Origin of the sequence: Corynebacterium suedekumii, assembly GCF_030252185.1 — a bacterium.
Classification (GTDB): Bacteria; Actinomycetota; Actinomycetes; order Mycobacteriales; family Mycobacteriaceae; genus Corynebacterium; species Corynebacterium suedekumii.
The window spans coordinates 57,672-284,062 of record NZ_CP126970.1 but is presented as its reverse complement, the minus strand read 5'-3'; the positions used below and the strand labels follow the sequence as shown (position 1 = coordinate 284,062).

Genomic DNA, 226,391 nt, shown 5'->3' with positions numbered 1-226,391 from the left:
ACCGTCCTGCCGTTCGGCCTCTCCGGCTACATCTCCGGCTCCATGCTCGGCCTGGGTCGTGCGCTCGGTGAGACCATGGCGCTGTACATGGTCGTCTCCCCGTCCTCGGCGTTCCGTTTCTCCCTGTTCGACGGTGGCACCACCTTCGCGACCGCGATCGCGAACGCCGCCCCCGAGTTCAATGACGATATCCGCGCTGGTGCGTACATCGCCGCAGGTCTGGTGCTCTTCCTCCTGACCTTCGTGGTGAACTCCATCGCCCGGGCGATCGTCAACAAGAAGTAGGCGAAGGAAAACACCATGACCAACAACGTCACCACCGTGAACGCCGGTTCCCGCAAGCTGGGCACCTCGCCGACCTTCTCCGACATCTCGCAGGGACGCAAGACCACCAACACCGTCGCCACCGTCCTGGTGTACCTCACCATGGCCATCGCGATGATCCCGCTGATCTGGGTCCTGTGGGAGGTCATCTCCCGCGGCCTCGCCCCGGTGCTCACCGCCGAATGGTGGACCAGCTCCCAGCGCGGCGTCCTCTACCACCAGCCCGGCGGCGGCGCCCTGCACGCGATCCAGGGCACGATCATCCAGACCCTCATCACCTCGGCGCTGTCCATCCCGATCGGCGTCTTCACCGCGATCTACCTCGTCGAGTACTCCAACGGCAACCGCCTCGGCCGCATCACCACCTTCATGGTGGACATCCTCACCGGCGTGCCCTCCATCGTCGCCGCACTGTTCGTCTTCACCACCTGGATCACCCTGTTCGGCTTCCAGCGTTCCGGCATGGCCGTCTCGCTGTCGCTGGTCATCCTCATGGTCCCGGTGATCATCCGTAACACCGAGGAAATGCTGCGCGTCGTCCCGATGGACCTGCGCGAGGCCTCCTACGCACTGGGTGTGCCGAAGTGGAAGACCATCGCCAAGATCGTCCTGCCCACCGCCCTGTCCGGCATCGTCACCGGCATCATGCTGGCCATCGCCCGCGTCATGGGCGAGTCCGCCCCGGTCCTCATCCTCGTGGGCTCCACCCAGGCCATCAACAACGACCCGTTCAACGGCCCGATGTCCTCGCTGCCGCTGATGATGCTCGACATGTACAAGGCGGGCACCTCCCCGGCCGTGCTGGACAAGCTGTGGGGCGCCGCCCTCACCCTCGTCCTCATCATCGCGCTGCTCAACATCGGCGCCCGAATCATCTCCGCGAAGTTCTCGGTCAAGCAGTAGCTTCCCGGCTTCACCTCACCTGAAGAAACCAGCCCACCAGTTCCCAGGAGTTACTGATGTCCAAGCTCGAACTCAACGACGTCAACATCTACTACGGCGACTTCCACGCCGTGCAGAACGTCAACCTGCAGGTCCCGGCCCAGGCCGTCACCGCCTTCATCGGCCCGTCCGGCTGCGGCAAGTCCACCGTCCTCCGTACCCTCAACCGCATGCACGAGGTCATCCCCGGCGCCTACGTCAAGGGCCAGGTCCTTCTCGACGGCGAGGACATCTACGGCTCCAAGGTTGACCCGGTCGCCGTCCGCAACACCATCGGCATGGTCTTCCAGAAGGCCAACCCGTTCCCGACCATGTCTATCGAGGACAACGTCGTCGCCGGCCTCAAGCTCTCCGGCGAGAAGAACAAGAAGAAGCTCAAGGAGGTCGCCGAGCGCTCCCTGCGCGGCGCGAACCTGTGGGAGGAGGTCAAGGACCGCCTGGACAAGCCCGGCGGCGGTCTCTCAGGTGGCCAGCAGCAGCGACTCTGCATCGCCCGCGCCATCGCCGTCGAGCCCGAGGTGCTGCTCATGGACGAGCCCTGCTCCGCCCTCGACCCGATCTCGACCCTGGCCGTGGAGGACCTCATCCACGAGCTCAAGGAAGACTTCACCATCGTCATCGTGACCCACAACATGCAGCAGGCAGCCCGCGTGTCCGACAAGACCGCCTTCTACTCCCTCGAGGCCACCGGCAAGCCGGGCCGCCTCGTCGAGTTCGGTGACACGAAGAAGATCTTCGAGAACCCGGACCAGAAGGAGACCGAGGACTACATCGCCGGCCGCTTCGGATAATCCCCGCTGTACCTGACAAGGCCCGCCACGCGTCATGCGTGGCGGGCCTCGTCGTCCGTTGTGGGGCAGTGGCACTGGCGTCTGACACCGGCGGGCTATTCGGGCGGTTTCGGGGCGCGGTGTCAGACGTGGGAGCTGGTGCCGCCGATGTGGCAGGCGACTGGTTACCGGCGGTGCTGGGAGAACAGCCGCTCGAGTTCCTCGAACCGCTGGGTCATGTCAGCCTCGGCGCGGTCGCGCTCCTGCTTCTCCACGTACTGGGCCGGGTTGAGGCCGGAGGAGAGGTAGACGATGCGGGCGGCGACGTTGACGCAGTGGTCGGCGTAGCGCTCGTAGTAGCGGGCGAGCAGGGCGACGTCGACGGCTTCGCGGGTGGAGTGTTCCCACTCGCGTTGGGTGAGCAGGGTGAGCATGTACTCGTTGAGGTCGTCGACGGCGTCGTCGTCCTCGCCGAGAACGAGGGCGACGTCGGCGTTGGGGTCGACGAGGATGTCGCGGGTCTTCTCCGCCATCTCGCCGACCAGGCGGGCCATCTCCTGGAAATATCCCTTCATCGGTTCGGGCACGGCGCTTTCGGGGTGACGGCGGCGGGCGGCCTTGGCGATGTGCATGGCCAGGGCGGCCATGCGGTCGAAGTCCTCGACGATGTAGATGGAGGAGACGACCTGGCGCAGGTCGCGGGCGACCGGGCCTTCGAGGGCCAGGAGGGCGACGGCGCGTTCCTCGCAGCGGACCCGGACCTCCTCGAGTTCGTCGGCGGTGGACAGTGCCTGTTCCGCCGGTTCGAGGGAGGAGCTGAGCAGTGCCTCGGAGGCGTTGGCCATGATCGACTGCACCGAATCGCACATGACGATGAGGTCATGGGCGAAACTCTCAAGATGTTCCCGATAGGCTGCTCGCATGCGGTCCATCATATGACTTGGTGGACCGGAACGCTGGGCAACCGGTGGCAACGCCACATCCGGTGGTCGGGGCCCAGCCCCATTCGGGCCTGAGTGGGCCCGGATAGGTCAGCCGCCGGAGTTCATGGCGTCGGCGCCGGCGGCGGCGACCATGTCATCTTCGGGGTCGTCGAGCCAGCCGTCGGGCAGGGCGACCTTGGCGGAGGAGCCCTGTCGGCCGCGGGCACCGTCGGCGTCGTCGGCCATGGCGTCGGAGTCGGCCCAGGGGGCGAGTTTCTCGCGCAGGTCGGCCAGGGAGGTGATGCGGGCGAGGTCGGCGCGCAGCTGGCCGCCGACGGGGTAGCCGCGGAGGTACCAGCCCATGTGCTTGCGCAGGTCGCGGCAGGCGTGTTCTTCGCCGTCGTGGGCGGCGAGGAGTTCGGCGTGGCGGATGATGATGCGGGTGACCTCACCGAGGGTGGGGGCGGGCGGGAGTTCCTCGCCGCGCAGGCCGGCGGAGAGTTCGGCGAACAGCCAGGGGCGGCCCAGGCAGCCCCGGCCGACGACGACGCCGTCGCAGCCGGTTTCGGCCATCATCCGACGGGCGTCGTCGGCGGCGAAGATGTCGCCGTTGCCCAGGACGGGGATGCCGGAGCCGTCGAGGTGTTCGACCAGGCGGGCGATCTCGGACCAGTCGGCCTCGCCGGAGTAGCGCTGGGCGGCGGTGCGGGCGTGGAGGGCCACGGCGGCGGCGCCTTCCTCGACGGCGATGCGGCCGGCGTCGAGATGCGTGTGGTGCTCGTCGTCGATGCCGACGCGGAACTTGACGGTCACGGGAATGTCGGTGCCTTCGGTGGCGCGGACGGCGGCGGCGACGATGTTGGCGAACAGTCGGCGCTTGTAGGGGATGGCGGAGCCGCCGCCGCGGCGGGTGACCTTGGGGACGGGGCAGCCGAAGTTCATGTCGATGTGGTCGGCCATGTTCTCGTCGACGATCATCTTCGCCGCCTTGTAGGTGTACTCCGGGTCAGTGGTGTACAGCTGCATGCTGCGCGGGTTCTCGTCCGGGGCGAACGTGGTCATGTGGAGTGTCTTCTCGTTGCGTTCCACAAGGGCGCGGGCGGTGATCATCTCGCAGACGTAGAGTCCGGAGACGGTGCCGGTGCGTTCGATCTCCTGCTCGCGGCAGAGGGTGCGGAAGGCGACGTTGGTCACCCCGGCCATGGGGGCGAGCACGACGGGGGAGTTGAGCGTCAGGTTGCCGATGGAGACAGTCACGTCGTCCATTGTCCCCCCTGGGGGTGGCGGGGCCCAAAAATCCGGCGGGTGATGTGGGCCGAATCGTACGATTTCACATAACTGCGAGCATGACGGCGGCCAGTCGCCACATCCGCTAATGTGGTGAGCGTAACTAAATGGTGTCGGTTCAGCGTGTCTCACAGCTCCCTGCTGGTGGCGCTGTCCCGCCGGGCCGGCATCGTCAGTGCGAACAGCTGCAGAATACCTGCATACATCCCAGATTGTCAGGGCCCCGGAAGGCCCGCGTTACAGGAGGAACTTCATGTCCGATCGGATCGCCAACGCCCATCTTCGCGGCAAGGTCATGAGCGCCGATGAGGCTGCTCAGTTCATCGACAACGGTGACGTTGTGGGTATGTCCGGCTTCACCGGCGCCGCCTACCCGAAGGCCATCCCGACCGCGATCGCGAATCGCGCGAAGGAGGCGCAGGCCAAGGGTGACACCTACAAGGTGGACGTCCTCACCGGTGCGTCGACCGCCCCGGACTGTGACGGTGTCATGGCTGAGGCCGGTGCCATCAACTACCGCATGCCGTACCAGTCGGATCCGATCATGCGTAACTCCATCAACGCCGGCGAGATGAAGTACCAGGACATCCACCTGTCCCACTCCGGCCAGCAGGTTGAGCACGGCTTCTTCGGCAAGAACATCGACGTCGCGGTCGTCGAGGTCACCCGCATCACCGAGGAGGGTCACCTCATCCCGTCCTCCGGCGTGGGCAACAACGTCGATTACCTGGACAACGCACGCAAGATCATCATCGAGGTCAACGACTGGCAGTCCCTCGACCTCGAGGGAATGGCGGACATCTACCGCATCCAGCACCTGCCCAACCGCACCCCGATCCCGATCAGCAACACCGGTGACCGCATCGGCAACACTTACATCGACATCGACCTGGACAAGGTCGTCGCCGTCGTCGAGACCGACGCCCCGGACCGCAACGCCCCGTTCAAGCCGATCGATGACGTGTCCAAGAAGATCGCCGGTTACTTCCTTGACTTCCTCGAGGGCGAGGTCCAGGCCGGCCGTCTGGCGTACGACAACTACATCATGCAGTCCGGTGTGGGCAACGTCCCGAACGCCGTGATGGCGGGCCTGTTGGACTCCAAGTTCGAGAAGATCGAGGCCTACACCGAGGTCATCCAGGACGGCATGGTCGATCTCATCGACGCCGGCAAGATGACCGTCGCGTCCGCGACCTCCTTCTCCCTGTCCCCGGAGTACGCGGAGAAGATGAACGCGGAGGCCAAGCGCTACCGCGAGCACATCATCACCCGTCCGCTGCAGGTGTCCAACCACCCGGAGGTCATCCGTCGCGTGGGCCTGATCTCCTCGAACGGCATGATCGAGGCCGACATCTACGGCAACATCAACTCCACCCACGTGGCCGGCTCCCGCATCATGAACGGCATCGGCGGCTCGGGCGACTTCACCCGTAACGCCCGCATCTCCACGTTCATCTCCCCGTCGGACGCCAAGAGCGGCGACATCTCCGCGGTCGTCCCGTTCGCCTCCCACATCGACCACACCGAGCATGACGCCATGGTCGTCATCACCGAGTACGGTGTCGCCGACCTGCGTGGCCTGGCTCCGCGTGACCGCGTGGCCAAGATGATCGCCGTCGCGCACCCGGACTACCGTCCGCTGCTCGAGGAGTACGTCGAGCGCGCCAACGCCGGTAAGTTCCACCAGACTCCGCACGATCTGGCCACCGCGTTCGCGTTCCACCAGCGGTTCCTGGAGACCGGCTCGATGAAGAAGTAGCTCTTCGCTTATCGACGCATCGCCCCTCCCGCACCTCCGCGTGCAGGCGGGGCGTCTTGCGTGCCCCGGTTTCCGTTCGGTCGCGGGCGGGCACTACTATCTGACGCACGGGCCTCTAGCTCAGTTGGTAGAGCTACGGACTTTTAATCCGCAGGTCGTGGGTTCGAGTCCCACGGGGCCCACACATACCCCCGATCTTCATGGTGAAGAACGGGGGTGTTTTCTTGGTTCTGTTCTTCAGGCTCGCCGACACCCTCTGACCTGCGTCAGGGGCGACAAGAATCGGGTGCTGCCGGCGCTGCGTAGCCCGCCCTACAATCGCGGCATGCAGACACTCGGATTCATCGGAAGTGGAAACATGGGCTCGGCGATCGCGCGCCTCGCAGTTGGAGCGGGCATGGAGGTCATTGTGTCCAACTCCCGGGGGCCGGAATCGCTCGCGGATCTGGTGGCCGAACTCGGTCCCAGTGCCTCTGCCGGGACGGCGGAGGAGGCGATCCGAGACTCGGATGCCGTCGTGTTGTCCGTCCCGCTCCTTGCGGTGCGGGACATCCCGGTTGATCAGTTGGGGGAGAAGTTGATCCTCGACACCAGCAACTATTACCCGTACCGGGACGGTCGTGTCCCCGTGCTCGACGACAACTCGCTGACCACCGGCGAACTGGTGCGCAACTGGCTCGGTGGTGCCCGGGTGGTCAAGGCGTTCAGCAACATTCTCGCGCACCACATCCCGCAGCTCGCCCGGCCGGCTGGTGCGCCGGACCGCACGGCACTGCCCGTCGCGTCCGACGATCCCGCGGCCCGTCGGGAAGCGGCGGCGATCCTCGACCGGCTCGGCTTCGATGTCGTCGACGCAGGCGACCTTGCGGAGGCGTGGCGGTTTGAGCCGGAATCCGCTGGTTACACGCGGATCTACCTGGCGGATGAAAAGACCCCGGATGAGCAGCTGATGAGCTCCACCGCCGGCCCGACCTCCGTGGATCAGGTGAAGGCCCGGTTGGACTCCGCTGTCCGTGTGGAGACGTCGGAGCGAAAGTTCTGAGCGGAAAGGGACAGCGACGCGGCCCTGGGGCCTCCCACCGGTGGGAGGCCCCAGGGCCGCAGCTGTGCGGTGGTTACAACGCGCCGAAGATCTTGCCGATGGTACCCAGGATCGTCTCCACGATGGAGACGCTGAAGTCCAGGGCGTCCTGATCGAAATAGCCCGGGAAGGGGGCGGGTCCGGTGTCCATGGTTTCTCCTTATTCTGTCGCGGGGGCGGTCATGGTGATGATGGCCCCGGGGTCCTGATAGTCGGTCCAGGCGGTCAACGGGGCGACGCGCTCGCACTGGAGGACGCAGTTCTCGTCGACCTTGTTGGGGCGGCCGTCGCGACGGACGTCATTGGCGTTGTACACGGTGGGCACGCCCACGACCCGGTCTCCGGCCTGCAGGGAGGTCGGCAGGGTGAGGGGGAGCCTGATGTGGAGCCTGCCGTCGTCGGTGGCCCGGTAGGTCAGCCAGGTGTAGGTGCCTTTCGGGGTTCCGGAGTCTGCCTCGTGGAGGCGGACGCGCACGGTGTAGTACTGGCCGGGGGTGTAGCCGGATGCTTCGGCCACGAGCAGACCACGTGGCTGTTTCCGGCCGTCCAGGGGGCCGGGTCCGCTGGTGTCCATGAGGGTGACCTCGTGGTCGCCGTCGGCGGCGTCGGTGAAGCTGACGGAGTCGAAGGTTCCTTCCGCCCGGGCCGGGTTGACGGGGGACTCGATCACGGCGGTCGGATCCCACCAGGGGGAGGTGGAGGAGGTGCCGTTGTCGGCGGCTGCGGCCTGCGGTGAGCAGATGCCCGCGGCCACGACGACGGCCGCCAGCCCGGTGAGCAGCCGGGTCCGCTTCATCAGATCACCCCCGTGGCGAAGCCCAGCATCGTCTTGATTGCCTCGACCAGTGACGGGCCCACCTCATCGAACCAGTGGAGTCCGGGCATCGGGTCGTCGTAGGGGTCCTGGGGCAGGTCTGCGTGCGGGTTGGTGTCGGCGCCCATACTTACGCGAGCTTTCCGACGAGGCCGAGGATCGACTCGACGAGGCCCGTGGTGGAGCCGAGCCATCCGCCGACGGTCGTGGCGTCAACCTCGTCGAAGAAGGACTCGGAGGAGCGTTCGGAGTCGGAGGAACCGGTGGGGTCGACGGCGGAGCTCTCGTCAGAGGTCTCGGTGGTCGTGGTCGTCTCCGCGGTGGTGGCGGGTGCTGCTGCTGCGGCGCCCGCGGACGCGGTGACGGTCGCGGTGGCGAGCAGGCCGGCGGCAATGAGCTGACGGATCTTCATGGTGGTTCCTTTCGGGACGGGGACTCTGGGAACGGATTCTCGGCACGAATAAGTTGAAGCTAAGAGAATCCGAAGAAAAGGCTAAATCTATCCCTCCGTGCCCTCAATGGCTGAACGAAAATCAGATTCAGTAAGGGGGTGCCTGTTGTTTCATGTACCGAATGACCTGCGGCGGAGCACTGTTCGACGGTCGACGAAAGTACTGCTTCCCGTGGCTCCGGTGGCCGAGCCGCCGCCTGTGAAAACGCTGACCGGGGTGTCCGGCGGGGATACCTCAGACATCGCCGAGGGGAGCCGTGAGCGGTCCCCAGCGCTGAGCGGCTGTCCCGGTGGCTGGGTGGCGGGGGTCACGATAATTGACCAGTCGATCAGGGCCGCGCTGTTCGTTGTCCGTCCGGGGGTGGCCTCAGGGCCCCGGGGGACTACCCTCGGCGGCATGATCTTCCTCTATGACCGGGACTGCGGCTTCTGCCAGCGCAGCGCGGAGGCCCTGGTCCGTCTCGCGCCGGGCGTTGATGTGCGACCGGCCGGCCTGCGTCACCATGCGATCTTCCGGGCCGGCGGGGAGGACCATCTCGGGCACCGGGCGATCGGCCGGGCCCTGGCCACTGCCGGCAGGAACCTCCCGGTGCGTCTGCTCGGCCGGATCTTCGGGACACCGGTCCTCGATCCCGTCTTCAGTACGGCGTACCGACTCATCGCCGGGCAGCGACACCGGCTCTCCCGTCTCGTCGGTGAACCGGCCTGCAGGGTGCCCGGGCAGTGACATACTGACGTCCGTGAGCGAACAGATTACTGAGCACGAGAGCGTGCGGGTCCGGGGATCAGTTCCGGACGTTCCGCAGGAGACATGGTGGCACCGCATCTGGACGCCGTTCTGGATGATTCCGGCTGTGAGCGTGGTTGCGGCGCTCATCGCGGGTGTGGTCATCCCGACCCTGGAGGCGGACTCCGGTGAGGATCCGCTGCGTTTCGCCTTCGAGGGTGGCCCGGACGCCGCGCGTGAGGTGCTCGGGGTGATTGCGTCGGCGACGATCTCGGTGACGGGCCTGGTGTTCTCCAACACGCTGGTGGTCCTCCAGCTGGTCAACAGCTCGTTCAGCCCCCGCATGCTCGACGGGTTCCTCCGCAGCCGGATTGTCCAGGGAACGTTGGCCATCTTCCTGGCCACCTTCGTGTTCTCCCTCACGGTCACCCGTTACGTGTGGAATGACCGGGGCCAGGATGACGGCTTCGTGCCGCGGGTGTCCGTCACACTGGCCTTCGCGATGGTGCTGGGATGTCTGGGCTTCTTCCTCGCCTTCATCCGGCACATCATGTCCTCGATGAAGGTCGCGAACGCCGTCTCGGCGATCGGTGAGGAGACGTTGGCCCTGGCGAAGAGGATCTACTCCCCGTACTCCGGGGAACGGCAGACCCCGGGGCCGACGTGGTCCCCGGATCCCGGGGACGATCGTGTGGTTCAACTATCAGCGGGTGCTGGACTGGGCGGCGAACAATGAGGCCGTGGTGACCATTGACCGTTCGGTGGGGGAGTATGTCGTCGCCGGGCAGGACATCCTCCGGGTGTGGTGGGACGGTGAGCTCAGTGAGGAGGACCGCTCGCTGCTTATCGACGCCGTGGGGGTCCGGATGGAGCGCACCATGACGCAGGACGTGGGTTTCGGCCTGCGTCAGCTCGTCGACATCGCCGACCGTGCCCTGTCCCCGGGCACCAACGATCCGACCACCGCCGTCCAGGCGGTGCATGAACTCCACCGCGTCCTGCGGTACCTGGTCACCTGTAGCGACCCGAGCCCGTACATCGCCGACGATGACGCGACGGTCGACCGGGAGAGCTCGGTGCGGGTGGTCCACCGTCCGCAGGAGATCGCCACCCTGGTGGAGGAATCGATCGCGGAGGTCCATCACTATTCCGGCGGCTCGGCGCAGGTCCCGGAGGCGCTCCGGGCGATGGTGGACGATCTGCTGGTGGCGGGCGTCGAGAAGTACCGCCCCACCCTGGAGCGGTGCCGGGAGCTGGTGGCGGTGGAGCCGGAACCCGTCGGTTAGGGGAGGTCAGGACTTCACCATCTTCTGGATGGCCTTCATGGCCTCCGCGATCTTCTCGTCCGCGGCGTCCCCGCCCTCGGTGGCCGCGCCGGTGACGCAGTGGGAGATGTGGTCCTGCAGGAGTGCGAGGGCGACGTTCTCCAGGGCGGAGGTGACCGCGGAGACCTGGGTGAGGATGTCGATGCAGTACTGGTCCTCGTCGATCATCCGGTGGATGCCGCGGGTCTGCCCCTCGATGCGCTTGAGTCGGGCGAGATACTTCGCCTTGTTCTCGTTGTAGCCGTGGACGTCAGGCTCGTGGCAGGAGCAGGTGGAATGGTCGGCGGGGGAGTTCGTGGTCATGTGCTCACGGCCTTTCTGGTTCAACGCGTCTGTTCAGAATAGCGCCGGATGCAGCAGTTTTGTTCCCGCCCCCGCGTCAAGTATTGTTCAAGGGCAGTCATCAGTGGCCCGGAGTTCTCCGGATCATCGGCTGGCCCCCATCGTCTAGTGGCCTAGGACACCGCCCTTTCACGGCGGCGACACGGGTTCGAATCCCGTTGGGGGTACGAGGTTGACTCCTCAAGGTAAGGCCCTGTGGCGCAGTTGGTTAGCGCGCCGCCCTGTCACGGCGGAGGTCGCGGGTTCAAGTCCCGTCAGGGTCGCTCACATGAAGGCGTCGGTCCGGAATCTTTCCGGGTCGGCGCCTTTGTCGTCGCCGGCCCTCCGGGAGCGTGGGAGGGGCGCAAACAAGGGCGTGAAAACTCGCCGAAAATGGCGGTTGACCTCCCGATTTGTGGCATTAAAGAGCGTCTGTGTAGAGTGATATCTCGTGCAACGGGGCAGCCCACAGGGAAGCCCGGAAGCGCGAGAGAAATGAATAAGGCCCTGTGGCGCAGTTGGTTAGCGCGCCGCCCTGTCACGGCGGAGGTCGCGGGTTCAAGTCCCGTCAGGGTCGCAGAGATTGTCCGTCTGCGACAGTTTCCGGCCAGATAGCTCAGTCGGTAGAGCGTCCGCCTGAAAAGTGGAAGGTCGCCAGTTCGATCCTGGCTCTGGCCACACTCTCAATCCCCTGTCCGAGGTTCTCGGGCAGGGGATTTTGTGCATTCCGGGGTGGGGCTGAATATAGATCCTGCGCCGTCCCCGGTAATGCGGGCATACTTGTCGTCCAGAAGCCGACACACCTGAGGAGACACATGTCCGAGAGCAACCACACCATCAAGCACAACGAGGCGAAGCAGCGCTACGAAATCTCCGTCGACGGCCGGGAGGCGGGTTACTGCTCGTACGTCCCGCGTCCGGGCGGGGTCCTCGACTTCAACCACACCGTGGTGGATCAGGCCTTCCGCGGGCAGGGACTGTCCTCACCGTTGATCAGGGCGGCGCTTGACGACGCCCGCGCCAACGGCAGCAAGGTGATCCCCTCCTGCTCTGCGGTGCAGCACTTCATCGGCAAGAACGAGGAGTACGCCGACCTGGTCGCCTGACCCCGGATACGACGAAAGCTCCCCCGGTGGGGAGCTTTCGTGATTTTTCAGAGGAAGTAGTCCGGGTCGACGAGCTTGATCTTCTCGTCCTTGCCGCGGGGCCGGTTCTTCGCGGGGATGCCGGTGGCGATGTGGTCGGCCGGCACGTCCTTGGTCACCACCGCGTTCGCGCCGACAGCGGAGCCCGCGCCGATGGTGATGGGGCCCAGCACCTTGGCGCCGGCGCCGATGGTGACGTTGTCCTCGATGGTGGGGTGGCGCTTGGTCTGGGTGAGCACCTGACCGCCGAGGGTGACCCCGTGGTAGAGCATGACGCCGTCACCGATCTCGGCGGTCTCGCCGATGACGATGCCCATTCCGTGGTCGATGAAGAAGCGGCGGCCGATCGTCGCCCCCGGGTGGATCTCGATACCGGTGAAGAAGCGGTTGAGCTGCGCCAGGATGCGGGCCGGACCACGCAGCCCGCGGCCCCACAGCCAGTGGGAGACCCGGTGGGCCCAGATCGCGTGGAGCCCGGAGTAGACGAGGGCGTTCTCGAGGTCACCGCGGGCGGCGGGGTCGTGCTCGCGGGCGTTGCGCAGGTCTTCCCGGATTCTCTTCACGAGGCTGTACATGGCACCCGAGTGTAACAGCGGGGTCCCCGCCCACCGCGGTGCGCGGGGATTTACATGCGCGACGCCCGCCCCACCGTGAGGATGTGGCCTCGGTGGTGGAGCGGGCGTCGATAAGCAGGGGATTAGTCGCGGATGTCCTCGTAGAGGATGGTGGACACGTAACGCTCACCGAAGTCCGGGATGACCACGACGATGGTCTTGCCGTTGTTCTCCGGGCGGGCGGCCAGCTCGAGAGCGGCCTTGACGTTGGCGCCGGCGGAGATGCCGCCGAGGATGCCGTCCTTGACGGCGAGCTCGCGGGAGGTGGCCACGGCGTCCTCGTTGGAGACGGTGAGCACGTCATCGAGAACCTTGCGGTCGAGGACCTCCGGGATGAAGTTGGCGCCCAGGCCCTGGATCTTGTGCGGGCCGGCCTTGCCGGTGGTCAGCAGCGGGGAGGCCTCCGGCTCGACGGCGACGATCTGCACGTCGTCCTTGCGCTCCTTGAGCACCTGGCCCACACCGGAGATGGTGCCGCCGGTACCGACGCCGGCGACGAAGATGTCGATGGTGCCGTCGGTGTCGCGCCAGATCTCCTCCGCGGTGGTATCGCGGTGGATGCGCAGGTTGGCCTGGTTCGCGAACTGGCGGGCCAGGATGGCGTTCTCGCGCTCACCCACGATCTCGTTGGCCTTGTCCACCGCACCCTGCATGCCCGCGGCACCCGGGGTGAGGATGATCTCCGCACCGTAGGCGCGCAGCAGCACGCGACGCTCGGTGGACATGGTCTCCGGCATGGTGAGGACGACGTTGTAACCGCGGGCCGCGCCGACCAGCGCGAGGGCGATGCCGGTGTTACCGGAGGTGGCCTCGACGATGGTGCCGCCCGGCTTGAGGGAACCGTCGGCCTCGGCGGCGTCGACGATGGCCTTACCGATGCGGTCCTTGACGGAGTTCGCCGGGTTGGCGGACTCGACCTTGGCCAGGACGGTGGCGCCCAGGCCCTCGGTGATGCCGTTGAGGCGGACCAGGGGGGTGTTGCCGATGGTTTCCAGGATGTTGTTGTAGATGCCCATGACGGGACTCCTCACGTGTGATGGTTCGTTGCTTCCGTCCACCCTACACCACAGAACTAGACAGCACAGTCCATAGTGGATAGACCGGGTGGTGTGGACGGCTCGGGGCGGGGTGGGGGCGGTTACCCCTGGCTCCTGTACCCCGCCGGAACATCGGGTGGGGCCGGTTCCGGCGGGTTAGATTTCTGTCTACCCCCGGTGGCGCGTTATAATGCCCAATTGGATAAACAAGTGACCTCGTCAATGTGTACCTCGGGTACACCTGGACGGGTGTCCCCGCAGGAGGGTGACCACGATCATGGAATCTCAACGCATCAAGGATGATGACGAGGCTGTCCGCACCGCGCTGACGTCCCTGAAGACGGCGACGGGTATCCCGGTGACGATGTACGCCACGCTGTTGCCGGACAACCGACTGCAGATCACCCAGTGGGTCGGCCTGCGTACCCCCGCCCTGCAGAACCTCATCATCGAGGCCGGATCCGGCGTCGGCGGCCGCGTGGTGAGCACCCGCCGCCCCGTCGGTGTCTCCGACTACACCCGCGCGAGCACCATCTCCCACGAGAATGACCGCGCCATCCAGGACGAGGGGCTGCACTCCCTCGTGGCGGTGCCCGTGATCGTCAACCGGGAGATCCGCGGCGTCCTCTACGTCGGCGTCCACTCCCCGGTCCGCCTCGGCGACAAGGTCATCGAGGAGGTCACCATGACCGCACGGACCCTCGAGCAGGACCTCGCCGTCAACTCCGCTCTGCGACGCGCCGAGGGAGGCAAGGTCGGCGGCTCCAAGACCGGCCGCGTGATGAACGGCGCCGAATGGGAGCAGGTCCGCTCCACCCACTCCAAGCTGCGCATGCTGGCCAACCGGGTGGACGACGACAGCGTGCGTCGCGAGCTGGAGCAGCTGTGCGACCAGATGGTCAGCCCCGTCCGCGTCAAGCAGTCCACCAAGCTCTCCGCCCGCGAACTCGACGTGCTGTCCTGCGTCGCCCTCGGCCACACCAACGTCGAGGCTGCCGAGGAGATGGGCATCGGCGCGGAGACCGTGAAGTCCTACCTGCGCTCCGTCATGCGCAAACTCGGCGCCCACACCCGCTACGAGGCGGTCAACGCCGCCCGCCGCATCGGCGCCCTTCCCTGAGTCACCGCCCGGGAAAGGGGACTCCGCTACGCTCGGATGGCGTGAAGGATCGATTCGTAGTCTCCGGAGGAGCCCGCCTGCAGGGCGCCGTCAAAGTCAGCGGCGCAAAGAACAGCGTCCTCAAACTGATGGCCGCCGCCCTGCTCGCCGAAGGCACCACGACGCTGACCAACTGCCCCGAAATTCTCGACGTCCCACTCATGCGTGACGTCCTCGAAGGCCTCGGCTGCGAGGTGGAGATCAACGGCGAGACCGTCCGCATCACCACCCCCGCCGAACTCAAGCCCGACGCTGACTTCGAGGCCGTCCGGCAGTTCCGCGCCTCCGTCTGCGTCCTCGGACCTCTGACCTCCCGCTGCGGCCGGGCCGTCGTGGCACTACCGGGCGGTGACGCCATCGGGTCCCGTCCCCTCGACATGCACCAGTCCGGCCTGGAGAAGCTCGGCGCCACCACCCGCATCTCCCACGGTGCCGTCGTCGCCGAGGCCGACGGCCTCCGCGGTGCCCGGATCTCCCTCGACTTCCCCTCCGTCGGCGCCACGGAGAACATCCTCACGGCCGCGGTCCTCGCCGAGGGGCGGACCGTCCTCGACAACGCCGCCCGCGAACCCGAGATCATCGACCTCTGCGAGATGCTCAACTCCATGGGCGCGCGAGTCGACGGCGCCGGCACCTCCACCATCACCATCGACGGCGTGGACAAGCTCCACCCGACCGAGCACCGCGTCGTCGGGGACCGCATCGTCGCCGGCACCTGGGCCTACGCCGCCGCCATGACCCGCGGCGACGTCACCGTCGGCGGCATCGCCCCACGCCACCTCCACCTGGCACTGGAGAAGCTCAAGGTTGCCGGGGCCGACGTGGAGACCTTCGAGAACGGATTCCGCGTCCGCATGGCCCAGCGCCCCCTTGCGGTGGACTACCAGACCCTGCCCTTCCCCGGGTTCCCCACCGACCTGCAGCCCATGGCCATCGGCATCGCCGCCGTGGCCGAGGGCATGAGCGTGATCACCGAGAACGTCTTCGAGTCCCGCTTCCGCTTCGTCGACGAGATGCTCCGCCTCGGGGCGAACGCCTCGGTCGACGGGCACCACGTGGTCCTCCACGGCATCGAGCAGCTCTCCTCCACCGAGGTGTGGAGCTCCGACATCCGCGCCGGTGCAGGTCTCGTCCTCGCCGCCCTGGTCGCCGACGGTGACACCACCATCCACGATGTGCACCACATCGACCGCGGCTACCCGCACTTCGTCGAGCACCTGCAGCAGCTGGGCGCCACGATCACGCGTGTTTCTTAGCGGGTTGAAGGGGCGGGTTTTACGGCCTCTGACCTGGGGAGTTGTGTCGGTGTGGCGGGGTGTGTAACTTTATGTGAGTCAGCGCGACCGACAGCGCCCCGCAGAGATGCGAGCAGGCGAGAGGAAAACAGGCCCTGACGAAAAGTATCCCGCCAACGGATTGACCACAAACGCGTGGTTGGTGTCGTGGTGTGGTGATGTTGTGTGAGAACTCAATAGTGTGCCAATGTACTTTTGTTTTTTGATGATGATTGTGCTGGTCAACCCCCTGTAGCCGGTCTGATACTGGTTGTGGGTGGTGCGTGCCGGGTGGTACCTGATGTTCACTTGGAATGGGTGCCACTGTAAACAACGCGCCACACTGTGTGTGGTGAACTGTTTCGGGTGCGGATGCAGCATTGGTCTCATCTGTTTTTTGTCACCTGGTGTCTGCTAATCCCCGTCGGGACAGGCACCGGTGGCCGGATCACCAGCTGATCCGCTCATACTGCTGTTTGTGGTGTGGGTGGTGTGGTGGTTCGTGATTTTTCGGACAATTGATGAATCATTTTTGAATCGTCGGTTGTTTGTTTTTGGTTGGGTTTGGGCTTTTCACAGCCTTTTTCTTCTATCAGAAGTTTTTTGTGGAGAGTTTGATCCTGGCTCAGGACGAACGCTGGCGGCGTGCTTAACACATGCAAGTCGAACGGAAAGGCCTTCAGCTTGCTGGGGGTACTCGAGTGGCGAACGGGTGAGTAACACGTGGGTGATCTGCCCTGCACTTCGGGATAAGCCTGGGAAACTGGGTCTAATACCGGATAGGACCCTCCTTTAGTGTGGGGGGTGGAAAGTTTTTTCGGTGCAGGATGAGCCCGCGGCCTATCAGCTTGTTGGTGGGGTAATGGCCTACCAAGGCGTCGACGGGTAGCCGGCCTGAGAGGGTGGACGGCCACATTGGGACTGAGATACGGCCCAGACTCCTACGGGAGGCAGCAGTGGGGAATATTGCACAATGGGCGCAAGCCTGATGCAGCGACGCCGCGTGGGGGATGACGGCCTTCGGGTTGTAAACCTCTTTCGACAGGGACGAAGCTTTTTGTGACGGTACCTGTATAAGAAGCACCGGCTAACTACGTGCCAGCAGCCGCGGTAATACGTAGGGTGCGAGCGTTGTCCGGAATTACTGGGCGTAAAGAGCTCGTAGGTGGTTTGTCGCGTCGTCTGTGAAATTCCGGGGCTTAACTCCGGGCGTGCAGGCGATACGGGCAATACTTGAGTGCTGTAGGGGAGACTGGAATTCCTGGTGTAGCGGTGAAATGCGCAGATATCAGGAGGAACACCAATGGCGAAGGCAGGTCTCTGGGCAGTAACTGACGCTGAGGAGCGAAAGCATGGGTAGCGAACAGGATTAGATACCCTGGTAGTCCATGCCGTAAACGGTGGGCGCTAGGTGTAGGGGTCTTCCACGACTTCTGTGCCGTAGCTAACGCATTAAGCGCCCCGCCTGGGGAGTACGGCCGCAAGGCTAAAACTCAAAGGAATTGACGGGGGCCCGCACAAGCGGCGGAGCATGTGGATTAATTCGATGCAACGCGAAGAACCTTACCTGGGCTTGACATACACCGGACCGGGCCAGAGATGGTCTTTCCCTTGTGGCTGGTGTACAGGTGGTGCATGGTTGTCGTCAGCTCGTGTCGTGAGATGTTGGGTTAAGTCCCGCAACGAGCGCAACCCTTGTCTTATGTTGCCAGCACGTGATGGTGGGGACTCATGAGAGACTGCCGGGGTCAACTCGGAGGAAGGTGGGGATGACGTCAAATCATCATGCCCCTTATGTCCAGGGCTTCACACATGCTACAATGGTCGGTACAACGCGTCGCGACATCGTAAGGTGGAGCTAATCGCTGAAAGCCGGCCTCAGTTCGGATTGGGGTCTGCAACTCGACCCCATGAAGTCGGAGTCGCTAGTAATCGCAGATCAGCAACGCTGCGGTGAATACGTTCCCGGGCCTTGTACACACCGCCCGTCACGTCATGAAAGTTGGTAACACCCGAAGCCAGTGGCCCAACACTTTTGTGGGGGAGCTGTCGAAGGTGGGATCGGCGATTGGGACGAAGTCGTAACAAGGTAGCCGTACCGGAAGGTGCGGCTGGATCACCTCCTTTCTAAGGAGCATTAACAAAGTCCCGTACCGCAGTAGCGGTGTCCGGGCATTTCGCTGGTTGGTGGTCACGCGTGTTGACCCGCCGGCATCAATGAATCGGGTGGACGCGTACCGTGTGGGTGACCATATAAGCGCATGATCGGTTATCAGGAAACATCATCGTGCCCGTTGTGGTGGGTGGGGTGCGTTGGCATGCTTTTGGGTGTCTGGGGCAACATTGTTCCCGGTGATCATCCCTGAACCAGGTCACACGCGGTTGTGTGTGGTGTGGGTGGGGTGGTGTGTTGTGTGAGAACTGTATAGTGGACGCGAGCATCTTTATTTTTTGTTTTGTGAGTAAGTCATGTTCACCAGTCGCATCGTCGGGTTCCCTTTTTGTGGGGTCTGGTGGTGTGGTTGTTGTGTGTTTGTGTAAGGGCACATGGTGGATGCCTTGGCATACTGAGCCGATGAAGGACGTGAGAGACTGCGTTATGCCTCGGGGAGCTGTCAACTGAGCGTTGATCCGAGGATGTCCGAATGGGGAAACCCGGCCATCGTTATGGGTGGTCACCTTTCAGTGAATTCATAGCTGTTGTGGGGGTTGACGCGGGGAAGTGAAACATCTCAGTACCCGTAGGAGAAGAAAATAACAATGATTCCGCTAGTAGTGGCGAGCGAACGTGGATGAGGCTAAACCGTGTGTGTGTGATACCTGACAGGGGTTGCGCATGCGGTGTTGTGGGATGCAACGGCCTGGGTCTGTCAGCCTGGGGCGACCAGTTGAGTGTTTAGCGGAAGTGGTCTGGGATGGCCTGCCGGAGTAGGTGAGAGTCCTGTACGTGTAGGGCGCTTGCTGGTTGTTGTTGTTTTTCCCGAGTAGCAGCGGGCTCGTGAAATCTGCTGTGAATCTGCCGGGACCACCCGGTAAGCCTAAATACTCAGTGTGACCGATAGCGGATAGTACCGTGAGGGAATGGTGAAAAGTACCCCGGGAGGGGAGTGAAATAGTACCTGAAACCATGTGCTTACAATCCGTCAGAGCACCTCTTGTGTGTGATGGCGTGCCTTTTGAAGAATGAGCCTGCGAGTCAGCGGCATGTCGCGAGGTTAACCCGTGTGGGGTAGTCGTAGCGAAAGCGAATCCTAACGAGGGTGTTGTTAGTGGCATGTCCTGGACCCGAAGCGGAGTGATCTACCCATGGCCAGTGTGAAGCAGAGGTAAGACTCTGTGGAGGCGCGAACCCACTTAGGTTGAAAACTGAGGGGATGAGTTGTGGGTAGGGGTGAAAGGCCAATCAAACTCCGTGATAGCTGGTTCTCCCCGAAATGCATTTAGGTGCAGCGTTGTGTGGTGCTTGCCGGAGGTAGAGCTACTGGTTGGTTGAGCGGGACTACAATCTTAGCAATGTCAGCCAAACTCCGAATGCCGGTTTAAGTTAGCGCAGCAGTGAGACTGTGGGGGATAAGCTTCATAGTCGAGAGGGAAACAGCCCAGATCGCCGGCTAAGGCCCCTAAGCGTGTACTAAGTGGAAAAGGATGTGGGATCGCGAAGACAGCCAGGAGGTTGGCTTAGAAGCAGCCATCCTTGAAAGAGTGCGTAATAGCTCACTGGTCGAGTGGTTCTGCGCCGACAATGTAGTGGGGCTCAAGTACACCGCCGAAGCCGCGGCAACAATCCCGTTTGCGGGATGTTGGGTAGGGGAGCGTCGTGCACTGCTGTGAAGCCGTACCGTGAGGGGCGGTGGAGTGTGTGCGAGTGAGAATGCAGGCATGAGTAACGAATAGACAAGTGAGAATCTTGTCCGCCGGATGACTAAGGGTTCCTGGGTCAAGTTCGTCTTCCCAGGGTGAGTCGGGACCTAAGGCGAGGCCGACAGGCGTAGTCGATGGACAACGGGTTGATATTCCCGTACCCGTGTATGTGCGCCCATGTGTGAATCAGTGATACTAACCACCCACAATCACGATCACGGGAAGCTTTGCTTGTCGTGTTGTGTGCGTGCGTGGGGCCTGAACTGGTAGTAGCCAAGTGATGGGGTGACGCAGTGGGGTAGCCGAGCCATTTATTGGATTGTGGTGTAAGCGTGTAGCACGAGGGGAGAGGTAAATCCGCCCCTTGGATGTGTGAGACGTGATGCGTAGCCCTTTGGGGTGATGTCGGTGATCCCGTGCTGTCGAGAAAAGCCTCTAGCGATGTACATATATGGCCCGTACCCTAAACCGACACAGGTAGTCAGGTAGAGAATACTAAGGCGTTCGGGTGAACTGTGGTTAAGGAACTCGGCAAAATGCCCCCGTAACTTCGGGAGAAGGGGGGCCACTGTCGGTGACCCATCTTGCATGGTGAGCTGGTGGTGGTCGCAGAGAATAGAGGGAAGCGACTGTTTATTAAAAACACAGGTCCGTGCGAAGACGCTTAAGTCGATGTATACGGACTGACGCCTGCCCGGTGCTGGAAGGTTAAGAGGACCTGTTAGATCACTTCGGTGGTCGAAGCGGAGAATTTAAGCCCCAGTAAACGGCGGTGGTAACTATAACCATCCTAAGGTAGCGAAATTCCTTGTCGGGTAAGTTCCGACCTGCACGAATGGCGTAACGACTTCCCTGCTGTCTCAACCACAGGCCCGGTGAAATTGCAGTACGAGTAAAGATGCTCGTTACGCGCGGCAGGACGAAAAGACCCCGGGACCTTCACTATAGCTTGGTATTGGTGTTCGGTTCGGTTTGTGTAGGATAGGTGGGAGACTGTGATCACATGACGCTAGTTGTGTGGGAGTCGTTGTTGAAATACCACTCTGATCGGATTGGATACCTTAACCTTGGCCCATGATCTGGGTCGGGGACAGTGCCTGGTGGGTAGTTTAACTGGGGCGGTTGCCTCCTAAAGAGTAACGGAGGCGCCCAAAGGTTCCCTCAGCCTGGTTGGCAATCAGGTGGTGAGTGTAAGTGCACAAGGGAGCTTGACTGTGAGAGTGACAGCTCGAGCAGGGACGAAAGTCGGGACTAGTGATCCGGCACCTACTTGTGGAAGTGGTGTCGCTCAACGGATAAAAGGTACCCCGGGGATAACAGGCTGATCTTCCCCAAGAGTCCATATCGACGGGATGGTTTGGCACCTCGATGTCGGCTCGTCGCATCCTGGGGCTGGAGTAGGTCCCAAGGGTTGGGCTGTTCGCCCATTAAAGCGGCACGCGAGCTGGGTTTAGAACGTCGTGAGACAGTTCGGTCTCTATCCGCCGCGCGCGTAGAAACTTGTGGAAGGCTGTCCCTAGTACGAGAGGACCGGGACGGACGTACCTCTAGTGTGCCAGTTGTTCCGCCAGGGGCAGGGCTGGTTGGCTACGTACGGAAGGGATAACCGCTGAAAGCATCTAAGCGGGAAGCCTGTTTCGAGATGAGGTTTCTTTTGAGGTTCCCTGGAGATGACGGGGTTGATAGGCCGGATCTGGACGCACAGTAATGTGTGGAGGTGACCGGTACTAATTTACCGACGTAACACACACACTCTGTTGGGTTGGTGATGTGTTGCTTGCGTTTGTAACAAAACAAATTATTTGATCGCACCAGTGATGGTGTGGTTCGCGTCCACTATGCAGTGTCTGACACGACACACGCACCGGAACGGTACTGTTCCCGCATGTGTGTCGGTGGTTGATAGCGGCAGGGAAACGCCCGGTCCCTTTCCGAACCCGGAAGCTAAGCCTGTTCGCGCTGATGGTACTGCACCTGGGAGGGTGTGGGAGAGTAAGTTACCGCCGACCAAAAACTTAAGAATATAGAGAGAAGAGAGGTTCACTCCGTGATGGAGTGAACCTCTCTTTTCGCGATTCAGCGGCTAGTGGCAGACCGCGCCTTCGGCGGCGGAGTGCACGAGCTTTGCGTACTTCCCCAGGACACCGTGCAGGCGGGGATTGTCGGGGACCTGCCAGTCGGCCCGCCGGCGAATCATGTCGTCGTCCGGAATGTCGACGTCGATGGTGCGGGCTGCGATGTCGACCCGGATCGGGTCACCGTCCCGGACGAAGGCGATGGGTCCGCCGTCGACGGCCTCGGGGGCGACATGGCCGATGCACAGGCCCGTGGAGCCGCCGGAGAAGCGGCCGTCGGTGATGAGGAGGACATCCCTGCCGATTCCGGCGCCCTTGATCGCGCCGGTGATGGCGAGCATCTCCCGCATGCCCGGTCCGCCCTTGGGGCCTTCGTAGCGGATGATCACCACATCGCCCTTCTTCAGCTCACCGTTGAGGACCGCGTCCATGGCGGGCTTCTCCTGGTCGTAGACGCGGGCGGTGCCCTCGAAGGTCTCGGCGTCGAAGCCGGCGGTCTTGACCACGGCGCCGTCCGGGGCGAGGGATCCGTGGAGGATGCTCAGTCCACCGGTGGTGTGGATCGGGTTGTCCAGGGCCCGGAGGATGGTGCCGTCGGGGTCCGGTGGGTTGATGTCGGCGAGGTTCTCGGCGACGGTGCGGCCGGTGACGGTGAGGCAGTCACCGTTGATGAGATCGGCGTCGTAAAGCGCCCGCATGACGACGGGGATGCCCCCGACCTTGAACACGTCGTTCATGACGTAGCGGCCGAAGGGTTTGAGGTTGCCCAGGTGGGGGACGCGGTCGGAGACGGCGTTGAAGTCGGCGAGGGTGAGCTCGACGTCGGCTTCCCGGGCGATGGCGAGCAGGTGGAGGACGGCGTTGGTGGATCCGCCCAGGGCCATGACCACGGCGACGGCGTTGAGCAGGGATTCACGGGTGATGATGTCGCGGGCGGTGATGCCCTGCTGCAGGAGTCCGACGACCGCCTCGCCGGAGTGGCGGGCGTATTCGGTGCGGCTGCGGTGGATGGCCGGGGGAGCGGCGGAGCCGGGCAGGGACATACCCATGGCCTCAGCGGCGGACGCCATGGTGTTGGCGGTGTACATGCCGCCGCAGGCGCCCTCGCCGGGGCAGACGGCACGTTCGATGGCGTCGACGTCGGCCTCGCTCATGGTGCCGGCGCGGCAGGCGCCGACGGCCTCGAAGGCGTCGATGAGGGTGACCTCGCGTTCACTGCCGTCGGACATGGTGGCGGTGCCGGGCATGGTGGAGCCGTTGTAGAGGAAGACGCTGGACAGGTCGAGGCGGGCGGCGGCCATGAGCATGCCGGGGATGGATTTGTCGCAACCGGCGAGGAGGACGGAGCCGTCGAGACGTTCCGCGCTCATGACGGTCTCCACGGAATCGGTGATGACCTCGCGGGAGACCAGGGAGTAGTGCATGCCCTCGTGTCCCATGGAGATGCCGTCGGAGACGGAGATGGTGCCGAACTCCAGGGGGTAGCCGCCGGCGGCGTGGACGCCGTTCTTCGCGTGATCCGCCAGGGACCGCAGGGTGAGGTTGCACGGGGTGATCTCGTTCCATGAGGAGGCGACGCCGATCTGGGGTTTGGCCCAGTCCTCGTCACCCATGCCCACGGCGCGGAGCATGCCGCGGGCGGCGGTGCGTTCCAGGCCGTCGGTGACGTCCCGGGAACGGGGTTTGATGTCGGGGCGGTCGGTGCTGTCTGTGATGGGGGTCATCGGGGACATGGCCCAAGTCTAGGGAGATGCTGGGAATCCGGCCGACGGTTCGGACGTGGCGGTCAGGCCAGGTAGCGTGCCAGGTGGACCCTGTGCGCCACCTGCAGTTCACGGCAGGTGAATGTGGGGGAATCCCCCGATGTGCCCGGAGTGCCGGGCCGGTACCGTGGAAGTCTCATTCCATCCTGTCCAGTCATCCCTGTCCCTAGACCGTGTGAAGAAGGAAGTAACCCCGACCATGTCAGAGCGTGACCACACCCCCACGAACCTGCCCGAGGACCCGGCGACCCCGGCGACTCAGGACACGGCCGACACCACGGGCACGGCAGCCGTCCCGGAGACCACGGCCGGTGCCACCGCCGCCGGTGACACGGTCGAGGGCCCCCGCCACGCGGCACAGCCGGCGGACACGGATGCCGTGGACTCCGTCACGGGTAAGCACCGGGCGGCGGGCCCTGCGGGGGCCGCTGCCCGCGCGGTGGGCCTGTTCAAGCAGTACGGCGAGGGGGAGACCGCAGTGACCGCGCTGGATCACGTCGACGTGGAGTTCGCGCGGAACCAGTTCACCGCCATCATGGGCCCGTCGGGTTCGGGTAAGTCGACGCTCATGCACTGCATGGCCGGCCTGGATTCGGCCACCTCCGGTTCCGCGTACATCGGTGACACCGACCTGTCGGGCCTGCGGGACAAGGAGATGACGGCACTGCGGCGTGACCGGCTGGGCTTCATCTTCCAGTCCTTCAACCTCGTCCCCACGCTCACCGCAGCGGAGAACATCACCCTGCCGTCCGACATCGCCGGTGCGAAGGTGGACCAGGAGTGGTTCGAGGAGATCACCTCCCGGCTGGGGCTGACCAACCGTCTCACCCACCGTCCGGCGGAGCTGTCGGGTGGTCAGCAGCAGCGTGTCGCGTGTGCGCGTGCGCTGGTGTCGCGTCCGGAGATCATCTTCGGTGATGAGCCGACGGGCAACCTCGACTCGAACTCCTCCCGGGAGGTGCTGGACATCCTCCGCACGGCGGTGGACCAGGATGACCAGACGGTGGTGATCGTCACCCACGACGCGAAGGCCGCCTCCTATGCGGACCGGGTCGTGTTCCTGGCGGACGGTCGGCTGATCAACGAGATCCTCGACCCGACCATCGACGAAATTCTGGCCACCATGGCCGGCATCGAGAGCTAGGCGCCCGATGGCAACCGGAAACACCATGAGCAGGGTCAGCCTGCGCAACATCGCCGCCCATAAGCTCCGTCTGGCGCTCACGGTCCTCGCCGTGGTGCTGGGTACGGCGTTCATCTCGGGCGCGTTCATGTTCACCAACTCGTTGGACGCGACGTTCAAGTCGGCGGTCAACAACGCCTACGAGGGGGTCGACGCGGTCGTCTCGCCCGCCGAGGACGCCCCGGGCATCACCCCGCAGACCCGTGAGCAAATCGCGGCGGATGAGCGGGTGGGCAACGTCAACCTCACCGCATCGACGACCGTCGTGCTGGCCACCTCGGACGAGGAGCCGATCCAGACCGGCGGTGGCACGTCCTCGATGGGCATCTGGTACGACCCCGAGGACCGGGTCGGTCAGCCCACGGAGCTGGTCGAAGGGCAGGCCCCGGTCGGGGACAGTGAGATCGTGGTCAATCAGGCCGGTGCCGAGAAGTTCGGTATCTCGGTGGGTGATGAGCTTCTCGTCGTCGACCCGCAGGCCCGTCACACCATGACGGTGACCGGCTTCTACGACAACGAGCTCGACCAGGGGCAGTCCGTCATGGCCGCGATGGAGGAGCAGGCCTACCAGGACCGGTACGCCACCGGGGATCTGGCGGGCCAGCTCACCGTCTCCGCCGCCGACGGCACCGCGGACACGGAACTGGTCGACCATCTCAGCCAGTCCGTCGAGGGCGTCGAGGTGGAGACCGGTGAGGCCCTGGCCGAGGAGGTGACCCGGCTGATGTCGCAGGCGTTGAGCTTCGTCAACTACTTCCTCGTCGCCTTCGGCCTGGTCGCCCTGCTGGTGGGCACGTTCCTCATCGCCAACACCTTCTCCATGATCGTCGCGCAGCGCACCAAGGAGTTCGCGCTGCTGCGTGCCCTGGGTGCCTCGCGTCAGCAGATCACCCGCTCCGTGGTGTTCGAGGCGTTCCTCGTCGGTCTCGTCGGCTCCGCCCTCGGCGTCCTCGCCGGCATGGGCCTGGTGGCGGGCATCAAGGCGTTCATGGCCAGCCAGGGTCTGGCGTTGCCGGACGCGGGTCTCGGCTTGTCGACGACCGCGGTGCTCGTCCCCATCGTCCTCGGCACCGTGGTGACGGTGGTCTCCGCATGGATGCCGGCCCGCCGGGCCGGGGCGATCCGTCCGGTGGAGGCGATGCGGTCGACCGAGGCCTCCAGCGAACAGTCGCTGGTGGGCCGCACCATCGTCGGCGCGGTCCTCATGGCGGTCGGCATCGTCGCGGCCGTCGCGGGCGTGCTGCTCACCGACTCGTCCACCTCCACCCGTGCCGTCCTCGTGGGCATCGGCGCGTTCGGTGTCATCGTCGGTTTCTTCTTCGCCGGCCCGGCCCTATCGCTGCCGATCGTGCCCACGCTCGGCCGGATCATCGGACTGCCCTTCGGGGCGGTGGGCAGGCTCGCGTCGACCAACTCCCGGCGCAACCCGCGCCGCACCTCCGCCACCGCCTTCGCCCTGACCCTCGGCATCGCCCTGGTCACCGCGATCGGCATGCTCGGTGACACGATGAAGGCCTCCATCTCGGACGTGGTGGAGAACAGCATCACCGCGGACTACATCCTCTCCGGCCCGACCGACGCGAACTTCCCCACCCCGGCGGAGGTGCCACAGGTCGCCCGTGACACCGACGGCGTCGGCCAGGTGGTCACCATCTCGACCGCCCCGGTCTACGCCGACGGCAAGGCCTCCACCCAGTTCGGCCCGCAGGGCCAGTCGATGCTGCTCGACGGTAATCTCTCCGATCTCGCGGTCGGCGAGATCACCGACGGTACGACCGACCTCGACGAGACTCCGGGTGTCATCGCCTCTTCCGACTTCGCCGAGAAGAACGGCTGGGAGGTCGGTCAGACGATGGAGCTCACGGCCCCGGGGATCACCGAGAACACCGCCGAGGCCGAGCTGGTGGGCATCTTCGAGCCCAACAATGTCGTGGCCAACATGGCCATCACCACCGACCTGGTCCGGGACCTGGTCCCGCCAGATGCCCTGACGGTGACCATGGTCGGTGTCAACGGGGACGGCTCGGTGGATGACCAGCAGCTGCGCACCAACCTCGAGGAGGCCGTCAAGGGCTTCATCGTGGTGCAGGTGATGAGCACGGAGGAGATGGCGGGCCAGGCGGGCCAGTCCATCGACCAGATGCTCAACATCCTCTATGCGCTGCTGGCGCTGGCGGTGATCATCGCGATCCTCGGTATCGTCAACACGCTCACCCTCGGAGTCATCGAGCGCCGCCAGGAGATCGGTATGCTCCGCGCCGTCGGTTCGCAGCGTCGCCAGATCCGCACGATGATCACGCTCGAGGCGGTCCAGATCGCCATCTTCGGCGCGGTCATGGGCATGCTCATCGGCCTGGGCCTGGGCTGGGCGTTCCTCGAGGTGCTCAAGGACCAGGGCCTGGACACCCTCTCGGTGCCGTGGGGCATGCTCGCCTGGATGCTCCTGGGCTCAGCGGTGGTCGGTGTCTTCGCCGCCATCTGGCCGGCCAACCGGGCGGCGAAGACCCCGCCCCTGGACGCGATCTCAGACTAGGAGACCGCCCAGCCAGATCCCGGCGAGACCGGCCAGCAGCGTCGCTGTCGCGTACCCCACCACGGTGCGCCAGCGGCGCTGTCGCACGTTCTGGCCCAGTTCCCGAGCCAGGGTGGACCAGGTGGACAGGGCGCCGGCGACCCCGGTGCCCCACAGCAGCGCCAGCGGCTCCCGCGTGCCGACGACCGCCCCCATCACCACACACGCGATCACGTTCGCACCCCACGTCCCCCACCGCCCACCGGGTCGGCGGGACAGGGCCCACCGGCCCACGCCGCCGAGGAATCCACCGACAACTGTGGCGAGGACGGCCAGAATCGCGGTCACCGCCGGACCCCGTCCCCGAGCAGCCAGCCGCCGACACAGCCGAGGACGGTGAGGGCGGCGTAGCCGGCAGCGGCGGTGGGGGAGGAGCCGAGGGTGAGCAGGGCGAACGTCGAGAAGCTCGTGAATCCCCCGAGGACGCCCGTCCCCCAGAACGGGCCCGGCCGCAGTGCCCCCATGAGAAAGGAGCCGAGGATGTTGACCGCCAGCAGCGGCCACATCCCGGCTCCCAGAATCATGTCCGCGGCGTAGCGGGCCAGTGCGCCGCAGGCGGCACCGGCCCCGACGAGCAGCGGTTCCTTCACTTACTTCCAGTCGCTGCCCTGGGCGCGGAGGAAGGCACCGACCTCCTCCGGGGAGGCCCGCAGCTTCGGGTCGAACTTGAGGTACGCGCGGGTCTCGCGGGCGACCAGGCCGGAGAGGATGAGCAGGCCGATGAGGTTCGGCAGGGCCATGAGGCCGTTGGCCAGGTCGGAGAAGGACCAGACCAGCTCCAGCTCGACGGTGGCGCCGATAAACGCGACCGCGGTGAAGACCATGCGGTAAGGGACCGTGCCGATGCGGCCGATGAGCGACTCGAGGGAACGCTCACCGTAGTAGGACCAGCCGAGGATGGTGGAGAACGCGAAGAAGATGATCGACAGGGAGACGATGACCCCGCCCCACTCACCCGGCAGGGCGACGGAGAAGGCGTCCGCGGTCATGACACCGGCGGTCTCGCGGCCCTGGTCCCACACGCCGGTGGTGACGATGACCAGGCCGGTGATGGAGACGACGATGAGCGTGTCGATGAAGGTCTGGGTCATGGACACCAGGCCCTGACGCACCGGGTGGGAGGTCTTCGCCGCGGCGGCGGCGATGGCGGCCGAACCCATGCCCGACTCGTTGGAGAAGATGCCGCGGGCGACACCGAACTGGATGGCCAGCATGATGCCGGCGCCGACGAAACCACCGGTGGCGGCGGTACCGGTGAAGGCGTCGGTGAAGATGAGGCCCAGGGCCGCGGGGATGGAGCTCGCCTGCAGGATGAGGACGATGATGCCGCCGACGACGTAGATGACGATCATCATGGGCACGAACGCGGCGGTGATCCGGCCGATCGCCTGGATGCCGCCGAGGAGGACCGCGCCGAGCAGGATGAACATGATGACACCGGAGGCCATCGGGTCGAGGCCGAATGTGGACTCCAGGTTGGTGGCCACGGCGTTGGCCTGCGTGAGGTTGCCGATGCCGAAGGAGGCGATCACGGCGAAGATGGCGAACGCGAAGGCCAGGACCTTGCCCACCGGGCCCTGAATGCCCCGCTTGAGGTAGTACTGCGGGCCACCGGAGATCTCCCCCTTGGCGTCCGTGGTGCGGAACCGCACACCGAGGAACGCCTCGGTGTACTTCGAGGCCATGCCCACCAGGCCGGTCACCCAGATCCAGAACAGGGCGCCCGGGCCGCCGACGGAGATGGCGGTGGCCACACCGACGATGTTGCCCACGCCGACCGTCGCGGCCAGGGCGGTGGTCAGCGCCTGGTAGTTGGAGATGTCACCCTTGCCGTCGGCGTCCGAGTTGTCGATGAGGCCGTGGCGCAGGGCGCGCCCCAGGGTGCGGAACTGGAGACCGCCGAGGCGGATGGTCAGGTAGAGGCCGGTGCCGAGCAGCAGCGGGATGAGGACGAAAGGTCCCCACACGACTCCGCCGATCGTGTCGAGGGCATTCTGTAGCGATTCCATGCTGGGGAAATTACTTCACCGTGGGCCAGATCACCATGGGATTTCTATGAACCGACAAAAAGTTGGCGGCACCTGCCCCCTGGCGGGGGTGATCAATGGGAGGTCGGCCCGCAGGCCCTGCGGGGAGGTCGGCAGCCGACGACAATGGGGGCCAGAACTGTCGACCCCGCGAAGGAGCACACCCGACATGGCACACGAGCGCGCCGGCCAGCTGGCACGACCCGAGGACCTCATCGACATCGCCGAGGTGGTCACCGCGTACTACACGCGCACCCCGGACGTGGAGAACCCCGACCAGCAGGTCTCCTTCGGCACCTCCGGCCACCGGGGGTCCTCCCTGGACACCGCCTTCAACGAGGCGCACATCCTGGCCACCACCCAGGCGATCGTGGACTTCCGCCGGGCCAACGGCATCGGCGGCCCCGTGTTCATCGGCCGTGACACCCACGCCCTCTCCGAACCGGCGATGGTCTCCGCCCTCGAGGTGCTCATCGCCAACGACGTCGCCGTGCTCGTCGACGACCGCGGGCGCTACACCCCGACCCCCGCCGTCTCCCACGCCATCCTCGCCCACAACGCGGGCCTGGCCGGCGGCGTGACCGGCACCGACCCGAAGCGGGCCGACGGCATCGTCATCACCCCCTCCCACAACCCGCCCCGCGACGGCGGCTTCAAGTACAACCCGCCTTCCGGTGGCCCCGCCGACACCGACGCCACCGACTGGATCGCCGAGCGTGCCAACGGCTACCTGCGCACCAACCTGGAGAACATCCCCCGCACCCCGGTCAGCGGGGTCCTTGACGAGCGGGCCGGCACGTACAACTACCTGGACACCTACGTCGCCGACCTGCCCAACGTCGTGGACATCAAGGCCATCCGCAACTCCGGGCTCTCCATCGGCGCCGACCCCATGGGCGGTGCCGCCGTGGACTACTGGGGCGCCATCGCCGAGGCCCACGGACTCAACCTCACCGTGGTCAACCCGCAAGTCGACGCCACCTGGCGATTCATGACCCTGGACACCGACGGCAAGATCCGCATGGACTGCTCCTCCCCGAACTCCATGGCCTCCCTGGTGCACAACCGCGACAAGTACGACATCGCCACCGGCAACGACGCCGACGCGGACCGCCACGGCATCGTCACCCCCGACGCCGGGCTGATGAACCCCAACCACTACCTCGCCGTGGCCATCGAGTACCTCTTCGCCCACCGACCCAACTGGGCCGCCGAGACCGCCGTGGGTAAGACCCTGGTGTCCTCCTCCATGATCGACCGGGTCGTCGCCGAACTCGGCCGGACCCTCGTCGAGGTGCCCGTCGGCTTCAAGTGGTTCGTCCCCGGCCTCATCGACGGCACCATCGGCTTCGGTGGCGAGGAATCCGCCGGGGCCTCCTTCCTCCGCCATGACGGCACCGTGTGGTCCACCGACAAGGACGGCCTCATCCTCGACCTCCTCGCCTCGGAGATCACCGCCGTCACCGGCAAGACCCCCTCCCAGCGCTACGCCGAGCTCGCCGACACCTACGGTGCCCCCGCCTACGCGCGCACCGACGCCGAGGCCAACCGCGAGCAGAAGGCTGTGCTGAAGAAGCTGTCCCCGGAGCAGGTCACCGCCACCGAGCTGGCCGGTGAGACCATCACCGCCAAGCTCACCGAGGCACCCGGCAACGGTGCCCCCATCGGCGGCCTCAAGGTCACCACCGAGAGCGCCTGGTTCGCGGCCCGCCCCTCCGGCACCGAGGACAAGTACAAGATCTACGCCGAGTCCTTCCGCGGCGAAGAGCATCTGCGCCAGGTCCAGGCGGAGGCGCAGGCACTGGTCAGTGAGGTTCTCGGACAGTAGCGTGGCGGTCAGCTGGCAGCCGCCTGTGAGACGGGCGGTGTGGGAGATTTCATCTACCGCCCCGTCCACGGCGTCGACTAAGGTCTGTTGGCGTGTCCACTATTGAACAGACCGGTACTGAACAGACCGGCTCGACGGCCGCCTCCGCGCTGCCCGCTGAGGCCGCACCCTCCGCGGGGAGCGGGGCGGGCGACGGATTCTGGTCCCGGCCCACCACCCGGCGGGTCCTCGACATCATCAGCGCCATCGCCCGCTTCTACATGGCCTACATCTGGATCAGCGCCGGCGTGGCCAAGCTCAACGACCACATGGCGGTCACCCAGACCATCGCCGCCTACGAGATCTTCACGCCCCAGTGGGCCGACTACCTGGCCCGCCTCATCGGCCCCCTGGAGATCGCGGGCGGTGTCCTGCTCCTGCTGGGTATCTTCCTCCGCGGATCCAGCAAGGTCGCGGCCGTGGTCCTCGTCCTGTTCATGATCGGCATCGCCCAGGCCTGGGCCCGCGGCCTGGCCATCGACTGCGGCTGCTTCAACGTCGATGTCAACCTCGACGAGCAGGCGATGGACTACCTCAAGACCATCCTGCGCGACGTCGGCTACCTCGCCCTGACAATCTGGACCATCAAGCGGCCGTTCAAGAAGTTCGCGCTGTACCCCTGACGGTACGATTCACCCGGAACCACCCCGAGACGCACAACCCCACACGGAGAGAAGGAACATGAGCAAGTCCACGAAGGTCAGCAACCCGAACGCCAAGGGAGGAAGCGGTTTCCTCTGGGCGATCCTCGCGGTCGTCGTCATCGCCGCCGTGGTGATCGGCTACATCGTCATCTCCGGCCAGGGCAAGAAGACCGAGCACCTCGCGGAGCGCGAGTACGTCAACGTCGGCTTCGAGGGTGACTACAGCGACAACGCCATGACCCTGCGGGCCGAGAACGCCGGCGCGGATGCCGAGGTCGTGGACCTCTACGAGGACTACTCCTGCCCCTACTGCTCCACCCTCGCCCTGGAGACCGACGAGCAGATGAAGAACGCCGTCGAGGCCGGAGACCTCGTGGTCAACATCCGAACCCTCAACTTCCTCGACCGTGGCAACACCGACGGCCACTCCACCAAGGCGGCCGCCGCCATCGCCGCCGTCGCCGAGTCCGGCGACACCGACCTGTACTGGAACTACCGTTCCGCCCTCATGGAGGAGCAGGAGGACATCTTCAACAAGTGGAGCAACGAGGACTTCGCTGACGCCGCCCAGGCGATCGGTGCCGGCGACGACGTCGTCGAGGCCATCCGCAGCGGCGCGCACCAGGAGGACGCCGTCGCCATGACCACCGCCAATGCCGAGAAGCTGCAGGCGGAGACCGGTGAGGTCTCCTCGCCGCGGGTCGTCCAGGACGGCCAGGACGTCCAGGTCGACGACATCAACCAGTGGATCGACGCGGTCCTGCAGTCCTAGACCCGTCACCCGTGTGAGGAGGGGGTCACCGCCGCCGCGGTGAGCCCCTCTTTTCCGTTCCTACCTGTGGATTTGGTCGGCCGATCACGGGCCGTGTACATTTACATGAGTTAACACCAAGGGGCTATGGCGCAGCTGGTAGCGCACCACACTGGCAGTGTGGGGGTCAGGGGTTCGAGTCCCCTTAGCTCCACTGTCTCCCGCGAGGGGGACCGGAGAGAAAAATGAATACGGGGCTATGGCGCAGCTGGTAGCGCACCACACTGGCAGTGTGGGGGTCAGGGGTTCGAGTCCCCTTAGCTCCACTGAACGGGCAACCGGTCATCATCGCACACCGCGGTGGTGGCCGGTTTTCCCGTTGCCCGGTGCGGGGCAGGGTGGGGGAGGTATAAAGGGCGTATGGCCTACATTGATGACGTCTTCACCGAGCTGACCACCGAGCAGTCCCTCGCCTACCTCAACGACGTGCAGCCGGGGCGCATCGTCGTCCGCCGCAGCGATGAGCTGGACATCTTCCCCGTCAACTTCGTCGTGGATGACGGGGCGATCTTCTTCCGCACCGCGGAGGGGTCGAAGCTGTTCACCATCAACCTCAACCACGACGTCCTCTTCGAGGCGGACGGTGTCGTCGACGGCACCGCCTGGTCTGTCGTGGTGCGCGGTACCGCCCGGGTGCTCACCGAGTCCGCCGAGATCTCCCACGCGGACACCCTCGACCTCAAGCCGTGGGCGCCGACTCTGAAGTACAACTGGGTGAAGGTGAGCCCGGATGAGATCTCCGGTCGGCAGTTCACCATCGCCGAGGAGCCGGACCGGTACTGACGGTGTTCACCAAACGCCCCCGTGAGCCCCGCTCCGCCGAGGCGGAGGCGGCCGGTCTGCGGTGGTTGCGGGAGGCCTCCGACCACGTGGTGGAGGTCGTCGCCGTGGATGACCACAGCGTGACGACGTCGCGGGTGATCACCACCGCACCCACCCGCCAGGCCGCGCGCATCGCCGGCCGGGAACTGGCGTGCATCCACCTCGCCGGGGCACCGGCCTTCGGCTCACCGCCACCGGGGTGGGACGGGCCGAACTACATCGGCACCCAGCCCCAGGAGTGCACCCCGACGGACCACTGGGGGCGGTTCTACACCCGCCAGCGGGTCCTGCCCTTCGCCCGCCAGGCCCAGGAGGCGGGAAATCTCGACGTCGACGGGCTGCGCCACGTCGAACGGGCCTGCGCCGCCATCGAGGAGGCGACCTGGGATGTCGAGCCCGCCCGCATCCACGGTGATCTGTGGTCGGGCAACCTGTTGTTCGGTGAGGACGGCCCGGCCTTCATCGACCCGGCCGCCCACGGTGGGCACCCGGAGACCGATCTGGGCATGCTCGCCCTGTTCGGTGCCCCGTACCTCGACGACATCTTCGCCGGCTACGGGGAGATCCGGCACCTGGCGCGGGACTTCCGGGAATGGATCCCGATGCACCAGCTCCACCCGTTGGCCGTGCACACGCTCACGCACGGCCCGGGCTACGCCCGCCCGCTGGTCACCGCGGCGCTGGCCTCCTGTGAGCGGCTGGGTGTGACCCAACTGCGCCACCAGGTCTCGGCCGGGCCCGGCGGGAGGTGGCGCTTGTGCTGGCCCACCCGCCACAGGTGCTCGATGCGCTCGCGTGCGGCGTCCGGGACGTCGCGGCCCTCGAGGTAGTCGTCGATGTGCCGGTAGGTCACGCCGAGGGCCTCCTCGTCGGGCAGTGCCGGGCGGTCGTCCTCCAGGTCGGCCGTGGGCACCTTGGTCCACGTGGATTCCGGAGCCTCGAGGTACTCGAGGATCAACGCGCCCTGCCGTTTGTTCAGGCCGGCCAGCGGCAGGAGGTCCGCGGCGCCGTCGCCGAACTTGGTGAAGAAGGCGGTGACGTTCTCCGCCGCGTGGTCCGTACCGATCACCAGGGCCCCCTTCTCCCCGGCGATGGCGTACTGGGCGATCATGCGCTGGCGGGCCTTGACGTTGCCCTCGTTGAAGTCGCCGAGCTCGGGCTGGCCGAGGGCGTCGGCCACCGCGTCCGATATCCCGGCGGTGGCGGGGGCGATGTCGACCGTCAGGCGGTGGTCGGGGTTGATGAAGTCGAGGGCGATCTGGGCGTCGTCCTCGTCCGACTGGACGCCGTGGGGCAGGCGCACCGCCCAGAACTCGGCGTCGCCGCCACGGGAGCGGACCTGCTCGACCGCCAGCTGGGCGAGGCGGCCGCCGAGGGTGGAGTCCTGGCCGCCGGAGATGCCGAGGACGAATCCGCGGGCACCGCTGTTCCGGAGGTAGTCGGCCAGAAAGGTGACACGATTGTGGACCTCTTCTGCTGGATCGATCAAGGGCTTCACATGCAGGGCGGAGATGATCTCGCGCTGCAGGGCATCCGGGTTCGCAGACATGACAGTCATCGTAGTGCGGTGGAACAATCCTGGTTTGTGAAACAGACTGACACCACCCGCCGGTACGTGCGGATCGTCGCGGCCGTCGCCGCGCTCGGCGGACTCCTCTTCGGTTATGACACCGGAGTGATGTCCGGCGCCCTCCTCTTCATCAGCCCCGAGTTCGACATGGGCCCGACGGAGGAGGGGTGGGTGACCTCCATGCTGCTCGTCGGCGCCGCCGTCGGCGCCCTCACCGGTGGCCAGATCGCCGACCGGCTCGGGCGGCGCATGACACTCATCATCGGTGGCCTCATCTTCGTCCTCGGTTCCCTGTGGTGCGCCGTGGCCCTGACCGTCCTCATGCTCGGCGCGGCCCGCACCTTCCTCGGCGTCGCCGTCGGCGCGGTGAGCATCGTCGTGCCCATGTACATCTCCGAGAAGGTGCCCGGGGACGTGCGGGGCAAGATGGTCTCGCTCAACACCTTCATGATCGTCGTCGGCCAGCTCCTCGCCTACCTGGTCAACTCCGCACTCGCGCCGACCGGCAACTGGCACCTCATGCTCGGCATGGCGGCCGTTCCGGGCGCCATCCTCGTCGTGGGCATGTGGTTCCTCGCCGACACCCCCGTCTGGTACGCCCGCCGCGGGCGGCTGGACAAGGCCCGGGAGACCGCGGCGCGGGCGGGGATGACGCTCGCGGAGCTGGACATCGAGGACCGGGTGGGGGACGGGGCGTCGATAAGCAGGCGCAGTGAGTGGCAGGCGCTGAAGGCGCACCGTTGGCTGCGGATCACCGTGCTGGTGGCGATGTGCATCGGCATCACGCAGCAGATCACCGGCGTCAACGCCATCGTGTACTTCGCGCCCACGATGATGAACCAGGTGGGCATCTCCACCGAGAACTCGGTGTACACCGCCATTGTCATCGGCGTGGTCAGCGTCATCGCCTGCTGGGTGGGGCTGCAGATCGTCGACCGCGTCGGCCGCCGTCGCCTCCTGCTCATCGGCCTGACCGGCAACGTCATCTCCCTGATCGCCCTGGCCGTCGCCTACCGCTTCGCTGACGGCAACACCGCGGTGGCCATGCTCTCCCTCGCCCTCATGGCCCTGTTCATCGCCTTCCAGCAGGCCGCCGTGTCGCCGACGACGTGGCTGCTCATCTCCGAGCTCGTGCCGGTGAAGATCCGCGGCCTGGGCATGGGCATCGCCGGCCTGGCGCTGTGGGTGGCCAACTGGGCCGTCGCACAGTTCTTCCTCCCGCTCGTCGCGCTGCTGTCCGGGTCCGGGACGTTCGTCATGTTCGCCGTCCTCGGCATCGTCGCGCTCGGCTTCGTCCGCACCTTCATCCCGGAGACCACCGGCCGCAGTCTCGAGGAGGTCGGCCGGGAACTCAAGGAACGATTCGACCGCTGACACCCGGGTTTTGGTGGATCGCCGGATCGTCGGGTAACATATCCCCTCGTGTCATGGCTGGTGGACTCGCCGAGTCAATCGGCGGGGGATCCCCGGTCACTGCAGGAAAATTAGTCGCATTCCGATATCGCGCATACAGAAAGGAGCGCCCGATGAAGGTCCGCAAGTCGCTTCGGTCGCTGAAGAATAAGCCGGGCGCCCAGGTTGTGCGTCGTCGTGGCAAGGTCTATGTGATCAACAAGAAGGAGCCGCGCTTCAAGGCCCGCCAGGGTTAAGTCGCGTGTGAGCTTCAGGTGGCAGCCGTCCACTCCCTCGTGGGGTGGGCGGCTGTCGTCGTTGGCGGGCACTGCCCCGGGCGGGCGAGACGCGTGAACGTGGGGGAGGGGCCGGGGTGGTACCGTGCCCAGCATTCCGGCCGAAGATAACAATTGCATAACGCGCCGGGCTGCGAACTGCACAAATCCCACGGTTGTTGTTTCACGGTTGTGGTCCCGCCCCCGAGCCGGGTCAACATGTGGGCCTCCGGGGTGGTGTGTCCTGGGAGTTTCATCGATGTAACTACTATATGTGGTGCTAGTTGCGGGTTTCCACCACAAAGTATAGTGTCGTTTCATGTCGCCGCCGAATGGCAGCGGATCCGGAGAAGAACCCAGAGAAGAACGCGGATCACCCGACTTTTAGACGTCATTCGTTGAGAAAGAGGACCACTCCCCATGGCTATCACCCTCTACACCAAGCCCGCCTGCGTCCAGTGCAAGGCCACCAAGAAGGCCCTGGACCGAGCCGGCCTGGATTACGACACCGTCGACATCAGCCTCGACGATGAGGCCCGCGACTACGTCCTCGCCCTGGGCTACCTCCAGGCCCCGGTCGTCGAGGCCAACGGTGAGCACTGGTCGGGTTTCCGCCCGGAGCGCATCAACAACCTCACCGCCGTGGTGGCCTAGTCCACCTCCGGCACCTGCCGGCCGGCCCGACCGGGAGTGTCGGGGCCGACCCACCGCCGCCCACGAATCTGGGCGGTTTTGCTTTATCCCCGGACAGTCCCCCGTAGCTGCCCCACCAGAGACCACCTGAGATTGGACGTGAGTCGTCGTGCTCGTCGTGTATTTCTCCTCCGTCACGGAGAACACGCGCCGTTTCGTCGAGAAGCTGGACCTGCCGAACGTGCGGATCCCGCTGCACAAGGCTGACGAACCGCTCATCGTCGACGAGCCCTACGTGCTGGTGTGCCCGACATACGGGGAGGGGCGTCGATCAGCGGTGAGAACTCCCGCCCGGTGCCCGTCCAGGTCATCCGCTTCCTCAACAACGAACACAACCGCGGTCTCATTCGCGCGGTGGTGGCCGGGGGCAACACCAACTTCGGCACGGACTACGGTCTGGCCGGCGAGGTGATCTCGAAGAAGTGCAAGGTCCCCTACGTCTACCGCTTCGAACTCATGGGCACGCCGGAGGACGTGGGTATCCTGCGGGAGGGGCTGCTCACCAACGCCGAGCAGCTCGGCCTGCGGCCACTTCCGGCCACCGCCGGCACCGCGCACTAGAACAGCATTCTCCTTAAAAAAACCGATGACACGTTGTCACTACTGAAAGGTCCTCTCACGTTGACCACCTCGATCACCCCCCTGGGTAAGTCCGTTGCCGAGCCGGTCAAGGCCGCTGACCAGCTGGATTACCACGCCCTCAACGCCCTGCTCAACCTGTATGACGATGCGGGCCGGATCCAGTTCGACAAGGACCGTGAGGCGGCCAACCAGTTCTTCCTCCAGCACGTCAACCAGAACACCGTGTACTTCCACGACCTGGAGGAGAAGCTCAAGTACCTCATCGACAACAACTACTACGAGCCTGAGGTGCTGGCACTCTACGACTTCGAGTTCGTGAAGACGCTGTTCAAGCGCGCCTACGCCTTCAAGTTCCGGTTCCAGACCTTCCTGGGCGCCTACAAGTACTACACCTCCTACACGCTGAAGACCTTCGACGGTCGCCGCTACCTCGAGCGTTTCGAGGACCGGGTGTCCATGACCGCCCTCTTCCTCGCCAACGGGGACCGCTCCCTGGCGGAGAACCTCGTCGACGAGATCATGTCCGGGCGTTTCCAGCCGGCCACCCCGACCTTCCTCAACGCCGGCAAGGCCCAGCGCGGCGAGCTGGTGTCCTGCTTCCTGCTGCGTATCGAGGACAACATGGAGTCCATCGGCCGCGCCATCAACTCCGCCCTGCAGCTGTCCAAGCGCGGCGGCGGCGTCGCCCTGCTGCTGAGCAACCTGCGTGAGTCGGGCGCGCCGATCAAGCACATCGAGAACCAGTCCTCCGGTGTCATCCCCGTGATGAAGCTGCTCGAGGACTCGTTCTCCTACGCCAACCAGCTCGGTGCCCGCCAGGGTGCCGGTGCGGTGTACCTCAACGCCCACCACCCGGACATCATGTCCTTCCTGGACACCAAGCGGGAGAACGCGGACGAGAAGATCCGCATCAAGACTCTCTCCCTCGGTGTGGTCATCCCGGACATCACCTTCGAGCTGGCCAAGCGCAACGACGACATGTACATGTTCTCCCCGTACGACGTCGAGCGCGTCTACGGCAAGCCCTTCGGCGACATCTCCGTGTCCGAGCACTACCACGAGATGGTGGAGGATCCGCGGATCCGCAAGACCAAGATGTCCGCCCGCCACTTCTTCCAGACGCTGGCGGAGATCCAGTTCGAGTCCGGATACCCGTACATCATGTTCGAGGACACGGTCAACGCCGCGAACCCCATCGAGGGCCGGATCAACATGTCCAATCTGTGCTCCGAGATCCTGCAGGTCAACACCCCGTCGGTGTACAACGAGGACCTCACCTACGAGCACATCGGTGAGGACATCTCCTGCAACCTCGGTTCCCTCAACATCGCCATGGCGATGGATTCCCCGGACTTCGCCTCCACCGTCGAGACCGCCATCCGCGGCCTCACCGCCGTGGCCGAGTCCACCTCCATCGACTCGGTCCCGTCCATCCGGGAGGGCAACGACGCCGCCCACGCCATCGGCCTGGGCCAGATGAACCTGCACGGCTACCTCGGCCGCGAGCACATCTACTACGGCTCGGAGGAGGGCCTGGACTTCACCAACGCCTACTTCGCGGCGGTGCTCTACCAGGCGCTGCGCGCGTCGAACCGGATCGCCCGTGAGCGCGGCGAGAAGTTCTCCGGTTTCGAGACCTCTGCCTACGCCGACGGCACCTACTTCGACGGCTTCGACCCGGCGGAGTTCGCACCGGTCACCGACAAGGTCAAGGCGCTTTTCGACGCCTCGACGGTCACCGTCCCCACCGCCGAGCACTGGGCACAGCTCAAGGCCGACGTCATGGAGCACGGCCTGTACAACCGCAACCTGCAGGCCGTCCCGCCGACCGGGTCGATCTCCTACATCAACAACTCCACCTCGTCGATCCACCCGATCGCCTCCAAGATCGAGATCCGCAAGGAGGGCAAGATCGGCCGCGTCTACTACCCGGCGCCGCACATGGACAACGAGAACCTGGAGTACTTCCAGGACGCGTACGAGATCGGCCACGAGAAGATCATCGACACCTACGCGGCCGCCACGAAGTACGTCGACCAGGGCCTGTCCCTCACGCTGTTCTTCAAGGACACCGCCACCACCCGCGACATCAACCGCGCCCAGATCTACGCGTGGCGCAAGGGCATCAAGACCCTGTACTACATCCGCCTGCGCCAGGTCGCCCTCGAGGGCACCGAGGTCGAGGGCTGCGTCAGCTGCATGCTCTAGGCGGATATGACGAAGACCTCCGGTACCGGTACCGGAGGTCTTCTGTCGTGCGTGGAAGGTGTCAGATGAGGGAGAGCTTCACCTCGGTGAGCAGGGCCCGGGACTGGGCCTCGGCAGCGTCCTCGTCACCGTCGGCGATGGCCCGGGCCAGATTCGTGTGGGCGGCCAGGGCCTCGGCGGCCGGCTCCTCCGGCTGCATCCCGTAGCGGGTGCGACCGTGGAGGACGCTGAGCATCGTCGGGGTCAGGGCCGCGAACATCTCATTGCCCGACGCCTCCATGAGCAGGGTGTGGAAACGGGTGTCCGCGTCGAGGAACTCCTGGGACGCGCCCTGGCCGGACGTGCCCAGTTCGGTGAGCGTGCGCGCCAGGGCGACGAGGTCCTCGCGCTGCTGCGGGTTCGCGGCGCGCGCGGCGCTGCGGGCGGCCTGCGGCTCGATCCCGATGCGCAGTTCATTGAGGGTGCGTAGCTGGGCGCTGCGCTCCGGCTCAGACTCCAGCCGCCAGTTGATCACCGCCTGGTCGAACACCGCCCACGCCGACCGCGGGCGGACCGTGATGCCCACGCGACGGGAGGAGGAGACCAGCCCCAGCTGCTCCAGTGCCCGCATGGCCTCGCGGGCGACGGTGCGGGAGATCTCGAACCGGTCGCTGAGGTCGTGGAGGGTAAAGGTCTTGCCCTCCGGGAGCTTACCGGTGATGATGTCCCGGCCGAGTTCGTTGAGGACCCGGTCGAGCAGGGGGGCCGCGGGGGAGCGGGGGGTGTCTGACATCGCGAGTCGCGTCCTTAGGTGTCGAAGTTGTGCTTCATCAATACTAAACCGTAGTTCACCTGCGGTGCGGTCACGGTCGGGGCTGGGGGACGGTGGGGTGTCGATTAGCGGTAGAGTGGGGCGCGTTGCGGCCCGCAGGAAGACACCTGCCGCGGCCACTGCCCCTAAGTTTCCGAGAAGTTGAGGTACCACGCATGTCCGACGCGCCGGAGAATCACGAGTACGACCCCTACATCAACGACCACCAGGGCCCGGTGGTCGCCATCAACTGGAATGAGATTCCGGATGAGAAGGACGCGGAGGTGTGGGACCGGCTCACCGGTAACTTCTGGCTGCCGGAGAAGATCCCGGTGTCCAACGACCTGAAGACGTGGGCCACGCTCAACGAGATGGAGAAGCAGGCCACCATGCGGGTGTTCACCGGCCTGACCCTGCTGGACACCATCCAGGGCACCGTCGGCGCGATGTCGATGATGCCGGACGCCAACACCCCGCACGAGGAGGCGGTGCTCACCAACATCGCGTTCATGGAGTCCGTGCACGCGAAGAGCTACTCCAACATCTTCATGACGCTGGCGTCCACCCCCATGATCAACGACGCGTTCCGCTGGTCCGAGGAGAACGAGCACCTGCAGCGCAAGGCGAAGATCATCCTCTCCTACTACGAGGGCGATGACCCGCTCAAGCGCAAGGTCGCCTCCACGATCTTGGAGTCCTTCCTCTTCTACTCAGGCTTCTACCTGCCGATGTACTGGTCCTCGCACGCCAAGCTGACCAACACCGCCGACATCATCCGCCTGATCATCCGCGACGAGGCCGTCCACGGCTACTACATCGGCTACAAGTACCAGCAGGGCGTGGCCAAGGAGTCCCCGGAGCGTCAGGCCCAGCTCAAGGAGTACACCTTCGACCTGCTCTACGATCTCTACGAGAACGAGGAGCAGTACACCGAGGACCTCTACGATCCGCTCGGCTGGACCGAGGACGTCAAGCGCTTCCTGCGCTACAACGCCAACAAGGCGCTGAACAACCTCGGCTACGAGGGGCTGTTCCCGGTCGACGAGACCCGCGTCTCCCCGGCCATCCTCTCCGCCCTGAGCCCCAACGCGGACGAGAACCACGACTTCTTCTCCGGCTCCGGTTCCTCCTACGTCATCGGCAAGGCCGAGGACACCACGGACGACGACTGGGACTTCTAGTCCGCTTCCGGTCCCACACCCGCCGCCTTCCCGCCTATCGACGTCCCCCGGGGTGCCGTTCCGGGAGGCGGCGGAGGTGATTCCGGGGATGCCACGGCGCATCATCCGAAAGGTTGACATCTACCGGGGGTGGGTGACAGTTCCCGGGGTGGGTGAAGAATGTAAATGTCCCAGTTCGCAACTGTGGTGCCCGTCACCTGCGAGCGGCAATTCGGGGGGAATCCCCGCAAACCCGTGAAGATTCGCCGGTAACCATGTGTTTTGTGTGAGCGACGGGGTTAGAATGAACCACGTCTCCAGTCTCGACGGGCTGGAATAATTTATTACGACTCCTCTATAGTGAGGTCGAAGTAAACACTGGGCAGGCCGTGTGTCGCGGTCTGCCTCGTTACCAGGAGGAACTATGACCGCTGTGGCACCTCGGGTGGACGACTACGTCCAGCCCGAACGTCCCGAGCCCTATGGCCACGCCCGCAAGGGCTCGAAGGCCTGGGACATGCTCACCACCACCGACCACAAGCAGCTGGGCATCATGTACATCATCATGTGCTTCGGCTTCTTCTTCCTTGGTGGCCTGATGGCACTGCTGATCCGCGCCGAGCTGTTCACGCCGGGCATGCAGTTCCTGTCCAACGAGCAGTTCAACCAGCTGTTCACCATGCACGGCACCGTGATGCTGCTGCTCTTCGGCACCCCGATCGTCTGGGGCTTCGCCAACTACGTCCTGCCGCTGCAGATCGGCGCCCCGGACGTGGCCTTCCCGCGCCTCAACGCCTTCGGCTTCTGGATCACCACCGTCGGTGGCGTGGCCATGCTCGCCGGTTTCCTCACCCCGGGTGGTGCCGCCGACTTCGGCTGGACCATGTACTCCCCGCTGTCGGACTCCGTCCACACCCCGGGTGTCGGTGCTGACCTGTGGATCGTCGGCGTCGGCGCAACCGGTGTCGGTACCGTCGCGTCCGCCATCAACATGCTCACCACCATCCTCACGATGCGTGCCCCGGGCATGACCATGTTCCGTCTCCCGATCTTCACCTGGAACATCTTCGTCACCTCCGTCATCGCCCTGATGATCTTCCCGCTGCTGCTGGCCGCCGCCCTCGGCGTCCTCTACGACCGCAAGCTCGGCGCCCACATCTACGACACCGGCAACGGTGGCGCCATCCTGTGGCAGCACCTGTTCTGGTTCTTCGGCCACCCCGAGGTCTACGTCCTCGCGCTGCCGTTCTTCGGCGTCATCTCCGAGGTCATCCCGGTGTTCTCCCGGAAGCCGATGTTCGGCTACATCGGCCTGGTCTTCGCCACCCTCTCCATCGGTGCGCTGTCCATGGCCGTGTGGGCACACCACATGTTTGTCACCGGTGCCGTCCTGCTGCCGTTCTTCTCCTTCATGACGTTCCTCATCTCGGTTCCGACCGGCGTGAAGTTCTTCAACTGGGTGGGCACCATGTGGAAGGGCCACATCACCTGGGAGACCCCGATGATCTGGGCCGTCGGCTTCATGGCCACCTTCCTCTTCGGTGGTCTGACGGGCATCATGCTGGCCGCGCCTCCGCTGGACTTCCAGCTGGCCGACTCCTACTTCCTGGTCGCGCACTTCCACTACACGCTCTTCGGCACCGTGGTGTTCGCCTCCTTCGCCGGCGTGTACTTCTGGTTCCCGAAGATGACCGGCCGCATGCTCGACGAGCGCCTGGGCAAGATCCACTTCTGGCTCACCTTCATCGGCTTCCACGGCACCTTCCTGGTCCAGCACTGGCTGGGCAACATGGGTATGCCGCGCCGCTACGCCGACTACCTCGACTCCGACGGCTTCACCACTCTCAACCAGGTGTCCACCGTGTTCTCCTTCCTGCTCGGTGCCTCCGTCATCCCGTTCGTCTGGAACGTCTTCCGCTCCTGGCGCTACGGCGAGGTCGTCACCGTCGACGATCCGTGGGGCTACGGCAACTCCCTCGAGTGGGCGACCTCCTGCCCGCCGCCGCGCCACAACTTCGTGTCCCTGCCGCGTATCCGCTCCGAGCGCCCCGCGTTCGAGCTGCACTACCCGCACATGGTCGAGCGCATGCGCCGTGAGGCCCACACCGGCCACCATGACGAGCGGGCGGAGAAGACCCAGTCCCCGGACCCGGTCGACGTCCGCGGCTAACAGCACACTGACACACGTGCACAGATCCTCCGTCTGACCCCAACCCCCGGTAGCGCCCAGCGCCTACCGGGGGTTGGCGCGTACCAGCCCCCTCCCCATGAAAGAATGACTCCCGTGGCCGTACATGATGCAACCTCCTCCCCGACGAACCCCGAGCACCTCCAGGTCGCCCTTCAACCGGGCCTGCAGCCCGTCGTGGTCACCCTCACCGGGCGCGACCGGCCGGGCGTGACCGCCGCATTCTTCCGCGTGCTCTCCGCCCACGGCGTCCAGCTTCTCGACGTCGAGCAGTCCCAGTTCCGCGGCTACCTCTCGCTCGCCGCCTACGTCGGCGTCGAGGCCGACCGCCTCGAGCGCATGCGGGAGGGCCTGACCGACACCCTCAAGGGCCACGGCCAGACCGTCACCGTCGAACGCGTCGAGGGGGTCCCGCAATCCCGCTCGCGTTCCACCCACGTCATCGTGGTGCTCGGCGCCCCCGTCAACGCCAACGACGTCTCCGCCATCGGCCAGACCCTGGCCAACTACGGGGCCAACATCGACCGCATCCGCGGCATCGCCGACTACCCCATCACCGGCCTCGAACTGGCCGTCACCGTCGCCGACGCTGAACCGGGCGGCGGCAAGCCGCTGCGGAAGGCACTGGCGGCACTGACCACCGAGCTCGGCGTGGACATCGCCATCGAACGTGCCGGCCTGCTGCGTCGTTCCAAGCGTCTGGTGTGCTTCGACTGCGACTCCACCCTCATCACCGGCGAGGTCATCGAGATGCTCGCCGCCCACGCCGGTAAGGAGGCAGAGGTCGCCGAGGTCACCGAACGGGCCATGCGCGGCGAACTCGACTTCGAGGAGTCCCTGCGAGAGCGGGTGGCCGCGCTCGCCGGTCTCGACGCCTCCGTCATCGACGCCGTCGCCGCCGACATCGAGCTCACCCCCGGCGCCCGGACCACCATCCGCACCCTGCGCAAGATGGGCTACCGCACCGCCGTCGTCTCCGGCGGCTTCATCCAGGTCCTCGAGGACCTCGCCGACGACCTGGAACTCGACTACGTCCGCGCCAACACCCTCGAGATCGTCGACGGCAAGCTCACCGGCCGGGTCATCGGGCAGGTCGTCGACCGTGCCGCCAAGGCCGAGTTCCTCCGTGAATTCGCCGAGGACTCCGGCCTGCAGATGTACCAGACCGTCGCTGTCGGTGACGGTGCCAACGACATCGACATGCTCTCCGCCGCCGGACTCGGCATCGCCTTCAACGCCAAGCCGGCACTCCGCGAAGTCGCCGACACCTCCGTCAACCATCCCTTCCTCGACGAGGTGCTTCACATCCTTGGCATCCCGCGCAGCGAGATCGACGATTCGGACCTCGAGGACGGCACCTTCCACCGCGTCCCCCTCACTCCGGCCGCGACCACCGGCGCCGTCAGCCTGTGACGGACATCCTCGCCGCCGCCCACGCCCTCCTGGCTGAGCGCGTCAGCTCCGACCGGCACTCCCGGACCGAGGACCCCGACCGACCCGAGACCGTCCAGGCGATGCAAATCGCGCTGGAGGTCCCCAAGGCGTCCCCGCCCCGCCGGACCGACCTGCTCGAGGCATCCGCCCGGGCCGTCGTGGCCGTGTGCCTCGACGGTCGGGCCGTCACCGACGACGCCTGGCGGGCCGGGCTCGAAGGCTGGTACGACCACCTCATCCGGAAAGTCGCCCGCCGTGCCCGCAACAAGGCGTGGGACGACGTCCAGACCGTTCCCGGTGTCACCGTCGAGGTCCGCGGCGCCCGCGCCCGCGCCTTCATCCCCGGCCCCGTCTCCGACGTCCCGCCCCTGGTGCGCAAACTCCAGATCTCCGGCACCGAACTTCCCCAGGACGAACCGGGAGCCGTCGACCCCGACCTACCCGCGATCCTCATCGACCGCGGCCTGGACATGTCCACCGGCAAGGCCGCCGCCCAGGTCGGCCACGCCAGCATGCTGCTCGCCGCCCGCCAACCCCTGGACTGGGTCCGCGACTGGGCGGCCCGGGACTTCGCCCTCACCGTCCGTGAGGTCGACGCCGACACCTTCGCCCGGCACGCCGCCCACCCGACAGCCGTCCACGTCCGCGACGCCGGCTACACCGAGGTGACCCCCGATTCCCTCACCGTCTTCGCGATCCCGGGCCGCGACCTCCACTGACGCGCGTGCCTCAACCGGCGGCACACCCGGATCCGTGAAATACTATTGCGGTCCAAATAACGACCGGAACAAGGGAGGGACCATGTCCCAGCCATACAATCCTTACGATCCCGAATCGGGACAGGGAACCAACCCCGGCAACGGCGACCAGTACGGCCAGCCGCAGCAGTCGGTCCAGCCGGGCCAGCCCTACGGCGACCAGTACGGCCAGCCGCAGCAGCCGGGCCAGCCCTACGGCGACCAGTACGGCCAGCAGGGTTTCGCGCAGCAGGGCGGTTACGCCGGGTACGCCGGCCAGCAGAACCAGCCGCTGCCCGGTGACCAGATCGACGCCGTGGACAGCTTCTCGCAGGGAGCGAAGGCACTGTTCAGCAACTTCCTGCCGTGGGTGCTGTCGCTGCTGGTCTTTATCGCGGTCATCGTTGTCCTCATGGTTCTGATGGTCGTCCCGGTGGCGGTGACCGCGAGCGCCAACCCGGACGGATCACCGGCCGTGAACACGGTGACGGTGCTGGTCATGATCCTCGCCTACGGTGTCATGATCATCGGCAGCTTCCTGTGGGCGTTGAACATGTACCGCAACGCGGTACGGCAGGTCCGCGGCGAGACGGTGACCTTCATGGACTTCTTCCGGTTCAGGGGACTGCTGCCGGCGCTGGGCATGTACATCCTCATGTCCATCATCATCGGCATCGGCCTGATCCTGCTGGTCATCCCCGGCCTGGTCGCGGCGTTCTTCCTCTCCTACGCGCTTTTCCTCATCTTCGCCCGCCCGGAGCTCGGGGTGATGGGGGCGTTCAAGGAGTCGGTGGAGATCGCCAAGCGGAACCCCGGCCCGACCATCCTGCTCATCATCTTCGCTTTCCTGCTCAATGCGGCGGGAAGCCTGGTGGTCATCGGCGTGCTCGTCACGACGCCGCTCGCGGCCTGCATGATGGCACACGCCGCTCTCAAGGGTTCCGGCGAGCAGGTGCGCCGCTGGGCCTGACCTAGCTGCTCTGGACGAGTCTTTTCAACGCCCCACGGACCACCGTGGGGTCAGTGGTCTCCCAGAACCCCGGCATCGAGGCACGGAGGAACGAGCCGTAGCGCTTGGTCACCAGTCGGTTGTCCAGGACGGCGACCACGCCCCGGTCGGTGACCGACCGCAGGAGTCGGCCGGCCCCCTGCGCCAGCAGCAGTGCGGCGTGGGTGGCGGCGACCTCCATGAAACCGTTACGCCCCTCGGCGGTCGCCGCCTCCTTGCGGGCCTGCAACAGCGGATCATCCGGGCGCGGGAACGGGACCCGGTCAATGAGCACGAGCGAACATGCGGGACCGGGCACGTCGACGCCCTGCCACAGCGTGAGGGTGCCGAAGAGGCAGGCATTCTCGTTCCTGGCGAACCTGTCCACCAGCGCGCCCGTGGTGTCCTCCCCCTGGACCAGCACGTCGAAGGGGAGACGCTTCTTCATCTCCTCTGCGGCCTGTTCCGCGGCCCGGCGGGAGGAGAACAGCCCGAGAGTGCGACCCCCGGCGGCCATGATGAGGTCATGGATCTCGCCGAGGGTCTCCGGGGACAGCCCGTCCCGGCCCGGGTCGGGCAGGTGGCGGGCGGTGTAGAGGATGCCGGACTTCGCCGGATCGAAGGGGGTGCCGGCGTCGAGGGAGTCCCACGTCCCCTTGGGCAGGCCCCAGGCGGCAGCCATGGCGTCGAAACGCCCACCGATGGTCAGCGTCGCGGAGGTGAGCACGACCGTCTGTTCGCCGAAGAGACGCTCGTGCAGCAGGCCGGCCACTGACAGGGGCGCGACGGTGAGGACGTTACCGCGGCGCTCATCGCGGTCCAGCCACACGACGTCGCGCTGGGCCGCCGGGTCATCCTCGTCGAAGACCTCGAGGATGCGCACGATCGCGTCGTGGAGTTCCATGAGGTGATTGGAGAGGTTCTGCCGCTCGGCGAACTTCTCCGGATCGTTCGAGGCCTCACCCTCCGGCGAGCGGTGGATGGCCTCCCTCAAGGACCACAGTCCGTCGCGCAGACCGTTGAGGGGGCCGCGGGCGACGTCGTCGATGGTGGTCCACCGCCCCGGTTCGAGCAGCTCGGCGACGGAGATCCAGTCGTCGGTGAGGTCCTCGAGTTTGGTGTCGCGTCCCTCCGCGTCGAGCTTGCCAGCGCGCTTGGCCGCCAGCTTGAGGGTGGCGGCGGACAGTTCGTTGGTGGCCACCGAGGTGATGCGGCCGTCGAGTTCGTGGGCCTCGTCAATGATGACCACGTCATGCTCGGGGAGAATGTCGATGTCGGAGAGAGCGTCGATGGCCAGCAATGCATGATTGGTCACCACGATGTCGACATCATGCGCCTTGCGACGTGCGATCTCGGCGAAGCACTCCTCGCCGTGCGGGCAGCGGGTCGCACCGAGACACTCGCGGGCGGTCACCGACACCTGCCGCCAGGCGCGGTCGGGGACACCGGGCTCGAGATTGTCACGGTCGCCGGTCTCCGTCTCCTGCGACCACTCGTGAACCCGGGCGATGTGGCGGCCCAGCCAGGAGACGTCGGCTTCGTCGAGAAGCGCGTCCTCCGGCTCCTCCACCGTACCCACCCGGTTGAGACATACGTAGTTGGATCGGCCCTTCATGATGGCGAACGTCGGGCGACGTTCCATCACCTTCTCCAGGGCGTCGGCCAGGCGCGGCAGATCCCGGTCGACGAGCTGGCGCTGCAGGGCGATCGTCGCCGTGGAGACGATGATGGAGGTGTCCGTCGCCTGCGCGTGCCGGATCGCGGGCACCAGATACGCCAGGGACTTGCCGGTACCCGTGCCGGCCTGCACCGCGAGATGCCGCTCGGATTCCAGTGCCCGGGTAACGGCCTGCGCCATCTGCACCTGCCCCTGCCGGCGGGTGCCGCCCAGGGCGGCCACGGCGGTGTCGAGAAGCTCCTCGGTGGATGATGACAGGGGCTGATCAGACACGGGGGCCTTCCTGGGTCGGGGACGTCCCCGGAATCCTACTCCACCACCCGGCCCCGTCCCCCGGGGGCAGGGAACACTCCCCACCGGTGAAGGTTTGCCGGGCAGGGGGTGAAACCGCAGGTTATTCTGCTGGACATGAACAACGAGCACCATGACGAGTGGGATCGTCCGACCGCCGGCTGGGGGCAGACCGGCCAGTGGGACTCGCAGTGGGAGACCTCCGCGGCGGCCCCGGCGCAGGAACGGCGCGGGAAGGGGCGGAAGGCCGGCATCATCGTCGGCGCGATCGCCCTCGTCGCCGGTGCCGGCGTGGCCGGGGCAATGATCCTGCAGGGCGTCCTCGACGGTGGCAGCGGCACTGATTCCGCTGAACCGGTCGTGGTGTACTCCACGGAGGTGGTCACAGCGGAAGAGGATTCCCCGGCTGGTGCGACGGGGACCACCGGTGCCGCAGCGCGGGTTGCCGAACCTGCCGCGGATGTCTGTGATCCGGACGTCGTGCTCGCGGATCTCGGGGTGGCGCAATGGGACGTGGTGGACGGTTGTGACGGTGAGTGGGCGATGGCCGGAGCGAAGAACTCAGATGATCTGGGTGTCGTCCGTTATACCAACGGCCGGTGGGCAGGCTATGACCACTGCGCGGACGGCAGAGACATTGTTCCTGAAGCGCTGCAACGGTTCCTGCACACCTGCGACACCCGTGGAACTGGCCCGGTGGGCCCCTCCCGGTCCAGCGGCGGCCACTCCGTCCCCTCCGCCCGCGGCCCGATCCAGGCGTCGAGCCCGGCGTGCGACGGGCGCGGCATCCTCATCGTCAGCTCCGTTGTCGAGCAGCCCGGAGTGAGCACCGAACAGCAGCTCACGGACGCCCTCAACGCCGTCCCGGGCACGGAGTACACGCTGCCGGGCCAGTGCTCCTCCCTGCGCGCCAGCCTCGAGGGCGCTGCGGTTTACCCCGTGTACATCGACTACGGGTCGGACCGCCAGGCCCTGTGCGCCGGGAAGGCGCGCTACGGCGGAAACGCCCGCACCCTCAACACGGTCGGGGATTTCCACGATCCGTGCTGAGCGCGCGGGCGCTGACACCGGTGAGCAGGATCAGGCCAGCTCGGTGCCGCCGGCGTCGAAGTCGGAGTCCTCCGCGCCGGGCATCATCGGCGCCTCGGACTCGGTGGTGACATCCTCGAACTGGTCGTAGACGCCGTCGCCGTCCGTGTCGGTGGCGTACGTGTCGCCGATGCCGTCGAGGTCGGTGTCGATGAGTGCCTCGTTGGAGATACCGTCGCCGTCGGTGTCGAAGTGCTCCTGGTCGAGCTGCCCGTCACCGTCGGTGTCGAGCAGGATCTGGTCCGCGATTCCGTCCCCGTCGGAGTCGTAGTGGATGTCATTGACGACGCCGTCCCCATCCGTGTCGAACATCGCCAGATCCGTCACCCCGTCCCCGTCGGTGTCCGCCTGCATGATGTCCAGCTGGCCGTCACCGTCGGTGTCGTGGATGATGGCGTCACCGAAACCGTCTCCGTCGAGATCCACCTCGGTGCCGTCCGTGGGAATCTCCGGGGCCGCGTGCGGCCCGTCGGTGGGGGACCCAGCCGGCGGGGTGGGCGGAGTGTCCGCCACCGGGGCGGTGGAGCCGGTCGAGCTGTCAAACGTGTCATCACCCTGGAAGGTCCGGTCAGCGACGCCGTCACCGTCGGTGTCCAGGCTGATCGACTCCATGCGGCCGTCATTGTCCTGGTCGATGAAGGAGCCGTCGGCGCGGCCGTCACCGTCGGTGTCGATGCGGAACTCGTCGAGGGTCCCGTCGCCGTCGAGGTCGCGGCCGTCGACGATGTCGGCGGAGGCGGTGTTGCCCTGGTTGTCCGTGACGGTCAGCCGGCCGTCGACGTCCTGGTAGTTCTGCGGGTTCGTCATGATGGGGTTCCTGTCTGGTCGGTGTGTGCTCGGTCGACGGTGAAATGCGGGTGGCGGGTGAAAAGTTCCCGGGGTGTTCCACATCACGGTACGGGTGTGTTCGACTGCGCCGACGACAACAGCACCACCGCAGGTCGCGGTGGTGCTGTCGTGGTGTGGGGTGGTGTCCGGGTCTGTTAGACCAGCTCGCCGCCGTCCACGTCGTCGGCGCCCGGCATCATCGGTGCCTCGTTCTCGGTGTAGATGTCCTCCTGGGCGTCGTAGGTGTGATCGCCGTCGGTGTCGGTGATGCGGGTGTCACCGATGCCGTCGAAGTCGGTGTCGATGATCGCCTCGTCCGTGAAGCCGTCACCGTCGGTGTCGCGGTGCTCCTGGTCGACCTGGCCGTCCTCGTTGGTGTCCAGGAAGATCTGGTCGACGATACCGTCACCGTCGGTGTCCACGTGGACCTCCTCGGCAATGCCGTCACCGTCGGTGTCGACGATGAGGGTGTCGGTGACGTTGTCGCCGTCGGTGTCGACGAGCATCGCGTCGGTCTCTCCGTCGCCATCCTGATCGAAGACGATCGCGTCACCGAACCCGTCGCCGTCGAGATCGACCTCGGTGCCTTGGGAACCGTCGAGGGTGACGCTCGACGGTGCGGAAGCCGGGGTACCCTCGCCGGCGTCAGCGGCCGGAGCGGCAGTTGCGGCAGGGGCGGCGGCCGGCTCAGCGGCCGGAGCCTCGGCGGGGGCGTCCTCGGTCGGTGCCGGGTCCGGGGTGGAGGCGGATTCCTGGCCACCGAAGGCGCGGTCGGAGAGGTTCTGCTGCTCTGCGGTGAGCTGGCCGTCGCCGTCGACGGTGTCGCGGGCGCCGTCCTTGTCCAGGTCGAGGTGGCGGGTGTCGTAGGTGCCGTCGCCGTCGGTGTCGAAGACGGCGGCGTCGATGTCGCCGTCGCCGTCGTTGTCGCGGATCATGGCGTCGTTGACGCCGTCGCCGTCGGTGTCGATTTCGCGGTACTTGCCCGGGTCGAGGTCCAGGTTCGGCTCGCCACCGGCGGCGGCACCCGGCGTTGCCTCAGGCGCGGGAGCTGCTTCAGGCGCGGGAGCTGCTTCAGGGGCAGCGTCCGGGGCCTCAGCCTCGGGAGCCTCGGGGGCCGGAGCAGCAGCTTCAGCCGGAGCAGCCTCGGCCTCAGGGGCCGGAGCGGCGGCGGCACCAGCCCCGGCAGCTGCCGCGCCCGCACCAGCTGCACCGGCCGCACCGGCACCAGCACCGGCGCCACCGCCGAAGACCTCGTCGGAGATCTGCTGCTGGGTGGCGTTGAGCTGGCCGGCGCCGTCGGTGGAGTCGAGGGAGCCGTCACCGTCGTGGTCGTAGTGGCGGGTGTCGGCCTTGCCGTCACCGTCGGTGTCGAAGGTGACCGCGTCGGCCACGCCGTCGCCGTCGAAGTCGCGGATGACGGTGTCGTGGGTGCCGTCACCGTCGGTGTCGATGCTCACGCTGTTGATCACGCCGTCGTGGTCGGTGTCCAGGACGGTGGTGTCCATGAGGCCGTCGTTGTTGATGTCGTGGTGCTCGGCGTCGATGATGCCGTCGCCGTTGCGGTCCTCGAGGATGGTGTTGGTGACCCGGTCGCCGTCGGTGTCGAGCTCGATCTTCTCGGCCTTGCCGTCGCCGTCGCGGTCGATGAAGCGGCCGTCGGCGGTGCCGTCGCCGTCGGCGTCGAACTCGAAGGTGTCGAAGGTGCCGTCGTTGTCGGAGTCCTGGGCGCCGACGATGTCGGCCTCCACCTTGACGGTGCCGTCGGCGTTCTGGATGGTGAAGGTGCTGTCGGTCTTGGGGTCAGCGGCTGCCCCGGTGACGTCATTGTTGGCGGGGTTGGTGTTCGGGTTGGTGTTCTCGCCGGACATGTCATCATTCCTTTCGGGTGGCCCGTCTCACGGGGCGGAGCGGTTGGTGTCAGTATGTGTCAGGAACCGTGCTGCTGTCCTGTCGTTGATGGAATGCGGGGGCGTCGGCAAATGTTCCCGGCACCCGGAACTTTTCCGGAAAGATCTGCTTTGGGCAGGCAAAGTGTGCGGTCACGGCACTTCTGGTTCACAATGGGAGGGATGCTTCGGTAGGTCCGGAAAAGTATGAAGAAAATTTTCGGCACCTTCCGGATGACACCGCAACAAGGACTCGAGGTACTTTCATGACGTCGCCGACGAAGAGCGCGCCCACCACCCGCAGCCCTCGCCAGACCGTGCAACGGGCGGCTGACATCGCCCGCCGCTACGGGCTGGAGGGGGCGGCTGATCATGCGGGGAATCTGTTGGACGCGAAGTTCCGCCGCGGCACCGTCGTGGTTGTCGGTGAGGTCAAGCGGGGTAAGTCGTCTCTGGTCAATGCCCTGTTCGGGCGCCGCGGACTGCTGCCGGTGGATGTGCTCACGTGCACCGCGGCACCGATCCGGGTGACGGTGGATCCGGAGGCGGACCCGCAGGCGGAGCCGCGGATCCGGCTGGTGCGGGGTGAGCGGCGCGATGAGATCGGAGCGGATGAGCTGCCCCGGTGGGTGACGGTGGGGGAGGACGGACGCGGCGTCGTCACGCCGGACGGGGACGTCGACCAGATTCCCTCCGCCGCGGAGATCAGCCTGGGGGACAGGCGACTGCCGAAGGTGACCGTCATCGACACCCCGGGCGTCGGTGGCCTGGACGAGCACGCGGTGACCGCCGCGTTGCACGAGGCCCGTGGCGCGGGCCTGCTGCTCATGGTGTGCGACGCGTCGACCCCGATCACGGCCCCGGAGATGGAGATCCTGCGTACCGCGCGGGAGTCGACGGGTGGGGTGGTCGTCGCGGTGACCAAGACCGACAAGAACGTCCGCCGCTGGCGCAGCATCGTCGAGGATGACCGTCGTCTCATCGAGCAGCATCTCGGGGTGAGCGTGCCGGTGATCGGGGTGTCCAGCCTGCGGGCGGCGGACGCCGCCGAGCACCCGGATCCGGAACGGGCCGCCGCCATCGACGAGCGCAGCGGCATCGCCGAGCTGCGTCGGGTGATCACCGATTTCCTGCGTACCCCGCAGGAGCTGGGGGAACGTGCCGCCCTGGAGTCGGTGCGGGCGACGCTCCACGGGATTCACGCGGGCGTCGACAAGGATCTGCGCCTGCACACCGAACCGTCCAAGGCCGTCGAGGAACTGGAGGCGGAGAAGGCGGAACTGGAACAGTTCCGCGAGCAGTCCTCGGAATGGGAGCAGCTGTTCCAGCGGGACATCCAGGTGACCCGCAACCGGATCACCGACCAGCTGGATCAGGACCTCGAGGCGATGCGGGTGGCGTGGACGCAGCGGATTGAAAAGGAGTCGCTGCGGGTGCTGCGGTCGAAACCGCAGGTGTTCACCAGCCAGATCGAGGCGGAGCTCGCCGACATCATGGAACGCACCATCGGCCAGCTGCTCGACGCCATCACCTCCCATGCCCGCAACCTGTTCCCGGACAACCCGGAGACCGCCGCGGAGATCACCGCCTCCGTGCTGGAGACCCTGACCACCGGGGACGTCAGCGGGCGGGAGGTGGACAAGAAGACCAAGAATCTGCTCGACCCCTCCGTAGTGATGATGGGCATGCTCGGCGCCGGTCTGCTCGCCCCGCTCATCCCCGTCGCCCCGCTCGCCGGTGGTGTGTGGATCGGTGTGAACATGGCCTACCGCGCCATGCGCAACGGCAAACAGCACCTGGTCACCTGGCTGCGTGAGACCAGCGGCAAGGCACGCCAGTCGACGACCCGCATCTTCGACACCGTCATCGCCTCCGCCCGCACGGAGATCATGCTCAAGTACCGCTCGGACCTGCGGCGCCGGCAGAAGGAGCTGCAGACCCGGATCGAGGAGGCGCGGCAGCTCGCCCGCGACTCCGAGGCGGGACGCAAGGAGAAGGTGGTGCGGCTGCAGAAGAACGCCGAGATCATCCGCTCCACCATGCAGGAGATTGACCGCCACCTGGCGGCCGGAGGTGCCCGATGACCACCGTCGACCGCAGCGGTTCCCTCACCGCCCTGTCCACCCTCCTCGTCCAGGCGATGGACGCCCTGGCCCAGGGCGGTCCTGACCTGGCCGAACGTGCCGTCGAACTGAAGGACATGGTCACCCGCGCGCCCCGGGTGGCGGTGGTCGGCCGCCTCAAGGCCGGCAAGTCCACCCTGGTCAACGCGCTGACCGAGCACCACACCGCCGCCACCGGCACCCTCGAGTGCACGATGGCCGTCAGCCTCTATCTCGACGGTCAGCCCGCCCGGGCGGAGGTCCTCGGCCTCGACGGCCGCGTCGACCGGGTCACCCTCGGCGCCGGCCCCCTCACGGACCTGCCCCGCCCGCTCGAAGAGATCGACCACATCCGCCAGTACCTGCCGAATGCGCGGCTGCGGGAACTCTCGCTCATCGACACCCCCGGCACCGCCACCCTCACCGTGGAGAACGAGCAGCGCACCCGCCGCGCCCTCATCGATGGCCGCCAGGACACCCGGCGGGCCAGCTCCTGGGCCGACTGCGTGGTGTTCCTCTCCGACTCCGCCCCGCGTGACGACGAACGCGCCTTCCTCGCCGACCTGGGCATGACACCGTTGTCCACGATCGGCGTCCTCTCCCGGGCGGACTCCTTCGGCGCCGGCGCCTTCGGGCCCCGCGACCCGCTCGAGCACGCCCGGGAACACGCGCAGCGCATCGCCGCCCAGCTGGGCACCAGCGTGAGCACCGTGCTGCCGCTGTCCGGCCTGCTCGCCGAGACCGCCGGTACCGGCCAGGTCACCGGCGAGATCGCCCGCAACCTAGCCCAGCTCGCCGATCTCGACCGGGACACGCTTCTCGACGTCGTCGAGCTCGACGACCCCGCTGTCATCGTCCCCGGCTTCACCGCCGCCATGCGCGACGACCTGCTGGACCGGCTCGGCGAGTACGGTCTGGTCCACGGCCGGGCGGTCGCTCGCGACCGCGGCGCCGTCGGCCTGGTCGAGTGGATGACCCGCGCCTCCGGCGTCGAGGAACTCACCGACCTGCTCACCGGCGACTTCGCCTACTTCGCCGTGCTCCAGCGCGCGGTCCGCGTCCTCGACGAACTCGACGAGCTCTCCGCCAGCCACCCCAACCGCGACCACGTCCGCTGGGTGCGCTCAGTGACCCTGGCCCAGCCCGGCATGCACTTCGTCGCCCTGTACCGCAGCTACCGCAACACCATCGCCGCCACCCCGGACTCCCACCTGCTCGAACCGCTGCGCCGCGCCATCACCGCCGTCGACCCCGCCGGGGTGGTCGGCCTGCCGCACGGCACCCCCGCCGACCAGGTCCGGTCCGCGCACGAACAGGCCCTCGGTGAACTGCAGGAGATGGCGATGACCCCGCTCTCGGCCGCCGAGGACGAGGCCCGCGAACGACTCCTCGGCGCCCACCAGGCGGCCCTGCAGGCCATGCGGTGAACCCGTCGGTTGAGCGATCCGACCGGAAAGCGCTCCGGCTTTCCCCTAGGATTCGTGTACAAACATTAATTTCCCCTTGCCCCGAAACATTCAGGAGATCACGACACCATGGCTGACACCTGGCACCTCGCCGTCGACTTCGGCACGAGTAACTCGTCTGCGGCCCACACCGCGCCGATGTCCGGAACCGTGGAGGCGGTCGCCCTGAGCCACCGCAGCAACCTCATGCCCTCGGCGGTCTTCGTCGACGGTGACGGCGACGCCCGCACCATCCTCACCGGTGACACCGCCCTGAGCCGTGGCCGTCGTGACCCCTCCAACCTGCTGCCCAGCCCGAAGCGCTACATCGACCATGATGACGTGCAGCTCGCCGGCCGTGCCGTCAGCCTCGTCGAGGTCGTCGGCAGCGTGTTCACCGGCATCCTCGAGCGGGCCCGTGCCCAGCACGCCGGGCAGGACCCGGAGTCCGTCACCCTCACCCACCCGGAGGGCTGGTCCGTCCACTCCGTCGACCAGCTCGTCGCCGCCGTCGAGCACGCCGGGGTGCCCCGCGACCACATTCGCCTGATCTCCGAGCCAAGGGCCGCCGCCATCCACTACGCCGCCCAGCAGACCGTCACCCCGGGTGAGCACGTCGCCGTCTTCGACTTCGGCGGCGGCACCCTCGACATCGCCGTCCTCGAGGCCGAACAGGGCGGTAACTTCCGCGTCGTCGCCGCCAAGGGCGACAACTCGCTCGGCGGTCGCACCGTGGACAACCTGCTCTACCGCTGGGTCATCTCCCAGGTCGAGCACGACGACCCCGATCTGGCCGACTACCTGCGCAACGCCCCCGTCTCGGTCATGCACTCCCTCGACGTCAACATCCGTGACGCCAAGGAGATCCTCTCCGACACCTCCTCCGCCACCATCACCGTGTCCACCCCCAACGGGGAGCACGACCTGCTGATCACGCGTGACGAGTTCAACGAGGTCATCGCGCGCAGTGTCGACCGCGCCTGCGAACTCACCCTCGCCGCCCTCGAGCAGGCCGGTGTCAACCAGTCCACCACCCCGATCTACATGACCGGCGGCTCCTCCCGCATCCCCTACATGCAGAACCGTCTCGGTGAGATCGGCACCGTCATGACCCTCGACGACCCCAAGACCGTCGTCTCCCGTGGCGCGCTCGCCGCCACCCTCCTCGGCTTCACGACGACCGCGGACGGCAAGGCCGGCCCCACCCGCACCGCCGGTACCGGCCCCGCCGGCGGCAACCCCTTCGCCTCCGGTGGCCCGGCCGCCGCCGGCGCAGGTGCTGGTGCAGCTGCGGGTGCCGCCGGTGCCGGTGCCGCCACCGCAGGCGCCGCTGCCGGTGAGGCATCTACCTCGGGTAATCCCTTCGCCGCTGGCGCGCCGGGTGACGGTGCGCCGGGCGCAGGGCCCACGGATACACAGGGCGCTCCGGTTGGCCAGCCGACCCCGCACACCGCCGCCATGCCCACCGCAGGCGCAGGAGCCGGTTACGGCACTCCGGGTGGTGCCGGTGGTTCCACCGGTGGATCCGTCCCCAGTTCCCACACCACCAGCTCCGGCGGTAGCTCCGGAAAGCTGCTGGGCATCGGCGGCGCCATCGGAGCCGTCGTCGTGGTCGGCGGCCTCCTGTGGTTCTTCCTCGGTGGTGACGATGAGGGCGAGAACACGGCCACCGAAGAGACCACCACGCAGGAGGCCACGGAGCCCACCACCGACGCCCAGGAGACGAGCGCGGCCGCTGCCCCGACCTCCGCCGCAGCGCCGACGGCGGCTGCCAACGGGGGGATCCCGGAGTACTCCTCCCTCGTCGAGCGCGTGCCGGAGGCGCAGGGCGCCCTTCCCGCGCCGTTCCTCGCCACCGTCGAACGTGGCTGCACCGTCACCGAGCCGATCTCCAGCTTCATCGAGGGCCTGGGTGAAGAGGTCATCCAGTGCAACGGCCCCAGCGGTGAGGCCGCCGAAGGCACCCCGGACAACGGCATGTCCCGTGGCTTCCGCTTCGTCTCCACCGGCGACCAGGTGCAGACGGTCCAGGACTTCCTGTCCAACAATGCCGGCTACAACGAGGAGACCATCCAGGAAGCCGGCGACGGTAACCCGGAGATCCGCACCTACACGCCGGCCGACGGCAACGGTGGCACCGGTTACTCCGTGTACTACCCGGACCAGCAGATCCTCATCTATGGTGCGGGCTACATGGGTGATCCAGAGAACGCTGTCGACGACACCCTGCGTTACTGGGGCTTCCTGGCCTGATGAATGAGTGATCCGCCCGGCACCACGGTGCCGGGCGTTCGCCTTTGCCGGTGTCTCACTATAAACGGGGGTAATCGAACGTCTATTCTAGCAATAGGGGTTGACGGTGCCGTTCGTGGCGGTAAACTCGAACATGTAAGCGACAGGGGAATCGTTGAAGAATCGGGGTGACAACGGTGTCACAGCAGATCACACAACTGGTCGACCAGATCGATGCGGCCATGACCACCCTGGCTGACCTCATGGCCGAACCCGACGGCGTTGACTTCCACACCGTCCGGGCTGACTTCATCCGCCTGGAAAAGACCATGAACGCCAAAGCCTATGTCGACGCCTCGTTTGCCTGGCTGGTGGAACGCTCCGACGCCGGCCGCCTCGTCGGGTCCAGTCGACCCATCGACTTCCTCATCACAGCACTCGGGTTGTCCTGGCAGGAAGCCGTCGACCGGGTCGGACGTGGTGAGGGACTGTTCACCACACCAGTCGTGCCACCGATGCCCACCCCGGAGCCTGAGGCAGGTGAGAGTGCGGAAGATGCGGCAGCACGGGAACGACTCTTACGTCAGGAAGAGGCCCGTCGTCGGGAACAGGACGAGAAAGCACAACGCGAAGCCCGGGACCAGGCCCGGAAGGTCGCCGCCGAGAAGCAGAAGATCATCCGGCAGGAACTCCGCACCCTCAATGAGCATTCCTCCCCCAGTCGTGCTGTGCTGCAGGCAGAAGCGTTGAAGGAGGCAGGCCACCGCTGCCCGGAGGATCTGCGGGTCTGGCTGCGCCGTCGGGTGACCAACGCCAATGCTGCCGGACGCCAACCCGACGGGAGAAAGGACCGGTTGGCCGGGCACAAGAAACGCGCCCTGCGTCTGGGTAAGCAGGACACCGACGGCAACGTGAGTATCTCCGGGTCCCTGCCGGCGGATGTGGCTGCGATGCTCACCGCTGCCCTGGCACCGGGACTACGCCCCGGAGCGAATACAGAAGTGCCAGACGACAAGGACAGGCGCAGCCGGGCCCAACGCGGCGTCGATCAGCTCGGTGTGGTGCTGTCACGTCTGCTGTCGGACGAGTCACCGAAGTCCCGTCAGGGGGTTGGTTCGGTGGTGGTCAGCATGACCACCAAGGATGTGGAGGAGATGACCGCAGACAGTCGGTTCCTGTCGAATACCGGGCATCTGTTGTCGGCGTTGGACATCCTCACCCTCGGTGCTGCTGCCTATGACCTGGGTGTGCTGCATGACGTGCAGGGTCAGCCGTTGGCCCTGGGTCGGACGAAACGCACGGCAACCCTGTATCAGCGACTGGCGTTGTTCGCTTATGAGGGGTTGTGTGCCTGCGGTACCTGTGACGGGGCGATGATTCATGCCCATGTGCACCACATTAAGGCGTGGGCCCGGGGTGGGGTGACGGATCTGGAGTACCTGACCCTGGAGTGTCCACCCCATCATGCGGATAACAATGACAACCAGGATGGGGCCGGTGGGATGGGGCATATGGTGCGGGACCCGGAGAGTGGTCGGGCGGGGTGGCAGCCACCGGATGGTGGGCCGATCCAGTTCAACGACACCGAACTACAGGAGTATTCTGCCGGGGCGAAGATCAGGGCCAGGAACAAGCCACCTGATCCACCGGACTTCGATGATCCCAGCCTGTTCGACCTGTCCCCACCTGCTTAGGCGTGAGTGACGCCCGCCGATTCCAGGGCCTGGCGTAGCTTTGTCCGTCCCCGGTTAATGCGACTCTTCAACGTCTGCACGCCCACCTTCTGATGATCGGCGATCTCCTGGTAGCTCAAACCGGCGTACTCCCGGAGGACGATGACCTCCCGGAATTCCGGCGGTAACTCATCGAGCGCACGCCGCATCACCACCGCGGAGGTGACCTGCGAGTCGACGGGGGAATCGGTCGACGGCTCATCGAATCCGGCCTCGGCATCAGGGGTGTCCCGACGGGCGCGGACGATCTGGAGAGCGGCATTGGAGGCGACCCGGTACGCCCATGTGGAGAATCGGGCCTTGGGTACGAAGCGGGGGAGGTTCTTCCAGAGTGCGGTGAGGGCGTTCTGCATGGCGTCCTCGGCATCGTGGCGGTTTCCGGTGATGGACAGGCAGACCGCCCACATGCGGGACTGTGCTCCCGAGGCAAGATCGGCGAAGGCCTTCTGGTCGCCTCCCTGGGCGCGTCGGATGAGATCACGCTCCGCCTCGATGGCGGAGGTGTCGGCCCGGTCAGAACGATTCATCGTGTGTCCACTTCCGCTCACAGGTCGGCCAACGGGTCGTCGAGATCGCCGGGATCCATGTGCTCGGCATAGTCACCCGTGTCGACGTGGCTGCCGGGGTCTCCGGAGTAGTCGTCATCCAGGGGTGCCAACTCGTCGTGGAGGGGCGGCAGATCGAGGTCGCCCTCATCGGTCTCGTCGATGTCACCCTGGTCGGCAGGATCGGCGGGGTCGCCGAGGTCCGCGAGGTCGACGTCTTCCTCGCTGCTCAGGCCGTCCAGGCCCGGATCGACCCCGGGGTCGGGGGTCGACGGGTCGGTCGCCACGGCGAGCATGCTGTCCAGGGCCGTGGGATCGAGCCCTGCATCGGTGCCGTGCAGCTGGTCCAGCGGCGGCAGGACCGCCTGGTCGTCCGGGTCATTCATGTGTTCACCTCCGTCCACCACTTCCTTGGTTGCCGGTGAAATGCACGCCAACGGCGTTTTGTTCCCCGGCGGTGGGAAGTGGTGGGTGATGCTACTGGGACGGGAAGCCGACGAATCGGGTGCTGATGGCCGGTTCGTCGCGGGACAGTGCCAGACCCTCCCAGGGGAGGGTGAGTAGCTGGGCGGCGAGGTGGTCGCGGGATTCGTTGAGCGTGGGCTGCCCGTCGACGACCTGTCCGTCACGGACCAGGGGGACGGTGAGCTCGGCGGACTTGAGGTGCCCCACATCGGGAGTGGAGGCGTCGAAGGGGTAGACGATCTCGTCGACGGCGACTCCGGTGGCCCGGTAGGCGCGCAGGGCCTTCTTGGCTCCGCCTGTCATGGCCTTGCCGCTGGAGCGCTTGGCCACGGGGTGACCGTCGACCTCGACGAGTTTGTACACCATGGAGGCGGTGGGGGCGCCGGAGCCAGTGACCACGGAGGTACCGACGCCGAAGGCGTCGACGGGGTCACCACGGAGACCGGCGATGGCGAACTCGTCGAGGTCGGAGGAGACGACGATCCTGGTGTTGTGCGCGCCCAGTTCATCGAGTTGTCGTCGCACCCGGCGGGTGAGGGCACCGAGGTCACCGGAATCGATGCGGACGCCACCGAGCTCGGTGCCGGCGACCTCGATGGCGGTCTCCACGCCCTTGGTGATGTCGTAGGTGTCCACCAGCAGGGTGGTGTCCACGCCGAGGGAATCGATCTGGGCCTGGAATGCGGCGGCCTCGTTGGGGGTGCCGTCGTCGTTGATGTGGAGCAGGGTCCAGGCGTGGGCGGAGGTGCCGGAGGCGGGGATACCGTAGCGGTAGGACGCCTCGAGGTTGGAGGTGGCCTGGAAGCCGGCGAGGTAGGCGGCGCGGGAGGCGGTGACGGCGGAGTATTCGTGGGTGCGCCGCGAGCCCATCTCGATGATCATGCGGCCGTCGGCGGCGGTGACCATGCGGGCGGCGGCGGAGGCGACGGCGGAGTCGGCGTTCATGATGGAGAGGATGACGGTCTCCAGGATGACGCACTCGGCGAAGGTGCCGCGGACGGTGAGCAGCGGTGAGTAGGGGAAGTAGAGCTCACCTTCCCGGTAGCCGTCGATCTGCCCGGTGAAGCGGTAGTTGCGCAGGTACTCGAGGGTCTGCTCGTCGAGGAAGCTGAGGTGTTCGAGCTGGTCCTCGGTGAAGACGAAGTCCTGCACGGCGCGCAGGACGCGGGCGGTGCCGGCGACGACGCCGTAGCGGCGTTCGTTGGGTAGGCGGCGGGCGAACACCTCGAAGGCACATTCGCGGTGGGCGGTGCCGTCGCGGAGAGCCGCCTGGAGCATGGTCAGCTCGTACATGTCCGTCAACAGTGACGTCGACCTGTTCGACGGCAGGGATGCTGGCTGGGTGTCATGTGTCATCTGGTTCACACCGCCAGCTTAGATCAGGAGCCGGTCAGAAGAACTGGACGGCGACCCAGACGCGGTCGTCGGCCTGGGCGATGCCGATGCCGGCGTAGACGTGATCGGGGTCGAGAATGACGGCGGTGTGGGCCTCGGAGTGGAGCCAGGCGTCGACGATGGCGTGGCCGCTGGCGCCCTCGACGGGCAGGTTGACCTGGATCATGGAGACGTTCTCGGGCGTGGGTTCCTCGACGCCGAGGCAGGCGGAGCGCTCGGCCCAGCGCTGGGCCTGGAACTGTCGTTCAGCGAGGCCGAGGGCGACCGGGGGAACGAATTCCTCGGCGCGCAGCTCTTGGATCGCCTTGTAGACCTCCGAGCGCATCTTCTCGAGCCTGACCTGGTCGGAGGGGGCGGGGTCAATGTAGGCGCAGTCGGGCCCCTCGTCCGGGTCCGGCGGGGTGGTGAAACCGGCGCCGAAGAGGACGGACATGATCAGCCCGATGATGCCGGCGCCGATGCTGAGGCTGCCGAGGAGGTCGCGGAAGGCGGCGGGATCACGCAGCGGGGCGGTCCAGTCGCGGGGCCAGGTCAGGGGCATGGGTCACTCCTCCGAGATGCGTGATCGTTAGGTACGTGCTGTGAGGCTGATAGATCGCGTGTGTCAATGAACGTACCCTGCCCCCGTGGCGGGTACCAGCCGAACTGTCAGAAGCGGGGGACCGTGACTAGGCTGTGTGCCATGAACCGTCCACTCCACATGAGTTCGCCGATGGCGTCCCCGGAACTCGATGAGGCTGTCGAGGTCAATGTCGCGACGGCGGAGAATCTGCCGTGGATGTGCATCGTGTGGGACGATCCCGTCAATCTGATGAGTTACGTGACCTACGTGTTCCAGACCGTGCTCGGGTATGACCGGAAGCGGGCGACGGAGCTGATGATGCAGGTGCACACCGAGGGGAAGGCGGTTGTGTCGACGGGGGAGAAGGACAAGGTCGAGGGTGACGTGAAGAAGCTGCACACCGCGGGCCTGTGGGCGACGATGCAGCAGGCGGGATAGACAGATGCAGGCATGGAAGCGGAGGAAGGGGCTCATGCGGGCCCCGAAGTTCACCACCGTGCTGGAGCCGATGGAGCGGGAGGTGCTGGGGAACCTGACGGCGACGGTGAGTGAGGCGATCATCAAGCGGGCGCAGTCGGTGCCGGAGGACCCGTTGGCGGAGATGACGGGTATCGCCTCGGGGCACAAGGACGCGCCGAAGGATCCGGCCCTGGCCCGGCTGCTGCCGGACTTCGAGCGGGAGGGCGATGAGGAGTATGACGGGGACAATTCCCTGCTCCGGAGTCTGCACGAGAATGACATCTGCCGGGCGAAACTGGCGAATCTGCAGGTCATCGCGGAGGCGGTGGGCCCGGACGGCGGTGTGGAGCTCACGCTGACCGAGGAGGAGGCCCGTGCCTTCATCGCGGGTCTCAACGATCTGCGCCTCTATCTCTCGGCGTCGGCGACGAATCAGGATGTCGCGGACCTGGACCGCGACAGCCTCGTGGAGTGGCTGGGTTACAACCAGGACAGCCTGCTCACCGCGCTCGTCGGCTGACCCCATGCTTGTCGACGTCCCCGGGCTCACCCTCGGCCACACCTCTCTCGGTGACACGGGGGTCACCGTCGTCGTGGGGCCCCGCCACGGCATGACCGCAGGCGTCGATGTCCGCGGTGGGGGACCCGGTACCCGGGAGACGGACCTGCTGGCCCCGCACAACACCGTCGACCGGGTCCACGGGATCGTCCTGGCGGGCGGTTCGGCCTTCGGCTTGGCCGCCGCCGACGGGGTGATGGGGGAGCTGGAGCGTGCCGGGTACGGGTTCCCCGTCCTCGGCGAGGGGGTGCCCGGTCCCCGGGTGCCCATCGTCCCGGGCGCGGTCATCTTCGATCTCCTCGTCGGGGATCCCGGTCACCGGCCCACCGCGGAGGACGGGGCGGCGGCGACGCGCGCGGCGCTGGCCGGAACGGATGTGGAGGGGATGCGGGCGTCGGGAAGCGTCGGTGCGGGGACCGCGGCGACGGCCGGGGTGCTGCGCGGGGGGTACGGGCAGGCGTCGATACGCGTGGGGGAGTACGTGGTGGCGGCCGGGGTGGTGGCCAATCCCGTCGGGGAGGTCATTGATCCGGTGACGGGGCGGTTCCACGGTGATCCCACCCTGCCGCCGGTGGATCCCGGGCGGCTCCGTGGTCTCGCCCGCCCTGAATCATCCCTCAACACGACGATCGGGGTGGTGGCCACCGACGCGCCGGTGACGTCCGCGCAGGCCACCCGCCTGGCGATGGTCGGCCACGACGGCATTGCCCGCGCCGTCCGCCCCGCCCATTCCCCACTCGACGGCGACACCCTGTTCGCCGTGTCCACCCACCCGGAGGCCGGCGGCGTCGACATTCCCACCCTGGCCGAGCTGTGCCGCGCCGCCGCCGAGGCCGTCGCGGCGGCGATCGTCGACGCCGTCGTCCACGCCGCCCCGGGGCATGATCTGGGGACATACCGGGAACTGCTGGCCGATACCCATTAGTCTGGGAGCATCATGAGCCAGTACCCGATGCCCAACCCGTATCAGCAGCCGTACCAGCCGCTGCAGCCGTCGCCGACCGCACCGGCACCGTCGCTGCGGGAGACCGCCCGCCGCCGCTTCCGCTCCGGGCTGTCGTTCGCGGCGCTGTACGTCATCGTCATCTGGGCGGTGCACCTGATCAACGGACTGCTGTTCGGCGGGGTCCTCATCTTCTTCGGTATCCACCCCCTGGACCTCTCCTCGATCTGGCATATATTTACATCTCCGCTGCTGCACGCCGACTTCGGGCACCTCATCTCCAACACGGTGCCCGGCGCGGTGTTCAGTTTCCTCATCGGCATGTCCGGCAAACGGGTGTGGTGGGAGGTCCTGGCCTTCGTGGTCATCGTCGGCGGGCTGGGTACGTGGCTGCTCGGCGGGGTGGGCACCAACCACATCGGCGCCTCCGGCCTGGTCTACGGCTGGCTGGGATACCTGCTGGTCAGGGGAATCTTCAACCGCAGCCTCCCCCAGATCCTCGTCGGTGTCGTCCTCGGCGTGTTCTACTCCGGCCTGGTGTGGGGCGTGCTGCCCGGCACGCCCGGGGTGTCGTGGCAGGCGCACCTGTTCGGCGCGCTCGGCGGCATCCTCGCGGGTATGTTGATCACCTCGGATGATCCGCCAGCGCTGAAGGCCCGGCGGGAGCGGAAGGCGCTCGAGCGTGGGCGGCGTTCCTGACCTGTCCGCAGGCGGGGAATTCGGTCCAGTGGTTCACTTGTCGTAATATTTTCAGCCATGAAACCTGATCGCAGTGAGCCCCTCTCCGACCGGGAGCTGGCGGCGTGGCTGGATTTCTGGACCCTCCATCACGTCCTGCCCACCCGACTGGACGCGCAACTCAAGCGCGAGTCGGGTCTCAGTCACATCGAGTTCGCGGTGCTGGCCAAGCTCAGCGTCACCGACGGGTACCGCAAGCGCATGTCGGAACTGGCGGTGGACACCGGCTCGACCCTGTCGCACCTGTCCCGGGTGATCAACCGCCTGGAGGACAGGGGGCATGTCCGCCGGGTGCCGGACATCGCGGACGGTCGTGCCACCCTCGTGGAGCTGGCGGACATCGGCCACGCCATGGTGGGCCGGAGCACGGGGGCCTACGCGGCGGAACTGCGCCGACTGGTCTTCGACGCCCTCGACGAGCAGGAACAGGAGCAGTTCTGCCACCTCATGGGCCGGCTCGCGGGCACCCTGCGGGAGGAGTGAGGCGTCCGGGCCAGTCCGGGCCAGTCCGGGCTAGTCCGGGCTAGCATGGGGGCCGTGACCAAGCCTTCCCGCGTGACCCCCGACCGCCCCGGCCCGGATGCCCCCATCGGCATCTTCGATTCCGGTGTCGGCGGGTTGACGGTGGCGCGTACCATCATCGACCAGCTGCCGCATGAGTCGATCATCTACATCGGCGACACGGCGAACGGCCCCTACGGCCCGCTGCCGATTGCGCAGGTCCGCGAGCACGCGACCCGGATCGCGGATGAGCTGGTGGAGCGGGGCTGCAAGATGCTCGTCATCGCCTGCAACACCGCCTCCGCCGCGTTCCTCCACGATGCCCGCGAGCGTTACGACATCTCCGTGGTCGAGGTCATCCAGCCCGCCGTACGCCGCGCCCTGGCCACCACCCGCAACGGGAAGGTCGGCGTCATCGGCACGGTGGGCACCATCAACTCCGGGGCGTACCAGGACCTGTTCTCCATCAACCCCGGGGTGGACGTGTACGCGCAGGCGTGCCCGAGCTTCGTCGACTTCGTGGAGCGGGGCATCACGTCGGGGCGGCAGATTCTCGGGGTGGCGGAGGCGTACGTGGAGCCGCTGCAGGCGGCGGGCGTCGATACGCTCGTCCTTGGATGCACCCACTATCCGCTGCTCTCCGGCGTGGTGCAGCTGGCCATCGGCGACCACGTCACCCTCGTCTCCTCCGCGGAGGAGACCGCGAAGGACGTGCTGCGGGTGCTCACCCGCGCCGACCTGCTCGCCGACCCGGCACGCCACCCGGAACCGACCCGCGTGTTCGAGTCGACCGGCGACCCGGAGAAGTTCGCCCAGCTGTCCGAACGCTTCCTCGGCCCCGGTCTGTCCCAGGTGACACGCACGGCGGCGACGTCCGAACGCTAGGTTTTTCCGCGTTGCGTTAGAGAAAACCTGCTGGGCATGGCACAGTGGCTACATGAAGTTGACCATCCTCGGCAGCTCCGGAAGCGTGAGCGGGCCGGTCAATCCCGCGTCCGGATACCTCGTGACCGTGGAGAACTCCCCGTCGGTCCTCGTGGACATGGGCCCCGGTGTCCTCGCCCGCCTGCAGGAGCGCCAGGATCCCTGTGACGCGCACGTGGTGTTCAGCCACCTGCACGCCGACCACTGCCTCGACTTCCCCTCGCTCATGGTGTGGCGCCGGTTCCACCCGACCGCCCCGGCGAAGGGACGCAACCTCTGCTTCGGCCCCGAATCCACCCCGGAGCATCTGGGCCGGTTGTCGGCGGACGGGGACGTCGTCGTCGACGACATGTCGGACACCTTCGCCTTCGCCCCGTGGCGGGTGGGGCAGGAGCACATCGTCGACCGGGTGAGCATCGTCCCCTTCGACGCCGTCCATCCGGTGCCGGCGTACAGCCTGCGCATCACCGAGCACACCACCGGCAAGGTCATCGCCTACTCGGGTGACACCGGCTGGACCGACAACCTCGTCGACGCCGCCCGCGACGCCGACCTCTTCCTCTGTGAGGCCACGTGGGGCGCCGGCGACGGTGACTTCCCGCCGGACATGCACCTGTCCGGGGCGGAGGCCGGCCGCGCCGCCCGCCTGGCCGGGGCGAAGCGTCTCGTCCTCGTCCACATCCCGCCGTGGGGCGACGTCGACGCCACCCTCGCCGCCGCCCGAGCCGAGTTCGACGGGCCGGTCGAGGTCGGTTCCCCGGGCATGGAGATCGAGTTCTAGCCGGATGACCGGGGCCGGGTAGCCTGGGGCGCATGACTTCCGACTTCACCCGTGCCGACGGCCGCGACCTCGACCAGATGCGTTCCGTGCGCATCACCCGCGGCTTCACCTCCAACCCCGCCGGATCCGTGCTCATCGAGTACGGCAACACCCGCGTCATGTGCACCGCCAGCGTGGAGGAGGGCGTGCCGCGATTCAAGAAGGGCTCCGGCGAGGGCTGGCTCACCGCCGAGTACTCCATGCTCCCCGCCGCCACCCACGACCGCATGCCGCGTGAGTCCATGCGCGGCAAGGTCAAGGGCCGCACCCACGAGATCTCCCGCCTCGTCGGCCGGGCTCTGCGCGCCGCCGTCGACCTGTCCAAGCTCGGCGAGAACACCATCAACATCGACTGTGACGTCCTCCAGGCCGACGGTGGCACCCGCACGGCCTCCATCACCGGTGCCTACGTCGCCCTAGCCGACGCGATCGCCGTGCTCCAGGACGCCGGTGTGGTCCCCGGCCAGCCGCTGCTCCCGCCGGTGGTCGCCGTCTCCGTCGGTCTCGTCGACGGCCACGTGTGCCTCGACCTGCCCTACGAGGAGGACTCCCGCGCGGAGGTGGACCTCAACGTCGTCATGACCGAGGCCGGGAAGTTCGTCGAGATCCAGGGCACCGGCGAGCACGGTGACTTCGGCCGTGAGCAACTCACCGAGATGCTCGACGTCGCTGAGAAGGGCTGCCGCGAGCTCGTCGCCGCCCAGAAGGCCGCCCTGGGGGTCTGATGCAGCTGCTCGTCGCCTCCAACAACGCGAAGAAGCTCGGCGAACTGCAGAAGATTCTTCACGACGCCGCCGTGCCCGACATCGAGCTCCTCCCGCTGTCCGCGGTGGCCGCCTACGACGAACCCGTGGAGAACGGCCGCACCTTCGCCGACAACGCGCTGATCAAGGCCCGTGCCGGCGTCGCCGCGACCGGCCTGCCCACCATCGCGGATGATTCGGGCCTGGCCGTCGAGGAACTCAACGGCATACCCGGTGTGCTCTCCGCCCGCTGGGCCGGCCGCCACGGCGACGACGCCGCCAACAACGCCCTGCTGCTGGCGCAGATGGCGGATGTGCCTGACGAGCGCCGTCACGCCGCCTTCGTCTCCGTGTGCGCCCTGGTCACCCCGGACGGCAGGGAGCACGTCGCCGAGGGGCGCTGGGAGGGGACCCTCCTGCGTGAGCCGGTGGGGGACAACGGTTTCGGCTACGACCCGCTGTTCCGCCCCGCCGACGATGTCGCCGCGGGCCGCTCCTCCGCGCAGCTGACTCCCGGGGAGAAGAACGCCCTGTCGCACCGCGGCCGGGCACTGGCCCAGCTGGTGGAGGTCATCGCCGACCTTGCGGGCTAGGATGCCAGGAATGACCCCGCTGCACACCGACGACCCGCGTAACCGACCGGCCCACCCCTCCGGTGAGCGCCAGTACGTGCTCACCCTGGGCTGCCCGGACGACACCGGAATCGTGGCCAAGCTCGCCACCTTCCTCGCCGAGAAGGGTGGCTGGATCACCGAGGCCGCCTACTTCACCGACCCGGAGAACAACTGGTTCTTCACCCGCCAGGCCATCCGGGCGGAGTCCGTCTCCGAATCCATCGAGGAGCTGCGCGAGGCCTTCGAGCCCATCGCCGCCGAGTTCGGTCCCCGCGCCCAGTGGCGGCTGTGGGACACCGCCGAACTGAAGAAGGCCGTCCTCCTCGTCTCCCGCGAGGGCCACTGCCTGCATGATCTGCTCGGCCGCGTGGCGGAGAATGACTACCCCATGGAGGTCGTCGCCGTCGTGGGCAACCACGAGAACCTCGCCTACATCGCCGAGAACCACGGCGTGCCGTTCTACCACGTGCCCTTCCCCAAGGACGCCGTGGGCAAACGGCGCGCGTTCGAGGAGGTCGCGGAGATCGTCAACGGCTACGAGCCCGACGCCATCGTCCTCGCCCGCTTCATGCAGATCCTCCCGCCCGACTTCTGCGAGATGTGGGCCGGGCGGGTCCTCAACATCCACCACAGCTTCCTGCCCTCGTTCATGGGTGCCCGGCCGTACCACCAGGCCCACAAACGCGGCGTGAAGCTCATCGGCGCGACCTGCCACTACGCCACCCCGGATCTCGACGACGGGCCCATCATCGAGCAGGACGTCATCCGGGTGACCCACAAGGACACCCCGGAGGAGATGCAGCGCCTGGGCCGCGACGCCGAGAAGCGCGTCCTCGCCCGCGGCCTGCGGTACCACCTCGAGGACCGCGTCCTCGTCTACGGCAACCGCACCGTCGTCTTCGACTGACCGGTTCAGGCGAGCTGGAACTTCTCCTTGACCTCGCGGCGGCGGTTGGCCTCGACGATGAAGGAGAGGAAGGGGACCACGCCCGAGATGGCGGTGGTGAACCAGACGACCGGGGTCCAGCGGGCCTTGAGCCCGAGGTTGAGGGTGGCCAGCAGGTAGATCATGTAGGCCCAGCCGTGGAGGATGGCCACCCAGGTGGCCCAGGTGGGCATCTCCATGTCGAGGACGTACTCCATGACCATGCGGACGACCAGCAGCAGCAGGAAGACGCCGGTCACCCAGGCGGCGACGGAGAAGATGCTCAGCGCGGTGCGCACGCGCTTCTGGCGCTCGGGGTGGATCTTCGGGGCGGTCTGGGTGCTCATGGGGTGCTGTCTCCGGGGTTTCGGGGTGCTCGGGGGTCTCGGGATGCGCGGCGGCGCGGGGTGTTGAGCTCGTTGAAGGTGTCGACGTCGATGGTGGGACGTTCGGGAAGGAAGCCCTCGTCGATCTCGGTGACGCGTTCGCCGAACTGCTTCTCGTCGGCCTGGTAGAGGAAGTCGGGGTCCTCGGCGTTGTTCCTCGCGTCGATCATGTCGTTCTCGTACTCGAGGTACTTGCGGTACGCGAAGATGAAGAAGGCGCCGAACAGCGGCCACTGCAGGGCGTAGCCGAGGTTCTGGAACGTGCCCGACCCCTCCTGGAAGCGGCTCCACTGCCACCAGGCGAGAGCGAGGGTGCCGATGACGGCGAGGGTGAGGAAGACCAGGTGCGAGGCCCGCACCTTCTTCCGTTCCCGTTTCGGTCCCTTGTTGTCGCTCACGAACCCATACCCTACCTCCTATCCATCGAAAGGTGGAGTCCGGGTTGTGACGGTGCCGCACCAGCTCCGTTGTATGATTCCGAGAGTCACGCGCCCGTGGCGGAACTGGCAGACGCGCTGGATTTAGGTTCCAGTGTCTTCGGACGTGGGAGTTCAAGTCTCCCCGGGCGCACCACAATTTTTCTTCTCGGGGGAGAGGATGTTCGGCGGCAGGGGGGACGCCCGGTGCTGTATTTTGTTCATCGGCGAGCCGCGCGGGCGGGTCGGCCGTCTCGGAATGGTGACCTGCGGGAACGGCAGTTTTCACGGCGAATGGCGACGGCCAAAGTATAAGCTTTCGGAGATGTGTTGTGGAACACTGTAGGGGTAGTAATTTCCGCATACGTTCCAGGGTCCACCACACCGGTGGTCGGGCCCTCATCACCTTCCGAAGGGATCGTCAATGGCTACGAATTACGAGGGCAACCGCCCCCAGGATGCGGCGAAGGACGAAGCAGCCCGCGTCGCCGACCACGCCAAGGGGGCCGCGCAGGATGTCGCCGGCTCCGCAACCCGAGAGGCACGTCAGGTCGCCGGAGAGGCCACCGACCAGATCCGTTCCCTGGTCTCCTCGGCCCGCGATGAGGCTTACGTCCAGGCGGCCGGCCAACAGGAGAAGCTGGCGGGCCAGTCCCGAATCGTCTCCGACGACCTGCAGCGACTCTCCCGGGGCGAACGCCCGCAGTCCGACCTGGTTAACCAAGGCCTGTCCGTCGTCTCGCAGAGGGTGGAGGAGTTCACCACCCAACTCGAGAGCAAGGAGCCGGCGGAGCTCGTCCGGGACGTGCGCCGATTTGCCGCCCGCCGCCGGAATCGGGCTCGTGGCCGGCCGGCTGACCCGCGGCCTGTCTGACGGGGATGACGAGCACACGGCAGCCGGCCAATACCGCATTCCGTCGGCGCCGGGCGCCTACGGCCCGCCGTCGACCAACCCGGGCGCCCCGGCAGTGGCCGACGGTGAGCCCGGTTATGACGAGACCCCCGAGTTCACTGCCACGGGGCAGCACTTCGGGCGTCTTCCGGGGGAGGATGTGCCGGACGTCGATCCCGCGCGTGACCCCTTCACCGGCTTCGACCACCCGGAGGATCGACGATGACATCAGGTCAGTATCGAGCCGGTGGCTCGACCCCCGCAGGGGAGACCCCCGCAGGGGAGACCCCCGCCTACGGACGTTCGCACCCGGCCCCGGATTCTGAGGCGGAGGTGCGTGCCCGGAACGAGTCGCTCGGCGAGATGTTCTCGAGCTTCTCGCGGAACATCTCGACGCTCCTCCGGCAGGAGGTCCAGCTGGCCAAGGCGGAGGCCACCCAGACGGCGAAGCAGGGTGGAACGGGTGCGGGCATGGTCGCCGGTGCAGCGCTCGGTGGCGTCTTTACCCTCCTGTTCCTGTCCCTGGCACTGATGTGGGCGCTCGGTTCTGTGATGCATCTCGGCTTCGCCGCAGTCATTGTCGCGGTGATCTGGGCTGTCGTCGCAGCGGTGCTCGCGGCTATGGGTAAGAAGCACTTCGAGAAGATGAAGGGTCTGCCTCAGACCCAGGAAACTGTCGCGGAAATCCCGCCGACTCTCAATCCCACCAAGGAGACCCCATGAGCAACAACCCTGATGAGATCCGTGCAGACATCGAGCGGACCCGAGGCAACCTCGGCCGGGACGTTGACGCCCTCGCCGAGAAGGTCGATCCCGGCAAGGCCGTCAACCGGCAGGCGGACAAGCTGAAGTCCCGCTGGACCGACCTGCGGGAGTCGGTGTTCGGCAGTGATGATGACGCCGGCGTCGCCGGCGATCAGCGCTACTACGGCACCGGGGGTAGCGGCCAGGGTCGCGCCTCCCAGTGGACCGAGGATGCCCGTGACGCCGCGGGCAACGCTCCGGACACCATCAAGCGCAAGACCCGCGGTAATCCCCTGGCGGCCGGCGCGATCGCCCTGGGTGCCGGTTGGCTGATCGGTTCGCTCCTCCCGTCCAGTCGGCAGGAGCAGAACGCCGCGGCGATGTTCAAGGATAAGGCGGAGCCCTTGGTCGACGAAGCGAAGTCCGTGGCGCGAGATATGGGGGACAGCCTGCAGCCGCAGGTGCAACAGGCAGTCTCCGACGTCCAGCACAGTGCGCAGGAGAGCGTCGCCCGCGTGAAGGAAGAAGGCCAGCAGCGGACTGCGGATATCCGGCAGGAGTCCCGGCACGCTGCGGAGAACGTCCGCGACACCGCCCGTGACAACTGACCTGCGTCGCGCGTAACGCACTGGGCTGCAGCGGTCCGCAACCGCCGTCGAGACGGTTGCGGGCCGCTAGTGTCGGGGTGATGAGCATCGACCGGATTCTGGACGACTTCTACGAACGTCGCGGCATCGTCCCGCAGGCGGACGTGGTGCCGGATCACGCCTGTCAGGTGTTCGGGCCCGCCCCTGTGACCGATGTCCCCGACTCCGATGTCAGTGGTGATGGTCACAGAACGGCGGATCCGGAGGGGGAGCTGGACGCGGCGCGGGGGGTCGTCGAAAAGCTGCTTCGTTCCTAGACAAACGCATTTTTCCGCGGTTCCTGCGCTGGGGGAACCGGCGAATCCCTCACGTCCGGCCGACGGGCCCGCACGCGCCGAAGGTCAAGACACTCGCCCGAAAGATGACGCTTTCCTCAAGTTTTTGTGGCATATTTGGCTATCAAAACTTGTGGGCATTCGTGCCCGCGTTTTTCGTCATGCACCAGATGCACCAGCAGGAAACACAGGAGCGAGTTCTCACGTGACCGAATACAGCACCTCCTTCGGGACGGACCGACTGATCAACCGCTTCGACCGCGAGCCGTTTGCCCTGGCCTTCTCCGGCCAGGGATTCGACTGGTTGAAGACCCTGCGCTCGGCGGTCGCCGCCGGCGTGGGCACCTCCATCACCTCGCTGGTGGACAGCGCCGCCCAGCGCCTGGCCCCGGTGGCCGACGAACTGGCAGGCACCCGCCCCTTCGGCTTCGACCCCGTCGCCTGGGCGAAGGACGACGACGCCCCGGCCTTCGACTCCGCGCAGGCCGCCGTCAGCGTCGCCGGCATCTTCACCGCGCAGCTCGCGGTGCTCGAGGCACTCGACCGTCAGGGCCTGGACCTCAACCAGGCCGTGGCCAGCATCGGCCACTCCCAGGGCGTGCTCGGCCAGCTGCTCATGGACGGGGAGGCCGAGTCCGACGACCTGCTCGCCATCGCCCAGCTCATCGGTGCCGCCATGACCCGCACCGCGCGTATGACCGGCCTCATCCAGCAGGGTGAGAACATGCCGATGATCGCCGTCAACGGCATCACCCGCGAGCAGCTGCAGCAGGCCATCGACCACGCCTGCCAGGACGTGCCTGAGGAGATCCGCCCGGTCATCGGCCTGCGCAACTCCCGCGACTCCTACGTCCTCGTCGGCCGCCCCCAGGACAACCAGTCCGTCATGGATCTGCTGGAGAAGTTCGCCGCCCGTGACGCCAAGGCCATCGAGCGCAAGGAGCGCGGCGGCACCCCGTTCGCCCCGAAGTTCAACCCGCTGGCCGTGCAGGCCGCGTTCCACCACCCGGCGATGAACGCCGCCGTCGAGCAGACCGTCACCTGGGCGGGGAAGGCCGGGCTGGACACCGCCGTCACCCGCGTCGCCGCCGAGTTCGTGCTCGTGCGTCCCGTGGACTGGCCCGCCGAGATCGACAAGGCCGTCAACGCCGGCGCGGCGTGGATCCTCGAGGTCGGCCCCGACGGCGGCATGAACGCCCTGACCCGCAAGATCGTCGCCGGTCGCGGCGTGGGCACGCTGGATGTGTCCGGCACCGAGGGCCAGGCCGAGCTCTTCGACGCCGGCCTCGCCCCGGAGCTGCCCGTCGACTTCGCCGAGTTCGCCCCCCGCCTGGAGAAGATCAACGGCGTCACCCGCCTGGTGACCAAGTTCACCGAGGTCACCGGCTACAGCCCGATGACCCTGCCGGGCATGACCCCGTCCACCGTCGACCCGCTCATCGTCGCCGCCGCCGCGAACGCCGGCCACTGGGCCGAGCTCGCCGGTGGTGGCCAGGTCATCGAGTCCATGCTCGACGAGAACATCGCCAGGCTCACCGAGCTGCTCGAGCCGGGTGTCAACGCCCAGTTCAACTCCATGTTCCTCAACCCCTACCTGTGGCGCATGCAGGTCGAGGGCAAGCGCATGGTGCCGCGCGCCCGCGCCAACGGCGCCCCCATCGACGGCATCGTCGTCACCGCCGGCATGCCGCCGAAGGACGAGGCTGTCGCCCTCGTCCACGAGCTGCGCGAGGCGAACATCCCGTGGGTCGTGTTCAAGCCGGGTGCGGTCAAGCACGTGAAGAACGTCCTCGCGGTCGCCGACGAGATCCCCGAGATCCCCGTCATCATCCAGGTCGAGGGCGGCAAGGCGGGTGGCCACCACTCGTGGGAGGACCTCGACGAGCTGCTCATCGCCACCTACGCCGAGATCCGTCAGCGCCCGAACACCATCCTCATCGTCGGTGGCGGCATCGGCACCCCCGAGCGCGCCGCCGAGTACATCACCGGTACCTGGGCGCAGGCCCACGAGCTGCCCGTCATGCCGGTCGACGGCATCCTCGTCGGCACCGCCGCCATGGCCACGCTGGAGTCCACCGCGTCCGAGGCCGTCAAGCAGGCGCTTGTCGACGCCCCCGGCTCCGACGAGTGGGCCGGCGCCGGCCGCGTGTCCGGTGGCATCGCCTCCGGCCGCTCCCAGCTGGGTGCGGACCTGCACGAGATCGACAACTCCTTCGCCAGGGCCGGCCGCCTCCTCGACGAGGTCGCCGGCGACGACGAGGCCGCGATCGCCCGCCGCGACGAGATCATCGCCGCGATCGACAAGACCTGTAAGCCCTACTTCGGCGACCTCGAGTCCCTGACCTACGTGCAGTGGCTCAACCGCTACCTGGAGATCTCCGGCCCCTGGGAGGGGAGTGGATCGACGTCTCCTGGTACAACCGCTTCGTCGAGATGGTCGAGCGCGCCGAGTCGCGCCTCACCGACATCGACCACGGTGAGTTCACCGCCCGCGTCGAGGTGGACGCGGACGCCCCGGGCGCGGCCGTCGAGAAGCTCGCCGAGCTCTACCCCGCCGCCGACAACGACCTGCTGCACCCGGCGGACCGCGCGTGGTTCATGAAGCTGCTGACCAAGCCGGGCAAGCCCGCCAACTTCGTGCCCGTCATCGACGGTGACGTCCGCCGCTGGTGGCGCTCCGACTCACTGTGGCAGGCGCACCACCCGCGCTACACCGCCGACGAGGTGTGCATCATCCCGGGCACCGCCGCCGTCACCGGCATCACCCGCGCCAACGAGCCCGTCGCCGAGCTGCTGGGCCGCTTCAACCAGGCCTCCATCGACGCCCTCATCGCCGCCGGCGAAGAACCGGTCGAGGTCGAACCTGCCGTCGTCGAGCGCGTCCTCACCGCCCACGGCACCTACTGGGCCGGCCGCCACCAGGCCTCCTTCGTCGAGCGCCTCGGCGACACCGACCAGTGGGCGCTGGCCGACGACCGCGCCTCCGCCATCCACGCCACCACCGGTGCCCGCCTCGTCGCGGAGGACGCCGAGCACGCCGTGCTCACCGTCCCGCTGGCCGGATCCACCGCCTTCGGCACCACCACGGACCTCACCGTCCGCTTCACCGTGCCCGCGAGCGCCCCGCTGTCCGCCTCCCCGCAGGTCACCCAGGCCGACGCCGAGGCCGCCATGGCCGAGCTCACCCGTGTCGCCGCGGGTGGCACCCTCGCCGAGGTCACCGCCGACGGCACCGCCGAGTGGACCACCACCATCGACGCCGGTGTCCTCGCCGACTACGACAACGTCACCGCCGGCTACCTGCCGAGCGAGCTGGCCGCCTCCGGCACCGCCCCCGACGTGCTCGTCGGCCGCGCCTGGCCCGCGATCTTCGCCGCCGTGCGCTCCGCCGTCATCCCGGGCACCGACTCCGCCTCCGTCGTCGAGGGCATGCTCTCCCTGGTCCACCTCGAGCACCACCTCACCATGCTCGACGAGCTGCCCCAGGTCACCGACGGTGCGGTCACCCTGACCGTCACCGCCACCGCCGACGAGGTCGCCGACACCGACATGGGCCGCCTCGTCGTGGTCCGCGCCCAGCTGGCCGCCGACGGTGAGCCCCTGGCCAAACTGTCCGAGCGCTTCGCCATCCGCGGCCGCAACGGCAACACCACGGCTCGCACCAACACCTCGATCCTGCCGTCCGTCGTGGACACCCCGCGTTCCTTCCGCTCCTTCGCCCGCGTCGTCGCCCCGGAGTCCATGCACCCCTTCGCCGTCGTCTCCGGCGACCGCAACCCCATCCACGTCTCCGACGTGGCCGCCGGCCTCGCCGGCCTGCCGGGCGTCATCGTCCACGGCATGTGGACCTCCGCCATCGGCGAGCTCGTCGCCGGCGCCGGCTTCTCCGAGGACTCCACCACCACGACCCCCGCCAAGGTCGTCGAGTACACCGCCACCATGCTCGCCCCGGTCCTGCCGGGTGCGGTCGTCGAGTTCACCGTCGAGCGCTCCGGCGTGGACAACCGCCCGGGCCACGGCGAGGTCCGGGCGGTCACCGCCATGGTCGACGGCAACCTCGTCATGACCGCCACCGCGGTCCTGGCCGCCCCGACCACCTTCTACGGCTTCCCCGGCCAGGGCATCCAGTCCCAGGGCATGGGCATGGAGTCCCGCGCCTCCTCCGCCGCCGCGCGCGAGATCTGGGACCGGGCCGACCGCCACACCCGCTCGAAGCTGGGCTTCTCGGTGCTGGAGATCGTCAAGAACAACCCGACCGAGGTCACCGTCGCCGGTGAGCGTTTCCACCACCCGGACGGCGTCCTCTTCCTCACCCAGTTCACCCAGGTCGCCATGGCCACCCTCGGTTGCGCCCAGATCGCCGAGATGGCCGAGGCCGACGCCCTCAACCAGCGCGCCTACTTCGCCGGCCACTCCGTCGGTGAGTACAACGCCCTGGCCGCCTACTCCGGTGTGCTCTCCCTCGAGTCCGTCGTGGAGATCGTCTACCGCCGCGGCCTGACCATGCACCGCCTCGTCGAGCGTGACGAGGACGGCAACTCCAACTACGGCCTCGCCGCCCTGCGTCCGAACAAGATGCGCCTGACCGCCGACAACGTCTTCGACTACGTCGCGGGCGTGTCCGAGCGCACCGGCGAGTTCCTGGAGATCGTCAACTACAACATCGCCGGCGTCCAGTACGCCGTCGCCGGCACCCGCGCCGGCCTCAACGCCCTCAAGGCGGACGCCGAGGAGAAGGCACCGGGCCAGCGCGCGTTCATCATGATCCCGGGCATCGACGTGCCCTTCCACTCCAGCCACCTGCGCGACGGTGTGGGCGACTTCCGCGAGCACCTCGACTCGCTCATCCCGGACGCCATCGACCTGGACATCCTCGTCGACCGCTACATCCCGAACCTCGTGGCCCGCCCGTTCGAGCTGACCCGCGAGTTCGTCGAGTCCATCACCGACGTCGTCGACTCCCCGTACATCACCGACATCCTCGCCGACTGGGACACCGCCCTGGCCGACGAGCAGAAGCTCGCCCGCACGCTGCTCATCGAGCTGCTGGCCTGGCAGTTCGCGTCCCCGGTCCGGTGGATCGAGACGCAGGACCTCATCCTGCGCGACGCCGACCACGGTGGCCTGGGCATCGACCGCTTCGTCGAGGTCGGCGTCGGTTCCGCCCCGACCCTGGCCAACATGATGGGCCAGACCCTGCGTCTGCCGCAGTACGCCGGCTCCGACATCGAGGTCCTCAACGTCGAGCGCGACCGCCCGGTCGTCTTCGCCACCGATGAGCTCGTCCGTGAGGTCCCGGAGGCTCCCGAAGCGGACGCCCCCGCCGAGGAGACCTCCCACGAGGTCAAGTCCGGCCCGGTCACCGCCAATGCCCCGACCGGCGACACCGTCCCGGCCGCCAACCCGGCCCCGGTCGCCGCGGCGGGCGCGGGCACCCCGGACGACATCACCTTCACCCCGGGTGACGCCACCGAGATGCTCATCGCCATCTGGACGAAGGTCCGCCCGGACCAGATGGGTTCCACCGACTCCATCGAGACCCTCGTCGAGGGCGTGTCCTCCCGCCGTAACCAGCTGCTGCTGGACCTCGGCGTGGAGTTCGGTCTCGGCGCCATCGACGGCGCCGCCGACGCGGAGCTCGAGGCCCTCAAGGCCACCGTCACCAAGATGGCCAAGAACTACCAGGCGTTCGGCCCGGTCCTGGGTGACTCCAGCGCCGACGCCCTGCGCCGCATCACCGGCCCGACCGGCAAGAAGCCCGGCTACGTCGCCGAGCGTGTCACCGGCACCTGGCAGCTCGGCCAGGGTTGGGCCGACCACGTCGTCGCCGAGGTCGTCATCGGCGCCCGCGAGGGTGCCTCCCTCCGCGGTGGTGACCTGGCCACCCTCACCCCGGCGTCCCCGTCGTCCGCCGCCGACCTCGACGCGCTTGTCGACGCCGCCGTCCAGGCCGTCGCCGCCCGCCGCGGCGTCGCCGTGGGCCTGCCGTCCGCCGGTGGCGGAGCCGGTGGAGTCGTCGACTCCGCCGCCCTCGGCGAGTTCGCCGAGCAGGTCACGGGCAAGGAGGGCGTGCTCGCCGAGACCGCCCGCACCATCCTCACCCAGCTGGGCATCAGCGAGGTCCCGAGCGACAGCTTCGAGGACACCGAGGACCACTCGGCCCTGTTCGACCTCGTCTCCCGCGAGCTCGGCTCCGACTGGCCCCGCCAGGTCGCGCCGCGCTTCAACGCCGACGAGGCCGTGCTTCTCGACGACCGCTGGGCCTCCGCCCGCGAGGACCTCACCCGCGTCGCCCTCGGCGAGCTCGACGCGGCGGACGTCGACGTCACCGGCGCCGGCGAGAACGTGGCCAAGCAGGCCGAGTACCTCGGCCTGACCGAGCTGGCCGCCCAGGCCCGCGATGACAACGCCCTGGCCTACAGCGCGGATGTCGCCGTGGTCACCGGCGCCTCCCCGAACTCCATCGCCGCCGCCGTGGTCGAGGAGCTGCTTGCCGAGGGGGCGACCGTCGTGGTCACCACCTCCAACCTCTCCCACTCGCGTCTCGAGTACTACAAGGCCCTCTACGCCGGCTCCGCCCGCGGCACCGCCGCGCTCTGGGTCATCCCGGCGAACTTGAGCTCCTTCGGTGACCTCGACGACGTCATCGAGTGGATCGGCACCGAGCAGACCGCCACCGTCAACGGTCAGAAGAAGGTGCTCAAGAAGGCCCTGACCCCGACGCTGCTGTTCCCGTTCGCCGCCCCGCGCGTCATGGGTTCGCTCGCCGACGCCGGCCCCGCCGCCGAGTCCCAGATGCGCCTGCTGCTGTGGGCCGTCGAGCGACTCGTCGCCGGCCTGTCCGAGATCGGCGCCGACACCCACGTGGGCAAGCGCCTCCACGTCGTCCTGCCGGGCTCCCCGAACCGTGGCCGCTTCGGCGGCGACGGCGCCTACGGCGAGTCCAAGGCCGCCCTCGACGCACTGGTCACCCGCTGGAAGGCGGAGCCGGTGTGGGGCGACCGCACCAGCCTCGTCCACGCCTTCATCGGCTGGGTCCGCGGCACCGGCCTCATGGGCGGCAACGACCCGCTCGTCGACGCCATCGAGGCCAAGGGCGTGCAGACCTTCTCCACCGAGGAGATGGCCCAGCGCCTGGTCTCCCAGATCACCCCGGACGTCCGCGCCGAGGCCGCGAAGGCCCCGGTCACCGTGGACTACACCGGCGGACTCGGAGAGTCCGACGTCAACATCGCGGAGCTCGCGCGCGAGGCCGCCGCGGCGGCGGAGCAGGAGGGCGTCGAGAAGCAGGAGGCGGAGGAACCGCGCACCCTGTCGGCCCTGCCGACCCCGTACCGACGCTTCCAGTGGACCGCCCCCGAGTTCTCCGGCGTCACGCAGACGCTCGAGGACATGGTGGTCATCGTCGGCGCCGGCGAGGTGGGCCCCTACGGCTCCGCCCGCACGCGTTTCGACGCCGAGCTCACCGGCGACCTCACCGCCGCCGGCGTCGCCGAACTCGCCTGGACCATGGGCCTGATCCACTGGGACGGCGCCTGGTACGACGCGGACGACAACGAGCTCGACGAGTCCGAGATCTACGACCGCTTCCACGACGAGGTCCTGGGTCGCGTCGGCATCCGCCGCTACCACGACGACTTCTTCATGGTGGACAACCTCGCCCCGGAGATGACCACCGTCTACCTGGACAAGGACCTCTCCTTCACCGTGGCCAACAAGGACGAGGCGAAGACCTTCGTCGACTCCGAACCGGACCACACCTCCGCGTACTTCGACGAGGAGGCAGGGGAGTGGACCGTCGTCCGCCACGCCGGCTCCGCCGTCCGCGTCCCGCGCCGCATCACCATGTCGCGCTTCGTCGGCGGCCAGATCCCCGAGGGCTTCGACCCGTCCGTCTATGGCATCCCCGCCGACATGGTGGACAACCTCGACCGCCTCGCCCTGTGGAACCTCGTGTGCACCGTCGACGCGTTCCTCTCCTCCGGCTTCACCCCGGCGGAACTGCTTCGCGACGTCCACCCCGCCCGCGTCTCCTCCACCCAGGGCACCGGCATGGGCGGCGTCGAATCCATGCGCTCCCTCTACATCGACGGCCTGCTCGCCGAGCCGCGCGCGAACGACATCCTGCAGGAGGCCCTGCCCAACGTCGTCGCCGCGCACGTCATGCAGTCCTACGTCGGTGGCTACGGCCAGATGATCCACCCGGTCGCCGCCTGCGCCACCGCCGCCGTCTCCGTCGAGGAGGGCTACGACAAGATCGCCCTGGGCAAGGCCGACTTCGTCGTCGCCGGCGGCCTCGACGACCTCTCCATCGAGGGCATCACCGGCTTCGGTGACATGGCGGCCACCGCCGACTCCACCGAGATGGAGAACAAGGGCATCGAGCACCGCTACTTCTCCCGCGCCAACGACCGTCGACGCGGCGGCTTCATCGAGTCCGAGGGCGGCGGCACCCTGCTGCTCGCCCGCGGCTCCGTCGCCGCCGACCTGGGCCTGCCGGTCCTCGGTGTCGTCGCCTTCGCCGAGTCCTTCGCCGACGGCGCGCACACCTCCATCCCGGCCCCCGGCCTGGGCGCCCTCGGTGCCGCCCGCGGTGGTGCCGACTCCCGCCTGGCCAACCAGCTCGCGGCCGTGGGCGTCGGCGTGGACGAGGTGTCCATCATCTCCAAGCACGACACCTCCACCAACGCCAACGACCCCAACGAGTCGGACCTGCACGAACGCATCGCCGCCTCCATGGGACGTGCCGACGGCAACCCGATGTACGTCATCTCCCAGAAGTCCCTGACCGGCCACGCCAAGGGCGGCGCCGCAGCCTTCCAGATGATCGGACTGACCCAGGTCCTGCGCTCCGGCCTCGTTCCGGCCAACATGTCCCTCGACACCGTTGACCCGGTCCTGGCCAAGCACCAGCACCTCGTGTGGCTGCGCAAGCCGCTCGACCTGTCCGCCCGGGCCCCCAAGGCCGGACTCGTCACCTCGCTCGGCTTCGGTCACGTCTCCGCGCTGGTCGCCATCGTCCACCCGGGCGCCTTCCTGACCGCCCTGCGTAACGAGCGTGGCCAGGACGCCGCCGCCGAGTGGGCCCGCAGCGCCGTGGCCCGCGAGGAGGCCGGCCTGCGCCGTATCGTCGACGGCATGTACGGCGGCGACCCGCTCTTCGAGCGCCCTGCCGACCGCAACCTCGGCGGCACCGGCGACGCCTTCAAGGAGCGCGAGGCCGCGGTCCTCCTCGACCACGACGCCCGCCTCGTCGACGGCATCCTCCGCACCGGTGAGGAGATCAGCGAGTAGTCGCTGACGCCGCAGCGCAGCCCCGGCACTGACCTTCTCGGTCGGTGCCGGGGCTTTGTCGTGGGGGAGTAGGTGGTGGGGGACGGGTGGGCGTCGATAAGCGGGGGTGAGAATTGTGGGACGATGAGTCCATGCATCATGTGGGAGTTGACCTCGTGCACGTCCCTGGTTTCCGCGAGCAGCTCGAGCGGCCGGGGTCGCGGTTTGAGGCGGTGTTCGCGGTGGGGGAGTTGCGGACGGCGGCGCGGCGGCAGGACCGGGCGCTGCATCTGGCGGGGCGCTGGGCGGCGAAGGAGGCGTTCATCAAGGCGTGGTCGCAGGCGATCTACGGGCGGCCGCCGCTCATTGATCCCGACGGGGTTGACTTCACGGAGATAGAGATACGACCCGACCGGTGGGGTCGGGTCGCGGTGGAGCTGTACGGTGAGGTGGAGCAGGCGGTGCGGGCGAGCGTCGGGGAGATCCGGACGAGCCTGTCGATCAGCCACGACGGTGACTACGCGATGGCGACCTGCCTGCTCGAGGTGAGTTAGTCCTCGGGCTCGTTCTTGGCCACCTTGTGGTCGTCGTCGTGGCCGTCGCGCTGGTCGTCGTTGATGTGCTCGACGTCCTCCGGGCGCGGGGAGCCGGCGGGCTGGTTCTGGCCCTGGCCCTCGGAATCGGAGATCGGGGTGGCGTTCGGGTTCGTCATGGTGATGCTCCTTGCCTGATTGGTGGTGACGTTGTGGTGCCCGCCACTCTAATCGTGTGCGGTGCTATGCGTCGTCGGGAAGCGAATCGGGGCCTTCGGCGATGGTGCGCAGGGCGGTGAGGTGGGCGTTCCAGGCCTGGCGTCCCTCCCTGGTCAGGGAGAGGCTGGTCTGGGGTTTCTTGCCCACGAAGGACTTCTTCACGTTGACCAGGCCCAGCTCCTCCAGGGCGGAGGAGTGCTTGGACAGGGTGGGGTCGGTGGTCTCCAGGTACTCACGGGCCTGCCGGAAGGTGATGTCGTGGACGCCGGCGAGGGTGGCCATGAGGGAGAAACGCAGGGGGTTGTTGAAGGCGGGGTTGAGCTGGGAGCGGGGGTGGGACTGGATGGCCACGTCTACTTCACTCCCGTGCGGACGGCGACGATCTCCCAGAGCGGCCCGAGGATGGCCAGGGCCATGAAGCCGGAGGAGATGGCGATGCCGAGACCGAGGGTGAACTGGGTGTTGGGGAAGGCGACGACAGCCCAGAGGATGACCCACAGGGCCAGCATGACGCCCCAGCGGGCGTTGAGTCCGCGGCGGGCCGGCGGGGAGGAGACGGTGGCACTGGCGGTGAAGACGGCGCTGACGATGATCCACGTCAGGCCGGCGATCCACGCGGGGAACGCGTCGGCGTCGGTGACGTTCGCGTAGGCGAGGCCGACGGCGGTGACGGCACCGCCGGCGCACAGGGCGATGTAACTGAGCCAGGCGAGGGAGAAGCTCGCGGCCTGGCGGGAGACGCCGTCGGCGCGGTCGAGCAGGGCGCGGGCGTCGGCGGCGGACGGGGTGCTGGTGGTGTTGCGTGTGTTCGACGTGTTCATGGTGGGCTCCTTGGGTTGCGGTGTACCCACGAGCCTGGAAACTACTTTCCACTTTGGCAAGTGCTTTCCGGAAAGAATGTCCGGAACGGCTGGTCATCAGCCGGTGGCCACCGCGAACAGGTAAGCCACGAGCATCCGTTTGATCTCGGCGACGATCGATTCGAAGGTCCGGTCATCGCGCCCGAGGTCGCGCACCGCGTAGTTGAGCAACGAGGACACCGTGTGCAGCAGCAGGCCCGCGAGCTGCTGACGCTCCTCCGGGGTGGACTCCGGGGACAGCGGGGCGACGACGTCGGCGATGATGTCGAGCATCTGCTTCTCCGTCGCCGCGGCCGTCGCACGCGTGGTGGGCGTGGACTGCACCGCGTGCCACACCGCGCGCCGGGAGGGGTCCTCGCGCCACAGGGTGGACAGGTGGTCGATGAACTCGTCGAGGATGTCCGGCCACTGCAGGGCGGGGACACGTTCGGAGAACTTCTTCAGTTCGGCGACGTTCTCCGCGGTGTCCACCCGGTCGAGCTCGCAGATGAGGACGTATTTGTTGGCGAAGAACTGGTACAGCGTGCCGATGGGCACCTCCGCGCGGCGGGCGACCTCGTCGAAGGTGAAGGACTCGAAGCCGACGTCGACAAGCACGCTGCGTGCCGCAGTGAGGATGCGGTTGAACCGCTCCCGGCTGCGCGCCTGCGCGGGCCGACGACGGGGAACGAGGATTCCCTCGTCCGTGGCGTCGGCGGCAGCGGCGTCCGCGCTGACGGCGGTGGTGTTCTCCTTGGCCATCGGTGGTGCTTAGGCGAGGTCGCGCAGGATGCGACCAACGTGCCCGGCGGCCCGGACGTTGTACTGGGCCAGGCCGATGGTGCCGTCCGGCTCCACGAGGAAGGTGGAACGGATGACGCCCTGGACGACCTTGCCGTAGTTCTTCTTCTCGCCGAACGCGCCCCACTCCTTCATGACCGACTTGTCCTCGTCGGACAGCAGGGTGAAGGTGAGTTCATGGTCCGCGCGGAACTTCGCCAGCTTCTCCGGCTTGTCGGGGGAGATGCCGATGACCTGGATGTCCTGGTCGTTGAGCTGAGCCAGGGAGTCACGGAAATCGCAGGCCTGCGTCGTGCAGCCGGGGGTGTTCGCCTTCGGGTAGAAGTAGACGAGGACCCGCTGGCCGGCGAAATCTCCCAGCGACACCGTGGTCCCGGAATCGTCGGGGAGGGAAAAGGCGGGGGCGGTGTCGCCGACGGCAAGACGTGAGGAATCTGTCATGTCCTACACCATACCTTCACCGGCGACAATGACATGCCGCCGTGCGGCCGGAGGCCGCGCTACACTACGCTGAGAACGAGACAACAGTCCGACTACACGTGAATTCGGGAGAACCAAGTGGCACGAGACATTGATGACATCCAGCGGGACATCGAGCGCACCCGTCGCCAGCTCGCCAGCACCCTGGATGAGCTCGCCACCCGCGGCAAGCCGCAGAACCTGGTCAACGACGCCAAGCGCGAGGCCAACGTGAAGCTGCAGGATCCCCAGGTGCAGAAGGTTCTCGCCGGTGTTGCCGTCGCCGTCGTCGGCGTTGTCGCCCTGGTGGTTGCCCGCAACCGCAAGCGCAGCAACGACATCAAGGAGCTGCGGCGTCTCCTCGCCGGCCGCGTCTAGCGTCCCGTGTCCAGATTCCGGAGGGCCCTGGCCGCCTCGGCGGCCGGCCTTCTGTTGAGCGCGTGCAGCACCGGGCCGATGCCCGCATCGGCTAACGACACTGACGTGCATTTCCTCGGCATGATGGTCCCGCATCACCAGCAGGCGATCGACATGTCCGAGGTCCTTCTTGATTCCGACGTCGCCGACCCGGACGTCCGCGACCTCGCCGAGCGCATCCGCGACGGCCAGGAACGCGAGAACGCCCAGATGAATCAGTGGGCGCAGGAGTGGGAGATCGACGAGGACATGGAGCGCCACTCCCACCACATCGCCAACGGCATGATCTCGCCCGGCGTCTTCAACACCTACGCCCAGCTCGAGGGCGAGGAACTGCGCGCCCGCTTCCTCGAACTCATGCACCGCCACCACGCCGAGGTCATCGCCATGACCCAGGACCAGGTGGACAACGGCGGCTACGAACCGCTGCGTGACATGGCCGGCCAGATGATCGAGGTCCAGACCGCTGAGATGCGGGAGATGGAGGAGCTGGCCCGTTAGCTCAGCTGCGCCCCGGAGCCGACCATCTCGGCGAAGGCGGCGTCACCACGTTCTGTGTCTACCGCCGCGCACATCTCGGTGAGCACGCGCACCTCGAATCCCTCCTCGAGGGCGTCGAGCACGGTGGCGCGCACGCAGTGATCGGTGGCGATGCCGACGACGTCGAGCTTCTCGACGCCCCGATCCCGCAGCCACTGCGCCATCCCCACGCCCTCCGCCTCGCCCTCGAAACCGGAGTATGCGGCGCTGTACTCGCCCTTACGGAAGAAGGCGTCGATGGTGTGGGAACGGACGGCGTCGTGAAGCGCGGCGCCGGTGGAGTCCGCCACGCAATGGACCGGCCAGGAGTCGACGAAGTCGGGGGTGTCCGAGAAATGCTCACCCGGGTCGATGTGCCAGTCCTGGGTGGCCACGACGTGGGCGTAGTCATCGGCGTGGTTGTCCTGGTAGCTGCCGATGAGACCGGCAACCTCGGTGCCGCGTTCCGTGGCGAGGCTGCCGCCGGGGCAGAAGTCATTCTGGACGTCGACGATGACGAGGGCGGTCTTCGGGCTGGCCATGGGGTCCTCCTGCGGTGGCTGGGATGGTGGCACCAGCCTAACCGGTGCCGAAGTCGTCATCGGGGTCAGTGAAACTGTCGGGGCTGTCCCACACCTGCAGCAGGTCCTCATCGCCACGGGGTACGGGGCCGGACAGGTAGGCGTCGGCGTGCTGCCCCATGGCCGCGTTCTTCACCGGCAACTGCCGACGATGAGAGGTGTAGGCCTCCCCGTCGGGCATCCGGAAGCGGAGGAAGGTGGCATCGATCTCGTCGATGAAGATCGTGATGTCGCCCGAGGTCACCAGGGCGTGGCAGGCGGAACACAGCGGAATGAGGTTGTCCAGATTGGTCTCGCCACCGTTGACCCATTCGAGGATGTGATGGAACTGCAGGAAGCGGGTGTGCGGGCAACCGGGCGTGGCACACCGGTGGCTCCACAGGGCGAGCAGTGCCTTCTCCTGCGACGGGGAGATCGTCCGGGCGGCGCGGGTCAGTTTGAGGTGCAGGCCCTTCTTGTCCAGCAGGTGGTAGCGGACATCGCCGTTGAGCACCGACCTCAGCAGATCCCCCGTCTGCCCGCCATGTCGCTCCGGAATGTAGGCGCGCTGATCCAGCGTCATGAGTACATTGACCTGCGCTCCCGGCGCCCGCAACCGGCTCGTCGGGTGGCTGCGCACGACGTTGATCATCCCGAGGAACGCCGACAGCATCCCGCCGAACATCGGGGACCCGAAACGGGTGAGGGAGGTGTCCTCCGCCGGCTTCTGCGCCTGCTCAATGAGCTTGTCCAGTTCCTTGGAGCCTTCCGGGCCCGCCAGTGCGTCCGCGTCCAGCTCCGCGGTGTCCCGCAGCGACGCGAGTTCCGCGACCTTGAGTGCCGCCTGGAACTCCGCCGCGTGCTCGGGCCCGAGGGTGCCCCAGAAGCGGATACCGCCGGTGTCCTCGTCCTCCACCACCCGGAAAGAGTTTCGGGGCTTCTTTCGGCCGGGGCGGTCCCGCCCGGCCAGCTGCTGTTCCAGTTCGCTCAGGCACATGGCCAGTGCGAGGTCCACGAGCTCGGGTTCGTTGTCGTGGGTGAGGTAACGCAGGAGCAGCCTCACCTTGGAGTACGTCAGGTCTCCGGCCACGAATGCCTCTGCCACCAGGGGAAATTCGGCGAGCTTCTCCCCGACGTGCAGGTATTCATAGGCGGTGCGCCGCGAGAGGTCATGGGCCCGCATGAGCCAGACCTGCGTGCTGGGTGCGCCGCGTTTGCGGGCGAGGTTGCGGAGATGGAACTCCGCGATCATGAGGATGAACCGTGCCTTGTGGATGGTCAGTGAGCGGTGGGTGCTGGCGATCGTGTCGGTGAGTGTCTGGTCGTTCAATCCGGTGAAGTCGGTGGCCTTCATCGTGTCCCCTGAGTCGAATTAACGTTCGATTGACTGCAGGCTAACACGGGGCCCAGACACGGGACTGTCTCGTGTAGCGCCCCTGTTCAGGGGCGTATTCTGTGCGCAGCTGCGCACAGAATGCTGCACTATCTGTGGGTGCTGAAGGGGCACGTGCGGACGATCGAACGAGGGGCTGCCTGGGGTGGGATGGGAGCGCCCGCGGGGTGGGTGTCAAGCGCCGGGGCAGGTAAGGCTGCCGCGCGGGGCACAGTGCAACATCCCTGTTCAGGAGCATGTTTTGTGCGCAGCTGCGCACAACGCGCCTCCGGAATCGACGAAGCCGGGCCTCCTCGGGCCCGGCAACGTACCTTCGCCAGCGGTCAGGCGGTGGCGATCCACTCTGCGGCGTCGTCGACGATCCGGGCGGCGGGCGCGGAGACGTCGAAGACTCGACCGTGCTCATCGGATTCCAGTTCCTCGAGCGTGTCCAGCTGGGAGTCCAGCAGGGACGGCGGCATGAAGTGGCCGGGACGGTACTCCATCCGGCGCGACAGCAGCTCACGCGTGCCGTGGACGTGCACGAAGGCGACGTCCGGGACGGCCTGGCGGATGAGGTCGCGGTAGGAACGCTTGAGGGCGGAGCAGCCGATGATGCCGCCCTCCGGGTGGTCCACCAGCCACGCGCCGACGAGCTCGAGCCAGGGCCAGCGGTCCTCGTCGGTCAGGGCCTCGCCGCGGGCCATCTTGTCGATGTTGACCTGCGGGTGCAGGTCGTCGCCGTCGCGGTAGGGCAGGCCGAGTTTCGTGCCCAGCAGCTGGCCGACGGTGGTCTTGCCGGAGCCGGAGACCCCCATCACCACAATGTGTCTGCGCATGTCGGTCACCAGTTGTGGACGGTGCCGTCGGCGAGACGGTTGTAGGGGAGGTAGGCCTGCTCGTAGGGGAACTTCTCGGCTTCCTCGGGGTGGAAGGTGACGCCCAGGCCCGGGGTATCGGAGGGGTGGAGCATGCCGTTCTCGAAGGTCATGGTGGTCTCGAAGACGGACAGGGTCTCCGGGGTGTGGGTCATGTACTCCTGGGCGCCGTAGTTGTGGATGTTGATGTCCAGGTGCAGCTCGGCGGCGAAGCCGATGGGGGAGACGTCGGTGGGGCCGTGGAAGCCGGACTTGATCTGGTACGGCTCGGCCTGGGCCATGACCTTCTTCAGGGGCGAGATGCCGCCGAAGTGGGTGGTGGCGCAGCGGACGTAGTCGATGAGCTGCTCGTTGATGAGGTCCTTGATGTCGTAGACGGTGTTGAAGACCTCTCCGATGGCCAGCGGGGTGGTGGACTGCTGGCGGACGTAGCGCAGGTTCTCCTGGTTCTCGCCGAGGGTGACGTCCTCGAGCCAGAAGAGGTTGTAGGGCTCAAGCGACTTGGCCAGCTGGGCGGCCTCGCGCGGGGTCATGCGGTTGTGGCCGTCGTGCAGCAGGGGCAGTTCGGGGCCGAACTCGTTGCGCACGGCCTCGAAGACGGTGGGCAGGTGGCGCATGTAGGCGGCGGTGTCCCAGTCCTCCTCGACGGGCCAGCCGCCGCGGTTGGCGGGCTCGAAGTCGTAGCGGGCGCCGGAGGCCTGTTCCTGGGCGGCGACGCCGTAGAGCTTCTCGATGCCGGGCACGGAGGTCTGCACGCGGATCATGGTGTAGCCGAGGTCCATCTCGTAGCGGATGGAGTCGAACAGTGACTCGAGGTCGGTGCCGGAGGCGTGGCCGTAGGCGCGGGCGCCGGTGCGGGAGGCGCCGCCGAGCAGGTCGTAGACCGGCATGTTGGCCATCTTGCCCTTGATGTCCCACAGGGCCATGTCGACGGCGGCGATGGCGGCCATGGTGACGGGGCCGCGGCGCCAGTAGCAGGCGCGGTAGAGGAACTGCCAGGTGTCCTCGATCATGCGGGCGTCGCGGCCGATGAGCAGCTGGGCGACGTGGTCCTTGAGGTAGGAGGCGACGGCGAGTTCGCGGCCGTTGAGGGTGGCGTCACCGACGCCGACGACGCCGTCGTCGGTGGTGATCTGGAGGGTGACGAAGTTGCGGGACGGGGAGGTGACGAAGACCTCGGCCTTCACGATTTTGGAGGACATACCTTGGATCCTTTCACGACAATCCGGTTGGTCATATCTTATTGCACGTTATTTCACGGGCGGGTTCTGGTACTTGCCACGGTAGGCGTCCGCGATGATCTGGACGATCTGCTCGTAGGTCATGGACCCGGTGTTGAGCACGACGTCGTAGTACTCGTCACTGTTCGGATTCCACTGGTACAGGGCCCGGGACATCTCGGCGCGCAGCCGGTCCTCTGCCTCGCACTGTTCCTCGGCATCCGAGACGGACAGGCCGGTCTTCTGCATGACCCGTTCGACACGCTTGCTCATCGGGGCGATGAGGCGGACGTGCATGACGCCGACGACCCGGCCGAGCACGAGGGCACCGTTGCGCCCGAGGATGACGCCGCCGTCCTCCACTGCGCCGAGCACGTAGTCGGTGTTCTCGGACGCGATCCTGTTGTTGGCGGAGATGTCGCTGGCGGCGGCGAGGTCCATGTCCTGGGAGCCGTTGAGGGAGACCGAGCGCATCCACCGGGAGAAGGCGTTGTCGGAGATCAACGCGCTGCGGTCGACGGTGGCCAGTTCCTCGGAGGTGAACTTCTGGCCGATGTAGGGCACGCCGAGTTCCTTCGCCAGCATCGGCGCGATGTCGGAGGCGCCGGAGCCGCGCTGTCCGAAGACGGTGACGATCGGCGGGTGGACACTGTCGGCACGCCGCATGAGGGTGCTGCGGCCGTCACCCAGGGAGGTGGCGAGGACGCGCTCGGCCGGGACACCCTTACGTTCAGCGACGGCCGACTGGGTGCGGCGTTCATTGAGGTCGCTGACCACCCTGGCATGCAGCTCCGCGGTCAGCGGGTAGGCGATGAGGACGAGGAGGGCGACGACCGCGAGAACCGCGGGGACGAGGCCGGAGGCGGTGCGGATGCCGGTGAGGGCGTCGTCGGCCTGAGTGGCGGCCATGGGGACGTAACCGAAGGCGCCGATGATGGCGCCGCCGGCCCAGCCGCCGACACCCTGACCGCACTTACGGATGAAGGAGAGGATGGAGTAGGAACCGCCCTCGGCGCGGATGCCGGTTGCCCACTCGCCGTAGTCGACGGTGTCGGCCTGCATGGAGAACATCAGGGCGTTGGTACCTCCGGTGCCCACGCCCAGGAGGAACCAGGCCACGATGGCGATGAGGAGGCTGCCTCCCGGCATGAGGAAGATGAGCGCGTAGCCGAGGACGGCGACGAGGGCGGTGGCGATGTAGCCGTTGCGCTTGCCCATGCGGACCGTGATCGTCGGGACCATCGTGGCGACGAGGACGGTGCCCACCGTGTTGGCCAGCATGAGATAGGTGAACCAGCCGGCGTTGCCCAGGACGTAGCGGGCGAAGTAGATGCCCACCGCGTTCATGGTGAACATGGCGGCCAGCAGGAAGAAGGCGCCGGCGCAGAGGATGAGCAGGGGTCGGTTCTTGCCGATCATCCGGAAGGTGTTCTTGAAGGAGATCTCACCCTGGCTGCGCGGGACGGTCTCCCGGGTGTTGGCGAAGCAGATGAGGTAGAGGATCACCGCGATGACACCGAGGACGAGGCAGGTGATGGTGAACTTCAGGCGCACGCCGTCGGCGGTGGTGTCCTGGAACTGCGGGGACACGATCGCGGAGAGGGCGACGCCGGTGGTGGCGGAGGCGATCGAACGGGCGCCGGAGAGCTTGGAGCGGTCGACCGGGTCCTGCGTCATCGCGGCGGACAGGGAGCCGTAGGGGATGTTGACGAAGGAGTAGGCGAGCTGGAAGGCGGCGTCGAGAAGGAAGATCCACGCGATGGTGGCGGTGGTGCCGAGTCCCGCCGGGGTGCTGAAGAGCAGCACGAAGACGATGGCCAGCGGGGTGCTGCCGAACAGCAGCCACGGGCGCAGGCGGCCCCAGCGGGTGTTGAAGCGGTCGACGGTCTGGCCGGCGATGAGGTCGGCGACGCCGGCCCAGATCTTGGTGATGCCGTAGATGGCGCCCGCCACGCCGGCGGACAGGCCGGCGATCTCCGTCATGTAGACCATGAGGAACATCGAGGTCATCATGAAGGACAGGTTGTTGGCGACGTCGCCGAGTGAGTACGCCAGCACCCGGCGGGTGGGCATCTTCCCCGATGCCGGGGCAGCCGGGGAGGCACCGGGGGCGGTGGCTTGGGTGGACACGATATCTCCTAGTGGGGGCCTAGTAGGGGCCTGGTGGGGGTCAGCACCGGGGATACTGCGTACACACCAACGGGCAGTGTCCACGGCTGTGGGAGGGAGGTGGAGCAGGGTCAGTCGGCCAGCGGGTCCCGCCTTCCGTAGGCGGCGGAGTCCATGCCCAGCCAGCGGTCACGCAGGTAGCGGGCGGCGGCCTTGGGGCGACGGTCGCGGGTGAAGGCGCCCTTCTTGTTGCCGTCGACACGCGCGAAACCGTACTTGGTCTGGAAGTCGGCGAAGTTCCACATCTGCTCGCCGATGACGGCGTCGAAGGAGTCGAAGACCCGGGAGTTCATCGCCAGGTACTCCACCTGGTAGTCCTCGGTGAACGGCTGGTGGTAGATGCTGTGCAGGCCGGCGACGGTGTCGGCACCGTACTCGGTGATGATGATCGGCTTGCCGTACCGGTCGACCCAGCCCTGCAGCTCCTCGGTGAACAGCGCCTCGGCGGAGGTGAGGTCACCGGACTGGAAGTACCAGCCGTAGTAGCGGTTGAGCATGATCACGTCGAAGAGGTCGGAGATGACGCACTTGTCGTGGGGCGCCATCATGACGTTGACGAAGCCGACCGGCCGCGTCGGGTCGCACTCGCGGGCCAGCTCGACGAGCGGTTCAAAGTAGGTGCGGGCCTCGGGGTCGACGCTGTCGGGTTCGTTGGCGATGGACCAGATGACCACGGAGGGACGGTTCTTGTCCCGGGCGATGAGTTCGCGGATCTCGCGGGCGTGGCTGGCCTGGGTCTTGTCGTTGACGTTCTCGGCGGAGTAGGTGGTGCCGCCGTCGGAGTCGAGGATGCCGCCGGACATCATCCAGTTGAGTCCCACGGCGGGGGTCTCGTCGATGACGACGATGCCGTGCGCGTCGCAGTAGTCCATGATCTGCTCGGAGTAGGGGTAGTGCGAGGTGCGCAGCGAGTTCGCGCCGATCCAGCTGAGCAGCTCGAAATCCTGGATCATGTGGGCGTCGGAGTGGCCCTTGCCCAGGGTCTCGTGGTCCTCGTGCATGCCGAAGCCGGTGAAGTAGAACGGCTTGTCGTTGATGAGCAGGCGGTGGCCGTCCACGCGGACGGTGCGCACGCCGAAGGGCTGGAGGTAGACGTCGACGACGGCGGCGTCGTCACGCAGCGTGATCTCCAGGTCGTACATGCCGCCGACGCCCGGCGTCCACAGCGTGGGGTTGTCGATGGTGGCGGACCCGCGCGCGCCCTCACCGCGGGCGACCGTCTCCCCGGTCTGCTTGTCGACGACCGCGATGCTCACCGTCAGCCCCTCCGGCGCCGTGACATCCCAGGTCACCGTGCCGTCGAGCTCGGTGGTGACGGTGACGTCCTCCACGTGCCGCCGCGGGCGGGCGACGAGCTCCACCGAGCGGTGCAGGCCGGTGTAGTTGTAGAAGTCGTGCAGGTAGTGCTGCTGGCGCCGACCGTCCGGGGTCTGCGTGACCCAGCCCGGCGGGATGCACGTCTTGTCCAGGCGGTTGTCCACCGCGACGGTGAGACGGAACTCCTCACCCGCGGTGACGTGGTCGGTGACGTCGACCTCGAAGGGCAGGTAACCGCCCGAATGGCGGCCCACCTCGACGTCGCCCGCCCACACGATGGCGTGGTGGGTGGCGGAACCGAAACGGACGAGGATCTGCTCGCCGTCCCAGCCGCGCGGCACTCGGACGGTGCGCTGGTAGAACCAGTAACCGACGTGGTTGCGCACGTTCTCGTCGGCGAAGAGGTCATTGACCGACGCCGGTACCGCGACCTCGCGGGTCCCGGGCAGGGTGTCGGCGAACAGTCGCCGCTCCACCCCGTCGTTGTCGTGGTCCACGGCGAAACGCCACAGGCCGTCGAGGCTGCGGACCTCGCGGGTGGGGGTGTCGATGGCTGTGAGCATGGTCAGTCCTCCCTGATGGTGGTGACGTGGGTGCGGATGAGCTCGACCGCGTCGGCGTCGGCGGCCAGCTCGGCGTCGAGGGCGGCGATGAGCGCGGCGACCGGGTCGGGGTCGTGGGCGGCGGCGGACAGCTCCGCGGCGCGGGTGTCGGTGATCAGATCCTGGCGCAGCAGGTGGGTGATCCACGCGGCGATGGAGAATGCGGCGGCGGAACCGTCGCGGCCCTCCGCACGCTCGGCCTTCATGATGGGCACGGCCCGCATGCGCTGCTTCGTGCCACCGTCGACGGCGATCTGGGCGAGGTTGTGGCGGATCCGCGGGTTACGGAACCGCTCGATGAGGTCCTCGCGGTAGGCGGGCACCTCCAGCCCCTCGGCGGTCAGGTGCCGGGCGGCCTCGTCCCACAGGGCCGCCACGCGGGCGGCGACCTGCTCGTCGCCGATGGCCTCGGCGACGGTGGTGTGCCCGCGCAGCTGGCCGTAGTAGGCCATGAGCGAGTGGGAGCCGTTGAGCAGCCACAGTTTGCGACGCTCAAAGGGCTCGATGTCATCCACGAACACCACGCCGGCGTCCTCCCAGTCGGGGCGGCCGGCGGGGAACCCACCCTCGATGACCCAGGAGGCGAAGGGCTCGGTGACCACGGGGGCGAGGTCGTCGTGCCCGGTCTGCTCGGCGACATCCGCCGCCAGCTCGTCGTCGGCCGCCGGGGTGATGCGGTCGATGGAGGTCGACGGGAATGTGACGTTCTCCTCGATCCACCCGGCGAGCTCCTCGTCCAGCTGACGGGCCAGGCCGATGACGGAGGCCCGGGTCAGTGCGCCGTTGTCGGCGACGTTGTCGCAGCTCATCACGGCGATGCCGGGGCCGCCGTTGGCGCGCCGGGCCGCCAGGCCGAGCACGATTTTGCCGGCCGCGGTGTCGAGGGTGTCCGGGACCTTGCCCGAGGTGTCCAGCACCTCGCGGAGGATGCGGGTGTCGGCGGTGACCTCCTCGTCCGTCTCGTCGAGGGAGCCGTCGGCGGCGAGGTGGTAGCCGGCCTCGGTGACCGTCATGGTGACCACGGCGGTGGCCGGGTCGGCGAGGAGCTCGACCAGGCGGACGATGTCGTCCGCCGGCCGCGCTTCGACGAGCGAGGTCATCAGCTCACAGCTGTCACCGTCGCCCGAGCGGGTGACCAGGGTGTACAGGCCGTCCTGCCGGTCGAGCTGGTCCGCCATGAGCGGGCCACGGCCCGTGAAGGAGGCGTACCCCCACTGCGGGTCGGCCGGGTCGGCCTCCGCCTGCTGGGTGTACCAGACCTGATGTGCCCGGTGGAACGCGCCGAGCCCCAGGTGGACGAGGCGGATCGGCGGGGTGGGGGTGTCCGTGGTGCGGGTCAGGGGAGTGCTCACAGCTTGAACACCCGCCTCGGGGAGGCGTCGATGAGGTCGACGATGACGTCGGCGGCCCGTTCCTCGGACAGCCGGTGCTCCGCGACCAGGCGGGCGAGGTAGCCGGCCTCCACCCGGCGGGAGGTGTTGTGGCGCGCCGGTATGGAACAGTAGGCGCGGGTGTCGTCGATGAAACCGGAGTAGCGGGAGAACCCGGTCGTGCCGGTGGTGGCGGCGCGGAAGCGGTTCATGGCGTCGATCTCGTCGATGAACCACCACGGGGCGCCGGCGTAGACGGACGGGTAATAGCCGGCCAGCGGGGCGATCTCGCGGGAGAAGGTCGTCTCGTCGATGGTGAAGAGCACGAAGTGGAAGTCGGGGTTCTCGCCGAAGGAGCTCAGCAGCGGCTGCAGGCCCTCGGTGTACTCCATCCGGAAGGGGATGTCGTGGCCGACGTCGGCACCGTACTTCTGGAAGGTGCTCGTCGAATGGTTGCGGTACACACCCGGGTGCAGGGTCATCACCAGGCCGTCGTCCTGCGCCATCTCGGCGAAGCGGTAGGTCATGTTCGCCTCGAAGGCCAGTGCCTCCGCGCGGGTGGCGTCGCCGCGCAGGCCCTTGTCCAGCAGGGCCTGCGCCTCCGCGTCGGAGAGCGGGGTGGAGCCGGCGTCGTGGGTGCCGTGGTCGGAGCTGGTGGCGCCGTGGTCGATGAAGTACTGGCGACGGTTGCGCATGGCCTGCAGATAGCCTTCGTACCCCGACTTTCCGTCGCCGGCGGAGTCGATGAGCCGGGTGACGTTGTCGGCGAACTCCGGCTTGTACATCTTGGTGTAGGCGTCGGGGCGGAAGGTCGGCAGTACCCGGGAGGTGAACGACGGGTCCTCGGCCAGGGCGCGGTGCGCGGCGAGGTCGTCGAGCGGGTCGTCGGTGGTGGCCAGCACCTCGAGGCCGAAACGCTCGGCCAGGGCGCGGGGGCGGAAGTCGGGCTGGGCGAGGATGGTGGCGAGCTCGTCGTAGACCTCGTCGGCGTTGTCCGCGGTCAGCCGTTCCGGGTCGATGCCGAAGACCTGGGCGAACTCCTGCTCCAGCCAGTAGCCGGAGGCGGTGCCCGCGTAGAGGTCGAAGCGGGAGCAGAAGATCCGCCACGCCTCGCGGGGGACGCAGTCGTGGCCGCCGACGCCCAGGTCGGCCAGTTCCACGCCCGCGGAGTGCAGGACGCGGGTGAGGTAGTGGTCCGGGCTGATGAGCAGGGCGGTGGGGTCGGGGAAGGGTTCGTCGTCAACGAACATGGCGGGGTCGAGGTGGCCGTGCGGGGAGATGATCGGGAGATCCTCCACGTGTGCGAGCAGGCGGCGGGCGATGTCGCGGACGCCCGGTTCCGCCGGGAGCAGCCGGTCAGGGTGGTAGGCGTGTGATCTGGTCATGCCTACATCCAAGTCGGGGACGCAGGTCACAGACAAGGAGTTGCCAACAGTTGCCGACCCGGGGGTCGTCAGGATAGGCGGCGGCTCGAGCCCCGCACGATGAGGCGGGTGGGCAGCACCCGGGGGCGGGCGAGCGGGGCCTTGATCCCGTGGATGAGTGCCATGAGGTTGGCGGCGGCGACGCGGCCGACGGTGTGCAGCGGGCCCGCGACGGTGGTCAGTCCCGGCGGGATGAGCGCGGTGATCTCCGTGTTGTCGAAACCGACGACCGCGACGTCGTCGGGAACCGAGACGCCCTCGCGGTGAGCCTGGTCGAGGAAGCCGATGGCCACGAGGTCGTTGAAGCACAGGACGGCGTCGGTGGGATCGGTGCGCCAGGCCTCGAAGGCACGGCGCCCGCCGAGCATCGTCGGCTGGTCCACCCGCAGCTGACGCACGCTGATGCGCCGCAGCCGCCGGGCCTCGCTGGCGGGCAGGGCGGTGCTGCGGGTGAACGTGTCGGGGGCGGTTTCGGCGGGGGTTCCCACGGCGTCGAGAAGCCCGCGCCAGCGCGTCGCATCAGCCCAGGAATCGTGGGGGCCGGCGAGGTAGGTGATGGAGCGCACGCCCTGCGACTCGAGGTGCACCGCCGCCTTGATCGCCCCCTCGTAGTTGTCCACCAGCACGCTGGGCACGCCGGGGACCGGGCGGTTGAGGCTCACGGTGGGGATGGTGCGGGCGATCTTCTGGATCTCCCCGTTGGCCAGGCGGGTGGAGGCGAGCAGCAGGCCGTCGACGATCGGCAGCATCCGGTCGACGGCGGCCCGCGCCCGCGGCACCGACTCGTGCGTGTCGGCGACCGTGACCAGCATCCCCTCCATCCGGGCGGCGTGCTCCGTGCCGCGGAAGACCTCCTGGAAGAAGGGGTTGGTGATGTCCGCGACCACCAGTCCCAGGGAGTGGGACGGCGGCTTCGTCGACCCCCGGGTCTCCACCTCGGCGCGGTAGCCCAGCTCCTCCGCGGCGGCCCGGATCTTCTCGGCCGTGCGGAAGCTCACGCGGTCCGGCCGGGAGAAGGTGCGCGACACGGTCGACGGTGAGACTCCGGCCAGCGTGGCCACGTCATAGATCGTCGCGTCTTTCCCCATGCCGCCGACAATACGCGGGACCGGCCGGTGGGTAGGCTGGGATGCCATGCAGACCCCCATCCCGGATTACCTGGACGACATTCTCGACGGCGTGCGTGACGAGGACGGCGGAGAGGTCGCCGCCTACATCCCCGAGCTCCGCGACGCCGACCCGGAGAAACTCGGCATCGCCCTGTGCACCACCAGCGGGCACCTCTATTCGGTGGGGGACGCCGACGTCGAATACACCATCCAGTCCATCTCCAAGCCCTTCGTCTACGCGCTCGCCGTCCAGGAACTCGGCGCCGACGCCGTCAACGAGGTCGTGGGCATGGAACCCTCCGGCGAGGCCTTCAACGAGCTCTCCCTCGACGACAACGACAAACGTCCGGTCAACCCGATGATCAACGCCGGCGCCATCGCCGTCAACCAGCTCATCAACGGCGAGGACTCCTCCGTCGAGGACCGGGTGGAGCGCATCCGGGACCTCTTCTCCCGCCTCGCCGGGCGCGAGCTCACGGTCGACGCGGAGCTGGAGGAGTCCGAGCTCAAGGGCGCCGACCGTAACCTGTCGATCGCCCATGTGCTGCGCAGCTACGACATCATCAAGGACGAGGCCCACGACGCCGTCACCAGCTACACCGGCCAGTGCTCCATCCTCGTGACCACCCGCGACCTCGCCGTCATGGCCGCCACCCTGGCCAACGGCGGCGTCCAGCCCATCACCGGCGACCGCATCCTCGGCGCGAAGGCCTGCCGCCTCGCCCTGTCCGTCATGAGCTCCGCCGGCATGTACGACGCCGCCGGCCGCTGGATGGCGAACGTGGGCATCCCCGCCAAGTCCGGGGTCGCCGGCGGGCTCATCGGCAACCTGCCCGGCCAGCTCGGCATCGCCACCTTCTCCCCGCGTCTCGACGCCCAGGGCAACAGCGTCCGCGGCGTCAAGATCTTCGAACGCCTCTCCCACGACATGGGCCTGCACCTCATGTCCTCCGACTACTACAGCGTCCCCGGCATCCGCTCCATCACCCGCGACGGCGACAAGACCATCGTCCGCCTCCAGGGCATGATCAACTTCCCCGCGGCCGAGGACATTCTCCACGACCTCACCGAGCAGCGCCTCGGCGGCAACGAACTCGTCCTCGACATCTCGCGCGTCACCGGCTTCAACAAGATGGGCCGCCGCATGGTCAAGGAGGGCTTCCGCCGCTACCGCGAGAACGGTTTCGAGGTCTACGTCTACGACCCCGAGGAGGTCATGACCGACCTCGAGTTCTCCGACGGCACCTACGCCGACACCGTGGGCACCCTGACATGACCTGGTACGCCGTCGCCGCGCTCGCCGTGGTGGGGGTGGTCGCGGCGGTGGTGCTGCCGCGCCGCAGGGAGGCGGAGCTGACGGGGTTCCCCTGGTTCTGGGTGTTCCTCCCCCTCCTCGCCCTCGCGGTGGCGGTCACCGCAGCGCGGATCCTCGCCCCCGAGACGGGATTCCCGCCGGTGGGGGAGCCCATGCAGTACCTGTCCAACGAGCAGCTGTGGAGCTTCGAGGACTACAACCGGGCGACCACCATCTGGATGGGGCTGCTCGCGGTGGGCCTGACCGGCACCGTCTGGTCCTGGCTGGGGCGGCGGGTCTGAGATGTACCTGCCCGACGCCACCTGGCTCATCGTGTTCGCCGCCGTCATCGTCGGGCTCGTCGCCGCGTCCGTCGTGCGGCGCCGCCACAACCGGCCCGGGTTCCCGTGGTTCTGGGTCACCTTCCCCGTGACGGTGCTGGCCACCGCTGCCGCCCTCGCCGGCTACGCACCCGTGGAGTTCCACCCGACCATGTACCTGCCGCTCAGCGACGGGGAGGCCTACGACGCCACCTGGCTGACGGGCCTGCTCGCCGTCGTCGGCGCCGCCGCATCCACGTGGGCGTGGCGGCAGGGACGGTATTGACGTCAGCCTAGAGTGGTGCCCATGCTCCACGCCGTCTCCTTCGCGCTGCTCGATTCGCTCAACGTCCTCCTCATCGGGGTGATCGTCGCACTCGGCGTCATGCTGCCGCGGACCGCGCCCTACCGGCGCATCGCCACCCTGCTCGTGTTCGGCGACTGGCTCGGGGTGTTCCTGCTCTCGGTGGTCACCATGGTCGTCTTCGACGGCCTCGGCGACCTGGTCCAGCGGGCGCTGGAATCCCCCGTCTTCGGCATCCTCCTCATCGCCACGGGCGTGCTCTCCCTCGTGCTCACCCTCCGCGGCGGCGGCAAGGGGGACAATGCGCTCATCGGCCGGTTGCTCGGGCCTCTGCAAACCCCGTCGCTGAAGACCATCGGTGTCGGCTTCATTCTCGGCGTGGTCCAGTCCGCCACCTCCGTGCCCTTCTTCGCGGGCCTCGGATTCCTCTCCGCCGGCGACTATCCGGCCGTCGTCCGTTATGTCGGCCTCGTCGTCTACGCCAGCCTCGCGCTCAGCCTGCCTGCCATCTCCGCGATCTTCGTCGGCATGGTCCGCGCCTACCCGCACAGCCCCTTCGGCCGCGCCTTCGAGTGGATGCGCACCCGCCAGGAGCTCATGGTCAAGCTCGCCGGCTACATCGTCGCCGTGGTGCTCACCGTCATGGGTGTCGTGTCGTTGCTGTAGATCCGGGTCAGCGCAACGCAGAACCCCCGGCGCCTGTCTGTGCAGGTCACCGGGGGTGTATGGTGCGCCATCAGGGACTCGAACCCCGAACCCACTGATTAAGAGTCAGTTGCTCTACCAATTGAGCTAATGGCGCTGGTGTCATCCGTTCCGGTCCCGGTCGGGGCCGTGCTGGCAACGAAGAAAAATATAACAGCATGCGGCTTACGTAGTAAAATCGCCAGGTCAGCGTGCGTAAATGCCGGGAGAATCCGGAAGGGATGACCATCCGGGGGTGGGCGACGCGGGTGTGAGGTCGGCGATTGGTCTGTCCTCATGTCCTTCTCAGGCGTTATGGTGGGGCGAATTGGTCGAGTGGTTGTGCCGGGTTATGGAGTTTTGCGCGTTGAAGAAGAGTGTTTCCGCCGTGCGGCGGATGATGGCAGGGGCGACGGCGATGGTGCTCGGGGCGTGCATGCTCACGGCGTGCACGATCGAGCGGGAGGGGGAGGCGTCGGAAAGCGCCGACCACGCCGCCGAAGCGACGCAGGAGCAGGACCTGCCGCCGGAGCTGTCCGTCAAGGACGGCGCGGAGGATGTGAACCCGGCCGAGCCGGTGACGGTGACCTCGCAGGGTGAGGGGCTGTCCGAGGTGACCATGACCAACGAGAACGGCAAGGTCGTGGAGGCGGAGTTGTCCGCGGACAAGAAGTCGTGGGCGACCGCGGAGGTGCTCGGCTACAACCGCACCTACACACTCGAAGCGACAGACCGGAACGGGGAGACGTCGACGGCGACGTTCGCCACGTCCACCCCCGCGGCCACCGCCTCTGTGTACCTTTCGCCGGTCGAGGGCGCGGAGGTCGGTGTCGCACAGACCATCGCGTTCCGCTTCTCCTCGGTGATCACGGACCGCCAGGCCGCCCAGGACGCCATCACCATCACCACCGAACCGAAGGTCGAGGGTGCGTTCTTCTGGCTCAACAACTCCGAGGTCCGCTGGCGCCCGGCGGAGTACTGGGAGCCGGGCACGAAGGTCAGCGTCGAGGCCGACATCTACGGACAGGACCTGGGCGGCGGCGTCTACGGTGAGTCGGACAACGCGACGAACTTCACCATCGGCGACGAGGTGATCACCGTCGTCGACGACAACACCAAGACCATGACCGTGTCCCGCAACGGCGAGGTCCTGCGCAGTATCCCCGTCTCCCTCGGTGCGAACCGCTGGCCCACCCCCAACGGCACCTACATCATCGGCGACGAACACCAGTCGCTGGTCATGGACTCGACCACCTTCGGCCTGGCCTACGAGGACGGCGGCTACAAGACCGCCGTGGACTACGCCACCCAGATGTCCTACTCCGGCATCTACGTCCACGCCGCCCCCTGGTCGGTGGGGCAGCAGGGCTACTCCAACGTCTCCCACGGCTGCATCAACGTGACCACGGAGGCTGCCGCCTGGTTCCAGAACACCGTCAAGCGCGGCGACCCCGTCGTGGTGAAGAACACCATCGGCGGGACCCTGTCCGGCTATGACGGCCTGGGCGACTGGAACATCCCGTGGGAGACGTGGAAGGCCGGCAACGCCGACGAGACCAGCTCCTGGTAACCGCCCGCGTTACGGGGTGGGGGTGCCGCCGGTGACGGCGAGCGTCTCGCCCATGACGTAGGAGGCCTCGTCGGAGGCGAGGAACACGTACGCCCCGGCGAGCTCGGCGGGCTGACCGGCCCGGCCGACCGGTGCCTGCTGGCCGAACTCGGTGAGCTTGTCCATCGGCTGGCCGTAGCTCGGCTGCAGCGGGGTCCAGATCGGGCCCGGAGCGACGGCGTTGACCCGGATGCCCTTCGGGGTCAGCTGGGTGGCCAGCCCCTTGGACAGGTTGTTCATCGCGGCCTTGGTCATGGCGTAGTCCAGCAGCGTCGCCGAGGGCTCGTAGGCCTGGATGGAGCTGGTGAAGATGATCGCCGAACCCGGCTGCAGGTGCGGGATCGCCGCCTTGGTCACCCGGTAGGCGCTGTAGATGTTGGACTTCATGGTGGCGTCGAAATCCTCGTCGGGGATGTTCTCGATGCCGTCGTGCCAGATCTGGCGGCTGGCGTTGTTGACCAGGATGTCCAGCCCGCCGAACGCCTCGACGGTGTCGCGGACGATCTTCTCGCACTGCGCCAGCTCGCACAGGTCACCCGGCAGGGCGAGAGCCTTCTGGCCGGCGGCCTCGATGGCCTCGATGACGCGGTCGGCGTCCGCCTGCTCCTCGGGGAGGTAGGAGATGGCCACGTCCGCGCCCTCCCGGGCGTAGGCGACGGCGACGGCGGACCCGATGCCGGAGTCGCCGCCGGTGATCAGGGCCTTGCGCCCCTGGAGGCGGCCGTGGCCGACGTAGCTGTCCAGGCCGATGTCGGCCTTCGGCTCCATCTCCTTGTCCAGGCCGGGGTGGGGCTGGCGCTGCTCGGGTGGCTCGATGGTGGGGTAGAGGGAACGGGGGTCATGCATGGTGGTCCTCCTGTCACGCATTAGTCATGTCTGATGTGAGCGCCCAGAGTACCCATATCCTGGACGGCATGCGCCTCTCCGTTCTCGACCGGGCCAACGCCACCAGTACCGCCACCGGCACCGCCACCATCTCCTCCACCGCCGACGTCCTGCAGGGTGTGCTCGACCACGCCCGCCACGTCGAAGCCCTCGGCTTCGCAGGCTTCTTCGTCGCCGAACACCACGGCGTCCCCGGCATCCCCGGCACCCAGCCGGCGATGCTCGCCACCGCCGTCGGCGCGGCCACCAGCCGGATCCGGGTGGGCACCGCCGGGATCATGCTGCCGGCGCACCAACCGCTCATCGTCGCCGAGCAGATCACCACCCTCGAGGCCCTGTACCCCGGGCGTGTCGACGCCGGCATCGGCTCCTCCGTCGGCTTCACCGCCGCGGTCCGCGCGTCCCTGCGGCAGGGGGATGCGGCCGAGCTGAAGGCCCGCTACCCGGAGGACCTGCGGGAGATGCTCGGCCACCTGACCACGGACACCCCGGTGTGGCTGCTCGCCGGTTTCCGCTCCGTCCTGCTCGCCGCCGAACTCGGCCTCGGCGTCATCCTCGGCGGCCCCAACCAGGCGGACGCCGCCGACCTCTACCGGCGCAATTTCCGCCCCGGGCGTATCGACGCCCCGCAGGTCATCCACTCCCTCAACGTCGCCGTCGCCGACACGACGGACGCCGCCCGCGACCTCCTCCTGCCGGAGGCCTTTGCGCAGGCTCACGCCCGCACGACCGGCGTGTTCGAGGCGCTGCGCCCGGTCGATGAGCTGCCGACGCCCACGGAGAAGGAACGACGCCGGATGGCGGAGACCCTGGCGATGGCGGTGTGGGGGACCCCGCGGGACGTCGAGAAGCACCTGCGCGGACTGGGCGACGTGCTGGTCACCGGCGGGATGAGTGATCCCGCGGGGCGGGCGCGGTCGGAGGAGCTGCTGGCTGAGCTGGTGTGACCGGCCCCCGGCACACAGGAAACTCCCAAGTATAGGTATTACTATTGGTCGCGTACCTCATAGTCACCATATTTTTCAGGAGTTTTTCCATGACCACCACTGATTCCGGGCGCCTCGGCGCCCTCCGTTCCGCCGGCTTCACCGCCCTGCTCATCCGCGGCATCCTCGGTATCATCCTCGGCGTTCTGCTCCTCATCGCACCCCTGACCAGCGCCACCATCCTCGCCACGATGGTCGTCCTGTTCATCGGATTCTGGCTCATCCTCGACGGTCTCACCGCCTGCTCTTTCGCCTTCAAGGAGAAGAATCACGATGTCAGTGGCTGGGGGTGGACGCTCGCCGGTGGTATCGCCGCCGTCCTCATCGGTATCGGCGCGATCATCTACCCGCTGACAGCCGCGGTGGCCGGCACCCTCATCATCCTCTGGTTCCTCGTCGCCGGCCTGTTCATCCGGGGCGTCCTCGAGCTCGGTGACCGCCAGCTCGGGGGCTGGGGTATCGCGCTCGGCATCATCAACATCCTCGCCGCGATCGCCATCGCCGTCGCCCTGTGGACCAACCCGGCCGTCGCCCTCGGGGCGTTCATCTGGGTCGCCGCGATCTACGGCATCGTCTTCGGCATCGTCGCCGTGATCGCCGCCTTCAAGGTCCGCAACGCCTGACGCTTGCTAAGGTGACGGTCTCGTGACACGGGGTGCTGCCCGCCCATCGGAGCAGCTGAGAACACACCCGTCGAACCTGATCCAGTTAGCACTGGCGAAGGGAATGTCCGGACGCGGTCTTCGACCTCATCGCCGAGGGCACCCCGTTGCAGTCGGTGACCACTCCGGAGGAATTCGCCGACGCCATCCTGTTCTTCGCCTCCCCGTGGGCGCGATCCGTCACCGGCCAGAACCTGGTCGTCGACGGTGGCCTGGTCAAGGACTAGTCGGGCCGGATCCGGTCCCGCTTGCTGGCGTGGAACAGCTCCGGGTCAGGCGGGGGATCAGTGTGGACGCGGGCGGGCCGCCAGGTCGCCCGGGCCTGCTCCAGGTCCACGGCGGCCGCGGCGAGGAAGTCCGCGACCGCCTCGATCACCGGTGGTTCGCAGGTGGGACACGAGTTGACCTCGTAGACCACCAGTTCGCCGGTGGCCCGGTTCTCGCCAATGTCGATGCCGCCGATGAGCGTGCCCGCCGCCCGGGAGGCACGCGCCGCCAACTCGGACAGCTCCGGGGTGAGCGGGCAGGGGGCGAGGTGGCCGCCGGCGAGGATGTTGGTGATCCACTTCCCGGGCGGGGCGTAGCGGTACATGGCGAACACGGGGTGGTGGTTGACGGTGTAGACGCGGATGTCGCGGCCCGGATTGTCGATCCAGGGTACGACGTAGTAGCCCTCGTCCCGCTCCCGCAGCCGGGCGAGCAGGGCGGGGGCGTCGGCGGCGTCGGCAAGCTTCTCGACGCCGCGGCCCCCGTGCCCCACCAGCGGCTTCACCACGGCGGGGGCGTCGAGATCCTCGAGCCAGTCCTGCAGGGCGGTGTCGTCGCGCCCGGTGATGACGGGGTAGCGCAGCGCACCACCGTCGCTGAGCAGAGTGGAGTCGAGGAACTTGTTCTGCGCGCGGAACAGCGTCATCGCGTCGTTGATCACCGGCACCCCGAGCCGCGCGAACACGTCGAGGTAGGACATGCCCGGCACCAGGAGGTCATCGAGGACCCAGCCGACGACGAGGTCGGGGTGGAGCTCCAGGGGGCCGACGCTGAAGCTCACCTCGTCCGGGTCCATCCTGGTGACGATGTCATGTGGATGCACCCGGATGACCGACACCCCACGCGCGCGGAGTGCCGGGAAGAGGAGGTCATGGTCCTCCTCGTCCGTGTCATCGCCGAGAATGACGATGAGTGGACGGTCCGGTGTGAGCGGATCGTCGAGACGACTCAACATGAGCGCCATCTTATGTGTCGTCGGCGGGGCAGGTGGGGAGTTCGGTGCCGATACAGTGGTGGGCATGCGCGGATGGAATCTCAAGAACGCCTCGGCCGTGGTCATGGTCGCCGGCCTCGGCTTCGCTGCCTGGGACGCGCTGGGGCAGACCCCGCGGGTGGTCGGGGCAGCAGTGGCGATGATCGCCGCCCTCGTCCTCGTGTGGCGGGTGTCCAAGGGAACCCGGCGCCTCGAGTCCTTCCTCTCCGCGCTGGTCCCCTCGCTCGTCGCCGCCGGATTCATGACGATGTGGCTGTACCAGGCCTCCCCGGACACGCCGTCCCCGCAGAACGGGGCAGGTGGGATCGGTGAGACCACCGCGGTGGCGTCCGGTACCCTCCCCGCCCCGCCGGTGGCGAACCTGACGGACCTGCACGCCCAGTCCCTCGACATCGCCGACCAGCTGACCGACGGCGGTTCGGAGCGGGTGTTCCGCTCGCAGCTGAAGACGGACGTCAACGCCGGCGGCTCACTCATCGAGGTCGTCGAGGGGGACTCCGTCTACCGCGCCCGCCTGGAGACCTACCCCGAACGGGAATGGCAGTGGGAACAGCGCATCGATTCGCTGCAGAAGACCACCTTCAACGGCCACGAGGTGACCCTCGACTTCGCCACCACGATGGCGCAGCTCCGGGAGGATGCCGCGACGATCGGCATCAACGCCGCCTACGAGTCGGTGTGGATCGATCCGGGACACTCCAGCTTCCAGCCGCTGGAGTCCGCCAACCCCCGAAAACTGCCCGTGCTGCAGTTCAACTCCACGGTGGACGGTCGTGAGCTGCGTCCCCAGATCCTCGGCGACGGCACCCTGCCGGGCACGTTCTTCGACATCACCGACCAGTCGGCAGTTGTCGATGAGATCATCGCCGCCCTGCGCCTGGACAACCGGCCCACCACCGGCATCGATGTGCAGACCCTCACCGCCCGCACCCCGACGGCCCTGGAGCCGCGTCTCGACGACCGCCCGGTCTACGGTGGCGTCGAGTTCCGCGGCGCCGTCGGCGCCGAGACCCTGCAGGTCACCGTCGGCGTCGGCCAGTTCCCGACCGTCTTCTCCCGCACGCCCACCGAGGGCCTGGGATCAGTCCCGCTCGACAGCATCCCGGCGGACTCCCTGGACAGGTTCCTGCCGGACACCGATCAGCCCGTGGCCTGGCAGGTGCGCGCGGAACCGGGCGGAACGATCCTCCGCGTCATCGAGGCCCCCGGCGTCCCGGAGCAGCGGCACCGCCTCTAGGCGGGCCGTCAGGCCGAGGGCAGTTCCCCGCGCTGCACACGTTCGAGGCGGGCGACCGCCGGCAGTGAGGCCGGCAGCAGGCCAGCCTGCACCAGTGACCGGACCGTCTCCAGTGCCCGGCGGTAGTAGGTCTGCCGCTCATCCTCCGTCGCCGCGCCCTGCGCATGCCGGTAGAGCTTGAGCCCGGTCTCCGCCTCCGCCCGGTAGGTGGCCGAGAGGTTCGAGGTACCCGTGGAGCGGGCGTAGCGCTCCGCACCCGCCCACGCCATCCGCAGCTCATGGACCGAATCCACGTAGGCGTCGACCTGGGCGGGCGTGCCCTCGGACTCCGGTTCCGCCCGGGTGGCGGCGGCGAGGGCGTCGAAGTAGCGGTGCACCTCCGGGCGCGAGCGGTCCCACAGGCCGGGGAAACGCAGCAGCATCTCCGGGTCGAACTCCCACGCGGCGTAGGCGTCGAGCACCTCTCGGTGCTGTATGCGGGCCTGGTCGAGCGGGGAGATCTGCGGTTCGGCGGGCAGCTCTGACGGTGGCTGTTTCATCGTGGCCACGATGACGATGAGGCCGACGAGCGCGACACCCACGCCCGCGAGAAAGCCGACCGTGCCACCCAACGCCCAGGCGACGAGGGCGGCGAACCCCACCCACGGGACGGCGACTGCCATGCCGGCTGACGGTTTCATGGCTGTGAGGGTACCAGCGGGGGCGAGCCGATACCCGGGGCCGATACTGTTGTGCGCATGAGCGAGCGGCCCATGGACAGACACCACCGGCGTGCGGCCGTGGGCGGCGGCCTCGCCGTCGCCGGTGGGCTCGGCGCGGTGGCCTGGGAGGACAACGGCACCCGGGAAGTGCTGATCGGCGCCGGATTCGCCGTCCTCGGCGCCCTGCTCATCGTGTGGACGGTGAACAGACACTCCCGCCCCGTCGTCGCCGTTCTCAGCGCGCTGGTCCCGGCCCTGGTGCTGACGGTCGTCGTGTCGATGGCGATGCTCAACCCGGGCGCCTTCGACACCAACCGCGCGAACCGGATCATCGACAGCGGTACCCACCCCGCCAGCGTCGTCCACGACCTCGAGGCCCTCCAGGATCACGCCCTGGCGGTGGCGGACACCCTCGTCCCCGACGGATCGTCGAAGCTGATCGACATGACACTGACCACCGACGTGGCCACCACCGGCAGCAGTGTGTCCGTCTGGGACGACAACGGCGACGTGGTCACCGCCCGCCTGGAGGGGTACCCGGAGCGGCAGTGGACGTGGAAGAAGCGCCGGAGCTCGCTGGAGTCCCCCACCTTCGACGGACGCGACATCACTCTCTCCTACGCCCCGGTCCTGGCGGAACTCGAGGAACGGGCGCAGGGCATCGGCCTGCGGCCGGCGTTCGAGACCGTCTACATCGTCCCCGGTCACTCCGCCATGCAACCGCTGGCCTCCGCCAACCCCCGGGCCCTGCCGGTGCTGGAGTTCCGCTCCCACGTCGGCGGCCGTGACATCACCGCCCAGGCCCTCGCCGACGGCACCCTCCCGGACTCCTGGTTCGACCTCACCGATCCCGAGGCGTCCGCGCAGATGGTCCGGGACGCCCTGCTTCTCGACGACCGCACGTCCCCCGCCCGCCTGCAGACCCTCACCGCCCGCACCCCCGCCAAGCTCCACGAGTCCCCGTCCTTCGACGACCGTCCGCGCCACGGCGGAGTGGAGTTCCGGGGCACCGTCGGCGGGGAGCACCTGGCGGTGACCGTCGGCATCGGCCGCTTCCCGGAGATCCGCGAGCGCAACGAAGTCGACGGGCTGGGGTACCTGCCCCTCGACGAGATCCCGCCCGGCCTTGACCGCGTCTTCGAGCCGACCGATCTGCCCTTCACCTGGCAGCTGCGGGCAGAAAGGGACGGGCCCGTCTACCGGGTGATCAACGCCCCCGGAGCCGAGGAGACGTCGGCCCCGGCGGGCTGACCAGTTCGTCACGCTGCTCCGCTTCCAGCCGGCCGACCGCCGGCAGCGTCGCCGGGAGCAGCCCCGCCTGCACGAGGGCGCGGACCTTCTCCAGGGCCCGCCGGTAGTAGGTCTGCCGTTCCTCGGCGGTCACCGCTCCCTGCGCGTGGCGATACAGCTTGAGACCGGTGTCCGCCTCACTCCGGAACCGGGCGGAGAGATTCGTCGTGCCGGTTGAGCGTGCGTGGCGTTCAGCCCCGGCCCACGCCATCTGCAGCTCCTCCACCGCCGCCGCGTAGCGTCCGACCTGCGCATCGCTCGCCCGGCCCTCCGGCTCCGCGAGCGTGGCGGCGGACAGGGCGTCGAAAAAGCGGTGCACCTCCGGTTTCGACTGGTCCCACAGCCCGGGGAAACGCAGCAGCATCTCCGGGTTGAACTCCCACTCGGCGTACTTGTCGAGCACGGCGCGGTGCTCTCCCCGGGCCTGCGCGAGCACCTCGATCTCCGGAGCTTCCTCGGGGGAGTCCGGTTTCGGCGTCACCGGCACATGCGGGGCGATGCCGGTGACTGCACCGACGATGCCCACGACGTAACCGGGCAGCCCGCCGATGGTCCACGCCACCCACGCGGAAGCCGCGATCCAGGCGGCGACGATCGCGAGCGAGGCGGGCATCTTCATGAGGGGAGGGTACCAGCGACAGCCAGATAAGCTCCGAAGATTTCCAACTGAACTGGCGTCCAAGGTCAAAGTGGCTCTTCACGATTTAGAGTGCGTGATCCTGGCCTGCAGCTGGCCGGAGTGGATCAGTGACCGCAAGATGTAGTGGTCGAGGTTCCGGAACCCGAGTGCGATGCCGCGTAGGTGCTCAAGCCGTCCGTTGATGGCTTCGACCGGGCCGTTGGATGCACCGATGTCGAAGTACGCCAGGACATCCTCACGCCGGCGCCACAAGGTCCGTCCCAGCTGGGCAAGCTCCGTGAGACCTTCGGGTAGGCCCTTACGAATGCTGTTGATCACCCTGCTCATGAGCTTCTTGCCCTCCGATTTCTTCGGATGCCCGTACGCCTGGATCAGGTCCTGTGAGATCATCCAGGTGACTTCGAGTGCGACGTACTCATCGTCGGTGGCCCACAACAGGTCCAGCCGCCTGTTCTGCCGCTCGGTGAGGTAGTTCGTCCTGGTCAACAGGGTGCGTCGGTACTTGTATAATGGATCATCCTTACGCCCACGCCGCCCCGAGGTTTCACGTTGCAGGCGTTGCCGACAGCAGGTCGAGCTTGTCCGCGGCCAGGTGCACGACATGGAAGGGATCCATGACCTTTCTCGCCTGAGGCAGCGCCTGGTCCACTGCGGTGGCGTAGCCGGCAAAGCCATCCATGGTCACTACCTGCACTTGTCTCCTGAACTCAGGGCTGCGTTCCTGCAGCCAGGTTCGCAGGACCTCGGCACTGCGTCCCGGGCGCATGTCCAGCAACCGGGCAGGACCTGCCCCGGTGACCAGGGGTGTGAGGTCCACCAGGACCGTCACGAACGAGGAGGGCTGGCCGGGGCGGCGGGTGTGCTTCCACACATGCTCGTCGACCCCGAGGATGCGTACGCCGTCCAGGTGGGAGGGGTTGTCGTAGACAAGCTTGCGGCAGGCGTGGACAGCGACCTGGTTGACCAGCTCCCAGCCCACCCCGAGTGCTTTCGCCGTGGCGGACACACTCATGCGATCGACTGCCAGGCGCTGGAGGACCCAGCGGGTGACCCGGTGGGTCAGCTTCGCACCATCATCGGCACACGTCAGGGAGGCCTGGAAGATCTTCCTGCCGCAGGCTGGATAGCTGCAGGTGAACCTCGGGACACGGACATGAAGGCGGGTGGGGAACCCCACGACGAGAAGGTCGACCAGGGTCCGGACGATGTGGTCCCGTAGCTTTCCGGGATTTCCGCACTCGGGGCAGAGTCCGTCCACGGTCACAGGTGCGGCGTCGATGATGGTGAGGGTACCGGCGTCGGCGGCACCGGTGATGGTCAGGCCGATTTCCGCAGTACGGCAGATGGTGTCGGCCACGAGGTTGCCAGTAGTAGGCTGCACAGTAGGGTCCTGGTTCGGTCAGATGGAAGCTTCGCAACTCTCATCTTGTACCGGCCAAGACCCCTACATGTTGTGCCACCCCGAACTCCACCCTGGGCTCACCTACGCACTCCGAAACGCGAAGAGCCGCCTAAGCCCGATTTCTCCGCATATGGCCTGCCCAGTGCAAGTTAAAGGGTGGGGTAATGCACTTGAGGGGCCGCCGCGGTGTCCTTGCTGGTTTAGAAGACTCAACCGCCTTCTTGGGGTATGCGCGAATGAGACATACTGCACATCTCACTAAGCCTTGACTTTCAGCTTCGTGGGGCGGCTTGCTATATCCCTGTCCGTTGCTGCAAAGCCTTCTCAATGCTATTAGCGTCTTGCTTACCCCTGAATTTAATCAACAACGCAAGGAAGTGTTCCTCATCTACTAGCCGCATCAAATTGAGCGTTTGCACTACCGAGTGTTCCACTTCATTTCGCGAAAACACACCACCAGACTTGTTCAGATCGGAGTGGGAGAGTCCGTTAACGATCTTCGAAAGCGCGGGCGATAAGGAAAGTCTTTTTTCCGATAGAATTTTATCGATTCGAGAACCAAACTGCTCATCACCTGGTGCTCGAAACTCGGTAAACCCTTCGAGGACCTTACGACAGAAATTCCCTGTCCCCAGAGTGGGCAGTGCGCCGGCTTGTAAGTCCTCGAACGCTCGCAGCACCATATAGAACGAAAGCCAATAATCGTTGGTCAGTTTTATCGCTTCATCATCCCACTTACGGCAAAGGGTGGACTGTTTCCGACCGCTGAAGCTGTCTTTATAGACCTCGTAGAACACTGCTTTCGGGGGAACGACCTGGTCCTTTCGTTTAGTCTCAACAGCCCGTCCGCCAAGGCGAGATTGTAAGATTTTTAGGTATGTATGGCTGTGGGTGAAATAAAGAAGCGCAGCAGGTTTCGGGTTCTGAAAGTGGTTGGAGATGAATCTGTCAACTGCCAGCAATCGAGGCTCGTCCAGTTCCGACCCCAAATCATCGAAGATAATTACGCTGTATTTTAGCAACTGTTTTCGATTTTCTGCTAGAAACTCTGCGCAAAAATAGAGTAGCGAGACCAGCTTTTTCTCACCCTCTGACATTCCATCGGCTCTCTGATCGTGGCGGGTAATGCGGTATCCCTCGCCTAGACTTCCCTCCGACACGCGCAGGGTTTTTTCTCCCAGGACTAATCCCAAACTGTTATCGAGAAATTCCGCCGTATCAGCGGTAGTTGACACTTGTCGCTTGAGATCGTCGAGGTTGTCCTTCGCGGACTTCTCCGCTCTGATTGCCGCCACCGTCTCTCGCTCAGCTTCTTCAAGTGCTACTGCAGCGGAACTCCATCCAGATCCGTCCGTAGCGCAGCAATGCCTCTTCAACTGGTTAACTGCCAGCGCTTGATTTTGAGAGTGCTGCGCTATTTCCTCAGTCGCTTTGGAGTGACTCTCTTTGAGGGAACTGTACTTTCCTAGGAGCTTAGAAAAATTAATCTCCGGTTTCGCTCCATGAATTGGAAGTCGGGGATTCTTTGCCCGCTCTTCGAGTAAATCTTCCGAAGCCTTAAGTCCATCCAGTACAGGTCCTATTTCGAGCAGAGCTTCGGTCTTCTTCGGCTGCAAATCTGCGCCGTAAATTGACGAGGAGAGATCAGTCGCTTCTAACGCGTCCTTGAATTTTCGCAGCGTTAAAGAAACGCTTTTGCATTCTGCTAATTCGCTCTTGATTAATGAGGATGCTTCTTCCTCAGCCTGGCGGACCGCACTCTTGAGGGCCTCCATCCTCTCTGTCGTGACCGTTCCTGCGCAAAATTGGCAGGAATCTCCGGCTTCATGTACTTCTATACCTTCACGGACCCAGTCGTTGATGATTAAAACCATCGTTTGAGAAGCGGAAGGCTCCGCGGTTACTTCCTGCCATAGGTGATCGGTAAAGGACCATTCCCGCGGAGGACTTGGCAGCTGAGGAAGAAACCCAGGAGCTTGAGAGGCGGCAATGACAAGCTTCTCTTCGACTTTACTCTGACTCAAAACTGTGGAGTCTCCCTCTTCCAGTAACGCGCGAATTGCTGGCCGCTGAAATCGCTGTCCGCTCAAGCTGGGGCACTCCTTTTCAAGTGTCTTCCGGACGCCCTCGGCAACATTATTCACAATCGCCTTCTGGCGATCTGTAGCGGACTGCTTCAACAGCGTCTTTGCCTTCACGTCGCTTCTAGCCGCTTCCCACTCCGATTGGGCCTCTCGAATCTTTTCTTCAAGACCGCTCGCACCATCGTTCAGTTTGACAGTAGTGACGCCCTCCGCTGATCCGCCTTCGACGAAATCCCCAACCTTATCCTTCCGCCATTTATCGTCGAAGGCGAAGACATGAAGTGGTCCTTCCGCATCTAGCCGATCGTGCCTCAAAGTTGCGGCCTGATTGAGTACCTCACAAACTGTTGACTTTCCGGCACCATTGACTCCAAAAAAGACTGAATCTGTCAACAGCCGTACCCCAGCCAAAGCATTTTCTGCGACGTTCTTTACAGATTTATTGGCTTCAACTTCGATCATGTCAAGTCACCTTTTAAGATACTCAAGGGAAAGTTCTCTAAACCTTAGCTGCCTTGACTCGGCTCTGTCTATAACTCAGCTCGTGACGAATGGGCTACACCCCAGGGAGACGGTTGGCCGACAGGAATATCCCCTGTATCAATAAGCCCTATGAGGTCAATAACTCTGTTAGACATTGGAGGCGGGGATGGTCAGACTCGGCACGCTGCTCGACACCGTCGGCCGGCCCGAGGACCGGGTGGAGATCATCCGCAAGTCGAAGAAAACCACCCGGATCCGCCACTCCACCAACGACGGTCGCTCCTGGTCACCTACCGATCAGCTCGTGGCCACCGAGCTGATCCTTGACGACGGTGGCGCCCGCTTCGAACAGCACGCCCAGAATCCGGGGCATGCGACCTATCTCGGCCTGGCGGGGACGCCGCAGGCTCGGCTGAAGATCCAGCGGGTCTATGCGGTGATCACCAAGGCCCAGGCCTACCTCGGGGACGACTCGTGGTCTGGTGTCCAGGACTTTTCGACCAGGGACATCTGCTTCGACGGTGGTGCGAGCATCGGCTGGGCCATCCCCACCTGGCACCACCCCGCCGAGATCACCAACGAGCCCGACGGACAATCCTCGGAGCCTGCCGAAGACGTAGGGGAGAAGCAGCCACAGGGCGAGCCCGCGGTGGCGCCGACCACGACCCCCACCACGCAGCTCGCGGTCCCGACCCCTGCGGCACTGGTGTCGGCGCCGAAGGGGCAACGGTTTTCCTACCTGCGGGTCTCGAGCACGGACCAGAACCTTGCCCGCCAACGCGCCATGATCGGCGCAGTCGACAAGGAATTCATCGACGAGCTCTCCGCCCGCTCCAGAGCTAACCGGCCCGGCCTGGACAACTGCATCGACTACCTGCGCGACCACGACGAACTCTATGTCGCCTCCATCGACCGGCTCGCGCGCTCCCTGGTGGATCTGCGCGGCATCATCGACCAGATCACCGCCAAGGGCGCCTCGGTGCACTTTCTCAAGGAGAGCCTGACGTTCTCGAGGGACTCCACCGATCCGAGAGACACTCTCATGCTCAGCATCCTGGGATCGTTTGCTGAATTTGAACGCTCCATCATCCGCGAGCGTCAGGCCGAGGGGATTGCCCTGGCGAAGAAGGCGGGCAAGTACAAGGGACGCAAACGCGCCATCAGCCCCGAGGACCTGGAGAAAGCCCGCCAACGGGTGGCCGCCGGCGCATCCAAGGTCGCCATCGCCAAAGACCTCGGCGTTGGCAGAGCCACCCTCTACCGAGCGCTGGCCGAATAGGTCGATTCTGTGGCCTGCTGTCATGTGTTCGATGGTTTCCTCAGGAATGTCCGAGGTTCCTGATACTTTTTGATTAACAGCTTATATGCAGCGGAAACTCAGAAAGACATCACCATGATTCGAACCACCTTGATTGCAGCTACAGGTGTGAGTCTCGTTCTTGCCCTCACTGCCTGCAGTAATAGCGAGGACACCGCCACCGGAACTATCACACAGCAGCCCCCTGCCTCGGAGAAGGTCACCACTGAAGCGGCTGCTCCTCAAAACGGTGAAGTCGGTAATCCCATCAGTATCGCGACTCTTCCTGGCAATGACGTTACCCTCACGATTACCGAGATCACGGTGGGTGAGGAATGCCGTTACGGAACCAACGACTACGGCGGAGAGTCTGATCTGGAATTCGGCAAGCTGGCCCCAGGACAGCAGTATCTCCAGATTTGGGCGGATGTCGAGGTTACCGCTCTCGAGAATCCCCGGACCACTAACGACTGGATCATGCTCCGAGATCCAGACATCATCGATGCCGAGGGGTATACCCAGTCCGTGGAGATGTCGGTGGACTGCCGATCCTCAGATGAAGGGCACGAGTCTTGGTCTTCCACCGTTGATCTGGGCGACAAGATGCGTGTCTACGAAGCCTTCGTTATCCCGGGGGCAGTGCAGAAGGTCCGTGTTCATGACATCCCTTTTGAGGTCGAATAATAGAAGGGGTCTAGACCCTCTTATTTACCTGCTGTCTTCAAAAAAGCCCAGTACGGTGGAGGTTTACAGGAAGATAGTCGTCAACGCTGGCGCTTGGTGCAGGCTGAACAGCGCACCTGGCGGAAGCAAGCAGATGGAGAGCATCCGATGGTCAAAGCAGATGAAGCGATCTTAAGGAAAGTGCTGGAAGGGGAAAACCAGTACATGGTGCCCCTGTATCAGCGTCCCTACCAGTGGGATACCGAGCAGTGGCAGACCTTATGGGATGACGTGGTCGAGCTGGTCAAAGACCGCCGGGACAACCCGAAAACCAACCACTTCATCGGCTGGGTCTGGTGCAGGAACTGGTGACATCGAGCGTGGCTAGCCGAGAGGGCTGGCCTGGAAGGATGTCATCATGCCCAAGCCGTTCCCCAAGGAGTTCCGCGACGACGTGATCCGCGTGGCGGAGAATCGTGATCCGGAAGTGACGCTCGCGCAGATCGCGAAGGACTTCGGCGTCCATGTCGGAACTCTCGATAAGTGGATGCGGCAGGCCCGCATCGAGGCCGGCGAACAGCCGGGTGAGACGAAGCAGGAGTCCGTGGAGTTGCGTGATCTCCGTAAGCGCAATCGCCTCCTCGAGCAGGAGGTCGAGGTCCTGCGCCGCGCGACCGCGTATCTGTCTCAGGCTCATCTGCCGGGAAAATGATGTACCCGCTCGTTTCCGAGCTCGCCGCGGACGGGATTCCTGTCGTGGTGTCGTGTCGGGTATTGAAGCTCGCTCGTCAGCCGTACTACCGCTGGCTGAACAACCCCGTCACAAGGCGGGAGTTGGAGGAGGCGTATCGCGCGAACGCGCTGTTCAATGCTCACCGTGACGACCCGGAGTTCGGGTATCGGCTCCTCGCCGACGAAGCCCGCGACGAGGGCGAGCCGATGGCGGATCGGACGGCGTGGCGGATCGCATCGTTGAACGGCTGGTGGAGTGTGTTCGGGAAGAAGCGGAGCAAGAACGGCAAGAAGCCTGGCCCTGCTGTTCATGATGATCTCTGTGTCGTCATCGACGAGCGCGGCCGGGAGCGCCACCAGTTCGTCGCTTCCCGACCGAACCAGCTCTGGCTAACCGACATCACGGAACACAAAACGAGCGAAGGCCGACTTTATCTTTGCGCGGTCAAGGATGCGTTCAGCGGCCGGATCGTGGGCTACTCGATCGACTCGCGCATGAAGGCATCTCTCGCGGTTCGCGCTGTCCGCAACGCCGCCCGGATGCGCGGAAACGTGAACGGCTGCATCGTTCATTCGGACAGAGGGTCGCAGTTTCGAAGCAGGAAGCTGCGCCGCGAACTCGCTACCCATAATCTCGTCGGCTCGATGGGCAGGGTTGCTTCTTGCGGCGACAACGCGGCGATGGAATCGTTCTTCAGCCTGCTGCAGAAGAACGTCCTGAACCGGCGCTCCTGGGCCACCCGCGAACAGCTGCGCATCGCGATCGTGACCTGGATCGAGCGGACCTATCACCGGCGACGTCGACAGGTCCGCCTGGGCCGTTTGACGCCCATCGAGTTCGAGACCATCATGAACAACGACCTGGCCCTCGCGGCCTAACCAGAACTGTCACCAGTCCCTGCACCAGACCCGCTCGCTAGTGCTGGTGCCCGTGGACGCGGCACAAAGCGCGGTGAGTATCTCCCGCTTCCTCGTGGTTGACGGCCAGCAGCGACTGACCACCCTCACGCTGCTTCTAGCCGCTATCCGGGATTACCGCAACGCACATGAAAAACCGTATGCCGGCGAGCGGATCCATAACACCTACCTCACCAACCAGTATGAGGAAGGAGATCGCCATGTGAAATTGGTGCCCACCCAGCAGGACCGGGACGCCTACTTCGCGGTGATCAACCGCGATGCCCACAGCGGAGGTGACGACCAGGTCGGCGCAGCCTTCCGGTTCTTCCGCTCCCGGTTGGAAGAGTTCGACGACCCTGACGACCCCGAGGACATCGCCCACCTGGAAACTGCGGTCCTGATGGGATTGACAGTGGTATCCATCAGCACCCATCCGGAGGACAACGTCCACCGGATCTTCCAGTCCCTGAACAACACCGGACTCAAGCTCACCCAGGGTGATCTGATCCGCAACTTCATCTTCATGGGCCTGCCCACCCGCGGAGACAGCGTTCATAAGCGGTACTGGATGCCGATGCAGAACCTGCTTCCCACCAACGAGGCCCTCGAGCAGCTGTTCTGGCTGGATCTGCTGGCCACCAAACCCACCCTGAAGATCAACGACACGTTCAACGAGTACCAGAAGAAGCTGTCCAACCTGGGAACCGAGGATGACATCGAACACGAGGTCGCCCGTCTGGCCTCCCTGGCCGGCCAGTACGCGTTGATTCTCGACCCCGCGCGGGAGAAAGACCCGGGTGTCCGCTTCCGCTTGAAGCGGCTGAAAGCCTGGGATGCCTCGACCCCGCATGCCCTGATGCTGGAACTGCTGCGTCGCCGCGCACAGGGCAGTGTCAGCAACGAGGAACTTGAACGAGCACTGCATCTGATCGAGTCATACCTGGTCCGACGCCTTCTGATGGGGCAAAGCACTCAGGGACTCAACCGGATTTTCCCGCAGATCCTCAACCAGCTGGACGACCAGGAGCCGGTCGACCGGCAGATTCACCGCCTGTTGTCCACCGGGCGGCGCCACTTCGCCACCGACGAGCGCGTCCGAGCGGGTGTGGCTGAATCTCCATACTTCCTCAATGGCCGGCGCAGCCACCGCAGTATCGTGTTGCGGTGGCTGGAGGAGTCCTTCGGTTCGAAAGAACCGGTCGACACCGCGAAGCTGAGCATCGAGCACATCATGCCGCAGACGTTGAATGCAGAGTGGCGCGCTCATCTGGCTTCCGTCTACGGGGACGACCAGGTCGAAGAGATGCACAACGCAACCGTGCACACGCTGGGTAATCTCACGCTGACCGGGTACAACAGCGAGATGGGCAACAAGTCGTTCGATCTGAAAAAGGACGCGTACCTGAAGTCCGGTCTCGCGCTGAGCCGAACCCTCGAGGATTTCCAGACGTGGGGTCCCGATGAGATCCGGGAGCGGGCCCGTCTGCTGGCGGATCAGATCATCGACACCTGGCCGGGCCCCATCGACGTCGGGGTGGCAGATACTGATCTGTCGCCGCTGTGGAGCAAGGTCAGGTCGATTGTGGCGACTATTCCCGCTGGTCACTGGGCAAGCTACGGGGATGTCGCCGCTGCCGCGGGAACCAACGCCCAATCAGTTGGCAATCACCTTGCCGAGCACGAGGTCCTCAATGCCCACCGGGTGCTACGAGGTGACGGGGCTGTGGCGGAGAACTTCCGTTGGTTGGATCCCCGCGAGACCCGAACCGCACGAGAAGTCCTCACCGACGAAGGGCTGGAGTTCACCTCGGCAGGTAAAGCTGATCCCGAGGCCCGGGTACCGCTGGAAAAACTCCTGATCCTAGTGGAGGTAGACGACGAACCGGCAATGTTTTGACAGGGTTAGCGGCCCTTCCCCTGCGAATGGGGTGGTGGAAAACTCGCGGTTTGGGCCAAATCAACAGAATTTCGGCCTATCGTTTGCTGCACGATTACCAATAGTTGGTAAGCAGAAATTCCTGTTTAAACACCGTCGAATCAACTGTTATAACAGCACCTGATAAGCTTGTTTTCGGAATTATCCTCTTAAAATGCGAAGGAATTAACTGTGGAGTCATCTAGAACCCGTACATGCTCTTGGTGTGGAGAATCGGGACACGACAAGCGTTCTTGTGAAGTTTCCTCTAACGCAGGTCAGTGCAGCGTGTGTGGCTACCACGGGCATGACAAAAGGAACTGCCCACGAGGATAGGCGATCTTCTCAAACACCTCACGACGATGTTCTCCTATTGTCAGCTTAACCGGCTCTTCGCGTTTCGGAGTGCGTAGCTGACCATGGGGTGGGGTTCGGGGTGGCACAACATATAGGGGTCCTGGGGGCCGTCCCCTGTTTGGTGGACACGCTGACCCTGGCCCAGAATGGGCCGGAGAATGCGAGAGACCACCATGCCGAAGAACACCTACACCGATGAGTTCAAAGCCGACGCGGTCCGGCTCTACGAGGACACCAAGGGCGCTTCTTTTTCCTCAATCGCCGTGGACCTCGGCATCAGCCGGGCGACGTTGAAGAACTGGGTCTACGCCGCCCGCAGGGCCGCGGCGTCCAGCCCAGCCGCACCGCCGCGGACCCCACCGACGAGCTGCTGCGCCTGCGCAAAGAAGTCCAGCACCTGCGCTCGGAGACCCAGAAGCTTTCCACCGAGCGCGATATCCTGCGCAAGGCCGCGAAGTATTTCGCGGGAGAGACGACCTGGTGATCCGCTTCCAGTTCGTTGACGACTACGCCACCACCTACTCGGTGAAGCGGTTGTGTCATGTCCTTAATCTGAACCGGTCAAGCTTTTACAAGTGGCGGGACGGCAAGCCTGCCCGCAGGCAGCGCCAGCACGCCGATGAGGTGCTGGTGGCCCAGATGCGGGACTACCACGAGGAGTTCGACGCCACGATCGGAGTGCGCCGCATGACCGCCGAAATCAACGACACCGCGCCCACGCCGGTCAACCACAAACGCATCGAACGTCTCATGCGCCAGCACCAGATCGCCGGGGTGAACCTGCGCAAGAAGAGACGCACCACCATCCCGGACCAGGACGCGAGGGTCTTCGACGACCTCGTCGGCCGAGACTTCACCGCCGAGGACTGCAACCAGCTCTATATCGGCGACATCACCTACTTGCCCTGCGGGAAAGGAGGAATTCATGTGCCTGGCCACGGTCATCGACGTCTGTTCCAGGCGTCTGGTCGGCTACTCGCTTGCGGACCACATGCGTACCAGTCTCGTCCAGGACGCGATTGAGGACGCGGCACGCACGAGAGGCTCCCTGGACGGGGCAATATTTCACTCGGACCACGGCAGCGTCGGCGGATTCAACTGGTCGTCGCAACACCCCTTTTGATGGAGGTGTTCAGCTGTGGCGACGAAGGATTGGATCGCGAGGACGAGCGATGTGGACGAGGGTGCGCGGCGGCAGTGGCGTGCGGATCGGGCGTTGCGGCCCCCGATGCGGTCGCCCGGTCGTCCGGAACCCTCGCGGGAGGTGCAGCGTGAGTTCTGGCGCTTGATCGCGACGGGCATCACCTCGGCGGAGGCAGCGCTCAAAGTAGGAGTGTCCGTGCCGGTGGGTACGCGCTGGTTTCGGCATGCTGGGGGCATGCCACCACTGAGCCTGAACGAGCCCTCGGGTAGGTACCTGTCGTTCGAAGAGCTCGAGGAGATCGCGATCCTGCGGGCCACGGGCTTGGGAGTGCGGCAGATCGCCCGTGAGCTGGGGCGTGACCCGGGGACTAACTCGCGGGAACTGCGGCGCAACGCTGCAACCCGCAGCGGGAAACAAGAGTATCGGGCGGTGGTGGCACAGTGGAAAGCGCAACAGGCCGCGAAGCGCCCGAAAACTGCGAAACTCGTCTCTCACGTGGTGCTGCGTGAGTATGTGCAGGAGCGACTCTCCGGCAACATTCGCCGTTCTGACGGATCCGTGGTTGATGGGCCGACACCGGTGCCGTGGAAAGGGTTGAACAAGCCGCATCGGGCGGATCGTCGCTGGTCGCTTGCCTGGAGTCCCGAGCAGATCTCTCACCGGTTGACCATCGATTTCCCCGATGATGAATCCATGCGCATCAGCCCGGAGGCGATCTACCAGTCACTGTTCATCGAGGGTCGTGGCGGCCTGAAACGTGAGTTGGTCACCTGCTTGCGTCCTGGGCGGGCGCTGCGCCGACCCCGGGAACGGTCACGGAATACACCCCAGGGTCACGTCACCGCGGACGTCGTGTTGTCCGAACGGCCCGCCGAGGCCGCCGATCGGGCGGTTCCCGGACACTGGGAGGGTGATCTGATCATCGGTACGGGCCGGTCGGCGATCGGGACGCTCGTGGAACGCTCGAGCCGTTCCACTATGTTGGTGCATCTGCCCCGCCTGACGGGATGGGGCGAGCAACCTGTCGTGAAGAACGGCCCCGCGTTGGGCGGCTACGGTGCTGGTGCGATGAACGCTGCGCTGAGCACGTCTCTCACAGCGCTGCCTGTTCAGTTACGCAAGACTCTCACCTGGGATCGTGGGAAAGAGCTCTCCGGACATGCGCAGGTCACGCTTGACACCGGAACCAAGGTCTTCTTCGCTGATCCACACTCGCCCTGGCAACGGCCCACGAACGAGAACACGAACGGGCTGCTACGTCAGTACTTCCCGAAAGGCACCGACCTCTCCCGCTGGTCGGCTGAGGACCTCGAAGCCGTCGCCATCGCGCTCAACAACAGGCCCCGAAAAATCCTCAACTGGAAGACCCCGGCCGAGGTATTCGCCGAGCAGCTACAGTTACTCCAACAACCCGGTGTTGCAACGACCGGTTGAACCCGCCGTCTATACCTCCTCAGCGTTCCAGGCCACGTGCCGGAGGCTGGGGATCCGCCAGTCGATGGGCCGGATCGGATCGAGTGCGGATAACGCGATCGCTGAGTCGTTCAACGCCTCGCTGAAGCGGGAGACGCTGCAAGGTTCTGGTGGTTGGGCGTCGCCGGTTCAGTGTCGACGGGAGGTGTTCCGGTGGATCACGAGGTACAACACACGTCGTCGGCACTCCGGGATCAGTTACTTATCGCCGAGAGCTTTCGAACACCGCGCCACGGCTGTTACCGTGGCACCCGCTGCTTGATCAATCCTGCGTGTCCACTCAAGGGGGACACCCCCACGTACTCGTCGCCCGTGATCACATGCAGATAGGACTCAAGAATGGCATCGGTGAGACTGTCGACGAACAATCTGCCGGGCCAGGAGTAGCTGAATAGGTGATCGCTGAGTTCACCGGTGTCTGTGCGATCGGTGATGGTGACCCACGCGGTCTGTGGGTCCTCCTGATTAATCTTCACAGCTACTGAGTGGATGTGCCGTTCCCGGCCGAGTCGATCCTGGATTGGGGATGCTGCGTGCAGGTGGCTGCTGAGGGCGTGACTGATGTGGTTGTGCATGGCGTTGGTGCCCTTTCGATGAACGGTCTTGTCGACCGTGCCATCGGCGCAGCTCTGCTGCGCTAGGTGAATCCCAATTCTTAAGCGTAGTTCAAAGCTGAACGGGCATAAGAGCGAAAAAGTACCCTTACCTTTTTGTGCAGGTAAGGGTACTTCTTGAGGGTGGCTGACGGGGCTCGAACCCGCGACACCCAGGATCACAACCTGGTGCTCTACCAGCTGAACTACAGCCACCATCGCTGCGCAATTGCAGCGAGATCAAGACTAACGCATGGCCTCGAATTTACAAAAACCGCTGGTAGGCGTCGGTGGCGGCGCGGGCGGACTCGGCGGCCTCAGTGGAAGTGGGGCCGGGGGAGTCGACGAAGACGGCGCGTCGGTAGTAGTCGAGCTCGCGGACGGACTCGACGATGTCGGCGAGCGCCCGGTGGGCCAGGCCCTTGGGGGGCTGGTTGTAGTAGGCCTTGGGGTACCAGCGGCGGGCGAGTTCCTTGATGGAGGAGACGTCCACCATGCGGTAGTGCAGGGCGGCGTCGAGACGCGGCATCTGCTCCCGGATGAACGTGCGGTCCGTCGCAATGGAGTTGCCGGCGAGCGGGGCGGGGTGCTCGGGCGAGCAGTGCTCGGCGATGAGCGCGAGGACGGCGTCCTCGGCCTGCTCCATGGTGACGGTGGAGGAGCGGATCTGCTCGGTGAGGCCGGAGTTGCCGTGCATGCTGGTGACGAAGTCGTCCATCTGCGCCAGCTCCTCCTCGGTGGCGTGGACGACCAGGTCCACGCCCTCGCCGAGGATAGTGAGGTCGGCGTCGGTGACCAGGGCGGCGACCTCGACGATGACGTGGCGGTGCACGTCGAGGCCGGTCATCTCCAGGTCGACCCAGACGAGACGGTCATTCTTGGCGGGTGTGGTCATGTCAGTTCCCCATCTTCGCGTAGAAATGCCCCATGAGCGGGGAGAGCAGGCCCGTGGGGGCCACCTTCGAGATCGCGTTCATCGCCTTGCTCAGCGGGCCGGGCACGACGCGACGCTGGTTCTTCGCCATCGCCTCGAGCGTCTCGCGGGAACAGGACTCGTAGGTGGTCCACAGGACGTCGGGGACGACGCGGTCGACGATGGACTTCTCCTCGTCGGGGATCACGGCGTCGCGAACCGGGCCCGGTGCCAGCAACGTGCAGTGGATGCCCAGCGGCTTGAGCTCGTAGTGCAGCGCCTCCGTGAAGGCGTTGACACCGGCCTTGGTGAACACGTACGTGGCGTTGTTCGGGATGGGCACGTTGCCGGCCGCAGACCCGACGTTGCAGATCGCGCCCTGCTTCCGGGGGACCATCCCGTCGAGGACCGCGCGGGTGAGCCGGTGCACGGCGGTGGCGTTGAGGTGGAACTGGTCGACCTCGTAGGTCCAGTCCTGCTTGATCAGCGGCCCGAAGGAGGCGATGCCGGCGGAGTTGATGAGGATGGACACCTCGCGGTCATTGATGAGATCGATGACCCTGCTCACCTCGTCGTGTTTGCTCAGGTCCGCCGCCACCACCTCTACGGTGACGCCGTGCCGGCGTTCCAGGTCGGCGGCGAGCTCGCTGAGCACGTTCTCGCGGCGCGCCACGATGATGAGGTTGTGGCCCATGGACGCCAGATCGCGCGCCATCGCCATGCCGATGCCCTGGCTGGCGCCGGTGACGAGCGCGCGCGAGGTCGGGCTGGGGGAGGGGAGGGACATGTGGGTTCCTTTCGTCGCCTCCCCACGCTAATCGACGCCCCGTGGTCCCCGCCGCCCGGCACCGTCATATTCTTATCCCCATGAATGCCGTGCTGATCGCCGTCCTGGTGATGCTCATCCTCGCTGTGTCCCGGGTCCATGTGGTCCTGGCGTTGTTCATCGGTGCCCTCGTCGGCGGTCTGCTCGGAGGTCTCGGCCTGGAGGGGACGATGGTCGCCTTCCAGGACGGCCTGTCGGGAGGTGCGCAGATCGCGCTGAGTTACGCGCTGCTCGGCGCGTTCGCCATGGCGGTGGCCAGCTCCGGTCTGCCGACGCTGCTGGCGAACTGGCTCATCGGCAGACTCGACGTCACCAGCGAGAGTGCCCGCCGCACCACGGTGGCCATGACGAAGTGGGGCATGGTGGCCGGCATCCTGGCGATGGCGATCATGAGCCAGAACCTCATCCCCGTCCACATCGCGTTCATCCCGCTGATCATCCCGCCGCTGCTGGCCATCTTCAACCGCCTGCAGCTCGACCGCCGCCTGGTCGCCAGCGTGCTCACCTTCGGCCTGGTCACCACGTACATGTGGATCCCGGTCGGCTTCGGCAACATCTTCCTCAACGACATCCTGCTGGGCAACATCGAGAAGGCCGGCATGGACACCTCCGGCATCAACATCTTCTCCACCATGACCATCCCGGCGCTCGGCATGATCGTCGGCCTGCTCATCGCGGTGTTCGTCACCTACCGGAAGCCGCGCGTCTACGCCGACCGGCCGATCACCGCCGGCACCGAGGCCGACGAGGAGCCGGTCTCCCGCTACCGCGTCATCGTCGCGCTCGTGGCCATCGTGGCCACCTTCGTCATCCAGGTGGTCCTGCAGGCCACCGGCTCCGAGGCGAACTCCCTGCTCATCGGCGCGCTCACCGGCCTGGCGATCTTCATGGTCACCGGCGCCGTCAAGTGGCACCAGGCGGACGACGTGTTCACCGCCGGCATGAAGATGATGGCGCTCATCGGTTTCATCATGATCACCGCCCAGGGCTTCGCCGCCGTCATGTCCGCCACCGGCGAGGTCGAGTCCCTGGTCACCGCCTCGGCCGACATGTTCGCCGGCAACAAGGCCGCCGCCGCGGTGGTCATGCTCATCGTCGGCCTCATCGTCACCATGGGCATCGGCTCGAGCTTCTCGACGCTCCCGATCATCGCCACCATCTACGTCCCGCTCTGCATGGCGATGGGGTTCTCCCCGGTGGCCACCGTCGCCATCATCGGCACCGCCGGTGCCCTCGGCGACGCCGGCTCACCGGCCTCTGACTCCACCCTCGGCCCGACCGCCGGCCTCAACGCCGACGGCCAGCACGACCACATCCGGGACACCGTCATCCCGACGTTCATCCACTACAACATCCCGCTGCTCATCTCCGGCTTCATCGCCGCGATGGTGCTGTAGTCAGCTGACCGATACGATCTGGAACATCCCGCCCTGGGGATCCTCCACGGTGGCCACCCGCCCGAAGGGTGGATCCATCGGGCCGTCCGTGTGGGCGCCACCGAGCCCGGTGATCTTCTCGATCGCCGCATCCGTGTCCGCCACCCCGAGGTAGGCGCGCCAGAAGCTCGGCACACCCTCGGGCAGGAAGGAATCGGCCTCGCAGATCCCGGCCGAGGCCTCCTCGCCGGGGAAGTTCGTGGCGTAGCGGATGCCGTTGGCCGCGGCGCCCTCGGTCGGTTCACCGTCCTCACCCATGTAGGCCAGCTGCCAGCCGAAGACCCGCTGATAGAACGGGGCGGCGGCATCGAAGTCGGTGGTCATCAGCTCGAACCACACCGGGGAGCCGGGCTGCCCGGTGAACTCGAAACCGCCGAGCTCCCGGCCCTCCCACAGTCCGACGGCAGCACCGGAAGGGTCGATGATCACGGCCATCGCGCCCAGGCCGGCGATCTCCATGGTGGGCACGGCGATGCTGCCGCCCGCGGCGACGGCCGCCCGGGTGGTCGCCGCACAGTCCTCCACCGCAAGGTAGACCGTCCACCAGGTCGGGTACTGCGGCTCATCAGCCTCCCCGTCCGGCCCCATGAGGGAACTCATCATGCCGGCGACCGGGGCGCCACCCGACTCGGCCATCCGGTAACCGCCGAACTCGGGGTTGCCCTCCGGGATGGTCCAGCCGAAGGCCTGGGAATAGAAGGAGACTGCATCGTCAATGGGATGGGTGCCGAGGTCAATCCAGACCGGCGTTCCGGTGCGTGCCATGACCGTGATCCTTAGCTCTAGAGGAAGTGTCTCCGAGCGGAAACAGGCACCAGCGTACGCCCGTGGTGTGATCTGCACCATAGTGAGAATGTGAAATCCGGGATTCCTCCGTCCAACTGGCACGCACCGAGCCGCTGCGTTCCTTCGCATGGCACGAACGGACCGGAATCGGCGTTTTCGGGACGTTCGTGCCACCCGAATTCCCGCGACGCGCATGACGCGCAGGACGCGCATGACGAAGGCCCCGGCCGGGAGCGGATGCTCTCGATCGGGGCCTCATTCCGGGGTGCCCCCAGCAGGATTCGAACCCGCGACCAGCCGGGTAGAAACCGGATGCTCTGATCCACTGAGCTATGGGGGCGTGCGGGTGAGATTCTAGCCCACCGACCACTTGTCACCCACAAAGGTCCGGCGGATACAGTGAGGGGCATGTCAACACCCCTGAAGGACGGCTCGGACGGTACGGCGGCGGCGTCGATAGGCGCGGGCCGGAAGGTCCGGGCCACGTGGCCTCTCTACCTGCTGTTCCTCGCGGTGGCGGGCATGGTGGGGGCGACGATCTCCGTCGGGCTGCTGCAGGACTCGCTCGTGGCACTCGGTATCCCGGATCCGGGTCGGGTGACCACGTTCGGGCTGCCTTTCTTCCGGGCGGTCGGGTGGATGCTGGCGGCGCTGTCGGTGGGGTCGTTCATGTTCGCGGCGTTCTACATCTCGCCACGCGTGCCGGGCAATGACAATGATCAGCTCGTGCGCGCCCAGCTCAGCGTCGACGGCCACCTGGCGAGTCGGACGGGTGCGGTCGCGGCGTTGTGCTTCGGGCTCATCGGGCTGCTCATGATCCCGCTGGTGCTCTCGGACGTCTCCGGCACGCCGCTGGCGCAGACACTCAACCCGACGAGCTGGATCACGGCGGTCAACCAGGTGGCCACGGCGAAGGCGTGGGCGGCGGTGGCGGCGATCGCGCTGGTCGTCGGCATCGGTGGGCTGGTGGCCCGGTCGTGGCTGAGTCAGACGCTGCTCGTGCTCGGGGCGATCCTCATGATCGTGCCGCTGGGCATGGAGGGGCACTCGGCGTCCGGCGGCGCGCACGACTACGGCACGAACTCCTACCTGTGGCACCTGGTGTTCATGATGGTGTGGGTCGGCGGGCTCATGGCGCTCATCGCGCACGGCCGGCGCCTCGGCCCGGACCTGGAACTGGGGCTGCGCCGGTATTCCACCGTGGCGTTGTTCGCCATCGTCGTCATGGGGGTCTCGGGCCTGATCAACGCGGCCATCCGCATCGAGTGGTCCGACTGGTTCGGAACCACCTATGGGGCGATCCTGCTGGCCAAGACCGCCGGTGTCATCATCCTCGGGCTCATGGGTTTCGCCCACCGGGCGGTGATCATCCCCCGGATCGGGCAGCGCCCCGGGCTGTTCGTCCGCTTCGCCGTCGTCGAGGTCATCGTCATGGCCGCGGTCAGCGGCGTGGCCATCACCATGGGCCGTACTCCGCCGCCCCCGCCGCGGGACCCGAACCTGTCCACCATGGCCATCCAGATGGGTTATGACCTCTACGAGAAGCCCACCCTGGCCAACGTGTTCACCATGTGGCGTTTCGACGTCATGTTCGGCACCATCGCACTCCTCCTCACCGCCGGTTACCTCTACGGCCTGTGGCGGGTGCGCCGACGTGGCGACACGTGGCCGGTCCAGAACACGGTGTTCTGGCTGCTCGGCACCGGCACCCTGCTCATCACCACCAGCTCCGGCATGGGCCTGAACATGCCGGCCATGTACTCGATGCACATGATCGTGCACATGGTCCTGTCCATGGTCGTGCCGTTGTTCCTCGTCCTCGGCGCCCCGCTGCGCCTGCTCATGGCCGCCTACGACCCGGGTGAGCCGGGCCAGCCGACCGTCCATGACTGGGTGAACGCCTACACCCGCTCCCCGCTGCTCAAGGTGCTCACCCACCCGGCGGTCAACACCGCCCAGTTCCTCTTCTTCTTCTACATCCTCTACCTGATCATCCCGCTGTATGAGCTGATGATCTCCGAGCACGCCGGCCACCTGGCCATGAACTGGGTGTTCCTGGCGTCGGGGTACCTCTACTTCTGGGAACTGGTGGGCAAGGACCCGCTGCCGGTGCACCGGCCGGCCGCGATCCGCCTCGCGTGGCTCACCGGCTCCATGCCGTTCCACCTGTTCGCCGGCATCTACCTCATGCAGCTGACCACCATCCTCGGCGAGGACTTCTACACCTCCCTCGGCCTGCCGTGGGAGCTCAACCTCCTCGAGGACCAGCGCGCCGGCGGCGGCATCGGCTGGGCGTCGGGCTCCTTCCCGCTGGCCCTGGTGTTCACCCTCCTGTTCCTCGAGTGGCGTCGGGACGACCGGGTGATAGAGAAGCGTTACGACGCCCGCGTCGACGCCGGCGAGGACGACGACTACGAGGCCTACAACGAGATGCTCGCCCGCATGAACTCCGGCCAGAACCGCCACACCGACTACTACGGCGAGGAATTCCGCAAGTCCGACCCCGGGAGTGAGCCGGGGAGCTGTGGATAACGGGAGTTGTCCACAGCTTTGCGACGCCCCCGTTGTCCCCCGTGCGCGGTTCTGTCACCCTCGCAGGTGTCAGCACCACACATCAACCAAGGGGACATCATGGCGCAGACGACCATCACCATCACCGGCAACCTCACCCACGAACCCGACCTCAAACTCTTCGAGAAGTCCGGCACCTCCAAAGCCCGACTCCGCGTGGCCGCCAGCCGGCGCTACCAGGCCAACGAGAACGAGTGGAAGGAGGCCGACCTGCTCTACATCAACATCGACGTCTGGGGACCGTTGGCCATCAACTGCAAGAAGTCACTGACCCGCGGCATGCCCGTCATCGTCACCGGCGTCCTGCACACCGAGTTCTGGGAGGACAAGCAGGGCAATCCCCGCCAGTCCAACCTCGTCCGCGCCACCGCCGTCGGCGTGGACCTCAACCGGTACGTCGTGGGCAGCAAGAAGGTCGAGCACGCCGAACGCAACCTCATCGGCGCCGCCCTGCCCGACTCGGAGAACCCGCCCACGCTCTACGACGAGATTATCGCGGACCAGTCGGCGGACGTGGCGGTGGAGACCTCCGCCGTGGAACCTGCACCGGCGGACACGCCTGTGGACACGGTGGGGGACGCGGCGGCGTCGGCAAGCGAAGAGCCGGCAGACGCTCCCTTCTAGCAGCACCGGAGGGGTCATGTACCCTTATGGCTGATCTCATCGCACTAGTTATAAGGGGAACAATGTCCGAATTCATCTACACGATGAAGAACGTGCGCAAGGCCATCGGTGACAAGCTCATCCTCGACAACGTCACCATGGCCTTCTACCCGGGCGCCAAGATCGGCGTGGTCGGCCCCAACGGCGCCGGCAAGTCGTCGATCCTCAAGATCATGGCCGGCCTGGACCAGCCCTCCAACGGCGAGGCCTTCCTCGACCCGGGCGCCACCGTCGGCATCCTGCTGCAGGAGCCGCCGCTCAACGAGGACAAGACCGTCCGCGAGAACGTGGAGGAGGGCCTCGGCGACATCTTCGAGAAGAAGAAGCGCTTCGAGGAGATCGCCGAGGAGATGGCGACCAACTACACCGACGAACTCATGGAGGAGATGGGCCGCCTCCAGGAGGACCTCGACGCCGCCGACGCCTGGGAGGTCGACTCCAAGATCGAACAGGCCATGGAGGCCCTGCGCTGCCCGCCGTCCGACGAGCCCGTCACCCACCTCTCCGGTGGTGAGCGCCGCCGCGTCGCCCTGGCCAAGCTGCTGCTCTCCGAGCCGGACCTGCTCCTGCTCGACGAGCCCACCAACCACCTCGACGCCGAGTCCGTCCTGTGGCTGGAGAAGCACCTCGCCGACTACAAGGGTGCCGTCCTCGCCGTCACCCACGACCGTTACTTCCTCGACCACGTCGCCGGCTGGATCTGTGAGGTCGACCGCGGCAAGCTCTACCCCTACGAGGGCAACTACTCCACCTACCTGGAGAAGAAGGCCGAGCGCCTCGAGGTCTCCGGCAAGAAGGACCAGAAGCTGCAGAAGCGCCTCAAGGAGGAGCTCGCCTGGGTCCGTTCCTCCCCGAAGGCCCGCCAGTCCAAGAACAAGGCCCGCCTCGAGCGCTACGAGGAGATGGCCGCCGAAGCCGAGAAGTACCGCAAGCTCGACTTCGAGGAGATCCAGATCCCGACCCCGCCGCGCCTGGGCAACAAGGTCGTCGAGGTCAAGAACCTGGACAAGGGTTTCGACGGTCGCGTCCTCATCAAGGACCTCTCCTTCACCCTGCCGCGTAACGGCATCGTCGGTGTCATCGGCCCCAACGGTGTGGGCAAGTCGACCCTGTTCAAGACCATCGTCGGTCTCGAGCAGCCGGACGGCGGCACCGTCGAGGTCGGCGAGACCGTCAAGCTGTCCTACGTCGATCAGAACCGCGAGAACCTCGACCCCGAGAAGACCGTCTGGGAGATCGTCTCCGACGGCCTCGACTACATCATCGTCGGCCAGAACGAGATGCCCTCGCGCGCCTACCTCTCCGCCTTCGGTTTCAAGGGCCCGGACCAGCAGAAGCCGTCCAAGGTCCTCTCCGGTGGTGAGCGCAACCGCCTCAACCTGGCGCTGACCCTCAAGCAGGGCGGCAACCTCATCCTCCTCGATGAGCCGACCAACGACCTCGACGTCGAGACCCTCGGCTCCCTGGAGAACGCCCTGCAGAAGTTCCCGGGCTGCGCCGTGGTCATCTCCCACGACCGCTGGTTCCTGGACCGCACCTGTACCCACATCCTCGCGTGGGAGGGCAACGTCGCCGAGGGCCAGTGGTTCTGGTTCGAGGGCAACTTCGGTGACTACGAGAAGAACAAGGTCGAGCGCCTCGGCGCCGAGGCCGCCCGCCCGTCCCGTGTCACCCACCGCAAGCTGACCCGCTAACGGGTCCGAACTGGGCGACGTGAGGCCCGGCGCACCACCGAACATGAGGTGGGGTGCCGGGCCTTCGTCACACCCGATGAGCGCCAGCGGTATAGATTGGACGGAGGAAACAGCGCGGGCACCCGCGCCAGCAGACCCCGGACAAGGAATCTCACCCGCATGAACACCGACCAGAACTCCGCTCTCCACGAGACCGTCATCCCGGTCCGGTGGGCCGATTTTGACCGTTACGGTCACATCATGAACGCGAACTACATCGAGCTCGCCCAGGAGGCGCGCCTGAAGTTCGCCGAGGACGAGTTCACCTCCAAGGGCCTGGATTTCGCGGTGTTCGTCCGTCACATCGACGCGGATTTCCTTCGCCCGGTTCTCCCCGACACGACGGAGCTGCTCATTGAGACGCAGGTGGTGGAGATCGGCAACACGTCGTTCACCACGCGTCAGGAGATCAAGGACCGGCAGGGACGGACCGCCTGCATCGTGGAGTGCGTGCAGGTGGCCATCGACATGAACACGGAGCGCCCGCGGTCGATCACCCAGCGTGAGGTGAAGATCCTCACCCGCGCGGAGGATGCGCACGAGCTCACCGGCGACGAGGACCAGTGATTCCCGAGTCCCTGCGGATCGTCGACGGCGGCCCGGGCCTGCAGTCCCTGGTGGGCCGGGCGGTGGGGCTCGATGCGTCGGCGTCGGCCCGCCTGCGCCAGATCGATGATGCTTCGGTGGATGTCTTCGTCACCACCCCCTTCCAGGTGGTCGCCTCCCGCCGGGTGAGCGGTGAGGCGTCCCGCGACGGGGCGGTGGTGGCGGCCACCGATCTTCTCGACGCCCTCCGGGCCGGCGCATCCGAGATCGGTCCGGCCCGCGACCCGAACTGGCCCGGTGCCCTGCCGCCGGCGGCCGGTTTCGAGCTGGTGGACACGCTGCCCGTGCAGGTGGTGCGGGAGCTCGCCGACAAGGGTCAGGCGCTGGCCCGGCAGTTCTCGGGGCCGCTGGGCCCGCCGGCGAGTCTGCTCGATCAGACCGTCATCACGGTGGAGGGGGAGGGCCGCACCGCGGAGGTCCCCATGCGGATGATTTTCGCGTGCACCGCCCTCGGCCTCATCCCGGGATTCGCCGCCCCGATCGACGTTCCCCGTCATCTGCGGGTGTCCACGGTGGGACGCTGGGTGCGTGTCGACGCCCCCTTCGGGTCCGTCTACCGTTCCACCTCGCTGTCGTTGTTCTGACTTTCCCCTATAGTCGATAACTAATATGTCGACAACAACAGCAGCCTCCCGTGACCATCAGTCCACCCGCACCTCCTGGGCGATGCCGATCCTCACCGTCCTCGGTATCGCGGCAGCCATCGCCATGGCCTACCTGGGCAGCGGAGCACTCGTCGGCACCCCGGTGGCGGAGGCCGCCGGGGGTGCCCTCTCCGCCGACGCCACCCCGCTCGCCCCGGCCAGTGCGGCATTCTCCATCTGGGCCGTGATCTACCTCGGCCTGGCGGGTTACGCAATCTGGCAGCTGACGCCCACCGCCCGGGCGTCGGAGCGCCAGCGGGCCCTGCGCCCGTGGGCTCTGCTGTCCGCGCTGCTCAACGCGGGCTGGCTGTTCACGGTGCAACTGGACCAGCTGTGGTTGTCGGTGGTGGTGATCGTCGCCCTGCTCGCGGTGCTCATCCGCATCCTGTACCTCCTCGGTCGTCCCCGCACGGGTGGGGTCGTCGAGCTCGTCCTCACCGACGGCACCTTCGGCCTGTACTTCGGTTGGGTGCTGGCGGCTACCTTCGCCAACACCTGGGCCACCTTCGCCGACGCCGGGGTGACGGCGTTCGAGGAGGTCCCGGTGGGCATCGTCGGCCTCGTGGTCGCCGCGGCGGTTGCGGCCCTGGCCGCCTTCCGCGACGGGGGTCGCATCGCCCCGGCCCTGGCCACGGCGTGGGGACTGGCGTGGATCGCCGTCGCCCGCACCGAGGGGGAGTTCGCCAGTGAGGCACTGGTGTGGACGGCTGCGGCCGCCGCGGCCGTGGTGCTTCTCGCCGCAATCGCCTCCCAGATCCGCCGCTAGAGCAGGACCGCTCCCGCCGCCGCGGCGAACACCGCGATCGACCAGGGTGGGAGCTTCCACATCGCCAGACCCAGCCAGCACAGCACGGCGATGGCCAGCGAGCGGATCCCGGTGACGCCGTGGCTGAGAACCGGGTCCCAGAAGGCGGCACCGAGGAGCCCGACGACCGCCGCGTTGACCGCCGTGAACGCCGAGCGTAGCGCGGGCAGGTGACGCCAACGGCCCCAGAAGTGCAGGCCGGCGGTCATGAGCAGGGCGGAGGGGGCGAAGATCGCCACGGTGGCCAGGAGTGCCCCGCCGATCCCGCCGTCGACCGCGCCGAGGTAGGAGGCGAAGGTGAACAGCGGGCCGGGCACGGCCTGGGCGGCGGAGTAACCGGCGAGGAAGGCGTCCTGGGAGATCCACCCCGTCGCCACGGTCTGCTGCTCCAGCAGCGGCAGGACGACGTGACCGCCGCCGAAGACCAGGGCGCCGGCCTGGACGAAGGCGTTGAGCCGGGTGAGCAGCCAGCCGCCCAGGACGGTGGCGCCCAGCCACAGGCCGAGCAGGAGCAGGAAGAACAGTCCCAGGCTGATGGTGGCGGCCCGGGCGGAGACCGGGCGCACCGCATCGGAGTCGGGATCGGCGGTGTCGGGGGACGGGGAGGCGTCGATAAGCGTGCGGCGCAGCAGTATCCCGGCGAGGCCGGCGAGGAGGATCACCGCGACGTGGGTGAGCGGGCTCGGCAGGGCGAGGACGATGAGGCCGGCAAGGACCGCGATGGTCGCAGTGAGCGGGGTGTCGGCCATCGACCGGGCCATGCCGGACACCGCGTGGAAGACCACGGCGACGGCGGCGGCGAGGAGCCCGGCGATCCAGCCGCCCTCGACCCCGACCGTGCCGAGGAGGAGCCCGAAGGCGGCGAGGATGATCGCGGAGGGGGCGGTGAACATCAGCCACGCGGCGGCCATGCCCGCCCATCCGGCGCGGTGGTAGCCCAGCGCCATGCCCACCTGGGAGGAGGCGGGGCCGGGGAGGAACTGGGCGACGGCGACGATGTCGGCGTAGGAACGCTCGCTCAGCCAACGGCGACGGGCGACGAACTCCTCACGGAAGTACCCGAGATGGGCGGTGGGGCCACCGAAGGCGGTGACGCTCAGGAGACCGAAGGAGCGGATGACCTCGCCGAGACGGCCGGGCCGGGAATCATGATCGGACACGACGATGATCCTAGGGCCGGACGGCGCGCCCCGCTCAGTGGGCGATCGGCGGGGGAGTGCCCTCGTCGGCGGTGTTGATGAGCATCGCCGCGACCCGCTGCATGTGGTCCCAGATCGCGTGGCGGTACACGGGAGGGATGGTCTCCTCATCGATCTGGTCGAGGGAACGGCCCATGAGTTCGAGCCAGCGTTCGGCGGCGGCGCGGTCGACGGGGAAGGGCATGTGACGGCGGCGCAGCATGGGGGCGCCGCGCTGTTCGTTGAAGGTCTGCGGGCCGCCCCAGTACTGGGCGAGGAACCAGGCCAGGCGGTTCTCCGCGCCCTCCCAGTCGTTGGCGGGGTACATGGGGCCGAGGATGTCGTCGGTGCGGACCTGCTCGTAGAACCCCGCGGCCATGCGGGCGAAGGTGGGCTGGCCGCCGACGGCGTCGTAGAGGGACTGGGTCATGGCTCCACCCTAACCAGTCTCGCCCGGGGGTCGGACACCGATGCCGTGCGGGTAGGGGGTGGTGATGCCGGCGGCCTGCATGTCGGCCAACGCCCGGCCGAGGAGGCGACGCTGGACGGTCCACTGCTGTCCGGGCAGGGTCTTCACGGACAGGCGCATGCTCAGGTGGTCGGGGGCGAAGTCGGTGATGCCGTTGAACTCGGGCTCGTCGAGGATGACGTCGGCGATGTCGGCGTCCTGCACGGTGCGCTGGGCGGAGGCGAGCATGACCTCGGCGGCCTGTTCAGCGTTGTTGGACAGGCCGACGGGGACCTGGATGCGGGCGATGGAGTACTCGTCGGAGAAGTTGCCCACGCGCAGGATCTCGCCGTTGCGGACGTACCAGAGGGTGCCGTCGATGTCGCGCAGCGTGGTCACGCGCAGGGTGACCTCCTCGACGGTGCCGGAGATCTCGTCGCCGACGTCGATGGTGTCGCCGACGCCGTACTGGTCCTCCAGCAGCATGAAGATGCCGGAGAGGAAGTCCTTGACCAGCGACTGCGCGCCGAAACCGAGGGCGACACCGGCGACGCCGGCGGAGGCGATGATGGGGGCGATGTTGACGCCGAGGGACGAGATGATCGCCAGGCCCGCCCACGTCCACACGAGGATCGCGGCGGCGGACTTGCCCACGTCGGCCAGGGTCCGGATGCGGGCCTTGCGGCGGGACTCCTGGGAGCGGCGGATGGCCGCCATCTGCGCGGTGACCTCCTCCTCCTGGTTCGAGCCGCGACCGAACGCGGAGGCGAGGTTGGGCAGGCGGGCGGCGAGATTACGCCGGGCCAGCTTGTCGATCACCCGGCGCAGCAGCCAGTGCGCCACCACCGCCACCACCAGAGTGAGGATGATCTCGACCGGCCGCTCCACCAGCCACGTCTGGACGGCGGGACTCTCCCACCAGGTACTTACAGTCTGCGTTGTTGTAGCCATCAGGGTGCCAGCGTACCTAGACTTCCCGACATGGCTGATGCCCTGTTCCTCGATTCCGTCACCGTCCGTCGTGGCGCCACCCTGCTTCTCGACGCCCTCACGTGGCACGTCCCCGCCGGCTCCCACTGGGCGGTCCTCGGCCCCAACGGGGCCGGCAAGACCACCGCCCTGCGCCTGGCCGGCGGCTGGTGGTACCCGACGACCGGGACCGTCGACATCCTCGGCCACCGGCTGGGCCGGGTCGAGCTGCAGGCACTGCGCCGGCGGATCGGCTGGGTCGACCCGCGCCAGCGACTCGGCGACATCGACGTCACCGAAGCCGTCCTCAGCGGGGTGACCGGCTCGAACGGCTACCTGCCGCGGTGGTCGCCGACCGACGACGAGCTCGGCCGGCTCGACCACCTGCTCGCCCTGACCGGCCTGGCGGACAAGCGTCGCCTACGGTGGACGCAGCTGAGCCAGGGGGAACGCGCCCGGACTCTCATCGCCCGGGCCCTGATGACCGAGCCGGACCTGCTGCTACTCGACGAGCCCACCACCGGCCTCGACCTGCCGGGCAGAGAGCGGTTGCTCGGGGTCATCGACACGCTGCGTCGGCAGCGCCCCGACCTGACGACGGTGCTGGTGACGCACCACGTGGAGGAGATCGCGGCGTCGACAAGCGATGTCCTGCTGCTCAAGGACGCCCGCGTCCTCGCCGCTGGGCCGGTGGAGCAGACGCTCACGGCCGACAACCTCAGCCGCCTCTACGACATGCCCGTGGCCGTTGAATATAAGTCCGGCCGATGGTTCGCCCACGGTGAACCGCTTGGTCTATAGTGGCGCCATGACTCACGGCTTCTCCACCGAATCGATCCACGCCGGCTACGACCCCGACAGCCTGTACGGCCCGATCAACACCCCCATCTACGCGTCGACCACCTTTGCGCAGAACGGGCTCAACGAGCTGCGCGGCGGCTTCGAGTACACCCGCTGCGGCAACCCCACCATCGACGCCCTGGAGAAGACCGTCGCCGCCCTCGAAGGCGCCGCCCACGGCCGGGCCTTCGCCTCCGGCATGGCCGCCACCGACATCATCCTGCGCATCCTCCTGCGCCCCGGCGACCACCTCATCCTGGGCAACGACGCCTACGGTGGCACGTTCCGGCTCATCGACACGGTCTTCGCCTCCTGGGGTGTCGAGTACACCGTCGTCGACACCGCGGACGTGGCCGCCGTCGAGGCCGCCGTTCGCGAGAACACCAAACTCATCTGGCTGGAGACCCCCACCAACCCGGCACTGGGCATCACCGACATCGCCGCCGTCGCCGGTATCAAGGGCACCGCCAAGCTCGTCGTGGACAACACCTTCGCCTCCCCCTACCTCCAGCAGCCGCTGGCGCTCGGTGCCGACATCGTCCTGCACTCCACCACCAAGTACCTCGGCGGCCACTCCGACGTCGTCGGCGGCATGGTGGTCACCAACGACGCGGCCTTCGACGAAGAGGTCTACTTCTACCAGGGCGGCGTCGGCCCCATCCCCTCCGTCTTCGACGCCTACCTCACCGCCCGCGGCATCAAGACCCTCGCCGTGCGCATGGACCGCCACTGCGACAACGCCGAGGCCATCGCCGCCCACCTCGACGCCTCCGACCACGTGGCCACCGTCCTCTACCCGGGCCTGGAATCCCACCCCGGCCACGAGGTCGCCGCGAAGCAGATGACCCGCTTCGGCGGCATGGTCTCGGTCCGCTTCCACTCCGAGGAGGCCGCCCGCGCCTTCTGCCTCAACACCAGGCTCATCTGCCTCGCCGAGTCCCTCGGCGGTGTCGAGTCGCTTCTCGAGCACCCCGCCACCATGACCCACCAGTCCGCGGCCGGCTCCCAGCTCGAGGTGCCCCGTGACCTGGTGCGCATCTCCGTCGGCATCGAGGACATCGACGACCTGCTCGCCGACGTCGACGCGGCGCTGGCGGCGGTCGCCTCGCTCTAACCGATCGACCGTCAGAGCAGGCGGATCACGGCCACGCCGGCCACCATGCACAGCAGACCCAGCGCCTGCAGCACGGTGGTCGGCTTCTTCCGTGCCCCCAGCAGCCCGAACTGGTCGATGAGCAGACTTCCGGCCATCATGCCCAGCAGGATCACCATGACCGTCAGCCCCGTGCCGATGACCGGTGCGAGGAACGCGTTACCGAACACGAACGCCGCCCCGAGGAACCCGCCGATCCACATCCACCACGGATTGCGGACGTTCTCCTCGACCCGCTCGACCCGCCACCGCGCCCGGGTGGCCAGGACAATGAGCAGCAGTGTGGCCACCCCCACCGTGAACGAGATCAGCGCCGAACTGACCGCCGACCCCAGCACCACACCGAGCTGACCGTTGACCGCCGTCTGCGTCGCCGAGAACATGCCGAAGACCACCCCGGCCAGCCGCCACAGCCACAGACCCGCGCCCCGGCTCGCGCCGGTGGGGATGACGGTGTCGCGGCGCAGGACGGCATCGAGAAGCCCGATCGCCCCGACGACACCGAGAATGAGCAGGCCGGCGCCGAGGAACCGGGCGATGGTCAACGGAGCCTGCGGTGCATTGAACCACCCGAAATGGTCGATGAGCAGACCCATGAGCACCTGGCCCGTGATGGGCAGAACCACCGTCTGCACGCTGCCCAGCCGCGGGAACAAAAAGATGTTGCCCGTGAGCACGACCACTCCGAGCAGGCCGCCGATCCACAACCACGCCGGGCCGCCCGCCGCCTCCGTCAGGTCAGGCAGACCGCCGGTGAGCAGCAGCGTGGCCACCAGCAGCGTCAGCGTGCCCACCGCGAAAGAGATGAACGACGCCAGGTACGGCGACCCCACTGACAGGCGCAGGCGCGAATTCGCGCTCGTCTGCAGCGGCATGCCGGCGCCGACGAGGACACCGAAAATGAGAGCGAGCATGAGGACACCCTAGTCCCGTCCGACTAAGGTCCAGTTCATGACCGAGAAGATCGCCATCGTTACCGGCGCCACCGGCGGCATGGGCCGCGAGATCGTCGCCGACCTCACCCGCACCCACCACGTCTACGCCCTCGGCCGCAGCGACACCGCCCTCGCCGAACTCGGGGCCCTGAAATCCGTCACCCCCGTCAGCACCGACCTCGTCGTTGACCTGCTGGACTCCGCCGGCACCTCCTGTGCGGTGGAACGCCTCGTCGACCTCTCGCGTATCGACGTCCTCGTCCACGCCGCCGCCGTCGCCTCCCGCTTCTCCGTGGAGACCGCCGGCGTCTCCGACTGGCGGCAGATGATGGACCTCAACGTCCACGTCCCGGCCGAACTGACCCGCCGACTCCTGCCCGCCCTGCGTGCCGGCGACGGCACCGTCATCTTCATCAACTCCGGCGCCGGCCGGGGCGCCTACCCCGACAACGTCGTCTACGCCGCCACCAAACACGCACTCCGCGCCGTCGCCGACGGGCTGCGCAAGGGCGAGGCCGGCGCGGGCGTGCGGGTGGCCACCGTCGCCCCCGGCCCCACCGACACCCCCATGCTCCAGGGACTGCAGGGGCAGGCGGGGCAGGAGTACCGGCCTGAGCACTACATCGAACCCGTCGAGGTCGCCCGAGCCGTCCGCATGGTCGTCGACGCCGGGCCCTCCACCCAGATCACCGAGGTGGCCGTGCGGCCGCGGGTGGAGCTGTCGGACCGGTAGAGAAGCCGCCCTCCTCCCAGGATTCGGGATCAGCCCGTCGGGAGGAGTACTGATCCCGAGTTCTAACCCGCGAACGCGGGGTGATCCCGACAGGCTGATCCCGAACTTCGGTCAGGCGTGGACCAGATGAGCCGGGACAGTGGTGTTCGCCAGGGTGTCGGCGATGAGGGTGAGGAACCCGGCCGGGTCACGGAGGTCCGCCGCGCTGATCCGCAGGACGACATATCCCAGATTCTGAATCTCCTTCTCCCTCCTGCGCTCCCGGCGAATGGCTTCGTCAGGGGTGACACCGAATGCGCCGCGATATTTCATTTCTCCGTCCACCTCCACGACCAGCCATCCGTTGATGAGCAGGTCGACCCGGTAGGTGATGCCGTGGTTCACGGTAATGGGGGCCTGCGTCTCCACTCGATGCACGCCCGGTAGGTCGGCCTCCCACAGCCGGAACCTCGCCTGGGACTCCAGCGCACTGCCGATCTCCGGACGGGACAGCGCAATCGCCTGCCGCAGTGTCCGGGTCCGATGGAACGGGCCGAGAGAAATCCGCCAGGTTATCCAACGTCGCGGGAGTCAACTCCGGCCACAGCCTCCGGGCGGAATCCACGGCGACGACCGTCTGCTCGAGAGTGTGGTGGCGGGCGATGTCGGCGAGCGTGCGGATGAGTCGGGTGACCCGGATACCGTGCTCCGAATGGATGTCGTCGGGATGGAGAAAACCGCTGCGGTAGACCACACCCGGTGGCCAGCCCTTCTTCGACCCCGGTCGGGCTGACCCCGGAAGGAGCAGCTCGGTGGTGTCGTCGTGTCCCAGCACATCGATTCCCCACAGCCGGGCGGCCGCGGGCCCCGCCACCACCGCGGTGTCGGCAGTGAGCCCGACCGCCGCGGCCCGGGCAGTGGCCTTGTCCCAGGGTGGAAGATCAGCGAACGCACGTGCATCCATGGCGATCTCCTTGGTGAGCTTCCGAAGAGTTCCGTCAGCCACCTTGGCGAGGACATCCTGGTCCTTGAGCGTGAGGCGTCGAAGTTGGATGAGGCAAAAGTGGTCCGGCCAGTTCTTCATGGCTCCCACGCTGAACCGTCTGGCCACGATGGTCCAGCTTCACGTCTACGAGTGGGGTCGGAGTCTGTGGATAACCGGAGTTGTCCACAGATGGACAGCTCCTCGGGTTGCGGCGCCGGACGATATAGGTTCGGGATCAGCCCGTCGGGATCACCCGGTGTCAGCTCATCTGGACTCGGGATCAGTACTCCTTCCGACGGGCTGATCCCGAAGGGGGTCAGTCGTCGAGGGCGACGGCGAGAGCGCTGCGGGCCGCCTTGTCGGTCTCCTGGAGCATGAGCGGGTCGGTCCCAGGCATGGGGGAGATGGTCGTGTCGGGGAGTTGGCCCCAGGTCGGGATGCCGATGATGTGGAGTCGGGGGTCGAGGGTGCCGTCGGCACGCACGGCCAGGCGGGTGGCCGGGTCGACCTCGGGGGAGCCGCTGTCGACGGTGCGGCCGGTGGCGGCGGTGAGCTGGAAGGGGCGGGTGCGGGCGGCGTCGTGAAGCGAGACGGCGAGGGGGTCGCCGGGGCGGCGGACGTCGGGCCGGTGCATCCAGGCGTCGATGAGCGTGGTGGCGCGGACCGGCTCGCCCAGGGTGGTGGGGGAGCTGGCGACGACGGCGCCGTCGGCGACCTCGACGGTCGGGTCGGCGCCGAGGAAGGAGACGAGGCCGGCGTCGACGAGCGCGAGCAGTTGGCGGGTGCGGAACAGCGGCGGGCCGGAACCGACCATCTGCCCCAGGGACATGGTGGTGCGGAAGAGGTTGCGGCGCGATTCGAGAGTGTAGCGGCCCTCGGCCCCGAGGATCGAGGCGGGTTTGCGGGAGGCGCTGACCGACCACAGGGCCGCCTTGAGGGGGCTGTCGAGTCCGGCTTCGGCCTCGGTGATGTCGGAGGCCATGCCGGCGGCGATCTGTTCGGTGACCAGGTCGAGTGATCCGCCGACACCGCGCAGCGGGTCGAGCCAGCGGGTGAGGTCGAAGGGCTCTGTGGTGTGCGGGGCGAGGGCGGTGTGGAGGGCGGTGAGGTCGGCGGTGATCGCACCGTCGCGGACGGCCGATTCGATGGTGGCGACGATCTCGTCGAAGGAGGTCACCACCTTGTCGGGGCGGACGCGGGCGAGGACCCGGTAGTAGGCCTCGTAGGCGTCGGCGATGACGGCGGGCCACACCTCGGTGTCGAAGTCGATGCTCGCCGGGGCGGTCCGGTCGGCCAGCTCCGCGATGACAGCTGTGAGCCGGGTGAGTCGGGCGGCGGGCGGAAGGGCGTGGAACTCGGACTTGGGCAGGTAGGGGTAGCCGCGGTGGGAGGTGACCACGAGGTGGGGTTCGCGGCCGGACGGCTCATAGCGCAGTCCGGAGCGGGTGGTGGGGTCCTCGACGAAGGAGCCGCCGCGGTCGACGGTGAGCAGGGCCATGACGTCGAAGAAACCCATGCCCAGGCCGCGGGCGAGGACGGTGCCGGACTCGGGCACGAGGTGGACGGGCTGCTCGACGGGGTTGCCCGGGCGGATCCACGTGAGGTCGGCGGCGTCCGACGCTTCGGCGAGGGCAGCCTCGGAGGGGAGGGTCCGGGTGGCTGCCAGCCGTAGGCGAGGACGGTGGCGTCGGCGGTGACGGTGGAGCCGTCGGCAAACTCGAGGACGTCACGGCCGGCGACCTCGGTGATGCCGGTGACCCGGGAGTGGTGGTCGAGGACCCGGACGCTGTCGGGCAGCTGGGCCAGGGCGACGTCGTAGACCCAGCGCAGGTAGGCACCGTAGAGGGCGCGGGAAGGGTTGGACTCGGGGACGGTGACGGCGAGTTCCTCGGCGAAGGAGGTGGCGATGGCGGGTGCGGGAGGGTGGGCGTCGTAAAGCGCGATCGCGGCGGGGGAGATGCCGTCGCGGTCGCCGCGGAGCAGACGGATCCACTCGTGGAGGATCGGGCCCTCGAGGACGGGTGCGGTGACGGAGGAACCGGGTTCGGTGAACAGGGTGACGGCGCCGGAGAGGGTGTTCATGCACAGGGTGCGGGTCTGGTCGGTGTCCCACACGCGGCCGGCGCCGTGCTGGGCGTCGTCGATGAGGTGGAGCGTGAGGCCGCGGTCGGCGGGCAGGGCGGCGGCGATGCGTTCGATGACCGAGATGCCGCGGGGGCCGAGGCCGACGATGGCCAGAGCCGGGTCAGTGGGGCCGGCCGGGGTGGCGGGGGTGGGATGGGACAACGCTGCTCCTGTCATGGGGATGACGATACCGTCGATATAAATAGACTAGACGGTCTACCTGTCGGATACCAACCAGTCTAGGGCGTGGTAAGGTCCCCGGAATCTGACCAAAGGAGAAACACGTGTCCCTGACAAAGCGACTGGCGAGGGTCGTGGCCGCGGTCGTCGCCACGACCCTGGGTGCCGGGCTGCTCACGGCCTGCGCCACCACGGGCCCGGACGACGACGTCCAACGGCTGACCTACCTCGAGCCGATCTTCTTCGCCACGCTCTACCCGCCGGGCGCCGGTTTCTACCCCAACGGCGGCGTGGTCAACAACATCACCGACCGGCTGCTCTACCAGGACCCGGAGACCCTCGAACTCAGCCCGTGGATCGCCACGGACCTGCCCGAGGTCAACGCCGACGCCACCGAGTACACCTTCGACATCCGCACCGACGTCACCTACTCCGACGGCACCCCGCTGACCCCGGAGAACGTCGTCGCCAACTTCGACCTCTACGGTCTCGGCGACTCCGACCGCACCCTGACCTCCTCGGAGCAGATCACCAACTACGAACGCGGCGAGGTCGTCGACGCCGACACCGTCCGCTTCCACTTCTCCGCCCCCGCCCCCGGCTTTGCCCAGGCCACCAGCTCCTTCAACGCCGGACTACTCTCCGACGCCACGCTCGCCCTCGGCAACGACGGTTTCGCACCGGGCAACGCCACCGGCGTCATCGGCTCCGGCCCCTTCGTCATCGAATCCGAGGACCTGGGCACCCTCCTGACACTCACGGCCCGCGAGGACTACGACTGGGCCCCGCCCGCGCACCCCCACCAGGGCCGGGCGCGGCTCGACCAGATCGACTACGTCCTCGCCGCCGAGGAATCGGTCCGCGTCGGTGGCCTCGTCGCTGACCAGGCCGACCTCGCCCGCCAGATCGAGGCCCCCGTCGAACGCCACCTCCGCGACCAGGGTCTCCAGGTCATCTCCCACGGCACCAACGGCGTGAACAACGGCCTGAGCTTCCGCTTCATGCACCCGCTGCTGGAGGACATCCGCATGCGGCAGGCCATCATCCGCGCCATCGACCGCGAGGAAATCAACCACACCCTGTTCTCCGAGTCCTACCCCGTCGCCCGCTCCGCCATCGCCCACACCGCCCTCGGCTTCCGTGATCAGGGCGACGCCTACCGCCACGGCCGGGCCGAGGCCGAGGCCCTGCTCGACGAGCTCGGCTGGGTCCCCGGACCGGACGGCATCCGCGTCAAGGACGGGCAGCGCCTGAGCTTCACCATCAACGAGGCTGTCCCGCAGCCCCGCTCACGTGAGGTGATCACCAAGATCCAGGAGCAACTCCGCCGCGTGGGCATCGAGGTCCACCTCAACCCCGGTGACAATGCCACCCAGAACGCCGACTCCCTGTCGTACGACAACATCCAGATCCGGCACACCATGGTCGGTCGCGCCGACTACGACGTGATCAAGTCGATGTGGCACTCCGACAACCGCAACGAACTGCTCAACGGCGACAAGGAGACCAGGCAGGTCCACGACCAGCAGCTCGAGGACATGCTCCAGCAGATCGCCTCCCTGCCCGCGGAGGAGGACCGCGCCGAGATGACCGGCCGTGTCCAGGACTACCTCACCGAACAGGCCTACATCCTGCCCCTGTTCGAGGAACCCCAGGTCTACGGCGCCCAGCCCTACGTCAAGGGTTTCCAGCCCGACGCCATCGGCCGGCCGTCCTTCTACGGGGTCTGGCTCGACCACGGTGACAACCACACGGAAGGGGACGACCAGTGACCTCCTCGATGATCCTCCGGCGCATCGGCCAGGCCGTGCTGGTCCTGCTGATCACCTACACCCTGGCCTTCATCCTGCTCTCCGCCCTGCCGTCCGACGGTGTCATGGCCCGCTACGCCAGCCCCGACCTGGCGCTGTCGGCCGAGGAACTGCAGCGCATCCGGGACACCTACGGTGCGGACGAGCCGATCCTGGCCCAGTACGTCCAGGCGCTCGGCGGCTTTGTCACCGGAAACTTCGGGTACTCCGTGCAGACGGGTACCGCCGTGTCCACGCTGCTGGCGGAGGCCATTCCCGGCACCGTGGCACTCGCTCTCCTGGCGTTCGCGCTGGCGGTCGTCCTCGCGCTGGGCATCGCCATCGTGGGCACCTCGGAGAAGTTCCGCGCCGTCGGTGACGTCTTCCGCTCGCTGCCCGCGTTCATGGTCTCCCTGCCGACGTTCTGGCTCGGCATCGTCATCATCCAGCTCGTCTCCTTCCGACTGGGGTGGGTCCCGGTCATCGGGGCGAGCACCGCGCAGGCCCTCATCCTGCCGACCATCACGTTGTCCATCCCCATCGCCGCCCCGCTGGCGCAGGTGCTCATCCGCTCCATCGACCAGGTCAAGGGACAACCGTTCATCCAGGCCGTCCGGGCCCGCGGCGCCGGTGAGGTGTGGATCTTCTGGCGCAACATCCTGCGCAACGCCATGCTCCCGGCGCTCACGATGGCCGGCCTGCTGTTCGGCGAACTCGTCGGCGGCGCCGTGGTCACCGAGTCCGTCTTCGGTCGCGCCGGGCTCGGCCAGATGACGGTCCAGGCCGTGGCCAACCGGGACACCCCGGTCCTGCTGGCCGTGGTGGTCATCGCGGCGACCCTCTACGTCCTCATCAACCTCATCGTCGATCTGCTCTACCCGGTCCTCGATGCCCGCCTGCGCAGGAAGGTCCGCTCATGAGCACGACAGCCCTCACCGCCACCGGCCCCGCCGCAACCCCCACGGCCACCGACACACCCCGCCGCCGGCGCCTCCGCCGCAGCGTGTGGACGCGTCCCGGCACCCTCATCTCGGCGGCCGTCCTCGTCGTCGCCCTGCTGTGGGCGCTGATCCCGCAGGTGTTCAGCAGCCATGAGCCGAACGTCGGCACCTTCCAGCCGCTGCTGGAGCCGAACGCCACCAACTGGTTCGGCACCGACGCCGTCGGCCGTGACCTGTTCACCCGCGTGGTGTGGGGCACCCGCGAATCCCTCACCGGCGCGGTCATCGCCGTGCTTGTCGGCCTCGTGGTGGGCACGCTCATCGGCCTGCTCGCCGGCACGCAGCGTGGCTGGGTCGACTCGGTGCTCATGCGTTTCATCGATGTCCTGCTGTCCATCCCCGCGCTGCTGCTGAGCCTGTCGGTGATCATCCTGCTCGGTTTCGGCACGATGAACGCCGCCATCGCCGTCGGCGTCACCTCGGTGGCCACCTTCGCCCGCCTGGCCCGCTCGCAGGTGCTCTCGGTCGCCGGGTCCGACTACGTCGAGGCAGCCTACGGCTCCGGCGGCACGCAGTGGCAGGTGCTGGTGCGTCACATCCTGCCCAACTCGCTGACCCCGGTGCTGGCCCTGGCGGCCCTGCAGTTCGGCTCGGCCATCCTGCAGCTGTCCACGCTGAGCTTCCTCGGCTACGGTGCCCCGCCGCCCACCCCGGAGTGGGGCCTGATCATCGCCGACGCGCGCGACTACATGGCCACCTCCTGGTGGCTGACCGTCCTGCCGGGACTGGTCATCGTCGCCGTGGTGTGCGCCACCAACTACCTCGCCCAGCTCATCCGGAAGGAGGCCTGACATGACACGTCAGCCCCTGCTCGAGGTCACCGACCTCGTCGTCTCCTACGCCACCGCCGGCGGCCGGGAGGTCCACGCCGTCAACGGCGTCTCGCTGGCCGTGCACGCCGGCCAGATCACCGCCATCGTCGGTGAATCCGGGTCGGGTAAGTCGACGACGGCGCAGGCGATCATCGGTCTGCTGCCGGGCAACGCCGACATCGACGCCGGGGAGATCCGGCTGGACGGCCGTGACCTGGCCGGGCTGTCCGAGAAGCAGTGGCGCGGGATCCGCGGCACCCGCATCGGGCTGATCCCGCAGGATCCGAACAACTCGCTCAACCCGGTGAAGACGATCGGCGAGTCCGTCGCCGAGGGGCTGGCCGTCCACCGGCGGGGGACAGCGGCGACCCGGAAGGCCCGCGTCCTGGAGCTGCTGGAACAGGTGGGCATCGACGATCCCGCCCGCCGCTACGACCAGTACCCGCACGAGCTCTCGGGCGGCATGAAGCAGCGCGTGCTCATCGCCGCGGCCGTCGCGCTGGAGCCGGACCTCATCATCGCCGACGAGCCGACCTCTGCCCTGGATGTGACGGTGCAGAAGATCATCCTCGACCTGCTCGATGACATGCGTCGGCAGCTGAGCATCGGCATCCTGTTCATCACCCATGACCTGGCGGTCGCCGGCGACCGCGCCGATCACATCGTGGTCATGCAGCGCGGTGAGGTCCGCGAGTCCGGCTACGCCGCGACGGTGCTCACGGATCCGCGCGACCCCTACACCCGCCAGCTGCTTGCCGACGCCCCCTCCCTCGCCGTCGCCGACGTCCACCGGCGTCGGCCCGTCCCCGACGGGGACGCCCCGCCGCTGCTCGTGGTCGACGGTGTCACCCAGCGTTTCGGCGACTTCACCGCCGTCGACGACGTCTCCTTCACCGTCGACCGGGGCACCACGCACGCCGTCGTCGGCGAATCCGGTTCCGGCAAGACCACCCTCGGCCGGTCCATCGCCCTGTTCAACCAGCCGACCGCCGGGTCCATCACCGTCGACGGCACCGAGATCACCACCCTCGGCCGGAAACAGCGCCGCGACCTGCGCCGCAGCATCCAGCTGGTCTACCAGAACCCGTACTCCTCCCTCGATCCGCGCCAGACCATCGGCGCGACCGTCGCCGAGCCGTTGCGCAACTTCACCCGCTCGGGGAAGGCGGAGGCCGCCACCCGGGTCGAGCGCTACCTCGATCTGGTGGCCCTGGACTCCGGCACCGCGGCGCGCCGACCCGCCGAACTCTCCGGCGGTCAGCGTCAGCGCGTGGCCATCGCCCGGGCGCTCATCCTCGAGCCGGAGCTGCTCGTCCTCGACGAGGCGGTCTCCGCCCTCGACGTCACCGTCCAGGCCCAGATCCTCCGGCTGCTCGACGAGCTGCAGCACGAGCTGGGGCTGACCTACGTGTTCATCTCCCACGACCTGGCGGTGGTCCGGCAGATCTCGGACACCGTCTCCGTCATGAGCCGCGGCCGGCAGGTCGAGGCCGGCCCCACGGAGCGGGTCTTCCGCGCCCCCGAATCAGACTTCACCCGCCAGCTCATCGACGCCATCCCGGGGCGTCGCTACCGTGGTGGCGACCTCAACCTGGGCCTGTAGAAGGAGTATCCCGTGACCGACATCATCAACCTGCTCGCCACCCTCCCGCCGGACCATGAACTCGTCGCCGCCCGCCAGGCCCGCCCGGACGCCCTGGCGAACGCGCAGCGCAGCTTCGAGGCGCTGCTCGAGCCCGTCAATCCGGGCACCTTCACCTACGGCGAGCGCTACGCCGTGGCCACCTATGTCGCCGGCGTCCACCAGGTGGCCAACGCGCGCACCCTCTACTCCGAACTCCTGCTTGACGACGCCCCCGCCACCCTCCGCGACGCCGTCCTCACCGCCGTGGACCACGCCCTGTCCACCGGTCCCTACGGGACCTACCGGGAGTCCGGTCTCGTCGACGAGTCCGAACCCGGCGGCCACGTCACCCATGACGCAGGTGCCCTGGGGGAGCGGCTGGCCGCGGCCTTCGACCTGGCGCACCTGCTCACCTTCCACCCGCGGGACGCCCGGCCGGAGACGATCGACCGGCTCACCGCGGCCGGCTGGTCCGCCGATGACGTGGTCAGTCTGGCCCAGCTCGTCTCCTTCCTCGCCTTCCAGCTGCGCGTGGTCCACGGGCTGCAGGTCCTCTCCGGCCGCCCGGTGACCGTCGCGGAGGCGACCCGCCTCACAGGGGACGGCCGCTCCCCGGAACCGGTCGAGGTCGATCCGGTCCGTCCGGAACGTTTCGTCCGCCACTCCCTCGGCTGGACACCGTGGGTGACGCCCGTGGACAAGGCCGATCTCAGCGAGGAGCAGCTCGATTCGCTTATCCGTCCGGAGCGGGCGGACATGCCCTACTTCCGGCTGCTGGCCCGCGACCCGGCCGCGCTCAAGGCACGGACGCTGACGGACCTGGACATCTTCTGCAACACCGACGGCGGGCTCAGCCGCGCCGACCGGGAATGGTCCGCGACGGTGACCTCCCGGTTCAACGGGTGCGTGTACTGCGCGTCGGTGCATGCGGCCCGGGCGATCGAGGAGGGCGGGGAGGAACGCGACGTCGATACGCTCCTGGCGGACGGCGTGGGCACGGCGGTGGACACGCCGGTGTGGGCGGGCCTGCGGGACGCCTCCGTGGCGCTGACACGGACCCCGATCGCCTACGACGCAGCAACGGTCCAGCAGCTGCGGGGGCTCGGTCTCACCCTGGCTGACCTGCTCGATCACCTCTACGCCACGGCCTTCTTCAACTGGGCGAACCGGCTCATGCTCGGCCTCGGCGAGCCGACGGTGCCGGCGCGTTTCCGCTGAGCCGGTGGGAATAGTCGCACTTAAGGCGGGTCATATGCAAACTCCATAATGCATTAGTTATCCTTGCTGGGTGGAAACTTCAGGCCGCCGCCCCCCGGCGTATCTCGTCATCGCCGATGAGCTACGGGCCCGTATCGAGCGCGGTGACCTGACCGCCGGTGACAAACTTCCGGCGGAACGGGAACTGGTGGAGGAGTTCCACGTCGCCCGCATGACCGTGCGTCACGCGTTGGACATCCTCCAGCTCGAGGGCCTCATCGACCGTCGTCGCGGGCGGACCGGCGGCACCTTCGTCCGCAGCGTCCCGCCGGTGGTGGAACTCACCCGCATCGAGGGGTTCATGCCCCAGCTGCGTGAACGCGACATCATGGTGACCTCCGAGGTGCTCGAGGCGTCCCTCGTGCCCGCGCCCGGCACCGTGGCCCAGGCCCTGGGTATCGAGCGGGACGAACCCGCCTTCCAGCTGCTGCGGCTGCGCACCGTGGACAACACCCCGCTGCTGCTGGAGAACTCCTGGTTCCCCGCCGCCCTGGTCCCGGGGCTGCTCGACGAGGACCTCACCGGATCCGTCTACGAGCTGCTGCGCCGGAACTGGGACCTCGCGCCGGTGCGCAAGTCCGAGACCATCACCCCGGGCATCGCCTCCGGGTGGGAGCAGAACATCCTGCGGATCTCCCGGAACCTCCCGCTGCTGCGCATCAACCGCACCGCGGAGACCGCCCGCGGGGTGGTCGTCGAGTACTCCGAGGACGCCCTGCGTTCGGATGTCGCCCAGATCCAGGTGATCACCGACTCGACGGGGAGCTGAGCACCACCTCGGCCACGTCCGTCATGGCGGGAAACGTCAGGTCCGTGCCGGCGGCCGGACCGATCCCGATCACCCGCATCCCGGCCGCCTGAGCGGCCGCCACCCCCGCCCGGGAATCCTCGAACACGACGACGCCGCCCGGGTCATCCGCCAGGCCCAGGGCCCGGGCACCGGCGAGGAACCCCTCCGGATCGGGCTTGCCGCGGGTGACGTCCTCGACGGTGACGAGCGCCTCCACGGCGTCGGTCAGCCCGCGTTCGCTGAGCACCGGGGTGATGAGCCGGCGCAGCGTTCCGGTGACGATCCCCACCCGCACGCCCCGCTCCCGGAGGGTGTGGACCATCGCCACCGTGGTGTCGGCGACCCGGGGGCGTTCCGCGCACAGGGCGATGTACTGGTCCGCGACATGGTCGAGCAGCCGTGTCGCAGCGGCGGTCGCAGTGGCGGTCGCGGTGGCGGTCGCGGTGGCGGGGGAGTGGCCACGGGCGGTGACCAGGGCCAGGGCGATGTCGGGTTCGCTGCGGCCCAGCAGCGCGTCGTACTCGCCGTCGCGCATCGGCTCCAGGCCCAGGGCGGTCAGCGCCTCGGCGTAGGCCCGGGCGAGCTCCGCCTCGTCGTCGCTGAGGGTGCCGTTGAAGTCGAAGGGGATGCCGCGGGCGGTGGGCAGGAGGTCGGCCAGCTGCTGCTCGGGAGTGGTCATCGGGCCCGAGTGTTGGGCCTGCAGCCTAAAGGCCTGCGAATATGCGAAAAGGTCTAGCGGTTAATTCTCCTGTTGTTCACCTCACGGGAACGTTGGCGACAACAACGATTGCCGCACTTGAGCCCAGTCGCAGCCACCGGTCATCGCCGGTGGTTGTCCCGTCACCTCCCCATCCCGTGATCGAAAGGGTCCTTCCGTGTCCGCACCCCGCACCACCGTCTCCCGCCGCACCCTGCTCCGCGCCCTCGGCCTGGGCGCCGGCCTCGTCGCCGCCGGCCCCGTCCTCGCCGCCTGCGGCGGTGGCTCCTCCGGACCGACCGACGCCTCCGCCATCGGCGGCTCCCTCGACGAGATCGCCGCCAAGGCGAAGGAGGAGGGCACCGTCCGCCTCATCGCTTACCCGGAGACCTGGGCGAACTACAAGGGACACTTCGCGGAGTTCACGAAGAAGTACGGCGTCGAGGTCGTCGTCGACTCCCCGGACGCCTCCTCCGCCGAGGAACTCCAGGCCGTGCAGAACCTCAAGGGCCACCCCTCCCAGCCCGACGTGCTCGACATCGGCTACTCCTTCACCCAGCCGGCCATCGACCAGGGCCTCATCGAGCCCTACAAGCCGTCGAACTTCAACGCCATCCCGGACAACCTCAAGGACCCGGAGGGCCAGTGGATCGGCGCCTACTACGGCGTCCTCGCCGTCGGCGTGAACAAGGCCGCCGCGGATGTGCCCACCTCCTTCGCCGAGCTCAAGGACCCGAAGTACCGCGGCAAGATCGCCCTGCCGGGTGACGCGCGCTCCGGCGCATCCTCCATCGCCACCGTCTTCGCCGCCTCCCTGGCCAACGGCGGCTCGCTCGACGACATCACCCCGGGCATCGAGTTCTTCGCCGAACTCGCCGAGCTGGGCAACCTGGTGACCATCTCCGACGAGTCCTCCGCCCTGACCACCGGTCAGGCCGCGGTCGTCTTCGACTGGAACTACAACTGGCTCGGCCGCACCGAGCAGCTGGAGCGCGACGGCGTCGACTTCGAGTACACCGTCCTCGAGGACGGCGTGTTCGGCAACTACTCCGCCCAGCCCGTCACCATCGGCTCCCCGCAGCCCAACGCCGCCCGCCTGTGGGTGGACTGGCTCACCTCCGACGAGGGCTCCGAGCAGTACGCCCTCGGCGGTGCCGTCCCCGCCCGCTTCACCGAGCTCGCCGAGGCCGGCAAGCTCTCCCAGGAGGCCCTCGACTCCCTGCCCGCCCCGGAGATCGTCGCCCAGGTCGAGCTGCCCACCGCCGAGCAGGGCGAGGACGCCGACAAGGTCATCGCCGCCGACTGGGCCACGAAGGTGAGGATCTAGCATGACCGCCGCCGTCGACGCCCTGACCCCGGATACCCCGGACGCCCCGGACAGCACCGGGCCGGAGCCGGCAGAGAAGAAGAGCTCCCGCTTCACCTTCCGCACCCTGACCTCCGGATCGGTGCTGGGTGCGCTGCCGTTCTTCGCCTTCGTCGCCGCCTTCCTCATCATCCCGATCATCGCCAACCTCATCCGCGCCTTCCAGGACCCGGCGGGCCGGTTCTCCGTGGCCACCATGGCCGAGGCGGTCGGCCCGACCTACCGCCAGGCCTTCTGGCTGACCACCCAGCTCTCCCTGCTCACCGCCGTCATCGGCGGCGTGCTCGGCGTCATCCTCGCCTGGGCGCTGGTCAGCGCCGACGGCCCCCGCTGGCTCACCTCCCTGGTCAGCAGTTTCTCCGCCCTGGCCTCCCAGTCCGGTGGCGTGCAGCTGGCGTTCGCGTTCGTCGCCATGCTGGGCACCCAGGGCATGGTCACCGGCTGGATCGAGTCGATCGCCCCGGGGGCGATGGCGGAGTTCTCCATCACCGGTTTCCTCGGCGTCACCATCGTCTACCTCTTCTTCCAGGTCCCGCTCATGGCCATCCTCATGCTGCCGGCCATGGGCGGGGTGAAGAAGGCCTGGTACGAGGCCGCCGCCTCCCTCGGGGCGAGCAGGTTCCAGTACCTTCGCGACGTCGCCGTGCCCGTCCTGTGGCCCTCGATCATCGGCTCGCTGCTGCTGCTGTTCGCCAACGCCTTCGCCGCCTACGCCACCGCCTACGCGCTGGCGGGCGGGTCGCTGAACCTGGTGCCCATCGTCATCGGCTTCCTCATCAGCGGCAACGTCCTGCTCAACCCGGGACTGGCCGCCGCCCTGGTCACGTGGATGATGATCATCATCCTCGCCGCCATGGGCATCCGATTCCTGCTGACCAGAAAGAGTGACCAGTGGCTGAGCAACTAGTGATCGACCGGCCGAATGCGCCGACGGTGAGCACGCGGACGTCGAGAAGCTCCGGCGGCCGTGGAGGCAACGCCGCCACCACCGCCATCTTGGTCGTCGCGCTCATCTTCTTCTTCCTGCCCTGGATCGCGGCGGCCGTGTTCGGTTTCACCCGCCCCGGCGAGGGGATCACCGCCGCACCGCTGCTGGAGTCGCTGCAGAACCCGAAGGCGCTGCCCGCCATCCGGGACACCCTGCTGCTCACACTGGCCTCCACGCTGCTCATGCTCGCTCTGCTCGTGCCCACCAACATCTTCCTCAACCTGCGGGCACCGCAGCTGGCCAAGGTCGCCGAGATGCTCTCCGTCCTGCCGCTGGTCATCTCCGCCGTGGCGCTGGTCTCCGGCGTGAGCCAGTTCTACCGGGCCGTCGCCCCGGCGTTCATCAACTCGCTGTGGTCGCTCGTCCCCCTCTACGTCATCCTCTCCATGCCGCTGTGCTACCGCGCCATCGACGCCGGCGTGAAGGCACTGGACCTGCGCACCCTCTTCGCCGCCAGCTCCTCCCTCGGCGCGGGCACCTGGACCACCCTCCTCCGTGTCGTCCTGCCCAACCTGCGGGTGGCCATGCTGTCGGCCGCGCTGCTGTCGGTGGCGATGTGCCTGGCGGAGTACGCCATGGCGTCCCTGCTGCTGCACTACACCTTCCCCGTGTTCCTCGTCGAGGTGTCCAACAACAACCCCCGCGGCATCGCCGCCCTGTCGTTCATCACCGTCATCATCACCTGGCTGCTGCTCGTCGCCATCTCCGCGATGTCGCGCGCCGACAGAGCCACCGACACAGCCACCGACAAGGTCCGGAAGAACTGAGAGGCCTCCCCATGAACCACCCCCGATCCCTCAACCGACCGCACGTCGAACTGCGCGACGTGGTGAAGAAGTACGGACCGAAGACCGTCCTGCGTGACCTCACCCTCTCCATCGGGGAAGGCGAGATGGTGGCGCTGCTCGGCCCCTCCGGCTGCGGCAAGTCCACCTCCCTGCGCATCCTCGCCGGCCTGGAGTCCGCCGACTCCGGCCAGGTGCTCATCGGCGGGAAGGACGCCTCCGCCACCCCCACCCGGGAACGCAACATGGGCATCGTCTTCCAGGCGTACTCCCTGTTCCCGCACCTCACCGCCCGCGACAACGTCGCCTACGGCCTGCGGATCCGTGGCGTGAAGACCGCCGAGCGACGCCGCCGTGCCGGTGAGCTCCTCGAGCTCGTCGGCCTGTCCGAGCACGTGGACAAGTATCCCAACCAGATGTCCGGCGGTCAGCAGCAGCGCGTCGCCCTGGCCCGCTCCCTGGCCATCGAGCCGGATGTCCTCCTGCTCGACGAGCCGCTCTCCGCCCTCGACGCGAAGGTCCGTGGCCAGCTGCGCGACGAGATCCGCCGAATCCAGCTCTCCCGTGGCATCGCCACCCTCCTGGTCACCCACGATCAGGAGGAGGCCATCATCATGGCCGACCGGGTCGGCGTCATGCGCGACGGCCGCATCGAGCAGATCGGCACCCCCGCCGACCTCTACGGCAACCCGCAGACGCCGTTCATCGCGGGTTTCGTGGGCATCGTCAACCGCATCCCCGGCATCGTCACCGACGGCGGTATCCGGGTCCTCGGCGCCGATCTGGAGATCGTCAACCCCGAGCTGCGTGTCGACGCCGCCCAGCCCGCCACCGCCCTCATCCGCCCCGAGGACATCGACCTCGCCCACGACGACGCCGCCCGCTTCAAGGTGACGGACAAGCAGCTGCGCGGCATCTTCACCGCCGTCATGGTCCAGGACGAGGTCCTCGAGCAGCCCCTGCGCATCGACCTGCCCACCCGCGCCGCCGACCGCTTCCAGGTGGGCATGGGCGTGCAGATGGCCGTCCAGCGCCGCGACACCGTCATCGACCACCCCACGGAGCGGGAGGCCGCCGAGGCCCAGGCCCTGTCCCAGGTGGAGACCTACCGGTGAGCCCCCGCCACCTGCTCATCATCGGCATCGACGGCGCCCGCTGGGAGATCCTCGCCGAACCCGGCGTCGCCGACACCGTCCGGACCCTCGCTGACCAGGGGCGCTGGCACCGGATGGCCATGGAGGTGCCCACCATCTCCGGGCCCGGTTGGTCGTCGATCCTCACCGGCTCCAGCCACGCCGAGCACGGGGTGCGCGACAACACGATGGTCGGCTCCCGCCTGTGGTCCCGCCCCGACGTGCTGTCAAAGGCCTTCTACCGCGACCAGTCCACCCGCACCTTCGCCGCTGCCGGCTGGCCCGTCCTCGTCGACCCGGACGGTCTCGGCCCCGTCATCCACCCGCGCGTGGAGCAGCAGTTCGCCGGCCTGCACCGCGTCATCGTCCGCGACGGCGAGACCCACGGCTACGAACGCATCGACGCCGAGATCACCGACATCACCGTGGCCACGCTCCGCGGCGCCGACTTCGACGTCGGCTTCGTCTACTTCTGCGACGCCGATGACGCCGATGACGCCGGCCACACCTACGGCCTCATCGAGGGGGAGCAGTACCGCGATGCGCTCCGGCGTATCGACGCCCACGTCACCCGCCTCATCCACACCGTCTCCGCCCGCGCGCAGCAGGAAGGGGAGGACTGGCTCGTCGTCCTGGTCACCGATCACGGCCACCTCGACACCGGCGGCCACGGTGGCGACCATCCCCGCGAACGCGAGTCCTGGGTGGTGACCTGGTCACCGACCGGTGACACCCCGGACTGGCCGGCCGAGATCAGGCCCGAGGAGCTGGCGGGGATGATGCTCGACGCCCGGTGAGGAACAGCAGCCCGTAGCCGAGGGTGAGCGTCGCCCTGCCGACGCCCATGCGGCCGTGTACCAGCGGCACCGGCTGGCCGGCCCCGTTCGGCCCCTCGGCGGGCGTGGTCCGGGGTACCCGGGAGGCCAGCTGTAGCTAAGTATCCCGGTTCACCTTCGTCACCCCGGCAGCCAGCAGAATGAGCAGGGTTCCGACGATGGCCGTCCGCCTCAGTTCCACGCCACCGGGGAGGATCTCAAGTGACGCATTCGACAGGGCGTGGAACACCAGGGCCGTCGCGGCGCTCCTGCCGGACATCCGGAACAGGTGCCCCATGATGACGCGCATCGCGACGGTGACCGCCGACTGCCAGGCGACCCACCGCCAGCTGTGCCCCATGCTCAGCCAGGGCACGACGTGCCACCCGGCCCACACCGCGCCGATGACCATTCCGGCCCCGGTCACGCCGAATCGTTCCTGCATCGGCCCGGTGGCGTAGGCCGTCCAACCGAGTTCCTCCGGGATCGCGCCGAGGATGAACACGACCAGGGTGAGCGCGGCTGCACTGGGTGTCACCGGTGTCACGGCACCGGACAGGCCCGCCGCGACCAGGTGGACGGCGGGCATGAGGAGCGCGGCGGTGAGGAGAACGCGGGGTGGGGTACGGCGGACGTCGACAAGCGAGGCGAGCCAGCGGCGGACACCCCGCCTGCCCTCGTCGCGGGCGACGAACGTGCCGGCGACGGCGGCGGGGACACCGATCATGACGACACTGGGTGGAAGCCCGAACGGCACCCGGACATCGAGTCGGTTGAGCGCGTAGCAGGGGAGGGAGCAGACGAGGGTGGTGCCGAGGAAGAGCAGGGGACGGCGCGGCACCGTGTCCACCACCTTGTCCACCACCGTCACACCAGCCGGTACCCGGAGCCGCGGATCGTCTCCACCTTCTCCGCGCCGATCTTCTTGCGCAGGGTCCGGATGTAGACGTCGACGACGTTGGAGCCGGGATCGAAGTCCATGCCCCACACCATGCTCAGCAGCTGGGCGCGGGAGAGGATCTGGCCGGGGTGGCGCATGAGGGTCTCCAGCAGGCCGACCTCGCGCCGGGACAGGTCCTTCCACGCCCCGTCCACCTTGACGCGTTGGGTACGCAGGTCGAGGGTGAGATCGCCGCGGACCATGCGGAACCCGCCGTCGGTGGGGGTGTTGTCGCCGTTGGCGACCTTGTCGGCCAGGCGCAGCCGGACGCGGGCGAGGAGCTCGGCGAACTGGAAGGGCTTGGGCATGTAGTCGTCGGCGCCGCCCTCGAGCGAGCGGATCCGGTCCTCGAGCTTGGTGCGGGCGGTGAGCACGATGATGGGCAGGCTCACCCGCAGGGCGCGGAGCTGCTCCAGGACGTCGGCGCCGTCCATGTGGGGCAGGCCGAGGTCGAGGATCATGAGGTCGAAGTCGCCGGACCGGGCCATGGCGAAGGCGGCGGGGCCGGAGTCGACGACGTCGCAGGCGTACCCGGCCGAGGTGAGGCCACGGTTGATGAAGTCGGCGATGCCGCGGTCGTCCTCGGCGATGAGAATCCTGCTCATGTCTACATATCCTTACATATCCGGGGCGGTGCCGTCGGCGCTGTCGGGGTTGGCTGTGTTGTCGGCGTTGTCGGCGTTGGCGGACGGTTCAGATGCCTCGGCCGTCTCCGGGGCGGGAATGATGAGGCCGAAGATGGAGCCCAGGCCGACGGTGGACTCGACGAAGGCACGGCCGCCGTGGGCCTCGCCGATCGCCTGGACGATGGACAGTCCCAGGCCCGCGCCTCCGGGGCGGTGGGTGCCCACCGCATTGTCGCCCCGCGAGAAACGGCTGAACAGGGCGGCACGTTTCTCCTCGGGCACACCGGGGCCGTGGTCGCGAACCCAGATCCGCAGGACCCGGTCCGGGCCGGTCCCGGCGAACTCGGACGCCAGGTCGATGGTGCCCTCGCTGTAGCGCAGGGCGTTGCCGTACAGCTCGAGGATGGCCTCGGTGACTCGCTGCTCGTCGAGGACGACGGTGCCCTCGGCGACGTCGACGAGCCGGAGGCGGTCGCTGATGGTCTGCGCCTTGTCGTCGATGTCGATGGTCAGCTCGGCGACGTCCACCTCGGTGGGGTGGAGGAAGCCGCCGGCGTCGGCGACGGCGAGGGTGAGCAGGTCATTGACCATCCGGGCCATCCGGTCGAGCTCTGCGGTGGCCAGCTCGATGGAGCGGGCGCGTTCCTCCGGGGTGGAGGACTCCAGCAGTTCGAGCTGCCCGCGGACGACGGTGATGGGGGTGCGCAGCTCGTGCCCGGCGTCGTCGACGAACTGCCGCTGATCCTCGTAGGCTGCCTCGAGCCGGTCGAGCATGGCGTTGAACGTGGCCGCCAGCTGGGCGATCTCGTCGTTGCCGTGGACCGGGACCCGCCGGGTGAGATCCGAGTTGCTTATCGACGCCGCCACCTCCCGCACGTTGCGTACCGGCGCCAGGATCTGCCCGGCGATGAGCCAGGCGATGAACACCGAGGTGCCCAACCCGCCGAGGGCGAGCAGGGAGATCATCCGCATCTCCGCGTTGACGGCGGCGCGGCCGTCGGCGGTGAAGAACGCCACCGCCAGGTGGGCCGGCGGCTGGTCGGGGGCGGCGGCGAAGTCGATGCGCCCCCAGTGGACCGGCCCCCGCTCGGGGTCGTCGAACACCCCGGAGACCCCGGGGGAGGTGAGGATCTCGCGGACCAGGGGATCATCGGGCGACATGGGGTCCGGGTGGGAACCGCTCAGCGCCGACAGGTCCATCTGGATGAGCTGGCCGTCACTGAACCCGATGATGGATTCGGTGGGGTCGGGGATCTGCCGGGCGAGGTAGACCTCCATGAGCCGGTTCGCCGAGGTGAAGGGCTCGGCGGTCTCCGGGTCGGTGCCGTCGGCGGCGAAGCGGCGGAACTCCTCGATCTCCTGCTCGACGGCGGCGTTCGCCCCGTCGGTGACCTGCGAGAGCAGCACCGAGCGGGTGATCACCACGACGCTGGTCAACGCCACGAGGACCACGGCGGTGATCCACAGGACGATCCGCCAGCGCAGGGAGGTGCGTCGGTCAGTCATCGTCCCAGTCGTCGTCATCCCAGTCGTCGTCCCAGTCATCATCGTCCCAGTCGTCGTCGTCCCAGTCGTCGTCGTAGGTCTGGTAGTTCAGCGGCGGCTGCGGTGCCGGTGCCGGGGCAGGTGCCGGTGGGGGAACGTAGGCCGGTGCGGGCGCCGGGGCGGGAGCGGGCGCCGGTGCCGGGGCGGGGGCCGGCTCGGAGCCGCTCCGGTTCTGCTGCTGATCGTCGCGCTGATCGTCACGGTCGTCGGTGGCGGCGCGGCTCGGATCGGCGGAGGGATCCCCGACGGTGATGGTGGCGTTGGCGGGGTCGATGTTGGGCGACTGGTTGTTGTTGGCCAGTGCGATGCCGGAGATGACCACCAGGCCCAGCAGGGCGAGGATGGCCAGCAGCGGTGCGAATCGACGGGCGGTGGACACGGTCTGCGTCATGACGCTCACTTCCTCATGATCGGGGCTTCACTACCCAGTCTCGGGCCCCGGCGTGAAGCACCCATGAAGCGGGGATGAGGAAATCTTCATGTTCCTCTTAACCCCTGTCCCCACGGTCGACCGCCCGGTTACGCAGGGCCCGCTCCACCCGGGCGCGTTCCTCGGAGATGACGCGGCGCAGGCCGGCGGGCAGCTCCCCGGCGAGGAAACGGTCCGCCCGGGCCAGTCCCTCCTCCGAGATGCTCCAGGACGGGTACAGGCCGGTGAGTGCCTGGAGCGCCATCTCCGAGGACATCCGGTCCCACAGGTCACCGGCGACCTCGAAGAACGGTTCGGCCAGCGGTGCCCGGGCCGCCGCCGACCCCGGGTAGGCCAGGCCCTCGAGCTTGTGACGGGCGGCGAGGTTGGACAGGTCGCCGGCGACGATCTCGTCGAAGACGGCCCGCTTGTTCTCCGCGGTGTTCACCGCCGCCAGGGCGCGCAGCGCCGCCTGCTGGCCGGTGGCGGAACGGTCGAGCTGGCGCTGCTCACCGACCCGGGCCTCGACGTCGTCGATCTCCCCGTGGGCGACGAGCGCGGCCAGGGCCAGCCAGCGCATCTCGGCGTCGTCGGAGTCGGCGAGCACCTGGCGCAGGTGGGTGGCGGCGGCGTCGTTGAGCGGGAGCTTCGCCAGGGCGTGGGCGAAGACGAGGGAGGCCTCCTCGGGGCTGTCGTTCACCCCGGCGAGGTAGGCGTCGGCGAGCAGGTCCCGGCCCTCCGCCTCCGCCCAGGCCGGGTCCGCGTAGCTGCGCAGCGCGGTGGCGGCCTGCGCGAGGATGCGCTCGAGGACCGCCAGTTCAGTCTCGTGGGTGGCGCCCCGGACGACGAGGCGGGCGAAGTCGCGGGCCCGCATCTCCCCGGCCCGGGTGGCCTCCCACGCGGCGGACCAGCACAGGGTGCGGGCCATGGGGTCCTCGATGGCGTCGATGTGCTCGACCACGAAGGCCAGGGACGCCGGGTCCAGCTGCATGAGGCAGTAGGTGAGATCCTCGTCATTGACCAGGACGAGGTCGGCGGCCTCCACGCCGACGAGCTCCGGGACGTCGGTGGTGGCGCCCTCGACGTCGAGCTCGACGCGGTGGGTGCGGGAGACGCGGCCGTCGACAAGCGAGTAGAGACCCACGGCGATGCGGTGGGTGCGCAGCTCGCCGGCACCCGGCTCGGCGCCGGCCTGCGTGACGGCGAAGGAGTCGTAGGTGCCGTCGGACACCGAGAACTCCGGCGCCAGCTTGTTGATGCCCGTCGTCTTCAGCCACTGGTCCGCCCAGTCCGACAGATCGCGGCCCGACGCGGTCTGCAGCGCACCGAGCAGATCATCGAAGGTGGCGTTGCCCCACGCGTGATCAGCGAAATGACGACGCACACCCGCGAGGAACTCCTCCCGCCCGACATAGGCCTGCAGCTGCTTGAGCACACTCGCGCCCTTGGCGTAGGTGATGCCGTCGAAGTTCTGCTCCACCGTCTCGATGTCCGTGGCATCCGCCAGGATCGGGTGCGTCGACGGCAGCTGATCCTGCTGATAGGCCCAGGACTTCTCCACATTGGCGAAGGTCACCCACGCCGTGTCGTACTCCGTCGCCTCCGCCTGGGAGATCGCCGCCGCCCACGTGGCGAAGGACTCATTGAGCCACAGGTCATCCCACCACCGCATGGTCACCAGATCGCCGAACCACATGTGCGCCAGCTCGTGCAGGATGGTGTCCGCCCGCCGCTCATACCGGTAATGGGTCGCCTTCGAGGTGAAGACGTACTCGTCGCGGATGGTCACACAACCCGCGTTCTCCATCGCCCCCATGTTGTACTCCGGGCAGAACACCTGGTCGTACTTGCCGAAGGGATACCCCACCCCGAAGTTCGCGTGGTACCAGTCGAACCCCTGCTTCGTCTCCGCGAAGAGACGGTCACTGTCCAGGTGGGCGGCGATCGACCTGCGGCAGAAGATGCTCATCGGCACCGTCAGCTCCGTCGGCTCCTCCGCCGGGGTCTCCGGATGCCGGGTCAGCTCACCCGACCACGAGGAACTGACCTCGTGGTACGGGCCAGCACACACCGCGACCAGGTAGGTGGACAGCGGGTAATCGATCCGGGAGGTGTGGATCACCGCATCAGCACTTTCCCCGCTGCGCGACGTGGACTGCGGCGCATTCGAGATGACCTTCCAGTCCGCCGGAGTGGTCACCGTCAGGTCATACGTGGCCTTGAGATCCGGCTGATCGAAACACGCGAACACCCGCTTCGCGTCAGCCGTCTCAAACTGCGAATACAGATACACCTCATTGTCCGCCGGATCAACGAAACGGTGCAGACCCTCACCCGTCCGCGAATACGGACACGTCGCCGTCACCCGCAGCGAATGCCGCCCCGGCGTCAGATCAGTCAACGCGATCCCGTGGGTCTCGTCATAACCGTCCGCATCCAGCGTCAACGCCTGCGACCGGATGTTCTCCCCGTCCAGGTACACCCCGTCGACCCGGTTGGCGCGCAGATCAATGAACGTCGACCCCGCCTCCCGGACCGTGAACTCCACGGTCGTCGTCGAGGCGAACTCCGTGTCCGACCCCGTCAGGTCCAGAGCGATGTCGTAGTTGTTCACCTCCAGCAGACGTGCCCGGTGGGCGGCCTCGTCGCGGGTGAGGTTGGTGGAGGTCATGCGTTCTCCTGACTGGTGGTGGATCTATGTCTGCAGCCAGCCTAATCCCCGCTTATGGTGGTGCACATGACTGATACCGCCAACACCCCGCAGAACGTCACCTTCTGGTTCGATGTGACCTGCCCTTTCGCCTGGCAGACGTCCCGCTGGATCAAGGAGGTGGAGAAGGTCCGCGACATCACCGTCACCTGGACCCCCATGTCGCTCGCCGTACTCAACGACGGCCGCGATCTCGACCCCGGCTACATGGAGGCCATGAAGGCCGCCTGGGGTCCGGCCCGCGTCTTCGCCGCCGTCGCCGACAAGGAGCCGGAGAAGATCGACGCCCTCTACACCGCGCTCGGCACCAAGGTGCACCGCGACAAGGCGTTCAGCAAGACCGACCTCAGCGTCAATGACGCTCTCCTCGAGGCCACCCTCAACGAGGTCGGCCTCGATCCCGCCTACGCCGCCGTCGCCTCCACCGACGAGGCCGACGAATCACTCCGCGCCTACCACCAGTCCGCCATCGACGAGGTCGGCGACGACGTGGGCACCCCGGTGATCAAGCTCGGCGACACCGCCTTCTTCGGCCCCGTGATCACCCGCGTCCCGCAGGGCGAGGAAGCCGGAGAGATTTTCGACGCCGCCGTGCGCCTCGCCGCCTACCCCTACTTCTTCGAGATCAAGCGCTCCCGGACCGAGAGCCCGCAGGTGTAGCCCATGTTTGAAGCCACTCTGACCCTGACCGTCATCGCCGCCCTCGGCGGTGGTGTCGCCTACGCCAGCTGGCCGAAGAACAAGGGCCTGGCCGCCGTGTTCGCCGTCATCGGCGTGCTGGCCGCCGCCGGAGCCGTCCTCACGGCCTTCCTCGGCGCCGTCGTCCTGGTGCTCAAGATCATCCCGGTCCTCGTGCTGGCCGGTGTCATCTGGGTCGCCTGGAAGATCTTCTCCGGCGGATCCGGCACCCGGACCGACCACGCGGACGTCCGGCCCACCCGTTAGCTGGGGTGTCGGAGATCCTGCGGGAAGGAGTGTCCATCCCGCGGGATTTTCGTCTTTGTCGAAATGAATCGGTCTCAGGCCTCTCACCTGGGGAAACCCGGTCGGGGGAGTGGGGGTCGAATTCGAAGAAGTCGAAAGCCTGCCGGGTGGGGCGTACCTGCCGCAGCCGAAGGGCCCGCCCGGTAGGATCGGCCCCATGCGCGTTTACCTTGGAGCAGACCACGCCGGCTTTGACATGAAGAACATCATCGCCGAGCACCTGAAGAAGCAGGGCCACGACGTCATCGACTGTGGCGCCCACACCTACGATGCCGACGACGACTACCCGGCCTTCTGCATCGAGGCCGCCTCCCGTACCGTCAACGATCCGGGTTCCCTCGGCATCGTGCTCGGTGGTTCGGGTAACGGCGAGCAGATCGCCGCGAACAAGGTCAAGGGTGCCCGCTGCGCCCTCGCCTGGTCCCCGGAAACCGCCCGACTGGCCCGCGAACACAACAACGCCCAGCTCATCGGCCTCGGCGGCCGTATGCATTCGGAGGAGGAGGCGCTGGCCATCGTCGACGCCTTCCTTGATCGGGAGTGGTCCAACGCGGAGCGCCACCAGCGACGCATCGACATCCTCGCCGACTACGAGCGCACCGGCATCGCCCCGGAACTGCCCGAGGCTTAAGGACTTTTCCGACGCTCACTTCAGAGGCTGCCCGGAGCTCCGGCTCCGCGCAGCCTTGTGTGTCTGACCGAGGCCGCTCAGGCGGGTGGGGACAGGTCGAACAGGCCGGGATCATCGAAGTCCGGTGGATCCTGGGCTGGTTTCCGGTTTCTGGCCCTGATCTTCGCCCCGGCAGAATACTCCTGGAGTTCGGTGTCGTTGAACTGGATCGGCCCACCACCTGGTGGCTGCCACCCCGCCCTCCCCGTTTCCGGGTCACGGACCATATGCCCCATCCCACCGGCCCCATCCTGGTTGTCATTGTTGTCGGCATGATGTGGTGGGCACTCCAGGGTCAGGTACTCCAGATCCGTCACCCCACCCCGGGCCCAGGCTTTGATGTGGTGGACATGGGCATGAATCATCGCCCCGTCACAGTTACCGCAGGCACACAACCCCTCATAGGCAAACAGAGCGAGTCGCTGATACAGGGTTGCCGTGCGTTTCGTCCGCCCCAGGGCCAACGGCTGACCCTGCACGTCATGCAGCACACCCAGGTCATAGGCAGCAGCACCGAGGGTGAGGATGTCCAACGCCGACAACAGATGCCCGGTATTCGACAGGAACCGACTGTCTGCGGTCATCTCCTCCACATCCTTGGTGGTCATGCTGACCACCACCGAACCAACCCCCTGCCGGGACTTCGGTGACTCGTCCGACAGCAGACGTGACAGCACCACACCGAGCTGATCGACGCCGCGTTGGGCCCGGCTGCGCCTGTCCTTGTCGTCTGGCACTTCTGTATTCGCTCCGGGGCGAAGTCCCGGTGCCAGGGCAGCGGTGAGCATCGCAGCCACATCCGCCGGCAGGGACCCGGAGATACTCACGTTGCCGTCGGTGTCCTGCTTACCCAGACGCAGGGCGCGTTTCTTGTGCCCGGCCAGCCGGTCCTTTCTCCCGTCGGGTTGGCGTCCAGCGGCATTGGCGTTGGTCACCTTCCGGCGCAGCCAGACCCGCAGGCCCTCCGGGCAGCGGTGGCCTGCCTCCTTCATGGCTTCTGCCTGCAGCACAGCACGACTGGGGGAGGAATGCTCGTTGAGGGTGCGGAGTTCCTGCCGGATGATCTTCTGTTTCTCGGCGGCGACCTTCCGGGCCTGGTCCCGGGCTTCGCGTTGTGCTTTCTCGTCCTGTTCCCGACGACGCTGCTCTTCCTCCCGAAGCCTGCGCTCCCGTTGCCGCGTCTCTTCCGCACTCTCGCCTGCCTCAGGCTCCGGGGTGGGCATCGGTGGCACGACTGGTGTGGTGAACAGTCCCTCACCACGTCCGACCCGGTCGACGGCTTCCTGCCAGGACAACCCGAGTGCTGTGATGAGGAAGTCGATGGGTCGACTGGACCCGACCAGGCGGCCGGCGTCGGAGCGTTCCACGAGCCAGGCAAACGAGGCGTCGACGTAGGCTTTGGCGTTCATGGTCTTTTCCAGGCGGATGAAATCAGCCCGCACCGAGTGGAAGTCAACATGATCGGGTTCGGCCATGAGATCAGCCAAGGTGGTCATGGCGACCTCGATCTGGTCGACCAGTTGTGTGATCTGCCGTGACACCATTGTCACCCCCGATTCTTCAACGATTCCCCTGTCGCTTACATGTTCGAGTCTACCGCCACGAACGGCACCGTCAATCCCTATTGCTAGAATAGACGTTCGATTACCCCCGTTTATAGTGAGACCCTCACCAGCCGGCGAAATCGCGTTCCAGTCGTCGGGGTCCGGAGACCTCCTGCCACGTGCAGTCGATGGCGCCGTCGTCTGCACCGCGACCCCAGCTCACGACGGCGACCTCGCGGCCGTCCAGGACATAGCGGCCGGGGTGTAGCTCGGACAACGGGACGTCCGGGATGACCGGCGCGGTCAGCTCCACGCTGAGACGGTGTCCGGTGGTGGAGGTGCGGACGCGGGGGTCGGCGCGGAAGAGGTCGGGGACGGCGTCGATAAGCACGTGGACGTCGCCGGCGGTCAGCCAGCCGATGATCACGGCCTCGGTGACGCCGGGGTCGGTGAAGGTCGGGACGTGGACGGCGATGTCGGCGGTGTCGAAGATGACGCCGGCTGGGCGCGCCAGGGGGTGGGTGATGCGGTGGGCGAGGGCGACGCTCTCGGCGTTCTTCTCGCCCGCGTCCGCCGAACGGGCGCCCCAGTCGGGTTCGTCATGGACGGCGATCGCCCTCGGTTCGTGGATGAATCGGGCCCCGTGCTGCCAGGCGCGGTGGCCGAAGTCCCAGTCCTCCCCGCCGTAGCCGATGAGGGAGGCATCGAATCCGCCGATCTGCTCGAAGAAGGGGCGGTGGCAGGTCAGCGCTGCGGAGATGATGAATCGCCACGAGCTGTCGTCGGCGTGCTGCAGGTGTCCCGTGTGTTTCCAGGCGTCGACGAGCCATGCCGGTTCCTCGCGGTTGGGACCGGTCAGGCGGGTGCCGACGATCACCGAACGGGTGTCGGCGAGCACGTGCGGGACCACGGCGGTGAGGTATCCGGGTTCGGGCACGGTGTCGCCGTCGAAGAATGTGAGCACGTCACCCGTGGCTTGCGCGGCGCCGAGGTTGCGGGCCGCCGCCGCCCGGAATCCGAGATCCTCCTGCCGCACGACGATCGTGCCCAGGTCGGGTGGGGGAACGGAGGAACCGTCGTCGGCGACGATGATCTCGAGCTCTCCCGGGTAGTCCTGCTTCTCGACGCCCGCGACCACCTCCCGCAGGCCCTCCGGGTTGTCGTAGTAGGGGATGACCACCGACACGCGTGGCCAGAGGGTGCGCCACCACCCCTGCCAGGTGTCGGCGAGCTGAGGCCAGTCCCAGTCGGACGTGCCGACCGTGGGCGGGTGGGGCGTGAATTCCCGCAGGGCGGTGGGCCAGTCGTCGACGATCTCGATGCCGGGCCAGCGCTGCGCCATCTCGCGGGTGTACGGCGAGTCGCTGACCAGGACCTGTCGTCCGGCGCCGAGCCAGGCCATGAGTGAGCCGGAGGCGGAGTAGTGGCGGTGGGCGCATACGGGAATCTCGATGCCGCCCATCTCGAGCGCCAGGTCCTCGTCAGAGAGCCAGCCGGTGATCTCGAGATCCACGTCCAGTGAGGTGGCCAGCTCGTGGAGGTGTCGGGCCCAGTCGTCGTGCCCCGCGCTGACCCCGCCGAGCGCCCGGACGCGCAGGCCGGTGCTGGCGACCGTGCGGATGAGGTCGTCGTGCCCCTTGCCAGGGTAGATGAATCCGAGGATGCCCACCGTTCCGGTGACGGGATGATAGGGAGATTCGATGGTGGGGACAGGCAATGGTGCCACGGGGAGGTCGACGTCGAAAAACGCCGCCTCGTGCGCGGAGTTGACCACGGCAAGATCGGCGGCTGCGGCGAGACGCCGATATGCGGATGCGCGGCGTTCGAAACGCTCCGCGCCTTCCGCCGGCTGCGGGATGTCGTGGAGGCTGACACTCAAAGAATGGCCGGTGCAGCGGGCCAGGACCGCGTCGACCGCCGCGTCGGGGGAGTCGCCGAAAAGATGGTCGGTGAACGTGACGTGGACGGGGCCCGGGGGAAGCGGACCACTGCCGACCAGTACGGAACCGGGGGAGTGGGCGGCGAGGGAGCGGGCGTACTCGGTGACCCCGTGGCCTGCCGGCCCGACGATGAGGTGGCAGATCATGCCAGCCCCAGGACCGACAGCCGCTCGGCGTGGCGGGTCAGGCCGGCGTCGATGATCTGGGGGTGCTCGCGGTAGAAGGCGAGTTGGGCGTCGATGATCTCGGAGTGGTCGACGGGTTCGTGGTTCTTCAGCCAGGTGTCCCGGCCGGTCACGTCCACGCCGAGGGCTCGGGCAGCCTGCGGGTCGACGGGGGCTGTCAGACCGCCGAGCATCTCCCGGTCGGTGGGGGCGTGAACCGTCCCGCCCGGGACGATGTCGTCGAGGACCCGCTGGGCCAGGGCGGCGAGCGTGGCGTTGGACGGGTGATTCATGGTGTGCCAGACGGGTGCCGTGTCCAGCACATCGGAGATGACCACCGTGCCGTGATGGCGCTCGCGGGTCCGCAGCTGCTCGACGGACATGGCGGCGGTGGTGCGCAGGGCCTCATCGGAGGGGTCGGCCTCCACGGGGCGGGTCAGGCCGCGGGCGGCGGCGGCGAGGATCCGCAGGTCGTGATAGGGCACCACGGGCGGGTTGCGGGAGGGATCGGCCGGATCACGGATGATGGCCTGGTACGGGAAGAGTCCGTCGTATCGCAGGACCGGGTAGATGATGGTCCGGGCGCCGTCGGGCAGGAGGGCGGCGAGTTCGGCGGTGCCCAATGGAAGGTCGCGGTAGGAGTCACGGATCGGCTGGGTGACCAGCACGTCGGTGTGGGCGAGGACCGGCGTGAGCAGGTCGATGTCCTCGGCGGTGAACTCGTGGACCGGGGGAATGCGGAAGGACTCCACCGCGCCGGAGGAGTCGAGCAGGATGCGCAGCGATTCCGCCTGGCAGTTGCCCATCACGGTGACGAACGGCAGGGACTCGTCCCGACGCCGGTAGTCGGCCCCGTAGAAGTCCCCGTAGTGCTGCCGACGTCCCGGATCGAGTGTGTTCATGGTCCCAATGTAACCGCGTAACTGCCGGACATGCATGAACGAAAAGATATGTGTGACCATATGGGAGGTGCAATCATAAGGACCGGCCTATGATGGATCGGTGGCCCTGGCATAAACAAGGGTGAATATATTTCCCGGCGCAACAATTGCCGACGCAGCCATCAACACCGATGAACACCGACGATCAGACAGAAGAGGGGTGAGAGGTGCACGCAGACCGTGCAGCGACACCTGCGACCACAGCGACGCCAGCCACTCAGGCAGTTCCGGAGACGCCGCGCATCACCGTCCTGTCCATTCCCGCCGACCACGTCTACCCGGCGGCGGTGCGGCCGGAGAGGGTGGACTACCTGCCGGACCCGGACATCGACGGCAACTGGTGGCCGCATCCCGCGCTCGAGGCGCAGTGGTGGGCGGACCCGGACAACGGGCGTGACGTCGACGTGGTGCATCTCCATTTCGGCTTCGATCACCTCTCCGTCGAGGAGACGGTCGAGTTCACCCGCGCCCTGGAGCGCCGGGGTGTCCCGCTCGTGGTCACCGTCCATGACCTGGACAATCCCCACCTCGTGGAGCAGGCCGAGCACCATGAGAAGGTCCGCGTCCTCGTCGCGGCCGCTGCGCGCGTGATCACCCTCACCGACGCGGCGCGTCGACAGCTTGCCGACGCCGCGTCCCACACCGTCGTCATCCCCCACCCGCAGGTGGTGCGGGACGTCCCCGACCCCCGCCCGGACGGGCGCATCGTGGGTGTCTTCCTCAAGTCACTGCGCGGCAACGTCGTCGCCGACGCCGACTTCTACCGGACCCTCGCCGGCACCCTGGCTGAGCATGTCGACGGCACGGTGCGCGTCCATCTCCATGACGTCGAGCAGACCCGGCCGCTCATCGCCGCGCTGCAGGACACCGCGATCGACCTGCGCGTCCACGACCCGTTGCCGGACGACGAGCTCCACGCGGCTGTCGCCGAGTGCACCACGGTGGTGCTGCCGTACATCCGGGGCACTCACTCGGGGTGGCTGGAGATGTGTCGTGACCTGGGTGTCACCGTCGCCGTCCCGGACTGCGGCTGCTACCTGTCCCAGGCCGATGACCCGGCCGCGGTGGTGTCCTACCGCACGGGCGACGCGGTTGACGCGGCCGCCGCGGTGGCCCGTCTCCTCGAGAGTGGGCGCGTGCCCTACCGCGGGGACCGGGACGCTCAGCTGGCGCAGATCCGGGCGGCACATGCCGCCGTCTACGAGGAGGTGACGAGCCGATGATGCTGCTGACCACCCCGCCTCGCCCGCTCATCCCCCGGATGAAGATCGCGGTGATCGCGCCGGCCCGCTACCCGATCCGGGAGCCCTACGCCGGTGGTCTCGAGGCCTTCTGCCACACCCTCGTCCGGGCGCTGCGCGATCAGGGCCACACGGTGGATCTCTACGCCGCGCGTGGCTCGCACGGGCATGTGCCCGATGTCGAGCTGCCCGGGGTGGAGTGGGGCGAGCTCGCCCGGGAGGCCACCGACACCGGTTACCCGCCCGGTGCCCGGGAACTGGAGGACGCGGCATTCGCGCGGCTGCGCGAGTACCTGGCCACGCAGGACTACGACATCATCCACAACAACAGCCTCCATCCGGCGCTGTTCACGCCCGGCAACCGGTTGCCGCTGGTGACCACGCTGCACACCCCGGCGCTGCCGGAGGTGCAGTCCGCGATCGCCGTCGCCGGCGCGGCGGCGGGCCGGTTCGCCGCGGTCAGTGAGGCCACCGCGGGGGCCTGGGAGCTGCAGGCACCCGTTACCATCGTGCCCAACGGGGTGGACGTCACCCGCTGGCTGCCCGGACCAGGTGGTCAGTCGGCGGTGTGGTTCGGCCGCATCGTCCCGGAGAAGGGTCTGCACCTGGCCATGGATGCCGCCCGCCTGGCGGGGATGTCGCTGGAGTTCGCCGGCCGGGTCGGTGACCGCCGCTACTTTGAGTCGGAGATCGTCCCCCGGATGGCGAGCATGGACGCCACCTACCGCGGGGAGCTGGACCACCGGGACCTCAATGATCTGGTGCGCCGCTGCGCGGTCTGTCTGGTCACCCCGCGGTGGGAGGAGCCGTTCGGCCTGGTGGCCAAGGCCGATGATGTCGCGGGTCTGGCCCGTGCGCTGCGCATCGCGGCAGGCGTCGACCGTTCGGTGGTCCGGCAGTGGGTCATCGCCCACCATTCCCTGACGGCGACCGCCGCCAGGTACGCGGAGCTCTACAGTGAGGTACTGGCACGATGATCGGGATCTACGCTCACCACCAGGGCAGCGGCCACATGAACCGGGCCCGCAGTATCCGGGACGCGCTCGGCGTCGATGCGCAGATCCTGTCCACCGACCCGAGCGCGGACGTCGTCCTCCCGGATGACGCCGACACGCCGGACCGGGACCCCACGGCCCGGGGCACGCTGCACTACGTGCCCCGCTACCGGGCGGGCCTGGCCGACCGGATGGCCATGATCGCGGACTGGATCCGGGACAACCGGCCGTCGGCGTTCGTCGTCGACGTCTCCGTCGAGGTGGCTCTCCTGGCCCGGCTCATGGGTATTTCGGTGGTCACCATCGCCATGCCGGGTGTCCGCGAGGACGCGCCGCACCAGCTGGGGTACACGCAGGCGGACGCGATCATCGCCGCGTGGCCGGACTGGGTGGAGACCCCGGCGCACCTTCTCCCGCACGAGGAGCGTCTGCACCCGGTGGGCGGCATCTCGCGTTTCGACGGCGCCGAGTACCTCGCCCCGGTCGTCCCCGGCGACGGTCACCGCGTCGTCGTCCTCTCGGGCCGCGGCGGGGACGACTGGTCCCCGGAGAACTGGCTGGCCGTGCAGCGCGCCTGCCCGGACCATCGTTTCGTCTTCCTCGGCGGGGACTCCTTCGTCGACGATCCGATGCCCTACCTGCGCTCCACCGACGTCGTCATCGCCGCGGCCGGCCAGAACTCGGTCGCGGACATTGCCGTCGCCGGCACCAACGCCATCCTCCTGCCGCAGGAGCGCCCCTTCGGCGAGCAGTACGCGACGGCCGCGCTTCTCGACGCCGCCGGCCTCGCCGTCGTCGCCGATTCCTTCCCCGCCCCGGAACAGTGGCCTGACCTGCTGCGCCGTGCGACAATGTTGGAGCCCGACTGGGAGTCGTGGCAGACCTCGGGCGCGGCCGGCCGCGCAGCTGAGGTGATCAGAAAGGTGGCCGGACTGTGACTACCGACATCACCGTGGTGACCCTCGCCAACGCGGGCCGCCTCGACCACGTCGTCCGCCAGGCCCAGGCCCTGCCGCCGGGGACCCGGCACATCGTCATCGCGCTCGGAGACGAGGACCAGCTGCGCCGTTCCCTGCCGACCTCCCTGGTGTACCCCGTCGAGGAGTTCTCCCTGGCGGAGGCCCGCAACGTCGGCGGCGACCTCGCCGCCCGCACCGACCCGACCGGCAACGCCGTGATCATCTTCCTCGACGCCGACTGCCTGCCCGGCGCGGGCCTCATCGACCACTACCGTCGGGCACTTCAGGTCCATCCGGAGGCGGTCGTCGCCGGCCCGGTGACCTACCTGCCCACCGGTGATCTCCGCACCACCGCCCCCGCCCCGCACGCCGCCCGGCCGAATCCGCCGGTCGGTGAGCTGGTGCTCGCCGACGACCACGGGTACGAGCTGTTCTGGTCGCTGTCGTTTGCGGTGACCACTGGAACGTGGCGACGGCTGCGGCAGACCTTCGGCGGTTTCGACACCGACTACGTCGGCTACGGCGCCGAGGACACCGACTTCGCCCAGCACCTCCGTGCCCACGGCATCCCGTTGTACTGGGTCGGCGGGGCACACGCGTTCCACCAGTGGCACCCGGTGTCGGACCCGCCGTGGGAGCACTTCAGCGACATCCTGGCCAACGCCGAACGCTTCCACGGGGTGTGGGGGTTCTGGCCCATGCGCGGGTGGCTGGAGAAGTTCGCCGACGAGGGGGCGGTGGAGTTCCGGGACGGCCGGTGGGTCGCCACCGCTCCTAGGCCGGCCCCGCGTCCAGCGGGTGGGAGCCGACGCGACCGTCCTCGCCCTCATCCAGCGATGTGATCGCGGACATCTCGGCGTCGGTCAGCTCGAAGTCGAAGATGTCGATGTTTTCCCGGATCCGGGCCGGGGTCTGCGACTTCGGGAAGACGATGATCCCGTTCTGGAGGTGCCAGCGCAGCACCACCGGGGCGGGGCTGACGCCGTGGGCCACGGCGGCGTCGACAAGCTCCGGTTGAGAGAGCAGACCGTTCTTTCCCTGGCCCAGCGGGGCCCACGCCTGCACCTTCGTGCCGTGGGCGCGCGCGGTGTCGATGTCCTTCCACGGCTGGAAGAAGGGGTGCAGCTCGATCTGGTTGACCGCCGGGGTGACCGGGGTGGCCATCTCCAGGCGTTCGAGATGGGTGGGCAGGAAGTTGGAGACCCCGATGGAGGCGGTCAGGCCCCGCTCACGCAGCTCGATGAGGGAGCGCCACGCCTCGACGTAGCGGTCCTGCGCCGGGCAGGGCCAGTGGATGAGGTAGAGGTCGACGTGGTCGAGACCGAGCCGGTCGAGGGACCCGGCCAACGCCGCGTCGGCGTCACCGTGCCGGTCGTTCCACAGCTTCGTGGTCACGTAGATCTCGTCGCGGGGGATCCCGGAGGCGGCGATCGCCCGGCCCACCCCCTCCTCGTTGCCGTAGATCGCGGCGGTGTCGATGTGCCGGTAACCGGCCTCCAGCGCAACGGAGACAATGCGTTCGGTCTCCGCCGGGTCGATGAGGCACACCCCGAACCCGAGTTGCGGGATCGAGGTGCCGTCGTTGAGGGGGATGCGCGGGATGCGGGTCATGGGCGCGAGACTACCCCTGTCATGCTGTCTGTCACGCGGGCGTGAACTGGCTGCGCACCGTCTCCTCCCGCCGGCCGGAGACCGCGCAGCCGAGCATGAGCAGGCGCAGGGCGCGCTCGGCGGCGTCGATGAGCAGCTGCCGGCCGTCCCGGACCGCATCCTCCAGGGCCATGGGGACGGTCATGATGGAGGCGATGGCGCCGATGCCCACCTCGTGGACCTGCGGGGCGCCCTTGCCCAGCGAGCCGGCCAGCGCCAGGACGGGGACGCCGGTGGCCTGGGCGCGCCGGGCGATCTCGGCGGGGACCTTGCCGCGCGGGGTCTGGAAGTCGATGGCGCCTTCGGCGGTGATGACGAGGTCCGCGCCGGCGACAAGGTCATCGAGGTCGGCGGCGGAGGGCAGGTCGCCGAGGAGGACGTCGAAACGGTCCCGCGCCGTGGCCCCCAGGGCCATGATTCCGGCGCCGAGCCCGCCGGAGGCACCCGAACCGGCCCCGAGATGCAGGTCGGCGTCGGGGGAGAAGGTCTCGGTGAGCAGGTCAGCCCAGCGGTTCAGCGCCTTGCCCAGCTGTTTGACCTGCTTCTTCGTCGCGCCCTTCTGCGGGCCGAACACCTGCGCCACGCCGGTGGAGCCGGTGAGCACGTTGTGGATGTTGCACGCCAGGGTGATCTCCACCTCGCCGAGACGGGGATGGAGGTTCGCCGTGTCGATCCTCACCGCCCGGGCGAGCTCCCCGCCACCCGCCCGGATCTCGTTGCCCTCGTCGTCGAGGATCCGGGCACCGAGGGCGGTCAGTGCCCCGGCCCCGCCGTCGGAGGTGCCGGAGTCGCCGCAGCCGACGACGATGCGGTCCACCCCGTGGTCGAGGATCGTGGCGATGAGCTCACCGACGCCGCGGGTGGTGGTGGCGGTGGGGTCCCGCAGATCCCGCGGCACGAGGCTCAGGCCGGCGGCCGAGGCCATCTCCAGCACGGCGACGGACTCGTCGGGGAACTCCAGCCACGTCGCGGTCACCTTCCTGCCCACCGGCCCGGTGACCTTCGTGGTGTGGGTGACGGTGCCGGGGCGCTGCGCCAGGATCTCCACCGTGCCCTCACCGCCGTCGGGGACGGGGTAGAGGTCGACGCGCACACCGGGGAGGACGCGGCGCACCCCGGCGGCGATGGAGTCGGCGACGTCGACGGCCGAGAGGGACTCCTTGAAACCGGAGGGGGAGACGAGGACTCGTTCGGGCAGGTACATGGTCATGGTGTTCTCCTTGGATATGAGGTGGATATGAGGTGGATGTGAGGTGATGGGTGGGGTCTAGAGGTAGAGGGGCAGGCCGAGCAGCGGCCAGATGAGGAACGCGAACACCGCGGTGACCGCCAGGTGCATGGGCGCCAGGAGGGCGGACATGCGCAGCAGGTCGGCGGTGTCGTAGTGGGGTGTCTCGCCCGGGGCATCGGAGCCCCGGAAGATGGCCAGCGGCTTCGCCGACGCCGGCAGGGTGTGGCAGAAGCCGGCGGCCGCGGTCGAGATGAACGCCGCCGCCACGGCGCTGACCCCCACGGTCGGGGCGATGGCGATGACGATGGGCACCAGCACCGCCGAGCGGGCCGAGCGGGACTGGATGACCAGGTGGGCGGCGGTGGACAGGGCGATGACGGCGAGGACGAACACCCAGCCCGGAAGGTCGGCGGGCAGCCACCCGGTGAGCAGGGCCGCGGCCCCGGAGTCCGTGAGCGCCTGGCTGATGGCGATCGTCGCCGTCATGAACAGCAGCAGCGACCACGGCACCTTCTTCACCGTCGCGCCGAGGTCCTCCGTGCCCAGGTAGGGGAGGTGATCATGAGCGCGCCGAGCACGGCGACCATCGCCGGCGGGATTCCGTGCACACCCTCGGTGAACCACAGCAGGATGGCCACACCCAGGATGAGCACGGCGCGGTACTCGCCGGAACTCAGCCGGGTGGACAGCGGGATGTCGCGGGTCAGTGCCTCGCGGGTGATCTCCAGTTCCGCATTGCGCTGCTCCCGGGTCGACAGGGCGCGGACGATGATCTCCGCGGCCAGGTGCGAGGACACCAGCGCCAGCGGCAGGCCGAGGACCATCCAGCGGGTGAAGCTGAACCCGGGCAGGCCCGCGCCGGTGAGGATCTGGTCGGTGATCAGGTGTGCGCCCGCGCCGATGAGGGAGGCCACCGCGGAGAACAGCACCACCGACGGCAGTGCGAGCGCGAGGATGCGGGACAGCCACGCCGGCACGACCGCGGTGAGCGCGAGGAACACCGGCAGGACGAGTGCCGCCCGGCCGCTGGTGGCGGGCACGGCGAACGCGGTGCACACGACGGCGAGGGTGAGCAGGTGCACGAGGACCCGCGGCGAGGTCACGCCGACGCTCAGCGCCACCGCCGCCCGGACCGCCAGGCCCGAGGACGTCACCGCCGAGGCGATGATGAACGCGCCGATGAGCAGCCACACCGTCTCATCGCCCAGCGGTGCGAAGAGGTCGTCGACGTCGATGACGCCGATGAGCACGATGACGCTGGCGGCACCGAGCGCGACGAACGTGTCGGAGACCTTCGAGAACACCCACAGCCACACGGCGGCGGCGAACACCACGAGCGTGGCCCGGGCATCCGGGGTGACCTGCTCCGGCAGCGGCACGAGCCACAGCACGAGGATGAGCGCACCGGCGATGATCCGGATGATCTGCGTGACCGTGAGGGTGCGCAGGTCCGGCAGGCTCGCCCGCGGCGGCGGCGGGACGTGCAGCGACGGGGGAGGGTGGTGGCCACCCGGTAGGTCGGTCCGTGGGTGAGCTCGCTCATGAGTCCACCTCCCCGGTCGTGAGGACGGGCAGGTCGAGGCCGATGACGGTGCCCAGCCCGCGGGTCGACTGTGCCCAGGCGCTGCCGCCGTGGGCGTCGGCGACCGCGCGCAGCAGCGCCAGCCCGGCCTGCTGGCCCTCCGGGTGGGAGGCGTCCGGCCGCCAGTCCAGCAGCTGGTTGAGCCGCCCGGAATCACAGCCCACCCCACGCTCGCGGGCCCACAGCGACAGCGCGTCGTCCTTGATCTCGACGCCGAGTTCCACCGGCGTGGACAGACCCGCGCAGAATCGCGCGGCCTCACCCATCGCCAGGGTCACGGCGTCGAGGTTGAGCGTCACTGGCGTGGCGTCGTGGACGTTGCTCACCAGGGCCACCGGCAGGCCGGCGGCGATGAGCTGCTTCTCGACGTCGCGCCCCACCGACTCCGCCGCCACCGTCACCGCCGCGTCCGAGGGACGCGAACCGACGGTCAGCGAGGTCAGCGCCGTCACCGTCGCCAGGACACGGGCGCCCTCCTCGGCCTCGGCCCGCAGGGTGGCGTCACCGGTGTCGGCGGCGCGCTGCCGGATCCGGTCGAGCCAGGAACGCAGCTGCACCTCGAGGCGGGAGAGGATGCCCTGGTAGGCGTCATCGGCGGTGTCGATACGCTCCAGCAGCGTGTTGAACGTCCGCGCCAGGTCGATGGTGTCGGCGTCGCCGTGCTCCGGCACCGGGACCCGCTGGCCGTGACGGCGCGAATCCAGCCCGGCCGCCGCGGTCCGCACTTGGCGCACCGGGTCGAGCAGCCGCCCGGCGACGACCCACGCCAGACCCGCCGCGAGCAGCAGCGCACCGAGGCTGATGATGGAGATCGCCCGCAGGTTCGCCGACACCCCCGCCCGGCCGGAATCGGTGAAACGGGCCACCAGCAGCGCGGTGTCCGTGCCCTCCACCGACACCGTGGCCCAGTGGACCGGGCCGAGATCCGGGTGGTCGAAGACCCCGGACGGCGCCCGATTCTCCAGGGCGGCCGCCACCAGCGGCTCACCGGCCTGCAACGGCCGTGGACTGTTGGCCATCTGCATGAGCTGGCCGTCGACGACACCGACGAGCGCCTCATCCGGGCCGGGGATCTGCCGGGCCAGATACACCTGCAGCAGCCGCTCCGGCGTCTCGAACGGCTCCGAGGTCTCCGGGTCGCGGCCCTCCGCGGCGAAGGTGGTGAACTCCTCCGTCTCCTGCGTGACGTCCTCGTTGGCGCCGTCGGTGACACCCGAGAGCAGGACGGTGCGCGTCGTGAGGATGAGCACCACGAGGGTGAGCGTCACCAGCGCGAGGAACCAGACGACGATGCGCTTCCGGAAGGAACCGAACGCCGTGTGGCGGGCCGGGGGATCAGGGATCTCTTTCAGCATGAGACCCATCGTGGGGGCCGGGTGTGAAGCGCCCATGAAACGGACGTGAAGGATCTCTCATGCATGAAAAAACCGGCCGACAGTGAGCCCAGGGGCGTCACTGCCGGCCGGTGTGGGGCCGTGGGGGACTAGAAGTCGAAGTCGAATCCGCCGCCGTCGAACAGGCCGCCGCCCTCGTCGCCGCCGAAGAATCCGCCACCGTCTCCGCCGTCACCCCCGGCGTCCCCACCAGCGTCACCGGCATCGCCGGCGTCGCCTCCCATGTCCTCGCCGCCGGCCGGCTCGGAGCCGTCGCCGGAGCCGTCCGCGAACTCGTTCGCCCCGTAGGTCACGCCCGCCATGCCGGAGAACATCGCGGAGAACATCATCATCGACGCCGCGGTCCACATGCCCGTGGCCATCGCGTCCGCCCACCAGGGGCGGGAGTACCAGCCGGCCGGCACCGGGCGGCCGGCGACGGTGCCGCCGGGGTAGTAGTTCGGGGTCTCGTCCGAGGCCACCGGGGAGGCGGTCAGCGTCTGACCCTCATGCTCGATGGAGCGACGCTCGGTGACCTTGCCCGCCTTGCGCTGGCCCTCGAGCAGTGGCAGCTCCGGGCCCGGGGTCATGCCCATGATCTCGCGGGCGGCGTTCATGTAGTGCAGCCCCTCGAGCGCGGACTCGCGGGCCAGCTCCGCCTGACGGACGGTGCTCGCCGTGGAGATCGCCGACGCGGCGGCGTTGTAGCGCTCCGAGGCGTCGGCGATCGCCTGCGTGGACGCCGCGTCATTACCCGCGATGGTGAGCACCTGGGAACCCAGGCGTTCGATCCACCGGCGGGCATCCGCCTGGGCGTCCGCGAGGCGGGTGGCTTCCAGCTCCGCCGACTTCTGCTTGGTGTTGCGGTTCATGAAGAAATACGCGCCACCGCCGACGATGGCCAAAAGAAGTAGCAGTTCCACTTGGTCAGTCACTCCGTCTTAGTTAGGGGGTTGTACTAGAGGTAACGACCGGAGGCACAGGTTAGTTCCGGTTTTCGTGATTTCGTCGGTGGTGCGTTAGAATGGTCCGGCACACGCAGGGGAATGTCGTATAGTGGCTAATACCTCAGCCTTCCAAGCTGAAGACGCGGGTTCGATTCCCGTCATTCCCTCCACTTTTCACCTCAGGCGCCGACCCCGGTCGGCGCCTGAGGTTTTTCTGCTTTTGTGACCCCCATGCGCTCCGTCGTTGCGGGCGGTCGGTAGACTTCGGGAACAACCTACGGGGCGTGGCGCAGCTTGGTAGCGCACCTGCTTTGGGAGCAGGGGGTCGCAGGTTCAAATCCTGTCGCCCCGACGTAGGGGGCCACTCCGGTGGCCTCGTATGACTTTTACCTTCAATGTGAATCCAGGAGAGTTACTCGTGAAGAGTTCCGTCGAGAAGCTGAGCGACACCCGCGTCAAGCTCACCGTCAATGTTCCTTTCGAGGAGCTGCAGCCGGAGATCGACCAGGCATACGCCGCGATCGCCCAGCAGGTGACGCTCCCGGGCTTCCGTAAGGGCAAGGCACCGCGCCAGCTCATCGACGCCCGCTACGGCCGCGGCCCGATCCTGGAGCAGGTCGTCAACGACATGCTGCCGACCCGCTACCAGGCCGCCTGCGAGGAGAACGACCTCGTCGTCATCGGCCAGCCGAACGTCGACATCACCAAGATCGAGGACAACGAGTTCGTCGAGTTCGTCGCCGAGGTGGACGTCCGCCCGGAGATCGAGGTCCCGGACTTCGCCGACCTCGCCGTCACCGTCCCCACCGTCACGGTGGACGACGCCAAGGTGGACGAGGAGATCGACAACCTCCGCGCCCGCTTCGGTGAGCTCAAGGACACCAAGCGCAAGCTCAAGACCGGCGACTTCGCCGTCATCGACCTCAAGGCCACCGTCGACGGCGAGGTCGTCGACGAGGCCACCACCGAGGGTCTGTCCTACGAGATCGGCCAGGGTGACCTCATCGACGGCCTCGACACCGCCCTGCGCGGCATGAAGACCGGCGAGGACAACGAGTTCACCACCACCATCGTCGCCGGTGAGCACAAGGACAAGGAGGCCACCGTCTCCGTCCACGTCCAGCAGACCAAGGAGCGCAAGCTTCCGGAGTTCGACGACGAGTTCGCCCAGATGGCGTCCGAGTTCGACACCGCCGACGAGTTGCGCGAGGCCACCAAGGGTCAGGTCGAGGAGGGCGGCAAGGCCCAGCAGGCCGCCGCCATCCGCGACGAGGTCCTCAAGGCCGCCCTGGCCAAGACCGACTTCGCCCTGCCGGAGTCCGTCGTCGACGAGCAGGTGCACAACCAGCTGCACTCCCTCCTCGGCCAGATGGCCCACGACGAGGCTGCCCTCGCCCAGGTCCTCGAGTCCCAGGGCACCACCCGCGAGGAGTTCGACAAGCAGTCCCGCGAGGACGCCGAGAACGCCGTCCGCACCCAGCTGTTCCTCGACGTGCTCGCCGAGCAGGAGAACCCGGACGTCTCCCAGCAGGAGCTGACCGACCACATCCTGTTCACCGCGCAGTCCTACGGCATGGACCCGTCCCAGTTCATCTCCCAGCTGCAGCAGTCCGGCCAGATCGCGAACCTGTTCGCTGACGTCCGCCGCGGAAAGGCCCTGGCCGCCGCCATCTGCCGCGTCTCCGTCAAGGACGAGGACGGCAACGAGGTCGACGCCACCCAGTACTTCGGCGACGAGGACGAGGCCGCCGAGGCCGAGTTCGTCGAGCAGGCAGCCGACCAGGCTGACGAGGCCGCCGAGGCTGAGGCTTCCGAGGAGAAGTAGGCCTTCCCGCACCACACGTCAACGTCCCCCTCACCGCGCGCGGTGAGGGGGCGACGTCGTCAAGAAGGGGTCACTCGAAGCTGGCGACGAGTCGGCCGACGACCTCGCCGTTCTTCAGCTTCTCCAGGCCCTCGGGGATCTCGTCGAACCCGATGGTGGTGATGGTCGGGTTGAGCCTGCCCGTGGCCATGTACTCGTAGATTCCGGCGACATCGGACTTGGTGCCGCCGTTCGAACCAACCAGCCGTGCCTGATTGAGGATCAGGGACTTCGTGGAGATCGTCGATTCCAGCTTGCCCATGCCCACCACAACGACGGTGCCATCGCGACGGATGATGTCGACCGCCTGCGCCGTGGTGGTGTCGAATCCGGCGAAGTCGACGATGACGTCGAACGTGACGTCCTGGAACTCGTCGATGGACTTCTTGACACCCCGGACTCCGAGCTCCTGCGCCAACGGCCAGACCTGCTCGTTGATCTCTGCGACATACACCTCGGCTCCAGCCAACATGGCCACTTGTGCGCCGACCTGACCGAGGCCCCCGAGACCGATGATGCCGACCTTGTCACCCTCCTTCACGCCACCCTGGGTGATGATCGCGGCGTAGGAGGTCATGCCGGCATCCGTGGCGGCGGCTCCGTTGATGAAGTCGACGTTGTCCGGCAGCGGAACCAGCGCTTCCGTCGCCACCGCCATTTTCTCGGCGAAACCTCCGTCGTATGAGTATCCGGGGGCTCCGGCCGCAGTGGTCGGGCACACTCCGACCCGGTCACCGACCTGGAAATCGGTGACACCCGGGCCGACCTCGGAGACGACACCGGCGTTCTCATGTCCGATGATGATGGGACGTTTTGCCAGCATGCTCAACCACCCCTCGTCCTCCATGAGGCCGACGTCGGAGTGGCACAGGCCGGCGGCCTTCAGGTCGAGGACTACCTCGCCCTCGCCGGGAGTGGGGTCGGGGACCTCGGTGAGCTTGAGCGGTGCGTGGGTGTCGGTGAACTGCCATGCCTTCATGTGGGGATTCTCCTCTTGTCGACAACGTGTCACCTCCCACCGTAGTGTGGTCAGTCCACCTCTGCATGTCGGCGGGGGAGCGGGACGGGAACAAACGTGGCGAGGTCAACGCTGATAGCGAACAGAGGGGCGGATTTCCGATCCCCGCTAGTACCCTGAAAGACATCGGCGAAACGAAGAATTACAGGAGTTCTATTCAATGACTGACAAGATCACGATGACCTCCCCCGGGGCAGGCATGAACCTGGGTGATTCGGTGTACGAGCGCCTGCTGCGCGAGCGCATCATCTTCCTCGGCCAGCAGGTCGACGATGAGATCGCCAACAAGCTCTGCGCCCAGATCCTGCTGCTCACCGCCGAGGATCCCACGCGCGACATCTCGCTCTACATCAACTCCCCGGGCGGCTCCGTCACCGCCGGCATGGCCATCTACGACACGATGAAGTACTCGCCCTGCGACATCGCCACCTACGGCATGGGCCTGGCCGCCTCCATGGGCCAGTTCCTGCTCTCCGGCGGCACCAAGGGCAAGCGCTTCGCCCTCCCGCACGCCCGCATCATGATGCACCAGCCGTCCGCCGGTGTCGGCGGCACCGCGGCCGACATCGCCATCCAGGCCGAGCAGTTCGCCTCCACCAAGCGGGAGATGGCTGAACTCATCGCCGAGCACACCGGCCAGACCTTCGAGCAGATCACCAAGGACTCCGACCGCGACCGCTGGTTCACCGCCCAGCAGGCCAAGGACTACGGCCTGGTCGACCACGTGATCAGCCACGCCGACGGCTCCATCAGCAACTAGGGACTTTGAGGAGAAATCACATTATGACCAACGGATTCCAGATGCCCCAGTCCCGTTACGTGCTGCCGTCGTTCATCGAGCAGTCCGCCTACGGCACCAAGGAGACCAACCCCTACGCCAAGCTCTTCGAGGAGCGCATCATCTTCCTGGGCACCCAGGTCGACGACACCTCCGCGAACGACATCATGGCGCAGCTGCTGGTCCTCGAGGGGCTTGACCCCGACCGCGACATCACCATGTACATCAACAGCCCCGGCGGCTCCTTCACCGCACTCATGGCGATCTACGACACCATGCAGTACGTCCGCCCCGACGTCCAGACCGTCTGCCTCGGCCAGGCCGCCTCCGCCGCCGCCGTGCTGCTGGCCGCCGGCGCCCCGGGCAAGCGCGCCGCCCTGCCCAACGCCCGCGTGCTCATCCACCAGCCCGCCACCCAGGGCACCCAGGGCCAGGTCTCCGACCTGGAGATCCAGGCCGCCGAGATCGAGCGCATGCGTCGCCTCATGGAGACCACCCTGGCCAAGCACACCGACCGCACCCCGGAGCAGATCCGCATCGACACCGATCGCGACAAGATCCTCACCGCGGAAGAGGCCAAGGACTACGGCATCATCGACACGGTCTTCGACTACCGGAAGCTCAACGCCTAAAATTCCCTGAGCCACAAGGGGCACCCTTCACCGATCCAGGTGGGAGGTGCCCCTTTCCTCATGCGCGGGGTGCGGTCGGGCAACCGGCTCCGGACGGGCGATAGTCAGGACGTGCAGCACGAAGAAGGCCTGACTCCGGGCCCGATTGATGCCGAAGCGCCTGCCTTTCCGGAATCGAGAACCCGGCGACAGCCTCCTACAGGTCCCGCAGCGCCTTCGGTAGCTCGGTCCGGGTGCGCACGCCGAGCTTCCGGTACACGCGGGTGAGGTGGTACTCGACGGTCTTGGCGGAGAGGAAGAGTTCGCGGGCGACCTCGCGGTTGGTCGCTCCCTCGGCGACGAGTTTGGCGATCTCCTCCTCCTGCGGGGTGAGGCCACCGGCGCCGGTGGTGCGGGTGCCCAGGCCGCCGGCGCGGCGTTCGCGGTTGCAGCGGTCGACGAACTCGGTGGCGCCCATGGCGGCGAAGACGTCCCCGGCGCGGGCGAAGATCTCGTCGGCCTGGCGGCGTCGGCCGAGGCGGCGGAGGACGCGGCCGTACTCGTAGAGGATGCGGGCCTGGTAGGAGGGCATGGCGAGGGTCTCGATGAGTTCGATGGCCTCCTCGAAGCGGCGGATGCCGCCCTCGATGTCGCCGCGGTGCATGAGGATGCCGGCTCGGGGGACGGCGAGTTTGGCGTGGAGGGAGCCGATGCCGGATTCGGCGGCGCGTTCCTCGGTGCGGGTGACGATCTCGTCGGCTTCGTCGATACGCCCGGACAGGACGAGCTGCTGGGCCCACACGTCCTCCCAGGGCCAGAAGCCGGGCTGGCTGATGTCGACCTCGTTGCCGATGTTGACGAGGGTCTCACCGGCGCGGGTCATGCCGGAGGTGTCGCCCTCGATGCTGGCGATGAGCATGCGGCACATGGCGGACGGGATGCGCTGGATGACGAAGGTGTCGTGGCTGAAGGTCAGCCGGTTGACGTAGGCGCGGGCGAGTTCGCGGTCGCCCCGGTAGGCGGCGATCTGGGCGCCGGTCCACAGCAGGAGCGGTTCAAGGAACTTGATGCCGTAGCGTTCGGCGCGGGCGAGGCCGCGTTCGACGACGCGTTCGCCCTGACGGTACTCGCCGAGGACGAAGAGGGTGCGGGCGAGCCAGCCGTCCATCCACAGGGAGATGCGTTCGGAGCCTTCGCCGGCGGAGTTGTACTGGAGGTACTGGCGGGCGGAGACGGTGTCGTCGTGGACCAGCGAGATCCAGCCGGCGGCCATGTTGCGGCGCTGGGCCTGGGTGGGGGTCTCGCCGGGCAGGGGGACGTCCGGCGGGATGGTGCGGGTGATGGCGCTCTTGCCGATCATGGCGATGTACTGCGCCTCGATGCGGGTGGGGGAGTGGGTCGGTGCCCATTCGTCGGTGACCCCGGCCCAGTGGACCACCTGTTCGGGTTCCCAGTTGGCGAGGTGGATGAGCACCTTGCGGGAGGCGACGCGGGAGCGCATGGCGGCGTCGGTGGAGCGGGTCTCCTCGAGGGTCTGCCAGGCGCGGTCGATGAGGCTGACGGATTCGGAACGGCGTCCCTCGTGGAGGGCGAGGTAGGCGCGCATGGAGTCGACCTTGACGTCCCGGGCGACCCGGGAGAGGGAGCCGGCGTGGAGGCGGGCCCGGGGGATGTCGGCGGCGGCGATGAGCGCCTCGATGGAGTTGAGGTGCTGGTCGTGGATGACGTCCGGGTTGGAGGCCACCCGCGAGGCCAGGGTGAACATCTCCGCGGCGTTGAGCCACTGGCCGCCGGCACCGAGTTGCTCTGCGCGGTCGGCGAGCTCGAGGGACGTGGCGTCGTTGTGGCCCTCGGCGCCGAGGGCTTCGTGGATGAGGGCGGCGTCGACGTTGTGGTCGGCGCGGTGGAACTGGGCGGCGCGGCGGTGCAGCCGGTTCATCTCCGCGGGCCCGGTGGTGGCGCGGATGACGGCGCGGTCGGTGGGGTGGGAGAACTGGACGATGCGGTCGCCGGCACGGGGGACGATCTCGAGCAGGTCGGCGGTGACGGCGGTGTCGAGAAGCCTGCCGTCGGCGTCGTCGGCGAGGAAGCGGATGAGCTCCGGGGTGCCGCGCCCGGTGCCGGGGAGGATGGCCACGGCGGTGAGGATGGCACCGAGGTCGAGATCCCGGGAGCGGCGGGCCAGGGCGGCGCGCCACGGCTTGGGGATGGGGATCTGCGGGTTGGACAGCCGCCAGTGGTCGGCGGGTGCGGCCTGGAGGACCTCGCGGATCCGGCCCGGCCGGCCGCCGGTGATGTCGCGCAGTTCCGCGGCGGTGAGCGGGGTGAGGTGGGCGCCGACGATGGAGAGCACCAGGGCGGCGACGTCCTCGATGTCCAGGGGTGCGAGCATGACCGCGTGGTCGGCGATCTCCCGCAGGCGGGACATGGGGAGTTCCTCGTTGGCGTCGTCGGCGTCGGAGGCGGTCATGATGACGGCCAGCCGGCCGTGCCGGAGGCGGCGGGTCGCCTCGATGAGCTGCCGCAGGGTGTCGGGGTCGGCCCAGTGGACGTCATCGATGACAATGGCGGTGGACGCGCCCTCCCGGTCGACGAGGTCGAGCAGGGAGCCGTCGTGGCCCGCACGCTGCAGGATGTGCTCGAGGAGCTGGCCGTCGTTGCCGGCCTGCCAGGACAGGGCGGTGACCCGGATGCCGGACCAGCCCGGCAGGGACCGGGCGATCTCGCGGACGAGCGAGGATTTGCCGGATCCGGCCGGGCCGGTGGCCAGGAAGAGGAGGCCACCACCGGGTTCGAGCTCGGTGACCTCGTCGATCACGGTGCGCAGCAGAGTGGTCGTGCTCTGCTGCGAGCCGAGGTTGTGGGTAGTGAACACAGCACCCACGCTAACACCAGGTTCCTATCAACCCTGGTCGCCACCAGCGACCGGGAGGACGGTACCGGTGATGTAGCTGGCCTCCTTCGACGCCAGGAACACGATCGGTGCAGCCTGCTCGGCGAGGGTGCCGTACCGCTTGAACAGGGAGGAGTCGATGGTCTGGTCGACGATCTGCTGGTACCACTCCTTCTCCTGCTCGCCCTCGGGGCCCGGTCCGCGTTGGACCTTGCGGGCCGGTGCGAGGGTGCCGCCGGGGGCGGTGGCGACGACGCGCACGCCCTTCTCCGCGGCCTCCAGTGCCAGGGCGCTGACGAGGGCGTTGACGCCGCCCTTCGCCGCGGCGTAGGGGACGCGGTTGACGCCACGGGTGGCCACGGAGGAGACGTTGACGATGGTGCCGCCGCCGGAGTCGATGAGCGCCGGCAGTTCGGCGCGCACCGACCACAGGGTGGTGAACAGCGACCGGCGGATCTCCTTCTCGATCTCCTCCGGGGCGTAGTGCTCGAAGGGCTTGGCCCAGATCGTGCCGCCGACGTTGTTGATGACGGTGTCGAGGGAACCGAGCTTCTCGACGCCCGCGGCGACCATCGCCTCCGCACCCTCCCACGTCTCGAGGTCCGCTGTCGCGGACCCCACGGTCCCGCCGGTGATCTCCGCCAGTTCCGCCGCGACCTCGTGGACGAGCTCGGAACGGTCGACGAGGAACAGGGAACCGTTCTCGTAGGCGATGCGGTGGGCGACGGCCTGGCCGATGCCCTGCGCCGCACCGGTGATGAGCACGTTCTGGCCCTGGAAACGATCGGTGGTGATCAGCTCCGGGGGACCGTCGATGCATTCACCGGTGGGCATGGAACCCTTCGGGTCGGCCTTGCTCATGCCTGTCCCTCGGACTTGCCCTCGTACGCCTTGTTCATCGTGGAGATGGCGTGGTCGTTGTGGGCTGCGAGCAGCTCACGGACGCGGGCCATGTCCTTCGCCTCGATGGCGTCGATGATGTCGAGGTGCTCCTGGGCGATGTCCGGCTCGATGAAGATCGCGTCGGTGAGGGCATCGTCCATGACGGCGACGGTCTTGAGGTTGGTGTAGGACTGCAGCATCGCCTCGTTGCCGGAGCGGACGAACAGGAAGCGGTGGTACTCGTTGTTCGCGTCGATGTAGCCGGCGGAGTCGGTGATCTTGTCGCCGTCGATGAAGGAGTTGGCCTTCTCGGCGAGGCGGCGGAACTCGGTGAAGTCCTCCTCGTCGAGCAGGTCCTTGACCAGTTCGACGACACCCATCTCCAGCGCCATGCGCGCGTTGAACTGGTTGACGGAGTCGGCGTTGCCGCGGTGGATCTCACCGGTCTCGATGCCGGGTGCGGAGACGGAGACCTCCTCGTAGCCCTCGCCCTCGGTGCGGGTGACCTCGGAGGGGGTGGCCTCTCCGGTGCCGGCGCCGGCGGCGGAGCTGAACTTCTCGTAGTAGAAGCTGCCCGGGGGGTTCGGCTGGTCGTTGAGGAACTTACGCACGGCCTCGACCATGGGCGGCGGGCCACACAGGTACACGTCGACCTCACCGTCGTGCAGGTGCTCGTCGGTCATGTGGTCGGTGACGTAGCCCTTGCGCTCGTTGGTCGAGTTCTCGTCGGAGACGACCGTGAAGTAGTCGAAGTCGGGCAGGCGGTCGCGGAAGGTGTCCAGCTTCTCCAGCTCGACCAGGTCGTGGTCGAAGGTGGCGCCGTAGATGAGGCGCACGGGGACGTCGAGAAGCTCGTCCTCGGTGAGCTTCTCCAGGATGGACATGACCGGGGCCAGGCCGGTGCCGCCGGCGAGCAGCAGGATCGGGTTGACCGGCTCGCGGAGGAAGAAGGAGCCCATCGGGCCGGTGAGGTTGAGGGTGTCACCCACCTTCGCCTCGTCGACCAGGTACTCGCTCATCTTGCCGCCCGGGGTCAGCTTGACCAGGAAGGTCACGGTGTCCTCGGAGGGGCCGGAGGAGAACGAGTAGGAACGGTGCCAGTCGACGTTCGGCGGGGCGATGTTCATGTACTGGCCGGGCAGGTAGTTGAGGGACTCACGGTCCTCGATCTGCACGGCGAACTTGACGGTGGACTCGGAGAGTCGCTCAAGCTCGGTGATCTTGCCCACGAGAGTGGAGGCACCCGTCTTGGCCAGCACCGAGGTGGTGGCGATCTGGACGACCATGTCCGAGTAGGGCTTGGTCTGGCAGGTGAGGATGTAGCCCTCGGCCGCCTCCTCGTCCGTCATGGCGTCGTCGATGTACTCGCCCTCGTCGTAGTCGCCGGACTCGCAGAACGACTTGCACGTTCCGCAGGCGCCGTCACGGCAGTCGAAGGGGATGTTGATGCGTGCCTGGTAGGCGGCGTCGGCGACGGTCTGGTCTTCTTCGCATTCGATGAAACGGGTGATGCCGTCCTCGAAGGCGAGAGCAATCTGGTGGGCCATGGTTGCCCTCCTCTCGTGGGGTGTTTCGGGGTGGAACTAGAGCTGGTAGATGTCGACGACGTGGTGGATGAAGTCGTTCTTCAGCACGATCTTCTTCTTGGCGATCTTGGGGGTCTCGCCGGAGACGTCGAGGGTCAGCCACGTGGTACCGAAGTAGTGGTCGGTGGTCTGGTAGCGGTAGTAGTAAGAGATCCAGTTGTAACGGACATCCACTTCACCCTCACGACGCTCGAGGATCTCGAGGTTGTTGAGGTAGTGGCCGGTGCGCGGCTCCGGGATGGAGGTCGCGGACGAACGCTCGGTGCGGATACGGAAGACACGGTCCTCCAGGCCACCACGGTTCGGGTAGTAGATCAGAGAGATTTCCTTCTGCGGGTCCTGGGTCAGGGTGTCATCGACGTCCCAGGCCGGCATCCAGTAGTCGACGTCCTCGCGGTAGCACTCGAGCCACTCCTCGAACTTGCGGTCGTCGAGCAGGCGGTTCTCGTAGAAGAGGAAGTCCTCGATCTCGGAGCGGGTGATCTCAGTGGTCATGGCATGTTCTCCTTGGGGTGTGATCGGCAGTCAGGGGGAGGGAGGGGATCAGTCGCGGGCGCGGCGGCGGCGACGGGGGGCCGGGGCGTCGGCCTTGGCGGCTGCCTTGGCGGCGGCGCGCTCCTTGGCGAAGGCGACGGTGGCCTCGGAGGACTGCTCGTCATCCTGGACGAACTTGTTCTTCTCGGCGTCCTCGAGCTCGACGGCCTTCTCCATGACCTGCTCCCAGTAGCCGTGCTGGATCGGATACAGACCCTCGTCCTCGGTGCGGGAACCGGAGGAGAGCACCTCGTTGAGACCCAGCTCCTTGGCCTTGTCGTTGAGACCCTCGACCTGCTGGTTGAGGCCACGGGTCATGTCGTTCCACGGGAAGGAGGTGGCCAGGTAGGTCTTCTGGCAGGAGCGGAACTCCTCCAGGTCGTCCGGGGTGGCCATGCCGGTGGCGTTGAAGAAGTCCTCGTACTGACGGATACGTGCGGCGCGGGCCTTGTCGGACTCACCCTTGGGGGCGATGCACCAGATGGAGACCTGGGTCTGGTCCACGGAGATCGGCTCGAGGCGACGGATCTGGGTGGAGAACTGGTCCATGATGTAGACGTTCGGGTACAGGCACAGGTTGCGGGACGCGCCGACCATGAAGTCGCCGCGGGCCTCGCCGTGGAGCTCCTTGAGCTCGTCGAGGCGGTCGTACATCGGGCGGTCCTCCGGGTTGGCCCAGCCGGACCACAGGACGAGGTGGCCGTTCGGGAAGGAGAAGTAGCCGCCGCCCTGCTCGCCCCACTTGCCGGCGTCCATGGCCTTGGTCTCGTTCTTGGACTCACCGGTGGAGCGGCGGGAGGTGGTGGCCGCGTAGTTCCAGTGGGTGGAGGAGACGTGGTAGCCGTCGGCGCCGTTCTCGGCCTGCAGCTTCCAGTTGCCGTCGTAGGTGTAGGTGGAGGTGCCCTTGAGCACCTCGAGGCCCTCGGGGGACTGGTCGACGAGCATGTCGATGATCACGCGGGCGTCACCCAGGTGCTCCTCGAGCGGGACGACGTCGGCGTTGAGGGAGGCGAAGAGGAAGCCGCGGTAGGACTCGAACTTGGGCACGCGGCGCAGGTTGTGGGAGCCGTCGGTGTTGAAGTTCTCCGGGTATCCGCCGTCCTTCTCGTCCTTGACCTTGAGCAGGGTGCCGTCGTTGGAGAAGGTCCAGCCGTGGAACGGGCAGGTGATGGTGGTGCGGTTGTCCACCTTCTTGCGGCAGAGCATGGCGCCACGGTGGGAGCAGGCGTTGATGAGGCAGTTGAGCTCGCCGTCCTTGCCGCGGGTGATCACGACGGGCTGGCGGCCGATGTTGGTGGTGAAGTAGTCACCGACCTCGGGGATCTGGGACTCGTGGGCGAGGAAGAGCCAGTTGCCCTCGAAGATGTACTTCATCTCGAGGTCGAAGAGCTCCTGGTCGGTGAAGACTTCGCGGTTGACGCGGACGACGCCCTCATCGGGGCGGTTCTCAAGTGCGCGGGAGAGGATCTCGCGGGCTGCGGTGGTCATAAGAATGAACTCCGATCTTTCGTACTCGACGAACTTATGTGGTGCTGCTCATAGTGGACCACATGTGTGCTGCAACACCCTAGGGGAACACCTAGGACTCGCCTGGGGGTAGGCATTCATTTGCCGAATCGGACGTTCATATAGTGGCTGTGGCCTGCTGGTATGTCCCCCACAGGGTGTGGTGGGCCGGGGAGAAAAAACCCAGCATCGGGGGGTTGGGGCGGGGGTGGTCGCCAGATATGGGGTGAGGGTGGGGTGTCGTGACCTGCACTTTTCGACGCCGCGCCACTCCTCGTGACCCGTGCCACGTCGAGGCGGGGGTACCCTGGGTCTCTCAATTTACCCCCAAAACGACCCTGACACGCCAGGGGGTTGCCTAGGTTTACGCCAGGGTGTTGTGGGCGGGTTCTGGATTCTGGCTGGAAAAGGTGGCGTTGACCAGCGCGGACGTCGAAAAGCGCGGCATGTGAGGGCGCCCTAAGTGGTGCGGAACGTCCCGGGAAGCCCTTGCGGGCGGCAGGTGAAGTGGGACACAGTGGAGGCACTCCAGCGACGGCGTCACCGCCGAGAGCCGCTGGGCCCCACCTTCTTCCAGATTTCCCGATCACAAGGAGACTCCATGTCTTTCCAGAACCTCTCCGGCGTCGAGGGCGACCCGACCGCCAAGGGCTCCGGCAACGCCGCCACCGACAAGTTCAAGGGCGAGGCCGTCAAGTCTGACACCTCCAAGGAGCGCGCCAACGCCATCTACACCGACCTGCTGGCCGCCATCGCCGAGGTCGCCCACAAGCACCAGGTCACCTACGACGAGTACCGCGTCCTGAAGAACTGGATGATCCAGGTCGGCGAGTACGGCGAGTGGCCGCTGTGGCTGGACGTCTTCGTCGAGCACGAGATCGAGGAGATCAACTACAACCGCAACTCCTACACCGGCACCAAGGGCTCCATCGAGGGCCCGTACTACGTGCCGAACTCCCCGGAGCTGCCGTGGAAGACCGAGATGCCGATGCGCGAGCAGGACAAGGCCGCCACCCCGCTGGTCTTCAAGGGCCAGGTCACCGACGTCGACGGCAACGGCCTCGGCGGCGCCACCGTCGAGCTGTGGCACGCCGATGAGGAGGGCTACTACTCCCAGTTCGCCCCGGGCATCCCGGAGTGGAACCTGCGTGGCACCATCGTCACCAACGAGAACGGCGAGTACGAGATCAAGACGCTGCAGCCGGCTCCGTACCAGATCCCGACCGACGGCCCGACCGGCTGGTTCATCGAGTCCTACGGTGGCCACCCGTGGCGCCCGGCCCACCTGCACCTGCGCGTGAAGTCCCCGGGTTACCGCGAGATCACCACCCAGCTGTACTTCCAGGGTGGCGAGTGGGTCGAGAACGACGTCGCCACCGCCGTCAAGCCCGAGCTCATCCTCGAGCCGAAGAAGGACACCGAGACCGGCTACAACCTGGTCGAGTACCCCTTCGCACTGGACAAGGAAGACTAGTCTCTTCCCGGTACGCCTCACGTCCCTAGACTTGGTCGGGACGTGGGGCGTTTCCCCGTTTCCACCCCTGCTGACAAAGGAACTGACATGTCTGATCTGACGATCGCCAAGGTTGAGACCCGGCTTCTCGACGTCCCCCTCTTCCGCCCCCACGGCTTCGCCACCTACACCGCCACCTCCCAGCCCATCCTGCTGGTCTCCGTCACCCTCGAGGGCGGCGTCACCGGCTACGGCGAAGGCGTCGTCCCCGGCGGCCCCTGGTGGGGAGGCGAATCCGCCGAAACGATGAAGGTCATCATCGACCACCATCTCGCCGAGGCCACCGTCGGCCGCGAGGTCACCGAGCTCGTCGGCATCGTCCAGGACTGGAACCGCTCCGTCGCCAACATGCGCTTCGCCAAGGCGGCCCTCGAGATCGCCATGTTCGACGCCTGGGCCCGCGCCCTCGACGTCCCCCTCGCGCACCTCCTCGGCGGCCAGTTCCGCACCGAACTCGACTGCGTCTGGGCCCTCGGCGTCCTCCCCCTCGACGAGGCCTTCGCCGAAGTCAACGAACGCCGCGAACTGCTCGGCACCACCCAGTTCAAGCTCAAGATGGGCTCCGGCGACCCCGCCGTCGACTCCGGCCGCATCGCCGACCTCATCGCCAACACCGACGACTCGCTGTCCTACCGCATCGACGTCAACGCCCGCTGGGACCGCCTCACCGCACTGACCTACCTGCCCAAGCTCCGCGACGCCGGCATCCAGCTCTTCGAACAGCCCACCCCGGCCCACGACCTGGACACCCTCCGCGAGATCACCACCCGCGTCGGCGTCCCCGTCATGGCCGACGAATCCGTCTGCTCCCCGGCCGACGCCCTCGCCGTCGTGACCAAGCAGGCCGCCGACGTCATCGCCATCAAGACCACCAAGGCCGGCGGCCTCATCGAGTCCAAGAAGATCGCCGCCATCGCCGAGGCCGCCGGCCTCGCCTGCCACGGCGCCACCTCCCTCGAGGGCCCCTTCGGTACCGCCGCCTCCCTCCACTTCGCCGCCTCCACCCCGGCGATCACCTACGGCACCGAGCTGTTCGGCCCGCTCCTGCTCAAGGAGACCTACGTGGCCAACGACATCGAGTACCGCGACGGCAAGGTCATCGTCCCCTCCGGCCCCGGCACTGGACTCGAGCCCGACTGGGACAAGATCGACCACTTCACCCGCGACTGATGTGGCTCATCCGGCTCGACGCGCACCTGCCCGGGGACATGGACCCGGAGGTGCGCGCCGACCTCATCCAGCGATCCACCGATCTGGTGGCGACCTGGCCGGACGCGAGCATCTGGCGGGGGATCGGGCATTGGACGATCGTGTCCCTCGTGGACACGGATGATCCCCACGGCCTGGTGAGCGCGCTCCCGGTGGCCCGCTGGTGCGCGGTGCAGATCGAGCCGCTGGTGTCGTTGAAATGAACGGCAAAGGCACTTTTCTGTCTACATTGCCCCTGTAGGTTCCCGTCGGAAGACGGAAGTGGACAGAAAAGTGCCTTTTCTGCTTTCCAGGTCAGCTCCGAACCGGCTCCGGGACCTCAGGGGAGACGGGTTGCGTGACCACCGCAACCCGGTGCTCACGGACACCCACCAGGGCGACGGCGGTGAGGGAGACCAGGACGGCGGCGCCGGTGTAGAGGGCGACGGGGGACCAGCCGGCGTCGAGAAGGTAACCGACGACGATGGGGGCCAGGACCGCGCCGGCACGCGAGATGCCGATGGCGGAGCCGACGCCGGTGGTGCGCAGGGCGGAGGGGTAGGCCTGCGGGGTGACCGTGTACATGCCGGTGACGCAGCCGTTGAGCAGCATGCCGACGCCGACACCGAGAGCGAACATGACCATCGGCCACGAGGCGGCGGTGATGAACCCGACGAGGACCACCGCGGAGAGGAGGGAGAAGGCGACGAGGGTGCGGCGGGCGTCGATACGCGTGGTGAGGACGCCGTAGATGAGGGAGCCGATGGTGCCGCCGAAGGAGAGCATGATGCCGCCGATGATGCCCTGCTGGGCGGACAGTCCGTACTCGGTGAGCAGCTTCGGGGTCCACTGGTTGGCGAAGTTGAAGCCGGCCGTGATGAGGGAGAACGCGACCCACAGCTTGAGGGTGGTGGCCAGCCAGGGGCCGGAGAGGATCTCGCGGAGGTTGGAGCGCTCGGGGGCCGGGGCGGGCGGTGCCACGGTGAAGTCCACACCCTTGCCGATGCGGCGGGCGATGCTGCGGACGTCGTCCTCGCGGCCCTGGGCTCGCAGGTAGTCGACGGATTCGGGCAGGAAGATCACGGTGGCCACCAGGGACACGGCGGTGAGGACGGCGCCGGTGAGGAAGATCGACTCCCAGCCGTAGGTGGGGATGAACTGGGCGGCGAGCACTCCGCACAGCGAGGCGCCGAGGCCGTAACCGGCGGAGTAGATCGACGTGGCCAGGCCGCGGAAGCGCAGGTTGGTGAACTCGCTTACCACGACGGTGACGCAGGCGAGGATACCGCCGACGCCGATGCCGGTGATCACCCGCCAGAAGAGGAGTTCCCCGTAGGAGTCGGAGAAGGCGGACATGGTCAGGCCGACCAGGTCGATGGACAGGGCGGCGAGGATGAGCTTCTTGCGACCGTAGCGGTCGGCAAGCGGGGCGAGCAGGAAGGATCCGATGCCGATGCCGATGAGTGCCGAGGACAGCAGCCAGCCGAGCTGTGCGCCGGAGAGGCCGAACTCCTCGGAGACCGACGAGGAGGTGAACGCCATGGCGACGAGGTCGTAACCGTCGAGGGCGTTGAGGAAGCAGGCCAGCCCGATGATGAACCACTGGTAGGTGGTCATGCGGGTGGTGTCGATGAGCTGTCGGATATCCACGTCGGCTCGACTTTCAGGGCGGAGGTTCTGGGGGACGTTCATGGACGTTACGTCACCGGCCTCGCCTCCCAGCGATTAATATTCACCGCATTTGGTGTGCTCATTGGGTGTTTTTGCTAAACCCCTGTACAGCTCGGTCTAGATGATCTGACCAATGCGGGACGGGTCTGAAAAGCGGTCCGAAAGTTGGTCCGACCGCGTCCGGAATCGCCTCCGGCTCGGGGGTGCCGTTCGCCCACCCATGCCGCCTCGCCTCCCCGTCGGGGTGGATGTCGACCGGACGATCCGCGAGACGCCCTGGCGTGCACCCCTGACTAACCCCTGGGTCGGGTCCGGCTCAGGAATGCGCTGGCCAGCGCAATGCGCCTGCCGCACACGTCGTTCGCCCAGGGAACACCTTGCCAATATGTGAACCACGTCTCTACCGTGATGGTTATCACGCACAGCCCGGACATCAGGAAGGCATCACCATGACCCTCAACGCCCCGACCGACGGGTTCTACGCCCCGCTCCACTTCCCGGAGTACCGCACGACCATCAAGCGCAACCCCACCAACGAGCTCATCATGGTGCCCGAGCGCCTCGGCGAGCTCTCCGGACCGGTCTTCGGTGACCGCGACCTCGGCGGCATCACCAACGACATGACCCAGGCCAACGGTGGCGAGGCCATCGGCCAGCGCATCGTCGTCCACGGCCGCGTCCTCGGCTGGGACGGCAAGCCGGTCCCGCACACCCTCGTCGAGGCGTGGCAGGCCAACTCCGCCGGTCGGTACCGCCACAAGAACGACTCCTGGCCGGCCCCGCTCGACCCGCACTTCAACGGCGTCGCCCGCACCATGACCGACGAGAACGGCCACTACAACTTCCTCACCGTCATGCCGGGCATGTACCCGTGGGGCAACCACCACAACGCGTGGCGTCCGGCCCACATCCACTTCTCCCTGTTCGGCCGCCAGTTCACCGAGCGCCTGGTCACCCAGATGTACTTCCCCGGCGACCCCATGTTCTTCCAGGACCCGATCTACAACTCGGTCCCGGCCGGTGCCCGTGAGCGCATGATCGCCGTCTTCGACTACGACGAGACCCGCCCGAACTACGCCCTGGGCTACAAGTTCGACATCGTCCTGCGTGGCCAGAACGCCACCCCCTTCGAGTAAACCGACCCCCCGGACCAGGAACGAGAAACATCATGATCGACACCCACAAGACCGGCGAGTTCCGCTACGATGTCTCCGACATCCGCGACCAGGACGAGGCCGAGTTCGGCATCACCCCCTCCCAGACCGTCGGACCCTACGTCCACATCGGCCTCACCCTCGAGGGCTCCGAGCTCATCGCCCCGGACGACGCCGCCGACACGGTCGAGGTGACCGTCTCGGTCACCGACGGCAACGGTGACCCGGTGGCTGACGCCATGATCGAGATCTGGCAGACCCGCCCCGACGGCACCTACAACACCGATGAGGTCGACGGCTTCCGTGGCCTCGGCCGCGGCATGGTCGACGACACCGGCGCCGTCACCTTCACCACCCTCGTCCCCGGCGCGACCGACGAGGAGGCCCCGCACCTCAAGGTCGGCGTCTTCGCACGCGGCATGCTCGAGCGCCTCTACACCCGCCTCTACTTCCCGGAGAACGCCGAGGCCAACGCCGCCGACCCCGTCCTCGCGCTGGTCGACGCCGCCCGGCGCGACCTCCTCGCCGCCCGCGCGGTCGACGGCGGGTACCGCCTGGACATCGTCGTCCAGCACGAGGACGCGGAGAAGGAGACCCCGTTCTTCCGTGTCTGAACAGCCTGATCTCGCCCGCACCCTCTACAGCGACCACGCCGGCGGCGCCACCGACGCCCACGTGCACCTCTCGGACCGGGCGTTCCTCGACGCCATCTGCGAGTTCGAGCGTGCGCTCGCCGACGCCGCCGAGGCCACCGGCCACATCACCCCGGAGGCCGCCGAGGCCGCCCGGACCGCCATCGACGACTACTCCTGCGACGTCGCCGCCATCGGTTCCGCCTCGGCCGCCGGCGGCAACCCGACCATCCCCATGGTCGCCGAGCTCAAGGCGGCCACCCGTGACGCCGCCGGCATCCATGTCGGCGCGACGAGCCAGGACGCCATCGACACCGCCCTCGTGCTGTGCACCCGGCGCGCGGTGGCGGCGCTCGACGATGAGCTCCGCGACGTCGAGAAGCTCCTGAACGACCTGGCCCGCACCCACCGGGACACCCCGGTCATGGGCCGCACCCTCGGCCAGCAGGCGCTGCCGACGACCTTCGGTGTCATCGCCGCGGGCTGGCTCGAGGGTGTCCACGCCCCCGCGGACCAGCTGCGCCGGACCGCCGCCGCACTGCCCGTGCAGTACGCCGGGGCGACGGGCAACCTCGCGGCCACGCATCCGCGCGGCATCGAGATCCACGACCGGCTCGCCGCCGACCTCGGGCTCGCCGAACGACCGCTCGTCTGGCACACCAACCGCCAGCCGCTCGTCGCCGTGGGACTGGCCGCCGCGCAGCTCGCCGGCGCAGTACGCAAGATCGCCGGGGACATCACCGCCTCCTCGGCCACCGAGATCGCCGAGCTCTCCGAGGCGAGCCCGGGCGGCAGCTCGTCCATGCCGCACAAGGCGAACCCGGCCGCCGCGGTCGCCTGCGACGGGTACGCCCGCCGCACCCCGGGCCTGGCGGCCACGCTTCTCGACGCCCTCGACTGCCGCTGGCAGCGCGGCACCGGCAGCTGGCACGCCGAATGGCAGACCCTGCGCGACCTGCTCGCCGCCACCGCCTCGGCCGTGAGCCGGATCCACGCCAGCCTCGACGGCCTGCGCGTGCACACCGACACCATGGCCTCGCGCGTGAGCGAGCCGACCACCGGCCACGCCGGGGACATCACCGACATCACCCTGGAAGGAATCGACGATGAGTGACCTGTACGACGAGGGCCGCGCCGCGGCCCACGAGACCGGCATGCGCAACCGCCGTGCGGTGCTGGGGGACGCGCACGTGGATGCGGCCGTCGCGAAGCAGACGCCGGTGACGGAGAAGTTCCAGGACTTCATCACCCGCACCGCCTGGGGCGACGTGTGGAACCGGGAGGCCCTCGACCACACGCAGCGCCGCCTGCTCACCATCGCGATCCTCACGGCCGTCGGCAACGACGGTGAACTCGACATGCACATCCGCGCCGCCCTGCGCGCCGGAGTGGACGCCGACCTCATCGGTGAGGTCCTGCTCCACACCGCCGTGTACGCCGGCGTGCCCAACTCCAACCACGGCTTCAAGCTCCTGCAGCAGGCCGTCACCGACTCTGAAGGAGACAAGTAGATGTCCCACACCCCCGTAGCCATCATCGGTGCCGGCCCCGCCGGCCTCACCCTCGCCCACCTGCTCCACGTCAACCACGGCATCGAGTCCGTCGTGTTCGAGTCCCGCTCCCGGGAGGACGTCGAGGAGACCGTCCGCGCCGGAGTCCTCGAGCAGGGCACCATGAACCTCATGCGGGAGACCGGCGTCGGTGAGCGCATGGACCGCGAGGCCGACATCGACGACGCCATCGAGCTGGCCATCGACGGCGAACGCACCCGCATCGACCTCGCCGGGCTCACCGGCCACCACATGGCCGTCTACCCGCAGCACGAGTACCTCAAGGACTTCATCGCCGCGCGTCTCGACGCCGGCCAGACGATCCTGTTCAACACCACCGTCGACGACGTCACCGGCTACGACGACGACCGGGTCACCGTCACCTACACCACCGACGGTGGTGAGCAGCAGACGCTGACCGCCGACTACGTCATGGCCGGCGACGGCTCCGCCTCCCCGCGGCGCAAGCTCATCACCGAGCTGCCCGGTGCGGTGCGCGCGAAGCACGAGTACCCGTATGCGTGGTTCGGCATCCTCGTCAACGCCCCGCAGACGCAGAAGGAGCTCATCTACGCGAACTCCCCGCACGGCTTCGCGCTCATCTCCACCCGCACCCCCTCCGTCCAGCGCTACTACCTGCAGTGCAACCCGGACGACACCGTCGAGCAGTGGGACAACGAGCGCATCTGGTCCGAGCTGCACAAGCGCGTGTCCACCGATGACCTGCGCGTGTCCGAGGGCGAGATCTTCGACAAGGCCGTCCTGCGCTTCCGTTCCGCGGTGACCGACCCGATGCAGCGCGGGCGCCTGTTCCTCGCCGGCGACGCCGCCCACACCGTCCCGCCGACCGGCGCGAAGGGCCTCAACCTCGCCGTCGCCGACGTCTCCGTCCTGGCCCCGGGCCTGGCACGCGCGATCAAGAAGAACAACACCGACCTGCTCGACGAGTACTCCGCCCTCGCCGTCCCGCGCGTGTGGAAGGCCCAGCACTTCTCCTACTGGATGTCGTCCATGCTCCACACCGTCCCGGAGGACCCGTACTTCCAGACCCAGCGCTCCCGCGCCGAGCTGCGTTCCGTGCTGTCCACCGAGGCCGGCCGCACCTACCTGGCGCAGCAGTACGTCGGCCTCGACCTGCCCCGATTCGAGGTTTAAGTGTCCGTCTCCACCCCCGCGTCTGCGTCCACCGCGACGCGCTCCACCTTCATCGTCACCCTGCTGTGCTGGATCGCCGTGCTTCTCGACGGCTTCGACATGGTCGTCATCGGTGCCGTCCTGCCCTCCATGATCGAGGACCCCACGTGGCAGGTCACCCCGGGTGAGGGCACCCAGATCGTCACCGCCGGTCTCGTCGGCATGACGATCGGCGCCCTGGCCATCGGCACCCTGACCGACAAACTCGGTCGCCGCTGGGTCATGATCGTCTCCGTCTTCGCCTTCTCACTGCTCACCCTGGCGATGGGCTTCGCCGGCAGCGTGTGGCTGCTCATGCTCCTGCGTTTCCTCGCCGGCGTCGGCCTCGGCGGCTGCCTGCCGACGGCGATCTCCATGGTCACCGAGTTCCGCGGCCGGGCGAAGGCCGGATCCTCGACGACGACCGTCATGACCGGCTACCACGTCGGCGCGGTGCTCACCGCACTGCTGGCGATCATCATGATCGAACCCTTCGGCTGGCACTCGCTGTTCATCGTCGGTGCCGTCCCGGGCCTCATCCTCGCCCCGGTCATGTACTTCCTGCTCCCGGAGTCGCCGCAGTACCTGCTGGCCAAGGGACGTGCCGAGGAGGCACAGGCCATTGCGCAGCGCTACGGGATGGAGCTGTCCGACCAGCTCGACCGCGACGCCGCCGAGGCCGCACAGCAGGACAAGCAGCGCAGCTCCCTGGCCTCGCTGCTCTCCCCGAAGTACCGCCGCAACTCGCTGGCGGTGTGGGCGACGTCCTTCATGGGTCTGCTCCTCGTCTACGGCCTCAACACCTGGCTGCCGCAGATCATGCGTGCCGCCGACTACGACCTGGGCAACTCGCTCGGTTTCCTGCTCGTGCTCAACGTCGGCGCCGTGGTCGGCCTCATCATCGCCGGCAAGGTCTCCGACACCCACTCGCCGCGGCGCACCGGCCTGCTGTGGTTCGTCGCCTCGGCGGTGTTCCTCGCGCTCACGGCCATCAAGCTGCCGCTCATCGCGCTCTACGTCGTCGTGTTCATCACCGGTGTGTTCGTGTTCTCCTCGCAGAACCTCGTCTACGCCTTCGTCGGCGAGAACCACCCGTCGAACATGCGCGCCACGGCCATGGGCTTCTCCGCCGGCATCGGCCGCCTCGGCGCGATCTCCGGCCCGATGCTCGGCGGCCTGCTCATCAGCCTCGGCCTGGCGCACCCGTGGGGCTTCTTCGCCTACGCGGCCGTCGGCCTGCTCGGTGCGCTGCTGTTCGCGCTCACGCGGCCGGTGTACCGCCGGTAGGCATATCACGGCATGAATAGGTCGAGTAGGCCTGGGACCGCGGTCTCGGACTACTCGGCCTATTCATGTCGAGCTGTACCTCGCGTGACATACCTCAGCCGAGATGCTCGCGCAGAGCCTGCCGCGTCTTCACACCGAGCTTCCGGTAGACGCGGGTGAGGTGGTACTCGACGGTCTTCGTCGACAACGACAACTCGCGGGCGACCTCACTGTTCGTCGCCCCGTCCGCCACCCGCGCGGTGATCTGCTCCTCCTGGGGAGTCAGCCCGTGCGGGTTGCTGCGTGGCCCGGCCCCGACCCCGCCGATGCGCCGCTCGGAGGCGCATCGTTCCGCCATGACGGTGGCACCCATCTGCAGGAAGATCTCCGCGGCGTGGGAGAGCACCTCATCGGCACGTTGCCGGCGCCCGTGCCGGCGCAGCACCTTCCCGTACTCGAAGAGGATGCGGGACTGATACGCGGGCATCGGCGTGTCGAGGATCGCCTCGACCGCCCGCTCGAACGTCCGCAGCCCACCGGTGACATCACCGCGCTGGAACTGGATCGTCGCCCGCGGCACCGCGTTCTTCGCCATGAGGGAGACGAGGCCGGAGGGGAGTGGCGCTGCTCGGCGCCGGTGATGACCTCGTCGGCGGCGTCGATACGCCCCGCCCGGATGAGGGTCTGCGCGTAGACGTCCTCCCACGGCCAGAAGCCGGGGTGCTGGGTGTCCGTCGAGGACACCGTCCGTGCCAGCAGCGCGCCGGCGCGCAGGGCGGCGGGCAGGTCCGCGGAGTTGGCGGCCACGATCATCCGGCCCATCGCCGCCGGCAGGGACTGGAGCAGGAACGCATCCTCGCTCAGGGTCAGGCGCTGGAGGTAGTTGCGGGAGAGCAGGTCATCGCCCTGCATCGCGGCGATCTGCACACCCGTCCACAGCAGCATCGGTTCGAGCAGCTCCATGCCGTGGGTCTCACACGCGGCCAGGCCGCGCTCGACGATGCGGGCCGCCGTCGTCCACTCGCCGAGGACGTAGAGGGTGCGCGACAGCCACGCATCCTGCCACACCCCGATCGCCGGCGACTGCCCGGGCAGGTGCTGCAGGCGCTCGCGGGCGGTGAGCGGATCATCGAAGCTCAACGCCAGCCATCCGTGGACCATGTCGAGTCGCTGCCGGTCCAGCGCCGTTGCGGTGTCGATGTCCAGCTCCGGCATCCGGCCCGAGAGCGCGGCATCGGCGACGAGCCCGAGGACCCGGGCCTCGACGGTGGCGGGGGCGGAGGGGGCGTCGGCAAGCAGTGCGGCGACCTTGTCCTGCATGCCCGACAGATCCCAGTCCGCCAGCGACAGCAGCACGCCGCGCACCCGGTGCCGTGGCTCCGGGCCCGGATCAGTGAGATACTCGTGCGCCCGGCGGCGCAGGCCGCGGTTGAGTGCGAGGTACCCGCGCAGGCTGGACTGTTCCGCAGGATCGACCTCCGGCGGGCACTCGTTGAGGTGGAGCTCCGCGGTCGGCAGCTCGAAGGCCGCCGTCAGCTCGCGGGCCCGGGCGAGGTGCTCCGCCGGCGTCCGCGTATCGACGCCCCGCGCCGCCAGCTCCCCGTCCGGCAGCGTGGCGATGAGGGTGTCGATCGCACCCGGCCACCCGCCGGTGTCGGCGTGGATCTGCTCCACCGTGGCCACCGGGATGCGGCGGCCGGTGACGGAGTGGAGATAACCGGCGGTCTCCGCCAGCGTGAGCGGGGGCAGCCGGAGCACCTCGGTGGCCAGGTGGTCCAAGTCCGGGCCGTCGACCGTGGCGATGACCGACACCGTGGACTCCGGGTGTCGTGCCGTGGTGATGAGCTGCCGCAGCGACGGCTCATCCGCATGCTGCAGATCGTCGACCACGACCACGCTGTCCACCAGCGGTGAGGGCAGCAGAGCGGCGAGCGCGCCGGGCTCGTCGCGGTGCCACGGGAACAGCGCGACCCGGTGCTGCGTGCGACCCGTCAGATGCGTGAGCACCGAATCCAGGGCACCCCGCCGGTCCGCCCCCTCCGGGCCGGAGATGAGCAGCACCGCCCCGGCCCCGGTGGACGTCAGGTGCAGGGCGGCGCGGTGCAGCAGGCGGCGGTGGATGTGCCGCAGGTACTGGGAAGTCATGGTGGTATCGACGATACCGCCGGTGGCGTGTCAGTTTCGCCGGTGGATCGACTTGTAGCTCAGATAGGCACTGAGCCCCTCGATGCCGTACTCGACGCCCATGCCGGAGTCGTGGCGACCGCCGAACGGAGCAGAGTGGTTGGAGCCGAAGAAGTTGATGCCCACGGAGCCGGAGTCCACCAGACGTGCGACCTCGAGGGCGCGGTCCTCGTCGGCTCCGAAAACGATGCCGCCGAGGCCGAACTCGGTGTTGTTGGCCAGGCGCACGGCGTCGTCAAGTCGGCCGTCGGAGTCGTCATAACGCAGGATCGTGATGACGGGACCGAAGATTTCCTCGCGGGAGACGGTCATGTCCTCCGTGACATCGGCGAGGACGGTGGGGACGATGAACGCGCCGTTCTCGAGACCGGGGCCCAGCTCCTCCGGTGCGGCGGACCGCCCACCGGCGGCGATCCGCGCTCCCTCCCGACGGGCGGAGTCCAGGTAACCCGACACCGTCTCGAACTGGGCAACCGTGGACACCGGGCCGAAGACCGTCCCGGGATCCAGGGGGTCGCCCTGCGGGGCGTCGGCGACGGTGGTGGCGACCATGGAGACCACCTCCTCGTAGCGTGAGGCCGGTGCGAGGATCCGGGTGGAGATGTAGCAGGTCTGACCCGTGTTGCGCATGCACGAGCGGATGAGCACCTTCGACACCGCCTCGAGGTCGGTGTCGGGAAGGATGATCGCAGAGGACTTGCCGCCCAGCTCCAGTGTGACAGGGCGCAGAAGTTCACCACAGGCTGCGGCGATCGTGCGGCCGACCGGGGTGGATCCGGTGAAGGCGATCTTGTCGACATCCGGGTGGCGGACCAGGGCGTCGCCGAGTCGGCCCGGGCCGGTGAGCAGGTTGACCACACCGGCCGGCACCCCCGCCGCCTCGACCGCCTCGATGATGAAGCGGATCGACAGCGGTGTGGGGGAGGCCGGCTTGATGACCACGGTGCAGCCGGCCAGCAGTGCCGGGGCCAGCTTGATCACCACGAGGTTGATGGGGAAGTTCCAGGGGGCGATGAGCCCGCAGACCCCGATCGGATCCTTGTCCACGATCGTCTCGGCGCCCCCGACGGGGAAGGGACGGACGTCCTCGTCGTCCAACCACGACGCCAGGGTGGCGAAGTAACGGAAGATGCCCGCCGCGTTCGCGGCCGCGCCCCGGGTTTCCGAGACGGGGGAACCGTTCTCCCGGGTGTTCGTGTGGGCGAGCAGGTCACTGCGTGCCTCGATCTCCTCCGCGATGCGCAGCAGGTACTCGGCGCGCTCGGCGGCGGGGAGCTCGGACCACGCAGGCAGGGCCCGACGGGCGGCGCCGACGGCCCGGTCGAGTTCCTCCGGGGTGGCGACGGGGACCGATCCCCAGGTCTCACCGGTGGCCGGATCCACGACGGGATTCCGGTCCGGGGTGGCGGCGGCCTGCCAGGTGCCGTCGATGTAGAAGTCGCCGACGTGGGTGTACGGCAGGTTGAGCTCGGCGCGGCGGGCGTGGGCGTCAGTGAGTACGGTGGTCATCGGATGATCTCCGTCCGCAGGAGATCACGGCATCGTGCCAGGTCAGCCCACGCCATCTGGTGGGCGGCGTCGGTGATGAGCTCGGGCAGGATCTCCTCCTCGAGCCGGTCGACGTACGTTGCGGGGTCCATGCCGAACCAGCTGCAGGACATGGCGATGCCGGCCCGATCGAAGCGCCACAGGCGGTCCGAGTCGCGGACGAGCGCGTCCTCGAGGGAAAAGGCGACGTGGCGGGTGTCGTGGCCGTCAACGATGTCGCAGACCCGCTCGACGAAAGCGTCGTCATACCCCAGATCGGGGAGCACGCGGCGGGCGACGCGGCAGCCCTCCCGTTCGTGTTCGAAGCGGATGGCGGCTTTGCGCCAGTCACCCCGGAAGCCTTCGGAGATGATGCGGCTTTCGTCGACATGCGCCCAGCCGGTGTCGTGCAGTGCCGTGGCCACGAGGACGACCTCCCGGTCGGCCTCCGGGTAGGCGTCGCACAGGCGGGTGGCGTATGCCGTGACGATCGGCAGGTGCAGGTCATTCGCGCGTGTGCGGGTCTCGGGGACGATGGCGCGCCACAGCTCCTCCAGGCCGGAGCTGGGGGACAGGCAGATCGGCGCGGTGTCGACGAACTCGCGGGTGGGGACGGGGCGTTCCGGGTGGGAGGCGGCGAAGCGGCGGGCGCGCGGATCGTCGATGTGGTTCTCCGGCGTGGCCGGCGCCCAGGCGGGTGGGGTGGTCATGAGACAGGCTCCAGATTTCTGATGATGGTCTTGAGGGGGACGGTTGCGTCGGCGGCCTCGGTGGCGGGGATCTCCTGGCCCTTGGCCAGGGCGTTGCGTACCGCCATGAAGTCGAGCGGGTGGTTGATGCAGTCCGCGGCGATGATCCGCCCGTCGCGGTAGTAGAGGACGCTGAACTTCCCGTTGTCGTCGTCGCGTCGGACGACGGTGGTGTCGTAGCCGAGGGACAGGCCGGCGATCTGCAGCTTGAGATCCCCCTGGTTCGACCAGAACCACGGAATGCCGGCGTAGTCCTCCCGCTTGCCGACGACCGAGTACGCCGCCACCTTCGCGTGTTCAATGGCGTTGTTGACGCTCTCCAGACGAATCCGTTCCGCCGGGTCCGCGCCGGGCAGGGGATTGGGCAGGTTGGCGACATCACCGACGACGATGGTGTGGTTGTCGGAGGCGACGGCGTACCGGTCGACGAGGATGCCGTTGTCGACGTCGAGACCCATCTGCTCGGCGAGTTCCGTGTTGGGGATGACGCCGATTCCGACGAGCACGAGTTGGGCGGGGTGGACGGTGCCGCCGTCAGTGACGACCCCGGACACTCGTCCGTTATCGTCGGCGGTGAGCTTCTCGACGCCGGTGTCCAGCAGGATGTCGAGCCCGGCGTTCCGGTGGTGGGTGAGCAGGTGATCCGAGGTCTCCGCACCGACGGCGCGGCCGACGAGGCGGGGAGCCCGCTCGATGACCGTCACCTTCTTGCCCAGTTCCCGCAGAGAACAGGCCGCCTCCAGTCCGATGAAGCCGCCGCCGATGACGACCGCCTCCTCGACCCGGTCCAGGGAGGCCTTGAGGGCCAGGGCGTCATCGGCGTTGCGCAGGTAGACGACGCCGTCGAGGTCGGCCCCGGGGATCGGCAGGTGCCGGGCGCGCGCACCCACGGCGAGCGCCAACCGGCGGAAGGGGAAATGTGTGCCGTCGGTGGCGTAGGCGGTGCCGGAGCCATCCTCGTTGCGGTCGATGCGCTCTATGCGCGCACCCTTGACGAGGCGGATGTTGTTCTCGGCCCAGTACTCGTTGGAGCGGAAGATGAGGCGCTCCTTGTCGTACGTGCCCTGCAGAAACTCCTTGGACAGGGCGGGACGTTGATAGGGGCGGTGGTCCTCGTCGCCGAGGAGGGTGATGTGCTCGTCGAAGTCGAGTCCCCGGAGGGAGATCGCCAGCTGGACGCCGGCCTGACTCGCGCCGATGATGAGCAGTCCTGTGGAATCGGTCATGGTCACACCTGCGTCTCGGGAGTGGTGACACACAGGCTCATGCCTTCGGTCACCGGGAGCTGGCAGGACAAACGGGAGTTGTCCTCCCGGTCGACGGCGGTGCCGTAGAGCATCTCGTCCTCCATGCCGGTCATCCCAGGGAGGTCGATGTCCTGGCCTTCGTCGACGAAGACGTGACAGGTGGCGCAGGACAGGGAACCGCCGCATTCGGCGACGATCCCGGGCACACCGTTGCGCACGGCGGTCTCCATGACGGAGTCTCCGACGGTGGCCTCGATGGTGCGGGCGGTGCCCTCGGTATCGGTGTAGGTGACAGTGGTCATGTTCTTCTCCTGTGCAGTGTGGTGGTGTCAGATGAACTGCCGGCCGCCGTCGACGACGAGGGTCTGGCCGGTGATGAAGCCCGATTCGGGTGAGGCGAGGAAGAGTGCGGCGCCCACGATGTCCTCCGGTTCGCTGGCCCGCTTGATGGAACCGCGGTCGACGCCATAGGAGGCGGCGTCGGACATGAGACCGTAACTGGCGTCGGTGAGCGTGAAACCCGGGGCGATGGCGTTGACGGTGATGTTGCGGCCGCCGAGTTCCTTGGCCAGGACGCGGGTGAGAGCGATGACCCCGCCCTTGGACGCGACGTAGTGGGCCCACTGGGCCGAGCCCGACATGACGGTCGCTGACGACAGGTTGACCACGCGGGCACCGTCGGACAGGTGCGGGCTGAGGGCACGGGTGACCAGCCACGGTCCCTTGAGGTTGACGCCCATGACCAGATCCCATTCGGTCGGGTCGATCTCCTCGAAGGGGGAGCGGGTGACCGTGGCGTAGATGGCGGCATTGTTGATGACGACGTCGATCAGCCCGCCGGCGAATTCGGCGACGTCGGTGGCCAGCTGTTCCGTGGAGACGGGGTCGGTGACATCGACCCGGAAGGCGGCGGCGTCGGTGAGGGTGTGCAGTCGCTCCGCGGTCTCCTGTGCGCCGTCAAGGTTGATGTCGGCGACGGCGACGCGGTCGCCGAGGCGGGCGAATCCCTCCGCGAAGGCGCGGCCCAGGCCACCGGCTGCCCCGGTGATGAGGACGGTTCTCTGAGTGGTCATCGGTGGCTCCCTACGGCGCCACGAGAGCAGCGTCGGCGGAGGGGACGTCGGCGGCGGCCGGGGCGTCATCAAGCACTTCGACGGTGCCCTTGGTGCCGTCGACGCGCAGGCGCTGACCGGTACGGATGGTGGTGGAGGCGCTGCCGGTGCCGGTGACGGCCGGCAGGGCGTACTCACGGCAGACGATGGCGGCGTGGCTCATCATGCCGCCGATGTCCGTGACGGCGGCCTTGAGCTTGCCGAAGATCGGACCCCAGCTCGGCGCGGTGACCGGGGCGACGAGGATCTCGTCCTGCTGGATCTCGGAGATCTGGTCGGCGTCCATGATGACGCGGGCGTAGCCCTCGACGATGCCGGGGGAGGCGGCCATGCCCTTGAGTGTCCCCTCCGGGGTGTCCTCGTCGTTGCCGAGCCAGGACTGGACCTGTTCGGTGGTGATGCCCCACAGCATGCGGGTGAAGGGTTCGGTGATGGACTCCGGCGGGGTGTTCAGCGCCGGTGCCGGGCGGGCGGTCTTGAGGGCGTCGACCATCTGGCGGCGCTCCTCGATGATGTCCGGCCAGTAGACCGGTCCGATCGGGCCGTCCGGGGCGCCGACACCATGGCCGGTGACCAGGTCGAACAGGGCGTCGCGGACCTCGTTACGGGTGAGGTAGAGCATGTCGTCCGCCTCCGGCCAGAAGCCGTGGGCGTGGAGCATGCGGGACAGCTCCCGGACCTTGCGCCAGAACACACCCATGGTCCAGTGCTCGATGTAGAAGTTGTGGTTCTCCACGTAGGGGTAGGCGGTGGCGGCGAGCCCGCGCTTGGCGTCGAAGGCGGCGAGCTGCTCGGCGTCGAGAAGCTCCCGGTACTCGTCGACGATCCGGTCCTTCTCGGCGATGAGCTCGGCGGTGGGACGCTTAATGATCTGGCACTCGTCGAGGCGGCGGATGTAGTCGGCGATGAAGCCGAGCGGGATCTCCAGGTGGTCGATCCAGTACTTGTCGTGGCCGTAGAATCCGTTGCCCACGGTGAAGTTGAACCACGGGTTCTGGGCCTCGTCCCAGCGGGCGATCCAGCGCTCGCCACCGGGGGCGGCCGCGAGGGCGGCGAGGGTGCCCTCCGCGTCGTCGGTGTCGGCGAAGTGCTCTTGCAGGCCGAGCTCGACGGCGAGGATGGCCAGCTCCTTGAGCTCGTCGTCCGGACGGAAGAGTTCCATGTCGACGCCCTGCACCATGTTGGCGATGGACTGGTCGGGGATGTCCGGGAACACCTCCTTGCAGTAGTTGAAGAAGTCGAGGTAGGCGATGTAGCCGAGGTTGAGGAACTCGAAGTGGTACTGCCAGTTGCGGTACGCCAGGGCGATGAGGCGGTCGTAGTTCTCCAGCAGGACCTCGGAGCCGTCCATGGCCTTGCCGGACTCGATGTCGGCCATGGGCACCATGTCGGGCAGGTGGTCGAAGGAGAGCGACTCGAGCTCGTAGATGGTGCCGCGGACCTTGCCCTTCCACTCCTCCAGCATGGAGTCCCAGTTCTGGAAGTAGTGGGTGATGCGGGCCTGGAACTCCGGGACTCGGTCGGCGACCTGGTCGTCCGGCACCGGGATGGGGGACATGTAGAGGTAGCCGAGGTGGACGCGGAACTCGATGCCGTTGGCGTTGGGGATCATGAGGTGGCGGGCGTTGTACTGCCCGAGGCACTTGACGGCGTATTCCGCGCCAATGGTCTCGAAGGGCTTGAACACAGTGGGCCAGTGCTGCGAGTCGCAGAACCAGAACTTCTCGTTCTCCTTGTCCTTGAGACGGTCCTGGAAGACGAGGTAGTAGGGGTAGAGCTTCTCCCATCCTTCGGCGCCCGCGGGCACCGGCAGATCGGAGGGCTTGGGGAAGGACTTCTTCGACATGGGTGTCTCCTTGTTCGGGGTGGGGATCAGCGGGCGGCGAGGATGGTGGAGGTCAGAGAGCCGAGGTTGAAGCCGCCGGCGCCGGCCGGGGCAGCAGCAGGCTTCGGGGCGGAGTTGTTGGAGTGGACGGTCTCGGGGCGGGACTGCAGGAGCAGGAGGTTCTTCCCGTCGGGGAGGTCGGCGTCGAGTGCCCACTCGATGTCCTGCGGGCAGCGGTAGTGCTTCTCCGCGCGCTTGGCCATGGTGGCCACCTGCACCAGCTCGTCGTCGGTGAGGCTGCGGGTGGCGGCGCGCTCGGGGGAGACGTCGCGGCGGACGAGACTGCCGGAGGCGGCGTCGGGGACGAGCTCGTGGTGCTTGTCACCGAGGTGCTCGCTGACCACCTGGAGGGTGACCTTGTCGAGGATGATGTTGTCCGGGGTGACCTCGCCGGAGACGACCATCTCGCCGACTCCCCAGGAGGAGTCGATGGTCACCTTGGAGCGGTCACCGTTGGCGGGGTTGAGGGTCATGGCGACGCCGGCGACGCGGGCGTTGACCATCTTCTGTACGACGACGGCCATGGACAGGCCCTCATTGGGGATGTTGTTCTTCAGGCGGTAGATGATCGCGCGGGCGGTGTAGAGGGATGCCCAGCACTTACGGATGTGCTCGGTGACCGCGTCGATGCCGATCTGCCACAGGTAGGTGTCCTGCTGACCGGCGAAGGAGGCGTCGGGCAGATCCTCGGCGGTGGCGGAGGATCGGACCGCGACCGGCACGTCGCCGCCACACTGCTCCATGAGTCGGGCGTGGGCGTCGAGGACTGCGGTGCGGGCGGCAGGCGGGACCGGCAGGGAACACAGCGCCTCCTGGATCTCAGCGGAGAGCTTCTCGACGGCGGCGACGTCCTCGGCGTCGACATCGTCCAGTGCCTCGTGGAGCTTGTCGGCGATCCCGGCGTCCCGGATGAAGGCATCGAAGGAATCGGTGGTGACGACGAAACCGGGCGGGACGGGCATGCCGGCGGCGGTCATGCTCACCAGGGAGGCGCCCTTGCCGCCGAGAGTCTCGAGGGTGGGTTCCCTACCGTCGTCGAAGTGCTGGACGTAGATGGGGGTGTCGGACATGTCAGGCTCCGGTGGTGGTGTCGGCGTCCCAGGTGACCGGGACGGAGGTGGGGACGCGGAAGGAGAGATTCTCGCGGAAGTCGATGTCGGTGTTCTCGGCCAGGCGAAGGGTGGGCAGCAGGCGGACGGCTTCTTCGAGGCAGATCTTGGCCTGCAGTTTCGCCAGCATGTTTCCCAGGCAGTAGTGAATGCCGAAGCCGAAGGAGAGGTGCTCACGGGCGTTGGGGCGGGTGATGTCGAATTCTTCGCCGTCCGCGAAACGGGTCTCGTCGCGGTTGGCGGAGCCCATGAGGAGGAGCAGCCCGTCACCGGCGGCGATCTTCTGTCCGCCGACCTCGGCATCCTTCGTTGCTTTACGACGCCAGCCGACGATGGAACCGGAGTAGCGGAGGACCTCGTCGACCGCGCCGGGAATCTTCTTCGGATCCTCGATGAGCTGCTCCCACTGGTCGTGGTGGGTGAGAAGCACGCGGAAGCAGTTGCTGATGAGCGTGGTGGTGGTCTCGTGGCCGGCGAAGAGGAGGGAGTAGAGAAGAGAGGCGATCTCGTGGTCGGTGATCTCGCCGCCCTCCTGCTGGTGGCGGACGAGATCACCGGTGAGGTTGTCACCCGGGTTCTCGTGGGCCGCGGCGACGAGGCGCTGACATTCCTGCCAGTAGTCGACGAGGTGATGGGCATGGGGCACCTGCTCCTCGTCCTTGAGGTCGCCCCAGGTCATCGCTGCGCGGGAGTCGCTCCACTGCTTGTACGTGTCGATCTGGGCGGTGTCCGCGCCGATGAGAGTGAGGATGGTGATTGTCGGGATGTCGTACGCCAGGTCCCGGAGCATGTCGGCGGAGCGGTCCGGGTTGTTCTTCACGGCCTCGAGGCGCTCGACGACGCCGGCGCGGATGTCCGGTTCCAGGGCCTTGTAGCGGCGCGGAGTGAAGGCCTTCTGTGCGATGGCGCGAATGCGGGTGTGCTCGGGAGGGATACGGGCGGAGAGGCCGGAGTAGGCGGTGAAGCCGCCGTCCTTCATGATCTGAGTAGCCTGCGGCCCGCGCTCGCGCACCGGGGCCTGGGCGTTCTCCGAGGAGAAGGTCTCCCAGTCGTCGAAGACGGCCTTGATGTCGTCGTAGCGGGAGACGATCCAGTAGCCGATGCGCTCGTCGAACATGACCGGCTCCTCCTCGCGGAGGGCGGCGTAGGCGGGAAAGGGGTCCTTCATCTGGAAGGGCTCGTAGCCGTGATGGTCGCCGCCTGCACCGTGGGCGTAGGGACAGCCGGCGGTGGCTGCTGCCGGAAGTGCGGTGTCGGTGGTCATGATGTCTGCCTCCTCTGCGGCTGCGCCGGGTGGGTCCGGTGCAGCGTGTGTGCTGGGTCCTACTTGCCGACTGTCGTGATGTGGATCACGCGGTGGCATGTGGGACATGCTGCGAGGAAGTGGCGCAGATGGCGATGGCAAACTTCCACTCAGTGGAAGTGACTTGGTTCACGCAGCGTAGGGGCACCAAGAAGAACCACCGTCGCGACCCGCGGGGCTGCGACGGTGGTGGTGCGGCGTGGTTATGTCCTCTCGCCGAGACGCCCTGACTCGAGGAGGGACTCCAACGGAATGTGCGCCGTCGCCTTCTCGATGCGTTGACTCACCGCCTGGAGGGTGGGCACGTAGCGGCCCAGGGAGGGGTACTTGTCCGCGGACAGCACCAGCCCCAGCCCGGCACCGATGCGCCCGGTGTGGAAGATCGGCACCGCGATGGAGCACGTACCCAGGCGCTGCTCCTCGAAAGTGGTGGCGTACCCCTGCTCCCGGATCTTCGGGAGTTCGGCTGCCAGCTGGGCAGGATCCCCGATGGTGCTGCGGGTGCTCTGCGGCATGCGGTGCTCGAGGAATGCGTCCTGCACCCACTTCTCCTCATGGGCGAGAATCACCTTGCCCACCGCCGTCGAATGCAGCGGAAGGCGGCCGCCGGTCCATGACGACCGCGCGACACGCTTCGTACCGTAGAAGCGGAAGATGTACAGGACTTCGCGGCCGTCCCGGATCGCCAGGTGTGAGGTCTCGCCGGTGAGGGAGTAGAGGTCCTGGACGTGCGGATGCGCAGTCTCGCGGAGTTGATGGCCCACGGACTGGCCGAGCCGCCACAGGCGCAGGCCCGCCTGGTAGCGACCGTCGGGGGTGCGGTTGAGCAACCCGTGGTCGACGAGGTCGTTGACCATCCGGTGCGCGGAGCTCATGGGGAGGTCGGCGCGTTGGGCGATCTCCGTCATCGACAGCGGCCGCCGTTCGCTCTCGAAGGCGGCGAGGATGTCCGAGATCCGGTCCAGCACACTGCGCCCCGGTTGGCTGCTGCCTCCCGCCATGGAACCTCCCTTGTCGACTGATGCCTGTTGACGCTATCAGGGGCCGGTCCACGATCTTTGGCACAATGAACCTACTGATCCCCGGTGGGACCCGGCGCGGAGAGGAGGAGAACGTGAATCCCCAGTCGAGCGGTGGGCTGCATTCGTCCGCCCCCACGATCTTCAATGATGCGTCGGTCTTCGGGCAGAGCATCACCCGCGTTTACCGCCCGGTATTCCACGATGATGAGGGCAGGCAGGCGAACGTCGAGGCCGTCGACAGGCCGGGACGGCGGGGCTTCCGCGCTTCGCTCAGCGCCCACCACCTTGACGGCGTGGTGCTCTCGAACGTCGATGTCACAGGTCACGAGGTCGACTACCAGGGGACGGTTGACCCCGAGGATTCGGCCCTGAAAATCTACTACGTGTCTTCCGGGACCGCCGTCATCCGGCAGGAGGGGCGCGAGCAGACCGTGGAGGCCGGGCAGCTCGGAGTGCACGACTCCATGCAGCCGTACCAGATCTGGACGGAGACCGGGTTCGACAGCCTCATCATGGTCGTACCGAAAACCCGTCTGGCCACACTCGGGACCGGGTACGCCGACCTCAGCGCGGCGCGTTTCACCGCAGGCGACGGCGCCGGTCGGCTGGTCCTGCCGTATCTGCAGGGGTTGGCTGGCGGGCTCGATGAGGTCATCCGTGGGCAGGGGCGGCAGATCGTGCGGAGCACCGTCGATCTGCTCACGATGCTCTTCGCGTCTGCGGTCGGCACCGCCGCCGAGGGCCCTGGCGGCAGGCGCGCCCGGCAGCGGGAGGACATCGAGGGGTGGATCCGGGACCACCTTCTGGACAGTGACCTGTCCCCGGGACGTATCGCCGCCGCGCACTTCATGTCCACTCGCGCGCTGCACGCCCTGTTCAAGGAGGCGGGGACCACCGTGGGCACTGTGGTGCGCGCTGTCCGGCTGGAACGGGCCCGGGAGCTGCTCATCCTCCACCCCACCTGGGCCCTGGCGGAGGTCGGTCGCTGGTCAGGGTTCGCTGACCCGTCCTACTTCTCCCGGGTCTTCCGGCAGGAGTTCGGGATGAGTCCGGGGGAATTCCGCGCGGCGGGTGTCTGACAGACCTGCGGGTCATCGGTAGATTTCCCGACGATGTCGTAGACGATCCGATGATCACCGACTCTGATACGCAATGCACCGTGTCAGAATCCGAGTTCCTCAACGAGTTCTTCGTGGGGGCCCCTGCCCGGTTCCTGCCGAGCGATGGCAGCTGCGTGTGCGTCCTGCTGATCTTCCAGTGCCTCCATGGCGCGGTCGTAGAATTCTGGCGACACAACCACCGCGCGTCGACCTGCACCGCGAGACGTGATGACGACGGGCGAGCGCTGTGCGGCGGCGATGTAGTCACTTTGGCGGCTACGGAACTGCACGCTGCGTCCAGCGAATCTTCACCCCCGTCCTAGAGTGTCTGCCATCACGTTTGGCATGGTGTGTGTCACAGGTCCCGCCGACAGCGCGGCGGCAGAACAGAGAGGACACAGACATGAAGATCGACGCCTATGTCGTGGACGCCATCCATGCCCCGTTCGTCCGTGAGGAACTCACCATTGACGGGCCCGGCCCCGGGGAGGTTCTCGTCCGGGTCGTGGGCACCGGCGTGTGCCACACCGATCTCAACACCCAGGGCGGTGACATGCCGCTACCACTGCCAGGGGTTCTCGGGCATGAGGGCTCGGGAGTCGTGGAGGCGGTCGTTGAGGGCGTGGACAACGTTGCACCGGGAGACCACGTCATCATGGGCTGGCCCTACTGCGGAACGTGCCGCAACTGCGTCCGGGGCCAGCACCGGTACTGTCTCAACATCGGACCCGAGCTGCTGGCCGGTGTGCGACTGCACGGTCCTGACGCCGGTTCCTCCGCCTACACCCGTGCCGACGGGAGCTCGCTGTCAGGTCACTTCTTCGGCCAGTCCTCCTTCGCCACCTATTCCCTTACCCGCGCCATCGCGGTCGTGAAGGTGGACAAGGATGTCGACCTGGCGTTGCTGGGCCCTCTGGCCTGCGGTATCACCACAGGTGCGGGTGCGATCTTCAGCACCGCCCAGCCAGGTCCCGGCGAGTCGGTTGTGGTCATCGGGCCCGACCCCCGGAAAGTAGACACGGGGGATGTGATCAGGAAGCAGATCTCAGCGTAACAGGACATTGCTCTTCAAACACTGCTGGAGCGAGATACCCGCACCAGGAATGCCGACGCGTGGTGTTGTAGCGGGTACACCAGCGGAAAACATCTCGCCGGCACTGCAACTGATTGGCAAACGTCTTCGCGTCCTGGAGGACCTCACGCTTCAACGCGGCGTTGAAGGACTCCGCCAGGGCATTATCAGCGCTGCTGCCGATCGCGCCCATCGACTGCCGGATCCCCAGCGTTCTGCACGTCTCCTGGAACGCATGGGAAGTGTAGACACTGCCATGGTCCGAGTGAAAAATTGCGTCGTCGAGACTTCCGCGCTGACCCTTGGCCATCACCAGGGCGTCCTGGACCAGGGAAGTACGCATGTGATCGGCGATCGCGAAGCCGGCCAGCCGGCGGGAGAAACAGTCGATGACGGTGGCGAGGTACATATTCGACCCGTCCGCGATCGGCAGGTACGTGATATCGCCGACGTAGACCTGGTTTGGTGCCGGGGCGGTGAATTTCCTCCCCACCAGGTCCGGAAACACCGGCTTCCTCCCATCCGAGACAGTCGTGGTGACCTTGCGCTTCTTCGAGTAGCCAACCAGCTGCAACGAGCGCATGATCCGGGCGACTTTCTTGTGATTGACCGGGCTGCCGGGCGAGTCGTCGTTGAGTTGCGCCGTGATGCGTTTGGAGCCGTAGCAGCCGCGTTCTGCGGCGAACACGGCCTTGACCCGTGCGCCGAGGATCGCGTCGCTGAGCAGGCGTTGTGTCCTGGCGGAGGAGGTGTTTCTCCATTTGTAGTACGAGGACCGGTTGAGTTTCAGAACCTCACATAACCGCTTGACCGAATGGCTGTTCTTGGCGTCGTCAACGAACTGGAAGCGGATCACCAGGTCGTCTCTTCCGCAAAATATTTCGCGGCCTTGCGCAGAATATCGCGTTCCTCCCGGAGTCTGCGTACTTCTCGTTCCAGCTGGCGGATGCGTTCCGCTTCGGTCACCACGGTCGGTGTGTCAGAGCTGGAGGAAGAATCCGAGCTGCTGGTGCGGGCTCCGGTGCCGTATTTGCGGACCCAGATCTGGAGGGTGTTGCGGTTGACGCCGAGTTCGGCGGCGAGGGCGTTGATCGATACGCCGGGGGAATTCTCGTAGAGGGCGACCGCGTCGCGGCGGAACTCCTCGGTGTAGGTCTTGATCGGCATGGTGGCAGGTTACCTTTCCTCCCCGGCAGAAAGCCGGGTTGTCGGGTGTCTACCAAACAGGGGTCAGGTCCATCGGTGCCGGTGCCGTCGGTCTGGCCGCCATCATGGCAGCCCGTAACACCCCGGCCGCGACGATTGTCGCCGTGGACCTGCAGGACAGCCGTCTGGCGCTGGCGACGGAACTCGGCGCCACCCACACCGTCAATTCCGGCGAGACCGACATGCTCGAGGCGATCGCCGAGATCTGTGGCGGTCCGGCCGACTACGTCCTCGACTGCACCGGCAACATCAAGGTGATCGAGCAGGCCGCGGACGCCGTGGGACTGCTCGGCACCTTCATCCTCGTCGGCGGCGCACCAGCGGAGGCGCGCTTCTCCGTCGACCACATGCGCACCCTGTTCGGCAAGACCGTCGTCGGTACCCTCGGTGGATCCTCCACCAGCCACGAACTCATCCCGGGGTTGATCAAGCTCTACCAGGCCGGACGCTTCCCCTTCGACCGCCTGGTCACCGTCTACGACTTCGACGAGATCGACAAGGCGATCCACGATGCCCACGAGGGCGGCACCATCAAGGCCGTTCTCCGCGTCTCCGACATCTGACCCACCACAACGACAAGGACATTCACCATGACCGACTACTCCCACCTCATCTCCGACCAGCTCTACATCGGCGGCTGGCGTGCCGGCACCTCCGAGCGCACCGCCACCGACACCAACCCGTTCAACGATGAGGAGATCGTCGCCATCCGCCAGGCATCGACTGCCGATGTGGACGAGGCCTACGAGATCGCGCAGCAGAAGCAGCAGGACTGGGCCGCCCTGCCGCCGAAGAAGCGCGCCGCCATCCTCACGAAGGCCGCCGACTGGATCGAGGCCAACGCCGAGGCCATCGGCGCGCTCATCCAGGCGGAGTCGGGCTCCTCGGCGATCAAGGCGCACATCGAGACCGGCCTGGCCGTCGGCTCCCTGCGTGAGGCGGCCACCTTCCCGTCGCGGATCACCGGCACGATCCTGCCGTCCGACACCTCCGGCAAGACCAACCTCGTCTTCCGTGAGCCGGTCGGTGTCGTCGGCGTCATCAGCCCGTGGAACTTCCCGTTCACCCTGTCGATGCGCTCGGTGGCACCTGCTTTGGGCTGCGGCAACGCCGTCGTGCTCAAGCCCGCGTCCGACACCCCGCTCACCGGCGGCCTGCTCCTGGCGAAGATCTTCGAGGCTGCCGGCCTGCCCGAGGGTGTGCTCAACGTCGTCGTCGGCGCGGGTTCGGAGATCGGCGACCACTTCGTCGAGAGCCCGGTCCCCGCACTCATCTCCTTCACCGGCTCCACCCCGGTCGGCCAGGGTGTGGGCACCACCGCGATCGGCGGGAAGCACATGAAGAAGGTCGCCCTCGAGCTCGGCGGCAACGCACCCCTCGTCGTGCTTGACGACGCCGACCTCGACCAGGCCGTCGGTGGCGCCACCCTGGGCAAGTTCATGCACCAGGGCCAGATCTGCATGGCCGTCAACCGGATCATCGTCCAGGCGCCGCTCTACGACGAGTTCGTGGAGAAGTTCGCCGAGCGCGTGAAAACCATCTCCTACGGCAACCAGCTCGACGAGGGCACCGTCGTCGGCCCGCTCATCAACGACCAGCAGGTCGAGTCCGTGCGTGCCAAGATCGAACAGGCCCGAGCCGAAGGCGCCCGCGAGGTCGTCTCCGGTTCCATCGACGGCCGCGTCGTCTCCCCGCACGTCTTCGCCGACGTCACCCCCGACATGGAGCTATTCCGCGAGGAGATCTTCGGCCCCGTCGTCGGCATCATCAAAGCCGACGACGAGGAGCACGCCCTGGCCCTGGCCAACGACACCGAGTTCGGCCTGTCCTCCGCCGTCTACACCCGGGACCTCACCCGCGGCACCCGATTCGCCCGCCGCATCGAGGCCGGGATGACTCACGTCAATGACATCACCGTCAACGACGAGGCCCACGTCATGTTCGGTGGTGAGAAGAACTCCGGCCTCGGCCGCTTCAACGGCCAGTGGGCCATCGACGCCTTCACCACCGAGCACTGGGTCGGCGTCGCCCCGGGAGAGGCGAAGTTCCCGTTCTAGTCAGTTCGGTGACGACGAAGGTGTCTACCCCCTAGACGGTTAGCTGTCTAGGGGGTAGACTTACGGTGTGATCGCGGAGCAGGCCACACGGAAAGTCGTGAGAGAGCTGAGAAAGGCCGGGTTTGTACCGGTATCTGCCCGTGGCTCGCACACGAAGTGGCAGAAGGGAAAGCTCGTCGTAGTCGTCCCCGATGGGCACAAGACGATTTCGCCCGGGGTCTACCGACAGATCAGGAAGATCATGGAGGAGTCAGCATGAGCACGCGAGTGGAAGCTGTCGTTCACCGACAGGGGCAGTGGTGGGAGGTAGAAATTCCCAGCCTGGGGCAGGTGACTCAGGCCCGGACCATGTCGGCGGTGGAAGCGGCGATAGCGGAGGTGGCACACCTGGTGACGGGGCAACCCATCAGTTGCTTCGACATCGTTATGGACATCAGGGTCGACGGGATTCGGAGCATCGCGCAACGTGCTGCGGAGATCCGGAGTAAACGCGAACGTGCCCACGAACTGGAGCGGGAGGCGCAGGAGGCCACCCGCGCGCTGGCTGTCGAGCTCAGGAATGCGGGTGTGTCCGGACGTGATGCAGCGGAGTTTCTCGGGGTGTCCCATCAACGTATCCACCAGCTGACCTCATGAGAACGCCGCCGCGCCCCCACATGACGTGGGGGACGCGGCGGCGTCGATAAGCGGGGAAACCTAGCCGAAGAAGTCGACCAGAGCCTTGGTGACCTGCTCGGGCACCTCGATGGTGGGCACGTGGGCGCCGGGGGAGACCTCGACGTACTCGACCGGTCCGGAGACTCCGTCGGCGATGGCCTTGACGGCCTCCGGGGGAGTGGACTGGTCCTGGTCGGCGGCCAGTGCGAGGACGGGGACGGTGATCTCACTGAGGCGGTCACGGAAGTCCCAGTGGGCCAGGGCGTCGGAGCAGGAGGCGTAGCCGATGCCACGGGTGGAGACCACCATGCGTCGGTAGGCGGCGGTGGTTGCGGGGTGGGCGGCCTGGAAGTCCTTGGTCAGCCAGAAGTCGATGACGCCGTCGGCCATGGGCTCGAGGCCCTGCGCGCGGGTGAGCTCGGCACGGGGGTGCCACTTCTCGGTGCCACCGAAGTAGGCGGCGGTGCACAGGAAGGCGGCGCGGGTGACGCGGCCGGAGGTGGCGGTGAGGTACTGGGCCATCGCACCGCCGAGGGAGAGGCCGACGACCTGGAACGTGTCCACGCCGAGCTCGTCGAGGGTGGAGAGGACGTCGGCGGCGAGATCGTCGAAGGTGGTCTCGCCGGGGGTGACGTCCGGGTCGGGGGAGAGCCCGTGACCGCGGTGGTCGAGGGCGATGACGCGGCGGGTTTTGGACAGCTCGTCGAGCTGCGGCAGCCACATGTCGGTGGTGGAGGCGATCGAGCCGAGGAAGACGACCGGCTCGGAGTCGGACTCGGGGCCGTAGGTGACGGAATGCAGGATCATGGTCTAGTTCTCCTTCTCCACGACAGCGGCGAGACCCTGGCCGCCACCGATGCACATGGTGACCAGGCCGGTGGTGGCGTCGTCGGAACGCTGGAGTTCGTGGGCGATGGTGACGAGCATCCGGGCGCCGGTGGCGCCGACCGGGTGGCCGAGGGAGATGCCGGAACCGACGGGGTTGAGGCGCTTGTCGTCGGCGGAGATGCCCCACTCGGACAGGACGGACAGGGCCTGGGCGGCGAAAGCCTCGTTGAGCTCGATGAGGTCCATGTCGTCGAGGGTCAGGCCGAGGCGGTCGAGGACCTTGGCGGTGGCGGGGACCGGGCCGATGCCCATGGTCTCCGGGGCGACGCCGGCGACGGCCCAACCCTTGAAGGCGAGCATGGGGGTCAGGCCGAGTTCGGCGGCCTTGGCACGGGTGGTGACGATCATGGCGGCGGCGCCGTCGTTCTGGCCGGAGGCGTTGCCGGCAGTGACGGTGGCCTCCTCGTCCTGGCGGCCCATGATGGGGCGCAGCTTCGCCAGCTTCTCCAGGGAGGTGTCCTCGCGCGGGTGCTCGTCCTTGTCGATGATCACGGAGGGGTCCTTGCGGCGCTTGCCGGCCACCTCGACGGGGACGATCTCGGCGTCGAAGAGTCCCTCGGTCTGGGCGGCGACGGCGCGGCGGTGGGATTCGACGGCCATCTCGTCCTGGGCCTCGCGGGCGATGGAGTACTCGCGGCGGAGGTTCTCGGCGGTCTCGATCATGCCGCCGGGGATCGGGTGGTTCTTGCCGCCGGCGGACTCGCGGCCCTCGGCGAGGCGGTCGCGCAGGACGAGGTCGCCGCCCTTGACTCCCCAGCGGATGTCGGGGGTGACGGTGTACTCGGCGCGCGACATGGACTCGGCGCCGCCGGCGATGATGAGGTCGGCGGCACCGGAGGCGACGTGGGCGGCGGCGGTGGCCACGGCCTGCAGGCCGGAGCCGCAGCGGCGGTCGAGCTGCATGCCGGGCACGGACTCGCCGAGGCCGGCGTCGAGGGCGACGACGCGGCCCAGGGCGGGGGCGGAGCCGGCGGGGGAGGCCTGGCCGAGGATGAGGTCGTCGACCTCGGTCGGGTCGATGCCGGTGCGCTCGATGATGGCCTTGACCACGATGGTGGCCAGGTCCTGGACGGGGACGCCGGTGAAGGAGCCGCCGTAGCCGCCGACCGGGGTACGCAGCGGGGAGCAGATGACGATGTCGGTGTCGTTCTTGGTGGAGGTGGTGTCAGTCATGGTGTTCCTTTCTAGCCTTTCTAGAACAGTTCGGTGGCGGCGAGGTCGTGGGAGATCTGTTCGGCCGTCTCGATCAGGGCCGGCAGGAACCGGCGGTGGAGGTCCTCGAGATCGTGGACGACCGTCTGGGTCGAGATGTTGACCGCTGCCACCACTGTGCCCTGTGGGGAGCGGACGGGGGCGGCCAGGGACCGTAGTCCGGGTTCGAGTTCCTGGTCCACGATGGCCCAGCCCTGGTCCCGGACCTGGGCGATGACGGTACGGAGCTCGTCGGGGTCGACCTTGGTCATCGGGGTCAGTGGGACGAGGTCGACGGTGTCGAGGTAGTGGTCGAGGTCCTCAGGCGTCATGTCGGCGAGGATGACCCGGCCCATGGAGGTGGCGTAGGCGGGGAAGCGGGTGCCGATGGTGATGGACACCGTCATGATCCGTCGCACCGGCACGCGGTTGACGTAGACCACGTCCGTGCCGTCGAGGACGGACAGGGAGCTGGATTCGCCGATGCGGCGGGACAGTTCCTCCAGGCGGGGCTGCGCGATGGCGGGCAGCCCGAGGCCGGACATGTAGCTGTAGCCGAGTTCGAGGATCCGGGGGGTGAGCCAGAACTCGGTACCGTCGGTGCCGGCGTAGCCGACGGAGACGAGCGTGTGCAGGAACCGGCGGGCGGTGGCGCGTGCCAGGCCGGTGGCCTCGGCGACCTGGGCGAGAGTCTGCCGGGGATGGTCGTCGTTGAAGGTCCGGATGACGGACAGGCCGCGGACCAGGGACTGGACGTTGGGGGTGTCCTTCGGTGACTCGGCCGGCGACTCCGCCGAAGAACCCGCGGCGTCAGGGATGTCCACTCGATCAACTCCTTTCGGTGGCGATGATAGTTCGCAATGTGAACCCTTGTGCAGTGCGTGAACATCAGTGTACAGTCTGGGGCATGCTTGACAAGACCCTCTCATCCATCGATGCGGCTGTCGCCGACATTCCCGACGGTGCGTCCATCGCCGTCGGTGGATTCGGCCTGGTCGGCATCCCCGCCCGCCTCATCGACGCCCTCCGCTCCCAGGGCGCCGGTGACCTGACGATCATCTCCAACAACCTCGGCACCGACGGCTTCGGCCTCGGCCTGCTGCTGGCCGACAAGCGGATCGCCAAGTCGATCGGCTCCTACCTCGGCTCCAACAAGGAGTACGCCCGCCAGTACCTCGCCGGTGAGCTCACCGTCGAGTTCACCCCGCAGGGCACCCTCGCCGAGCGCATGCGCGCCGGTGGCGCCGGCATCCCGGCGTTCTACACCACCGCCGGTGTGGGCACCCAGGTCGCCGAGGGCGGCCTGCCGCAGCGGTACAATGAGGACGGCTCGGTGGCCATCGTGTCCAAGCCGAAGGAGACCCGCGAGTTCGACGGCACCCTCTACGTGCTCGAGGAGTCCATCCGCGCGGACTACGCCCTCGTTCACGCCCACAAGGGTGACCGCTACGGCAACCTGGTGTTCAACAAGACCGCCATGAACTTCAACGCCGACGCCGCGATGAGCGGCAAGGTGACCATCGCGCAGGTCGAGCACCTCGTCGATGTCATTGATCCGGAAGAGGTTGATCTGCCGGGCATCTTCGTCGACCGTGTCGTCGAGGTCGGCCCGCAGGAGACCGGTATCGAGAACAGGACGGTGACCCAGTAATGACCTGGTCCAAGGAACAGATGGCCGCCCGCGTGGCGGAAGAGCTCGAGAACGGCCAGTACGTCAACCTCGGCATCGGCATGCCGACCCTCATCCCCGGCTACCTGCCCGAGGGGCTCGAGGTTGTGCTGCACTCCGAGAACGGCATCCTCGGCGTCGGCCCGTACCCGACCGAGGACGAGCTGGATCCGGAGCTGATCAACGCCGGCAAGGAGACCATCACCATCACCGAGGGTGGCTCCTTCTTCTCCTCCTCCGACTCCTTCGCCATGATCCGCTCCCGCGCGGTCGACGTCGCCGTCCTCGGCGCCATGGAGGTCTCCCAGTACGGCGACCTGGCCAACTGGATGATTCCCGGCAAGATGGTCAAGGGCATGGGTGGCGCGATGGATCTCGTCCACGGCGCCCAGAAGATCATCGTCATGATGGACCACACCACCAAGAAGGGTGACTCCAAGGTCCTCCCGGTGTGCGTGCTGCCGCTGACGGGTGCGAAGTGTGTCGACATGATCGTCACCAACTACGCCGTCTTCTCCGTCGACGCCAACGACGGACTCACCCTCCTGCAGGTCGCCGAGGGCGAGACCGTGGACTCGGTCCGCGAGGTCACCGAGGCCCCCTTCGAGGTCGCCGAGGGCGTGTAACCGCCTTCTCCTTATCGACGCCGCGCCTCCCCGCACTGCGGGGGAGCGCGGCGTCGATACGCGTGGGGCGAGCCTGCCGCCCGTGTTTGACGCTCTTAGTACAGTGGGGGAGACATCCCCGCCCTCTCCCAGCGAAGCGAGAACAGTTACCGACATGGCACGTATGCAAGAAAGCGCCGACCTGCTCAAGTGCTCCTTCTGCGGGAAGAGCCAGAAGCAGGTGAAGAAGCTCATCGCCGGTGGTGGCGTCTACATCTGCGACGAGTGCATCGAGCTGTGCAACGAGATCATCGAGGAGGAGCTCGGCGCCGCCGAGGCCGCCGAGAAGAAGGAGGACAAGCTTCCGCGCCCCTCCGAGATCTCCGCCTTCCTGGACAAGTACGTCATCGGCCAGGACAAGGCCAAGCGGGTCCTCGCCGTCGCGGTGTACAACCACTACAAGCGCATCCGCACCGAGGAGAACGCGGGCGTGAGCAAGCGGAAGTCGCGCCAGGACGACGTGGAGATCGCCAAGTCGAACATCCTGCTGCTCGGCCCCACCGGCTCCGGCAAGACCTACCTCGCGCAGACCCTGGCCCGTATGCTCGACGTGCCCTTCGCCATCGCCGACGCCACCTCCCTGACCGAGGCCGGCTACGTCGGCGAGGACGTGGAGAACATCCTGCTCAAACTCCTGCAGGCCGCCGACTTCGATGTCCAGCGCGCCCAGCGCGGCATCATTTACGTCGACGAGGTGGACAAGATCTCCCGGAAGTCCGACAACCCGTCGATCACCCGCGACGTCTCCGGCGAAGGCGTCCAGCAGGCGCTGCTGAAGATCCTCGAGGGCTCCGTCGCCTCCATCCCGCCGCAGGGTGGGCGCAAGCACCCCAACCAGGAGTTCATCCAGCTGGACACCTCGAACATCCTGTTCATCGTCGCCGGTGCCTTCGCCGGGCTGGAGAAGGTCATCCAGGAGCGCGTGGGCAAGAAGGGCCTGGGCTTCGGCGCCCAGATCGAGTCCGCCTCCGACCGGGAGAAGATCGACCTGTTCGAGCAGGTCCGCCCCGAGGACCTGGTGAAATTCGGTCTCATCCCCGAGTTCATCGGCCGCCTGCCCATCGTCGCCACCGTGGACAACCTCGACCGCGAATCCCTGGTCAAGGTGCTCACCGAACCGCGCAACTCGCTGGTCAAGCAGTACGAGCGGCTCTTCGAGATGGACGGGGTGACCCTCACCTTCGACGACGGGTCCCTCGACGTCATCGCCGAGCTGGCGCTCGACCGGGGCACCGGCGCCCGTGGCCTGCGCGCCATCATGGAGGAACTGCTCGTCCCCGTCATGTACGACATCCCCGACCGCGAGGACATCGCCGAGGTGGTCATCTCCGCCGAGACCGTCCGCGGTGAGGCCGAGCCGAAGCTCGTGCTGGCGGAGGAGAAGAAGGAGACCGCCTAAGCGCCGTCCCCGATGTCCTCCGCGCCGTAGATGTCCGCCGCCGACTGCGTCTCGTCGAACGCGCGGCTACCGCTGAGGTAGCTGC

Annotated in this window: 203 protein-coding genes, 13 tRNA genes, 3 rRNA genes, 9 pseudogenes and 1 riboswitch (2 of these 229 cut by a window edge); of the genes and pseudogenes, 133 read left to right on the top strand and 95 right to left on the bottom strand. The window is 67.3% G+C overall.

What is annotated here, in order from left to right:
• The 3 genes in view from pstC to pstB are tightly spaced (at most 56 nt apart) and all read left to right on the top strand, a layout consistent with a single transcriptional unit that may run on beyond the window.
• Positions 1-285, top strand: partial view of a phosphate ABC transporter permease subunit PstC gene (gene pstC / locus QP029_RS01410; protein ID WP_284875127.1) — the end only. 780 nt of this gene lie to the left of the window's left edge; 285 of the gene's 1,065 nt are visible here — the last part of the coding sequence; the start codon falls outside the window, past its left edge; its stop codon occupies positions 283-285.
• 15 nt (positions 286-300) lie between these two features.
• The gene (pstA, locus tag QP029_RS01405) at positions 301-1,227 is read left to right on the top strand and encodes a phosphate ABC transporter permease PstA (protein ID WP_284875126.1); all 927 of its coding nucleotides are present in this window, start codon (positions 301-303) and stop codon (positions 1,225-1,227) included.
• Positions 1,228-1,283: 56 nt separating this feature from the next.
• Positions 1,284-2,057 carry a phosphate ABC transporter ATP-binding protein PstB gene (gene pstB / locus QP029_RS01400; RefSeq protein WP_284875125.1) on the top strand — a complete coding sequence of 258 codons (774 nt, stop codon included), beginning with the start codon at positions 1,284-1,286 and terminating at the stop codon, positions 2,055-2,057.
• A gap of 164 nt (positions 2,058-2,221) precedes the next feature.
• Here pstB and phoU read toward each other — a convergent pair whose 3' ends face one another.
• Both phoU and dusB read right to left on the bottom strand, forming a co-directional pair.
• Positions 2,222-2,959, bottom strand: coding sequence for a phosphate signaling complex protein PhoU (phoU, locus tag QP029_RS01395; protein ID WP_284875124.1), 738 nt, complete (start codon positions 2,957-2,959; stop codon positions 2,222-2,224).
• 108 nt (positions 2,960-3,067) lie between these two features.
• Entirely contained in the window at positions 3,068-4,225 is a 1,158-nt protein-coding gene (dusB, locus tag QP029_RS01390) for a tRNA dihydrouridine synthase DusB (protein WP_432418691.1), read from the bottom strand.
• Between the two features lie 274 nt (positions 4,226-4,499).
• On the opposite strand from dusB, the gene scpC reads away from it, so the two are divergent.
• The 3 genes from scpC (at position 4,500) to QP029_RS01375 (ending at position 7,047) form a co-directional block, all read left to right on the top strand.
• Positions 4,500-6,005 (top strand): succinyl-CoA:acetate CoA-transferase ScpC, encoded by a 1,506-nt coding sequence (scpC, locus tag QP029_RS01385; RefSeq protein WP_284875122.1) that lies wholly within the window; start codon positions 4,500-4,502, stop codon positions 6,003-6,005.
• Between the two features lie 109 nt (positions 6,006-6,114).
• Positions 6,115-6,187: transfer RNA gene (locus tag QP029_RS01380), tRNA-Lys, on the top strand.
• Between the two features lie 143 nt (positions 6,188-6,330).
• Positions 6,331-7,047, top strand: a complete 717-nt coding sequence (locus tag QP029_RS01375) for an NADPH-dependent F420 reductase (protein WP_284875121.1) — start codon at positions 6,331-6,333, stop codon at positions 7,045-7,047.
• Between the two features lie 199 nt (positions 7,048-7,246).
• On the opposite strand, the gene QP029_RS01370 is transcribed toward QP029_RS01375, so the two are convergent.
• Genes QP029_RS01370 through QP029_RS01360 form a run of 3 tightly spaced genes read right to left on the bottom strand, consistent with a single transcriptional unit; the run spans position 7,247 to position 8,312 of the window.
• Entirely contained in the window at positions 7,247-7,882 is a 636-nt protein-coding gene (locus QP029_RS01370) for a hypothetical protein (protein WP_284875120.1), read from the bottom strand.
• The gene (locus QP029_RS01365; protein WP_284875119.1) at positions 7,882-8,028 is read right to left on the bottom strand and encodes a hypothetical protein; all 147 of its coding nucleotides are present in this window, start codon (positions 8,026-8,028) and stop codon (positions 7,882-7,884) included. Before QP029_RS01365 ends, QP029_RS01370 begins: the two co-directional genes overlap by 1 nt.
• Positions 8,029-8,030: 2 nt before the next feature.
• Complete coding sequence (locus QP029_RS01360) at positions 8,031-8,312, bottom strand: hypothetical protein (protein WP_284875118.1); 282 nt, start codon at positions 8,310-8,312, stop codon at positions 8,031-8,033.
• A 436-nt stretch (positions 8,313-8,748) separates the two neighbouring features.
• Between QP029_RS01360 and QP029_RS01355 the strand changes: the two genes are divergently transcribed.
• Together QP029_RS01355 and QP029_RS14240 are read left to right on the top strand one after the other, a co-directional pair.
• Positions 8,749-9,078, top strand: a complete 330-nt coding sequence (locus tag QP029_RS01355; protein ID WP_284875117.1) for a DCC1-like thiol-disulfide oxidoreductase family protein — start codon at positions 8,749-8,751, stop codon at positions 9,076-9,078.
• Position 9,079: 1 nt separating this feature from the next.
• Positions 9,080-10,364 (top strand): annotated as a pseudogene (locus QP029_RS14240) (DUF2254 domain-containing protein).
• Between the two features lie 6 nt (positions 10,365-10,370).
• Here the strand turns inward: QP029_RS14240 and QP029_RS01340 are convergent.
• Complete coding sequence (locus QP029_RS01340) at positions 10,371-10,706, bottom strand: metal-sensitive transcriptional regulator (protein ID WP_284875114.1); 336 nt, start codon at positions 10,704-10,706, stop codon at positions 10,371-10,373.
• A 133-nt stretch (positions 10,707-10,839) separates the two neighbouring features.
• Between QP029_RS01340 and QP029_RS01335 the strand changes: the two genes are divergently transcribed.
• From QP029_RS01335 to QP029_RS01315, 5 genes are all read left to right on the top strand, one after another.
• Positions 10,840-10,912, top strand: a tRNA-Glu gene (locus QP029_RS01335).
• Between the two features lie 22 nt (positions 10,913-10,934).
• A tRNA-Asp gene (locus tag QP029_RS01330) sits at positions 10,935-11,008 on the top strand.
• A gap of 219 nt (positions 11,009-11,227) precedes the next feature.
• Positions 11,228-11,301, top strand: a tRNA-Asp gene (locus QP029_RS01325).
• A gap of 28 nt (positions 11,302-11,329) precedes the next feature.
• Positions 11,330-11,402, top strand: a tRNA-Phe gene (locus QP029_RS01320).
• 137 nt (positions 11,403-11,539) lie between these two features.
• Complete coding sequence (locus QP029_RS01315; protein WP_284875113.1) at positions 11,540-11,830, top strand: GNAT family N-acetyltransferase; 291 nt, start codon at positions 11,540-11,542, stop codon at positions 11,828-11,830.
• A 47-nt stretch (positions 11,831-11,877) separates the two neighbouring features.
• Here QP029_RS01315 and epsC read toward each other — a convergent pair whose 3' ends face one another.
• Positions 11,878-12,444 carry a serine O-acetyltransferase EpsC gene (epsC, locus tag QP029_RS01310; RefSeq protein ID WP_284875112.1) on the bottom strand — a complete coding sequence of 189 codons (567 nt, stop codon included), beginning with the start codon at positions 12,442-12,444 and terminating at the stop codon, positions 11,878-11,880.
• A 122-nt stretch (positions 12,445-12,566) separates the two neighbouring features.
• Positions 12,567-13,499 carry a cysteine synthase A gene (gene cysK, locus QP029_RS01305; RefSeq protein WP_284875111.1) on the bottom strand — a complete coding sequence of 311 codons (933 nt, stop codon included), beginning with the start codon at positions 13,497-13,499 and terminating at the stop codon, positions 12,567-12,569.
• A 298-nt stretch (positions 13,500-13,797) separates the two neighbouring features.
• Here cysK and ramA point away from each other — a divergent pair, with 298 nt between their 5' ends.
• The 5 genes from ramA (at position 13,798) to rrf (ending at position 21,823) form a co-directional block, all read left to right on the top strand.
• Complete coding sequence (gene ramA / locus QP029_RS01300; protein ID WP_284876116.1) at positions 13,798-14,640, top strand: acetate metabolism transcriptional regulator RamA; 843 nt, start codon at positions 13,798-13,800, stop codon at positions 14,638-14,640.
• Between the two features lie 41 nt (positions 14,641-14,681).
• Positions 14,682-15,935 (top strand): UDP-N-acetylglucosamine 1-carboxyvinyltransferase, encoded by a 1,254-nt coding sequence (gene murA, locus QP029_RS01295; protein ID WP_284875110.1) that lies wholly within the window; start codon positions 14,682-14,684, stop codon positions 15,933-15,935.
• Between the two features lie 620 nt (positions 15,936-16,555).
• A 16S ribosomal RNA gene (locus QP029_RS01290) occupies positions 16,556-18,080 on the top strand.
• Positions 18,081-18,479: 399 nt separating this feature from the next.
• Positions 18,480-21,566, top strand: a 23S ribosomal RNA gene (locus tag QP029_RS01285).
• A gap of 139 nt (positions 21,567-21,705) precedes the next feature.
• A 5S ribosomal RNA gene (gene rrf, locus QP029_RS01280) occupies positions 21,706-21,823 on the top strand.
• The 16S, 23S and 5S rRNA genes sit together here, the layout of an rRNA operon.
• 74 nt (positions 21,824-21,897) lie before the next feature.
• On the opposite strand, the gene ilvD is transcribed toward rrf, so the two are convergent.
• Entirely contained in the window at positions 21,898-23,613 is a 1,716-nt protein-coding gene (gene ilvD / locus QP029_RS01275) for a dihydroxy-acid dehydratase (RefSeq protein WP_432418711.1), read from the bottom strand.
• A gap of 418 nt (positions 23,614-24,031) precedes the next feature.
• On the opposite strand from ilvD, the gene QP029_RS01270 reads away from it, so the two are divergent.
• Positions 24,032-24,796 carry an ABC transporter ATP-binding protein gene (locus QP029_RS01270; protein ID WP_284876114.1) on the top strand — a complete coding sequence of 255 codons (765 nt, stop codon included), beginning with the start codon at positions 24,032-24,034 and terminating at the stop codon, positions 24,794-24,796.
• Positions 24,797-24,821: 25 nt separating this feature from the next.
• Entirely contained in the window at positions 24,822-27,368 is a 2,547-nt protein-coding gene (locus QP029_RS01265; protein ID WP_284875109.1) for an ABC transporter permease, read from the top strand.
• On the opposite strand, the gene QP029_RS01260 is transcribed toward QP029_RS01265, so the two are convergent.
• Genes QP029_RS01260 through QP029_RS01250 form a run of 3 tightly spaced genes read right to left on the bottom strand, consistent with a single transcriptional unit; the run spans position 27,360 to position 29,416 of the window.
• Positions 27,360-27,695, bottom strand: coding sequence for a fluoride efflux transporter FluC (locus tag QP029_RS01260; protein ID WP_284875108.1), 336 nt, complete (start codon positions 27,693-27,695; stop codon positions 27,360-27,362). The genes QP029_RS01265 and QP029_RS01260 overlap by 9 nt on opposite strands.
• Complete coding sequence (locus QP029_RS01255) at positions 27,692-27,997, bottom strand: fluoride efflux transporter family protein (RefSeq protein ID WP_284875107.1); 306 nt, start codon at positions 27,995-27,997, stop codon at positions 27,692-27,694. The genes QP029_RS01260 and QP029_RS01255 overlap by 4 nt, the downstream gene beginning before the upstream one ends.
• Complete coding sequence (locus QP029_RS01250; RefSeq protein ID WP_284875106.1) at positions 27,998-29,416, bottom strand: alanine/glycine:cation symporter family protein; 1,419 nt, start codon at positions 29,414-29,416, stop codon at positions 27,998-28,000.
• Positions 29,417-29,603: 187 nt separating this feature from the next.
• Here QP029_RS01250 and pgm point away from each other — a divergent pair, with 187 nt between their 5' ends.
• The 7 genes and pseudogenes from pgm to QP029_RS01215 form a co-directional block, all read left to right on the top strand.
• Entirely contained in the window at positions 29,604-31,262 is a 1,659-nt protein-coding gene (pgm, locus tag QP029_RS01245; protein ID WP_284875105.1) for a phosphoglucomutase (alpha-D-glucose-1,6-bisphosphate-dependent), read from the top strand.
• Positions 31,263-31,522: 260 nt separating this feature from the next.
• Complete coding sequence (locus QP029_RS01240) at positions 31,523-31,924, top strand: DoxX family protein (protein ID WP_284876113.1); 402 nt, start codon at positions 31,523-31,525, stop codon at positions 31,922-31,924.
• Between the two features lie 58 nt (positions 31,925-31,982).
• Positions 31,983-32,717 carry a DsbA family protein gene (locus tag QP029_RS01235; RefSeq protein WP_284875104.1) on the top strand — a complete coding sequence of 245 codons (735 nt, stop codon included), beginning with the start codon at positions 31,983-31,985 and terminating at the stop codon, positions 32,715-32,717.
• A gap of 120 nt (positions 32,718-32,837) precedes the next feature.
• Positions 32,838-32,910 (top strand) — tRNA-Ala (locus QP029_RS01230).
• Positions 32,911-32,949: 39 nt separating this feature from the next.
• A tRNA-Ala gene (locus QP029_RS01225) sits at positions 32,950-33,022 on the top strand.
• 94 nt (positions 33,023-33,116) lie between these two features.
• Complete coding sequence (locus QP029_RS01220; protein ID WP_284875103.1) at positions 33,117-33,539, top strand: pyridoxamine 5'-phosphate oxidase family protein; 423 nt, start codon at positions 33,117-33,119, stop codon at positions 33,537-33,539.
• A 2-nt stretch (positions 33,540-33,541) separates the two neighbouring features.
• Positions 33,542-34,180 (top strand): annotated as a pseudogene (locus QP029_RS01215) (fructosamine kinase family protein); the annotation flags it as partial.
• Between the two features lie 50 nt (positions 34,181-34,230).
• Here the strand turns inward: QP029_RS01215 and nadE are convergent.
• Positions 34,231-35,136 carry an NAD(+) synthase gene (gene nadE / locus QP029_RS01210; RefSeq protein WP_284875102.1) on the bottom strand — a complete coding sequence of 302 codons (906 nt, stop codon included), beginning with the start codon at positions 35,134-35,136 and terminating at the stop codon, positions 34,231-34,233.
• A 27-nt stretch (positions 35,137-35,163) separates the two neighbouring features.
• On the opposite strand from nadE, the gene QP029_RS01205 reads away from it, so the two are divergent.
• The 5 genes and pseudogenes from QP029_RS01205 (at position 35,164) to nrdE (ending at position 40,298) form a co-directional block, all read left to right on the top strand.
• Positions 35,164-36,522 (top strand): sugar porter family MFS transporter, encoded by a 1,359-nt coding sequence (locus tag QP029_RS01205; RefSeq protein WP_284875101.1) that lies wholly within the window; start codon positions 35,164-35,166, stop codon positions 36,520-36,522.
• A 152-nt stretch (positions 36,523-36,674) separates the two neighbouring features.
• A complete protein-coding gene (gene ykgO / locus QP029_RS01200; RefSeq protein WP_005511141.1) occupies positions 36,675-36,797 on the top strand; it encodes a type B 50S ribosomal protein L36 in 123 nt (40 codons plus the stop codon).
• Between the two features lie 438 nt (positions 36,798-37,235).
• Positions 37,236-37,469, top strand: coding sequence for a glutaredoxin-like protein NrdH (gene nrdH / locus QP029_RS01195; RefSeq protein ID WP_284875100.1), 234 nt, complete (start codon positions 37,236-37,238; stop codon positions 37,467-37,469).
• Positions 37,470-37,617: 148 nt separating this feature from the next.
• Positions 37,618-38,069, top strand: a pseudogene (gene nrdI, locus QP029_RS01190) (class Ib ribonucleoside-diphosphate reductase assembly flavoprotein NrdI).
• 81 nt (positions 38,070-38,150) lie between these two features.
• Positions 38,151-40,298 (top strand): class 1b ribonucleoside-diphosphate reductase subunit alpha, encoded by a 2,148-nt coding sequence (gene nrdE / locus QP029_RS01185; RefSeq protein WP_284876112.1) that lies wholly within the window; start codon positions 38,151-38,153, stop codon positions 40,296-40,298.
• A 61-nt stretch (positions 40,299-40,359) separates the two neighbouring features.
• Here the strand turns inward: nrdE and QP029_RS01180 are convergent, their stop codons facing one another.
• On the bottom strand, positions 40,360-41,070 hold the full coding sequence (locus QP029_RS01180; RefSeq protein ID WP_284875099.1) for a FadR/GntR family transcriptional regulator: 711 nt from the start codon (positions 41,068-41,070) through the stop codon (positions 40,360-40,362).
• Positions 41,071-41,264: 194 nt separating this feature from the next.
• On the opposite strand from QP029_RS01180, the gene nrdF reads away from it, so the two are divergent.
• The 5 genes from nrdF to QP029_RS01155 all read left to right on the top strand — a co-directional run bounded on the left by nrdF (position 41,265) and on the right by QP029_RS01155 (position 47,577).
• A complete protein-coding gene (gene nrdF, locus QP029_RS01175) occupies positions 41,265-42,269 on the top strand; it encodes a class 1b ribonucleoside-diphosphate reductase subunit beta (protein ID WP_284875098.1) in 1,005 nt (334 codons plus the stop codon).
• A gap of 403 nt (positions 42,270-42,672) precedes the next feature.
• Positions 42,673-44,418, top strand: coding sequence for an aa3-type cytochrome oxidase subunit I (ctaD, locus tag QP029_RS01170; protein WP_284875097.1), 1,746 nt, complete (start codon positions 42,673-42,675; stop codon positions 44,416-44,418).
• A 105-nt stretch (positions 44,419-44,523) separates the two neighbouring features.
• Complete coding sequence (gene serB / locus QP029_RS01165) at positions 44,524-45,849, top strand: phosphoserine phosphatase SerB (protein WP_284875096.1); 1,326 nt, start codon at positions 44,524-44,526, stop codon at positions 45,847-45,849.
• A complete protein-coding gene (locus tag QP029_RS01160) occupies positions 45,846-46,589 on the top strand; it encodes a peptidyl-tRNA hydrolase (RefSeq protein ID WP_284875095.1) in 744 nt (247 codons plus the stop codon). Before serB ends, QP029_RS01160 begins: the two co-directional genes overlap by 4 nt.
• 82 nt (positions 46,590-46,671) lie before the next feature.
• Positions 46,672-47,577, top strand: coding sequence for a hypothetical protein (locus QP029_RS01155; RefSeq protein ID WP_284875094.1), 906 nt, complete (start codon positions 46,672-46,674; stop codon positions 47,575-47,577).
• A 1-nt stretch (position 47,578) separates the two neighbouring features.
• Here the strand turns inward: QP029_RS01155 and QP029_RS01150 are convergent, their stop codons facing one another.
• The gene (locus QP029_RS01150) at positions 47,579-49,546 is read right to left on the bottom strand and encodes an ATP-dependent DNA helicase (protein WP_284875093.1); all 1,968 of its coding nucleotides are present in this window, start codon (positions 49,544-49,546) and stop codon (positions 47,579-47,581) included.
• 135 nt (positions 49,547-49,681) lie between these two features.
• Between QP029_RS01150 and QP029_RS01145 the strand changes: the two genes are divergently transcribed.
• Positions 49,682-50,614, top strand: coding sequence for a hypothetical protein (locus tag QP029_RS01145; protein ID WP_284875092.1), 933 nt, complete (start codon positions 49,682-49,684; stop codon positions 50,612-50,614).
• A gap of 30 nt (positions 50,615-50,644) precedes the next feature.
• On the opposite strand, the gene QP029_RS01140 is transcribed toward QP029_RS01145, so the two are convergent.
• Positions 50,645-51,460 (bottom strand): hypothetical protein, encoded by an 816-nt coding sequence (locus QP029_RS01140; protein WP_284875091.1) that lies wholly within the window; start codon positions 51,458-51,460, stop codon positions 50,645-50,647.
• Positions 51,461-51,636: 176 nt separating this feature from the next.
• Entirely contained in the window at positions 51,637-53,349 is a 1,713-nt protein-coding gene (locus QP029_RS01135) for a hypothetical protein (RefSeq protein ID WP_284875090.1), read from the bottom strand.
• 284 nt (positions 53,350-53,633) lie between these two features.
• Between QP029_RS01135 and QP029_RS01130 the strand changes: the two genes are divergently transcribed.
• The 4 genes from QP029_RS01130 to QP029_RS01115 all read left to right on the top strand — a co-directional run bounded on the left by QP029_RS01130 (position 53,634) and on the right by QP029_RS01115 (position 60,840).
• Complete coding sequence (locus tag QP029_RS01130; RefSeq protein WP_284875089.1) at positions 53,634-55,451, top strand: dynamin family protein; 1,818 nt, start codon at positions 53,634-53,636, stop codon at positions 55,449-55,451.
• On the top strand, positions 55,448-56,896 hold the full coding sequence (locus tag QP029_RS01125) for a GTPase (protein WP_284875088.1): 1,449 nt from the start codon (positions 55,448-55,450) through the stop codon (positions 56,894-56,896). Before QP029_RS01130 ends, QP029_RS01125 begins: the two co-directional genes overlap by 4 nt.
• Before the next feature lie 108 nt (positions 56,897-57,004).
• On the top strand, positions 57,005-59,167 hold the full coding sequence (locus tag QP029_RS01120) for an Hsp70 family protein (protein WP_284875087.1): 2,163 nt from the start codon (positions 57,005-57,007) through the stop codon (positions 59,165-59,167).
• Between the two features lie 176 nt (positions 59,168-59,343).
• Entirely contained in the window at positions 59,344-60,840 is a 1,497-nt protein-coding gene (locus QP029_RS01115; RefSeq protein WP_284875086.1) for a DUF222 domain-containing protein, read from the top strand.
• Here QP029_RS01115 and QP029_RS01110 read toward each other — a convergent pair.
• The 4 genes from QP029_RS01110 to QP029_RS01095 all read right to left on the bottom strand — a co-directional run bounded on the left by QP029_RS01110 (position 60,837) and on the right by QP029_RS01095 (position 63,825).
• Complete coding sequence (locus tag QP029_RS01110; RefSeq protein WP_284875085.1) at positions 60,837-61,406, bottom strand: RNA polymerase sigma factor; 570 nt, start codon at positions 61,404-61,406, stop codon at positions 60,837-60,839. The genes QP029_RS01115 and QP029_RS01110 overlap by 4 nt on opposite strands.
• Before the next feature lie 17 nt (positions 61,407-61,423).
• Positions 61,424-61,810: a hypothetical protein gene (locus tag QP029_RS01105; RefSeq protein WP_284875084.1), complete on the bottom strand. Its 387-nt coding sequence runs from the start codon at positions 61,808-61,810 to the stop codon at positions 61,424-61,426.
• Between the two features lie 91 nt (positions 61,811-61,901).
• Positions 61,902-63,245: a nicotinate phosphoribosyltransferase gene (locus tag QP029_RS01100; protein ID WP_284876111.1), complete on the bottom strand. Its 1,344-nt coding sequence runs from the start codon at positions 63,243-63,245 to the stop codon at positions 61,902-61,904.
• Between the two features lie 34 nt (positions 63,246-63,279).
• A complete protein-coding gene (locus QP029_RS01095; protein WP_284875083.1) occupies positions 63,280-63,825 on the bottom strand; it encodes a CAP domain-containing protein in 546 nt (181 codons plus the stop codon).
• A 171-nt stretch (positions 63,826-63,996) separates the two neighbouring features.
• Between QP029_RS01095 and clpS the strand changes: the two genes are divergently transcribed.
• From clpS to purU, 10 genes are read left to right on the top strand one after another with little or no spacing between them, the layout of a single operon-like run.
• The gene (clpS, locus tag QP029_RS01090) at positions 63,997-64,284 is read left to right on the top strand and encodes an ATP-dependent Clp protease adapter ClpS (RefSeq protein ID WP_284876110.1); all 288 of its coding nucleotides are present in this window, start codon (positions 63,997-63,999) and stop codon (positions 64,282-64,284) included.
• Positions 64,285-64,288: 4 nt separating this feature from the next.
• Positions 64,289-64,825 carry a DUF2017 domain-containing protein gene (locus tag QP029_RS01085; protein ID WP_284875082.1) on the top strand — a complete coding sequence of 179 codons (537 nt, stop codon included), beginning with the start codon at positions 64,289-64,291 and terminating at the stop codon, positions 64,823-64,825.
• Between the two features lie 4 nt (positions 64,826-64,829).
• Positions 64,830-65,789, top strand: coding sequence for a P1 family peptidase (locus QP029_RS01080; RefSeq protein WP_284875081.1), 960 nt, complete (start codon positions 64,830-64,832; stop codon positions 65,787-65,789).
• Positions 65,790-65,801: 12 nt separating this feature from the next.
• Positions 65,802-66,506 (top strand): rhomboid family intramembrane serine protease, encoded by a 705-nt coding sequence (locus QP029_RS01075; RefSeq protein WP_284875080.1) that lies wholly within the window; start codon positions 65,802-65,804, stop codon positions 66,504-66,506.
• A 57-nt stretch (positions 66,507-66,563) separates the two neighbouring features.
• Positions 66,564-67,028 carry a MarR family winged helix-turn-helix transcriptional regulator gene (locus QP029_RS01070; protein WP_284875079.1) on the top strand — a complete coding sequence of 155 codons (465 nt, stop codon included), beginning with the start codon at positions 66,564-66,566 and terminating at the stop codon, positions 67,026-67,028.
• A gap of 54 nt (positions 67,029-67,082) precedes the next feature.
• Positions 67,083-67,931 carry a glutamate racemase gene (gene murI, locus QP029_RS01065; RefSeq protein WP_432418690.1) on the top strand — a complete coding sequence of 283 codons (849 nt, stop codon included), beginning with the start codon at positions 67,083-67,085 and terminating at the stop codon, positions 67,929-67,931.
• Between the two features lie 52 nt (positions 67,932-67,983).
• The gene (locus QP029_RS01060; RefSeq protein WP_284875077.1) at positions 67,984-68,751 is read left to right on the top strand and encodes an MBL fold metallo-hydrolase; all 768 of its coding nucleotides are present in this window, start codon (positions 67,984-67,986) and stop codon (positions 68,749-68,751) included.
• Positions 68,752-68,783: 32 nt separating this feature from the next.
• A complete protein-coding gene (gene rph, locus QP029_RS01055; protein ID WP_284875076.1) occupies positions 68,784-69,515 on the top strand; it encodes a ribonuclease PH in 732 nt (243 codons plus the stop codon).
• On the top strand, positions 69,515-70,126 hold the full coding sequence (rdgB, locus tag QP029_RS01050; protein ID WP_284875075.1) for an RdgB/HAM1 family non-canonical purine NTP pyrophosphatase: 612 nt from the start codon (positions 69,515-69,517) through the stop codon (positions 70,124-70,126). Before rph ends, rdgB begins: the two co-directional genes overlap by 1 nt.
• Positions 70,127-70,136: 10 nt before the next feature.
• Complete coding sequence (purU, locus tag QP029_RS01045; RefSeq protein WP_284875074.1) at positions 70,137-71,054, top strand: formyltetrahydrofolate deformylase; 918 nt, start codon at positions 70,137-70,139, stop codon at positions 71,052-71,054.
• A 5-nt stretch (positions 71,055-71,059) separates the two neighbouring features.
• Here purU and QP029_RS01040 read toward each other — a convergent pair whose 3' ends face one another.
• Together QP029_RS01040 and QP029_RS01035 are read right to left on the bottom strand one after the other, a co-directional pair.
• A complete protein-coding gene (locus QP029_RS01040; protein ID WP_284875073.1) occupies positions 71,060-71,419 on the bottom strand; it encodes a DUF3817 domain-containing protein in 360 nt (119 codons plus the stop codon).
• A complete protein-coding gene (locus QP029_RS01035) occupies positions 71,416-71,856 on the bottom strand; it encodes a hypothetical protein (protein WP_284875072.1) in 441 nt (146 codons plus the stop codon). The genes QP029_RS01040 and QP029_RS01035 overlap by 4 nt, the downstream gene beginning before the upstream one ends.
• A 90-nt stretch (positions 71,857-71,946) precedes the next feature.
• Between QP029_RS01035 and QP029_RS01030 the strand changes: the two genes are divergently transcribed.
• From QP029_RS01030 to acpS, 8 genes and pseudogenes are all read left to right on the top strand, one after another.
• Positions 71,947-72,031, top strand: a tRNA-Leu gene (locus tag QP029_RS01030).
• 267 nt (positions 72,032-72,298) lie between these two features.
• Positions 72,299-72,748: a hypothetical protein gene (locus QP029_RS01025; protein WP_284875071.1), complete on the top strand. Its 450-nt coding sequence runs from the start codon at positions 72,299-72,301 to the stop codon at positions 72,746-72,748.
• Positions 72,717-72,992: a hypothetical protein gene (locus QP029_RS01020; protein WP_284875070.1), complete on the top strand. Its 276-nt coding sequence runs from the start codon at positions 72,717-72,719 to the stop codon at positions 72,990-72,992. Before QP029_RS01025 ends, QP029_RS01020 begins: the two co-directional genes overlap by 32 nt.
• Positions 72,989-73,489 (top strand): phage holin family protein, encoded by a 501-nt coding sequence (locus tag QP029_RS01015; protein WP_284875069.1) that lies wholly within the window; start codon positions 72,989-72,991, stop codon positions 73,487-73,489. The genes QP029_RS01020 and QP029_RS01015 overlap by 4 nt, the downstream gene beginning before the upstream one ends.
• Positions 73,486-74,118 carry a DUF3618 domain-containing protein gene (locus tag QP029_RS01010; RefSeq protein WP_284875068.1) on the top strand — a complete coding sequence of 211 codons (633 nt, stop codon included), beginning with the start codon at positions 73,486-73,488 and terminating at the stop codon, positions 74,116-74,118. Before QP029_RS01015 ends, QP029_RS01010 begins: the two co-directional genes overlap by 4 nt.
• A gap of 80 nt (positions 74,119-74,198) precedes the next feature.
• Positions 74,199-74,414: a hypothetical protein gene (locus QP029_RS01005; protein WP_284875067.1), complete on the top strand. Its 216-nt coding sequence runs from the start codon at positions 74,199-74,201 to the stop codon at positions 74,412-74,414.
• Between the two features lie 223 nt (positions 74,415-74,637).
• Positions 74,638-83,726, top strand: a pseudogene (locus QP029_RS01000) (fatty acid synthase subunit beta domain-containing protein).
• A gap of 131 nt (positions 83,727-83,857) precedes the next feature.
• Entirely contained in the window at positions 83,858-84,259 is a 402-nt protein-coding gene (gene acpS / locus QP029_RS00995; RefSeq protein WP_284875066.1) for a holo-ACP synthase AcpS, read from the top strand.
• Here acpS and QP029_RS00990 read toward each other — a convergent pair.
• From QP029_RS00990 to bcp, 5 genes are all read right to left on the bottom strand, one after another.
• Positions 84,256-84,417, bottom strand: a complete 162-nt coding sequence (locus tag QP029_RS00990) for a hypothetical protein (RefSeq protein ID WP_284875065.1) — start codon at positions 84,415-84,417, stop codon at positions 84,256-84,258. The genes acpS and QP029_RS00990 overlap by 4 nt on opposite strands.
• 64 nt (positions 84,418-84,481) lie before the next feature.
• Positions 84,482-84,808: a winged helix-turn-helix domain-containing protein gene (locus QP029_RS00985; protein WP_284875064.1), complete on the bottom strand. Its 327-nt coding sequence runs from the start codon at positions 84,806-84,808 to the stop codon at positions 84,482-84,484.
• A 2-nt stretch (positions 84,809-84,810) separates the two neighbouring features.
• Positions 84,811-85,278: a hypothetical protein gene (locus QP029_RS00980; protein WP_284875063.1), complete on the bottom strand. Its 468-nt coding sequence runs from the start codon at positions 85,276-85,278 to the stop codon at positions 84,811-84,813.
• A 96-nt stretch (positions 85,279-85,374) separates the two neighbouring features.
• A complete protein-coding gene (locus QP029_RS00975; RefSeq protein ID WP_284875062.1) occupies positions 85,375-86,058 on the bottom strand; it encodes a TetR/AcrR family transcriptional regulator in 684 nt (227 codons plus the stop codon).
• Positions 86,059-86,067: 9 nt separating this feature from the next.
• A complete protein-coding gene (gene bcp, locus QP029_RS00970) occupies positions 86,068-86,538 on the bottom strand; it encodes a thioredoxin-dependent thiol peroxidase (RefSeq protein WP_284875061.1) in 471 nt (156 codons plus the stop codon).
• Between the two features lie 117 nt (positions 86,539-86,655).
• Here bcp and QP029_RS00965 point away from each other — a divergent pair, with 117 nt between their 5' ends.
• Entirely contained in the window at positions 86,656-86,934 is a 279-nt protein-coding gene (locus tag QP029_RS00965) for a DUF3618 domain-containing protein (RefSeq protein ID WP_284875060.1), read from the top strand.
• A 78-nt stretch (positions 86,935-87,012) separates the two neighbouring features.
• Complete coding sequence (locus QP029_RS00960) at positions 87,013-87,474, top strand: DUF305 domain-containing protein (protein WP_284875059.1); 462 nt, start codon at positions 87,013-87,015, stop codon at positions 87,472-87,474.
• Here QP029_RS00960 and QP029_RS00955 read toward each other — a convergent pair.
• The 9 genes from QP029_RS00955 to QP029_RS00915 form a co-directional block, all read right to left on the bottom strand.
• Positions 87,471-88,034, bottom strand: a complete 564-nt coding sequence (locus tag QP029_RS00955) for a nicotinamidase (protein WP_284875058.1) — start codon at positions 88,032-88,034, stop codon at positions 87,471-87,473. The two genes, QP029_RS00960 and QP029_RS00955, sit on opposite strands and share 4 nt — an antisense overlap.
• A gap of 37 nt (positions 88,035-88,071) precedes the next feature.
• Positions 88,072-89,406, bottom strand: a complete 1,335-nt coding sequence (locus tag QP029_RS00950) for an HNH endonuclease signature motif containing protein (RefSeq protein ID WP_284875057.1) — start codon at positions 89,404-89,406, stop codon at positions 88,072-88,074.
• Positions 89,407-89,768: 362 nt separating this feature from the next.
• The gene (locus QP029_RS00945) at positions 89,769-90,242 is read right to left on the bottom strand and encodes a gluconokinase (RefSeq protein ID WP_284876109.1); all 474 of its coding nucleotides are present in this window, start codon (positions 90,240-90,242) and stop codon (positions 89,769-89,771) included.
• 26 nt (positions 90,243-90,268) lie between these two features.
• Positions 90,269-91,504: a D-mannonate dehydratase ManD gene (gene manD, locus QP029_RS00940; protein ID WP_284875056.1), complete on the bottom strand. Its 1,236-nt coding sequence runs from the start codon at positions 91,502-91,504 to the stop codon at positions 90,269-90,271.
• Between the two features lie 48 nt (positions 91,505-91,552).
• Positions 91,553-93,595, bottom strand: a complete 2,043-nt coding sequence (locus QP029_RS00935) for a cytidylate kinase family protein (RefSeq protein ID WP_284876108.1) — start codon at positions 93,593-93,595, stop codon at positions 91,553-91,555.
• 167 nt (positions 93,596-93,762) lie between these two features.
• Positions 93,763-95,571, bottom strand: coding sequence for a beta-glucuronidase (uidA, locus tag QP029_RS00930; protein ID WP_284875055.1), 1,809 nt, complete (start codon positions 95,569-95,571; stop codon positions 93,763-93,765).
• Between the two features lie 2 nt (positions 95,572-95,573).
• Entirely contained in the window at positions 95,574-96,962 is a 1,389-nt protein-coding gene (locus tag QP029_RS00925; protein WP_284875054.1) for a mannitol dehydrogenase family protein, read from the bottom strand.
• Positions 96,959-98,365, bottom strand: a complete 1,407-nt coding sequence (gene uxaC, locus QP029_RS00920) for a glucuronate isomerase (RefSeq protein WP_284875053.1) — start codon at positions 98,363-98,365, stop codon at positions 96,959-96,961. The genes QP029_RS00925 and uxaC overlap by 4 nt, the downstream gene beginning before the upstream one ends.
• A 68-nt stretch (positions 98,366-98,433) precedes the next feature.
• Positions 98,434-99,540 carry a LacI family DNA-binding transcriptional regulator gene (locus QP029_RS00915; RefSeq protein WP_284875052.1) on the bottom strand — a complete coding sequence of 369 codons (1,107 nt, stop codon included), beginning with the start codon at positions 99,538-99,540 and terminating at the stop codon, positions 98,434-98,436.
• On the opposite strand from QP029_RS00915, the gene QP029_RS00910 reads away from it, so the two are divergent.
• From QP029_RS00910 to QP029_RS00895, 4 genes are read left to right on the top strand one after another with little or no spacing between them, the layout of a single operon-like run.
• On the top strand, positions 99,539-100,789 hold the full coding sequence (locus tag QP029_RS00910) for a glutaminase (protein ID WP_284875051.1): 1,251 nt from the start codon (positions 99,539-99,541) through the stop codon (positions 100,787-100,789). The two genes, QP029_RS00915 and QP029_RS00910, sit on opposite strands and share 2 nt — an antisense overlap.
• Positions 100,786-101,109, top strand: a complete 324-nt coding sequence (locus QP029_RS00905; protein ID WP_284875050.1) for a hypothetical protein — start codon at positions 100,786-100,788, stop codon at positions 101,107-101,109. Before QP029_RS00910 ends, QP029_RS00905 begins: the two co-directional genes overlap by 4 nt.
• Before the next feature lies 1 nt (position 101,110).
• Positions 101,111-101,413, top strand: a complete 303-nt coding sequence (locus QP029_RS00900; RefSeq protein WP_284875049.1) for a hypothetical protein — start codon at positions 101,111-101,113, stop codon at positions 101,411-101,413.
• Positions 101,414-101,434: 21 nt separating this feature from the next.
• Positions 101,435-102,097 carry a hypothetical protein gene (locus QP029_RS00895; protein ID WP_284875048.1) on the top strand — a complete coding sequence of 221 codons (663 nt, stop codon included), beginning with the start codon at positions 101,435-101,437 and terminating at the stop codon, positions 102,095-102,097.
• A 60-nt stretch (positions 102,098-102,157) separates the two neighbouring features.
• Here QP029_RS00895 and QP029_RS00890 read toward each other — a convergent pair.
• Positions 102,158-102,233 (bottom strand) — tRNA-Lys (locus tag QP029_RS00890).
• Between the two features lie 279 nt (positions 102,234-102,512).
• Here QP029_RS00890 and QP029_RS00885 point away from each other — a divergent pair.
• Positions 102,513-103,685, top strand: coding sequence for a L,D-transpeptidase (locus tag QP029_RS00885; RefSeq protein ID WP_284876107.1), 1,173 nt, complete (start codon positions 102,513-102,515; stop codon positions 103,683-103,685).
• 9 nt (positions 103,686-103,694) lie between these two features.
• Here the strand turns inward: QP029_RS00885 and QP029_RS00880 are convergent, their stop codons facing one another.
• Positions 103,695-104,570, bottom strand: a complete 876-nt coding sequence (locus tag QP029_RS00880; protein WP_284875047.1) for an SDR family oxidoreductase — start codon at positions 104,568-104,570, stop codon at positions 103,695-103,697.
• Positions 104,571-104,638: 68 nt separating this feature from the next.
• On the opposite strand from QP029_RS00880, the gene QP029_RS00875 reads away from it, so the two are divergent.
• From QP029_RS00875 to QP029_RS00865, 3 genes and pseudogenes are all read left to right on the top strand, one after another.
• Positions 104,639-105,556 (top strand): MsnO8 family LLM class oxidoreductase, encoded by a 918-nt coding sequence (locus QP029_RS00875; RefSeq protein ID WP_284875046.1) that lies wholly within the window; start codon positions 104,639-104,641, stop codon positions 105,554-105,556.
• Between the two features lie 89 nt (positions 105,557-105,645).
• A complete protein-coding gene (locus QP029_RS00870; protein ID WP_284875045.1) occupies positions 105,646-106,218 on the top strand; it encodes a DUF308 domain-containing protein in 573 nt (190 codons plus the stop codon).
• A gap of 18 nt (positions 106,219-106,236) precedes the next feature.
• A riboswitch (TPP riboswitch) is annotated at positions 106,237-106,339 on the top strand.
• Positions 106,326-106,484: pseudogene (locus tag QP029_RS00865) on the top strand (SDR family oxidoreductase); the annotation flags it as partial. (Overlaps the previous riboswitch by 14 nt.)
• Here QP029_RS00865 and QP029_RS00860 read toward each other — a convergent pair.
• Complete coding sequence (locus QP029_RS00860) at positions 106,481-107,479, bottom strand: ATP-grasp domain-containing protein (protein ID WP_284875044.1); 999 nt, start codon at positions 107,477-107,479, stop codon at positions 106,481-106,483. The pseudogene QP029_RS00865 and the gene QP029_RS00860 sit on opposite strands and share 4 nt — an antisense overlap.
• Before the next feature lie 64 nt (positions 107,480-107,543).
• Between QP029_RS00860 and QP029_RS00855 the strand changes: the two genes are divergently transcribed.
• Positions 107,544-108,755, top strand: a complete 1,212-nt coding sequence (locus QP029_RS00855) for a hypothetical protein (protein ID WP_284875043.1) — start codon at positions 107,544-107,546, stop codon at positions 108,753-108,755.
• A gap of 8 nt (positions 108,756-108,763) precedes the next feature.
• Here QP029_RS00855 and QP029_RS00850 read toward each other — a convergent pair whose 3' ends face one another.
• Positions 108,764-109,435, bottom strand: coding sequence for a hypothetical protein (locus QP029_RS00850; RefSeq protein WP_284875042.1), 672 nt, complete (start codon positions 109,433-109,435; stop codon positions 108,764-108,766).
• A gap of 57 nt (positions 109,436-109,492) precedes the next feature.
• Between QP029_RS00850 and QP029_RS00845 the strand changes: the two genes are divergently transcribed.
• Entirely contained in the window at positions 109,493-110,707 is a 1,215-nt protein-coding gene (locus QP029_RS00845; RefSeq protein WP_284875041.1) for a hypothetical protein, read from the top strand.
• Here the strand turns inward: QP029_RS00845 and QP029_RS00840 are convergent.
• The 3 genes and pseudogenes from QP029_RS00840 to QP029_RS00830 form a co-directional block, all read right to left on the bottom strand.
• Positions 110,664-111,365 carry a hypothetical protein gene (locus QP029_RS00840; protein ID WP_284875040.1) on the bottom strand — a complete coding sequence of 234 codons (702 nt, stop codon included), beginning with the start codon at positions 111,363-111,365 and terminating at the stop codon, positions 110,664-110,666. The genes QP029_RS00845 and QP029_RS00840 overlap by 44 nt on opposite strands.
• Positions 111,366-111,443: 78 nt before the next feature.
• Positions 111,444-112,767, bottom strand: a pseudogene (locus QP029_RS00835) (ISL3 family transposase).
• 314 nt (positions 112,768-113,081) lie between these two features.
• On the bottom strand, positions 113,082-115,334 hold the full coding sequence (locus QP029_RS00830) for an AAA family ATPase (RefSeq protein WP_284875039.1): 2,253 nt from the start codon (positions 115,332-115,334) through the stop codon (positions 113,082-113,084).
• 187 nt (positions 115,335-115,521) lie between these two features.
• Here QP029_RS00830 and QP029_RS00825 point away from each other — a divergent pair, with 187 nt between their 5' ends.
• From QP029_RS00825 to QP029_RS00790, 10 genes and pseudogenes are all read left to right on the top strand, one after another.
• Complete coding sequence (locus QP029_RS00825) at positions 115,522-116,634, top strand: recombinase family protein (RefSeq protein ID WP_284875038.1); 1,113 nt, start codon at positions 115,522-115,524, stop codon at positions 116,632-116,634.
• A 114-nt stretch (positions 116,635-116,748) separates the two neighbouring features.
• Positions 116,749-117,336 carry a hypothetical protein gene (locus QP029_RS00820; protein WP_284875037.1) on the top strand — a complete coding sequence of 196 codons (588 nt, stop codon included), beginning with the start codon at positions 116,749-116,751 and terminating at the stop codon, positions 117,334-117,336.
• A 96-nt stretch (positions 117,337-117,432) separates the two neighbouring features.
• A complete protein-coding gene (locus QP029_RS00815) occupies positions 117,433-117,687 on the top strand; it encodes a DUF262 domain-containing protein (protein ID WP_284875036.1) in 255 nt (84 codons plus the stop codon).
• Positions 117,688-117,733: 46 nt separating this feature from the next.
• Positions 117,734-118,926 (top strand): IS3 family transposase gene (locus QP029_RS00810; RefSeq protein ID WP_284873832.1). Its coding sequence is split into 2 segments (ribosomal slippage): positions 117,734-118,018 and positions 118,021-118,926, totalling 1,191 coding nucleotides; the frame shifts between segments, so codons are not numbered across the junction.
• Between the two features lie 40 nt (positions 118,927-118,966).
• Entirely contained in the window at positions 118,967-120,844 is a 1,878-nt protein-coding gene (locus tag QP029_RS00805; protein WP_284875035.1) for a GmrSD restriction endonuclease domain-containing protein, read from the top strand.
• Between the two features lie 521 nt (positions 120,845-121,365).
• Positions 121,366-121,503: pseudogene (locus tag QP029_RS14235) on the top strand (transposase); the annotation flags it as partial.
• 196 nt (positions 121,504-121,699) lie between these two features.
• Positions 121,700-122,242, top strand: coding sequence for an IS3 family transposase (locus QP029_RS00800; RefSeq protein ID WP_284875034.1), 543 nt, complete (start codon positions 121,700-121,702; stop codon positions 122,240-122,242).
• A complete protein-coding gene (locus QP029_RS14230; RefSeq protein WP_432418741.1) occupies positions 122,151-122,342 on the top strand; it encodes a DDE-type integrase/transposase/recombinase in 192 nt (63 codons plus the stop codon). The genes QP029_RS00800 and QP029_RS14230 overlap by 92 nt, the downstream gene beginning before the upstream one ends.
• A 105-nt stretch (positions 122,343-122,447) precedes the next feature.
• Positions 122,448-123,797, top strand: coding sequence for an IS30 family transposase (locus QP029_RS00795; protein ID WP_432418740.1), 1,350 nt, complete (start codon positions 122,448-122,450; stop codon positions 123,795-123,797).
• Positions 123,798-123,801: 4 nt separating this feature from the next.
• Positions 123,802-124,098, top strand: a pseudogene (locus QP029_RS00790) (integrase core domain-containing protein); the annotation flags it as partial.
• Here QP029_RS00790 and QP029_RS00785 read toward each other — a convergent pair.
• The 4 genes from QP029_RS00785 to cmrA form a co-directional block, all read right to left on the bottom strand.
• Entirely contained in the window at positions 124,076-124,411 is a 336-nt protein-coding gene (locus QP029_RS00785; RefSeq protein ID WP_284875033.1) for a hypothetical protein, read from the bottom strand. The pseudogene QP029_RS00790 and the gene QP029_RS00785 sit on opposite strands and share 23 nt — an antisense overlap.
• A gap of 161 nt (positions 124,412-124,572) precedes the next feature.
• Positions 124,573-124,645: transfer RNA gene (locus QP029_RS00780), tRNA-His, on the bottom strand.
• 49 nt (positions 124,646-124,694) lie between these two features.
• Positions 124,695-125,324, bottom strand: a complete 630-nt coding sequence (gene orn / locus QP029_RS00775; protein WP_284875032.1) for an oligoribonuclease — start codon at positions 125,322-125,324, stop codon at positions 124,695-124,697.
• A 1-nt stretch (position 125,325) separates the two neighbouring features.
• Positions 125,326-126,129 (bottom strand): mycolate reductase, encoded by an 804-nt coding sequence (gene cmrA / locus QP029_RS00770; protein WP_284875031.1) that lies wholly within the window; start codon positions 126,127-126,129, stop codon positions 125,326-125,328.
• Between the two features lie 80 nt (positions 126,130-126,209).
• Here cmrA and QP029_RS00765 point away from each other — a divergent pair, with 80 nt between their 5' ends.
• Complete coding sequence (locus QP029_RS00765) at positions 126,210-127,565, top strand: Na+/H+ antiporter family protein (RefSeq protein WP_284875030.1); 1,356 nt, start codon at positions 126,210-126,212, stop codon at positions 127,563-127,565.
• Here QP029_RS00765 and QP029_RS00760 read toward each other — a convergent pair whose 3' ends face one another.
• On the bottom strand, positions 127,566-128,369 hold the full coding sequence (locus QP029_RS00760; protein ID WP_284875029.1) for a VOC family protein: 804 nt from the start codon (positions 128,367-128,369) through the stop codon (positions 127,566-127,568).
• 287 nt (positions 128,370-128,656) lie between these two features.
• Positions 128,657-128,730 (bottom strand) — tRNA-Arg (locus tag QP029_RS00755).
• A gap of 182 nt (positions 128,731-128,912) precedes the next feature.
• Here QP029_RS00755 and QP029_RS00750 point away from each other — a divergent pair.
• The 6 genes from QP029_RS00750 (at position 128,913) to QP029_RS00725 (ending at position 135,373) form a co-directional block, all read left to right on the top strand.
• Entirely contained in the window at positions 128,913-130,922 is a 2,010-nt protein-coding gene (locus QP029_RS00750) for a bifunctional copper resistance protein CopD/cytochrome c oxidase assembly protein (RefSeq protein WP_284876274.1), read from the top strand.
• Positions 130,923-131,021: 99 nt separating this feature from the next.
• The gene (locus QP029_RS00745; protein ID WP_284875028.1) at positions 131,022-131,585 is read left to right on the top strand and encodes a single-stranded DNA-binding protein; all 564 of its coding nucleotides are present in this window, start codon (positions 131,022-131,024) and stop codon (positions 131,583-131,585) included.
• 62 nt (positions 131,586-131,647) lie between these two features.
• A complete protein-coding gene (gene ettA, locus QP029_RS00740) occupies positions 131,648-133,318 on the top strand; it encodes an energy-dependent translational throttle protein EttA (RefSeq protein WP_284875027.1) in 1,671 nt (556 codons plus the stop codon).
• A gap of 159 nt (positions 133,319-133,477) precedes the next feature.
• Positions 133,478-133,924, top strand: a complete 447-nt coding sequence (locus QP029_RS00735) for an acyl-CoA thioesterase (RefSeq protein ID WP_284875026.1) — start codon at positions 133,478-133,480, stop codon at positions 133,922-133,924.
• Positions 133,921-134,547: a DUF8185 domain-containing protein gene (locus tag QP029_RS00730; RefSeq protein WP_284875025.1), complete on the top strand. Its 627-nt coding sequence runs from the start codon at positions 133,921-133,923 to the stop codon at positions 134,545-134,547. The genes QP029_RS00735 and QP029_RS00730 overlap by 4 nt, the downstream gene beginning before the upstream one ends.
• A 25-nt stretch (positions 134,548-134,572) precedes the next feature.
• Complete coding sequence (locus QP029_RS00725) at positions 134,573-135,373, top strand: TspO-related membrane protein (RefSeq protein ID WP_284875024.1); 801 nt, start codon at positions 134,573-134,575, stop codon at positions 135,371-135,373.
• On the opposite strand, the gene chrA is transcribed toward QP029_RS00725, so the two are convergent.
• The 3 genes from chrA to QP029_RS00710 are packed head-to-tail and all read right to left on the bottom strand — an operon-like array spanning position 135,370 to position 137,989.
• Positions 135,370-136,572: a chromate efflux transporter gene (gene chrA, locus QP029_RS00720; RefSeq protein WP_284875023.1), complete on the bottom strand. Its 1,203-nt coding sequence runs from the start codon at positions 136,570-136,572 to the stop codon at positions 135,370-135,372. The genes QP029_RS00725 and chrA overlap by 4 nt on opposite strands.
• Before the next feature lie 34 nt (positions 136,573-136,606).
• Positions 136,607-137,020 carry a globin domain-containing protein gene (locus QP029_RS00715; protein ID WP_284875022.1) on the bottom strand — a complete coding sequence of 138 codons (414 nt, stop codon included), beginning with the start codon at positions 137,018-137,020 and terminating at the stop codon, positions 136,607-136,609.
• Between the two features lie 9 nt (positions 137,021-137,029).
• Positions 137,030-137,989 (bottom strand): mechanosensitive ion channel family protein, encoded by a 960-nt coding sequence (locus QP029_RS00710; protein ID WP_284875021.1) that lies wholly within the window; start codon positions 137,987-137,989, stop codon positions 137,030-137,032.
• Between the two features lie 30 nt (positions 137,990-138,019).
• Here QP029_RS00710 and QP029_RS00705 point away from each other — a divergent pair, with 30 nt between their 5' ends.
• On the top strand, positions 138,020-138,808 hold the full coding sequence (locus tag QP029_RS00705) for an ABC transporter ATP-binding protein (RefSeq protein WP_284875020.1): 789 nt from the start codon (positions 138,020-138,022) through the stop codon (positions 138,806-138,808).
• A 7-nt stretch (positions 138,809-138,815) separates the two neighbouring features.
• Positions 138,816-139,961: a cystathionine gamma-synthase gene (locus tag QP029_RS00700; protein ID WP_284875019.1), complete on the top strand. Its 1,146-nt coding sequence runs from the start codon at positions 138,816-138,818 to the stop codon at positions 139,959-139,961.
• An 11-nt stretch (positions 139,962-139,972) separates the two neighbouring features.
• Here the strand turns inward: QP029_RS00700 and QP029_RS00695 are convergent, their stop codons facing one another.
• Entirely contained in the window at positions 139,973-140,914 is a 942-nt protein-coding gene (locus tag QP029_RS00695; RefSeq protein ID WP_284875018.1) for a DMT family transporter, read from the bottom strand.
• Positions 140,915-140,951: 37 nt separating this feature from the next.
• Between QP029_RS00695 and QP029_RS00690 the strand changes: the two genes are divergently transcribed.
• Positions 140,952-141,668, top strand: coding sequence for an SDR family oxidoreductase (locus tag QP029_RS00690; protein ID WP_284875017.1), 717 nt, complete (start codon positions 140,952-140,954; stop codon positions 141,666-141,668).
• Positions 141,669-141,779: 111 nt separating this feature from the next.
• On the opposite strand, the gene QP029_RS00685 is transcribed toward QP029_RS00690, so the two are convergent.
• Both QP029_RS00685 and QP029_RS00680 read right to left on the bottom strand, forming a co-directional pair.
• Positions 141,780-142,052, bottom strand: coding sequence for a hypothetical protein (locus QP029_RS00685; protein ID WP_284875016.1), 273 nt, complete (start codon positions 142,050-142,052; stop codon positions 141,780-141,782).
• 896 nt (positions 142,053-142,948) lie between these two features.
• Positions 142,949-144,933 (bottom strand): annotated as a pseudogene (locus QP029_RS00680) (FAD/NAD(P)-binding protein).
• Between the two features lie 113 nt (positions 144,934-145,046).
• Between QP029_RS00680 and QP029_RS00675 the strand changes: the two are divergent.
• From QP029_RS00675 to QP029_RS00650, 6 genes are all read left to right on the top strand, one after another.
• Positions 145,047-146,708, top strand: coding sequence for a TIGR04028 family ABC transporter substrate-binding protein (locus QP029_RS00675; RefSeq protein ID WP_432418739.1), 1,662 nt, complete (start codon positions 145,047-145,049; stop codon positions 146,706-146,708).
• Positions 146,705-147,646 carry an ABC transporter permease gene (locus QP029_RS00670; protein ID WP_284875015.1) on the top strand — a complete coding sequence of 314 codons (942 nt, stop codon included), beginning with the start codon at positions 146,705-146,707 and terminating at the stop codon, positions 147,644-147,646. Before QP029_RS00675 ends, QP029_RS00670 begins: the two co-directional genes overlap by 4 nt.
• Positions 147,643-148,518 (top strand): ABC transporter permease, encoded by an 876-nt coding sequence (locus tag QP029_RS00665; protein ID WP_284875014.1) that lies wholly within the window; start codon positions 147,643-147,645, stop codon positions 148,516-148,518. The genes QP029_RS00670 and QP029_RS00665 overlap by 4 nt, the downstream gene beginning before the upstream one ends.
• A 1-nt stretch (position 148,519) precedes the next feature.
• A complete protein-coding gene (locus QP029_RS00660) occupies positions 148,520-150,142 on the top strand; it encodes a dipeptide ABC transporter ATP-binding protein (protein ID WP_284875013.1) in 1,623 nt (540 codons plus the stop codon).
• A gap of 12 nt (positions 150,143-150,154) precedes the next feature.
• A complete protein-coding gene (locus QP029_RS00655) occupies positions 150,155-151,381 on the top strand; it encodes an alkylhydroperoxidase domain protein (RefSeq protein WP_284875012.1) in 1,227 nt (408 codons plus the stop codon).
• Between the two features lie 70 nt (positions 151,382-151,451).
• Positions 151,452-152,189, top strand: a complete 738-nt coding sequence (locus QP029_RS00650; protein WP_284875011.1) for a GntR family transcriptional regulator — start codon at positions 151,452-151,454, stop codon at positions 152,187-152,189.
• On the opposite strand, the gene QP029_RS00645 is transcribed toward QP029_RS00650, so the two are convergent.
• Entirely contained in the window at positions 152,167-152,889 is a 723-nt protein-coding gene (locus QP029_RS00645; protein ID WP_284875010.1) for an HAD family hydrolase, read from the bottom strand. The genes QP029_RS00650 and QP029_RS00645 overlap by 23 nt on opposite strands.
• Before the next feature lie 196 nt (positions 152,890-153,085).
• On the opposite strand from QP029_RS00645, the gene QP029_RS00640 reads away from it, so the two are divergent.
• From QP029_RS00640 to QP029_RS00620, 5 genes are read left to right on the top strand one after another with little or no spacing between them, the layout of a single operon-like run.
• The gene (locus QP029_RS00640; RefSeq protein ID WP_284875009.1) at positions 153,086-154,234 is read left to right on the top strand and encodes an ABC transporter substrate-binding protein; all 1,149 of its coding nucleotides are present in this window, start codon (positions 153,086-153,088) and stop codon (positions 154,232-154,234) included.
• 1 nt (position 154,235) lies between these two features.
• On the top strand, positions 154,236-155,180 hold the full coding sequence (locus QP029_RS00635) for an ABC transporter permease (RefSeq protein ID WP_284875008.1): 945 nt from the start codon (positions 154,236-154,238) through the stop codon (positions 155,178-155,180).
• A complete protein-coding gene (locus QP029_RS00630) occupies positions 155,165-156,028 on the top strand; it encodes an ABC transporter permease (protein ID WP_284875007.1) in 864 nt (287 codons plus the stop codon). Before QP029_RS00635 ends, QP029_RS00630 begins: the two co-directional genes overlap by 16 nt.
• Positions 156,029-156,039: 11 nt before the next feature.
• On the top strand, positions 156,040-157,161 hold the full coding sequence (locus QP029_RS00625; RefSeq protein WP_284875006.1) for an ABC transporter ATP-binding protein: 1,122 nt from the start codon (positions 156,040-156,042) through the stop codon (positions 157,159-157,161).
• Positions 157,158-157,976 carry an alkaline phosphatase family protein gene (locus QP029_RS00620; RefSeq protein WP_284875005.1) on the top strand — a complete coding sequence of 273 codons (819 nt, stop codon included), beginning with the start codon at positions 157,158-157,160 and terminating at the stop codon, positions 157,974-157,976. The genes QP029_RS00625 and QP029_RS00620 overlap by 4 nt, the downstream gene beginning before the upstream one ends.
• A gap of 136 nt (positions 157,977-158,112) precedes the next feature.
• Here the strand turns inward: QP029_RS00620 and QP029_RS00615 are convergent, their stop codons facing one another.
• The 5 genes from QP029_RS00615 to pepN form a co-directional block, all read right to left on the bottom strand.
• Complete coding sequence (locus QP029_RS00615; RefSeq protein WP_284875004.1) at positions 158,113-158,859, bottom strand: CPBP family intramembrane glutamic endopeptidase; 747 nt, start codon at positions 158,857-158,859, stop codon at positions 158,113-158,115.
• 2 nt (positions 158,860-158,861) lie between these two features.
• The gene (locus QP029_RS00610) at positions 158,862-159,539 is read right to left on the bottom strand and encodes a response regulator transcription factor (RefSeq protein ID WP_284875003.1); all 678 of its coding nucleotides are present in this window, start codon (positions 159,537-159,539) and stop codon (positions 158,862-158,864) included.
• A 12-nt stretch (positions 159,540-159,551) separates the two neighbouring features.
• On the bottom strand, positions 159,552-161,066 hold the full coding sequence (locus tag QP029_RS00605; RefSeq protein ID WP_284875002.1) for a sensor histidine kinase: 1,515 nt from the start codon (positions 161,064-161,066) through the stop codon (positions 159,552-159,554).
• The gene (locus QP029_RS00600; protein ID WP_284875001.1) at positions 161,059-161,496 is read right to left on the bottom strand and encodes a hypothetical protein; all 438 of its coding nucleotides are present in this window, start codon (positions 161,494-161,496) and stop codon (positions 161,059-161,061) included. The genes QP029_RS00605 and QP029_RS00600 overlap by 8 nt, the downstream gene beginning before the upstream one ends.
• 97 nt (positions 161,497-161,593) lie before the next feature.
• On the bottom strand, positions 161,594-164,185 hold the full coding sequence (gene pepN / locus QP029_RS00595; RefSeq protein WP_284875000.1) for an aminopeptidase N: 2,592 nt from the start codon (positions 164,183-164,185) through the stop codon (positions 161,594-161,596).
• Positions 164,186-164,251: 66 nt separating this feature from the next.
• Here pepN and QP029_RS00590 point away from each other — a divergent pair, with 66 nt between their 5' ends.
• The 3 genes from QP029_RS00590 (at position 164,252) to QP029_RS00580 (ending at position 165,839) form a co-directional block, all read left to right on the top strand.
• Entirely contained in the window at positions 164,252-164,884 is a 633-nt protein-coding gene (locus tag QP029_RS00590; protein ID WP_284874999.1) for a mycothiol-dependent nitroreductase Rv2466c family protein, read from the top strand.
• Positions 164,885-164,887: 3 nt separating this feature from the next.
• Complete coding sequence (locus tag QP029_RS00585) at positions 164,888-165,169, top strand: hypothetical protein (protein ID WP_284874998.1); 282 nt, start codon at positions 164,888-164,890, stop codon at positions 165,167-165,169.
• 196 nt (positions 165,170-165,365) lie between these two features.
• Positions 165,366-165,839 (top strand): ribose-5-phosphate isomerase, encoded by a 474-nt coding sequence (locus QP029_RS00580; RefSeq protein WP_284874997.1) that lies wholly within the window; start codon positions 165,366-165,368, stop codon positions 165,837-165,839.
• A 77-nt stretch (positions 165,840-165,916) separates the two neighbouring features.
• On the opposite strand, the gene QP029_RS00575 is transcribed toward QP029_RS00580, so the two are convergent.
• The 3 genes from QP029_RS00575 to QP029_RS00565 all read right to left on the bottom strand — a co-directional run bounded on the left by QP029_RS00575 (position 165,917) and on the right by QP029_RS00565 (position 170,428).
• On the bottom strand, positions 165,917-167,422 hold the full coding sequence (locus QP029_RS00575) for an HNH endonuclease signature motif containing protein (RefSeq protein WP_284874996.1): 1,506 nt from the start codon (positions 167,420-167,422) through the stop codon (positions 165,917-165,919).
• Between the two features lie 124 nt (positions 167,423-167,546).
• A complete protein-coding gene (locus QP029_RS00570) occupies positions 167,547-169,508 on the bottom strand; it encodes a glycosyltransferase (protein WP_284874995.1) in 1,962 nt (653 codons plus the stop codon).
• On the bottom strand, positions 169,505-170,428 hold the full coding sequence (locus QP029_RS00565) for a WcbI family polysaccharide biosynthesis putative acetyltransferase (protein ID WP_284874994.1): 924 nt from the start codon (positions 170,426-170,428) through the stop codon (positions 169,505-169,507). The genes QP029_RS00570 and QP029_RS00565 overlap by 4 nt, the downstream gene beginning before the upstream one ends.
• A gap of 206 nt (positions 170,429-170,634) precedes the next feature.
• On the opposite strand from QP029_RS00565, the gene QP029_RS00560 reads away from it, so the two are divergent.
• The 4 genes from QP029_RS00560 to QP029_RS00545 are packed head-to-tail and all read left to right on the top strand — an operon-like array spanning position 170,635 to position 174,504.
• Complete coding sequence (locus QP029_RS00560; protein WP_284874993.1) at positions 170,635-171,690, top strand: glycosyltransferase; 1,056 nt, start codon at positions 170,635-170,637, stop codon at positions 171,688-171,690.
• A complete protein-coding gene (locus tag QP029_RS00555) occupies positions 171,687-172,685 on the top strand; it encodes a glycosyltransferase (RefSeq protein ID WP_284874992.1) in 999 nt (332 codons plus the stop codon). Before QP029_RS00560 ends, QP029_RS00555 begins: the two co-directional genes overlap by 4 nt.
• Complete coding sequence (locus tag QP029_RS00550) at positions 172,682-173,641, top strand: glycosyltransferase (protein WP_284874991.1); 960 nt, start codon at positions 172,682-172,684, stop codon at positions 173,639-173,641. Before QP029_RS00555 ends, QP029_RS00550 begins: the two co-directional genes overlap by 4 nt.
• Positions 173,638-174,504 carry a glycosyltransferase family 2 protein gene (locus QP029_RS00545; RefSeq protein WP_284874990.1) on the top strand — a complete coding sequence of 289 codons (867 nt, stop codon included), beginning with the start codon at positions 173,638-173,640 and terminating at the stop codon, positions 174,502-174,504. Before QP029_RS00550 ends, QP029_RS00545 begins: the two co-directional genes overlap by 4 nt.
• On the opposite strand, the gene QP029_RS00540 is transcribed toward QP029_RS00545, so the two are convergent.
• The 6 genes from QP029_RS00540 to QP029_RS00515 all read right to left on the bottom strand — a co-directional run bounded on the left by QP029_RS00540 (position 174,437) and on the right by QP029_RS00515 (position 180,370).
• The gene (locus QP029_RS00540; RefSeq protein ID WP_284874989.1) at positions 174,437-175,273 is read right to left on the bottom strand and encodes an aldo/keto reductase; all 837 of its coding nucleotides are present in this window, start codon (positions 175,271-175,273) and stop codon (positions 174,437-174,439) included. The genes QP029_RS00545 and QP029_RS00540 overlap by 68 nt on opposite strands.
• 31 nt (positions 175,274-175,304) lie before the next feature.
• Positions 175,305-176,522: a glycerate kinase family protein gene (locus QP029_RS00535; RefSeq protein ID WP_284874988.1), complete on the bottom strand. Its 1,218-nt coding sequence runs from the start codon at positions 176,520-176,522 to the stop codon at positions 175,305-175,307.
• A 57-nt stretch (positions 176,523-176,579) separates the two neighbouring features.
• Positions 176,580-177,062, bottom strand: coding sequence for an SLC13 family permease (locus QP029_RS00530; RefSeq protein ID WP_284874987.1), 483 nt, complete (start codon positions 177,060-177,062; stop codon positions 176,580-176,582).
• Complete coding sequence (locus QP029_RS00525) at positions 177,059-177,934, bottom strand: SLC13 family permease (RefSeq protein ID WP_284874986.1); 876 nt, start codon at positions 177,932-177,934, stop codon at positions 177,059-177,061. The genes QP029_RS00530 and QP029_RS00525 overlap by 4 nt, the downstream gene beginning before the upstream one ends.
• Before the next feature lie 148 nt (positions 177,935-178,082).
• Entirely contained in the window at positions 178,083-179,480 is a 1,398-nt protein-coding gene (locus QP029_RS00520; RefSeq protein WP_284874985.1) for an ATP-binding protein, read from the bottom strand.
• 128 nt (positions 179,481-179,608) lie between these two features.
• Entirely contained in the window at positions 179,609-180,370 is a 762-nt protein-coding gene (locus QP029_RS00515) for a DUF1542 domain-containing protein (RefSeq protein WP_284874984.1), read from the bottom strand.
• Positions 180,371-180,540: 170 nt separating this feature from the next.
• Between QP029_RS00515 and QP029_RS00510 the strand changes: the two genes are divergently transcribed.
• The 3 genes from QP029_RS00510 (at position 180,541) to tig (ending at position 182,270) form a co-directional block, all read left to right on the top strand.
• Positions 180,541-180,615: transfer RNA gene (locus tag QP029_RS00510), tRNA-Gly, on the top strand.
• A 108-nt stretch (positions 180,616-180,723) separates the two neighbouring features.
• Positions 180,724-180,797: transfer RNA gene (locus QP029_RS00505), tRNA-Pro, on the top strand.
• Between the two features lie 66 nt (positions 180,798-180,863).
• Positions 180,864-182,270 (top strand): trigger factor, encoded by a 1,407-nt coding sequence (tig, locus tag QP029_RS00500; RefSeq protein ID WP_284874983.1) that lies wholly within the window; start codon positions 180,864-180,866, stop codon positions 182,268-182,270.
• Positions 182,271-182,340: 70 nt separating this feature from the next.
• Here tig and QP029_RS00495 read toward each other — a convergent pair whose 3' ends face one another.
• Positions 182,341-183,288 carry a zinc-binding dehydrogenase gene (locus QP029_RS00495; RefSeq protein ID WP_284874982.1) on the bottom strand — a complete coding sequence of 316 codons (948 nt, stop codon included), beginning with the start codon at positions 183,286-183,288 and terminating at the stop codon, positions 182,341-182,343.
• Positions 183,289-183,487: 199 nt separating this feature from the next.
• On the opposite strand from QP029_RS00495, the gene QP029_RS00490 reads away from it, so the two are divergent.
• Both QP029_RS00490 and QP029_RS00485 read left to right on the top strand, forming a co-directional pair.
• Positions 183,488-184,087, top strand: coding sequence for an ATP-dependent Clp protease proteolytic subunit (locus QP029_RS00490; protein ID WP_284874981.1), 600 nt, complete (start codon positions 183,488-183,490; stop codon positions 184,085-184,087).
• A 23-nt stretch (positions 184,088-184,110) separates the two neighbouring features.
• Entirely contained in the window at positions 184,111-184,737 is a 627-nt protein-coding gene (locus QP029_RS00485; RefSeq protein WP_284874980.1) for an ATP-dependent Clp protease proteolytic subunit, read from the top strand.
• 196 nt (positions 184,738-184,933) lie between these two features.
• On the opposite strand, the gene QP029_RS00480 is transcribed toward QP029_RS00485, so the two are convergent.
• From QP029_RS00480 to benA, 5 genes are read right to left on the bottom strand one after another with little or no spacing between them, the layout of a single operon-like run.
• Positions 184,934-187,591 carry a helix-turn-helix transcriptional regulator gene (locus QP029_RS00480; protein ID WP_284874979.1) on the bottom strand — a complete coding sequence of 886 codons (2,658 nt, stop codon included), beginning with the start codon at positions 187,589-187,591 and terminating at the stop codon, positions 184,934-184,936.
• Positions 187,592-187,618: 27 nt separating this feature from the next.
• Positions 187,619-188,470, bottom strand: coding sequence for a 1,6-dihydroxycyclohexa-2,4-diene-1-carboxylate dehydrogenase (locus QP029_RS00475; protein WP_432418689.1), 852 nt, complete (start codon positions 188,468-188,470; stop codon positions 187,619-187,621).
• Positions 188,467-190,038: a benzoate 1,2-dioxygenase electron transfer component BenC gene (gene benC, locus QP029_RS00470; RefSeq protein ID WP_284874978.1), complete on the bottom strand. Its 1,572-nt coding sequence runs from the start codon at positions 190,036-190,038 to the stop codon at positions 188,467-188,469. Before benC ends, QP029_RS00475 begins: the two co-directional genes overlap by 4 nt.
• Before the next feature lie 36 nt (positions 190,039-190,074).
• Positions 190,075-190,572: a benzoate 1,2-dioxygenase small subunit gene (benB, locus tag QP029_RS00465; RefSeq protein ID WP_284874977.1), complete on the bottom strand. Its 498-nt coding sequence runs from the start codon at positions 190,570-190,572 to the stop codon at positions 190,075-190,077.
• Positions 190,573-190,620: 48 nt separating this feature from the next.
• The gene (benA, locus tag QP029_RS00460) at positions 190,621-192,099 is read right to left on the bottom strand and encodes a benzoate 1,2-dioxygenase large subunit (protein ID WP_284874976.1); all 1,479 of its coding nucleotides are present in this window, start codon (positions 192,097-192,099) and stop codon (positions 190,621-190,623) included.
• Positions 192,100-192,718: 619 nt separating this feature from the next.
• Here benA and catA point away from each other — a divergent pair.
• The 3 genes from catA to QP029_RS00445 all read left to right on the top strand — a co-directional run bounded on the left by catA (position 192,719) and on the right by QP029_RS00445 (position 195,042).
• Positions 192,719-193,591 carry a catechol 1,2-dioxygenase gene (gene catA / locus QP029_RS00455; RefSeq protein WP_284874975.1) on the top strand — a complete coding sequence of 291 codons (873 nt, stop codon included), beginning with the start codon at positions 192,719-192,721 and terminating at the stop codon, positions 193,589-193,591.
• A gap of 87 nt (positions 193,592-193,678) precedes the next feature.
• Positions 193,679-194,800, top strand: a complete 1,122-nt coding sequence (locus tag QP029_RS00450; protein ID WP_284874974.1) for a muconate/chloromuconate family cycloisomerase — start codon at positions 193,679-193,681, stop codon at positions 194,798-194,800.
• The gene (locus tag QP029_RS00445) at positions 194,800-195,042 is read left to right on the top strand and encodes a muconolactone Delta-isomerase family protein (protein WP_284874973.1); all 243 of its coding nucleotides are present in this window, start codon (positions 194,800-194,802) and stop codon (positions 195,040-195,042) included. Before QP029_RS00450 ends, QP029_RS00445 begins: the two co-directional genes overlap by 1 nt.
• Positions 195,043-195,133: 91 nt before the next feature.
• Here the strand turns inward: QP029_RS00445 and QP029_RS00440 are convergent, their stop codons facing one another.
• On the bottom strand, positions 195,134-196,468 hold the full coding sequence (locus tag QP029_RS00440; protein WP_284874972.1) for an MFS transporter: 1,335 nt from the start codon (positions 196,466-196,468) through the stop codon (positions 195,134-195,136).
• A gap of 470 nt (positions 196,469-196,938) precedes the next feature.
• Between QP029_RS00440 and pcaH the strand changes: the two genes are divergently transcribed.
• The 6 genes from pcaH to QP029_RS00410 are packed head-to-tail and all read left to right on the top strand — an operon-like array spanning position 196,939 to position 202,285.
• Complete coding sequence (pcaH, locus tag QP029_RS00435) at positions 196,939-197,625, top strand: protocatechuate 3,4-dioxygenase subunit beta (protein ID WP_284874971.1); 687 nt, start codon at positions 196,939-196,941, stop codon at positions 197,623-197,625.
• Positions 197,626-197,657: 32 nt separating this feature from the next.
• On the top strand, positions 197,658-198,257 hold the full coding sequence (pcaG, locus tag QP029_RS00430) for a protocatechuate 3,4-dioxygenase subunit alpha (protein WP_284874970.1): 600 nt from the start codon (positions 197,658-197,660) through the stop codon (positions 198,255-198,257).
• Positions 198,250-199,389 (top strand): 3-carboxy-cis,cis-muconate cycloisomerase, encoded by a 1,140-nt coding sequence (gene pcaB, locus QP029_RS00425; protein WP_284874969.1) that lies wholly within the window; start codon positions 198,250-198,252, stop codon positions 199,387-199,389. Before pcaG ends, pcaB begins: the two co-directional genes overlap by 8 nt.
• Positions 199,382-199,786 carry a 4-carboxymuconolactone decarboxylase gene (pcaC, locus tag QP029_RS00420; protein WP_284874968.1) on the top strand — a complete coding sequence of 135 codons (405 nt, stop codon included), beginning with the start codon at positions 199,382-199,384 and terminating at the stop codon, positions 199,784-199,786. The genes pcaB and pcaC overlap by 8 nt, the downstream gene beginning before the upstream one ends.
• A complete protein-coding gene (locus QP029_RS00415) occupies positions 199,787-200,980 on the top strand; it encodes a 4-hydroxybenzoate 3-monooxygenase (RefSeq protein WP_284874967.1) in 1,194 nt (397 codons plus the stop codon).
• Positions 200,981-202,285, top strand: coding sequence for an MFS transporter (locus QP029_RS00410; protein WP_284874966.1), 1,305 nt, complete (start codon positions 200,981-200,983; stop codon positions 202,283-202,285).
• Positions 202,286-202,379: 94 nt separating this feature from the next.
• Here the strand turns inward: QP029_RS00410 and QP029_RS00405 are convergent, their stop codons facing one another.
• The 11 genes from QP029_RS00405 to QP029_RS00355 form a co-directional block, all read right to left on the bottom strand.
• Positions 202,380-202,622: a helix-turn-helix domain-containing protein gene (locus QP029_RS00405; protein WP_284874965.1), complete on the bottom strand. Its 243-nt coding sequence runs from the start codon at positions 202,620-202,622 to the stop codon at positions 202,380-202,382.
• Positions 202,547-204,409 (bottom strand): MalT transcriptional regulator family protein, encoded by a 1,863-nt coding sequence (locus QP029_RS00400; protein ID WP_284874964.1) that lies wholly within the window; start codon positions 204,407-204,409, stop codon positions 202,547-202,549. The genes QP029_RS00405 and QP029_RS00400 overlap by 76 nt, the downstream gene beginning before the upstream one ends.
• A 30-nt stretch (positions 204,410-204,439) precedes the next feature.
• On the bottom strand, positions 204,440-205,957 hold the full coding sequence (locus QP029_RS00395; RefSeq protein ID WP_284874963.1) for an aldehyde dehydrogenase family protein: 1,518 nt from the start codon (positions 205,955-205,957) through the stop codon (positions 204,440-204,442).
• A complete protein-coding gene (locus QP029_RS00390; RefSeq protein WP_284874962.1) occupies positions 205,954-206,685 on the bottom strand; it encodes an HD domain-containing protein in 732 nt (243 codons plus the stop codon). The genes QP029_RS00395 and QP029_RS00390 overlap by 4 nt, the downstream gene beginning before the upstream one ends.
• The gene (locus tag QP029_RS00385) at positions 206,682-207,950 is read right to left on the bottom strand and encodes an NAD(P)/FAD-dependent oxidoreductase (protein WP_284874961.1); all 1,269 of its coding nucleotides are present in this window, start codon (positions 207,948-207,950) and stop codon (positions 206,682-206,684) included. Before QP029_RS00385 ends, QP029_RS00390 begins: the two co-directional genes overlap by 4 nt.
• A gap of 2 nt (positions 207,951-207,952) precedes the next feature.
• The gene (locus tag QP029_RS00380) at positions 207,953-208,273 is read right to left on the bottom strand and encodes a 2Fe-2S iron-sulfur cluster-binding protein (RefSeq protein ID WP_284874960.1); all 321 of its coding nucleotides are present in this window, start codon (positions 208,271-208,273) and stop codon (positions 207,953-207,955) included.
• Between the two features lie 27 nt (positions 208,274-208,300).
• On the bottom strand, positions 208,301-209,044 hold the full coding sequence (locus QP029_RS00375; protein ID WP_284874959.1) for an SDR family NAD(P)-dependent oxidoreductase: 744 nt from the start codon (positions 209,042-209,044) through the stop codon (positions 208,301-208,303).
• Positions 209,045-209,054: 10 nt separating this feature from the next.
• Positions 209,055-210,929, bottom strand: a complete 1,875-nt coding sequence (locus tag QP029_RS00370) for a PEP-utilizing enzyme (protein ID WP_284874958.1) — start codon at positions 210,927-210,929, stop codon at positions 209,055-209,057.
• Positions 210,930-210,955: 26 nt separating this feature from the next.
• Positions 210,956-212,038, bottom strand: a complete 1,083-nt coding sequence (locus QP029_RS00365) for a PEP/pyruvate-binding domain-containing protein (protein ID WP_284874957.1) — start codon at positions 212,036-212,038, stop codon at positions 210,956-210,958.
• Between the two features lies 1 nt (position 212,039).
• Positions 212,040-213,341: a cytochrome P450 gene (locus QP029_RS00360; protein ID WP_284874956.1), complete on the bottom strand. Its 1,302-nt coding sequence runs from the start codon at positions 213,339-213,341 to the stop codon at positions 212,040-212,042.
• Between the two features lie 242 nt (positions 213,342-213,583).
• The gene (locus QP029_RS00355; protein WP_284874955.1) at positions 213,584-214,381 is read right to left on the bottom strand and encodes an IclR family transcriptional regulator; all 798 of its coding nucleotides are present in this window, start codon (positions 214,379-214,381) and stop codon (positions 213,584-213,586) included.
• A 113-nt stretch (positions 214,382-214,494) separates the two neighbouring features.
• On the opposite strand from QP029_RS00355, the gene QP029_RS00350 reads away from it, so the two are divergent.
• Entirely contained in the window at positions 214,495-215,481 is a 987-nt protein-coding gene (locus QP029_RS00350) for an AraC family transcriptional regulator (RefSeq protein WP_284874954.1), read from the top strand.
• Positions 215,482-215,564: 83 nt separating this feature from the next.
• On the opposite strand, the gene QP029_RS00345 is transcribed toward QP029_RS00350, so the two are convergent.
• The gene (locus tag QP029_RS00345) at positions 215,565-215,792 is read right to left on the bottom strand and encodes a type II toxin-antitoxin system prevent-host-death family antitoxin (RefSeq protein WP_284874953.1); all 228 of its coding nucleotides are present in this window, start codon (positions 215,790-215,792) and stop codon (positions 215,565-215,567) included.
• 113 nt (positions 215,793-215,905) lie between these two features.
• Here QP029_RS00345 and QP029_RS00340 point away from each other — a divergent pair, with 113 nt between their 5' ends.
• Positions 215,906-216,556 (top strand): alcohol dehydrogenase catalytic domain-containing protein, encoded by a 651-nt coding sequence (locus tag QP029_RS00340; protein ID WP_284874952.1) that lies wholly within the window; start codon positions 215,906-215,908, stop codon positions 216,554-216,556.
• Here the strand turns inward: QP029_RS00340 and QP029_RS00335 are convergent.
• Positions 216,534-217,741 (bottom strand): IS3 family transposase gene (locus tag QP029_RS00335; RefSeq protein ID WP_284874951.1). Its coding sequence is split into 2 segments (ribosomal slippage): positions 216,534-217,441 and positions 217,441-217,741, totalling 1,209 coding nucleotides; the frame shifts between segments, so codons are not numbered across the junction. The two genes, QP029_RS00340 and QP029_RS00335, sit on opposite strands and share 23 nt — an antisense overlap.
• 104 nt (positions 217,742-217,845) lie before the next feature.
• Here QP029_RS00335 and QP029_RS00330 point away from each other — a divergent pair.
• From QP029_RS00330 to QP029_RS00315, 4 genes are all read left to right on the top strand, one after another.
• Entirely contained in the window at positions 217,846-218,343 is a 498-nt protein-coding gene (locus QP029_RS00330) for a zinc-binding dehydrogenase (protein WP_284874950.1), read from the top strand.
• A gap of 27 nt (positions 218,344-218,370) precedes the next feature.
• Positions 218,371-219,837, top strand: a complete 1,467-nt coding sequence (locus QP029_RS00325) for an aldehyde dehydrogenase family protein (protein WP_284874949.1) — start codon at positions 218,371-218,373, stop codon at positions 219,835-219,837.
• A 67-nt stretch (positions 219,838-219,904) separates the two neighbouring features.
• Positions 219,905-220,096, top strand: coding sequence for a type II toxin-antitoxin system HicA family toxin (locus QP029_RS00320; protein WP_284874948.1), 192 nt, complete (start codon positions 219,905-219,907; stop codon positions 220,094-220,096).
• On the top strand, positions 220,093-220,473 hold the full coding sequence (locus QP029_RS00315) for a hypothetical protein (protein ID WP_284874947.1): 381 nt from the start codon (positions 220,093-220,095) through the stop codon (positions 220,471-220,473). Before QP029_RS00320 ends, QP029_RS00315 begins: the two co-directional genes overlap by 4 nt.
• Before the next feature lie 60 nt (positions 220,474-220,533).
• Here the strand turns inward: QP029_RS00315 and QP029_RS00310 are convergent, their stop codons facing one another.
• The 3 genes from QP029_RS00310 to QP029_RS00300 are packed head-to-tail and all read right to left on the bottom strand — an operon-like array spanning position 220,534 to position 223,319.
• Entirely contained in the window at positions 220,534-221,301 is a 768-nt protein-coding gene (locus QP029_RS00310; protein WP_284874946.1) for an alpha/beta fold hydrolase, read from the bottom strand.
• Between the two features lie 3 nt (positions 221,302-221,304).
• A complete protein-coding gene (locus QP029_RS00305; RefSeq protein WP_284874945.1) occupies positions 221,305-222,555 on the bottom strand; it encodes an acetyl-CoA C-acetyltransferase in 1,251 nt (416 codons plus the stop codon).
• Between the two features lie 20 nt (positions 222,556-222,575).
• A complete protein-coding gene (locus QP029_RS00300; RefSeq protein WP_432418738.1) occupies positions 222,576-223,319 on the bottom strand; it encodes an IclR family transcriptional regulator domain-containing protein in 744 nt (247 codons plus the stop codon).
• A gap of 161 nt (positions 223,320-223,480) precedes the next feature.
• Here QP029_RS00300 and QP029_RS00295 point away from each other — a divergent pair, with 161 nt between their 5' ends.
• The 3 genes from QP029_RS00295 to clpX all read left to right on the top strand — a co-directional run bounded on the left by QP029_RS00295 (position 223,481) and on the right by clpX (position 226,306).
• Positions 223,481-224,224, top strand: coding sequence for a CoA transferase subunit A (locus QP029_RS00295; RefSeq protein ID WP_284874943.1), 744 nt, complete (start codon positions 223,481-223,483; stop codon positions 224,222-224,224).
• Entirely contained in the window at positions 224,224-224,868 is a 645-nt protein-coding gene (locus QP029_RS00290; protein ID WP_284874942.1) for a 3-oxoacid CoA-transferase subunit B, read from the top strand. The genes QP029_RS00295 and QP029_RS00290 overlap by 1 nt, the downstream gene beginning before the upstream one ends.
• Before the next feature lie 154 nt (positions 224,869-225,022).
• The gene (gene clpX / locus QP029_RS00285; protein ID WP_284874941.1) at positions 225,023-226,306 is read left to right on the top strand and encodes an ATP-dependent Clp protease ATP-binding subunit ClpX; all 1,284 of its coding nucleotides are present in this window, start codon (positions 225,023-225,025) and stop codon (positions 226,304-226,306) included.
• On the opposite strand, the gene QP029_RS00280 is transcribed toward clpX, so the two are convergent.
• On the bottom strand, positions 226,303-226,391 hold the 3' end of the coding sequence (locus tag QP029_RS00280) for a TetR/AcrR family transcriptional regulator (RefSeq protein WP_284874940.1). The gene runs 691 nt beyond the window's last position; 89 of the gene's 780 nt are visible here — the last part of the coding sequence; the start codon falls outside the window, past its right edge; the stop codon is at positions 226,303-226,305. The genes clpX and QP029_RS00280 overlap by 4 nt on opposite strands.

Excerpts from the sequence above, each read along its gene's own strand:
- QP029_RS00735 (WP_284875026.1), top strand. The coding sequence starts at position 133,478 with ATGAACACCGACCAGAACTCCGCTCTCCACGAGACCGTCATCCCGGTC.
- QP029_RS00945 (WP_284876109.1), bottom strand. The coding sequence starts at position 90,242 with ATGGGGGTCTCCGGCTCCGGCAAGACCACCGTCGGCCAGCTGCTGGGC.
- pstA (WP_284875126.1), top strand. The coding sequence starts at position 301 with ATGACCAACAACGTCACCACCGTGAACGCCGGTTCCCGCAAGCTGGGC.
- nrdF (WP_284875098.1), top strand. The coding sequence starts at position 41,265 with ATGTCCGACGCGCCGGAGAATCACGAGTACGACCCCTACATCAACGAC.
- scpC (WP_284875122.1), top strand. The coding sequence starts at position 4,500 with ATGTCCGATCGGATCGCCAACGCCCATCTTCGCGGCAAGGTCATGAGC.
- QP029_RS00715 (WP_284875022.1), bottom strand. The coding sequence starts at position 137,020 with ATGACCCAGTCCCTCTACGACGCCGTCGGCGGCCAGCCCACCTTCGCC.
- QP029_RS00860 (WP_284875044.1), bottom strand. The coding sequence starts at position 107,479 with ATGTTGAGTCGTCTCGACGATCCGCTCACACCGGACCGTCCACTCATC.
- QP029_RS00880 (WP_284875047.1), bottom strand. The coding sequence starts at position 104,570 with ATGCATGACCCCCGTTCCCTCTACCCCACCATCGAGCCACCCGAGCAG.
- QP029_RS00555 (WP_284874992.1), top strand. The coding sequence starts at position 171,687 with ATGATGCTGCTGACCACCCCGCCTCGCCCGCTCATCCCCCGGATGAAG.
- QP029_RS01180 (WP_284875099.1), bottom strand. The coding sequence starts at position 41,070 with ATGTCAGACACCCCCCGCTCCCCCGCGGCCCCCCTGCTCGACCGGGTC.
- QP029_RS01315 (WP_284875113.1), top strand. The coding sequence starts at position 11,540 with ATGTCCGAGAGCAACCACACCATCAAGCACAACGAGGCGAAGCAGCGC.
- QP029_RS00340 (WP_284874952.1), top strand. The coding sequence starts at position 215,906 with ATGAAGATCGACGCCTATGTCGTGGACGCCATCCATGCCCCGTTCGTC.
- QP029_RS01080 (WP_284875081.1), top strand. The coding sequence starts at position 64,830 with ATGCTTGTCGACGTCCCCGGGCTCACCCTCGGCCACACCTCTCTCGGT.
- QP029_RS00850 (WP_284875042.1), bottom strand. The coding sequence starts at position 109,435 with ATGAAACCGTCAGCCGGCATGGCAGTCGCCGTCCCGTGGGTGGGGTTC.
- QP029_RS01135 (WP_284875090.1), bottom strand. The coding sequence starts at position 53,349 with ATGTCCGGCGAGAACACCAACCCGAACACCAACCCCGCCAACAATGAC.
- QP029_RS00875 (WP_284875046.1), top strand. The coding sequence starts at position 104,639 with ATGCGCCTCTCCGTTCTCGACCGGGCCAACGCCACCAGTACCGCCACC.
- pcaG (WP_284874970.1), top strand. The coding sequence starts at position 197,658 with ATGATCGACACCCACAAGACCGGCGAGTTCCGCTACGATGTCTCCGAC.
- pcaC (WP_284874968.1), top strand. The coding sequence starts at position 199,382 with ATGAGTGACCTGTACGACGAGGGCCGCGCCGCGGCCCACGAGACCGGC.
- QP029_RS01010 (WP_284875068.1), top strand. The coding sequence starts at position 73,486 with ATGAGCAACAACCCTGATGAGATCCGTGCAGACATCGAGCGGACCCGA.
- uidA (WP_284875055.1), bottom strand. The coding sequence starts at position 95,571 with ATGCTCACAGCCATCGACACCCCCACCCGCGAGGTCCGCAGCCTCGAC.
- QP029_RS00310 (WP_284874946.1), bottom strand. The coding sequence starts at position 221,301 with ATGATCCTGCATTCCGTCACCTACGGCCCCGAGTCCGACTCCGAGCCG.
- QP029_RS00750 (WP_284876274.1), top strand. The coding sequence starts at position 128,913 with ATGGTGGGGGCGACGATCTCCGTCGGGCTGCTGCAGGACTCGCTCGTG.
- purU (WP_284875074.1), top strand. The coding sequence starts at position 70,137 with ATGACCCCGCTGCACACCGACGACCCGCGTAACCGACCGGCCCACCCC.
- QP029_RS00295 (WP_284874943.1), top strand. The coding sequence starts at position 223,481 with ATGCTTGACAAGACCCTCTCATCCATCGATGCGGCTGTCGCCGACATT.
- rdgB (WP_284875075.1), top strand. The coding sequence starts at position 69,515 with ATGCAGCTGCTCGTCGCCTCCAACAACGCGAAGAAGCTCGGCGAACTG.
- serB (WP_284875096.1), top strand. The coding sequence starts at position 44,524 with ATGACTCCCGTGGCCGTACATGATGCAACCTCCTCCCCGACGAACCCC.
- QP029_RS00490 (WP_284874981.1), top strand. The coding sequence starts at position 183,488 with ATGACTGACAAGATCACGATGACCTCCCCCGGGGCAGGCATGAACCTG.
- QP029_RS00445 (WP_284874973.1), top strand. The coding sequence starts at position 194,800 with ATGTGGCTCATCCGGCTCGACGCGCACCTGCCCGGGGACATGGACCCG.
- QP029_RS00415 (WP_284874967.1), top strand. The coding sequence starts at position 199,787 with ATGTCCCACACCCCCGTAGCCATCATCGGTGCCGGCCCCGCCGGCCTC.
- QP029_RS00955 (WP_284875058.1), bottom strand. The coding sequence starts at position 88,034 with ATGGCCAGCCCGAAGACCGCCCTCGTCATCGTCGACGTCCAGAATGAC.
- QP029_RS00390 (WP_284874962.1), bottom strand. The coding sequence starts at position 206,685 with ATGACCACCCCACCCGCCTGGGCGCCGGCCACGCCGGAGAACCACATC.
- QP029_RS00960 (WP_284875059.1), top strand. The coding sequence starts at position 87,013 with ATGCCCGCATCGGCTAACGACACTGACGTGCATTTCCTCGGCATGATG.
- QP029_RS00485 (WP_284874980.1), top strand. The coding sequence starts at position 184,111 with ATGACCAACGGATTCCAGATGCCCCAGTCCCGTTACGTGCTGCCGTCG.
- QP029_RS00610 (WP_284875003.1), bottom strand. The coding sequence starts at position 159,539 with ATGAGCAGGATTCTCATCGCCGAGGACGACCGCGGCATCGCCGACTTC.
- QP029_RS00360 (WP_284874956.1), bottom strand. The coding sequence starts at position 213,341 with ATGACCACCGACACCGCACTTCCGGCAGCAGCCACCGCCGGCTGTCCC.
- QP029_RS00785 (WP_284875033.1), bottom strand. The coding sequence starts at position 124,411 with ATGCACAACCACATCAGTCACGCCCTCAGCAGCCACCTGCACGCAGCA.
- QP029_RS00900 (WP_284875049.1), top strand. The coding sequence starts at position 101,111 with ATGTACCTGCCCGACGCCACCTGGCTCATCGTGTTCGCCGCCGTCATC.
- QP029_RS01240 (WP_284876113.1), top strand. The coding sequence starts at position 31,523 with ATGGCCTACATCTGGATCAGCGCCGGCGTGGCCAAGCTCAACGACCAC.
- QP029_RS00845 (WP_284875041.1), top strand. The coding sequence starts at position 109,493 with ATGAGCGAGCGGCCCATGGACAGACACCACCGGCGTGCGGCCGTGGGC.
- QP029_RS00330 (WP_284874950.1), top strand. The coding sequence starts at position 217,846 with ATGGCAGCCCGTAACACCCCGGCCGCGACGATTGTCGCCGTGGACCTG.
- QP029_RS00355 (WP_284874955.1), bottom strand. The coding sequence starts at position 214,381 with ATGGCGGGAGGCAGCAGCCAACCGGGGCGCAGTGTGCTGGACCGGATC.
- QP029_RS00405 (WP_284874965.1), bottom strand. The coding sequence starts at position 202,622 with ATGGCGGAACGATGCGCCTCCGAGCGGCGCATCGGCGGGGTCGGGGCC.
- QP029_RS01340 (WP_284875114.1), bottom strand. The coding sequence starts at position 10,706 with ATGACCACGAACTCCCCCGCCGACCATTCCACCTGCTCCTGCCACGAG.
- QP029_RS00895 (WP_284875048.1), top strand. The coding sequence starts at position 101,435 with ATGCTCCACGCCGTCTCCTTCGCGCTGCTCGATTCGCTCAACGTCCTC.
- QP029_RS01015 (WP_284875069.1), top strand. The coding sequence starts at position 72,989 with ATGACATCAGGTCAGTATCGAGCCGGTGGCTCGACCCCCGCAGGGGAG.
- ilvD (WP_432418711.1), bottom strand. The coding sequence starts at position 23,613 with ATGACCCCCATCACAGACAGCACCGACCGCCCCGACATCAAACCCCGT.
- QP029_RS00495 (WP_284874982.1), bottom strand. The coding sequence starts at position 183,288 with ATGAAGGCATGGCAGTTCACCGACACCCACGCACCGCTCAAGCTCACC.
- QP029_RS00585 (WP_284874998.1), top strand. The coding sequence starts at position 164,888 with ATGTTTGAAGCCACTCTGACCCTGACCGTCATCGCCGCCCTCGGCGGT.
- QP029_RS00760 (WP_284875029.1), bottom strand. The coding sequence starts at position 128,369 with ATGGCACGCACCGGAACGCCGGTCTGGATTGACCTCGGCACCCATCCC.
- nadE (WP_284875102.1), bottom strand. The coding sequence starts at position 35,136 with ATGACTGTCATGTCTGCGAACCCGGATGCCCTGCAGCGCGAGATCATC.
- clpX (WP_284874941.1), top strand. The coding sequence starts at position 225,023 with ATGGCACGTATGCAAGAAAGCGCCGACCTGCTCAAGTGCTCCTTCTGC.
- QP029_RS00375 (WP_284874959.1), bottom strand. The coding sequence starts at position 209,044 with ATGACCACTCAGAGAACCGTCCTCATCACCGGGGCAGCCGGTGGCCTG.
- QP029_RS00325 (WP_284874949.1), top strand. The coding sequence starts at position 218,371 with ATGACCGACTACTCCCACCTCATCTCCGACCAGCTCTACATCGGCGGC.
- QP029_RS00305 (WP_284874945.1), bottom strand. The coding sequence starts at position 222,555 with ATGACTGACACCACCTCCACCAAGAACGACACCGACATCGTCATCTGC.
- benA (WP_284874976.1), bottom strand. The coding sequence starts at position 192,099 with ATGACCACCGCAGCCCGCGAGATCCTCTCCCGCGCACTTGAGAACCGC.
- benC (WP_284874978.1), bottom strand. The coding sequence starts at position 190,038 with ATGGCCCACCAGATTGCTCTCGCCTTCGAGGACGGCATCACCCGTTTC.
- QP029_RS00580 (WP_284874997.1), top strand. The coding sequence starts at position 165,366 with ATGCGCGTTTACCTTGGAGCAGACCACGCCGGCTTTGACATGAAGAAC.
- QP029_RS01265 (WP_284875109.1), top strand. The coding sequence starts at position 24,822 with ATGAGCAGGGTCAGCCTGCGCAACATCGCCGCCCATAAGCTCCGTCTG.
- QP029_RS00975 (WP_284875062.1), bottom strand. The coding sequence starts at position 86,058 with ATGGCCAAGGAGAACACCACCGCCGTCAGCGCGGACGCCGCTGCCGCC.
- QP029_RS00705 (WP_284875020.1), top strand. The coding sequence starts at position 138,020 with ATGGCTGATGCCCTGTTCCTCGATTCCGTCACCGTCCGTCGTGGCGCC.
- QP029_RS00385 (WP_284874961.1), bottom strand. The coding sequence starts at position 207,950 with ATGACCGATTCCACAGGACTGCTCATCATCGGCGCGAGTCAGGCCGGC.
- QP029_RS01355 (WP_284875117.1), top strand. The coding sequence starts at position 8,749 with ATGATCTTCCTCTATGACCGGGACTGCGGCTTCTGCCAGCGCAGCGCG.
- QP029_RS00605 (WP_284875002.1), bottom strand. The coding sequence starts at position 161,066 with ATGACTGACCGACGCACCTCCCTGCGCTGGCGGATCGTCCTGTGGATC.
- dusB (WP_432418691.1), bottom strand. The coding sequence starts at position 4,225 with ATGGACGACGTGACTGTCTCCATCGGCAACCTGACGCTCAACTCCCCC.
- QP029_RS00540 (WP_284874989.1), bottom strand. The coding sequence starts at position 175,273 with ATGACCCGCATCCCGCGCATCCCCCTCAACGACGGCACCTCGATCCCG.
- QP029_RS01235 (WP_284875104.1), top strand. The coding sequence starts at position 31,983 with ATGAGCAAGTCCACGAAGGTCAGCAACCCGAACGCCAAGGGAGGAAGC.
- QP029_RS00565 (WP_284874994.1), bottom strand. The coding sequence starts at position 170,428 with ATGAACACACTCGATCCGGGACGTCGGCAGCACTACGGGGACTTCTAC.
- QP029_RS00645 (WP_284875010.1), bottom strand. The coding sequence starts at position 152,889 with ATGACCACTCCCGAGCAGCAGCTGGCCGACCTCCTGCCCACCGCCCGC.
- QP029_RS01145 (WP_284875092.1), top strand. The coding sequence starts at position 49,682 with ATGAACAACGAGCACCATGACGAGTGGGATCGTCCGACCGCCGGCTGG.
- QP029_RS00370 (WP_284874958.1), bottom strand. The coding sequence starts at position 210,929 with ATGTCGAAGAAGTCCTTCCCCAAGCCCTCCGATCTGCCGGTGCCCGCG.
- QP029_RS00905 (WP_284875050.1), top strand. The coding sequence starts at position 100,786 with ATGACCTGGTACGCCGTCGCCGCGCTCGCCGTGGTGGGGGTGGTCGCG.
- QP029_RS00400 (WP_284874964.1), bottom strand. The coding sequence starts at position 204,409 with ATGACTTCCCAGTACCTGCGGCACATCCACCGCCGCCTGCTGCACCGC.
- QP029_RS01130 (WP_284875089.1), top strand. The coding sequence starts at position 53,634 with ATGACGTCGCCGACGAAGAGCGCGCCCACCACCCGCAGCCCTCGCCAG.
- QP029_RS00600 (WP_284875001.1), bottom strand. The coding sequence starts at position 161,496 with ATGACGCAGACCGTGTCCACCGCCCGTCGATTCGCACCGCTGCTGGCC.
- QP029_RS00365 (WP_284874957.1), bottom strand. The coding sequence starts at position 212,038 with ATGTCCGACACCCCCATCTACGTCCAGCACTTCGACGACGGTAGGGAA.
- phoU (WP_284875124.1), bottom strand. The coding sequence starts at position 2,959 with ATGCGAGCAGCCTATCGGGAACATCTTGAGAGTTTCGCCCATGACCTC.
- uxaC (WP_284875053.1), bottom strand. The coding sequence starts at position 98,365 with ATGACCAGATCACACGCCTACCACCCTGACCGGCTGCTCCCGGCGGAA.
- QP029_RS01155 (WP_284875094.1), top strand. The coding sequence starts at position 46,672 with ATGTCCCAGCCATACAATCCTTACGATCCCGAATCGGGACAGGGAACC.
- QP029_RS00315 (WP_284874947.1), top strand. The coding sequence starts at position 220,093 with ATGAGCACGCGAGTGGAAGCTGTCGTTCACCGACAGGGGCAGTGGTGG.
- clpS (WP_284876110.1), top strand. The coding sequence starts at position 63,997 with ATGGCGTCCCCGGAACTCGATGAGGCTGTCGAGGTCAATGTCGCGACG.
- orn (WP_284875032.1), bottom strand. The coding sequence starts at position 125,324 with ATGACCACACCCGCCAAGAATGACCGTCTCGTCTGGGTCGACCTGGAG.
- QP029_RS01360 (WP_284875118.1), bottom strand. The coding sequence starts at position 8,312 with ATGAAGATCCGTCAGCTCATTGCCGCCGGCCTGCTCGCCACCGCGACC.
- QP029_RS00665 (WP_284875014.1), top strand. The coding sequence starts at position 147,643 with ATGAGCACGACAGCCCTCACCGCCACCGGCCCCGCCGCAACCCCCACG.
- QP029_RS00950 (WP_284875057.1), bottom strand. The coding sequence starts at position 89,406 with ATGAAGGCCACCGACTTCACCGGATTGAACGACCAGACACTCACCGAC.
- benB (WP_284874977.1), bottom strand. The coding sequence starts at position 190,572 with ATGACCACTGAGATCACCCGCTCCGAGATCGAGGACTTCCTCTTCTAC.
- QP029_RS00625 (WP_284875006.1), top strand. The coding sequence starts at position 156,040 with ATGAACCACCCCCGATCCCTCAACCGACCGCACGTCGAACTGCGCGAC.
- QP029_RS00820 (WP_284875037.1), top strand. The coding sequence starts at position 116,749 with ATGATTCGAACCACCTTGATTGCAGCTACAGGTGTGAGTCTCGTTCTT.
- QP029_RS00380 (WP_284874960.1), bottom strand. The coding sequence starts at position 208,273 with ATGACCACTGTCACCTACACCGATACCGAGGGCACCGCCCGCACCATC.
- QP029_RS00885 (WP_284876107.1), top strand. The coding sequence starts at position 102,513 with ATGATGGCAGGGGCGACGGCGATGGTGCTCGGGGCGTGCATGCTCACG.
- QP029_RS01025 (WP_284875071.1), top strand. The coding sequence starts at position 72,299 with ATGGCTACGAATTACGAGGGCAACCGCCCCCAGGATGCGGCGAAGGAC.
- QP029_RS00635 (WP_284875008.1), top strand. The coding sequence starts at position 154,236 with ATGACCGCCGCCGTCGACGCCCTGACCCCGGATACCCCGGACGCCCCG.
- QP029_RS01060 (WP_284875077.1), top strand. The coding sequence starts at position 67,984 with ATGAAGTTGACCATCCTCGGCAGCTCCGGAAGCGTGAGCGGGCCGGTC.
- QP029_RS00710 (WP_284875021.1), bottom strand. The coding sequence starts at position 137,989 with ATGGCTACAACAACGCAGACTGTAAGTACCTGGTGGGAGAGTCCCGCC.
- QP029_RS00795 (WP_432418740.1), top strand. The coding sequence starts at position 122,448 with ATGCGGTCGCCCGGTCGTCCGGAACCCTCGCGGGAGGTGCAGCGTGAG.
- QP029_RS01095 (WP_284875083.1), bottom strand. The coding sequence starts at position 63,825 with ATGCCCCTGACCTGGCCCCGCGACTGGACCGCCCCGCTGCGTGATCCC.
- QP029_RS01070 (WP_284875079.1), top strand. The coding sequence starts at position 66,564 with ATGAAACCTGATCGCAGTGAGCCCCTCTCCGACCGGGAGCTGGCGGCG.
- QP029_RS00590 (WP_284874999.1), top strand. The coding sequence starts at position 164,252 with ATGACTGATACCGCCAACACCCCGCAGAACGTCACCTTCTGGTTCGAT.
- pgm (WP_284875105.1), top strand. The coding sequence starts at position 29,604 with ATGGCACACGAGCGCGCCGGCCAGCTGGCACGACCCGAGGACCTCATC.
- QP029_RS00825 (WP_284875038.1), top strand. The coding sequence starts at position 115,522 with ATGGTCAGACTCGGCACGCTGCTCGACACCGTCGGCCGGCCCGAGGAC.
- QP029_RS00980 (WP_284875063.1), bottom strand. The coding sequence starts at position 85,278 with ATGAACACGTCGAACACACGCAACACCACCAGCACCCCGTCCGCCGCC.
- QP029_RS00660 (WP_284875013.1), top strand. The coding sequence starts at position 148,520 with ATGACACGTCAGCCCCTGCTCGAGGTCACCGACCTCGTCGTCTCCTAC.
- pstB (WP_284875125.1), top strand. The coding sequence starts at position 1,284 with ATGTCCAAGCTCGAACTCAACGACGTCAACATCTACTACGGCGACTTC.
- QP029_RS00690 (WP_284875017.1), top strand. The coding sequence starts at position 140,952 with ATGACCGAGAAGATCGCCATCGTTACCGGCGCCACCGGCGGCATGGGC.
- QP029_RS01105 (WP_284875084.1), bottom strand. The coding sequence starts at position 61,810 with ATGAATGACCCGGACGACCAGGCGGTCCTGCCGCCGCTGGACCAGCTG.
- QP029_RS01220 (WP_284875103.1), top strand. The coding sequence starts at position 33,117 with ATGGCCTACATTGATGACGTCTTCACCGAGCTGACCACCGAGCAGTCC.
- QP029_RS00450 (WP_284874974.1), top strand. The coding sequence starts at position 193,679 with ATGTCTGATCTGACGATCGCCAAGGTTGAGACCCGGCTTCTCGACGTC.
- QP029_RS00290 (WP_284874942.1), top strand. The coding sequence starts at position 224,224 with ATGACCTGGTCCAAGGAACAGATGGCCGCCCGCGTGGCGGAAGAGCTC.
- pcaH (WP_284874971.1), top strand. The coding sequence starts at position 196,939 with ATGACCCTCAACGCCCCGACCGACGGGTTCTACGCCCCGCTCCACTTC.
- QP029_RS00745 (WP_284875028.1), top strand. The coding sequence starts at position 131,022 with ATGGCGCAGACGACCATCACCATCACCGGCAACCTCACCCACGAACCC.
- QP029_RS00935 (WP_284876108.1), bottom strand. The coding sequence starts at position 93,595 with ATGCCCACCCGCCGGGTGCTGGCGTACTCACTCGGCGACGTCGCCAAC.
- QP029_RS01140 (WP_284875091.1), bottom strand. The coding sequence starts at position 51,460 with ATGACGAACCCGCAGAACTACCAGGACGTCGACGGCCGGCTGACCGTC.
- QP029_RS00765 (WP_284875030.1), top strand. The coding sequence starts at position 126,210 with ATGAATGCCGTGCTGATCGCCGTCCTGGTGATGCTCATCCTCGCTGTG.
- QP029_RS00830 (WP_284875039.1), bottom strand. The coding sequence starts at position 115,334 with ATGATCGAAGTTGAAGCCAATAAATCTGTAAAGAACGTCGCAGAAAAT.
- manD (WP_284875056.1), bottom strand. The coding sequence starts at position 91,504 with ATGTCCTCCAAAATCGTGAAGGCCGAGGTCTTCGTCACCTCCCCGTCC.
- QP029_RS00575 (WP_284874996.1), bottom strand. The coding sequence starts at position 167,422 with ATGGTGTCACGGCAGATCACACAACTGGTCGACCAGATCGAGGTCGCC.
- QP029_RS00700 (WP_284875019.1), top strand. The coding sequence starts at position 138,816 with ATGACTCACGGCTTCTCCACCGAATCGATCCACGCCGGCTACGACCCC.
- QP029_RS01005 (WP_284875067.1), top strand. The coding sequence starts at position 74,199 with ATGAGCATCGACCGGATTCTGGACGACTTCTACGAACGTCGCGGCATC.
- QP029_RS01365 (WP_284875119.1), bottom strand. The coding sequence starts at position 8,028 with ATGGGCGCCGACACCAACCCGCACGCAGACCTGCCCCAGGACCCCTAC.
- QP029_RS01040 (WP_284875073.1), bottom strand. The coding sequence starts at position 71,419 with ATGAGCACCCAGACCGCCCCGAAGATCCACCCCGAGCGCCAGAAGCGC.
- QP029_RS01370 (WP_284875120.1), bottom strand. The coding sequence starts at position 7,882 with ATGAAGCGGACCCGGCTGCTCACCGGGCTGGCGGCCGTCGTCGTGGCC.
- QP029_RS00990 (WP_284875065.1), bottom strand. The coding sequence starts at position 84,417 with ATGACGAACCCGAACGCCACCCCGATCTCCGATTCCGAGGGCCAGGGC.
- ctaD (WP_284875097.1), top strand. The coding sequence starts at position 42,673 with ATGACCGCTGTGGCACCTCGGGTGGACGACTACGTCCAGCCCGAACGT.
- rph (WP_284875076.1), top strand. The coding sequence starts at position 68,784 with ATGACTTCCGACTTCACCCGTGCCGACGGCCGCGACCTCGACCAGATG.
- QP029_RS01110 (WP_284875085.1), bottom strand. The coding sequence starts at position 61,406 with ATGAATCGTTCTGACCGGGCCGACACCTCCGCCATCGAGGCGGAGCGT.
- QP029_RS00840 (WP_284875040.1), bottom strand. The coding sequence starts at position 111,365 with ATGAAGATGCCCGCCTCGCTCGCGATCGTCGCCGCCTGGATCGCGGCT.
- QP029_RS00725 (WP_284875024.1), top strand. The coding sequence starts at position 134,573 with ATGTCGACAACAACAGCAGCCTCCCGTGACCATCAGTCCACCCGCACC.
- QP029_RS01085 (WP_284875082.1), top strand. The coding sequence starts at position 64,289 with ATGCAGGCATGGAAGCGGAGGAAGGGGCTCATGCGGGCCCCGAAGTTC.
- nrdH (WP_284875100.1), top strand. The coding sequence starts at position 37,236 with ATGGCTATCACCCTCTACACCAAGCCCGCCTGCGTCCAGTGCAAGGCC.
- QP029_RS00520 (WP_284874985.1), bottom strand. The coding sequence starts at position 179,480 with ATGCTGAAAGAGATCCCTGATCCCCCGGCCCGCCACACGGCGTTCGGT.
- QP029_RS00915 (WP_284875052.1), bottom strand. The coding sequence starts at position 99,540 with ATGGCATCCCAGCCTACCCACCGGCCGGTCCCGCGTATTGTCGGCGGC.
- QP029_RS00570 (WP_284874995.1), bottom strand. The coding sequence starts at position 169,508 with ATGATCTGCCACCTCATCGTCGGGCCGGCAGGCCACGGGGTCACCGAG.
- QP029_RS00855 (WP_284875043.1), top strand. The coding sequence starts at position 107,544 with ATGCGCGGATGGAATCTCAAGAACGCCTCGGCCGTGGTCATGGTCGCC.
- QP029_RS00695 (WP_284875018.1), bottom strand. The coding sequence starts at position 140,914 with ATGCTCGCTCTCATTTTCGGTGTCCTCGTCGGCGCCGGCATGCCGCTG.
- QP029_RS00910 (WP_284875051.1), top strand. The coding sequence starts at position 99,539 with ATGCAGACCCCCATCCCGGATTACCTGGACGACATTCTCGACGGCGTG.
- acpS (WP_284875066.1), top strand. The coding sequence starts at position 83,858 with ATGCATCATGTGGGAGTTGACCTCGTGCACGTCCCTGGTTTCCGCGAG.
- ykgO (WP_005511141.1), top strand. The coding sequence starts at position 36,675 with ATGAAGGTCCGCAAGTCGCTTCGGTCGCTGAAGAATAAGCCGGGCGCC.
- QP029_RS00535 (WP_284874988.1), bottom strand. The coding sequence starts at position 176,522 with ATGACCATGTACCTGCCCGAACGAGTCCTCGTCTCCCCCTCCGGTTTC.
- QP029_RS01100 (WP_284876111.1), bottom strand. The coding sequence starts at position 63,245 with ATGACACATGACACCCAGCCAGCATCCCTGCCGTCGAACAGGTCGACG.
- QP029_RS01250 (WP_284875106.1), bottom strand. The coding sequence starts at position 29,416 with ATGGAATCGCTACAGAATGCCCTCGACACGATCGGCGGAGTCGTGTGG.
- QP029_RS01375 (WP_284875121.1), top strand. The coding sequence starts at position 6,331 with ATGCAGACACTCGGATTCATCGGAAGTGGAAACATGGGCTCGGCGATC.
- catA (WP_284874975.1), top strand. The coding sequence starts at position 192,719 with ATGTCTTTCCAGAACCTCTCCGGCGTCGAGGGCGACCCGACCGCCAAG.
- QP029_RS00550 (WP_284874991.1), top strand. The coding sequence starts at position 172,682 with ATGATCGGGATCTACGCTCACCACCAGGGCAGCGGCCACATGAACCGG.
- QP029_RS01075 (WP_284875080.1), top strand. The coding sequence starts at position 65,802 with ATGAGCCAGTACCCGATGCCCAACCCGTATCAGCAGCCGTACCAGCCG.
- QP029_RS00515 (WP_284874984.1), bottom strand. The coding sequence starts at position 180,370 with ATGAACCGCAACACCAAGCAGAAGTCGGCGGAGCTGGAAGCCACCCGC.
- pepN (WP_284875000.1), bottom strand. The coding sequence starts at position 164,185 with ATGACCTCCACCAACCTCACCCGCGACGAGGCCGCCCACCGGGCACGT.
- QP029_RS00475 (WP_432418689.1), bottom strand. The coding sequence starts at position 188,470 with ATGAGCAAGGCCGACCCGAAGGGTTCCATGCCCACCGGTGAATGCATC.
- QP029_RS01120 (WP_284875087.1), top strand. The coding sequence starts at position 57,005 with ATGGCTGACACCTGGCACCTCGCCGTCGACTTCGGCACGAGTAACTCG.
- ramA (WP_284876116.1), top strand. The coding sequence starts at position 13,798 with ATGGAATCTCAACGCATCAAGGATGATGACGAGGCTGTCCGCACCGCG.
- bcp (WP_284875061.1), bottom strand. The coding sequence starts at position 86,538 with ATGACAGATTCCTCACGTCTTGCCGTCGGCGACACCGCCCCCGCCTTT.
- QP029_RS01125 (WP_284875088.1), top strand. The coding sequence starts at position 55,448 with ATGACCACCGTCGACCGCAGCGGTTCCCTCACCGCCCTGTCCACCCTC.
- QP029_RS00870 (WP_284875045.1), top strand. The coding sequence starts at position 105,646 with ATGACCACCACTGATTCCGGGCGCCTCGGCGCCCTCCGTTCCGCCGGC.
- QP029_RS00395 (WP_284874963.1), bottom strand. The coding sequence starts at position 205,957 with ATGACCACCGTACTCACTGACGCCCACGCCCGCCGCGCCGAGCTCAAC.
- cysK (WP_284875111.1), bottom strand. The coding sequence starts at position 13,499 with ATGGGCATCTACAACAACATCCTGGAAACCATCGGCAACACCCCCCTG.
- ettA (WP_284875027.1), top strand. The coding sequence starts at position 131,648 with ATGTCCGAATTCATCTACACGATGAAGAACGTGCGCAAGGCCATCGGT.
- epsC (WP_284875112.1), bottom strand. The coding sequence starts at position 12,444 with ATGTACAGCCTCGTGAAGAGAATCCGGGAAGACCTGCGCAACGCCCGC.
- cmrA (WP_284875031.1), bottom strand. The coding sequence starts at position 126,129 with ATGTCCCTCCCCTCCCCCAGCCCGACCTCGCGCGCGCTCGTCACCGGC.